The sequence below is a fragment of the Paenibacillus nanensis genome, from assembly GCF_003583765.1.
GTDB classification, from domain to species: domain Bacteria; phylum Bacillota; class Bacilli; order Paenibacillales; family Paenibacillaceae; genus Pristimantibacillus; species Pristimantibacillus nanensis.
This window is the reverse complement of the sequence record NZ_QXQA01000003.1, coordinates 172,081-363,495: the sequence shown is the minus strand read 5'-3', so window position 1 is coordinate 363,495 and position 191,415 is coordinate 172,081. Positions and strand designations below refer to the sequence as shown.

The following is a 191,415-nucleotide window of genomic DNA, read 5'->3' as shown; positions in this document are numbered from 1 at the left end:
AATCTTTTCACAGCGTACTGAAAAAAGAGCTGATCTATTGCACAAAATTCCGGACAAAGGAACAAGCCAAGCAGGCGATTTTCGAGTACATTGAACTTTTCTACAACCGCAAACGAATTCACAGTTCACTGGGATACTTGTCGCCAGCGCAGTTTAGTGCACAGTTTTTTGATCGTACAGCATCCTAGATTCTCTTATTTTACTGTCCACTTTCTTGACAGAGGTCCAGTGACGTAATTATTTGCTTGCGAGCAGCTAACTCAATACTTTTAGTATCGCGTGACGTGATTATTTGCTCGCAAACTGCTCACTCCATGCTTTTAGTATCGTGTGACGTGGTTATTTGCTTGGGAACAGCTCACTTCATACTTTTAGTATCGTGTGACGTGGTTATTTGCTTGGGAACAGCTCACTTCATACTTTTAGTATCGTGTGACGTGACTATTACTCGCTTACTGCTCACTCCGTGCTTTTAGTATCGTGTGACGTAATTAGTTGCTTGCGAGCAACTCACTCTTTGCTTTTAGTATCGTGTGACGTAATTATTTGCTAACAAAAAGCATTTCAATCGATTTAAGGCGCTGCCGCCGACTTATTCGCCCATGTCAATCCGCCTCAGTCCGTTTAAGGCGGTCTCACCGACTTATTCGCTCATGCAATCGCCCTCAGGCCGTTTAAGGCGGTCTCACCGACTTGTTCCCCCCCTGCCGACCGACTTCAGCCAATATAAGGCGCTGCCGCCGACTTATTCGCTCATGTCAATCCGCCTCAGTCGGTTTAAGGCGGTTTCACCGACTCGTTCGCCCCTGCCAACCGACTTCAGCCAATATAAGGCGCTGCCGCCGACTTCTTCACTCATGCCAATCGACCTCAGTCGGTTTAAGGCGGTCTCACCGATCTTTTCGCCCCTGCCGACCGACTTCAGCCAATATAAGACGCTGCCGCCGACTTCTTCACTCATGCCAATCCGCCCCAGTCGGTTTAAGGCGGTCTCACCGACTTGTTCGCCCCTGCCAGCCGACTTCAGCCAATATAAGGCGCTGCCGCCGACTTATTCGCTCATGCCAATCGGCCTCAGTCGGTTTAAGCCGGTCTCACCGACATATTCACTCCGGGCAACGGCTCAGCTTCATAGCCAAATAAAAAAACCGTCCCGACTGCCCATACGGCAGTGCGGGACGGCTTTCCAAATCTACGCTCTGGAAATATATTTGCCTTCGCGCGTATCGATCAGCAGAACGTCGCCTTCGTTAATGAACAAAGGCACTTGTACGTTCAGCCCGGTTTCAACCTTCGCGTTTTTCGTTGCGCCTTGAGCCGTATTGCCTTTAACGCCTGGCTCTGTCTCAATGACTTTCAGCTCTACGCTGTTCGGCATTTGGATACCCAAAATTTCGCCTTGGAAGCTCGAAATATTAACGTTCATGTTCTCTTTCAGGAAGTTCAGCTCCCACTCCAGCTGCTTCTTGTCCAGATTGAACTGGTCGAACGTTTCGTTGTCCATAAACGTATATTCGTTACCCGAGTTGTACAGGTATTGAACTTCTCTGTTCTCGATTTGCGCGCGGCCGATTGTTTCGCCGGCGCGGAAGGTTTTCTCCACAACGTTGCCGTTGCGCAGGTTTTTCAGCTTAGAGCGAACAAAAGCCGCGCCTTTGCCCGGTTTTACGTGTTGGAAATCCAGGACGGTGTAAATATCGTTGTCCACTTGTACGGTTAAGCCTGTTTTAAAATCGTTTACTGAAATCATTGCTGATTCCCTCCTGAATAAGATGTGCCTATCCCAGACAGATAAGTTCTTTCGGGGATGAGGTCAATATTTTAATACCGGATTCCGTAATAACGATGTCGTCCTCAATGCGCACCCCGCCAAAGCCAGGTACGTAAATGCCGGGTTCTACCGTTACAGTCATGCCGGGCGTTAAAATCGTATCGCTTAGTCTGGACAGCCTAGGCGCTTCATGGATTTCCATGCCGAGACCATGGCCGGTGCCGTGGCCAAAGTTGTCGCCGTAGCCGTACTTCGTTATGATATCGCGGCAAAGCGCGTCGGCCTCAAGGCCGGTCATGCCCGGACGAATGTTCGCAAGCGCATGCAGCTGTGCCTCCAGCACAATATCGTAAATCTCCTTATGCTTGGCGCTTGGCTTGCCGATGACTACCGTTCTCGTCAAGTCCGAGCAGTACCCATTGTAATAGGCGCCAAAATCCAGCTTCACGAACTCGTCTGTCCCGATTGCGCGATCGCTGGCTACGCCGTGAGGCAGCGCGGAACGCTCGCCCGAGGCGACGATCGTATCGAAGGAGGAGCTGGTTGCGCCATGGCTGCGCATGAACACTTCCATCTCGAGCGCGATGTCCGATTCTTTGATGCCGGTCGAAATGACGCCAAGAATATGCTTGAATGTGCGGTCAGCCAAGTCGGCAGCTTCCTGCATCACTTGCAGCTCCGATTCTTCTTTAATCATCCGAAGCTTTTCGACAAGACCTGCCGCAGGCTTAAGCTCGATCGATCCAAGCGTCTTTCCCCACTGCAAGTATTCGCCATAGCTTACATGCTCCTGCTCGAATCCGAGCGTCCCGATGCCTGCTTTAAGCAGCAGCTCGCGAATCTCATCGATCGGGCTTGTGCCATGCTCCATGACCTGGAAGCCTTGTACTTGCTTCGATGCCTGCTCCCGGTAGCGGAAATCCGTCAAAAAGTAGCTCTCTGCAGAAGTTACTACCACGTAGCCCGCAGTGCCCGTAAAACCGCTGATGTAACGCCTGTTATAAGGACTTGCGATCAATAACGCTTCCAGACCGTTCTCTTCCAGAAGCTTGCGCAGCCGTTCTACTCGCTCCATCGTCATCTTGTTCTCCCCTTATCCTTTATTGCTTTCGCTTTGAAGCAAACGCGTCAACGCCTCAAGTGCCATCACATAGCCAAAGGAGCCGAAACCTGCAAGCTGGCCGACGGCTACAGGCGCGACGACCGAAAGATGACGGAATGCTTCTCTCTTATGAATATTGGACAGGTGCACTTCAACAATCGGCAGCGCTACGGCGCTCAGCGCGTCGCGGATCGCATAACTGTAATGTGTCCAAGCTCCGGGATTGATGATGATGCCTTCTTCGTTGCCGTAGGCGCTATGTATGCGGTCAATCATCTCGCCTTCGTGATTCGTTTGGAAGAACGATACTGAAACGCCAAGTTCGTCTCCTCTTTTTTTCACAAGCTCCTCGATAGCGGCAAGCGAGTCATTGCCGTATACCCCAGGCTCGCGAATGCCAAGCATATTCAAATTAGGACCGTTCAGCACTGCGATTCTGAGCACGCCCGCACCTCCAAAGCTGTCTAATGTTCAATTGCGACAAAGATCACAAGACATTTTACCACAAATCCCCGGCGCTTGAGAAGTAACAACTAGACAGACTATGCGTTCATCGGTTCCCGGGAAGCCTCATCCGTAAACTCGAAGGCGATCGAGAAACCGATAAACAAGCCCCAAACCGTCATTACGCTCAGTTCTGTAAAAATGGTGTTCCAGCCGATTTTGTTCATCCACGGAGTCATGCCGAGCAGCGGACAAATCAAGCCAAACAGAACAGCCCACCAGCCGATCCCATAAAAAATGCCCGCCCAAGGCCCTTTGAATTTTCCGAGGGCAACTTTATACAGCAAAGCCGCGACAATAGAAAGCGCGATAAAGCATGCGATTCCGGCAGAGATGCCCCACCACGAACGCAGGAAATCATGGCTGAAGAAAGAATCAAGCAAAAAGCCGGGCAATACGCGGGTAAAGTTCATTTCATAGGAAATCCAGCGTATGACGCCAAAAAACAAACCGGCATAACATCCGATCTCCAGCGGGAAGAGCCAAGGATTCGTAAAGCGTCTTCTCTCGGAGCGTGCGGCCCCCCGATGCATAACGTATTGGTTGCTCATCTTCATCTCTCCTGTCATTTGTTGAGTAATTTAAGCCTGAATACGGCTAGTATGCGTGATTCCGACCCGCTCTAATCAAAGTATGCCCGCATGCGGGCGCTCGCATTTAGCCTGAAGATCAAGTACAATAGCTGTAGGACATTTTAGAACAATTCGTAAGGAAAGGTGGCACTCCCTTGTCTCAAGATCCACGGAATATATACGGCGGACAGGCCGTTATAGAAGGCGTTATGTTTGCCGGGAAGCATGTCAACGTTACGGCGGTTCGGCGCAAAAACGATGAAATCATCTTTTACGAAGTGCCCCGGACGACGCAAAAATGGCTTGCGCCACTCAAAAAAATCCCGTTCATTCGCGGCATTGTCGGTATCCTCGACTCAAGCGCGAAGGGCTCTCAACATTTGAATTTTTCAATGGAGAAATATGCGGAGGACGAAACCGAGGAAGAAGGCGCTTCATCGCCGAAGGCTGAAGCTAGCTATCAGGAGGCTGCGGATGCCCCCGAGAAGAAAACAGGGCTAAGCGCAGGCATGATCGTTAGCGTAGCCGTTGCAGGCGTATTGTCCTTCCTCGCCGGGAAGCTGATCTTTACCGGCGTGCCGGCCATATTGGAAGGATTGCTGTTTGAAGGGTTATTCGAAAGCACGATCGGTCATAATCTATTAGAAGGACTTATAAAAATTTTAATGCTTCTTATTTATTTATACGCCATCTCCATGACCCCGCTCATTAAGAGACTGTTCCAATATCACGGGGCCGAGCATAAAGTGATCAGCGCGTACGAAGCCGGGGAAGAGCTGACGGTCAAAAACGTACAGAAATACAGCAGACTGCATTATCGGTGCGGATCGAGCTTTATTGTTTTTACGGTCATAGTCGGCGTTGTCATCTATTCGCTGCCTGTATTCGAATGGGATACGATTTGGGAACGCGTCGTTATCCGTATTGCGCTCCTCCCTGTCGTATTAGGCGTTTCCTACGAAGTACTAAGGCTGACGAACGCGGTGCGGGATATTCCGCTCCTTCGTTTTCTCGGGTACCCGGGACTTTGGCTGCAGCTTCTTACAACGAAAGAGCCTAAGGATGATCAGGTAGCGGTCTCGATCGCTTCCTTCAACCGGATGCGCGAGCTGGATCGGCAAATGTCCGAACCGAAATTCAATTAACAAGATGAATGCTTAATGCTTGACGGAAAGGCGTGATGAATGTGTTCAACCGAGTCAACAAATGGAGCATAGGGGCTGTAATCATTGTCATCCTTATGGCAATCGGCCTGGTCGTAGGTCTCCTGAGCAACCCGCTGCAGCTGCTTCTGCCGATTGTGATCATCGGCGGAATCTTTCTTCTCTATAAGTTTCCGCCGGGATCGCTGCGCGGACATAGCGGAAGCAGCCGTCAGCAAACGCGAGTAATACCAAGCCGAAGCGCCGCCGGGAAGCCGAAGCATAACCGACCAAAATCCAAAACGGTTCCTTTCCGCGTCATTGAAGGCGGCAAGGACGACGACGATGTGCCTAAATATCACTAAACGCCAGTGCGTAACAAAGAAGGTCAGCGGATTTCATAACCGCTGACCTTCTTTATTTTCATGCGCGCTGGATGATGTGTTATTCCATTATTCTGATTCCATCAAAGAACGAAGCGACTTGAGCTCGTCCATTCTGGAACTGTCTCTTTTGAAATATTCCACAAGCGTCTCGATACAAGTAATGGAATCCCAGCTTAAGTGATGCTCAATGCCTTCCACATCTTTATAAATATTTTCTTCCTGAACGCCTATGACGGTCAAAAACTCTTCCAGCAGCTGATGGCGGTCGACAAGCCGTTTTCCCATTTTCTTGCCTTTATTCGTTAATACAAGACCGCGGTATTTCTCATAGACTAAGTAATTGTCCTTATCCAGCTTCTGGATCATTTTTGTGACAGAGGACGGATGTACCTCGAGCCCCTCCGCGATATCAGAGACGCGGGCATACCCCTTCTCGTCTATCAGCTTATATATTCGTTCCAAGTAGTCTTCCATGCTCGGAGTCGGCACCTAAAGAACACCCCCAAACCTTGCTTACTCTGCCGTGCAACATGGCGCGTCACTCTATGTATCATACACTTTCGTTCCCTCATCCTGCAAGCCGATTCCAAACAGGGCGCACTTTCCTGATTGCCCGTCCGCTTGATTTCACACACTAAAAATGCTTGTATCCATACCGCAATCGGAGGAACAATCATGACTCAAAAGCTGCTGGAAAAGCCTGCGCGAATCGACAGGAACAGCCTCTCCTTTGTGCCGGAGCTCGTCTATTTCGAACCCGCCGCTTTAGACTACCCGAAGGGACAGCGAATATTTGAATGGGCGAAGCAAGAAGGCATTCCATACCGGATGACGACCTCTCATAACCGAATCACGAATTTGCCTGGAGATACGGAGCTTGAGCAATACCGCATCGCCAAGCGAACCCTTGTGGTTGGACTACGCAAGACGCTGAAGTTCGACACGTCAAAGCCGTCAGCCGAATACGCCATTCCGATCTCTACCGGCTGTATGGCGCATTGCCACTACTGTTACTTGCAGACGACGCTCGGAGCCAAGCCCTATGTCCGGGTATACGTCAATATCGATGAAATTTTGGAGGCGGCGCAAGGCTACATTAACGAACGCGCGCCTGAGATTACTCGGTTCGAAGCGGCCTGCACCTCCGATCCCGTCGGTCTCGAGCCGATTACCGGCAGCTTGCGCGAGCTGATTGAATATATGGGCAATCAGCCGCTGGCAAGGCTCCGTTTTGTGACGAAATTTCATCATGTGGATTCGCTGCTGGACGCGCGGCATAACGGCCATACCCGCATCAGGTTCAGCGTGAACAGCAAATATGTCATTAAAAACTTCGAGCCCGCGACATCGCGGTTTGAGCAGCGGATTGAGGCTGCGGCCAAGGCAGCGTCTGCAGGATACCCGATCGGGTTTCTCATTGCGCCGATTATTTGGCATGACGGCTGGGAGGACGGATACGCGGAGCTGATTGACGCTCTCGATAAGGCGCTGCCGCAGGGCGCCAGAGACGATTTAACCTTCGAGCTGATTCAGCACCGGTTCACGAAAACAGCAAAAGGCGTAATCGAGAAGCGCTATCCGAAAACAAAGCTGGAGATGGATATCGAAAAAAGAAAGTACAAATGGGGGCGCTGGGGCCAAGGCAAATACGTCTACCCCGATGAACAAGCAGACGCGCTCCGCATGTTCATTTCGGAGCGCGTCTTCGATAAATTTCCGCAATCGAAAATCGAATATTTCACTTAAAACTTCATCCATTCCGGCGTAATCATATTTAGCCAGATCGTAATTTTGGTCATCTGATCGGTAAACAACAAAATGCCCATCAGAATCATAACGGCTCCGCCGAATTTCATGACCGTCGCGGAGTACTTCAAAATCCATTTTGCCGTGCCCAAGAAGAACGCCAGGACAAAAAACGGAATCGCAAAGCCTAAAGCGTAAGCCGTAGTTAGTCCGAACCAAGTGCCCGGCTCGGATGCCGCAAGGCCTAATATTGCCGTCAGCGCCGGGCCAATACAAGGCGTCCATCCGGCGGAAAAGCCGATTCCGAATACAAAGGAGCTAATATAGTTCGCTTTTTTCGGCACAAAATCCATTCTGCGTTCCTTCATCAGAAGGCGGGGCTGAAATATGCCCATTAAGAAAAGACCCATCAAAATAATGAGAATCGCGGATAATTGCCGAATTAACTGATTATGTGCGCTAAAAAATTCGCTGAATACGTTCGTCCCGTAACCGAGCGTATAATAAACGGTACAAAAGCCTAATACAAAAAACAGCGTATGCGTCATCATGAGCATGCGTTTTTTGCCTGAAAGCTGAGAACCCTTCAGCTCCGATACCGAAATGCCGGTTATGTAAGACAAATAGGACGGATAAAGCGGAAGACAGCAAGGCGATACAAACGACGCGAAGCCGGCGCCGAACGCCAGCCATATGTTAATGTCAGACAAACGAATAACTCCTTTCTACAGCCGAACACTTAACTCTTATCCGCCAAGCCGCAGTCCACGCCGCAGCAAAAGCAAAAGCAGCAGGACGGCAATGAGAAGCAGGACGATGGTTCCACCCGGAGCGAGATTCCATATCCCGGCAATCATCAATCCGGCAAGCACCGCAAGCTCTCCGATGAGAATGACGGTCACGATGCTTTGTTTGAAGCTGCGCGCAATAATGAGGCTGCAAGCGGCCGGTATCGTGAGCAAAGCCGACACAAGCAGCGCGCCAACAATTTTGATTGCGACGCTGATGACGAGCGCCGTAAGCACGCTTATCATAACATTATAGAATCGGACGGGCAAGCCGCTTACCGCTGCCGCGTCCTCATCGAACGTGAGCAGGAACAGCTCCTTCGATTGAACGGCAATGACGATAAGCACAACCGCCGTCACGCCTCCAATCGTCAGCAAATCGCCGTTGCTAAGCGTGTAAATGCTGCCGAACAGATAGCTGTTGACATCCATCATGCTTTCTCCCGAAGTAAATAGGATCGACGCCAGGCCGATGCCGCCCGCCATCATAATCGCAAGCGACAGCTCCGCGTAGGTTTTATAAGCCTTGCGGAGCTTCTCTATCGCGAAAGAAGCCGCGATGGCGAACACAAGTCCCATCGCGATCGGATATACGCCTGTCAAAAAACCGAGCGCCACGCCCGCTATCGCGACATGCGACAGCGTATCGCCGATCATCGATAACCGGCGCAGGACGAGAAAAAATCCCATGAGCGGCGCAGTCACTCCGATGAGAAGGCCGCCTATAAGGGCCCTTTGAAAAAACTCGCTAGTTACGATCTCCAACCGAAACGACCTCTCTCCCGCTTTCCATCTGCTCTCTTAAGCCTTTCAGGCTATGCGCTAGATCGCTTTCCACACAGTCCTGCGTGTCATGCGAATGCCGAATATAAAAGTTAAGCTTCCCCGATACGGCGGCAGGCTCATGACCAAGGTAGCCGCGTATCATCTCCATGTCGTGAGACACCATCAAAAACGTCATATTATGGTGCTGATGCATATGCTTGATCATATGGAAGAAGCTTTCCTGGGTCTCCGCATCGATTCCGACCGTCGGTTCATCCAAGATGAGCAGCGAAGGATTATTGATAAGCGCTCTCGCCAGGAACACCCTCTGCTGCTGTCCTCCGGATAGCCGGCCGATCCGCTTGTCGCTAAGATCGGCGATGCCCATCGCCTCAAGCGCATCGTTTGCCTTAGTCTGGTCCGCTTTGCTTATTCGCCGGAACAGCTTCTTGTTCCCGTACAGCCCCGAAAGCACAACCTCCTTAACGGTAGCGGGGAACTGCGGGTTCAGCGAATTTTTTTGCGGCACATAACCGATTCGGTCCCAGTCCTTGAACGACTCGACAGGCTGGCCGAATAAGCGGATTTCGCCGGCGGTCGGCTTCAGCAAGCCTACGATCATGCGCAGCAGCGTGGACTTCCCGGCGCCGTTTGCGCCGATAAGCCCGATAAAATCCCGCTCCTTAACGCCGATGCTTACGTTCTCCATTACCGTCTTCTGCTCGTAAGCAAACGATACATGTTTAACACTGATCACTTCGTTGTGGCAGCTTGCGACCGCCGCGTTTTGATTATGGATTGTTTGCATCGTCCGTCTGCTCCTTACAGCAAAAATGGAGCTGTATCAGCTCCGAATGAAATAATAAGTCAATTATCTTTATTGTAAAGCTTGAATCAACTTTTGCAAGTTTTGTTCCATTAGCGTCAAATAGGTCTCTCCCGCTTTTTCCTGCTGCTTCGTTAATCCTTCAAGCGGATTCAGCACCATCGTCTCCACATCCGCTTCGTCAGCCAGCGTTTTCGCCAGCCGGTCCGAGACCAGCTCCTCGAAGAAAATGTACTTTACGTCGTTCTCTTTGACGAATTTGGCAATTTCGAGCAAATCCTGCGCTTTCGGCTCGGCATCGGGACTTAATCCCATAATTGCGGTTTGATGCAAGCCGTAATCGCGCGCCAGATAACCGAATGCTTGATGAGAGACGACCATATTTTTCTGGCTTGCGGCCGATAGAGCTTCCGTGTATGCCTGATCAAGCTTGGCCAGCTTCTCCTTCAACGCTTCGTAACGCGCCTCATAATCGGCCGCGTTGCTTGGATCCGCCTCGGTCAAGCTGTTTTTGACGTTTTCCGCCAGCACGATGGCCGATTTCGGACTTACCCAAGTATGCGGATCGACCGCATGGTCATGCCCCTCTTCCTCATGCTCATGGCCTTCTTCGCCACTATGTTCTTCTGCTTCTTCGCCGCCTTCGATCAGCTCGATGCCGGCGCTCATTTCCTTCAGCTGGACCTTGCTGTCCTTGGACAATCCCTCTTGGAACTGATCGATCCAAAGCTCCAGCCCGGCCCCGTGATAAAGTAGAAGCCCCGCGCTCGAGGCTACGCTCAAATCGCGGCTTTTCGGCGTCCAATCATGCGGCTCTATCCCCGCCGCAATAAGGTTGACGGCTTCTACATGATCGCCGCCGATTTCCGTTGCCATAAAATAAAGAGGATAAAAGCTCGTCACAACTTTAAGCTTAGTGTCAGCCGCTTCATTAGCCGTATTGTTTGTAGCCGGGTTGTCTGTTTGCGGGGCATTCGCAGCGTTCTGCCCCGAATTGCCGTCGTTAGCTCCGCCGCATGCCGTAAGCGCAAGCATGAGCGCCGTGATCGCCGCAGCCATTCGCATACGCTTCAATCCATACTCAAGTTTCATCATCATTTCTCTCCGGTTTCTCTTTTTAGTAATCGTTATGATTACGTTTAGTATTATATGACGGGTTCCTTAGGCTGTCAACAGGCCATTGCATGCGAGGCTCCTATTATTTGCGGGTCTTAATAGCCATACGGCAAAAAAAAGCCGCTCCATACCTAAAATATTAGGCACGGAACGGCTTCTTATTCGTTACTTGACAATGGCGCCGTTAGGCATTTCATCCGGAACGGTCGCCAGAGTAAGCTGATCGCCTTGGGAAGCTGCCAGAATCATCCCTTGCGACAGCTCGCCTCTCAGCTTCACCGGCTTCAAATTCGTGACGCAGATCACTTTACGGCCGGCGAGCTCCTCCGGTTTATAGAACTTGGCGATTCCGGATACAACCTGGCGCTTCTCGTAGCCCAGATCCAGCTGAAGCTTTAGAAGCTTGTCAGCCTTCGGCACGGGCTCGGCGGAGATGACTTGAGCGACGCGAAGCTCAACCTTCGCGAAATCGTCGATGCCGATCTCCTCTTTGCCTTCCGGAGCCGGCGCGGCTTCCGCGCTTGCTGCTGCGGGAGCTGCCTGCGTCTCCGCCTTTGTCCCCCCGCTCATCGAGGAGGCGATAAACGCCGTCTCCGCTTCCATATCGAGACGCGGGAAGATCGGATCGCCTTTCGCTACGCGAGTACCCCCACGCAGCCTGCCGAATGCGCCCATGCTGTCCCATGCCGTCAGCTCTCCCTGCTCGATGCCGAGCTGACGCCACATTTCGCGCGGCGCATGCGTCAGGAACGGCTGCAGCATAATCGAGATGAAACGGAGCGACTCCGCGAGGTGATGCATAACGGAAGCTAGCGCGTTTTTGTTCGCTTCATCCTTCGCGAGCGCCCATGGCTGCGTTTCATCGATATATTTGTTCGTCCGGCTTACAAATTGCCACAGCGCGGATAAGGCGACGGAAAACTCCATTTTTTCCATTGCGTTTTCGACGGAAGATACCGTCTCGGCCGCAAGCTGCTCCAGAGCCGCGTCGAATGGCGTGACGGTTCCCGCATAAGCCGGTACGGCGCCGCCGAAATATTTGTCGATCATCGCGATCGTTCGGTTCAGCAGGTTGCCAAGATCGTTGGCCAGATCGAAATTGATCCGCTCCACAAAGTTTTCCGGCGTGAACGCGCCGTCCGCGCCGAACGGAACCTCGCGAAGCAGATAATAGCGGAGGGCGTCGAGGCCGAACCGGTCGATCAGCACGACAGGATCGATGACCGTCCCTTTTGATTTCGACATTTTGCCTTCTTTGGTCAGGAGCCAGCCATGCGCAAACACCTTTTTCGGCAGCGGCAGGCCCAGCGCCATCAGCATAATCGGCCAATAGATCGTATGGAAACGGACGATTTCTTTGCCGACCAGATGCACGTCTGCCGGCCAGAACCGGTCAAATTTATCGTCCTTCCCTTCCGTGCCGTAGCCCAGAGCGGTGATATAGTTCGACAGCGCGTCGATCCACACGTAAATGACATGCTTCGGATCGCCAGGCACTTTAATGCCCCAGTCGAATGTCGTCCGGGAGACGGCCAAATCCTCAAGACCAGGCTTGATGAAGTTGTTGATCATTTCGTTCTTGCGGGATTCCGGCTGAATAAAGTCAGGATTTTCTTCGTAGTGCTGGAGCAGGCGATCGGCGTATTTGCTCATCCGGAAGAAATAGCTTTCTTCCTTCACCAGCTCTACGGGCCGCCCGCAATCCGGGCAATTGCCGTCTGACAGCTGGCGCTCGAGGAAAAACGATTCGCACGGCGTACAATACCAGCCCTCGTATTCTCCCTTGTAAATATCGTCCTGCTTCAGAAGCTGCTGGAAAATTTTCTCCACCACTGTCTTATGTCGTTCCTCGGTCGTCCGGATAAAATCGTCGTTCGAAATTTCGAGCTTCGCCCACAGCTCTTTAATGCCGACCACAATATCGTCGACGAACTGCTGAGGCGTCTTGTCTTTCTCCTTCGCTTTGCGTTCGATCTTCTGGCCGTGCTCGTCCGTGCCGGTCAAGTACCAGACGTCGTATCCCCGAAGCCTCTTGTAACGCGCCATGGCGTCGCCCGCAACCGTGGTGTAAGCGTGCCCGATATGCAGCTTGTCGCTCGGATAATAAATCGGAGTCGTAATATAAAACGTTTTTGGGTTGGACATTCGCATTTCCTCCTATTCATTTAAAAACGCAAAAAACTCCCGTCCAACATGGGACGGGAGCGTAAGCCCTCGTGGTACCACCCAACTTCCGGCATCGCCTAACCTGCGTCGACGGAGTCGATTGGCTGCTGCCGCTTCATTCGCCGCCACTAGGGCGGTTCTAACGTCTATAACGCAGACGCGTACGCCGATCCCTTACCGCGCGCTGACCGCTCGGCTCGAAACCGGTGCCTCCCGGACCATCTTCCAGCTTCCTCCCTTGCCGGCTTTCACCGTGTTGCCCGGCTCTCTGATGAAGGAAAGTTCAAGCTGTACTCATCCATTCTTCGGCAATTGATATATAGTAAAAATATACCGAAACCGCTCCGTTCCTGTCAAGGCAGCTTCTCCGGCACGGGATCGTAGCCGCCAGGGTGGAACGGATGGCATCTCGCAATCCGTTTGGCGGCCAGCCAGCCTCCCTTTGCGGCGCCATGCCTTTCAATCGCCTCGAGCGCGTAAGCGGAGCAAGTCGGATAAAACCGGCAGGTCGGCGGCTTAAGCGGCGAAATGAACTTGCGATAGACGTGAATCGGCGCTTTCAGCGCTCGCCGCATCGCACGGCTTCCTTCGCTCATGCTTGCGTGGCGGACGCTTCGTCCTGCGCGCAATCCTTGCAATAACCAAACACCTCGAATTTATGCCGCACCACTCGGAAATCTTCAGGGACTGCCGTCTGGTCCATCGGGCAGAAGGTGATCGGATACGTATGTCCGCATTGCAGGCAAATCAAGTGATGGTGATGATGCTCTTCCCGGCAATGGAGCTTAAACTTGACGCCGTCCTCGAACATGACCTGCTCCAGCACGCCAAGCTCCTCCATTACGCGCAGGTTCCGGTAAACCGTATCAAAGCTGAGCCCGGAGTAGGTTCTCCCCATATATTCATAGACGTCCTTCGGCGACAAATACCCCGGCGAATCTGCGAACAGCTTAGCGAGCGTCTTCCTCTGATCCGTTACCCGCAAGCCTCGGTTCGACATTCGCCCAACGATTTCTTCCACTGTATGCATAGCCGATCCTCCGAATCCTAATTTCTATCTATTTATTGTGCCGAAAAAAAAAGCTCCCGTCAATGAGAGCTCGTTTTAGCCGTTAATCTTCATATTCACAACAAAGCTGGCGCACATCGCTATAAATAATAGGATGCTTAGTACAGCCGTCACGTTTCTGCGCTTAACAAGCGTCTTAAGCCGTTCTGCTGACGAGCCTTGCTGTTTCTCTAGCGTAACTGCCCGATGCATGAATAGAAACGCGATCGCAGCAGCTACAAATAACGTGTTCACGACAAACCAAATGACTGTCCAAAACAAAACGATTCCCCCGGTTTACAATCTGCGGCTTCTTATAAATACCACCGGTTCAAAACGAACATAAAGACGCTAAAGCTGACGATCGCGCCTCCGAAGCATAACCAGCCCGTTCTGAAGCGCTGCTGAAACATTTTGAGGATGCCCATGCTGAGCAAACCGAATATGAGCAAGAGAAAGATGACGCCCAATATAAATAACGAAGCATCCACGCTGCTTACATCCACTAATGACAAACTCGACACTCCCTTTACGGCAAAAAATGCACACTTAATTAGCATTATAAGGGATGGCTTGTCCGTTATCCAGCAGCATTCCCTCTAAAATCCGGTCAATTTCGTGACAATTCGGGCGCTGTACCCGGATCGCCGCACATTTCCGGCAGCCAGCGCCGTTAATCCCAATCGATCAGATGCTCATGCACCTTGCGGAGCCCCTGCCGCTTTTTCAGCTTAACTTGCAGCTCTCCGGCTTTGACGACCGCATGGCATAGCCGCGGCTTCACAAGCTTCGGCAGCTTCACGCTTTCGCTCTTTCCCCCTGGCAGACCTTCGATTCGGAGCGCGTCCTCCCTTACGAACAGCCGCACGTTATCCCGGTCAGCGCCGGGCGGAAGCTTATAAAGAACGGTAAGGTACAGCTTAGATTCCTTCGTTGCGGCGGCGCCTGTGCCTGTAATTTTCCCCGCGATTTCAGGGAGCGACTTCGTCATCATCCGACGCACGAAACGCTCCACCCAATCCGGCTCGCGAAGCACCTCGAACCCTTTCGGAAGCTGCTGCCCCTCCATCCAACGCTCCAGTTCATCCCAATTCGATGCCATGTGCCTACTCGCCTCCTCTCCGTCATTCCCATTATTGTATGCGGGCCGAAGGCGAAGAGACACTTGCCTAACAGGAACGTCTGGGCGAATGCCGCATAGAGTATAGAAGAAACAAACTTTACGGGGAGTGAAGCGCACATGCCAGCGGTTGTTGGTTTTGTAAAAGTAGTCAGCGTAGGCTCAGGCTCCATCGTCCAATTCGGCGATACCCTGCAGGCGTCTCCTTCCAGCAACAGCAAGACGTATGCGGGCTCAGGCTCATTCTTGACCGGCAGCTTGGCGAACTCGAATAATGCCGTCAGCGCGACGAATTCATTAGATCCGGACCTGCAGGACAACACGAACGTGCCAAACGGGGCGAACATCGCATGAGCTTAACCATTCATCAGACCATTACGATTCATCAGCTTCGCGTAGACAGCGTGTCGAACAGCTCCGTGCTTCAAGTCGGCAGCGCCGGGGCGATTCGATCCTTATCGCAGCTGTACAATACCGGAGGTTTTACCGAACCGGCGCCGCAGCTTGGCGGGGCCGGAGACAACCCCTTGTCTCTGGTGCCCTTGCCGCCTACTTAGCCGCCATCCGGATCGTCCTTGAAGAGGAGTGTGACTGCATGAAAGACGAACATCAGCTATCGCCATGGCAAGCCTGGTCTTATGAAGTGCAGCTCAAGCTGAAGGCGCATGAGGAGCTGATCGAAAAGCTGGAATGCACGGTAAAAGAGCTCTGCGAACAGGTCAAAAAGCTGGAGGCGAAGCCGACCTACACGATCGAGAGCCTGCAGTACAATTTCGATCAGTTGAAGGTAGAAAAGCTGGAAGGCACTCTTAATATCGGCATGTCCGCTCCCGATTTGGGGGGTACCGAAGAAGGCGAAGCACAAAACGGAGGGGACAGCGTCGGCCAGCTCTCTGTCGGCCAAGGAAACGTCTTCCCTGCCGCGAGCCCCGGCATAACTCCGCCCGGCGTTCCTTATCAAGATGTGCTCGGGCGGCTGAACCGCTTCCTGGACAACGATGCGCATCACTATTTGCTTGCTTGCGAGCAGGCTATGGAGCTTTCTCTCGATCCGCATCACCGGCGCATTATCATCGAAGATATCAGGAAGCAGATGCCGACTCGCATCCAATATTACTTGACTTTACATCAGAAAGAAGCGGGAGCCGGCATGCCGTTTCCCGACCTCATCGCGGATCGCGTCTTCACCAAGACCAAACGGGATGCGGAAACGGCAATGAACGCTTATATAACTCGCTTAAAATCCAACGGATCCAGTCAAAACGGAGGCTGATCGCATGATCCGATTTCATGTTACCAACTACGATCTTGCTGTAGGGCAAATCGAAGTGCTCGGCGTGTCCAGCGCGTCCATGCTGCAGGTTGGCGATACGAACAGCGTGACCCTTTATTCGATGTTCGACACGCCCCCCGAATCCACCATTGTCGGACCGCTCGCTCCATTCCCCGAACCGGAAGGAGCCGAAGAAGCGATCGGCGAGCTCAATGTCAATGAATCCTAACGAAAACCGCACTTCTCATGTCGGCGTATTGCGCGTTATCGGCGCCACTTCCGCAACGATGGTTCAGATTGGGGATCGGGGCGAGACGGATGGCAGAATTCGCGCGCTTGCCGTTCAGAGGGAAGAGGGGCATCTTACCGCAGGCGAAGTTTTTTTCGAATCCTACGCCATTTTCAGCAGACCGGTGCCCGTCTTGTCTGACCCCGCATACGAGTCGGGCCAGCTGATACAAACCAAGCGCAGCAACGTTAACCCTTGCATTCGAGTCGGCTGTATCCGCGTAACGGCCGCAGCCGCAGCTTCGAGCATCCAGATCGGCAATGGAAACCAGGTGAGAGGCGAATCAAGGATTAAGCATATCCGGCAATATGCCGTGGGCAGCGGCAGCCTGCAAGATCAAAACAATCCGCTTCAAAACGGAGATGAAACAACTCAATAAGGAGGGCCGCCAAAAGTTTCCGACTTCCGGCAGCCCTCCTTATTCCGTTACTCTCCTTTTTCCTCAGCCAGCCGTTTTTTGTACAGCTCCCTGTACTTGGCTGCATACTTACATACGCATTGAATAACCGTCGCATGCGACCATGTCAGCGGGGCTACCGATAACGGCGAGCCGTCGTACGGATGCAGCTGCTCTGGCAGCAAGCCGCTTTGCAGCGTTTGTCCGCATACCCACTCCAGCGTACGCTTTGGTCCCTCGAGCTCATCCAGCGACTTCGCCGAATCAATTTCGAAATTGGCTACCCACAGCGTACATATAATCCACGGGTTGCCCGGTATTCTGTCGATATCCCCGGACTGCTGAAAGTAGTAATCGTTCGTATAACGGGCGATTCCGCCGACATCCGTCTTGACGCGCAGCCCTTCCTTGATGGCCTGCATCGTCTGAATGACGCGATAATCGTCGGCCGGCAGCACGCCGAATTCTAAGATGCCGAATAGGCTGCTCTCGAGCGTCGTATCCTTCACCCACCGGTTATCCCTTTGAATGAGACCGCGCGCGAATCTGCCCGTTTCTTCATCCCAAAGATGCTCCAAGATCCCCCTCTTGATCACATGAGCCGTTGTCTTATAATGATCGCTGCGCTCATAATCGCCGAATAGATCAGTGAAGTACGAGGCCGCCATAAGACCGCCATACACGGAAGCCGCTGTGTACGTCCAAATGCCGTATCGTTCCTCCCATAAGTCGTAGCTCGGCTTAGGCAGAGACAGGGAGGGCTCGATATATTCGCAAAGAAATGCCGCCGCTTTGCGGATCAGGTTGCTGTAGAGCGACTGAGGCAGCTCAATGACGCCGTTGCGGGTATAATCCTTCCAGAGCGCGAACAGGACAAGCGCCGTCTCATCCTCTTGAATCGGCAGCCGCTTGCTGCCCTGCACGATGTAGGGATGCCAGCTCGAACCGACCGTACCGTCCGGATTGTACTTATGGTACAAATATCCGCCTGGCGCAAGCGCTGTCGCGCAGAAATGGAAAAACGGCGCAATGACGCTTTGATAGCCCGCCAACGACATGGCGTCGGCAATGAGCGCCCCGTCACGCGGCCACATGTAGCTGTAATGGTCGCGGTTGTATTGCAAAATATCGGTGTCGTTCGCGGCCAGAATCGCGCCCCGCTCATCGACCTGCGTACGAACGATCAGCAGGCTCAATTTGAACAGCTTGACGACGTCAGGAGGCAAATCTCCCAGATCGCTTTCCGCTCTTCTCAGCCAATGATTCCAATAGACGACAATTCGGCTGAGCAGCTTCTCCGGATGAGAGTCCTGAACATATTCGTTCAGCTCCTTCACTTCCTCCAGATTGCTGCCGATCGACATCCAATAATAAAACGTTTTTTCGGAATGGCCCTCCACGCGCGAACGGAAGCTTATGGTGCTGTCCACAGAGCCTTGCGCGATTGTATTGCCCATGAGAACCCCGTCCTCGGCGTCGCGCCATGTGCCTTCCGCAGACTGAAACCGTTTGATGCCCGTCGAAAACTGCATCATGCCGCCTTCGTCGGAGCAGCCGTTAAACATAAAATAGTTCGACCGCTTGTAGTGATACAGCGTATGGTTCTCAGGGTAATATACCGCGGTATCGCCCACTTCCGAGCCTTCGATCATCAAATCCTGATGGAAAAATAAGCGAACCTCTCTGGCGTCGTGACGCGTATTGCGCACGACAACCCTTTTCAAATAAATACATTCCCGCTGGTGAATGCCGTCGTTAATGTACAGCTCCACTCCCAGTCTTTCGTTGGCCGCTTTAATGTTCGTGACAAGCGAATCCTCGATATAATCCAGATCAAACTGCCAATCCGGCTCATCCAGCCAAGAAAACGTGCCTTCCACCCAAATGCCAAACCGGCAGTAATGACCGCCTACATGGTTTAACTGTCCGACAAACGGATAATAAATGTCGCGTATGAAGCAATGCTGGTCGAGGTTAAGCAGCATCTTGCCGTTACCGATTACGAGATGACGGGCCATAGTTGTTCGCTCTCCTTTCGGTCAATCAACAATTGCGCATATACATTCATATACGCTTTGGCGGAGCTGCTCCAGCTGTAATCCGCCCGAGCGCCGTTCTCGACAATACGCCTCCATTCCTCCTCTCGCCTGTACGCGCAGAGCGCTCGTTTCATCGTAAATAAAAACTCGTGCGCGTTGTAATTGGCGAAGCTGAAGCCGTTCCCATCCCCAGTATATTCATTGTAGGCTTGGACGGTATCTTTTAGCCCGCCTGTTTCCCTTACAACAGGTACGGACCGGTATCTTAACGCGATCAACTGGCTGAGTCCGCAAGGCTCGAATTTGGACGGCATGGCGAACAAATCCGAACCCGCATAGATCCGCCTCGCCATCCGGTCGCTGTAGCCAAGCCAGAACGCGGCCTTCTGCGGATATCGATTCGCGGCGTCCCGGAACAGCTCCTCGTAGCTTCTTTCGCCGGCGCCAAGCACGACAAGCTGGACTTCCTCCTGCAGCAGCTCGTCCAGCACCGCGGCGATCAGATCGAAGCCCTTCTGCTCGACCAGCCTCGAAACGATGCCGATCAGCGGAACATCCGCCGATTCGGAGAGTCCCATCTCCCGCTGCAGCTCCATTTTATTTTTGCGCTTGCGGGACAGCGAGCTGCGGTACGGCGTATGAAGCGCGTTGTCGTTCATCGGGTCGTACAGTTCCTCGTCGATCCCGTTGACGATGCCGATTAGATCGCCGGAGCGGCAGCGAAGCAGCGAATCCAGCCCTTCGCCGTAATAGGGCGTTTGGATTTCTTGGGCATAAGTTCCGCTGACGGTTGTCAGCTTATCCGCAAAGACGAGGCCTCCCTTCATGCAGCTCGCGGCGCCGTGAAACTCCAGCTTATCCGGGGTAAACATGTCGTCTCCCGCTCCGGTAAGCTCTTTGATCAAGTCCATGCCGAACAAGCCCTGATATTTCAAATTATGGATCGTAAAGACGGATTTGGCGTACGACCAAGCGGGGTCGAAGGCATATCTTGTGCGAAGAAGAAACGGAATGAGGCCTGTTTGCCAATCGTGACAGTGGACAATATGCGGATGAAAGCTCATGAACCGGACCGCTTCCATCACCGCAAAGCAGAAGAAAACAAATCGTTCGGCGTCGTCGCCGTAGCCGTACAGCCCTCTCCGCCTAAAATAAAACTCGTTGTCAATTAAATAATAGCGCACGCCGTTCAGACTGCCCGTCAGAAGACCGCAATATTGATTGCGCCATCCGAAGCTTACCTGGAATTCCGCGATTAAGCGGAACTCCAGCAAGCTGTCTTCCGGTATTTCTTCATATTTGGGCATCACGATCCGGACATCCGCGCCGAGCTCGTTTAAAGCTTTTGGCAGCGCACCCGCCACATCGGCGAGTCCGCCGGTTTTGGCAAGGGGCACAGCTTCCGAGGTTGCGAACAAAATATTCATGCGTTCTTCAGCCTCCTATCCGGTTTCGCGTAGCGATTTATATAATTTTCTTTTTGCCGACGAGAAACGGCGTCCCGCCTGCGCCGCGAATGTCGCGGCCGTTCTCTACCTGCACATCTTTATCCAGGATGCTGTTATAAATAAAGCTGCTTTCGCCTACTTGGCCGTTCTGCATAATAATGCTGTCCTTTACGATCGCGCCCTTCTCGATATGAACTCCTCTGAACAAAATGCTGTTGATGACCGTGCCCTCGATTCTGCAGCCGTTCGCAATAAGCGAATTCGTTACCCTCGAGCCCGACGCATAACGCGTCGGCGGCTCATCCTTCACCTTCGTGTAGATCGGCCCCGGCTGGTAGAACAACGATTTCCATACCTCCGGCTTAAGCAGAGACATGCTGTTGGCATAATAGCTCGGCAGCGTGTTGACGACGCCGAGATAACCTTCGTACATATACCCGTATACATTCAGCTGTCCCAATCGGGAGAAGATGGCGTGACGAACCAAGTGGTCCTGACCCTGGGCGAGCGAGGTTTCCACCAGCTCCATCAGCAGCTCTTTGCGCATGACATACATCTCCATCGAGACGACATCGCTCACTAACCGGCCGTAATGGTCTTGAATGGCCGTAATCCGGCCGTTCTCCTCCATTTTGACCTTGCGCGGCTTGCCCGGCATTTGTTTATCCTGCCGCTTGCACACAATCGTAATATCCGCTCCTTGCTCCTGATGCCTGCTGATGACGTCGTCGAAATCGACGTTGCACACCATATGGCTCCGCGCGATGACGACATATTCCCAGGAGGAGCGCTGAAAATAGTCCCGGTGCTGGTAGAAATGATATAAATCTCCGCGGCTCATCTCTTGGATATCCACCGATGACGGTGGGAGAATGAACAGTCCGCCTTGGCGGTGCTGGAGATCCCAATGCTTGCCGGAACCGAGATGATCCATGAGCGACCGGTACTTCGTATGCGCGAATACGGCTACTTTGCTAATGCCTGAATTCACCATGCTCGACAAGACAAAATCGATCAGACGGTACCTGGCTCCGAACGGCACCGTTGCCAGGCAGCGGTTTTGCGTGAGGTGCTCCAGCTCGTCGGTTTCATGGATTAAGTTGATGACGCCTAAAACATTATGCTTCATAATGGCTCCACCTCCAGCAGCTGATGGTCGTCAGCCGCGACATATTGATCCACGGCGACTACCGTAATGGCATCCGATGCCGGATCACCGATTGTAACCCCCGCTTGAATAACGGCGCCTTCTCCGATTATTGCCCGATAGACGCGCGCGCCCGCGCCGATCCGGACGCCCGGCATGATGACCGATTCTGAGATATAGGAGCCTTGCTCGGCATGAACGCCGCAGAATAGGACGGAATGATCTACAATGCCCTCCAGCATGCAGCCTTCATTCACGCATGAGGCCGTTACCTCCGCGGTCATGGTTGTCAGCTGGGCGGGTCTGTTCGGACTGACGGAATAGATGCGCCAATTCGGGTCGTACAAACAGAGCGAGGGTTTGTCGGTGAGCAGATCCATATTCGCTTCCCACAGCGATTCGATTGTCCCGACGTCCTTCCAATACCCTTTGAAGGGGTAGCATGCGAGATGCAAGCCGCTGTTCATCATAGCAGGGATCACGTCTTTCCCGAAATCATGGCTGGACCCGCGCCTTGCCTCGTCATAGATTAAATATTTTTGAAGCGTCTTCCACGTAAATATGTACACGCCCATCGAGGCGATATTGCTCGTCGGGTTTTTCGGCTTTTCTTCAAACGCGGTTATCCGGTCTTCGTCATCCACATGCATAACGCCGAAACGGCTCGCTTCCTTCCACGGAACCTCGATGCCCGCAATCGTCACATCCGCTCCCGAGCGCTTGTGATGCTGCAGCATCAAATCGTAGTCCATTTTATAAATATGATCGCCGGAAATGACAAGCACGTACTCCGGGTTATACCGCTCGATGTAAGGCATGTTTTGATAAATCGCGTTGGCTGTGCCTTTGTACCATACGCCGCCCTTCTGCTTTACGTAAGGGGGCAGAATCGTCATGCCGCCGTCCTGCCGGTCAAGCCCCCACGGGCTGCCGATGCCGAGATAGCGGTTCAACTCCAGCGGCTGATATTGCGTCAGCACGCCGACCGTGTCGATACCGGAATGGACGCAATTGCTCAGCGTGAAATCGATAATGCGGTACTTCCCCCCAAAATAAACAGCGGGCTTGGCCAAATCCTTCGTAAGCACACCTAACCGTTTTCCTTCGCCTCCTGCGAGCAGCATAGCGATCATTTCCTTACGGCCCATGAACACCAACTCCTTGTTAATGTGTATCCCCCTGCAGAGCAAGCAGCAGAAATGCATATGGGGGGAGATGAATCGAGATGCTCTGACCCAGGCCATGCCACTTCATGTTGTCACTTTTGTAGCTGGCTGATGCGCGAGTTTCTTTACCTCCGAACCGGATATCGCCGCTATGCAACACAATGCGGTATTCACCCGGCTCAGGGACACCGATTCGATAATCGCGATAATCGTTTCTCGAGAAGTTAAGAATGATGACGGAGAAGCTTGATTGTCCGCGACGGATAAAAGATATGACGGACTGCGCCGCATTATGTACGTCAATCCATTGAAAGCATTCCGGGTCCCGGTCTCTCTCCCATAACGACGGCAGATCCAGATAAACATGATTTAGCGCTTTGACGTAGTCGCGCATCATGCGATGGGAATCGTAATCCAGGACCATCCAGTCCAGCATATCGCTGTCCTTCCATTCGTCGAACTGCCCCCATTCCCCGCCCATGAACAACAGCTTTTTGCCGGGATGCGTCATCCAATAGCCGTAAAACAACCGCAGTTGGTCGAATTTTTCTTCGTAGCTCCCGGGCATTTTGTTCAGCAGAGAACGTTTCCCGTGCACAACCTCGTCATGCGACAGCGGGAGGACATAATTTTCAGAAAAAGCGTAGCAAAGCGAAAATGTGATCAGTTGATGGTGATGACGGCGGTCATCGGGATGAAGCGCCATATAACGCAGCGAATCGTTCATCCAGCCCATGTTCCATTTGAAGTTGAAGCCAAGGCCTCCTTGATAGGTCGGAGATGTAACGGCAGGCCAAGCGGAGGAATCTTCTGCGAGCATCAAAGTGTCGGGATAATAGCGGAATACGGTTTCGTTTAATTTTTTGAGGAAGCGAAGAGCGTCTAGGTTGTCTCTTCCGCCAAATTCGTTGTAAGTGTGCATGTGGGGCGGCTTATCCATGTGCAGATTCAGCATGTTGGCGACCGCATCGACGCGAAGGCCGTCAATGTGAAAGACATCCAGCCAATAGATGGCGTTAGAAATTAAAAAGCTGACAACTTCTCTGCGTGAAAAATCAAAGGCGAGCGTTCCCCACAAAGGGAGCTCGGCTCGATTCGGATCGTTGCCTTCATAGAGCGGCGTGCCGTCGAACAGCCTGAGTCCATGATCATCCTTGCAGAAATGGCCGGGCACCCAGTCCAGAATGACTCCGATACCATGCCTGTGGCAGCGGTCGATGAAGCGCATCAGCCCTTTCGGATCGCCGTGCCGGCTAGTCGGGCTGTAAAATCCGGTAACCTGGTAGCCCCATGATTGATCAAGCGGATGCTCGGCGAGCGGCATCAGTTCAATATGGGTAAAACCCATTTCCGCCGCGTAGGGCACAAGCTCGTCGGCTAGCTCATCATACGTGTAAAACAGTTCTTTTCCTTTGATTTTCCATGAAGCAGGATGGACCTCGTAGATATGAAGCGGATGTTGGTAGGGGGAAGTTTTGCTTTTCGTTCGAAGCCAGTCTGCATCGCCCCAGTCGTAGCCGGACAAATCGGTTACGACCGAAGCCGTGCCCGGCCTTCGTTCCGATAAAAACGCGAAAGGGTCGGCTTTGCGAACGGCGGCGCCGTCAGGCGTGATCAGCTCGTATTTATAGAGCGAGCCTTCGCCAAGCCCAGGAACAAACAGCTCGTATACGCCTGTCGTTCCGATTCTCTTCATGCGGTGGGCTTCTCCATCCCAGCGGTTGAAGCTGCCGATAACGCGCGCTTCCATTGCATTCGGCGCCCATACCGCGAACCTAACGCCGGTCACGCCTCCCTCTTGCGCGAGATGCGCTCCCATAAACCGATAGCTGTGATAAGAGGAGCCGTTGTTAAACAAATAAATCTCCTCCTCGGACAAGCCAGATCGCATCGGCTTTGTCTCAAGCATACGCAGCTTCACCTCCTTGGAAGAGTATATTTTTATGCTCATTATACATGCTATTTTGAAAAAGATACAGTCTGTTTTCATAAAATTGCGTAAAGATTTCTTACATATTTATGTGAAGAACATGAAGCTTTTCGTCAACCCGAATTCATGACGCGGTGAATATAATAATGCTTCGAGCAATACCCCTTCGAAACGGCGTTGTTATCGCAATTCACCCAAGAGCACGTTAATGCTTTTTTGACGCGCCGCGGTCTTACCGTGTTCGGGTCTCCATGACGAAGCATTCTTTGATGGTGCATAGCGCATAAACCTTTTGCTTTAATCGGCTTTAAACAGTTTTCCATGCTGCAGCAGTCCAAATGATGTTCCTCCCTGTTTGTCAGTCCATTCTTGTGTCGTTCATCGCTATCTTAGAAACTTGTTTTAATATTAACGGGAAAAAGGTGTACAATAAAGTTGTCTATGCGCTTAAGAAAACGACTTAAGAGCCCCCTATTGCGTCACTTGTGACCAATCCCCCTTATTCATGCTATGGAGTTTAAAAGTTTAAACAAAGATGAAGAAAAGATGAAGCCGAGATTTAAAATTTAACCTCCCGAATCATTATATACGGAATATTGGCAAATGTAGGAGGTACATATTTGACAGTTCATCAACAAATTTTTCAATTGCTTGAACAGCCTATGCTGATTTTGAAGCAGCGCAATCATGAATTATTAATCGAGGACGCGAACGTTGCCTTTATGGAAATGACGGGCCATTCCCTGACGCATTTGAAATCGAGAGACGGACGCGAGCTGGCGAAGCGGTTTAAGCTGGATCTGACCAAACGGGTGCTGAAGAGCGAAATATTGATCCGAACGAAGGCGAGGACGAAGTTAAAAGTACGTGTCGAGCAAATGCCTCTGCCGAAGGATCCTAACGACGAATGGACGCGCGCGCTTCTGATCGCCGAGGATTTAACCGCCTATAACTGGATTGAAGAGCAGCATGAAAAGGGAAGCGTGCTAATGAGCGGCATTATGGATAAGCATATGCACGTCCGCTTCTTGCGCCATTCGACGGCGCCGCGTCTATTTGAACCGGATGTGACGCTCGAGGACGAGACGCTGCTCCATTTCATCGCGGAAAGCGAACATGGACGCATCAAGCAACTGCTCCGTGAAGCGGCTCAGCAGCAGCAGGAGAGGAGCGTCACGCTGCAGACAGGCAAACAAAGCGGCGTCCAGCTGGAGCTGGAGCTTACTTTCTTCCCTATCCGCAACGGTTTTGGACGATGCAACGAGATGGCGTTTGTCATCTGGGATATTAAACCCGCCGGAGAGCATGCGGACGACCCGTCCGTCAAGCTCAAAATATGGATGGCCAAACGCGAAATGACGGCGGGACAGTTAGCGGAGGCTACCGGCATTTCGCTGCAGACCATCTCGAAGCTGCGCAACGGAAAAATAAAAAAGCCCCAGAGGCTGACAGCGGAGCTGATCGCATCGGAGCTTGGCATTGATACGCGTGACATTTGGCCGTCGCTTCGCAAATAGCGAAGCGGCGGTTTATTTTATTTCTTTGCCAAAAAAGGCGTCCGTTCGCCCGCATAGACCAAATGCAGCTCATGCATGGCGCGGGTGCACGCTGTGTAGAAGAGCTTTCTTTCGCTTTCACGGAAATAGATGTCCTTCGACGCGTTCGCGATGATGACTGCATCGAATTCTACGCCTTTCGCCAAGTAAGCGGGGATCACAACGGTACCTTTCTCGAACGTTACGGTTTCCTTCTCAATCCGTCTCAAATGAGGCACTTTCTCCGCCAGCTCTTCGCTAAGCCTGCGGCTCTCTTCCGCCGTCTTGCAAATGACGGCTATCGACTCGTAGCCGGAATCCGACAGCGAACGGCATTTTGAAGCGATCAACGCCGGCAGCTCATCCGCCTGCGCAGCGCTCGTCAAAGTCGGCTCGGGCCCTTGCCGGTTGAACGGCTGTATCCGTTCTCCGCCCTCAATGATTCGGCTTGCGAATTCGACAATTTGCTTCGTTGAACGGTAGCTTCTCATCAGCGTGATCCGTTCGGTGTCCTCCGGCTCGAACAGCGTATTGAGCGTATGGAAGATTTCACCCGAACCGGAATGGGCGAAGATCGATTGATTGAAATCGCCAAGCAGCGTCATCTTGCTGTTAGGGAACACCTTCCGCAAATAACGGTACTGAAACTCGGAGTAATCCTGCGCTTCGTCGACAAATAGATGTTTAACGGTCGTGTGCGTATGGAAGCCCTCCAGCTTCTCTTTCAGGTAGCAGTACGGCGTTGCATCCTCATACGGGATAATGCCATCCGCAAGCCGGCTGACCGTGTAGGACCGGATGCCTTCCCAATTGTCCGGCAGCCATTCCTTCGCTCCTTCAATGCCAAGAGCCGTATCCGGCTCATACAATTGCTTGAAGATAGCCGGCACATCCAGGAAGACCCCCCGTTTTACCCGGCTACGCAGCTTTTTGAACTTCTCCTGCACGACGACCGCCGCCAAATAATCGCGTTCCGACTCAAAATCGTTATAGGAATTTTCGTTAAATTTATTTTTTTTGCGCAAGTGCTGATAAGCTTCCGCATAGGTTTCCTCATCAAGCAGCTCGATCGCTTCTTCCACCCATTTTTTCTTTCGCTCCAGCTTGCTGAGAGCTGTCAGTTCCTTGAGCAGCCAAGTGCGAAGCATGCGCAGACGGTTCGGAATGGATACGCTCCGGTCAAGCGAATAAAACTGCTCTGTCATCGTTTCGCTTGAAATGAGCGGGCGGCCGCGGAACTTGATCGGCCGGAAGATCAGACCTTTGTGCCCGAGCGCCGCCGTATAGTCGTCAATCAGCTTCATGTAATTCGAGCTTGATTTCAGCTTAATCCCATCTATTCGGCTTGGATAATCCGGCTCCGATACGGCGGTTAACGTATATTCCATTTGCGTAAACGGATCCTCCACTTCGAAGTCCCGCCCGATGCGCCGCTCCAAATATTGCTGGTACGTCGTTTGATTCATATTTTGCTCGCCAAGCTCCGGCAGGACCGTCGATACATAGCTGTTAAACATCGGATTCGGCGAAAAAAGAACGATCTGGTCAGCCGTCAACACGCCGCGGTACCGATATAGCAAGTAAGCGACGCGCTGCAGGGCGGCGGACGTCTTCCCGCTTCCGGCCGCCCCTTGTACGATTAGCAGCCTCGCTCTTTCGTTGCGGATAATCGCGTTCTGCTCCTGCTGAATCGTCGCCACGATGCTTTTCATCGCCGCGTCCGAGCCTTTGCCGAGCACCTCTTGCAGCAGCTCGTCGCCAATCGTTACCCCTGTATCGAACATGCTGCGAATGACGCCGCCGCGAATGATATATTGCCGCTTCAAGGTCATCTCGCCGCTTATTTCTCCAGCCGGCGTTTTATAGGCAACGGGACCGGGGCCGTAATCATAATACAAGCTGGATACGGGAGCGCGCCAATCGTAGATCAAATAATGCTCGCCGGAATCGTCTAGCAGCGAGCCAACCCCCAAATAGATGACATCCGGCTTGCCGTCCTGATCGCCTTCTTCAATCAGATCGATTCTGCCGAAGTAAGGCGTCGATTTTAACCGCTCAAGCGTGGACAGCTGCTCCGTCATGACCCGATGGCTTCGTTCCCGTTCGGAAAGGAGCTCCGCCTGCTGCTTCATGCTGGCATAGGTCTCCGCCGTTTCCGCGGAATCCTCGAAATTGACAGTCACATCGTCCCAGAAGTTGCGCCGAATGTCGACAATTTCTCCGTGAATGCCGCCCGTGCGCTCACTTAATTCGGCTATTCGTTTGCGGATTAATGATGTGATCCGGTCAACTCTTGCCTGTTCATCCTCTAGCCGATCATTTTCTATAGTTGACATAGGCTCCTCCTTCAGGTAGAAATCCGATATCATCTAACATCACTTTCCCGCGTTCGCTTAGAAACCGGAATTCAATTCGTTTAATGAGATCAGGCTGAAGCCCGCTTAACCCGTTATGATCAGAATCCGCATCGGAAGCGGGCTTGAACATTTGGAGCGGGATTATATAAGTCTGAAATACCGCTTCTACCGGATTTTTATACTTATTGTTTTTCATGCGATGCTCCAGAAAGCCCATCGTTAGAAATGAAGTGTATGCAGGCTCTTGAGCCGCCATGAACGAAGACAGCTTCAAGACGCGCTTTTCTCCGGATTCCAAGACGAGCGAAAGCTCCGCCTCAGGCAGCGGAGGAAGCGGCTCCGAGGCACCCAGCTCCCATTCTAAATTCGACATCGAGAAAACAAAGCTGCCTTCGCCAAGAGACTTCAGCCTCCGGGCTGCGCCCGAGGACAGCTCCAGCTCATAGCTTGCACCCGGCTTCTCCCACTCGAGCGCCATCCCTGAAGTTCCTTTGCTGTTGCCGTCCCGGTCTTTGGCCGTTTCTTTTTCTCCGCTTTTCATACCGTCCATTGAAGTGCTGGCGGCCAAGCCATTGGAGGCCTCAAAGCTGGCAGCCTTCCAAATTGACGCCTCGTCGTAACGGCTGACGTACCCCGTAGACGCAGGCAGCCAGTGAAGTCCGGAGCGGTAATCCTGGAACAATGCTTTATATTCGGACTGCCCCATCAGCGTCGCTTCCAAAAACGCGGAAATATACACTTTTGCGATTAACCGCTGCTCCTCGGCGTCCATCAGCCCTTCCTTATTCAGAAACAGCCCGCCAGGAAGACGCTCATCGGATGAGCCCCACGCCGTGTTAAATTGGCTGTGGTTCGCATGGGCTATATAGAGCGCCGCTTTAAATGCCTTCGAGTTTTCCGTGAAGGAAACCCGATTGTATTGACGGTCGCCAAAAAAATTGTTAACGTCCGCGTCCATTGCTCCTTGAATGGTGAAATAATTGATATCCTTCAGCCTCGCGGATTGATCATCCACCCGTTTGTCTGTCGGCGCAATCGCGATAACGGATTGTATGTTCACTTCATCCAGGCTGTCCAGCGTTTGGTCGTCCCGGAACCACCGGTCCGCATCGGCCGCGATCGACACCGCTTGTCCGCCGCGGGAATGCCCGATCAGCGCTACCTTCTCGAAATCGACTTTGCCGGCAAAAGGAGACGTCCCGACGGCAGCTTCGTCCAGCCGCTGTATTTGCTGCAGATGCTTGAGCAGAAGCCAGCCGCGCATTTTCATATCGTCATTCGGCAGGCTCGACCAGACGGAGTAGTTCATAAAATTTGCGTCAACCGAGACGGCAATCATTCCGCGGCTGGCCAGCAGCTCGCCGAGATAAGCGTATCCTCCGTCCGAGAAATATTCCATTAGATGATTGCCGTGAACGATGAGCACCAGCGGGAAAGGCCCTTCGCCCACAGGCATCCAGACGGTTCCGTTAATTGGCAGATCACGCTGATCGAATCCCCAGAACAGCGTTTTCAGCTTCGGCCAATGGGTAATGTAGGCGGAAGCGTCCACCGGTTCCGTCAAGACATGAACCTCTTCCCCGAACTGATCGCGATGCTTGTCTTTGCCGCTTCCATAATAGAAGGTTTCGACCTCGAATGGCCCAAGCTCGGCAGGGTTATCCAGGCTCGCCATCTCGACGCCCGCTGTTTGATCTCCCGTTTCCGTACTTGCCGGCAACGACCTTACGGGAGGCGCAAGCGGCGCCGGCCAATTCGAGAGCTGAGAGACGAAAGTGACGGCTAACGCAACCAAAATGCCCGTTGACGCCTTCCACAGAGGAGAACGCTTCATGTGCAGGACTGCCCCGATCAGCAATCCGCCTCCAACTGAAGCGCACGCATACAGCAGGCCGAACAGAATGGCGAAAAACAGGCCGATCTCCGTAAAATGCAGAATGATAACGCCTTGACCCGCCGTATACAGCCAAGCGGCTGTCAGCCTGTTCGGCAAAGGCACATACATGCAGGCTAACAGAATGGACAATATGAAAACTAATAATCCCATTAACATGAGATTGCCGCTTAGAAACAATAGCATATCGGCAAGCGTTCCCATTCCCGTGGGCATCCCGAGAACCGCAACCGCCATCGCAGCCGTGCTGAACAAAGCGCTGCTCCCTGCGGCAAAGCTTGTTACGCGGTTTTCTTTGTTTAGCCTTGCCTTATAACGAAAAAACAGCCAACCGGCCAATCTCAATAACCTGGATGGCTTGTTCGTTTCCACTACGAGTTGTTCCATGATTTCCCCTTAACCGAAAGCCAATGACGCCCATCCCGCTTCTCGACATGGGCTTGGACATCGAAAAATGCGCTTAGCGTATCGGAGGTCATCAGCTGATCGTTCATTCCTTCCGCATACACCTCTCCTTGCTTAAGCAAAAGCGTATGTTTAAAGCATGGCATAATCTCTTCGATATGATGCGTGACATAGATCATCGTCGGCGCGTCCTCCGACTCTGCGATCCGCTCGATCATGCCGAGCAGACTCTCCCTGGCGAAAACATCCAGCCCCGTGCAAGGCTCATCCAAAATAAGCAGCTTCGGCGAGCTCATCAGCGCTCTGGCAATGAGCACACGCTGACGTTCGCCCTGCGATAACGTATGGTACGTTCTATCGGCCAAGCGTTCACAGCCAAGCGACGCAAGCAGCGCTCTGGCTCGCTCGCGATCCTCGTCCTCCATCTGCTCGTATACCCCGATTGTGGAAAACTTGCCGCTGAGCACAATTTGAAGCGCCGCTTCGCTGCCGTATAACCTTTCTTGAAGAGAGGTGCTGACCCAGCCGATGCTTTTGCGAAGCTCGCGAAGATCGTATTCGCCGAATTTATGTCCAAGCACGCTGACGCTGCCGCTTGTCGGCCATATGTACCCGTTTATCATATTCAGCAGCGTCGTTTTCCCCGAACCGTTTAGCCCGAGCAAGCACCAGTGCTCCTTTGAGCCGACGCGCCAGCTGACGTCCTTTAAAATCGTCTTGTCTCCGCGCTCCCACGATACATGAGAAATATCGATAACCATTAATACTCCCCCTCTTGAAAAGGCAATCTATTCTATCATACAACCGATTCCCTTACATGTAAAAGATCGGCTCCCTCCGATGAAGGAAGGAGCCGACCGGCAAACGCAAATCCCAAGTTTACGTTAAAGCATAATAAAAAGGAACGATGACCAAATTAATTGCAACTGCAACTATTCCAATCGCCATCGCCCAGCCGCCGAGTCCTTTTGCTCCTTGACGGTAAGCGACATACCCAAGCACCGCGGCAGTTGCGCCGAGCAGCACTGGCCATACAAACCAAGAGGCGATCGCAAAGATAAGGGACACCCAGCCAAGCGGATAACCAGCTGATTTGGCGCCTGCTTCAACCTCGCCGTCTCTGTCGTGGCGCGCGGCGAGACGTTCCACATGCGTCGTTGGCATGCCGTAGGCAAAATCGGCGCCCATTTCTTCATTCACGTTGACCATTTGAGTCGGCTGACCGGCATTCGTCGGAGCAAAGCTTCTCTCCGTTTCCTTCTCCGAAGATCGTTGATACTCGATTTCATTATCTTTCACTTCATTCATTGCGAGTCACTCCTTCGGTTTAAAGGTGTGGCAGCAGGTGGCAGCTGATTCTGTCGCTTGGTCTTGATGGTACAGCCCGAGATCGTCGGCTGCAAATTCCGTATCAAGCCCTCTTGAATGCTGATCGATATCGATCATAATTTCCTTCGCGGCACAGTTATTGCCTTCTTCCCAGAACGTGCAATTCGATACGCTGCAGGTTACGCCCTTTGGCATAAAAAAATCACCTCCGCTACTCATTGTTTCTCGAGCGGAAGTGATTCATTCTGCCTTATTTTTGTCCTTGCATCCGGCGCTGCGTCATATAGTCGCTTTCGTAATAGGCCAAATCGTCGCGAAGCTCTTCGTACACCTTCGATACGCCAAGCACGATGTTGCGCGCTTCGCGGCTCGGCTTAAAGCGGAAGCGAATCGCGTCTTGTCCCGTATAGGCGTAGCGTCCGTCCTCGGAATAACATTCATTTTTTGGATAAAAGAACGCGTTAACGCAATTATGGTATACCTCATAAAGCGCGCGCTCGCCGCCTTCGATATCGAAATTCGGTCTTCTGAGCAGAACGCCCAGCTTCTCAACCGAAACTTCAGAATAGACAAGCAGATGTCTCAGATCAGCAAGCAGGCCTTTGTAAAACAGCTCCGCATCTTCACCGTGTTCGCCAGTCAGCTGGGAGAGTGCATACGTGTTGAGGAACGGTTCCAGCTGAGCGACCGCTCCCTTTAATTTGTCACGAGTGGATTCCGCTAGCGCTTTAACATTAGTCGATGGCATGGTGGTAGATCCCCTTTCCTAATTGCAAACAAAAAAACTATAAACATCAACATCGTACCACATATTCCATTGAAACGGTACTGTGATTCGCGAAATGGCCGTATAAATTGTTGCCGTCCATCGGAATCTAATGTAGAGATGCCTTCACCCTATCATCAGTTATTGGAGGATTCAGCATGCGAAAATCAACATGGATTACCGCTCTTACCGTTATCGCGCTCGCGGCGTTGATCATACCCCGAACGCCAATATTTGCACCGGATTGGAACGAGACGGAGGAGACGCGGCCGAGAACCGCTCCTTTTTCGGTTCAAGCCGAACAGAAGCAAAAGCTTACCGTGCTCCAGAACGATATGAACGCGACGGCGATGCTTATGACTGCGGAAACAAAAAAGGATTTCCGCAATGTGCTGCGAAGCGGCCAGTCTTCGGTTAGAGGGAAGGAGGCCATTCGCGCATTGATGAAAGAGCATGATCATATCGGCTATATCAACTGGCTGTCCGGCGGAACGTCGGTGCGGGAAGGCAAGCTTCCGGAAACGAAGACGAAGGAAGCCGAGTCGTACGTGAAAGAGGCGTCGATGCACGTCGCGACCGGCACGGATTACGAGTCTCCGCCATTCGAAGCCGATAACGGCAGCCGGTATATCGTTCTTGGGGTACCGAGCGATACGGAGAGGGGCTCCGGCGTTGTAGGGGTCATCAAGCAAGATATCGTCAAAAAAGTCGAGCATCACCAGAAGCAAAACCTTCGGTTAATTCCATACCCTGCAGAAGGCAAATTCCGCATTGAATCCGTCATGCCGAATACAAACCGGGATACGACTGTTCGTACAGGCGAGGATAATGGGAATGCCAGCCATTATCATATCCGTGACATCGTCGTCCATTTGGAGCAGCATGTAACCGAAGCGGACTTAAACCGCATCCGGAAGGAGATCGATGCGGAATCCGTTCAAAAAATCGGAGATACCTATGTTTTCCGCTCCCGTTCGAAGGAAATGAAACAATTGCAGCAGTACTTCACGAAAAATTGGAAGACGCGTTATACCGAGCCGCATTATTTGTATCTCACTAACGAAGCGGCGACCGAAGCGAATCCGATCGTACCGAATGACGCGTTGTATTCCCAGTATCAGTGGAATCTCCCTTCGATTGAGACCGAGAAGGGCTGGACGACTTCGAAAGGAGACGACGGCGTTATTATCGCGGTCCTGGATACCGGCGTACAAACGAACCATCCTGACCTGCAAGGAAAGCTGCTCAAAGGGATGAACATTGTCAATCAAGAAGCGGCGCCGGAAGATGATGTCGGCCACGGCACGCATGTGTCGGGCATCATCGGGGCATCCGTCAATAACGGCGAAGGTGTAGCCGGCGTTTCTTGGTTTAACAAAATTATGCCTGTGAAGGTGCTGGACAGCAGCGGCGCAGGCTCCACCTATGCGGTCGCGCAAGGGATTATATGGGCGGTGGATAACGGAGCCAAGGTTATTAACATGAGCCTCGGCAACTATGCGGAAGCGGATTTTCTTCATGACGCCATCAAATACGCTTATGAACGCGACGTCGTCCTCATCGCGGCGAGCGGCAACGACAACACGGAACGGCCAGGGTATCCCGCCGCTTATCCGGAAGTATTCGCCGTAGCCGCAACGAACAATAACAAAGAAAAAGCATCGTTCTCCAACTACGGCGACTATATTGACGTTGCGGCGCCAGGCGACAGCATCGCCAGCACCTATCCTGGCAGCCAGTATGCCGCTTTGTCCGGCACCTCGATGGCCAGTCCTCACGTAGCGGCGCTAGCCGGCCTTATTCGTTCGGTCAACCCGGAGCTGACGAATGAAGAAGTGATGGAAATTATGCGGGTGACTGCGCGGGATCTTGGTGCAAAAGGCAAGGATAAATATTTTGGATACGGGGAAATTGATGTGGATCAGGCTTTAAAAGCCGCAACCAGCTACAGCGGCTCCCTTCAAACCTACCCGCAGCAGGTGCAGCGCAAGCTGGATCGACTGTCTGAATAAAACGCAAAGAGGGCGTCTGTCATCAAAGGATGATAGACGCCCTCTATTTCATCTCGCGAACATACATAAAAGACCGTTTCGGAAAGCTTGCCATAAGCCGGGTTCTGTACTTCTGGTGGTGCGAACGGGAACGACCCTCCCACTGTGAAGCGACAATCATCTATCTAGGCCGTACATTGCTGCACGGCTCCAGCAACCAACCCGGACGCGCCTCGGGCAAAGGCTGCAGCTTCGAAGGCTGCCGCGTCCTCTCGGTCTTGCTCCAGATGGGGTTTACCAGGAACGTAGTCACCCACGCTCCTCGTGGTCTCTTACACCACGGTTCCATCCTTACCTGATCCGTCAGCCTACGCTGACGGCCATCGGCGGTCCATTTCTGTGGCACTATCCTTCAGCTCGCGCTGACTGGACGTTATCCAGCATCCTGCCCTGTGGAGCCCGGACTTTCCTCTCGCAGCTTGCAAGCTGCCAGCGATTGTCTGTCAAACTTTCCGTTTGCACGAATAAGTATACAAGGTTTTATCGGAAAGCTCAACCCTGAAACTGTTGCCGTTACTGGAACGGATTTCCGCCGCTCTAACCTGTAGGGCTGCTAAACGAATGTAAATGGCTCCGTTTCCAGCGCGGACGCCACCGCGACCGAGTCCGATTTGATCTCCTTCAGCCTTTCGTTCAGCCATTCCGCAACCTTGGTTTTCATCACCTTCTCGATGTTATGGCCGGCGTCGATGATGGTCATGCCCGCAGCTATCGCGTCATGTGCGGTATGGTAATCGATATCGCCGGTCACAAGGACATCAGCCCCTGCAAACATCGCGTGACGGACATAGCGGGATCCTGAGCCTCCAAGCACAGCCGCTTTCCGAATTGGGCGGTCAAGCGGGCCGATGACGCGCAGCATCGGGACGTCGAAGGCCGTCTTCAGCCGCTCCGCCAGCTCGCCGAGGGTAGCAGGCTGCGTTAGCTTGCCGGAGCGTCCTAAACCGAATGCCCGGCCCTTTAAATCGACGGGATATAGATCATAAGCGACCTCCTCGTAAGGATGCGCCTTAAGCATTGCCGCGACCGTTTTGCGATGAATGCTGTGCGGCACGATCGTTTCGATCCTTACTTCGTCCGCTTTCTCCAGCTTCCCTTGCTTACCGATGAAGGGGTCTGTTCCGGGTCCAGGACGGAACGTGCCTGTTCCCCGAATATTGAAGCTGCAGCAGTCGTAGTTGCCGATTTCGCCCGCCCCCGTTGCCCATATGGCCTCAAGCACGCGCTCGTAATGAGTCTCCGGCACAAAAACAACCAGCTTATACAGCTTGTCGGTATGTATTTCCTCCAAGCATACCCGGCCCTTCTTGTCGATGCCGATTTGATCGGCAAGCCAATCGTTAATGCCGCCGTCCGCTACATCCAGATTCGTATGCGAAATGTAGACCGCGATATCGTTTTTTATCAGCTTCTCATATAACTTGCCAGCCGGGGTTGAGGTATCCAGCTTTGCGAGCGGCCTGTAAATAATGGCATGATGAGCGATGATCAGATTGGCACCGGTCTCAATCGCTTCATTGACCACCTCATCGGTGACGTCCAAAGCGACTAGCGCTTTGGCGACTTCCTTATTCAACGTGCCGAGCTGCAGGCCGATCTTATCGTTTTCAACGGCATAATGCTTGGGCGCCAGCTGCTCCATCAATTGGACGATCGTCGCACCGTTTGCAAGCATTGAAGCACCTCCTGTATGAATTGGATCTGGTTCAGGAATTGATTCCTTTTGGCTGCCGATTCCGGCAAATCCGAGCCGTCCAGCTGTCTGCATATCCGCTCGAGCTTTGAAATTTCGAGCTTCCACTTCTCAATCAGCGTCTCGTTCGGCTCGCGCAGCAAATGCGGCCCCATCCGAATCAATAATACTTCCTTTATGGACTGCTCTCTTGGGACCGGCAAAAATGATCCGTCGTACAGCTTTTTATTTAACGATTCCGCTTCCGGCGTTAGCTTGGCATGAAGCACCTCGTATATTTTCCCATCCTCTTCGAGGATGGCTTCCGCCGCTAAGTACCAGCCTTTCTCTCTCAGCCACAGCCGTACCGCATCTTCCCCCACATTAGGCTGAAGGACGAGCTCCTTTACGCCTTCCAGCTTTCCTGCCGCATGTCCGGCTTCAAGAATTTCCCGGATCAGGCTGCCGCCCATGCCGGCTATCGTTACCGTATCGGCCTCCCCCGCGTTCAGAACAGACAGGCCGTTGCCTTGCCGGACTTGCAGCCGATCGGTCACATTAGCGTCCGACGCTTGTCTGCGGGCTGCCTGATACGGTCCATCATTCAGCTCCCCGGCGATAGCGGAGGGACAACGTCCGGATTGCAGCAAGTAGACGGGCAGCAAAGCATGGTCCGAGCCGATATCCGCAATCCGGCTGTTAGGCGTTATGTAGTCTGCAATTCGCTGCAGACGCTTTGATAATTTAATCATTAGGCAACCCACACCATCCATTGCTTGCGCATCGAGAAGAGCAGAGCTCCACCGAATGCAATTTTAGTTAGCAGCTGCAATTGCAGCCACGACGTTTCTTTTAAAATCACGATTGAATACAGCTCGGGCATAAACCAGGCGACCGCGCAGGTTAAAAACAAGATCGCGGATACCGGCTTCGTCCACCGATGGAAAAACCAGCTGCTCCATCCGAATAGAATCGCGAGCGGCAGCCAATACAGCTGCACTTCATACCAGGCTGGGTCAGAGGTGAACCGGGACAGGAGCCAGCCATACATGAGGAGCCCGGTGAACCAGCCGCATAAATGCAAAATGGGAATGCGCGCTAGAATCCCGTATACGATCCAAAAGAGGGCAGAGAACGCGATCAGTGCCGCCTTCCAGCCCCAGTCCGTCAGCTGATGGAGCTCTAAAAGATGCAGCCCCCCGCCCAGCAATATAAGCATCCCCAGGCCGGTCGCCGATAATCCGATCGCCTCATTACGCTCCCTTATTCGCTTGCCAATCCATAATAAAGCTGCGGCAGAACCTGCAACTACCCCGATTTGCAATGCGGGGTGAAAACGGCTAAAATAAAGCACAACGAACGAAATTAAGGTAAAAGTTCCAAATGTAAGAAGCCACTGCTTTCCAGTCGCGTTCTGAACAGCCGCAATGGCTTTCCCTACGGCATGGGTAGGCGCATCTGACTTCTTCGCATAGCTTGGGTCATCCGGATCGGCGTACAAATTGAGCAGAAAGTCGCAATATTGATCGGGCAGCAGCCTGCTCCTGCGCCAGTATTCAATCTCTTTTACAATCATTTGCCTGCGTTCGTGATTCATTCACCCGACATCCTTTCATACAGGGCCACCGCATATTGGAAAAAAGACCTCGCTGCAAGTAGCAGTAAGGTCAATGTGAACAGACTATTCGAGAAAATCTTTTAACCGTTTGCTGCGGCTTGGGTGACGGAGCTTCCGAAGCGCTTTCGCCTCAATCTGCCTAATTCTTTCGCGTGTAACGCCGAATACTTTGCCGACTTCCTCGAGCGTTCTTGTCCGCCCGTCATCAAGTCCGAAACGAAGACGAAGCACGTTCTCTTCCCGTTCCGTTAACGTGTCAAGCACATCCTCAAGCTGCTCCTTCAGCAGCTCGTAAGCCGCGGCGTCTGCAGGAGCTAACGCCTCCTGATCCTCGATAAAATCGCCAAGATGCGAGTCGTCCTCTTCGCCAATCGGCGTCTCGAGCGACACCGGCTCCTGCGCGATCTTCATGATCTCCCGGACTTTCTCCGTGCTCAGCTCCATCTCCACCGCGATTTCCTCCGGCGTAGGTTCGCGCCCCAGCTCTTGAAGCAATTGTCTGGATACACGAATGAGCTTATTAATCGTCTCCACCATATGGACCGGAATCCGGATTGTACGCGCTTGGTCCGCAATCGCGCGGGTAATCGCTTGACGGATCCACCACGTCGCGTACGTACTGAATTTGAAGCCCTTCTGGTGATCGAACTTCTCCACCGCTTTGATTAGACCCATGTTGCCTTCTTGAATAAGATCAAGGAACAGCATGCCTCTTCCGACATAACGCTTTGCGATGCTGACGACCAAACGCAGGTTCGCTTCGGCCAATCTGCGCTTCGCTTCTTCATCGCCGTTTTCAATTCGAATCGCAAGCTCGATCTCATCATCCGCAGACAGGAGCGGCACTCGGCCGATTTCCTTTAAGTACATCCGAACCGGATCGTTAATTTTGATGCCGGGAGGCAGTGCAAGGTCATCATCAAAATTAAAGTCGTCCCCGTCGCGCTCTGCGTCATCGTTCGAGTCTCGCAGCGGATGATCCTCGTCGTTCTCGTTCAAAACCTCAATCCCCAAATCATCCAGCTGCTCGAAAAATTCGTCAATCTGCTCCGGATCTTGATCAAAGGGGGATAGTTTCTCCATGATTTCTTTATACGTTAAGGAGGATCTCTTTTTGCCTTGCTCGATGAGCTGGTCTTTGACTTGATCCAGCTTTTGTTCTGTATCTAGTTCTGTATGTTGATCGTTCGCCATTTCCGACTCCCTCCTCCCTAGAATCCATCATGAAGTCAATGTTTCAGCTGTCTCTCTAGGGTTATAATCTCAAGACCTAAACGCGCTGCCTTCAATGCGTCGCCCGCGCGCTCAGCACGCATCATTTCTTCCTTCTTGCTCTCGATTTCGCGAAGCTGCGGTACCTTAAGAATCGTCTCGACATAAGCATCGAGCACGGTCTCATCAAAAGGAAAATCGCTGTCCATAAGCAGGATGGAAGAGGCCGTCTCCTCCAGGCGGCTGTCATTCAGCGTTTCAATGAACCTGGCGGCATCCGGTTCATAACCAGCAGCATAGTAGGCGTACAAATAAGCAGCAATCGCCGCGTGATCTTCTACGTTAAACGAATCGCCGATCCGTTCATGAACGGCCTCCGCAATCTCGCGATCCCGCATCATAACATGCAGCAATCTCCGCTCCGCGTACGTATATGCCGGCAGTAGCTTCGGCGCTCCGGACGTACGGCGCTTTTCATTCCTACCATTATTCCACGAATTGTCGTTATTATCCCCTTGCGGCTTCTTTTTTTGGAGCTCCATCCGGATGTTATGGCAATCCTGCTTCAGGGCGTCAAGCGAAATATCAAATTCGCGGGACAGCTCCTTCAAATAAACCTCGCGCTCGGTAGACGAATCCAGACCCGCCACAATGTTAACTGCCTCCATCAGATAGTTTTTTCGACCTTCTTCTTTTAGCAGTATATGGTTTTTCCTTGAATATATAAGCTTAAATTTTGTAACCGACACGGGCTCGTCCATAATTTCTCGCATATAAGCCTCCGGGCCGTATTCGTTTATATATTCATCGGGGTCTTTGCCTTTCGGCAGCATGGCGATCATGACCCGCAGGCCCGCCGCTTCCAGCATCGGAATGGACTTGAAGGCGGCGGCTTGTCCAGCGTCGTCGCCGTCGTAACATAGCAGCACCTCATCAGCATGCCTGCGGAGAATTTGGCAATGCTCCTCCGTAAGCGCCGTGCCCATTGTCGCAACGCCGTTCAAGACGCCGGCGTTCCAGGATTTGATCACGTCCATGTAGCCTTCGAATAATACGACTTGCTTTCTTTTACGTATGGCCGGTTTGGCAAAGTGCAGATTATAAAGGGTTCTGCTCTTCGTAAAAAGCATCGTCTCCGGCGAATTCAAATATTTCGGGGAGCCCTCTCCAATAATTCGGCCGCCGAAGCCCGCCGCTTTTCCATTCGCATCCCACAAAGGAAACATGATTCTGCCGCGGAACCGATCCACATAGCCGCTGCCGTCGTTTTTGGCCGATAATAATCCGCCCTTCTCCATAAGCGCAGGATCGAATCCCCTGCCCGTCAGAAAGCGGGTCAGCACATCCCATTCCTCCGGCGCATACCCGATCATGAAATGATCGATCAGCCGGTCTGACAGCCCGCGTTCGCGCAAATATTGCTTTGCCCCGTTTCCCTGCTTCGTGTTGTTTAGCAGGTAATGATAAAATTTAATGGCAAGCTCATGCGCTTCAATCAGCTTCAGCCGGTTAGGATCCTGCCCTCCCCCTTTGTTGCCGTCCGCCGCCCAAGTAACGGGTATTCCCGCTTCCTCGGCCAGAACCCGGACCGCCTCTGGGAAGGAGTATCCTTCCATTTCCTCAACGAACCGGATCACATTGCCGCTTTTGCCGCAGCCGTAACAATGAAAGATTTGCAGCTCGGGCGTGACGGTAAATGAAGGGGATTTCTCGGAATGAAACGGACAGAGCCCCTTCATATATTTGCCCTGCTTCGTGAGGTGAACGTACTTCCCGACCGTCTCTACGATGTCATGACGCTTGCGTACCGCATCAATGACCTCATCCGGAATTTTACCGTATGTCATCGTCCATCACCTTCATCCAGCAGAAGAAAACGAATGTGTCGTTCAGACTGTAAATAATATTCGCTAAACGTCATGTTTCTCCTGCTCGATTCGTAAAACTTTTGTCAACTTTTGTTGAAATGTTAATCGATCGGCGTCCGTCATGGCTTTCGGCCCTTTTGTCCGGCCGCCGCCTCGGCGCAGCCTTGCCCCTTCATGCCGGCGTTCCATCAAATAGTCGATATTGGCGTCGGTGTACTGCTCGCCTCTCGGCGACAGAACGACGGCGCCTTTTCCAAGGGCCATACAGGCTAAGCCAAAGTCTTGCGTGACGACAATATCACCGGGAGCAATATGGTTGACGATATACAAATCGACGGACTGGCTGCTCCGGTCGACCTGGACAACCTGTATGCCTTCCCGCCGCTGCATCCGATGATCGTACGAAGCGACCATGCAGACATCAGCGCCAAACTGTAGGGCGGTTTCTTCAATTTCCGACTTGACGGGACAAGCGTCCGCGTCGACGACGATTGTTGGCATCAATTTATTTATGGCGAATCACCGCCGTTTCTGGTGGAATTGCCCTACTATTATATACGGTAGCCGATCAAAAAAATCCTGCTCGTCAGCCTAGTGCTGCCGAATATACTCCATAATTAGGCTCGCGGTTTCTTCAACCGCCTTATGGGATACATCGATCACCACGCAGCCTAGCTTCTGCATGATCTCAGCCGCATATTTCAATTCCTTCTCGATCCGGTCCGTCGTCGCGTAAGCCGCAGTATCAGGCAAGCCGAGCGCCTTCAAGCGTTCCTTCCGAATAACATTCAAATAAGAAGTATTGATCGTAAGTCCGATAATTTTGTTTTTCGGAAGCTTGAACAGCTCATCCGGCGGCTTCAGCTCAGGCACTAACGGCACGTTCGCCACTTTGTATTTCTGATGGGCCAAGTACATCGACAACGGCGTTTTCGAAGTCCTGGATACGCCGACGAGCACGATATCCGCTTTCAGAACGCCGGACGGGTCACGCGCGTCGTCGTATTTTACGGCAAACTCCACCGCTTCCACCTTGCGGAAATAGTCCGCGTCGAGCACGTGATTAAGACCAGGCTCCTGACGCGATTTCCTGCCTGTTCGTCTCTCCAGCGTTTCGATGAACGGCCCCAGCAAATCGACGGAGGAGATCCCGTTCTCCTCGGTCAATCTCCTCATCGCTTCGCGGAGCTCCGGCATGACAAGCGTATAGAGAACTATCGCTCCGGACAGCTTCGCCAGCTCCGTTATCCGTGTTAAAGCCGCTTCATCCGTAACAAAAGGCGCTCTCCTGATTTCCGTATGAATAGGATGAAACTGCGCGATGGCCGCTCGAACGACTATTTCTCCGGTGTCGCCGGCTGCGTCGGATACGACATATACGATGACTTCCGGTTTTACGCTTTCTAACGTCATCTCCATCATCCTTTCTTAGGCTCATTACAAGAGATAGGGCCTCTTACCAAACCAGCTTCGAAAAATCGGCGACTTGGGCGATATCGCTCGCAATCGCATACAATGTCGCCAGACGGTTAGCGCGAACCTTTTCATCCTCCGCCATAACCATCACGTTATCGAAGTACGCCTGGATCGCCGGCTTTAGGCCGGACAGCGATGCAAGCGCAGCCGAGACGTCGCGGCTCTCTATCGCTTTCGCGAATGTCTCCCGCTGATTGTTCCAGGCGTCATACAATTTGCCTTCCACCTCTTCAGCGAACAATCCGGCATCCACCGCTCGGCTGGTCGCTTTCGAAGCCAGATTGCTCACCCGGTTAAACTGCTCGACAACAAGCTTAAACTCCGCCTTCGCTTCGTCGGTCGTAAGCGCGGCGACTGCGGAAGCGCGATTCGCCGTTTGAACGAGATCGTTGATGCCTGCAGCCATTACGGCGTCTACAACATCATAGCGGTAGCCTTGCTCAGACAGCCAGTTTTTAACCCGCAGCGAGAAGAAATCGTTCAATTCTTTACGGATTTCGTCGGCAGGACGTTTCAAGCCTCTAGCTTCATGCACCTGAAGCGCAATATCGTACAGTTCGCTGAGCTGAAGCTTGAAGTCGAATGCCAGCAATATTTGCACAATGCCCGCCGCTTGACGGCGCAATGCGTATGGATCCTGCGAGCCTGTCGGCACAATGCCGATGGAGAAGCAGCCTACGATCGTATCGATTTTATCCGCTAAGCTGACAATCGCGCCCGTAAGCTCGGACGGTACGGCGTCGCCGGAAAATCTTGGCTGATAGTGCTCGTTAATCGCTTTGGCAACCTGCTCGCTTTCTCCAAGCTTGCGGGCATAGTCTTCGCCCATAATGCCTTGCAATTCCGGGAACTCATAGACCATTTGCGAGACGAGGTCGAATTTGCAGACAGCCGCCGCGCGCGCAGCATGCCCTGCCGCTTCCGGTTCGACATGCAGCGCGTTTGCGATCGCGTTCGCCACGGACGTAATACGGCGCACTTTGTCAGCAACCGTGCCAAGCTCCTCATGATAGACGATCGTCTCCAGCTTGGAGAGCGCGCGGTCAATCGTGAGCTTATGGTCTTCTTCATAGAAAAACTTAGCGTCGGACAATCTGGCTCGAAGCACCTTCTCGTTGCCTTTGGATACCAAATCGATCGACCTGCGGTCGCCGTTGCGGACCGTTACGAAATAAGGCAGCAGCTTGCCGCTCTCGTCCAACACCGGGAAGTAGCGCTGATGCTCCCTCATCGACGTAATGAGCACTTCCTGCGGAATATTCAAGAAGGAAGGATCGAACGTTCCGAACAACGCGTTCGGATATTCGACGAGGAACAGAACCTCCTCCAGCAAGTCCTCCTTAATGGCGATAATCCAGCCCTTTTCGGCTTTCAGCTCTTCCAGCTGCTTCAAAATAAGCGCTTCACGCTCGGCAACATCCACAATAACATGCTGCTGTCGAAGTGCTTCTTTGTAATCGGCCGGAGCTTGAACGGCGGCGTCTTCACCCAAGAACCGATGGCCGCGCGATACGTTGCCGGTCTTCACGCCCGTAATTTCGAATGGAATAACCTCTTGACCAAACAGAGCGACCAGCCAACGAATCGGCCGTACAAATCGAAGATCGTAGCCCCCCCAGCGCATATTTTTCGGGAACGACATCGAAGTGATCATTTGGCTCAAGCCTTCGGAGAGGATTGACGCCGTCTCTACGCCTTGGCTGCTTTTCCGAGCGTATACATATTCAACCCCGGCAAGCTCTTGGAAGTATAGCTGCTCCGGATCTACGCCTTGGCTGCGCGCGAAGCCAAGTGCGGCTTTGCTCCAGTTCCCTGCTTCATCCAGCGCGATTTTACGGGAAGGCCCCTTTGCTTCTTCATTACTGTCGGATTGCTTCTCCGCAACGTCGCGAACAAGAACCGCCAGCCTTCTAGGCGTGGCAAACGCCTCCACGTCGCCATGCTCAATACGGGATTCCGCAAGCCACTTTTCCATCTTTTCCTTCAATTGATTCATCGCGCCCCGAACGAAACGCGCCGGCACTTCTTCCAGACCGATCTCCAGCAACAAGTCTTTAGCCATGCTGCTTCACTCCTTTCTTCAGCAACGGGAATCCGAGACGCTCGCGCTCCGCCAAATAAGTTGCCGCGCACTCGCGAGCCAAGTTTCTTACCCGTGTAATATAGCCCGTTCTTTCGGTCACGCTGATCGCTCCGCGAGCGTCAAGCAGGTTGAATGTATGGGAGCATTTCAGCACATAGTCGTAAGCCGGGAACACCAGGTGCTGCTCCATCGTTTTTTTCGCTTCTTCCTCGTACATATTGAACAAGGAGAACAGCATCGCCGTATCCGATGTTTCGAATGTATATTTCGAATGCTCGTATTCCGGCTGCAGGAACACATCGCCATAGGTTACGCCGTCGACCCACTCCAGATCAAACACGTTTTCCTTCTGTTGGATGTAAGAAGCAAGACGCTCCATTCCATACGTGATCTCAACCGCAACCGGATTCGCGTCGATACCGCCAACCTGTTGGAAATACGTAAACTGCGTAATTTCCATGCCGTCCAGCCAAACTTCCCAGCCGAGTCCCCAAGCGCCCAGCGTCGGCGATTCCCAGTTGTCCTCTACAAAACGGATATCGTGATCCTTCGCGTCAATCCCAAGACGCTTCAGGCTCTCCAAGTACAGCTCTTGAATGTTGTCCGGGGAAGGCTTAAGAATAACCTGAAATTGATGATGCTGATAGAGACGGTTCGGATTTTCGCCGTAACGGCCGTCCGCGGGACGGCGGGAAGGCTCGACGTAAGCTACGTTCCACGGCTCCGGGCCGATCGAACGCAGGAACGTCATCGGATTCATCGTTCCCGCTCCTTTCTCTACATCATAAGGCTGAACCAGAATGCAATTCTGTTCCGCCCAAAACTGCTGCAGCGTCAAAATCATTCCTTGAAAATTCATTCTGCTCGACTCCTTCTTTTATTTAATCGTTTAAGATTAAGAGCATGGTTGTATCGGCATGGCATGACAAAAAACTCCCGCCTCTACGTCTGCTCCTCAGACGTAGGGACGAGAGTTGATATTCCCGCGGTTCCACCCTACTTGATTACCCTTAAAAATCGTCAAAAGCTCATAAGGATAATCCGCTTTGTTAGGACTGGACTCCGGAGCGCCTTTCGCATTGACTGTCCCACCGGGCTTCCACTCCCCCCGATTCGCTGCGTCCGTCGACATGTCATGCTACTTTCTCCATCATTGTCCAATATTCATAATTTTATATTGTATGCTTAACCCATCCAAAAGTCAAACCAATTTATCCAGCTGATCGAGAAAATTTCGCGATTTCAAATGCAGCCCGAGCTGCGCATCCATCAGCGCTCTCATATGTAGCTTAAGCTCAGCCTTCGTCTCAGGCTTAACGGCGATCGATCCAAGCCTCCGCATATCCATTCCTTTAAACAGCCGCAGCAGCTTATAGGCGCCTTCGGTCAACTGGGAAGCAGAGGGATCGCGGCTGCCGCATCTCGTGCATAAGATGCCGCCTGCATGCGCGGACAGCTTGAACGGACCTACCCGATTGCCGCATGATACGCATTCCTCAAGCTCCGGCGCATAACCGGCGAGATCCAGTACCCGCATCTCGTACAGATTCGTCACAATTTGAGGGTCTTTGCCTTCGCCCAGAGCAGACAAGCATGCCTTTAACTGCTCAAAATAGAAGCCGCTTGGCTCTTCCTCCTGCAGCGTTCTGTCCGTCAGCTCGGCAGCATAAGAAGCGTAGGCGGATAGATCCAGGTGCATACGCAAATCATGGTGAGATTCAATAATCTCACCATGATTAAGGGTCCCTAGGCCGGAGCTTCGAAAATATTGGTATTCTCCATACGTGAACGGCTGCGCCAGCGACGAATGCCTGCTTTTTACCTTTTTGGCGCCGCGGATCAGCACGCCCGCTTTTCCGTTTGTTTTCGTAAGGAGCGTCACAATTTTGTTGCTTTCCCCATAATCCATGCTGCGGATTACGATTCCTTCTACGCGATAAAGCATATCGGCGTCTCCCCCATGAAAAAAAGCCCATTCCTAATCTTGATCGTCTAATGCCGCAAGTTCATCGTCATACCCGATCGAATCGTCGGGATGTTCGGACGATTTGTACCGATCCATTTCCTTATACAGCATGAAAGATTCGACATCCCCGGTCAACGTAAAATACTTCCACGAAAAATCTCGCATTCGTATTCATCCCTTTCCGCCTCGGAAATGTTGCTCCAGACAGTCTTAGGATGCGAAGAAGACAAGAAAGTATCCATGGAAAAACTTCTATTGTTGCCGGATAGAATAATACGCTTTACATATGTTCAAGGCTGAGTGGACTAGTCGTGGCGGAAGCCTAGATCCTTCAAAATACGATCTTGGTTGCGCCAATCCTTTTTTACCTTTACCCACAGCTCGAGGAACGTTCTAGAGCCGAGCAGCGCTTCAATATCTCTTCTTGCCTGCTTGCCGACTTCTTTCAGAAACTCGCCGCGTTTCCCGATAATAATGCCCTTCTGCGAATCGCGTTCCACAAAAATAACAGCTCCAATGTAAACGACGCCGTTCTCCTGCACGCGCATATCCTCAATGGCGACCGCTATAGAATGCGGGATCTCCTCGCGTGCCATATGAAGAATTTTTTCCCGAATAAGCTCCGCGACGACAAATTGCTCCGGATGGTCGGTCACTTGATCCGCCGGATAATATTGCGGCCCTTCCGGAAGATAGCGGGTCAGCTGCTCCAGAAGCGTCGACACATTATTGCCGTTCAATGCGGATATCGGCACGATCTCGGCGAACGGATATAGCTCGTTATATTGCGTAATCATCGGCAGCAGCTGCTCCGGCGTCACTTTATCGATTTTGTTCATGACAAGAAAAACAGGCGTTTTCACCTTTTTCAGCTGCTCGATTATATAACGGTCGCCCCCGCCGATCCCTTCCGATACGTCGACTAGGAACAGAGCGGCCTCCACCTCTTTAAGTGCGCTTTCCGCCGTTTGCATCATGTAATTGCCCAGCTTGGATTGCGGCTTATGAATACCCGGCGTATCCAGAAATACGATTTGCGTATCTTCCGTTGTATAGACGCCGTGGATTTTGTTGCGGGTCGTTTGCGGTTTATCCGACATAATGGCGATTTTTTGCCCGATCAGATGGTTCATCAGCGTCGACTTGCCTACATTCGGCCTGCCGATAATGGCAACGAATCCGGACCGGAACGCCTTCGGCTTATCGCTGCCGTTATGATTCATGCTGCTCATGATTAAGCCTGTTCCTCCTTATTAAGCGACGATGGCGTAAAAGCGCCTGGCAGCAGCTCCGATACCGTCATAATCGTCCAATTTCCCTTTAGGTTGCCCATCACAACCGGCATATCCGGCCCGCAAAGCTCCACCATAACTTGCCGGCAAATACCGCATGGCGAGATCGGACCATCCGTGTCTCCAATGACGGCGACCGCCTGAAACTCGCCGGCGGGATGACCATCGGCTATCGCTCTGAACAAGGCGGTCCGTTCCGCGCAATTCGTCGGGCCGTATGCGGCATTCTCTACATTGCACCCGTAATGAATATGCCCATCTTTATCCAGCAGCGCCGCACCGACCTGAAAGCCAGAATAAGGCACATAAGCGCGCCGCATAGCTACTTCCGCGGCGCGCATTAAAGAAACGTATTGATCCGATAATCCTATGTACTCCAAATGAAATTCTCCTTCCAGTAACAAGCTTTCGCTATGAAGCGAACAACAGCCGCCAAAGCGGCGGCCCAAATACGATACATCCAATCCCCGCTGCGGCAAGCGCCGCCACGGTCACGGCGGCCGCAGCCGTATCTTTGGCGGCCTTAGCAATCGGATGAACATCCGGACTCGCGAGATTTACCGCCTGCTCAATCGCCGTATTGACGAGCTCCGCGCTCATCACGATCCCGATCGACAAAATGATCAAGCACCACTGCGCAGGGCTGATCGACAGCCAGATGCCTAATGCCGCGACGATAATAGCCGCGAAGCAGTGGAAGCGGAAGTTCCGCTGCGTTTTGACCGCAAACGCGATTCCTTCAAGGGCATACATCGCGCTACGCACATATTTCCGCATCAGCGAGTCAATCCCGCTTTCTGCAGCACCGCTTCCTGCTTGGCGGTCATCACCGCTTCCGACTCCTCGTCCTGATGATCGTAGCCGATCAAATGGAGAAAACCGTGGACGAACAAAAATCCGATCTCCCTCTCCAGCGAATGGCCATACTCTTCGCTTTGCGCCAGCGCCCGTTCGGCCGAAATGATAATGTCGCCGAGCATACCCGATATCGGATCGGCTTCATCCTCGCTCTCCACCTCGAAAATGATGTCCAGCTCTTCGGTGCCTTCGTCCTGCATCGCGAAGGAGAGCACATCGGTTGGGCGGTCAATGCCGCGGTACTCCCGGTTAAGCTCATGGATCTCCTCGTCGTCCACGAAGGTTAACGTCACTTCGCCATCCGTCAGCCCTTCCGCTTCTCCTGCCAGCTTAAGCAGCTCGGACAGCTTGTCTATCCAAGCGTCCGGAATATCCACCTTATTCTGTTCATTGCTGTAGTCCAGTTGCAAGCTCATGCTAATTCGTACGCTCCTTCGTCTTCACATCATCCGGATATTCAATGCGGGAATGGAATATGCCGATTACGCTTTCCTTCAGCGATTGGGCTACCTTATCCAATTCCTTTAATGTCAAGTCACATTCGTTATATTGATTGTCGTCGAGGCGGCTTTTAATGATTTTGTGGATCATCGCTTCAACTTGCTCGACGGTCGGGTTGCGCAAGCTGCGAACCGCCGCTTCCACGCAATCCGCAATGCCGACGACCGCGGCTTCCTTCGACTGCGCCTTCGGCCCAGGGTACCGGAAATCGTCTTCCGTAAACGCAGGCTCCACACCTTGCTCCTCCGCTTGCTTCAACGCTTTGTGATAAAAGTACTTCAGCGATGTTGTCCCATGATGCTGCTCGGCAATATCTCGAATCTGCTTCGGAATATTATGCGCCTTCAACATCTCGACACCGTCGCTTGCATGCGCGACGATAATCGATTTGCTAAGCTTCGGATCAATCGTATCATGCGGATTTTCGACATTCGACTGATTCTCGATAAAATAATTCGGACGCTTCGTCTTGCCGATATCATGGTAGAACGAGCCGACGCGGCATAACAAGCCGTCCGCGCCGATCGCCTCCGCCGCCGCTTCGGACAAATTGCCGACCATGACGCTGTGATGGTAAGTGCCGGGCGTTTCGGTGAGCAGCTTCCGCAGGAGCGGGTGATTCGGATTCGACAGCTCCACCAGCTTAAGAGCGGACAATATGCCGAAGGTCACTTCAAAAAACGGCATGAGTCCGATAACAAGCACCGCGGTCAGCAGGCCGCTGGCAAAGGCGAATGCGACCGAATAGATGAAAGGCATACGTTCCAATTGCTCGGTCAGCATGAGCACGGCGATTACCGATAGAGAACCGAACAAGCTGACCATAATGCCCGCTTTCAAAATCGTAGAGCGCTGGCTTGCCCGGTGGATCGAGAAAACGGAAGCCAGCGAAACGACGATAATGAAAAATCCGAACTTGAAATCAAACAACTGATTGGAAGCCGTGTTAAGGATAACGCTGCCCATAATCGAAAAAATAAAAGAGCTGATGATAGCCAAATGAAGATCCAGCAGAAGCGTGATCAGCATCGTTCCCAGAGCGGCCGGCACTAAGTAGCCCGCGTATTGCGCCGTATCGGTCTGCGTTAATGCCGTGATCTGAATGATGATGATATTAATAAAAAAGATGAGCCATAGCATCAGCAGCTGAGCGTTTCCGTATTTCGGCTTATGTCCGCCGATCCCGCCTGATTGTTGCAAATAAGCGTAGAGGACGACGACAAACATCAGGGAGAGGATCAGTAAGCCGGCTTGCGGCCAATAATGCTTCTTGTCCTGCAAAAGATTGGAGTCGGACAACAGCTTGTACAAATCCGGCGTAATCGTCTCGCCTCGTTTGACGATAACGTCTCCTTCGTTGAACACGACCGGCGTCGTATTTTGCTTCGCCAGCACTCTAGCCTCTTCCGTCGCTTCCTGGTCCAGGAATTTGTTCGGCATAATGGCGAACCGCGCAAGCTCCTGCACAATCTCTCTCGCCGTCCGGTTCGAGATCGAGCTCGCGTTGACCAGCTCGGCAACTTGCGTCCGCGCCGTATCCGCTTCCCTCAGCTGCTCCGTGGTCAGCTTTCGCACGATTTCCCGCGCAACCTGCCGCATTTCCTGCAGCTGCTCCGTGGTGAGCTGAGGCATCTTGTAGAATGTTTCTTCCGGAATGGTATACTGCTGCTCCTTCGCAACCGACGCCATCTCATCGAGCAGCGTATCGTTGTAGGTGCCATCCCCTTTATTCGCCTTTACGAATTGATCGATATAATCCACATAGCGGCGAGGAATTTCGGTGCGGTAGATTTCGATCTTATCTTCCTTTGTGACTTGATCATCCATATTGAGCTGTTCGATCCGGTACAGGATCTGCTCTACCAGCGCATCGTTTTTGAGGAACACAATGTTATAAATATCTTCAACCTGGCTGGCCGCTTTTTCTTCGGCCTGCCGGGTCGCTTTTTCGTCGCGGATCTGAAACGGCGCCTTAATATCTTTTTCGCTGATGGACCCTTCGGATATATCGTACGTTTCCGGAATCACATGCGGCGCTAGACTAAAGTAAAAAAGCAGCACGAACAAGACCATGAGCAACCATCTGGCGGCGGGACTCTGCCTCCAACCCTGCTTTGCGGCCGGTTTAGCGCTTCCCTGTTTGCTGGCTCCGTTCTGGTTCATGCGGCAATCCTTCCTCTCTAGACTTTATTTTTCTGCATCCCGGTCATAAGCCATAATAATTTTTTGAACGAGACTGTGACGGACGACATCCCCTTCGGTGAAGTAGATTAAGCCGATCTCCTCGATGTTTTTCAGAATGCGCTGCGCCTCGATCAGTCCCGAGGTTTTGCCTCTCGGCAAATCGATTTGCGTCACGTCGCCCGTTACGACCATCTTCGAACCGAATCCAAGGCGCGTAAGGAACATCTTCATCTGTTCCGGCGTCGTGTTCTGAGCCTCGTCCAAAATAATAAAAGAGTCGTCCAACGTCCGGCCCCGCATATAGGCTAGCGGCGCGATTTCGATCAAGCCCCGCTCCATCGCCTTTACGGTTTGATCCGGTCCGAGGACGTCGTGAAGCGCATCGTACAGCGGTCTTAAGTAAGGATCCACCTTCTCCTGCAAATCGCCGGGCAGAAACCCGAGATTTTCGCCCGCTTCTACGGCAGGTCTAGTTAAAATGATCCGCTTAACGGAGCCTTCCTTTAGCGCCGTAACGGCCAGCACAACGGCGAGGTACGTTTTCCCCGTACCAGCGGGACCGATGCCGAACACGATGTCCTTTTTACGAATCGTCTTGACGTAGTGGCGCTGTCCGATCGTTTTGACCATAATTTTTTTGCCGCGGTAGGTTGTCGCCACTTCTTTCTTGAACAGGTCGAGCAATTCCTCCGCCTGCATATGGCGCGCCAGCTCCAAGGCGTAGGCGACATCGCGCTCCGTTGGATTGTAGCCGCCGCGGACAAGCTGCAGCAATACCCGGTACAGCTGCTCCAGCGATTCGGTTTCCTTCGCAGGTCCCGTTATGACAATCTCCGCTTCTCTTGACGAAATCGTAGATTCGACACTGTCTTCAACCAGCCTTAAGAACCTATCCTGAGGCCCGAATACAGCCATCCCTTCAGTCGCGTTCTCGAGTGGAATTCTAATCGTGATCGATTCGTTTTGCAACAATACTCAGTCTCCCTGCATCTGGACTATTGGCTTTTCTTCGGCCATCGATTGCTCTACTTCAAAAAGAACTTCCATATAAACTTTACCATTCTCCGTCTTTTCATGCAAAACAATTTCACTTACGATGACCGCGTCGCTTCCCGCTTTTTCGATTGCCTCCGCTCTCGCCTGCAGTAATCCGACGCTCTTCGCTTCCTCAGCGGACAGCGTTCGCTCCTGCAGCTCGGTCTCAAGCACCGTCTCCTTCATCCGCCCGATCGGCAGCGACAGGTTTCTCCAAGAGAACCGTTCCAGCCGGTCGATCGTTTCGGAATTCGCGAATCCGTCCTTCCCATAGCCGCTCAGCTGAAGCGCGCGGTCTCCGATAACCGCGTACCACTTTGTTTTTTTCTCGCCCGTATAGACCTTGACCGATTGCTTCAGCGGCGTTTGAATCCGGAATTCATACCAGACCAGACCTCTGACGAGCCCTTTGGCGACAACCGTGCGCGAATTGGTTTCGGAGCCGATAATACCGGAGATTAAGGTTTGTCCTTTTTTTACGCGCGTATTTTTTTTGACGACCGGTTTGCCCGCCTCGGCAATAATTTGCGTCACGACACCATCGGCCGAAGCGACCAAGTCACGCGGGTTTTGTAAATCCTTCTGCTCGGGAACCGTCATTTCCACAACTTGAATTTTCACTTTCGTGCCTTGCTTCTCAACCCCTACCCAGGTTGTGCCGGGCAGCGCGGTGACCAGCTTCTTTGAAAGGATATCCGTATTCTGCAGGCGGAACGACCACTGCATCGGGAACAGCCCTTCTTGCTTGGCTGCCTGCAAGATCTGTTCCTTCGACAGCTTCTCGTTCCCTTCCACCTCGATGGTCCATACAAGCGATGAAAGCATAAAGATGATAGCGAAAAACAATACAATTCCGCCTGTAAACCATATTCGTTTTTCGGCTTTCACCAGCCAGAACGGCAGCCCCCTTCGTTCCGTAACATGAATCCGACAGCCTGTCTGCTTCAAATATGGACGCAAGCGAAAAAAATCGCTGATCGTCAATTCAAATTGCAGCTGACCCCCGCTTGTCCAACGAATGCCGGACAGAGCAAGGCCTCCCGCCATCGCCCTGTTCACCAGCTCCTCCGGCGAGCCGCCTCGCGCCTCTACGACTACGACTCCCCTCAACCATAATAAACCTTGTCCTTTCAACGCATTCTCCTCCTCTACCTCAATCCGTTATGGAAGCAGCTGTATATTCGTAATGATGCCTTCGATAAACACTTCCTCCGTCCAAATCGTGCGTATGACAAGCGAGCTACCCGTCACTTCTAACTGCCCTTTGCTGAGGGCGAGACGAAGGCGGTCACTGGAGAAGTGCAAGACGCCGCGATGATTTTCAATATATAACTGCCGGTCTCCGATCATCGTCAGCCGAGGCAAGTCATAGACGACATCTTGCGGCATATCGAGCAGCTCCGCCGTAAGCTTACGGAATTTTCGTTTCAATTGGCGCATAGATGAGCTTTGACCTCCTCAAAAGACACTGTTGGCGATAGATGTGCTATACCAAAATATGCTATCGCCCGCCTATTTATGAGGCAGCCTGTAAAAAACAGAGCTCCCAACAAAAAAAGAAGGCTCTTGCCCTACGCAGTCCGTAGAACAAAAGCCTTCTCTTATTTGCGGTAGCTTCGTTTCGCCTTCGGAGGTCCGAGCACCTCCGACCAAATAAACGCGTTGCGAAGCTCTTGCTTTGTTAATCTCTTGCCCGCCTCAGGGACTGGCACCTCAGACCGGCTTGCTTCCGATCCTAAGCTGGCGAACGAGGGCCTACGCTTGTCGGCAGGATTGGCAGCGCCGCCCGCGCCTTTCTGGCGCTTTTGTCCCGCCTTGTCAGCGTAAGGATCAAGCTCTGGACTTGCGAACCCGCCCTCCGGTTCAGGCCGCGCCGACTCCAGGCTGGACCGGTAAACGGTCTGCTGCGGGGCGCTTTGGTTGCCCCTATGCGCCGTCTCCTGTCGGACCCTTGCTTGCGTCTTATCCGGCCTGCCGGAATGCTCTTGCTCTTCTCCGCCAAAGCTAGGCATTCGCGGTTCATTTTCTTTCCCTTTGGACTTCCCCAGGAAACGAGACAGAATAAACAGCGCGAATAGGACAAAATAGAAGTTTTTCATCAAAAATTGGATCAATTCCTCCATGCTTCACCTCCAGCTTCAGGAGAAAGGGGCGTTATTTATTCCCGCCTTGACCGTCTTGATCGCCGATCGAATGTCTCATCTTCGTATCGGCTTCGATGTTTTTCAAATTTAAATAATCCATAACGCCAATCTTCCCGCTCCGCAGCGCTTCGGCCATCGCCAGTGGCACCTGCGACTCCGACTCCACCACGCGCGCCTCCATCTCGACGACCTTCGCTTTATTTTCCTGCTCCTGGGCTACCGCCATCGCGCGGCGTTCCTCCGCCTTCGCTTGAGCGATCTTCTTATCGGCTTCCGCTTGCTCCGTCTGCAGGTGAGCGCCGATGTTTTTGCCTACGTCGACATCGGCGATATCGATCGAAAGAATTTCAAACGCCGTCCCGGCATCCAATCCTTTGCCGAGCACCGTTCTGGAGATCAAATCGGGATTCTCAAGCACGTCCTTATGCGAATTGGAGGAACCGACTGTCGTTACAATCCCTTCGCCGACGCGGGCGATGATCGTCTCTTCTCCGGCGCCGCCGACAAGACGGTCGATATTGGCACGAACCGTTACTCTCGCCTTAACTTTAACTTCGATGCCATCCTTGGCTACCGCCGCAACGATTGGCGTTTCAATGACACGAGGGTTTACGCTCATCTGAACGGCCTGCAGCACATCGCGGCCCGCGAGGTCAATCGCGGCGGCGCGTTCGAAGAGCAGCGGGATGTTCGCGCGCTGCGCCGCAATGAGCGCATTGACGACGCGGTCAACATTGCCGCCCGCAAGGAAATGGCTTTCCAGCTGGTTAATCGTAAGACCAAGACCGGCTTTCGTCGCTTTAATAAGCGGATTGACAATCCGGCTTGGAACAACCCGGCGCAATCTCATCGCAACCAGCGTAATAATGCCGATCCTTACTCCGGAAGCGAGCGCCGAAATCCATAGCATAATCGGAAAAAAGCTCAGAAAGACGGATATAACGATTAAAGCGAGCACTGCGATAATAACAAACGATACAATCGGATCCATGTACATACCTCCATTGCTCTCGATTAAGAGAGACCTATTTCGTTTCAGATTCTTTTTCCCTTACTACGATCCAAGTTCCTTCCGCCTTCACAACGACAACATCGGAGCCTGCGGCAACGAATTCGCCGGATGTTACGACGTCGATCCGTTCCCCGCCGATTAGCGCGGTTCCGGCCGGTCTTAATGGCGTCAATGCTGTGCCTGCTTGACCGACAAGCGTCGTCCTCACATCTGCAGATAAATATCCTTCTTCCGTCGTAAGGCGGTCGCGAAGAATGAACTTATTCCAAATGCCCCTGCCTTTGTTCGTTCTTGCGAATAACACGACGATAACCGTTGCGACAACAAGCGCTATTCCGATCGATACGAAGCCCGTCTTCAGATCCGGAGCCGCTATAACAACACCTGTAATGATCGACGCGCTTCCAAGCAGGGTGAGAATACCGAAGCTCGGGACGAACAGCTCTATGATAAGCAGCACAATTCCGATGACGGACAGAACGACCGCTTCCATGCCCGCGAGTCCGGTAATATAGGAGCCGAAGAAATAAAGGCCGAACGACAAGATGCCGATGATGCCCGGCGCTCCAAATCCGGGCACAAGCAGCTCAATCGCCACGCCAGCGATGCCGAGAATGAGAAGCACGGTCGCAACGACCGGATGAATAAGAAACCGGGCCGTATTTTCTGCGATTGTCGGTTCAATCTCGATCATCGTACGATTGTCGAGATTAAGCCATTCCACAACCGCTTGCACATTGTCCGCCGTTAGCTCGGAGTACCCGACCTTCTCAGCTTCCGATGCGGAGAGGGACAGAATCTCTCCTTTCTTCTTATCGCGTCCGATCTGCTCCGACAAGCTGACCGTAGCCGAAACATCCGCCATGGCTGCTGCGATATCCGGGTTTCGACCGTTCAGCTTTGCAGCCTCCGTCATTTCCTTAACCCAGAAAGAAACCGTTTTTGGATTGTCGACAATCGTGCCGCTGCCATCCACAACCGCTGCCGCGCCGATCGTACTGCCCGGCTGCATCGCGATATAGTCGGCATTCAGCGCGATGTACGTTCCGGCGGATACCGCTTTCCCTTCCACGAAAGCTGTTGTCGGGATATCGCTGCCGCGAATCAGTTCTCCGATTTCAATCGCGCTTTCCACTTTGCCTCCAAGCGTATTCACGACAAGAACAATATGCTCGGCTCCTGCCTCCTTCGCTTCCTTGAAAGCGCGTTCCAGAAAAGCGGTTAACGCTTCCTCCACCGTCTCCTTCACCGGAATGACAACGACGGCTGGTCCGGCCGACTTCTCGGCGGCAGGAGGAGCGGACGCTGCGCTCGCTGACGGCAGGAAGACGGCTGTAACGCTTAACAGAAGCAATAACCCTGCAAGCCATTGCGTGATGACACGGCCGCGAATGAACGGCCATAAATGAGCCTTCAAGCGACAACCTCCCTTTTAGTATGAGTATTCCCATTAATACGTTCCAATGTCCGTCATGTTTCAACAAAGAGTATAAACGGTAATCTCTCGCGTGTATATGACGTAGACAAAGAAAAAAACACCCCAAACAAGGGGTGTTTCGTGTCCGGATATATGCTATTGCAGAAATTGCTGAACAAATTGGTTTACTAGTTTACCGTCTGCGCGCCCTTTTGTTTTAGGCATTAGAGCGCTCATCACTTTCCCCATATCGGCTTTGGAAGAAGCACCGAGTTCATGGATGGTCTGCCTTACTATCTCTTGAATCTCTTCTTCAGTCAGCTGCTCGGGAAGGTATTGACTAATAATTTCAATTTCTGCTGCAAGACCTGTTACCAGATCATCGCGGCCGGCTTTCTTAAATTCTTGGAGGGAATCTTTACGTATTTTGATCTCGCGACTTAATATATCAAGCACTTCATTATCTTCCAGGGGACGTTTGAGCTCAATCTCCATGTTCTTAACGGACGCACGCATCATACGAATTGTGGTCAGCTTGAACTTGTCCTGACTCTTCATGGCTTGCTTCATATCGTCGGTCAATCGTTCGCTCAGGTTCATTATGCAAGGCTCCTCCTAAAACTTTCTCTTACGCGCAGCCTCGGACTTTTTCTTGCGCTTTACACTTGGCTTTTCGTAATGCTTGCGTTTTTTCACCTCAGCCAACACACCGTCTTTAGCGATGGAGCGTTTAAAGCGGCGAAGCGCAGCATCAATCGTTTCGTTTTTGCGAACTTTAGTTTCAGACACCAGTTTTCCCTCCCTCCGAAACAGACCGTCCAGAGCTTTAACACGGTTTATCAAACTTCATTATAGAGTAAACTAAAACCCAGTGTCAACTTCATACTGTTGCCAACAGCGGACCTAGCTTTTGACCCCCAAGCAAATGGATGTGCAAATGATAAACAACTTGTCCGCCATCGCTGTTCACATTGTTGATAAGACGGTATCCCGCCTCGGCTATCCCTTGTTCCTTCGCGATTTGGCGCGCCGCCGCGAACAGCTCTCCAATCAGCTCCGTATCCTCTGCTTCGATATCATTCATCGTCGGGATATGTTTCTTTGGAATGATCAGTATATGTACGGGAGCAGCAGGCTGAATGTCTTGGAAAGCTAGCACGCGTTCGTTCTCAAACACTTTTTTCGAAGGAATGGCGCCTTCGATTATTTTGCAAAAAATGCAATCCATCAGAACTTGTCCTCCTTAATGTTTGGCGGAAGCAAACAGGCTTCGTAAGTGCATGGCGCTCTGCGGCGACAATAAAGCTGCGTCATTATTCCTATTCTAGCGAAAATATTGGCGCTCGTCCAATTCGAAGCCGCCGAAGAGGGGCAATGCCCCATCTTTCGGCTCCCGAGACTCCGCGCTTTAAATAAAAAACGGCAGCAAGGATAAAGCGAACAGTCCGGCTAGAGGAAATCTTCTGCGGATAAAGCGTCTGCGCGGGAAGAATGGATAGCCGTATCCGAAACCTCCGTACGGGAAAAACGCTCGATCGTCTCCCTCGCCAGGGCATACCGGAATAGCCAGATAGACATACTCGTCATCTACATGCTCGACGAAGCCGTCCTGCATGCCGCCGTCGCTCGTTTGCACCATGACGTAACGGTGCATGTGTTTCTGGCAATGATCCTTCTTGTGAGCGCTTGCCGTCGCCATTTGGTTGCCCATTTGATGGCTCATTTGGTTGCTCATTTGATTGCTCATCATTTGATGGCTCATTTGATTTGGATTGCTCATTTGTTGACTTACTTGGTTGCTCATTTGGTTATTCATTTTGTTATCAGCCTCCTGCCTCATCATATGCAGATGTAGGCATTCGGCTACTCTACAAGGATGATGCGCGGAACGATTCCTGCAGCTTGTCCGCCAGATCAAGCCAATCATGTCCGCCGGCTATGCGGATCAGCGCGTTTCGGCTGCCTTCCGCGGCATAAGGGAAAGCAGCGATCGGCTCTGTCAAGCCCGTAAAGGATTGCAGCATGTTCGCGACGGCTTTGTGTTCATCCGGATTGAGGGGGCCGCTTCCTTCCCCAATCGCATTTAGTCTCGCGATCAGCTGATTCATGTATAAGGTATACGCTTCCGGCGCGTCGGCGAACCGATCGTCGTCGATGTCATGCGCTATCCGAATGATTTCGGACAAACCATTGTCCCCGCTGTGAAGCAGGGCATCTGCAAAATGCACGGCTCTCTTTCTCGCGGCGTCGCCGTCCTCTACAGCCAGAGCACTTATGTCTTCCGCGAATTTGCTCCAATATTCCAAATCGAATTGGCTCGACATAAAAGCTTTAACAATATCCTGCCCTGTCTCCTCGGCATTTCCACGGGTATGCTCAATATGCTTCGTATACAGCAATACGTTTCCCATCAGACTCATGACGAGCAGCAGCAATGTAACCGGCAGAGCAATGGGCCGTTTTTTTTGTTCGTGCTGGTCCAATCCCAGTTCCCTCCTCATAAATGTTTCGCCTATGCAAAACATACTCGTAAGCGTAAGCTACAGCTTTATGAACTGCGCGCCGTCAAAAAAGTATAAATAAAGCTCGTCTACTTTGCGCGCGAGCGTCGCTTCTATCGCCTCCGCATACAGCTCCAGCTGAAAGCGATGGCGCTCCGCCGCCTTCTCCCAATCCTTCATATAGACTCGGTCGGTCTTGTAATCTAGCAGCACGACGCCTTGCTTATCTTGGAACAAGCAGTCGATGACCCCTTGAATCAAGATTGGCTCGTCCTCTAGCTCGCGGTCGCCCTTGGCGTATACCCGGTTAGCCGGGAACATGCAGCTGAACGGAACCTCTCGCTTGACCCAATCCGCGCGGAGCAGCCGCGCGCCTATCTCGCTGTCATAGAACGAAAGAATAGACGCAGGATCGATCGCTTCGGCCTGTTTCGCCGTGAGCAGCTTTCGATTCACCATACCGGCTAATGTCTCCTCTATCCGTTCTAGGTTCACCGGCGGAGTCAACGGAACATGCTGCATAAGCAAGTGGTGAACGGAGCCTCTCTCTGCGGCTGTCAGCGACTTTTCCTCCATGAAGGAAGGCCTGCGCAGCCGCAGCGTATAGCTTCCTCCTCCGCCGCTTCCGGAGCCGGACTTTCCGGACGGGCCGCTAGGGCTGTCATCCTCTTCGTCGTTCCTCTCCTGCGCGGCTTCCCAAACTGCCGCATCCTCCGGCGCTTCGGCATGCAGCCGTTTCATCTCGGTGACGGAGGTTTTGGCGGGGACGCCCTCTGCGGCTCGATACGGGTACTGCCACTCCAGCCGGCTTCTTATTTCCGGCGATTCGGGGATACCGTCAATAAGCGCAAGCGTGGTGACAGCCTGCAGCCTTTCGTTCATCGCGTTTTCCGGCAAGTCATCGGCGGAATCCTCCAATGCAGCTGCGGCCTCGGCGACGAATAGAGCGACCGGCATTACCTGCGCCTCCCAGACCTGCGGATCGCCGTCTGTGCGGTTGGCAACTTCTGCCGCGTCCTCCGCGCCGGCCGTACCCGCCAGCGCAAGCTGATTGACAGCGAGCGGGCCAAGCCAGTCGATGAAAGACCGGGCTGATGCTATCCGATAATCCGACAGCTCGCCGCTCGCATTCAGCGCTTGCGCCCAGCGGGTCATTGCCTTTGCGGCATCCGCGACCGTTCCGACCAGGAACATTTTCTCCTTTGGCCTTGTCAGCGCCACGTACAGGATGCGCATTTCCTCCGCCAGCGTCTCCATCCTCAGCTTTCGCCGGATCGCTAGGAACGGCAATGTCGGGTAGCTGATGCGAAGCTCCGGGTCGACATAGCGCGGCCCAAAGCCGAGCGCTTTATGTTTTAAAAAGGAGCTTCTCATGTCCTGTTGGTTGAACAGCTTACCCAGTCCAGCGATGAACACAACGGGAAATTCCAAGCCCTTGCTCTTGTGGATGGACATGATGCGCACAACGTCCTCCCCTTCGCCTAGCGCGCCTGCCGTACCCAAATCCCCGCCGCTTTCTCTCATTCGTTCGATGAAGCGCAAAAACCGGAAAAGCCCGCGGAAGGATGTCGCTTCATACTGCCTCGCCCGGTCGTGCAGCGCGCGTAAGTTCGCTTGGCGCTGCGCGCCTCCCGGAAGTCCGCCGACGAAATCGTAATAGCCGGTCTCCCGATAAATGCTCCACAGCAATTCCGCGAGAGAGCCTTGCCTCGCTTCCGCGCGCCAACGATCCAGCCGGTTCAGGAAGGCCGCGAGCTTAAGCCGGGCCTCCGCTGAGAAGCCGTCGGCTCCCGCCGCATGCAGGACCGCGTCATAATAGGGAGCTTTGGGCGATAAAATACGGATTCGGGCCAGCTCCTCCGCGGTCATCCCAAACAAAGGAGATCTAAGCGTTGCCGCAAGCGGAATATCCTGATTCGGATTATCGATGACGCGCAGCAGGGAGAGCATGGTCTCCACTTCCGTCGCTTCGAAATATCCTGTGCTCAGCTCCGCGTAGGCCGATATGCCTTGCTGCTGAAGCTCTTCGATTAGAATCGGGGACCATTGCTGCGTCGCGCGCAGCAGGATAACCGCATCCCTCCATTGGAACGGCCGGTATGCCTTCTTTCTGCCGTCGTACACCTGGTAGCCGCTGTCCGCCAGCTCCCGAATCTGAGCCGCAATCCAGCGCGCTTCAAGCTGCGCAACCTTCAGCTCGGCAAGCCCCGCCGCAGCAGCGGAGCGGTTTTCTTCTTCGCTTCCGTCCTCAGCGTCAGAGGAAGCTTCCAGCTCCTCCTCTTCCCCTCCCGTGCCGCGGTCCAGCACCGCGAACTGCACGTTGCAGCTGCCGGCCCGCAGCGGCTCGGGATAGGCCGCGCCGCAGACAAGCTCCGCGCGGGTATCGTAATCCATCTCTGCAACATTCTCGCGCATAATGGCTCGGAACACGCCGTTTACGCCGTCCACCACCTCGCGGCGGCTGCGGAAATTGCGGGCCAGATCGATACGTTGTCCCGCGCTGGAAGTCGGCTCACCGCCGGCCCGCTCATCAGCGGTCCGATACGCTTTATATTTCGCGAGGAACAAATTCGGCTCCGCAAGCCGGAACCGGTAGATGCTCTGCTTGACATCGCCTACCATAAACCGGTTGCCGGTTCCGGACCGCTCAATTAAGGAGACGATCGCTTCCTGCACCATATTGGTATCCTGATATTCGTCCAGCAATATTTCATCGAACAGCTGCTGGTAATCGAGAGCCGCCACCGACGGAACGAGCCGGTCAGGCGTGGATGATGCGTCCCGCAGGATGCGTAGGCAATAATGCTCCAAATCGCCGAAATCAAGCAAGCCTTTGGCTCTCTTTGCTTCCTCGTAGCGCTCGCCGAAGGAGATGACAAGCTCGGAAAGCGCCCGCATGAGAGGTGCCAGCTCGCGAAGCTCCTCCAGAAACTGATCCGCCTCTCTTCCGAACAGCTCGTCGGCAAGTCCGCTCACCAGTTTTTTTGCGTTTTCGCGAAGCTCCTTCGCCTGGGCCTGCAGCTCCTTGTCGTAATCGTCTCCCCGCATAGCCTTCAGCTTGCCGAATTCCGCCGACCGGAACGGCTCTCCCCAATGACGCCAGCTCGTCGTTTTTACTGTCTCTAGTAGACCTAGCACGAGGCGCAAATCCTCTTCCAGCGCATCGGCATACGGCGCCGGTCCGGCAGGCTGCCGCGTCAGCTCCAGCGCCGCTTGGAGCTGGGATACGGCGCCCTCAAGCGCCAGGAGGATGTCTGCGCGCAGCGTCGCGACCCACTCGCTCTGCTCCAGCTCCTCAATCGACTCGACCTCGTATGCGCTCGCCGTTTCTCTCAGCCAATGCTCCGGCCAAGGATGGCTTTGCGCGAAATCGTATAAGCCTTGCACCAATTGATAGAGCGGTTCGTCTCCCCGCTCTCCCCCGTAACGGTCCGCCAGCATGAAGAAAGCCCCGCCGTCGCCGGACTCGTCCCCGTACTTCTGCTCGAACAGCTCATCCAGCACATCCAGCCGCATAAGCTCGCTCTCCGTTTCGTTCGCGATACGGAAGCCGGGATCGAGCCCGATAAGCGGATAATATTTTCGTATAACATCCAGACAGAAGGAATGCAGTGTCGTAATAGACGCGCGGCCCATCAAAGCAAGCTGCCTCCGCAAATGCTCCGAATCCGGCTTCCGCTCCAGCTCCTTCTCCAGCGCGAGCCGAATCCGGTCCTTCATCTCGGCGGCAGCCGCTTTCGTAAAGGTCGCGACCAGAAGCCGGTCCACATCGGTATGGGATGAAATTTTTCGAATAATGCGTTCAACCAGCACCGCCGTTTTGCCTGATCCGGCAGCGGCGGCGACGAGTACGTTCTGCCCGCCCGTTACGATTGCTTCCCATTGGTCATCCGTCCAGGTGCTTCCTTCCGGCTTTGGCGTACGATGTGTTAGCATGCCTTCACTCTCCCTCCAGCTGACGCCATACTTCTTCTTTGGACGATTTGTTCAGCTTTCGATACGCATTGCCTTCGAATTGCAGATCGAATTGGCAAAGCGCCTTATAATCGCAAAATTGGCAAGGGGACTTGCCGCCGAGACGGTACGGCTCGATCGAAACGTCTCCTTCCAAAATCGAACAGCCGATTCGGCTAATCATGCTTCTGACGGAACGTCTAAGCGCCGTCCACTGCTCTTGCGTCACAACCGACGAGCTGCTGTAGAAGCTGCCGTCGCGTTTGAGCGCAAGCGGCAACAAATCCGAATAACCCGTATCCAGCTCGCCGTCCATCAAACGTGCAACCTCGGCATCGGCTGTTAGCAAGCCTTTGGTCTTATAACGCTTCAGCAGCTTCGCGGACACGTCCTGCGCCGCCATTCGGTTGGAAAGCGAGAGCAGCGGATTATGCACGTGAAAATAAAGCACGCCCGCCGGCTCAGCTTGCTGACCGAGCCAGCCTTCCGAATGCGTAATCAGCACATCGAGGTACGTCAGCATTTGGAGAGACAAGCCGTGAACGACCTCCTCCAGCTTCAGCGACGTAGCGCTCGACTTATAATCCAGCACGCGAAGCAGCAGGCCATTTTCGGTTAGCGCCGCGTCCACGCGGTCAATGCGGCCGATCACTTCCATCTCCGCCCCGTCCGCAAGCGGCAGCACGAGAGCTGGCAATGTTCCGCCCGGTCCGAAATCAACCTCTGTCGCAACTGGCTGGAATTGCGCCCGCCTCGCGTGCTCGCCTAGCACGACGGCGGCCTGCGCCACAATTTCCTTCAGCTTCCGCGCGATAAATTGGAACCTGCCGCTGCTAAGCAAAATTTGCGACTGGAGCTTCGGCGCGAGCTCGTCGACCGTTTTGGCCGCTTCCGCTTTAATCTCTTGGCGTGAAAGCCTGCCCCAGCGATTCGTCAGCGTGCCCGCAAGCTTGCTAAGCGCGGCGTGGAACAGCTGGCCGACATCCGGCGCTTCCAGCCGGTACATTTTCCGCTCGCGGAGCTTAAGCCCATGTATGGCAAAATGCTGGAACGGACAAGATACGAACCGTTCCATCCGCGATACGCTGACCGACATCCTGTCGCCATAGAGCTCCCGGGCGATGGTCACAGGCAGATGAACCTCTTGGTTCCGGTACGTGAGGGAGCCAGTCAGCAGCTGCAGCTTCGGCTGCCATTCCGGCCGCGCGGCGAACCAGTTGTACACATCCCACCAGAAAGGCACAATATCCGTCCCCTGGTGCCAGCTCCTTAGCGCCGTTATCAAATGGGACAGCGAGCGCTCGGGATGCTGCAGGAATGCCGATTGCTGCTCCTCCGGCATATCGGGGGACGGCTCGGCGTAAACGTCTTGGATGTTCAGGCCCGGGAATAAGCCGCGGAGGCTTCGGATAATTTCCGACGGCAGCAGCGACTTGCCCTCTTCGTCAGCAGCCGCCCAGCTGACCCACAACGATTCGCTGGGCGTCGCCAGCGCATTATAGATCATAAACCGTTCGTCCAGCAGACGTCTCCGGACGCTCGGCGCCATTTCAAGCCCTTCGGCCGTCAGCGCCTCCCGTTCGGCCTCGGTCAAAATCCCGTCTTCCTTCACGCGCATCGGCATAACGCCATCGTTGGCGCCAAGCACGTAGCAGACGCGGATTCGGCCGGACCTCGTGCGGTCCATGCTGCCGATAAGCACCTCGTCCAGCGATGGCGGAACGGAAGCGAGCTTCAGGCTGTCGAGACCGGCCTCGACCATGCCGGCGAACAGCTCCGGCGACATCTCCTCGTTCCCGGCAAGCTCCGCCAGCTGATCGAGCAGGCTCATGACGTTGTCCCAAAGCTGGCGATGGGAGCGGCTCCGCTGCGCGTTGCCGGCTTCCAGATCTTCGCGGCTCCAGCGCTCCAGCCGGTCGGCCGCGTCGGCATGATCAAGCAGCCGGTACAGCGCTTCGCACATGCCCCTTACATTGCCTGCTTTGCGGAGCGACTCCCCGAATCGGCTCAACAGCGGAACGACCGCCTCTCTGGCCGCCATCACGATATCGAATTCGCGCTTCGCCTTCGCCGATACGGCCGTCTCCATCTCGTGATCCTCTTCTAGCGTGACGGAAACGAGCGGCTTCCAGCTTTTGCGGTCCAGCCACTTCCAGCCGTCAATACCTGCCGCCAGCGCGTAATTTTCCAGCATGTCGAACCATTCGCGCGGCAGGCTGTGCCGGGCGCCGAACAGCATCTCCGTTTTAATGCAGCGGAACACCGCGTCATACCGCCAGCCATGCAGCACCGTCTCGAGCGCGGAGCGAATAAACTCCACTAACGGGTGATGAAGCGCATTTTCCTTTTGGTCGATGAAGTATGGAATGCCATAGTCCTCCAGCACAAGGGACAAATAATCCGCGTAGTCCTCCGCATTCCGCACGAGTATCGCGAACTCCCGCCACCTGACGCCTTCGACGCGCGCTTTCTCCATCATATCGCGGGCAACCGCCTCTACTTCAGCCCTTCGGCTTGGGGCAGCCATCAATCGAATGCCTGCAGCGGCAGAGGCTTGAACGCCGTCCGGCATTCGGACGGCCATCGGGACGCGCTTGTCATAATGCTTCTCCAAATGCATCAGCATCGGACTGTCCGCAAACCTCGGCAGAGGCCGCTCGTTTAAGTTAACCGCAGGAAGCACCTCGGCGCCGTGCTTCTCCGCAAGCTCGAGAAGCTTAAGGTAGGTTTCCGCAGTCGGATGGAACAAGTCCAGCTCATGAGGCCGTTCGCCGGGCTGGTAAGCGCGGTCAAGCGTTAAGGCGACAGTCACTGGAGCGGAGCTTGCGAGCAGCGCGCCAAGCGCGTCGTATTCCGTCGGCGTAAAGCCGTAAAAGCCGTCTACCCAGAACTGGGCTCCTTGCATAGAAGGCGCCTCGCCGTAGCTTGTTGTCAGCGCATGCAAATAGTCCTCCGCATCCACGTACTTTCCGGCTAGCTCCGCCTCCATCGCTTCATAGATCAGTCCCAGATCATGCAGCTTCTTCTTCAACAAGCCGGAGCGATCTTGATGTTCTTCGCCCGCGAGCTTCGTCATCGCTTCCGCGCCAATGCCGTAACGCTTCCACTCCGTCAGCAGCTCGGACAGCCGCTCAATGAAACCGGCCTGTTCGGCGCCGCTTTGAAACAGCTCCAGATTCGCAGACAGCCTGTGCACGATTTTGTATAGGAGCATCGATTTGCCGGTATCCCCAATCGGCACAAGGGCTGTGCCTCCCGTCTCCTGCATGACGCGGAACGCCAGCCTTCGGAAGCTGAGCGCCTGCGCCCGGAGCGACCCTTGTAGCCCTCCGCTCCGCAGCAGCGTATATTCGGTTTGAAAGGTCGCTTGCTCCGGCACAAGCATAATAAGCGGAGCGCCGTCAGGCTCTCTCCGCATTTGTTCTCGTATTTCGTCCTGGCAGTAGCTCGTTTTTCCGGAGCCTGCCCGTCCAATTATAAATCGTAGCGGCATCGTCGGCTCTCCCCTCCCGAGTCGTATGGCTGCGACATGTTACTTTGATAGACTTTTACTTCTAACCTCAAAAATTGCAAACTTTAAATAATGTCCTTCGCTTACGCCAAGCAGCTGCGGATGGTCTTTACCTGCCGCGCGCCATTCCACAAGCCTTAGCAGCTTGCCGGCGTCGTTCGCGGCTTCATGGATCGTCTCCAGGAACAAATCCGGGCGCATATGGTATGAGCAGCTAGCCGTAACCAAATAGCCGCCTTCGTTCACGAGCTTCATGCCCTGAAGATTAATATCTTTATAGCCTCTGCAAGCGCCTTGCACCGCGCTTCTTGTTTTGGCGAAAGCCGGCGGGTCCAAAATTACGACATCCCATGTCCGTCCCGCGTTCTCCAGCTTCTTCGACGTATCCGCGCCGCCCGCGGCGCGAGCCTTGCGCTCGTCCAGCCCTTTCACTTGCTCCCTTAAATATTGGAACGCGTCCGCGACAACAAACTCGACGCGGTCCGTAAAGCCGTTGCGCTCCACATTTCGTTTCGCCGTATCGATCGCGTGCTGCGAGACGTCCAGACAGGTAACCTTCTTAGCGCCGTACCGGCAAGCGTGCAGAGTGAAGCTTCCCGTATGCGCAAAGCATTCAAGCACGGTCGCCCCGTCCCAATAAGGAAAGGTAACCACTTTGCCGTTGGCATTGACAGGCACAAGCTTTTTCTCTTCCGGATGCTCCGCAAGCTTAATCCCGCTGCGAGCGCCCCAGCCTTTCATCAGCGGCGCAATGGAAGCGCGGTTTTCCCGTTGATCGAAGAAATAGCCGGTCTTTTGCCCTTCTACGATATCGACTTCCATCTTTAAGCCGTTCTCTTCAATCTCGATAACTGGCGGACATTCCCCGTACAATACGCCGGTGCGTTCCTCCAGTCCTTCCAATCCGCGGACGCTGACATCGCTTCGCTCATAGATTCCTTTTGGCTGAAACACTTGGACCAGCGCGTCAATTAACGCGGTTTTCGCCGCTTCCATGCCGAGCGTCAAGATTTGAACGACCAGCACCTCGCCAAACCGGTCAACGATGAGCCCCGGCAAGAAATCGGCCTCGCCGTATACGAGTCTGCAGTCGCGATCCGCCACAAACCGTTCCCGATGATCCCGGCATCGGCTCAGCCTTTCAACGAAAAAGGCTTGTCCCATTTCTTCAATCGGCTCATAAGAAACGATACGAACCGTAATTTGCGAGCTTGGATTCCAATAGCCCGTTGCCAAATATCGCCCCTGATGACCCACAACATCCACAAGTCCTCCCGGTGACGCTTCGCCTTCGAGCCTGTCAATCTCGCTTGCGAACACCCAAGGATGCCCCTGCTCCACTCTTTTTTTGCGCGCTTTGTTCAGCACGATTTTTGCTAGTTGTTTCACCTTAACTTTCTTCCTCTCTATGTAAGGGCTTGTCATGCTTGTTTTGCCGCGCGCATAGCTATAAGGTATCCGCATCAACCAAAAAGGGGATTTACGAGCATGATCCATTCCATTCTATTGCCTATGCTGCTTGGCTTCTCCGTCTTTATGTGCGGCATGAAGCTGATGGAGCTGGCTTTGCATCGGCTGGCCGGTCCATATTTGACGCAAGCGCTGCAGCGGTCGACGAAGACGCCTCTTCACGGGCTTGCGGTCGGCACGGCAACAACGGCGGTTCTGCAGAGCAGCACGGCCGTCACGGTTATTTCTATCGGCCTCGTCAACGCCCGCGTGCTCACCTTTCCGCGAACGCTGGGCATCATACTCGGCACCAATATCGGCACTTGCTTAACAACCGAATTGATCGGCCTTAACATTCAGCAATTGGCGAAGCCTTTTCTGCTTTTTTCGATAGGGATGTGGCTTGTGACAGCTCTATTCGGTGAAATAAAGCTAATTCCATGGCTCCGCAAGCCGCGCTGGCTGGATCCCGTCCGTTCGGCTTCTGTCGCAATATGCGGCTTTGGCCTTCTGTTGTACGGCCTTTCGCTGATGCAATCCATCGGTCCCGCCGTTCAGCAAAGCGAGATGTTTGCCTGGTTTATGGACAAAGCGGGGACCGGCATTTGGTGGGGACTGGCGGCAGGAGCCATTCTAACCGCCGCCATCCATAGCAGCGCGGCTGTCATCGGCCTCGTCATGGGATTTCTGACGATCGGAGCCATGCCGCCGGAGCTGGGCGTAGCCTTCGTCCTAGGCTCCAATATCGGCACTTGCGTTACCGCGTTGCTGGCTAGCATCGGCGGTTCGCGCGCGGGACAATATGTCGCTTATTCGCATACGCTGCTTAACGTGTTCGGAGCATTGCTGTTCCTTCCCCTCGTCGGCGAGCTGGCGGCCGTTGCCGAGTGGCTCTCGCATTCGCCTGCTTCGATGATCGCCCACGCGCAAACGATCTTTAATATCGTATGCTCGCTGCTCGCGCTGCCCCTCTGCTATATCGGTCCCATTAAGCGATTAGAGACAGCGGACTTAGGTTAAACACGGAATAAGCGGGAAGTCGCACTAGCTGACCGAAATGCCCAGCAGCTGAAGCGCTCCGGCAACGATGCGATGGTTGTTGTCGTAGCCGGATTGCTTCTGGCGGCGCCAGGCCTCAAGCGGCTCGAACCAATCGACGCCCCGGATTTCTTCCACCTGCGCTTGATGCTTGCCGCCAACCGCTTCCACGAGATAATAATGAACCTCCTTGTTCACCGTTCCGTGTTCACTATGCTCGTATTGGTACTTGATTTGATCGATCGGCGCAACAATAACGCCCTTCAGTCCGGTCTCCTCTTCGATTTCGCGAAGCGCGGTCTGCTCGACCGTCTCGCCCGCTTCCATCTTCCCCTTCGGGAGCGACACCTTGCCGTACCGGTCCTGAATGAGCTGAACCTGCAATTCACCTTGCTCATTATGGCGGAAAACGACCCCGCCTGCAGAAATTTCCAACATGTCCCTTCCCCCTTACAACCTTTACGGGAATAGTATATGCAGCAAAGGATTCCTTCATCTTTTCGGATATGACGCGAAAAGAAAAGGAATCCCGCCTAATGCCCGCGCCTAAGCCTGCAAAGCTTCAGGACGCTCGTATTCGAACGATTGTGTTGCTTCCGGCTGCTCCGCCGGAACTCTCGAATCCAGCACGCGAATGAATTGGCCGCGGCATTCGTTGACTCCCGCTTCCGTAATCTTCACGCGGCAGAGCTGTCCGATCAAATCTTCGGAGCCGTCAAACACAACCTGCAAATAGTTGTCGGTATACCCCATGACAAGTCCTTGGCCAGGCGCGCCTTTGTAATCCCGCTCCGGGATGACGTCGAGCACGGCGCCGACATACTTTTCTGCGTACTGCAGCTGCATTTTTTCGGACAGGTCGATCAGCTTATGAACGCGTTCGTTTTTCACTTCCTCGTCCACTTGGTCTTCCATCCTTGCAGCAGGAGTTCCCGTCCGTTTCGAATACGGGAATACGTGCATTTCCGCGAAGCCCAGCTCCTCCATAAAGCGATAGCCTGCTTCGAACATTTCATCCGTCTCGCCGGGGAAGCCGACGATTACGTCCGTTGTAATCGCGACGCCAGGCATCGCTTCTTTCAGACGTTTGATTTTAGCGGCGAATTCTTCCGTCGTATACTTGCGGCGCATACGCTTCAACACCGAATTTTCGCCGGCTTGCAGCGGAATGTGCAAATGACGGCACATTTTGCTCGAGCGGTTCAGCACTTCAATCATCGCGTCGTCGATTTGACTCGCCTCGATCGAGCTGATCCGGATCCGTTCCAGCCCCTCCACCTTGTCCAAATCCCAAAGCAGGCTGGTCAAATTGTAATTTTCCATATCGTCGCCGTACCCGCCGGTATGAATTCCCGTCAGGACGATCTCTTTGTAGCCGGCCGCAACTAGCGCTTTCGCCTGCTCCAGCACGCTTTGCGGGTCGCGGCTGCGCGACAAGCCTCTCGACCATGGAATAATACAGAAGGTGCAGAAGTTGTTGCAGCCTTCTTGAATTTTCAGGAACGCGCGCGTGCGCTCGGCAAAGTCCGGCACATCCAGCTCCTCGAAGCTGCGCGTCTTCATAATGTTGCGCACCGCGTTTACCGGTTTGCGGTCTTCCTGTATTTGCTTCACGTACGTCATAATCTTGTCTCGGTCTTGCGTGCCGATGACAAGATCGACGCCTTCGATGGCCATAATTTCCGCAGGCGACGTCTGCGCGTAGCAGCCCGTTACCGCAATAATCGCGTCCGGATTGCGTCTGACCGCGCGGCGAATAATTTGACGGCTCTTTTTATCGCCTGTATTTGTTACCGTACACGTATTAATTAAGTAAACATCGGCTGTGTTCGTTTCAAAATCGACTTGCTCGTAACCTTCATTTTTGAACAGCTGCCAGATCGCTTCCGTATCGTAGAAGTTTACTTTGCAGCCTAAAGTATAAAACGCGACTGATGGCATGATGGTCACGCTCCTCCCATTTCTCCAGATTCATATAGCAAGCAGGTAAGTCCGACCAAACCCGCCGTTTCCGTTCGAAGTATCCGTTTGCCGAGACCGGCAAGCTGTGCTCCCGCTGCTTCCGCTTCCTCGGCTTCACGCTCGGTGAACCCGCCTTCGGACCCGACAATCAGCAGAATATTCGCCCGGGTATCCGCCTTGCCGGCATTGTCCATCTTCCATTTGCGCACGACGTCGCCGATTCCTCGGCCATGCGCGTCCTTGCCCTCTCGCTCGTAGCAGAAGAGCGCGAGATCATATTCCTTGACAGCGGCTAACAGCTGCTTCCAGCTATGCAGCGTCTTCAGCTCAGGAATACGCTGCCGATGCGCCTGCTCCGCCGCTTCTTTCGCGATTTTGCCCCATCGCTCCAGACGCTTCGCTTCCTTTTTGCCGTCGTACTGGACAACCATTCGCTCCGACTCAAAAGGAAGGAACGCGGCGGCGCCGATCTCCGTTCCTTTCTGTATGACAAGCTCCATCTTGTCGCCCTTCGGCAAGCTTTGCGCGATCGTTACCGACCACCGCGGCTCACTGTCAAGCGGCAGCAGCTCCAGCACCTCCGCGCGCACTTCCTGCGGCGATGCTTCCACTACAGCGGCTAGGGCCGTGCGTCCCTGTCCGTCACATGCGATGAACCGGTCTTCCGGCTTCATGCGCATGACGCGGGCCGCATGGTGGGCATCCTCGCCCGTTATCGTCACGACGCCGTCTTTGATTTGCTCCGGCGCCACAAAATATCGTTGCATAAGCTTAAATTCCATCCTTCATCATAGCATGTTTATCTTCAATAAATCCATTTGAATCTAGTTCCAAAAAACTTTGAAACCGAATATGGAACTTAACAATCCATCTAACCCATTAAAAATGGGGGTCTGTATCCCTAATATCGGATCTAGTGTCACAGCCCTCAATGGAGGGATAAAGACGAGCAATAAAAAGATAATCATGCCCCATTGAATGTTCTGCTCCACTTTATAGCGCAAACGAAGAGGTAAAAACTCTGAAACGATGCGGTAACCGTCAAGCGGTGGTAATGGAATCAAGTTGAATACAAACAATAGAAGATTGATTGATATGAAATATAAGAAAAATACGGATAAAGCGCTTTGAACGCCAACCGATCCGGCGTGCATAAGCCCGGTGGCAAATAAAATGTAAACGAGCAGCAAACCGATAACCGCCATCAGCAAATTACTAAGCGGACCTACTGCAGACACAATAATGCTCATTACGCGCCGATGCTTGAACCTGCTCGTTCTAACGGGTACCGGCTTCGCCCAACCGAAGCCGGCAATAAGGAGCAAGATAGTGCCGAACAGATCCAAATGAACCATTGGGTTCAGAGACACCCTGCCCTCCTTATAGGCCGTATCATCCCCGAACTTGTACGCACTGTAGGCATGAGCAAATTCATGAACAGTGAACACAATCATTAGCACGATTACGATGAACGGCAAATGCTCAAGCGGATACCAAAGGAATCTCTCCATTTAGCCCTCCTGCGGTTTTTTTGCCACAAACGCGATCCAGTCCTCGTCGCGGCGTTTCTCAATAATTTGGAAGCCCGAAGTGATTAACCCATGCTCCACGTCGGTTTCTTTATTTTTGTAAACACCCGATGCAATGTAAATACCGCCAGGCTTCAGCGCAGCATAGACATCGTCGATGAACAACAAAATAATTTCCGCAAGTATATTGGCGACGACCAAATCAACCGGTACCGTAACGCGAAGCTGCTCATCGTGATTCATCTCATTCTGATTTTCGCGCAGAACCCCAAGCAGGTCGCTTAGCTTAACCTCCACTTGATCCGACAAACCGTTCAAGCTAACGTTCTCCGTCGCGCTCGATACTGCGACCGGATCAAGATCCAGAGCAAGAACGCTTTTTGCTCCGAGACGGCACGCGCCGATGGCAAGAATGCCTGAGCCCGTACCAACGTCGATCATCTCTTCGCCGCCTTTTACTACTGACTCCAACGTCTGGAGGCACAATGCCGTCGTCGGGTGCGTGCCGGTTCCGAAAGCCATGCCTGGATCAAGCTCAATAATCCGCTCCCCTTCGCTGGCTTCGTATTCCTCCCACGTAGGCTTGATCGTCAGCGTATCCGAAACGCGGATCGGCTTAAAATATTGCTTCCAAGCCGTTGCCCAATCCTCGTCATCCACTTCAACCGCGGAATACGTTACTTCTCCCGTGTCGATATCGAATTGCTTCAGTTCGTCGACGCGCGGCTTTAACGCTTCGATCAGCGCCTCCAAATCAGTACCCTCAGCAAAATACCCTTTAATTACCGCTTGCCCTTCCGGTATATCGTTAAGAGGCAGCTCATACCATTGTCCCAGCGAGGTGTCGCGAGGCTTGTTAAGCGTGCCGGATTCTTCAATGGATACGCCGCCTGCTCCCATTTCATGCAGGAAGTTCGAAATCATTTCCGTCGCTTCTTCAGTTGTTGCGATCGTTAGTTCATGCCATTTCATATGTATTGCCTCCCAAGTCAAAATGCCTATCCTCTATTGTACACCAGACGGGCGCAGAAGCACAAAAAAATGACGCAAAAACCAGCAATCGCCGTTGCGTCATTCGAATATTTCATATCTATGGTGTTTACATCAGATCTGAGCTGATGCTCCCTCCGACTTGCTCAATTAGTCTCATCGCGCGGTCTGCCACCGACTCATCCACCGTCGCTGTTAACAAGCCGCTTTCATTTAAGCCGCCCACCTCAACAACACGAAGCGCCTGCAGCTTATGGAGCGCTTCTTGCGCTTCCTGTTCATTATGAAAGGATGCGTTAATCTCTACAGGCGACATTAGGAGCGCTCCTCGTTGCGAGCATCCGCTTCCCTTGCGCGCCGCTGCGCGATTCGGTCCGCTTCATCAGCCAGCTCTTCCGAAAACTCTACGTCTTCCACTTTCCCGTCCATATCCTCCGGCAGTAATCCGGCATTGTCAGGATTCAAGTTGTTGTTATAGTTTTCATTCATTTCGCTGAAACCTCCTCCGCTTTCGTATGCTGGATATATACCAACTTAGAATGCGCTTATGTAAAGGTTCTTATACAATAGGATCGCATCTAACCGGGTGTCTAGTTATATGGGTGGCAGCTCGCTATCTTGCACGTTTTACCATACAAGCCCCCATTATTTGCTGCACCTCTGCCCTTTTTGTACGATTTTTCATACAAATCACGCACGCCATTTGCAGCTCTCCCCTGCCTCTTTTGAGCGATTTTTCGTACAATTCACGCCACCTGCCACTCCACCCGACCACTTTTGTACGATTTTTCGTACAATTCACACCACCTGCCACTCCGCCCGACCACTTTTGTATGATTTTTCGCACAAATTCACGCCATTTGCAGCCCTTCTCGCCCACTTTTGTACGATTTTTCGTACAATTCACGCCATATGCAGCTCTACCCTGCCTCTTCTGAGCGATTTTTCGTACAATTCACGCCACCTGCCACTCCACCCGACCACTTTTGTACGATTTTTCGTACAAATCACGCCATTTGCCGCTCTACCCGCCTCTTTAGTATGATTTTTCGTACAAATCACGCCATTTGCAGCTCTACCCTGCCTCTTCTGAGCGATTTTTCGTACAATTCACGCCACCTGCCACTCCACCCGACCACTTTTGTACGATTTTTCGTACAATTCACGCCATATGCAGCTCTTCTCGCCCACTTTTGTACGATTTTTCGTACAATTCACGCCACACGTAGCTCTTCTCGCCCTCTTTTGTACGATTTTTCGTACAAATCACGCCATTTGCCGCTCTTCTCGCCCACTTTTGTACGGTATTTCATACAATTCACGCTACTTGCCGCTCTACCCGCCTCTTTTGTATGTTTTTTCGTACAAATCACGCCATTTGCCGCTCTTCTCGCCCACTTTGTACGTTTTTTCGCACAATTCACGCCACATGCCACTCTACCCGGCCTCTCTTGTACGATTTTTTGTACAATTCACGCCATACGTTGCTCTTCTCGCCCACTTTTGTACGATTTTTCGTACAAATCACGTACCCTGCCACTCTGCCGCCCTCTTTGGTGCGTTTTTTCATACAAGTTCCCACCGTTTTACAAGACGACTCGCGCCATGGGGGAATCATCCCCTCCTTGAACCAAAAAAAAGACGCTCCGCGCTAATCGCCGCGGAACGCCTTCTTCATACGTTCAAAAATAGATTCATGATGCTCTTGTTGTTCGCTGGTTGACTCTCCGGATAGATCGCCGAATTGACGAAGCAGCTCCTTTTGCTCATCGGTCAGGCTTGTCGGCGTCACGATGGTTACCTTGACATGCTGATCGCCCGTGCCGTAGCCGCGCAGCTTCGGAACGCCTTTCCCTTTCAGTCTGAAGTAGGTGCCCGTCTGTGTGCCCGCAGGGATCTTCAGCTTCACCTTCTCCGTTAATGTCGGTATTTCGATTTCATCGCCGAGTGCGGCTTGCACGAAAGTGAGCGGCACCTCGCAATAAATATCGTCGCCTTCGCGGTCGAAGAACTCATGCTTCTTCACTCGAAGCACAATGTACAAGTCGCCCGAAGGACCGCCTCTGAGTCCGCCTTCACCTTCGCCGGACATCCGGATTTGCGCGCCGTCGTCCACACCCGCAGGAATGTTCACCTTGATGCGGCGCTGCTTTTTCACTTTGCCCGCGCCATGGCAGGTTCCGCATTTCTCGCGGATAATGCGGCCTGTGCCGCCGCAGTTCGTACAGGCCCGGCGGTTGACCATACGGCCGAACGGCGTGTTCTGCACGACCTCTTGCTGGCCTGAGCCTCGGCAGGTCGAGCAAGTCTCCGGCTTCGTTCCCGGCTTCGCCCCGGAACCATGGCAAGTATCGCAGGATTCTGTCCGCGGAATCGTAATCTCGGCTTCTTTGCCAAATACCGCTTCCTTAAATTCGATCGTCATCGTATATTGAAGATCGTTGCCCCGTTGGGGCGCGTTCGGATCGCGGCGGCTGCCGCCTCCTCCGAAGAACATATCAAAAATGTCGCCAAAGCCGCCGAAGTCCGCTCCGCCGGCACCGCCGCCAAAGCCTTGATTCGGATCGACATGACCGTAGCGGTCATAGGTTGCCCGCTTGCCGTCATCGCTTAGCACATCGTAAGCTTCCTTCACTTCTTTGAATTTCGCTTCCGCATCCTCAGCCTTGTTGACGTCCGGATGATATTGTCTCGCCAGCTTGCGGTACGCCTTTTTAATATCTTCCGCGGAGGCATCCTTACCGACACCCAGCACTTCATAATAATCGCGTTTGTTAGCCATCCGATCATCTCACCCCCGCTGCTTCATTAGTCCCTTATACGCACGAAAGGAGGTCAAAGACAGGGCAAGCCCTCCCTTTGACCTCTCGCCTGTTGTCCCGCTTACTTCTTCTCGTCAACAACCTCGTAGTCGGCGTCAACCACGTTGTCTTTGCCTTTCGCGCCTGCCGCGTCGCTTTCCGCTCCGCCCTCGGCCGCTCCAGCTTGAGCCGCTTGCTCGTACAGCTTCGTAGACAATTGCTGCACAACAGCCGTCAATTCTTCTGTAGCCGCTTTGATTTGCTCAAGATCGTCAGTCGCGATCGCTGCCGTAACCTTCTCCTTCGCCGCATTCGCTTTTTCGACCTCGGAAGCGTCAACTTTGTCGCCAAGCTCTTTAATCGTCTTCTCGGTGGAGTAGACAAGCTGGTCAGCCGTGTTTTTCGCTTCAACCAGCTCTTTGCGCTTGCGGTCTTCTTCCGCGTGCAGCTCGGCGTCCTTCATCATTTTTTCGATTTCGGCGTCGCTCAGGCCGCTCGAGGAAGTGATCGTAATTTTTTGGCTCTTGCCGGTGCCTTTATCAAGCGCCGATACGTTAACGATACCGTTCGCGTCGATATCAAATGTCACTTCGATTTGCGGCACGCCGCGCGGAGCCGGCGGGATATCGCTTAGCGTAAAGCGTCCGAGCGTCTTGTTGCCCGCCGCCATGGAGCGTTCGCCCTGAAGCACGTGGATTTCAACGGCTGGCTGATTGTCCGCGTACGTCGAGAACACCTGCGACTTGCTCGTTGGAATCGTCGTGTTGCGGTCGATCATTTTTGTAAATACGCCGCCTGCCGTTTCGATACCGAGCGACAATGGCGTCACGTCCAGCAGAACGACATCTTTCACGTCGCCGGTCAATACGCCGGCTTGAACAGCCGCGCCAAGCGCAACCACTTCGTCCGGATTTACGCCTTTGTGCGGCTCTTTTCCTGTCAGCTTCTTCACGGCTTCCTGAACGGCAGGAATACGAGTCGAACCGCCGACTAGCACGATTTTATCAATATCGTTAGCCGTCATGCCAGCGTCGCTGAGCGCTTGGCGTGTCGGGCCAAGCGTACGTTCAACCAGATCAGCGGACAACTCCTCGAATTTCGCGCGAGTCAGGTTCATCTCAAGATGCTGAGGCACGCCGTCTACCATCGTAATGAACGGCAGGGAAATCGTCGTCGTCATGACGCCGGAAAGCTCTTTTTTCGCTTTCTCAGCCGCGTCCTTCAGACGCTGAACCGCCGCCTTGTCTTTGGAAAGGTCAACGCCTTGCTCCTTCTTAAATTCGCTGACCAGATGATCGATAATCACTTGGTCGAAGTCGTCGCCGCCCAATTGGTTGTCGCCGCTTGTCGCTTTAACTTCGAAGAAGCCGTCGCCGAGCTCCAGGATGGATACGTCGAACGTACCGCCGCCGAGGTCGTATACAAGAATCGTCTGATCTTCCGCTTTCTCCAGACCGTATGCAAGCGCCGCGGCTGTAGGTTCGTTGACAATACGAAGAACCTCAAGACCCGCGATCTTACCCGCGTCCTTCGTCGCTTGACGCTGGCTGTCGTTGAAATATGCCGGAACGGTAATAACCGCTTGGGTAACCGGCTGGCCCAGATAAGCTTCGGCGTCCGCTTTCAGCTTCTGCAGAATAATAGCCGAAATTTCTTGCGGCGTATATTCTTTGCCGTCGATGTTTTCTTTATGGTTCGTACCCATGTGACGTTTGATGGAGATAATGGTGCGGTCAGGGTTTGTGATTGCTTGACGCTTCGCCGTTTCACCGACGATGCGCTCTCCGTCCTTCTTAAAGCCGACTACGGAAGGCGTCGTGCGGTTGCCTTCCGGATTCGGAATAACGACTGCCTCGCCGCCTTCCATTACGGCAACGCAGGAGTTCGTTGTACCTAAGTCAATACCGATAACTTTGCTCATGGCTTTATCCTCCTAATTTTTTCGATTCGTATGATGCATGTCATTCTTATCCGCTTACTTTAACCATCGCAGGGCGAAGCACTTTGTCTTTCAGCATATAGCCTTTCTGCACTTCCTCCACGACGATGCCTTCTTCATATTCATCGGACTCCACCTGCATAATAGCCTGATGGAATTCGGGATTAAACGGTTCACCGACTGCTTGAATCGGCTTCAGTCCTTCCGCTTCCAGCGTCTGCGTCAGCTGGCGGAAAATCATATCCACGCCTTTGGCGAGCGACTCATAGTCGCTGTTGCTCGATGACGCGGCAATTGCGCGCTCGAAGTTATCAACGACCGGCAGCAACTGGCCAAGAAGCTTCATGGACGCGTATTGTCCAAGCTCTTCTTTTTCTTTCATTGTCCGGCGGCGGAAGTTGTCAAAGTCCGCCTGCGCTCGTAAGTATCGCTGCTGGGCATCTTCCGCTTGCTTGGCAAGCTCCGCGTACCGCGCGTCATCCGCCGCATCAGCCGGAGCTTCCTCCGGCTGCCCGTCGGCCGCGGTTTCCAGCGTCTCCTCAGCAACAGCCTCATCCACTACTGTATCCACTGCATCGTTATGTTGTTCCTTCTCGCTCATCTAATCACCTCCTAAAAATAATCCAAGTCCGTCATTATTTATACCAACGGCTCAGCAATGTCCCCATGTCCTTGGAGATCATATCGATCAGGCTTATGACTTTGCCGTATTCCATCCGGGTAGGTCCTAATATGCCGATAGTTCCGAGCGGCTCTCCGTCAAGCGAATAAGTGGCGGTAATCAAACTGCAATCGCTAATCGCTTGATGATCATTCTCCGTTCCGATACGGACTTGTATGCCCGTAGACGCGGAAGACACCAGCTTCATAACGGCAGGCGTTTCGCTCAGCAAATCAAGAATGGTTTTCACTTTGTCGACATCCTTAAATTCCGGCTGCGTCAGCATGTTGGTCGTGCCGCTCATAAACACGCGCTGCTCTTCATCGTTCTGAAGCGCGCCCTCAAGCATGTTAAGAAGCGCTTCATAATGATCGACATGCCGCTCAAGCTCCTGGCCAACCTCGCTGTACAGCTTCGCTTTCAGCCGGATAAGAGGCACACCGACCAGCTTTGTATTTAAAATATTGACTACCTTCTGCATTTCGTCCATCTGAACGTCGGGCGGGATCGGAATGGTCCGGTTTTCAACATGCCCCGTATTCGTTACGATAATCGCTACCGCGGATGTCGCGTTTAACGGCACTAAGCCGAAATGCTTCAAGGAAGCGTTTAACAGCTCCGGTCCCAGCAAAATCGAGGTGTAGTTCGTCAAATTGGACAAAATGGAAGCCGTATGCTGAATCACCTGCTCCATTTGGTTCATCTTGTCCGATACGAGCGAACGGACCATATTCAGATCCTCTTCGTTCAGCTGCTTGCGCTGAACAAGATGATCGACGTAATACCGATAGCCCTTCGTGGACGGCACGCGGCCTGCGGACGTATGCGGCTGTTCAAGGAAGCCGAGCTCCTCCAGGTCCGCCATCTCGTTACGAATCGTCGCAGGACTGAAAGCGACGTCGCCGCGCTTCGAAATGCTGCGTGAACCGACCGGTTCCGCAGAGCGAATATAATCATCTACGATTGCATTCAAAATCATACGTTGGCGATCCGTCAGCATTTCAATCCCTCCATTGTATTAAGGTTTATCTTCTTCATCCGTTAGCACTCAACAGCAATGAGTGCTAATCGCTAATACAAAAATACCAAACCCGCTTCCTTATTGTCAAGTCGGTTCGTTATTTTTCGGCGGAGCATCTGCATGAAAAACGCCTTGCAGCACACTCTGAAGAGCGGCGGCAAAGCGTTCATAATGGAACGATATAATGGCCTCATTCATTCAATTCTTTCAGCACCGCGATTTCGTCGCAAGCATGCTGCTTCGGACAGTTGACGCAATCCCGCCATACTTTCTCGGGGAAAATTTCTTTGTCCACAACCTTGAATCCGTTCCGCTCGAAAAACGAAACGGCATAAGTCAGCGCCATCACCTTTGTTACGCCTTGGGCTTTTGCCTGCTCCAGCAATTTGTCCACCAGCTTGCTCCCGATGCCCAGGCTCTTGTAGCCGTCCGTAATGCCCAAGGACCGGATTTCGATTAAATTATCGCCCAGCCTCAAATTCGAACCGCAGCCGACAATCTCGCCTCCGATTTCCGCCACGACGAACGTATCGATTATATAGGTTAGGGTCTCGCGCGTTCGAGGCAGCATGACACCTTTCTCAGCGTAGCCTTTAATGAGCTGATATAATGTTTCCACATCATCTTTTGTTGCCGTTCTGCATAACACTTCCACTGCTTGCATCGCTGCCTGCACCTCCGCGAGTCCCCGAATGATCATTCGTTATGAATATGAATAAATATACATCATAACGAATTAATTCTCAAGAGATATTTATACCGCCGCGGTAATGAAAGCGCCGAACACTTCATTGCCCAGCAATACACCTCGCTCCGTTAGCCTATACACAAAATCCCCGTCCCGTTCCAGCCGCTCGAGCAATCCGTCACGCAGCTGCTTCTCGATTACCGGTCCGAATACGTCCTCCAGCTTCCGGCCAGGGAACTGCTCTTCGAAACGGGAAGCGCGAACCCCATCCAGCAGGCGGAGACCGACCATCATAAAGTCCTCCATCGCCTCGCTCTCTGGAATATCGTATACTTCAAGCCTAGGCAGCCTTTCTTTGTTGGCTTCGATGTAAGGCTGAATCCCTTTTAGATTCACATGCCGTTCGCGCTTCGCGTACCCATGCGCACCCGCTCCCAGTCCGTAATACGGTTCATTGCGCCAATAAACGGAGTTGTGCCGGCTCTCATAACCCGGCTTCGCGAAATTGCTGATCTCATAATGGCGGTAACCGTTCTCTTTCAGCTTCTTCATTAATAGAAGAAACATCTCATATTCCTCTTCTTCCGCAGGCAGCGGAAGCTCATTGCGTTCATATAACTTGTGAAACAGCGTGTTCTCTTCAACCTTCAAACTATACAGCGAATAATGCGGCAGTCCGAGCGCCATAGCCCTCTCCACACTGTCCGCCAGCTGCGCCAGCGTCTGCTTCGGCAAGCCGAACATAAGATCGATGGACAGATTGTCAAAGCCAACGGCGCGCGCGTTCTCAAGGCTGCGATACACATCGTCGACATTGTGAATGCGCCCGATACGCTCCAGCAGTCCGTTATCGAATGATTGCACGCCGAAGCTGATCCTGTTTACTCCGCCCGCTTTCATTGCCTGCAGCTTGTCGATATCCGTCGTGCCTGGATTGGCTTCCATCGTAAATTCCGCGTCAGCCGCGATCGGAAAGTGCGCGAATACCGACTTTAGAAACCGTTCCATCTGCGGAGGCGTAAGCACGGTCGGCGTGCCTCCTCCAACGAAAACCGTCTCGATTCGCTGCGGGGGAAGAGCGGCTACGGTCCGCTTCATCTCTTCCTCCAAGGCGTCCAAATATTGATCCACCGGCTGGCCTTTCAGCACATAGGAAGTAAAATCGCAATAGTGGCATTTGTTCGTGCAAAAAGGGATATGAATATAGAGCGCCTTCGGGGACGCTTGTAATGGATTCATTCTTCCATCTCCTTCCGGGGGCAAAAAAGGAAGGAGAGCATCGCTCTCCCCCATCTTGACCATTTTTAATCTTCGTCGATTTTGAGCACCGCCATAAACGCTTCCTGTGGCACTTCGACGCTGCCGACCTGCTTCATCCGCTTCTTGCCTTCCTTCTGCTTCTCGAGCAGCTTGCGCTTCCGGCTGATATCGCCGCCGTAGCACTTGGCAAGAACGTTTTTGCGCATCGCCTTTACCGTTTCGCGCGCAATAACCTTGGTGCCGATGGAAGCCTGTACCGGCACCTCGAACATTTGGCGAGGGATAAGCTCCTTCATCTTCTCGCAAATGATCCGCCCTCGTTGATACGCTCTGTCCCGGTGAACAATTACGGACAAGGCGTCAACCTGCTCGCCGTTCAGCATAATATCCATCTTCACCAGATTGGATTTGCGGTAGCCCGAAAGCTCGTAATCGAACGAAGCGTAACCCTTCGTTCTCGATTTCAATTGATCGAAGAAATCATAAACGATTTCAGACAACGGCATATCGTAAGACAACGTAACGCGGTTTGTATCCAGATATTCCATATTGAGAAACTCGCCGCGTTTGCCCTGGCAAAGCTCCATAATTGTACCGACGTAATCGTTCGGAACGATGATCGAAGCTTTGACATACGGTTCCTCGACATAGTCCAGACGGCCGGATTCCGGATAGTTGGACGGATTGTCGATGTCGTGCTGCTCGCCGTTTGTCAATGTCACCTTGTAAATAACGCTCGGCGCGGTCGTAATGAGAGGGATGTTGAATTCCCGTTCAATCCGCTCCTGGATAATCTCCATGTGGAGAAGTCCCAGGAAGCCGCATCGGAAGCCGAATCCGAGCGCCGTCGACGATTCCGGCTCATAGCGGAGAGACGCGTCATTAAGCTCGAGCTTCTCCAGCGCTTCGCGCAAATCGTTATAATCCTGCGTCTCAATCGGATATAGACCGCAATACACCATCGGATTAATCCGGCGGTAGCCCGGCAGCGGCTCGGGAGCCGGTCGCTTGGCATCGGTGACGGTGTCGCCGACACGCGTATCCTTAACGTTTTTAATACCCGCTACGACGAATCCTACATCGCCGACAGACAGCTCGTCGACGATTGTCATGCGCGGCTTAAACGCGCCGACCTCGATGACCTCGAACTCCGCGCCTGTCGCCATGAAACGGATCTTCTTGCCAGCGCGAATGCTTCCGTCGACAACCCTTACGTACACAATAACGCCTTTATACGCGTCATAATGGGAGTCGAAAATGAGCGCCTTCAGCGGCTGGTCTGGATCGCCGTTCGGCGGCGGAATTTTGGTAACGACCTGCTCCAAAATTTCCTTGATGCCGATGCCCGCTTTGGCGGAAGCATGGACCGCTTCGCTTGCGTCCAACCCGATTACGTCTTCGATCTCCTGCTTCACCCGCTCCGGCTCCGCGCTCGGAAGATCGATTTTGTTAATAACCGGCAGCACCTCAAGGTTATTATCCAGCGCGAGGTACACGTTAGCAAGCGTCTGCGCTTCGATGCCCTGCGCCGCGTCAACGACGAGCAGCGCGCCTTCGCAAGCCGCCATGCTTCGCGAAACTTCATATGTAAAGTCGACGTGGCCCGGCGTATCAATCAGGTTAAGCAAATATTCCTCGCCGTCATCGGCTCGGTACGTTAAACGAACGGCTTGCAATTTAATCGTAATGCCGCGCTCGCGCTCCAAATCCATCTGATCCAGTACTTGCGCCTGCATTTCCCTGGAGCTGAGCGCTCCGGTATATTCCAGAATACGATCCGCAAGCGTCGACTTCCCGTGGTCAATATGAGCGATAATGGAAAAATTTCTTATTTTCTTCTGTCGGTCACGAACGTCTGTCATGCCTCAAGCCCCCAACATTCCAATAATCCAATCATTCTTCCTATTATATCAGCTTGCAGGAATGTCAGCAACGAAGGTTTAGTTCAATAAGCCGTCGAACAAGGACACGACGAACCGAATGCCTGCGCTAGACGCGGATTGCAGCATGCCGGAGGTGGAATCGGCGAGCTTATTGACGGCGGGCTCTTCATCCTCGTAAGGCACGCCCGGAAGACGCGGATACCCTTTTTCGTCCATGTAGCCATCGCCATTCGCAAGGCGGCGGACCTCCTCCAGCTCCCGCTCCAGCTCCGCAATCCGTTTGTCCGTCTCAGACTCGTAACGCTCGTTTACCGCAGAAGCGATACCATTTGAGCCCTCGGCATATTCGCCTTCAATCGGTCCATAAATCCGTTCGATCCCCGTCGTGGACATCTCCAGTCCGAACAGAACCAGAAATGCCAGCGCGCAGCCTATACCTAGCCACTTCCAAGCATGACGTCCCATCGCTCTTACTCCTCTCCTGACACTTTTTCCGCTTCCCAATAAATGTCCGCAATCACTTCGGCCAGCGCGTCGGCTGTCCGGTACGATTCCTCCAGCGTGTTCTCGACGCCGCCGACCTCCAGCAGCACCGATTCGGAAGCTAAGGATTGATTATATTCGGCATTGCCCGTAGCAGCAGTTTTCCCCCAGATGCCTCTGGAAATACCAGGGTACTTCTTCTCCAGCGCATCGTGAATTTTGGTTGCGAACTCCTCGTTTTCCTTCCAGTTCGGATTTTTATGGCCGATTATAAAATAGACCTGCGCATAGCTTACGCCGTCAATATCAACAGTCGTATATTTCCGTTTTTGCGAGTCGCGGTGGATGTCGAAGAAAAATTTCAGCTCGTCGCTGCTCGCCATCGCTTCTTGAACCGTTTTTTTCGAATATTTGTAGCTGAGCTCCCAGCGGTAGCCTTTAATTGCCGTCGGATAGTCGGTGTCGGAATGCATGGCCCCCACGCCATTTTCCTCCAGCTTTTCCGCCAGCCTTTTGCCGACGAGCGTTATGTTTTTCGTTTTGGAATCCGCTTTGCCTTCCCCTGCCTCCGGATACCAGGATTCGCGGTTGTGAGAATGATAGATAAATGCAATTTTGGAAGCCCCCGTGCTAGGCTTGTCCGGCTGCGGCGTTTCTGTCGGGGATGGCTTCTCGGTCTCTGCCGGCTCTTGCTCCGTCTCGTCTTGCTGACCGTTATCCGAATGCTCCGGGCCTTCTTGCTGCTCCTCCTGCGGTCCCGTAATCGGCAGATGATCACGCGGACCGACATTCGTATCGGTGCCAATGCCCTTCCGGATTAGAAACGACTCGCTTCCCATTCCGGGAAGCTCTGCTGCAAGCAAGCCGCTGGGGGAGCTTGTGTTAATGCTTGTCAGCGTGCGCATCATGAAGGAGCCGATCTCTTTGCTGGATAAAGCATCCGATTCCAGGCTGCTATGAAAAGCGGGCATTTCCATCTCGAGCATTTCCCCAAAAAATCCGCCCGGCACCGAAGCCGCAAACCCCTTCATCGAATGAACCGGCGAATCGGACGCCTGCTGATGAATAACGCCCGCAACGCCTAGCAATATAAAAAACATCATCGAGCTGAGCGATAGCAGCGAAAAAGCTCTGCCTGTCACTAGCAATCGTCTCATTTTCGGACCGTCAATGACTTTCCACCACAACTGCTTCTGTTTTCTCATTATGATTACCCTCCCATTATCCGCAAAGCGATAGTTAAACGATCTAGCTACTATCAATCTATGAGATCGGAGAGGTTCATAGAACTACTATAATGAGAGAAGAGCCGAAGAATTAAAGAGTTCAAAATAAAAAAGAACGGGACGCAATCGCATCCCGTTTTTTTCCTCTGTTACTAGTGTGTATAAGCCGCCACATTATCCGTATCAATCGCTTGATGAAGCGAAGCGTTAAGTCCGCTTGCGATAATGTTCGCGATATCTTCGATAAACTGATCGACTTCCTTCGGCGTCACCAGCAGGTCGTGGCCTAACGGGCTCAGCACCTCGCGCACAAGCTGCAGCCGCTCGTTATCCTCCATCTGATTCAGCAGCCCGAAGATCTGATTCGGGTCGCCCTTATGCGCTTCGAGATGATTCCGCATCATCTCAAACGTATTGTTCACGATCGTTGAAGCATACACGACGGTCGGCACGCCAATCGCGATAACCGGAATGCCCAATATATCCTTCGTCAAGCCCTTTCGTTTGTTGCCGATGCCGGAGCCCGGATGAATACCGGTATCGGCGATTTGGATCGTTGTATTTACCCGCTCCAGCGCTTTCGACGCGAGCGCGTCAATCGCGATGATCAGATCCGGCTTCGATTGCTCCGCAATGCCTTGCACGATCTCGCTCGATTCGATGCCTGTAATGCCAAGCACCCCAGGCGCAACGGCGCTGACGGGACGATAGCCCGGGGCAACCTGATCCGGCATCAGCTCGAAGAAATGGCGGGTAACCATAATATTCTCCACAACAAGCGGTCCCAGCGCGTCCGGCGTGACATTCCAGTTTCCTAAACCAACGACCAGAACGCGCGCCGTTTTGCTAATGTTCAGACGCTCAAGAAACGATTCGAAATGTTTGGCAAATTGCGTCGCTACGCGGTCCTGCAGCTCCGTATCGCCGCTGCGCAGGCCGGGCACTTCAATGGTCACGTAATGACCGATCATTTTCCCGATTGCCTGCGACCCTTGTTCATTCTGCACTTGCAGCACCGTCACCTTAATGCCGTCTTCATCCGTCGTATCGGAAAGAATGCCCGGAATCGCCCCCATGCCGGGACGTTCCGCAAGCTCCTTTGCTTCAAGCGCCAGATCGGTTCTTACGTTGTATAGCTCTAAATCAAGTTCCTTCATCGCTGTCATAGGCTCCCTTCGCGGTTTACATCTTCCGTTATTGTTTGCAGATGACCTCATTTCATACGGCTTCCGTCGTATGCGGGCGTATGGTTACTATTGCTTTTTAGGCTTTCGCATGCTAATATATTTTAAGTTGTGTTGTTTACTGATGTAATCTTTGTAGGAGGTGAATTCCATGCCAAACATTAAATCCGCTATCAAGCGCGTTAAAACTAGCGAAAAGCGCCGCGCTTTGAACGCTTCCCAAAAATCCGCTCTTCGTTCGGCCGTAAAAACTGCTGACCAAGCGATCGCAGGTACTGATGTAGAAGCTGCAAAAGCGGCTCTGATCACTGCAACGAAAAAATTGGACAAGGCAGTAACGAAAGGCCTGATTCATAAAAATGCGGCTGCCCGCAAAAAATCTCGTCTTGCTAAACGTCTGAACGCATTGTCCACACAAGCTTAAGCTAACGTGCGGCATCAAGCTTCGTCCTCCGAGAGGGCGAAGCTTTTTTATTTTCCTTTGCATAACACCGAACGAAAAAAAAGCCGCCTAACCGGCGGCTTCTTTATGTTTAGGATACGCTCTTCTCTGAGCTTAGAGCGAGCAGATACATTTCCAGCCCAAACGTCTTGTCGACTGCTCCTGTTTTCATCCCGTAGTCCAAATCCGCCAGCGAGGAAAGCAGCTTGCCAAGCCGAGCCGTCTTGAACTTGCGGCTTTTCTCCGCGGCAAGCTTGACCGCATAGGGATGCAGCCCGAGCTGGCCAGCCATCTGCTGCGGAGAGTAATGATGCTGCTCCAGCTCTTTAATTTGGAGCATAATGCGCAATTGACGGGCGATTAACGCCGCAATCTTAATCGGCTCCTCACGCCGGACGAGCAGCTGCCGATACAGCTCCAGCGCTTTGTCTACACGCAGCTCGGCAATGGCGTCGATGAGCGCGAATACATCCTCCTCGACCGTAGCGGCTGTCAGCATAGCCGCCTGCTCCACGGTAATGGAGCCTCCTTCGCCAGCATGCAGACATAGCTTGTCTACCTCTTGCGCAAGCTGTCCCATATTGACGCCTACACGGACGAGCAGCAAATCCGCCGCCGCTTCCTCCATTTGCCGTTTCTGATCCGCTGCCCTGCGTATCATCCACCGTTTGAGCTCCGGCGTATCGAGCTCCGGGAACGCGATCAGCGAGCCCCGATCCTTCAACGTCTTCACCAGCTTCCGGCGCTCATCGAGCTTCTCGGCTTGAACGGCAAAAACGATAACCGACGTTTCCAATGGGTTGTCGATGTAACGGAGCATCGTCTCAGGCTTATGCTCCAGCTTGGCGTTCTCCTTGCCTCCTGCAGCCATGACGGACGAATCCCGAATGAGAACCAGCTTCCGCTCGAGAAAAAAAGGAGGAGACTCCGCCTCCATCACCGCTTCCTCCAGAGGCGTTTCGGAGGTGTCGTATTTCATAACGCCCATCTCCCGTTCATCCGGAGTGAACAAAGCGCCGGTCAAATGCTCAATAAACTGCTCCATCCGGTAGCGGTCTTTGCCATGCAGCACATACACCGGCCGGAACTTCCCGTTTTTTATTTCCTTTACCGCTTCTTTCATGTCCATTCGCTTCGGTCTCTCTCCTATGCAATGTAAATGGCAACAAAGGGATGCGCCCCGCTGGGCCATCCCTTTGCCTTTATATTAACACTCGCAGGCAGCTCCATGGCGCCGCCTTTGCGAATGGTCATCCGACGTTGCGTTAACGTCGATGACTGTTCTCTTGCTATATCATACTCAAAGGGGTGCCTATTTGTGCGCGTATGCCCTCGGAATTAATGCGGAGCTTTCCTTTCGGTCCAATTCGAGGTTTGAATGACATACTTCTCTGTTGCGCCCTGGTCGAGATGCACCTCATAGAAAAGCTCCGTGCCGTCCTCCGACCAAACAAGCTGTCCATGCTGGCCGTTTTTTCTCGGCGTCTCCATCACCGTCTCGCCGCTCTCCTCCGATACGATCACGATGGCGAACTCCTCCGCTCTTGCGACATAACGGCCGTCTGGCGACGGGAATTCGGAAGTTTTAGCAATTCCGTAAGGCGGTTGCGTGCCGCTGTCGAATTGGTCCTGCGTCTCGACTTCGCCGCCCGATGCGGGGGCAGCCTCTTCGCCGGCTGCCGAACCGGACTCATTGCCCGTTGCCGAGCCAACTGCCGGTTCGTCGGCAGCCGGTGTTTCCACGACTCCTAAGGCGCCGGCGCCAGGCGCTCCGGTCGGGTTCGGTGCCGTTGCAGGCTCTTCAGCCGATGCTGATTCCTTTTCCCCAGTCTTCGCCGTATTGCTGCTAACGGATTTGTCGCCGCCGGCAGTTCCGCCGCCATCCGATAAATCATTCTTTAAATCGGGGCTAAAGGATCGGACATCGATGCTTTCAAGCGGAATGTCCCCTCCCGCTTCTTCGCCTGCTCCAGCTGAAGGAGTTTTCATCATCTGAGCATCATGAGCGCCCACTAAGCTTCGCTGAACGATATCGGCGGAGCTTTCCGCCGCTTGATTAGCGGCGTCCCCATCAAAGCCAGACGGAGCGTTCAAAATGAAGAAGCCGGCCACAATACCCGCAGCCACCACGCTGAACGTCGCGCTCCACGATGGCCAGCGCCTCTTGCGCTGCAATCGGCGGGTTGTCACGGACGGGTCGTCATTAGGCGATAATGCCGCAATATTCGGAGCTTCGGCCTCCTGCTTCGAGAGCAGCTCGATTTTTTCCAGCTCCGGCATAATCGCATCAACCAAGCTGTATTTCGGCGTCACTTTGGGCAGGTTCGCGAGTTCGGCGGACAGCCGCTTCAATCGTTCGAAGGTTGCCTCGCATTCCGGGCATTGATTGATATGGCTCATCAAGACGGCGAGCTCTTCTTCGCTCAGATCGCCGTCCAGCTGTCTATGCATAAGCTCCATCACCTCTTGACAATTCATCCCCGGACACCACCTTTCTGATAATCATGCAGTAATGTTTGCAGCTGCTGCCTGGCCCTGAACAAATAAGACTTCACCGTATTTAGGGGCAGATCCAGCGAATCCGCGATTTCGTTATAGGAGAAATCCTGCAAGTACCGAAGAACAACAACCGTACGGTGATGCTCCGGCAGCTTGTCGATCGCGCTCCGGATATCCTGCAGCGCGTAAGCGGACAACACTTCCTCCTCTACGTTCTGCTTCTCGTGGAATACCATCTCGTGCTCGTCTATCGAGACCGTTGGTTTATTTCTTCTGAACTTATCAATGCATATATTCGTCACAATGCGCTGGATCCATGTTTTGAACTGCGCCTTCTCCTCATAGGAGCCGATTTTCGTATAAATGCGGATTAGCGCTTCTTGAGAAGCATCCATCGCGTCTTGCTCATTATTTAATATATAGTAGGCTGTCCGATAAACATGGGTTTCAATCTCACGCAACAGAGTGATTAAAGCTTCACGATCTCCCGATTGGGCGGCTTTGATCAAGCCGGGCTCCACCACCACGAAGGATCCTCCTCTCTTGCAACCTTACAGACGGACTGGTTGCGTTAAATGTTGCATACCTAAACTTCAAGTTTTATTTTTTTTAAATTTTTCTGTGCAATCTATGTTACGGATCTTAACAGAAGCTCTCTTTCATCGAGAACTCCAACTTAAAGAATACCAAAATTTCAGAGGTCCGTATAGGGAATCATTTTGGACGTGATAGAATGCCGGACGGCTTTACGAGAAAGCTTGCTTCCCCGTGAAGATCGGTGCGCCACAGCCGAACGGCTTCCGCCTCAAGTCTGTGAAGCGTGTCCGGATGAGGATGCCCGTAAGTATTTGTTGCCGAGACAGATATGACTCCCGCCGCTGGCTTCCAATAAGCCAGCCACTCATCGCTTGTGGAATGCCGGCTGCCGTGATGCGCGACTTTTAGAACGGAGACAGGGGCGAGGGCCGCAGCCGCCTCGGGGCTTTTGGCGCGCTCCTGTTTCACGATTGCTTTTTCCGTTCCCGATGAGATATCGCCGGGGAACAGAAAGGTATGACCGTAAATCGCAGCGGAAACGACCAAGCTGCTTTCATTCTGGTCGTCGAGCAGCTCAACTTTTTCATTTCCGCCCACATTGGATTTGGCAGGCCAAAGCACGTTCAGCTTCGTAGCCTTATCCACTTGGGCTGTATCTCCCGCTTTTGGCGCGTACAGCGTTACACCGGCTTTCAACGCCGCTGTCATCAGCTGAGCGGCATCGTCCGAATCCTTCATCGTGCCGTTCCACCAGAGCTGTTTGACCGGAATATTTTCAATTACGGCTATTAACCCTTTTATATGGTCGCTGTCTAAATGAGATACAATGAGCAGGTCGATCTGATGAACGCCTCTCTTCATAAGAAGGGGGACAACGACCTTGCTTCCAACCTCGAACGGATCGCTTCGCAGCCTCCACTCTTCGCCGGGCTTCAAGAAGGAGATCGCCCCTCCGCCATCGATGAGAATATGCTTGCCAGTTGGCGTACGAATAAGAGCGGCGTCGCCTTGGCCGACATCAAGAAAGCTCACCGTGGCCGTCCGGTCGAACGCATCCGGCATATAGGCATACATAAGCAGACTTGTTCCGACGACCGCATGGATAACCGCTTGCAGCGCGGAGCGTTTGGTCGGTTTGAACGGCGGGTTTGCAGCAGATGCGCCATATGCATCAGGAGCATCCAAAGGCACCGTATCCTCCGGGCTTCCCCTATCGGAAGCTGCGCTATCCCCCCTGCCAGCGCGCCAATTGTCCAGTAAGCGGAAGAGGGACAACAGGAGAAGCAGACAACCTCCAACCCACCAAAGCGGAGGCGTTCCCCATATGGTACGAAAAGAATCCAACTTCGCTAACTCATTCACGAGCGCAAAAGACCAATCATTGGCATATACGGAAAGCTTCGCGACAGCGGCAGCCCCGTCTTCCCAGAGGAAGGAAAGTACCAAAGCCGCAGCTCCGATCGGCATTACGATGAAGCTGATAAATGGGACGAGGATAAAGTTCGCGAGCAGCGAAAGGAGATGGAATTGGTTGAAGTAGTAGAGCGTAATCGGGAAGGAGACAAGCTGGGCGACCACCGTTACCGCGGCCAAATCCAGCAGCCAGCCGCCTTTGCGCCAAACCGGCAGCGCTCTGCGGACAGGCGGCACACCTAGAATCAACCCTAACGTTACGATGAACGAAAGCTGAAAGCTGACGCTGTCCAAATAATATGGATTCACGATCAATAGAGCGACGGCGGCGGCCGAAAGCAGATGCAAGCCGTCCTTCAGCTTGCCCATTCTGGCGGCGACGAGACCCAGCACCGCCATCACGCCGGCCCGAAGCACGGAAGGCGAAGCGCCGGCCAGCAGGACATAAAGCGGGACGGCAGCCATCAGCACGGTCAATATCCGCTCGCGCGGCAGCCGCGCAAGCTTCAGCAGTCCGCCGAACGCGTACATAAATACCGCGACATGAAGCCCCGATATCGCGAGAATATGCGTTAAGCCAAGCCGCGCGAAACGGTTAAACTGCTCGGGATCCAGATCCTCGCGGATGCCGAGGATGAGGCCTTGCATGTAGCCGGCCTGATCCTCCGGGTACAAGGCGGCAAGCCGCGCGCCCAGCCATGCGCGCGCGGCGTCTACGCGGCCGAGCAGAGCGGCCGCGGAGATGCTGTCCGCCGCCGGAGCCGTTATGGTGACGGCGGCGGCGCCTTTGCCTTTGAGCAGCCAGTGGACGCCCTGGCTGCGGAGATAGCGGCGGTAGTCGAAGCCGCCGCGGTTCGTGGCCTCGGCCGGCCGCGCCAGCTCGCCGGCGACGCGCACTTGGTCGCCGCGCTGCCAGGCCGCGGCGGCCTCTTGCTCCGGCTGCGCGCTGAGCCGCAGCTGGACAAGCAGCCGCTCGCCGGCTTTCCGCAGCGGCGGCTGTCCCGCCACATGGATGGCCGATGCCTCCATGTGGAACTGCACGCGGTCGCCGTCGACCTCGACCGCGGACACAATCGTGCCGAGCGCGTCGGCGGCATACGCCGCTCTCGGCCCCTCCGCCTCAGCGGCAGCGGCAAGGGCGGGCAGCGCGGTTACATTCCGCGCATCCGCCCACAGCCTTTCGCCCGCCGCGAGGCACAGCCCAACAAGGCAGGCGATCGCCACGCCCCGGCTCGCCTGCCTGCCGATCACCGCGGCGATCGCGAGCAGCGCAGCCGCTCCCGCCGCAAAAGCGGCGCCGCGCGCGCCAAGTCCCGCCGCCGCGGCACTGCCCGCAACAAAGCTGGCCGCGAACCACACCAGCGGCCTTCGATTCATCAATCGCACTTTTGGTTCACTCCTTCTCGATGCGGACATAACAAAAAAGAACCCCGCGCCGCATCATTCCATGCAGCGCGAGGTTCTTCCCCGCATTCTATTTCCTGTTTCTTCCTTATTGTGTAACGTCCATCAAAGCCTGAGCGGGAGGCGCATAATGCTCCACCTGCCGGAACGCGATGCCCTGCTGGGCCATAAGCGCATAGACCTTCTCGCTGTCCTTCGGGTAAGCCCGATGGTATACGATTTCCTGCACGCCGCTGTTCGCGAGCATGTTGGCGCATGTCCAGCATGGCTGGTCGGTTACGTAAACGACCGAGCCTTCGCGGTCCGCGCGGTCTGTAAACAACAGCAGGTTCTGCTCGGCGTGGATAGTGCGGATGCAACGCTGCTTCCGGACCACTTGGTCCTTCCCGTCCACCGACTTCACCTCTACCTCTTCCGCGATCATGCAGCCCGCTTCTAGACAGTCATGCGCGCCCATCGGCGCTCCGTTATAAGCCGTGCCCAGCAGCTTCTTGCCTTGGACTAGCACAGCCCCAACATGTCTGCGCGGGCAGCGGGAACGAGTCGAAACCATATAAGCGATATCCATAAAATAGGTGTCCCAATCCTTTCGGATCGCGTCATTCGTTACGGCAGTCATCATGTCCTCCCTATCTCTGGCTGCAAAAAGCTCATCTTGTAACACTTTCTATCTATTAATCAACCAGCGTTTTCTACTATTGTAATCGCAACGGCCGGTTGACGCCAGCCCTGCGGCGTATCCCAACCGACTTAAGCCTGCTGGCTCGCGGCGATCGCTTGCTCCAGATCGGCGATAATGTCGCCAATGCCTTCCGTGCCGATCGACAGACGGATCATGCCCGGCGTTACGCCCGAAGCCAGCTGCTCGTCCGCCGACAGCTGTTGATGCGTAGTGCTTGCCGGATGGATAATAAGCGATTTCGAATCGCCGACATTCGCCAGATGCGAGAACAGCTTCACGGCGTTGATTACTTTTTTGCCGGCTTCCACGCCGCCTTTGATGCCGAATGTCATAATCGCGCCGCTGCCGCTTCGCAAATACTTCTGAGCCAGATCATAGGACGGATGGCTCTTCAGGCCCGGGTAGCTCACCCATTCCACCGCCTCATGCTTCTCCAAGTACTCCGCGACCGCCAGCGCGTTCGAGCTGTGGCGCTCCATCCGCAGATGCAGCGTCTCCAGTCCTTGCAGCAGAAGGAAGGAGTTAAACGGCGATAACGCGGCGCCCATATCGCGCAGCAATTGAACGCGCGCTTTAATGATATACGCGATCGGACCGACCGCATCCGTATATACGACGCCGTGATAGGTTGGATCCGGCTCCGTCAGGCCAGGGAACCTGCCGCTTTCCTTCCAATTAAACTTGCCGCTGTCCACGATTACGCCGCCGATGGACGTGCCGTGACCGCCGATAAACTTGGTCGCGGAATGCACAACGATGTCTGCGCCGTGCTCGATCGGGCGGCATAGATAGGGACTCGGGAACGTATTGTCTACAATAAACGGAACGCCGTTCTCGTGCGCGATCGCCGCTACCGCTTCGAGATCGATGACATCCCCTTTCGGATTGCCGATCGTTTCGGCGAACACCGCTTTTGTTTTATCTGTAATGGCCGAGCGGAAGTTGTCCGGATTCGAAGGATCAACAAACTTCACCGTAATGCCCAGCTTCGCAAGCGTCGAGGAGAAGAGATTATATGTGCCGCCGTACAGGCTGGAGGCCGATACGATCTCATCGCCCGCGCCGGCGATATTCAATATCGAATATGTGATTGCCGCTTGTCCGGAAGCGACCGCAAGCGCGGCAGGAGCGCCTTCCAGCTCTGCCACCCGCTTCTCGAATACGTCCGTCGTCGGGTTCATAATACGCGTATAAATGTTGCCGAACTCCTGGAGCGAAAATAGGTTAGCCGCATGGTCGGTATCCCGGAATCCGTAGGAAGTCGTCTGGTAAATCGGCACCGCGCGGGAATTGGTAGTGGGATCGATAGCTTGTCCTCCGTGTACGGCTAATGTTTCAAGCGAAAGCTTCTTCTCTGTCATGCTCGTTCCTCCTAATAGGTTTTGTGATAGGATTCGTGAAGCCAGTTAAAGCTTCGTTGACGAATAGCCCCGACTCTCCGAATCTAGCAAATTATGTCTGCTATCATCTACCATTCTCTCATAATTATGGACGAGTGACAACGCTGTCTTTTATACCGGCCAGCAGCTTTTCGCCGATCCCTTTCACCCGAAGCAGATCGTCCACGCTGGCAAAATACCCGTTTCTCTCACGGTCCTCAACAATGGCCTTTGCCTTGGAAGGGCCAATACCTTTCAGCTCGTCCAGCTCCGCCGCCGTCGCCCGGTTTAGATCCAGCCTCCCCGCCTCATCTCTGCTCGTAAGCGGGGCTCCCGCTTCATGCGGGTCCGCTTTGTCGGCAGACGGCGAATTGGGGGCGGCATCCCCGGGCGGTCCTACCGCTGGCCCCCCATCCGCTTGTTCCGTTTGCTTTGCCTCGGGGCTCCCGCCAGCTTCCGCAGTCCTTTCCGCCCCCGCTTCCAGATCCGCTTCCGAATCAGGAGCTTCTACCGGCGTTAGACTATTCGCTTCAACACCTTCTTTAAGCTCTCCCAGCTTCTCCTCCATGGCCGCATTGAGCGGAACCCAGCCCTCTTCGCGGTTCCGATCATCGCTTTGATTAAACGCGGCGATAAAAAGGAGGCATGCCCCAATGAAGCAGCCGCCTAATAGAAGACTGCGTCCCAAACGGTTCGCACGCCCAGCGATTCGATGATTCATTTCTTTCCCTCATTTCTACAAAAAGATTGGTAAATCGTGACATAAGAAACAAGTCCTGCAGAATAGGTTAGAAGAGCAGACGATACGCGAAAGCCGGCTGCGCATGCTCACGAAGTGCATTTTGCTTACGCAAATCATAGCCAATGCTTACGAAGTATGTTTTGCTTACGCAAAACATAGCCAATGCTTACGAAGTATGTTTTGCTTACGCAAAACATAGCCGATGCTTACGAAGTATGTTTTGCTTACGCAAAACATTTAAGGAGGGCTAATCATGAATGTTGGATTTATCGGAACAGGCTCGATGGGAACGCTGCTTATCGAAGCGTTCATCGCCTCCGGCGCTCTGTCGCCTGCCGAGGTTGCAATAAGCAACCGGACTTATGCCAAAGCGCAGGCGTTAGCCGACCGGTATCCCGGCATGAGAGCCGAATTTATGAATGCTGACGTGGCCTGCGGCAGCGATATCGTGTTCCTTTGCGTCAAGCCGCACGAATTTATCCGCGTGGTGGAGGATATTAAGCCTGTTGTCAGGCCGGAACAAACGATTATATCGATCACAAGCCCGGTGCTTGTGTCGCATCTGGAAGGCGAGCTGAATTGTAAAATCGCCAAAATTATTCCCAGCATCACCAACAAGGTATGGAGCGGCGCTTCCTTATGCATTTACGGCGATAAGATGGAAGAAGCGGACAAAAAAAAGCTGGAGTCGCTGTTCGCTCATATTAGCGAGCCAATCCGCATCGCGGAAAGCTATACGCGCATCGTCTCCGACCTGTCCAGCTGCGGCCCGGCTTTTATGGCGTTCCTGCTGCAGCAATTTGTTGACGCCGCCGTGAAAGAAACGGGCATTCCGCGCAAAGAAGCGATGGAAGTGGCCAGCAATATGCTGCTCGGAACAGGCTTGCTGCTGACGGAAGGCCGAATGACGCCGGAGGAAGTTCAGGCGCGGGTAGCCGTGCCGGGAGGGATCACCGCCAAAGCGCTGCAATTGCTCCGGAGAGAGACGGAAGGCGTATTCACCGCGCTAATCCGCACGACCCACGATAAATACCGGGAAGATCTGCTGAAGGTTTCTTCCGCCTTCTACGGCGAAGAGGTGAACGGACAATAGCTGTTCTTCAGCTAAAGCCCGCTCACCTCTTCGGGTTGCGCTCTATTAATTGGCTACGATATTAACCAGCTTTCCTTTGACCGCGACAACCTTGCGGATCGTTTTGCCCGCAATCAGCTCTTTCACCTTCTCCTGCTCCTTCGCGAGCGATTCCATTTCGGCTTCGTTCGTGTCTGCCGCAATGGAGATGCGCTCTACGATTTTGCCGTTTACCTGGACGACGATCTCGACCTCCTGGTCGACCGTCCATGCCTCTTCGTAAGTCGGCCAAGCCGCATACGTAATCGTATCTGTCTGGCCCAGCTTCTCCCAAAGCTCTTCGGCGATATGCGGCGCGATCGGCGACAGCATCTGCAGGAATTGCTTCATCGCTTCGCGCGGCAGCGACTCCGTCTTATACGCTTCGTTCACGAAAATCATCAGCTGGCTGATCACGGTGTTGAAACGCAGATTTTCGTAGTCCTCCGTAATCTTCTTGATCGAACGGTGCCAAGTGCGCTTGAACGCGTCCGTCGTTTCTCCGTCACCGATTTTGGCGTTTAACGTGCCGTCTTCGTTCACGAACAGGCGCCATACGCGGGACAGGAAGCGGTAGGTGCCTTCCACTCCGTTTGTATTCCAAGGCTTCGTCGCTTCAAGCGGCCCCATAAACATCTCGTACATGCGGAGCGTATCCGCGCCGTATTCACCCACGATATCGTCCGGGTTAATGACGTTACCGCGCGATTTCGACATCTTTTCGTTGTTGGTGCCGAGGATCATGCCTTGGTTAACCAGCTTGTGGAAAGGCTCCTTCGTCTGCACAACGCCGATATCGTAAAGCACCTTATGCCAGAAGCGAGCGTACAGCAAATGAAGGACGGCGTGCTCGGCGCCGCCAATGTACAGGTCAACAGGCAGCCACTCTTTCTGCTTCTCCGGCGAGCAAATTTCTTTATCGTTTTTCGGATCGATAAAGCGCAGGTAATACCAGCAGCTTCCCGCCCACTGCGGCATGGTGTTCGTCTCGCGGCGCGCCTTCATGCCGGTCTCCGGATCGACGGTGTTCACCCATTCCGTCACATTTGCAAGCGGCGATTCGCCGGTGCCGGACGGCTTGATCGCATCTACGTCAGGAAGCAGAAGCGGCAGCTGATCCTCTGGAACGGTCTTCATGGTGCCGTCCTCCAAATGAAGGATCGGAATCGGCTCGCCCCAATAACGCTGGCGGCTGAACAGCCAGTCGCGCAGACGGTACGTCACTTTCCCTTTGCCTTTGCCCGTTTCCGTCAGGCGGTCGATCATCGCTTTAATCGCAGCCTCGTTATGCAATCCGTTCAGGAAGTCCGAGTTCACATGCGGACCGTCTCCGGTATAAGCTTCCTTCGTTACGTCCCCGCCTTGCACGACCTCGATAATCGGCAGGTCGAACTGCTTTGCGAATTCCCAGTCTCTCGTATCATGGCCAGGTACCGCCATAATTGCGCCCGTGCCGTAGCCGGCAAGCACATAATCGGCAATCCAGATCGGCGTTTTGGCGCCGTTAACCGGATTGATGGCGTAAGCGCCAGTGAAGACGCCTGTCTTCTCTTTAGCCAAGTCGGTGCGCTCCAGATCGCTCTTGCGGGCGGCCGCGTCTTGATACGCCTCAACCGCCGCCTTCTGCTCCGCCGTCGTAATCGCAGCGACCAGCTCGTGCTCCGGCGCAAGAACGCAATAGGTCGCGCCGAACAGCGTATCGGGACGAGTCGTAAATACGACAAGCGACGCGTCATGGCCGTCGATGTCGAACGTCACCTCCGCGCCTGTCGACTTGCCGATCCAGTTGCGCTGCATATCTTTGATGCTTTCGGACCAATCAAGCTCCTCCAAGTCCTCCAGCAGGCGCTCCGCGTATTCCGTAATTTTCAGTATCCATTGGCGCATCGGCTTGCGGATAACCGGATGTCCGCCGCGTTCACTCTTGCCGTCGATGACCTCTTCGTTCGCCAGCACGGTGCCAAGCGCCGGACACCAGTTAACAGGCACTTCGGCTACGTAAGCAAGGCCGCGTTTGTACAGCTGGATGAAAATCCACTGCGTCCACTTGTAGTAATCCGGATCGGTCGTGCTAAACTCGCGGTCCCAATCGTACGAGAAGCCGAGCGACTTGATCTGGCGGCGGAAGTTATCGATATTTTTGAACGTAATGTCGCGCGGATGCTGTCCCGTGTCGAGCGCATGCTGCTCCGCCGGCAGGCCGAACGCGTCCCAGCCCATCGGGTGTAGCACGTTGTAGCCTTTCATCCGCTTATAACGGGATACGATATCCGTTGCCGTATAGCCTTCCGGATGCCCGACGTGCAGTCCTGCTCCCGAAGGATACGGGAACATATCCAGGGCGTAAAACTTCGGCTTGCCCGCTTCTTCTTTCGTTTGGAACGTCTTGTTCTCGTCCCAGAATTTCTGCCATTTCGGCTCAATCGACTGCGGATTGTAGCCGTTCCGTTGCTGATCCTGGCTCATGACTGTCTCCTCCTAATCGTCTAACAAACATAAAACCTCCCGCCCCCAGCGGATTATCGCTAGGGACGAGAGGCTATTCTCCCGTGGTACCACCCTAGTTAGCGCCGGGCATGCTTTGCCCTTCGCTCACTTGACGCCCTTAACGCGGACAATTCGTTGCGATTCTACCGATGCTTCGGCTGCCGCAATGCTCCAAGGCGAGCTTCCCCGCGCGCAAGGTCCGGCTTTCACCAACCGCCGGCTCTCTAGGCCTAACTTACGCAAGTACTGTTCCTCTTCAACGCTAATTATATGGAAAAACAATTACTTCCGATTATAGTGGCAGCATCTCCCGCGTGTCAAGCGATGACCGGCTAACCGGACGTTCGATTTTTTAAATTCGCAGCTCCTGCCAAGCCTCTTCTCGCCGTCACGAAAGCGGCGCAAATAAATGCCGTGATCGCAGCATGCAGCAATAGCCCCTGCCATGTGCCCTCAGGGCCGCCAACGGTCATGAACAGCAGCCACAAAAATAGCGGAGGTACCTGAATGACAAACAACAGCGCCAGCAAAGCGACCAGCATCGCGTCGTTTACCGCCTCTTTCATCTTGGGCCTTAGCGCCATCGCCGCAAGCAGCGTCACGCCGAGCGCGATAGAACATTTCCCCCAGAAATAGACGGTCTCCCTTTCGGAGCCGGCCTCTATTCCCAGAAAGCTGAAGTTAATGAGCATGCCGGAAGCATGATACAGAATGCCGGCGAACACAGACAATATGCCGACAGTAAGGATAGAGGCTCGTGTCAGCACCTGTCCTTGCACCTCCCATTTTCATGAACTCTCTTTAAGCAGAACAATAGATGTAGCTTCCAACAGGTTTCCCAGCTTTAACATAAGACGTTATTTACGCATTGTTGGTTGCGGCGCCCCGGCTCCTTAAACCTTTTTCACTCGGTACCAATAATCGTAGAGCTGCCGGAAGCCGAATTTGTCGTAAAGCCGGTTAGCGGCCTCATTGTTTTTGACAACGAGCAAGTACCCCCGTTCCGCGCCCTGCTCCTTCGCCCACCCTAACAGATGACGCGTTAAAATTTCGCCGTAGCCCCGCCCCCGCAGTTTGGGATCAGTTACGATATCATACAATCCGGCATAACCCTGCTCGATGACGGCCATGCCGCAGGCGGCGGGAGCACCCTCATGACGCACGACAACAAACGCCTTGCGCAGCGGCTGACCTTCCATCATACGCCGGGTCGTTTCCTTCTGGTCGGCGTTTAAGCCCTGCAATTCGGCAATGGTGTCCAGCCAATAGGAGGTTAGTTCCGTTGCGATGACGACGTCCTCATACGTTGACGGCTCCAAATCAAGCAGCGAGGCCGTTTTCACCAGGGTGTGGTCGACGAACGCATAACCTCTTTCTTCCAGCTTCGCGTCTAAACCCGCAGGCTCTGCGAACGGAGTCACTTTAAACACCGCCGCCTGTCCTCTCTCCTTGTACAGGCTCTCGCAATACGCAATTTTTTCGTCCACCTCATACGCGCTTCCGTACAGCGGGTTCACCGAATTGGACCGCTTCGAATAGCCGTCCGCGAACCGCAGCAGCCATCCGTCATACAGCAAAGTTTGCAGCGCCGGCCATCCGTTTAGACTGATTTCTTCTATTCGTTTCGGATTCTCCATTTTCCGATTCTCCCCTCCACTAGGCATGATGCTATTCGATACGAAACCGAGCGATCTGTTCAAACAGCTTTTCCCGTCTCAAAATTTCGGCTTGCTTCTGTCCAATCAGGTCAAAATGAGGGTATTCCGCCCGCGCGTGAATATAGTTAGGATTTAACCCGTTTTGCCGGCACCAGCTTGCCAGCTTGTCCAAGTCGGAGCAGCCAACCTTCGTCACGGTCCGCATGCCAGGGAAACGCGGATCCAGCCAGTAATGCGTCAGAAACGCGATCTCGCCTCTCGCGACGGCTTCTTTCCATGCCCTCATCTCATCCCGCGATATGCCGAAAGCCATCTGAACCCACGCCTCCCAATTATAAAATTCCCTTCACGCGCCCCACTTGGCCGTCCTGCAATCTGACCTTAATCCCATGGGGATGCTGAGGGGAATTGGTTAAAATATCTTTGACGACGCCGCGCGTCAGCTTGCCCGTCCGCTGGTCCGCTTTCAGTACAATTAGGACCTCCTGCCCCGGTTTAATCTCCGCTCGAATCGTGCCCTTCCCTTGCATATGTAAAGGTCCCCTTTCTCTAGATGTTGGCAATAAGCATAGCATATGCGCGCGGAAGATGCACTTGTCGCTCACAACTGTTATACTTACTTTCAAACGCTCAGATGAAGAGAGGAATTTCCAGCATGTCTAACGCATTTGAAGCACTCGGGATCTCCCGGGAGCTTACCGATTTATTGAAACAAAACGGCATCAGCGAGCCGACCCCGGTGCAGCGCCAGACGATCCCGATATTGATGAAAGGAAACGACGTTATCGCGCAGGCGCAGACCGGCACGGGCAAGACGCTCGCATTCGCGCTGCCCATATTAGAACGCGTGAATGTGCAGAAGGAACAGGTTCAGGCGCTAATCCTGACGCCTACCCGCGAGCTTGCGATTCAGATCACGGCGGAGCTGAAGAAGCTGGCTCCCGCTTTTAAAGCGAACGTGCTTGCGGCGTACGGTGGACAAGACGTTGAGGCGCAAATCCGCAAGCTGCAGCGCGCGCCGCATATTGTAGTGGCGACGCCGGGACGGCTGATTGACCATATGACGCGCGGCACGGTCAGCCTCGGCAAGCTGTCGATGCTTGTGCTTGACGAAGCGGATCAAATGCTTCATATGGGCTTTTTGAACGAGGTGGAGAGCATAATTATGCAGACGCCGAAAGCGCGTCAGACCATGCTGTTCTCCGCTACGATGCCGGATGCTGTCCGCAGGCTGGCGAGTCAGTATATGAACGATCCGGAGGATGTGCAAATCCGCAGCGCGAACGTTACGCTCGACAGCATCAAGCAGCTCGTCGTCGATACGACCGACCGGGGCAAGCAGAAAGCGCTGATTACGCTGCTCGAGCAGCACAGCCCTTATCTCGCCGTCATCTTCTGCCGGACGAAGATTCGCGCCAAAAAACTGAACGAAGCGCTTCAGGACCATGGCTTCGAGTCGGACGAATTGCACGGCGATTTAACGCAGGCGAAGCGCGAGCAGGTGATGAAACGGTTCCGCGACGCGAAGCTGCAGGTGCTTGTCGCGACGGACGTCGCTGCGCGCGGGCTTGATGTCGAAGGGGTAACGCATGTGTACAACTACGATATGCCTCTCGACGGCGAGAGCTATATCCACCGCATCGGCAGAACCGGCCGGGCGGGGCAAACCGGGATGGCCGTTACGCTTGCTACGCCATATGACGCTTCCAAGCTAGCTTCCATCGAGCGCAGCATTAACGCTAGGCTGGAGCATCGTTCGATCGAACGCGACGGAGAGCTGACTTCCAGAGGGGGCGGACGAGAGCGGAATGCGGGACGCGAGGAGCGAGGCGGCAGAGAAGGCCGCGGAGATCGCGGAGCAAAAGCGGCAGGAAGAGGCGCAGGCGAGCAACGCGGCGGCGGCAAAGGGAAAGCCCGCGCAGCAGGCGGATCAGGCGCAGAGGCTGCATCGCAGCAGCGCGCCGGGCGAGCGGCTGGCAAAGCCTCCGGCCGTTCTTCGAATCCGTGGGAAATTACCGAGGCGGATATTCGTTTCGCGCAAGGCGACAAAAACGCAATTCGCGGCGGCAAACGAAGCGGAAGCTCTACCGGCAGGAGCCGCGACGGGAAAGGCGGCGGCAGGCAGGGCGCTTCCAAAGGCAGCGCCGGCGGAAGAAGCGGCGGTCGTTCCCGTACACGGGGACGCTGATCAATTCGCATTCGCCCAATTCAAGCCGGACCATGACAGCTGTCCAAACCTTTTGGGGCAAATCTCATACTATACTGTATACCGAATGTTGGGGAAGCCCTAACCCAGAGCCTGCAGGCCCGCTTCGGTTCAAAAATACAGTCTAGGAGGAATTGGCATGTCCGGTGTACATGGAGGCTACACGACGACAGGTGTAATCCTGGTTCTGTTTATTCTTTTGGTCATCGTATTGAGGACTTTCTGGTAATAAACAAACCAATGCACCTATATTGAGATGTTACAGCATGACAATAGGACAGAGCGGCTTAAGCCTGCTCTGTCCTATTGTTTTTGAAGTTTATTCCCGCGTCCAGGCGTGCGTCCGGAGCGCTGCGGCGACGCCGCCTTCATTGTTCGAGCCCGCGGTTAGATCCGCGGCATCCTTCACCGCATCCGGCGAATTGCTCATGGCGATGCCGAGACCGGCGAACTCCAGCATCGAAATGTCGTTATAATAATTGCCGATGGCGAGAATTTTTTCCCGCCCGATCCCGATTTCAGCGGCCAGCCGGCGAAGCGCCGTCCCTTTGCTGGCGTCCGGATTTTGCACGTCGATGAATAAGTCGCCGCTTCGGATCAGCTGCAGGTTCGTCGGCCGGTTTGCCCAATCGGCCTGGACCGCATCCATCTGCTCCTTCGTTCCGAATAAGGTGAACTTCACAAGCCCATCCGGCAGCGAACCGTCAAAGCTTCTTTCAATGGGCTCCACTTTATGGTGGGCGTACATCGCCTTCGCTTCGTCCGTCATGCGCTCCACCATCATGTCGAAAGCCGTGTTGAGATCATAATGAATGCCTTGAGCTTTGCAGTATGCGATAAAATCGGTTAAATCCTTTTTGTCGATATCGTACTGGAACAAGATCGCGCGGTCCTCGGATCTTACGGTTGCCGCGCCGTTATGCGTGATCAGCACTCCGCTCAAGCCAAGCTCCTCAAGAACGGGAAACGCGCCCATTGGGCCTCTCCCCGTGCATAAGACGATTTGCGCGCCTGCCGTAGAAGCCTCTCGCACCGCTTCCTTCACATCCTTTGGAAGCTTATGCTCGTCTGTCAACAGCGTGCCGTCCACGTCAAGCGCAATCAGATTATAGGCCAGTCTCATTTCGCTCCATCTCCATCCGGTTTCAATTATCTCTCTTTACCTCTATGAGCGCGCAGCAGTTCGACTTCTTCCTCCGTCAGCTCGCGGTATTCGCCTTGCGCCAATTGTTCATCCAGCGTAAGCGGCCCCATCGAGATACGCTTCAACGTCAGCACTTTTTTGCCGACGGCTTCGAACATCCGCTTAACCTGGTGGAATTTCCCCTCCCGTATCGTCAAACGGATCAGCGATTTCATCCCCTCGGCCTCATCTGCTTGCCGCTTCTCGAGCACCGCAAGGTCGGCAGGCATGGTTACATACCCGTCGTCAAGCTCCACGCCCGATCGAAAAGCTGAAGCGTCCGCGTCGCCCACATCGCCAAGCACCCATGCTTCATACGTTTTATCCACATGCTTGCGCGGAGACAGCAGCTCATGAGCCAGCTGCCCGTCATTCGTCAGCAGCAGCAGACCGACGGTGTCTTTATCAAGCCGGCCTACGGGAAAGGGATTCAGAAGCCGGTCCTCCGGCTCCAGCAAATCAATAACCGTCCTGTCCCTTCCGTCCTCCGTCGCCGATATTACGCCAGCCGGTTTATTCAACATCAAGTAGATCACGTCCCGGTATACGACCGTTTCCCCTTCATAAGCTACCGTTTGAACGGCAGGATCGACGATTAGCCCGCTATCCTTGACGGCCTTTCCGTCCACCGTGACCTTGCCTTGCTTCACCGCTTTTTTTATCTCGCTGCGCGTCCCATAGCCCATATGGGCGAGCAGCTTATCGATCCGCAGCTTCTCTGCCATTTTATATTCGCCTCCAGCCAGACGCCAGTTCGTTTTTCAGCATGCCGTCCACGTATTTCGCCCATCCGACCGGGTAGCCGTCTGCGCAGACAAGTACGTAGCCTTTCGGCTCGGCGCCGTCCGCAAGCGCGATATCCTCTTGGTTGATAAACAAGGTTTCGCCTTTAAGGTAACGGTTTAACGCCTCCGCATCCGGGCTCCAGTTCAGCGATCTGATCGCCTCTTCCCTCTTCAAACCCATCGCCAGCGCTTGGGAAGGCGCGAAGCGGCCCTTTTTCGCCTCGCCCACCAGCCAGCCGGCGCGAACGATCTTTAGCCCGTTCAAGGAAGGCAAGCCCTGAGGCTGCAAATAGACGATCGAACCGAATGCAACCGGCTCTCCGAGCTCGGATCGGTCAAGCGCCAGCTCCTTCTCCGCGAATGCTTCCCATGATTCCTTCGGATCGGCTTCCGTTACGGCTTGCTTGCTTGTGCGCTGCGCCTTCGCAGACGCTCCGCGCAGCTTAACCGGTCTTTTCGCATTTGCGCGTTTATCGCCCAAGGGGTATCCGGCTGCGGAGACGGCGATCGATGCGTCGCGGCTTCGCTCGCCTCGCCGCCTTAACACTGCGGCATAATGACCTTCCCCTTCCAATAGGTGCGGCCATAGCCTTACGGTGCCTGACAGGCTCTCGGCCCGATCCGGCTCCAGTTTTGCGGCCGTTTCTTCGTCGATCCAATCCTGGCGTCCTTGCGTTATGCCGCCGGGAGGAAGAACCGGCTCAATATAGAATTCGGGATGCTCCGCCAAAAAAGCGGCAATCTGCGACTCGTTCTCCTCCGGCGAGAAGGTGCAAGTCGAATACACCAGCCTCCCGCCAGGCGCAAGCATGGCTGCCGCATGCGCCAAAATATCCTTCTGCATGATCGAGCATTTGACGACGGAATGCTTCTCCCAGCTAGCGGCCATATTCTCGTCCTTGCGGAACATCCCCTCGCCTGAGCAAGGCGCGTCGACGAGAATCCGGTCGAACCATTCCGCGAACACCTCCGCCAGCTTAGCCGGCTCCTCATTCAAAATAACCGCGTTTCTAACGCCGGCCAGCTCGATGTTTTTGGCAAGCGCCTTCGTCCTCTCGAACGCGTTGTCGTTGCTGACGATCACGCCTTCGCCCATCAGCTTGCCCGCGATTTGAGTCGATTTGCCGCCCGGAGCGGCGCACAAATCAAGAACGCGGTTGCCGGGCTGCACGTCAAGCAGCTCCACGGGCAGCATCGCGCTTGGCTCTTGAATGTAGTACAGCCCCGCGTTATAGTGCGGATGGCGTCCTGGACGATCCTCCTCCGTATAATACAAACCGTCCTTCGTCCATGGAATCGGCTTGACGCGGTCCTTCATCGGCGATATTTCCCGCCATTCGCTGACGCTAAGCTTCAGCGGGTTAATACGGAGGCCATAAACGCGCGGCGCGTCGTAAGAAGACATAAAATCGTCAAATTCGCTGCCAAGCAATAGCTTCATTTTTTCAAGAAATTTGATAGGCAAATCCATCATGTTGCGCCTTTCCTCCTGCTTAAGATGTCATACGTAGTATCATTTCCAACACACTCCGCTTTGGTATATAATAAAAAGTAAGTGACACAGCAAGAACTGCGCTGTCATTTTAATAGAAGCGGAGGTATGAATTTGTGAAGAGTAAGAAAAAGAAAAAGTCCGGTATGATCTATGTGTACATCGGCATCATCGTCGTTTTATTCGGCGGCATTTATGCTTTAAGCAACATGGGCGGGGACAGCAAGCTGTACGGCATGCCGCTGAACGATTTAAATCCCGCTACCCGCGCATTGCTGGATGATCCTAATTATCAGAATATCATATTGCCGGATGAACTGGACAAGCGGATCGCGGACAAGGAAGATTTCTTCGCTTATATGTTCTCATCCACATGCCAATATTGTAAAGCGACAACGCCTCATCTCGTGCCCCTTGCTCAAGAGCTGAACGTTGATTTGCCTATGTTCAACGTGCTTGAATTCCCGACCTACCAGACGAAGATGAACATAGAGTATACGCCGACGCTTGTCTATTTCCAAGACGGAGTCGAAGTGGATCGTTTGGAAGGCGGTATCCGCGAAGAGGGAATGACAGCTGGACACACCATCGACGATTATAGAGCGTTTTTCGAAAAATATGCGGGAGCTGAAACCCCGTGATGAACGGCTCCGTCAATCATTCGAAGGAAGCGGTCCGTCGCGACGCCGGCTCCACGGCCAGAACGATTATGTACACGCTGCTTTTCGGATTTGCTTTTATTACGCTGCTTGCGGCATGCGGGACGGCCGACGATGGCGGCTCCGCCCATCTGCATGGCTCGGAAACTTGGGAAGAGACCTCTTCGGCAACGACACTTCCCGGCTTTCTGGACGACCATACGCAATTATCCAAAGATCTTTATTCGGAGGTCCACAATCATATGGACCTGATGAGCGGTCTCCCGTGCTACTGCGGCTGCATGGAAGGCACGGCCATCGACGAGCCCCACGATTCCCTCCTCCGCTGTTACTGGGCTGAATTGCCCGGCGACGACGGCAGCGTAACCTGGACGGATCATAGTACAGGCTGCGGTATATGCAAGATGGAGATGGAGGAAGTGGTCGCCTTAAGCAAGCAAGGCAAAACGGCTGAAGAGATATTGGCGGCCATTAACGCCAAGTTCAAACCGAACAAGCAGGCCGGCTAGTTTTGCCTACTATTATTCAATCCTTAGGTAATCAAAACCTCCGGTGAATCCGCGATGACAGCGGGACCGGAGGTTTTTCGTTTGCGGAGCCTTATTCGGTTGATCCTTTTTTGGCCCTGGCAATCGCAGCGGCGATATCGCCAGCAAGCGCGCTTAACCCTGCGTAATCCCCTTGCTCGAACTGCTCGTTAAACTTCATCTGGAATTGAGCGGCCTCGCGAACCCGGTGGTAGAAATAAAGATCCTGAATGCCGTTCAGCACACGAGACACCACGTTGGACTGCTCCTCGAATTCCGTCTGCGCGTCTAATATTTCCTTCCGGATACTGGTCATCTCGTTGTCGAGCAGGAACGCGGCTTCCGCCGCTTTCTTCAGCCTGTCCCGCACCTCGTCAGGCAGGCTTTCCTTGAATTTATAATGAAGCGAATGCTCGATGGTTGCCCAAAAGTTCATGGCCAGCGTGCGAATTTGGATTTCTGCCAGCACCTCTGTGTAGCCGAGCGCCGTCTGAACAGGATATTTGACGATAATATGAAAGCTGCGGTAGCCGCTTTCCTTATAGTTTGTAATGTAATCCTTCTCATAGACAACCTGCAAATCTTTGCGGTTGCGAATCAGCTCGGCCACTCGGTGAATATCGTCAACGAATTGGCACATAATCCGGATGCCCGCGATATCCTCGATGCCGGTATCCAGCTGATCCGAGGCAACGTTAAGCCTTTTCGCTTTCTCCAAAATGCTGGATATCCGTTTTACCCGGCCTGTTACGAATTCGATCGGCGCATAAGCTTCTCTTACCTTAAGCTCCATCCGCATCGTCTTGAACTTTACTTTCAGCTCCTCAACCGCTTGTTCGTATGGCTGTAGAAATAAACTCCAGTCTCGTCCATCCATCCCGGCCGCCTCCTGTTTCTAACGATGATCTGCCCCTACTGCTTCGGAGATATGACGGTAGCCGTCCTTGCGCAAACATTCTTTAAGTCCTGTTGTCAGTTCGCGCAGCAGTTCGGGTCCTTTATAGATAAGTGCGGTATAAATTTCAACGAGTGATGCTCCCGCGCGAATTTTATCGTATGCGTCTTGCGCCGTAAAAATGCCGCCTGAACCAATAATTGGCATCTGCCCGCCAGTCTGCCGGTATACGGCGCGAATGACCTCCGTCGACCGGCGCGTTAGCGGCTTGCCGCTTAAGCCGCCCGTCTCGGCCGCATGCACGTGCGTCAATCCATCCCGCGATAAGGTGGTGTTCGTTGCGATGATCCCGGATACTTCGCTGTCCATAATCGTCGCTACTGTATGCTGCAGCTCCTCATCCGACATATCCGGCGCGATCTTGACCATCACGTTCTTCGGCTTTGCGCTTCGGCTCGCAGCCTGCTTCTTAATCTCTTCCATAACGGCCCCAAGAAGCTTCCGCAGCTCTTCGCCGTGCTGGAGATCTCGAAGCCCTTGCGTATTCGGCGAACTGATGTTGACGACAAAAAAGTCGCCGTGGTCATATAAAGCGCGAATACATGCTTGGTAATCCTCATGCGCGAGCTCGTTTGGCGTTACTTTATTTTTGCCGATGTTTACGGCGATCGGTATGCGGTGAATTTTGCGCTTGGCCAGCGTTGCCGCCATCGCCTCGGCGCCGTCATTATTAAAACCCATCCGATTAATAAGCGCTTCGTCCGGCGGAAGACGGAACAGGCGCGGCTGCTCATTGCCCGCTTGTCCCTTAGGCGTCACCGTTCCGACCTCGGCGAAGCCAAGCCCGATGCTGGAGAAGGCGTCCGGCGCTTTCCCGTTTTTATCCAAACCAGCCGCCAATCCCACCGGATGCGGAAAGCTCATGCCCAGCAGCTCCGTTCGAAGCTCTGGCGATTCGGGTACGCCGTACATGGCGTGAAGTAAGCCTGTCATCCCTGGAATTCGGCCTGCCGATGCTAATCCGTCAATGACAAGATGATGGGCTTTCTCGGGGTCCAACTTGAAAAAAATCGGTTTTAATAATGAAGTATAAAGCAATCCTTTCACTCCGTTCCGCTATGTATGCTCTACGCTTCAGTTTATCCCTTTTGATGAAAAAAGAAAAGAGCTTGCAAGGGCGATCAGACACCCAAGCGCGCCCTTTCTGTATTGCGGCAGCTGCAGAAAACGATTACAATGAGGCTATAGCTCGTCTTACGAAAATCGTATAGAAAGGTTGATTGAAATGGGCGCACCCAAAAAAAAGCCAGCCACCCTTAAAACGAAACCAAAAGAAGAAGTGAACAAGAAAGCGATCATATGGGTCAGCTCCATTGTTGGCGTCGTCTTCGTTGCGATTGCGTTGCTCTTAATTTTCACTTCATAAATCAGTATTTTTTACGACAGCCATCGATAAACCTTTACGGGATTTGTTTCGTTCTCCTTTGGCTCCAGCCGGAATCGTTCGGCTGAAGGCTTCAGCTCGGACGGAAAAGTCCCGTTTTTAATCGTTACTTTTGTTCCCAGCGGCACCACGTCGTACAGCTCCTCCACATCCGCTTTCCGCATACGAATGCAGCCTAAGGATTCATCCTTGCCGATGCTGTCCGGATCGTCCGTGCCGTGAATCGCATAAAGCGTATCCGAAAGCGTCATGCCCCGGCTACCGAATATCCCGTCTTCTGTACCGTTCGGATCCCGAACCTTCTCACTAATATAGAAGCTTCCTTCCGGCGTCCGGTCTCCGCCAAGCCCGACCTTATAGCTGCGGATCACCATATCCCCCTGCACAACCGCAAGCTGATGGCTGGACACATCCACAACAATTTCGAGCGGCTTGCTCCATTCCGCCTGGAATAGTCCGTTCGTCCCGATCGGGGTCCGAGAGGCGCCTTGTTTTTCGCCGTTCTGGCCGTGACTCGCCTTCGTGCTGCCGGAAGATTGGCCGTCCACGCGTTCCGTTTTCCCCGCTGCATCAACCTGTTTCAGCTTCGCCAGAACATAAGGGAACGATTCCTTCATGCCTTCCCCTTCGCCTGCCAGGATGTTTTGCGGATAAGGTCTGATCAGCTCCTCGAGCGCTGCAGGCCACTTCCCATATAACCGACGAAAGTGATGGATGCCGCTGGCTAACGTCCAATGCATCTCTTGCGCGCTCTTCCATTTCCGGTAGGCATCCTTTACGGCCGAGCCGTCGCCCGGAACGCACAAGCATGTCTCGCGGTCATGCATCGAGACATCCATTTTATCGCTGCCGCTCTTCTCCCGCTGAACGGAAAGCAGAGGCTTCATCCTTCCGTTCCACTGCGCCCAGCCATCCTTCTCCTGAAGGCGTATTGCAATCGATAAGTCGGGTGCGTCGCCGCCTGCTTTAATAATCGTATCCATGGCATAACCAATCGGCTGTCCGATTTGCTGCGGCACAATGACAACGCCAAGCTGTGGCTCTAGCCCTGACGATGTCGATGCCGGGCTTTCGGCGCTTTTGTTCTTAAAGTCACTTAACGGCACCAAGAGCGCGGCAAGCAAAAGCGGAATCAGGGCGATTACAACCTTGCGGGTCAGCCGCTTCTTTTTTTGAAGCCTTCCCCATTCCTTCAGCTGCTCCAGTTCCCGTTCCGCAAGCGGATGCGCTTCCTGCTCGAACGCCTCGTAGATATCGCCAGCCTGAATAAAGCAATAATTCGCCTTGCCTTCCTTGCCTGCCTCCAAATAATGCTTGCCAAGCAGGTACCAGCCCATTTTATTATCAGGATGCTGCTTCACGAATTGCTTCAAATAGAGTAAATCCTCCGGCTTATCCATCCTTTTCCCTCCAACCAAACAAGTCCTGCTTTTTATATCGGTTTTGGAAATGTTTTCTTCAAGGGACTTCTTTCCCATGCTGTTATATCCACAAAAAAACTCTCCCCGGCCTTCAATCGGCCAGGGAGAGCGGGATCATTTCTATAAAATTAACCTTCGGCGTTAAACGGTTCGTCAGCGATTTTGATGGAATCCGTCGGACATCCGTCGCAGGCATCCTGCAGGTCATCATACATGTCTTCCGGGATCTCGGTGTTGCCGCGGTTGCCGTCGCCATTGAAGATGACTTCAGCCAAACCTTCATCGTCATAATCATAAATATCCGGAGCTGTCGCGCCGCATGCGCCACAAGCGATACAGGTATCTTTCTCTACCCATGTGTACTTAGCCATGGTCATATTCCCTCCTTATCGAATACGGAATTATTCCGTCTATTCTACATTATAAGTTCTACATACAGCTTGGTTCCTCAATCATCAATATATAACAAACTATCGTCTTTTTGCAAGGATGTGCCCCGAATTCGTTTGTTCCGTATCAGTGCGGAAGGATCATCTCCCAACATCCCTGCGGTAAGCACCGCGCCTTCGCCGAACCGGTCTCGGAGAGCGTCCATCGCCTTCGTCAAAGCCTCCTTCTTGGGCTGCTCTTCATAGCTGAACAAATCGAGCTGCATCGCTGTGCTTTCAGCCGGAGCAAGATTTTGCAGCGTGACGCCAAGCAGCCTGATCGGATCGCCGAGCTTCCAGTGGCGCAGGAACAGCTTACGCGCTTCCCGATTGACGTCCTCCGTCGACTGCGTCGGTGCTCCTAGCGTCTGAGAACGCGTAATCGTGGTCATATCCGGTCTGCGGATCGTAATTTGAACGGTGGAAGCGACCAGCTTCTGCCGGCGCAGCCTTCTGCATGTCTGATCGGACAGATTGAGCAGGATACGGAATACATCGTCCTGCTCCGTCACATCAGACGGCAGCGTCGTCGTGTGGCCGATCGATTTGCTCTGCTCGCGGTTCGGATTGACCGGAGAATGGTCGATGCCGTGCGCGGCCGATTTCATCCACGCGCCCATCACGCCAAACTGCTTGATCAGCATCGTTTCATCTGCGGATGCGAGCTGTCCGATCGTATGGATATTCAGCTTCGACAGCTTATCCGCCGTTTTGCTCCCTACTCCAAATAACGTTCCGCATGGTTTATCCCACAGAAGCTTCGGCACATCTCTCAGCCTGAGCACCGTAAGACCCATCGGCTTCTTCATATCGGACGCCATCTTCGCAAGCAGCTTATTCGGCGCTAGCCCGATGGAGCATGGCAGCCTCCACTCGGACATAATGCGCTTCTGCAGCGTCTCCGCGATCTCCAGCGGCGTCCCAAGCAGCTTCGAGCCTGTTATATCCATATAGCATTCATCAATCGAGACGGGCTCCACCTGAGGCGTAAATTGCCGGGCGATTGACATGAAGCCGTGCGAATATTTCCGGTATAGGTTGAAATCAGGCTTGATCAGGATCAGATCCGGACATAGCTTTAGCGCCTGCTTTACCGCCATTCCCGTTTTTACACCTTTTTTCCTCGCCGTGTAGGAGCTGGTGACGATGATGCCTTTCCTCTGCTCTATGCTGCCCGATACTGCAGTGGGCTTATCCTTATAATATTCCGGCTCTTCCGCTTCATGCACAGAACAATAAAACGCGTTCATGTCCAAATGAATAATGACTCTGCCTTTGGCCGGGTAAAAATCCTTCACATCGTTCATTGCTCATGCTTCACCGCCGATTTCCGAAAAATACGTATATCCGTTCCCATTTCTCTCAGCATATAATGGACGGAGGAACAAGTCAATGTTAAGAAATCCGCGAAAAAATCGTGAAAATGCTTATCCCCCCTCTACTTTAAACGAATAAAGTGTTATAATCATGAATTATGATTTGTAATGGCCATCAGTGAAGGAGGCGACCTATCATGTCCGCTAACATCTCGATCTTTGACACGACGCTGCGTGACGGAACGCAAGGCGAAGGGATCAGCCTGTCCGCAGACGACAAACTGAAAATTGCCCAGAAGCTCGATGCTTTAGGCGTTCATTATATTGAAGGCGGCAATCCAGGCAGCAACAGCAAAGATATCGAATTTTTCCAACGGGTAAAAGCGTTAAAGCTTAGCTCCCGCATTACGGCATTCGGGAGCACCAGACGAAAAAACTCGATCGCCGAGCACGACGCCAGCCTGCTCCGCATCGTGGAATCCGGCGTTCCCGCCGCGACCCTTGTAGGCAAAGCATGGGACTTCCACGTACATACCGCCTTGCAGACGACGCTGGAAGAAAATCTCGCGATGATCTACGAGTCCTTTGCTTTCTTGAAGCGAAGCGGTATGGAAGCGATGTACGATGCCGAGCATTTCTTCGACGGCTTCAAGCATAACCCGGAGTACGCCATTGCCGCGCTGCGCAAAGCGCAGGATGCGGGCGCCGATTGGCTGGTGCTTTGCGACACGAACGGCGGTACGCTCCCGAATGAAATTTACGACATCGTCTCGCGCGTCAGATCGGAATTGACCGCACCGATCGGTATTCATACCCATAACGATTGCGAGCTCGCCGTCGCGAACTCGCTCGCAGCCGTACAGGCCGGGGCCACCCAAGTGCAGGGGACGATCAACGGGTACGGCGAACGATGCGGCAACGCCAATCTGTGCTCCATTATCCCGAACCTTCAATTGAAGATGGGATACGACTGCTTGCCGGAAGAGCGTCTTCGCACGCTGACCAGCACCGCGCGTTATGTGAGCGAGATCGCGAACGTCCATATGCCGGTCGGTCAGGCGTATGTCGGCAACGCGGCATTCGCGCATAAAGGCGGTATCCATGTATCCGCCATTATGAAGGATTCCAAAACGTATGAGCATATTCAGCCTGAACTTGTCGGCAATAAGCAGCGGATCCTTGTATCCGAGCTTGCCGGTCAGAGTAATATTATATCCAAAGCCGTCGAGCTTGGTCTCGATGTTAACGCCAACAACGAAAAAACAAAGCAGATTATCGAGCAGATCAAGGAACTTGAACATCAAGGATACCAGTTTGAAGGCGCCGACGCTTCGCTCGAGCTATTGCTTCGGGAAGCCTTTACCGATATGAAGGAGATTTTTACGGTCGAATCGTTTAAGATGCATGTGGAAAAAACGAATGCCGGCATGATCTCCGAGGCTATCGTCAAAATCAACGTAGACGGCCAGCAGGTGTATACGGCTGCGGAAGGCAACGGACCCGTGAACGCTCTGGATAACGCGCTTCGCAAAGCGCTGGTGCAGTTCTATCCGAAAATCGAGCAGTTCCACCTGTCGGACTACAAGGTTCGCGTCATTGACGAAAAAGACGCTACGGCGGCTAAAGTCCGGGTACTTGTCGAATCGACGGGCCTGGATAATACGTGGAGCACCGTCGGCGTATCCAGCAACGTTATCGAAGCCAGCTGGGAGGCGCTCCTCGGCAGTATCCGGTACGCGCTGCTTGGCATGGATAAAGTAGAGACGGGTGTAACCGAAACGCATGAGCGACAAGGTCTCGTGAATCATTGACCCAACAAAAAAGCTGTCATATCGGAGCGGCGAAGGCCATATCCGATGTGACAGCTTTTTTCCTTACAAATATTTGTCCAAGATCCGTTCCCATTCCTCATAGGTGATGACGCCGTTGATCCGTTCGCGAATCACGCCCTCGGAGTCGATCAAGAAGCTGGTAGGAAACGTATTGACTTTATACAGCTCCGTTACATCGCCCGGGCGGTCCATCAGGATCGGGAATGTAAAGCCATGCTCCTCCACGAACTGTCGCGCCGCGCGTTCCTTGTCAAATTTCGTTGCGTTTACCCCGAGGAGCGTCATGCGGTCTCCATAGTTCTCATGAAGCTTTTGAAGATCGGGGGCCTCAAGCTCGCAGGGGCCGCACCAAGAGGCCCAGAAATTGACGAAGGTTAACTTCTCCCCCTTGCCTCCGATTTCAACCATTTGCTCGTTCAAGTCCGGAAGCTCGAAGGCTGCCGCCTGAAAGCCTGCTTTCGGCTTAAACGCCGAGGCCGACGTCTCCTCGGTTACGGAATCGTCTTGATTATATTGATAAATCGCTAATCCGGCGAAAAAAAACGCGATAATTAACAATGCTGCAACTTTTCTCATGATAGCTCCCTTCGTTTCCCCTATCTCTTTCCTTCCAAGCTTTTCATCCATTATATACAAGGATCATCGTATCACGCGCCGAAACGAAGCTCAATACGGCGGAGAGAATAGCCATAAAACCGTCAATCTCTCCTTATCATTTTCGGTTTTCCACGCTCTATTCATACCTGCCCGCTTCCGATATACTGCAAGTATAAGCATCTTCCTAGGAGGCTGGCCTTTGACAAGCACGAGCGAACATTCCGTTACGATGGTAAGAACCGTATACGAGCAGCTGATTGATGCCTGCCGGCTCGCGCTGCCTGAGGAGGCTTGCGGAGTTCTGGCGCGCGGCGAGCATTCTGCGCATATTGACCGGTTCATCCCTGTTACGAACGCGCATGAGAACCGTCTGCAATCCTTCGCCTTCCATCCCGCCAGTTGGACGGAAGTTTTTTTTGCCATGCAAAAAAACCGACAACAGCTTGTCGGCTTCTATCATTCGCATCCATGCTCCGATCCGGTGCCTTCGGCTCGGGATCTGAAGGGCATGATTCACGATTCCTCGTTAACCTATTGGATTATTTCATTCAAACAACCGACACCGGTTATTCAGCCGTACCGAAGCGTCAACGACCGGTTCGAGCCTCTATTATTAGTGCTTGCTTAAATAAGCGTATAAGTCCCCAAGCGTCGTGACATTACGTTCGAGAATACGTGCCAAATATTTGCTCCAAAGCTCTGCTGTCATCATGGCATCCTCCAGCGCGTGATGGCGCTGCGTGATGGGGATACCTGAGCTCATCAGCAGCTCATCCAGCCCGTAGCTTTCTCTTCCGGGCTCGAGCCATTTCGCAATCATCATCGTGTCCAGAACACGATGATTCAAATTCACTTTGGACGTCTTCCACAATGCCGCATTCAGGAATTGCTTATCGTGACCGGCCGCGTGAGCGATTAATAACCGCCGCCCGATAAACACCATAAAATCATGCAGCACGGTCATCAAATCTTGGGCGTCCTGCACCATTTCATTCGTAATGCCCGTTAACTCCTCAATCGCTTTCGGGACCGTCCGCTTCGGGTTTACTAAACGATAGAAGGTTTCACCCTCCACCCGTTTCCCGCCGCGAACGACAACAGCGCCGAAAGAAAGAATTTCGTCGCCGTTGTTCGGATTAAAGCCCGTCGTTTCCAGGTCAAACACGACCATGTCCAAGTCCATTAAAGGAGTATCTATCATCGACTGCTTGCGCTGTTCTCGATTGGCGTTGCGGATAAAAGCCATTTGCTGCGCGTTTTGCGAACCAAGCATGGATGCGATAGCAGGCGTAACGCCTCCCATTTTGTATAAGCTCCACATTCGGCCTACGCCTTTTTGTTCCTTCATTTTAGTACCACCGCCTTACTCTTACATCAGCCTGCCTACCGCCTGCCTGTACACAAAACGCTGCAATCGCTTCCCCTGCTTCAAGCTGCTCTTAAGCTCGTCGGTCATCTCTTTTGTCAGCTTGCTGCTGTGCAGCTTCCCGTTGTTCGCGTAAACGCCGTCCTCCGCCAGCTCCGTTGTCATCAATCGCAGCCTGAGAATGAACCGGAAAGCCTGCTCGTACGCTTTGCCGTCCTCCGCAGACAATTTCCCCGCCTCCACCAGCCTTCGAATTCGCTCCAGGGTCGAGGTGGCTCGTATGTCGGATTGAATCGCGAGCATCCGAATCGAATTTACCATTGGGATATAAGCGCCATACTTGATATCCAGGCTGCCCGCGTCTTCGCCGTATCTCTCTTTCAGCAGCTGGCCGAATATCCCTACTAGCACCTTGTGGCGCATCGTATTTTCGATCATTCGTTTGATAATGACCGGATGACTTAACGTATCCGTATAAAACATATCCTTCAGGGCGTCGACTAATCGCTCATCCCCGTACACGCGGCGTCCATCCGCGATGATGAGCAAATACCGCACCGATTCCCAAGCCGGTTCGCGAAACCATCCCTCCAGCTTCTGGCCCCAGCCGCTAAGCGAGAGACACCAATCCGGATTATCGCTGAGCACATTGCCCTCGCAGGGCGGATAACCGATTTCGATTAAATGCTTGACGATAAGCTTGCATAATTGCTGAAAGTATAAAGCGATTTCCTCTTGATTGCCGCCTTCCGGATCCGCATACACGACCCCGCTGTCCTGGTCGCTGGACAACGTCTGCTCCTTCCTGCCTCCGCTGCCGAACAATACATATGCGTATGGCACGGGGGGAGATCCTTTCCCCGACCGTGCCATTTCCGCTTCTGAGAGCGCGACCGCCTTCGAAATGATGGCGTCGTGCAATTCATTTAATTGTTCATTTAATTGTTCGACCGGCCTGGCGGGGAGGAGAGCCTTCATTTGCTCGTGCATTTGATCTCGCAAGCTGCGCAGCACGTCAACCTGATCAGCCGAAGCGATCTTTTTGGCAATCTGCGAGCGCGTCGGATCACTCATGCCCCGCTCTCTCCCTTCGGTCAGTATCGCCAATGGTTAAGCCTTAACCATGAATGCCTTGACCTGGTTTTTTCAGTTGCTCAGGATAACCATAAGCGCCGTGCTCGCTGAGGTCAAGACCGATAATTTCTTGCTCTTCCGTAACGCGGAAGCCCATGATCATTTTCATAACGCCGAGCACGATGAAGGAAGCGACCAGAACGAATGCGCCGCAGACGACGACGGATTCGAACTGAACCCAAAGCTGCTTCCAGCTGCCCGTATCAATCAGACCGCCTTGGCCGATGCCGACCTTGTCGGCAAGAGCTTGTGTCGCGAAGATACCGTTCGCAAGCGTCCCCCAAATACCTGCCATGCCGTGTACGGATAAAGCGTAGATGGGATCGTCCACTTTGAATTTTTCGAACATTTTTACGCTGTAGAAGACAAGCACGCCAGCTACCAGACCGATAACGACTGCAGCCCATGGATCAACGAACGCGCAGGATGCCGTAATGGCGACCAGACCCGCCAACGTACCGTTCAGCATCGCTGTAATGTCGGCTTTGCCGGTAACCGCCCAAGAAATGAGAAGAGCAGCCACGCCGCCGGCGCCGGCGCCGAGCATCGTCGTAAACGCTACATAAGTGAAGAAGCCGTCGCCAATCGATACGGTAGAACCGGCGTTAAAGCCGAACCAGCCTACCCATAGCAGCAATACCGACAAAGCGGTGTACACTTGGTTATGTCCCAAAATTTCGTTAGCAGAGCCGTCTTTATTGAATTTGCCGATACGAGGCTTGAGCAATACCGTCGCAACGAAGGCTGCAATGGCTCCCGTCAAGTGAACGACTGTGGAGCCTGCGAAGTCTTGCGCGCCGTCATTCGCGAGCCATCCGCCGCCCCAAATCCAGTGAGCGACAACCGGATAAATGAATCCGATGAAAAATATCGTAAACACAATGTATGATGCCAGTTTCGCGCGTTCTGCGAAGCCGCCCCATGCGATCGACAGCGAAATCGCCGCAAAAGCAAGCTGGAACAGGAAGAATACGCCGTTCGGATAATTATCGCCAGCTGCCACGTCGGCCGCCGTTGCCGGGTTGAAGAAGAAATCGCCCCATCCGATAAACTTGGCGATTGCGCTATCCCCGCCAAACGCGATGCCATAGCCGATCGCCCAATAGATCAGGGCCGCAAGTCCTACGGTAAAGATCGTTTTGCCTGCAACGTGCCCCGCATTTTTCATGCGAGTGGAGCCCGCTTCGAGAAGAATGAATCCGCCTTGCATCAGAAGAACGAGAATGAATGCCAGCATTACCCAGAGAGAGTTTAATCCCATGTTCAGCGTTGCGCCGTCCGGCCCCGCAGCAAATGCGACTACCGGGAATAGGATTGTCATCAACCCTAACGCAAGAAAAGTCTTCTTAATCAATACGACCACTCCTTTAATGTTATGTTTTCTAACACATGACGAAAGACTTAATGTCATTATAGTCAGAAGAGCTTACTTTGACAATACGCATTTTAAATATTTACAAAAAAAATCTAACGTTCGGCACAAAATCTAACACGAACGTTAGGAATTTCACGATATTCGCCTAATTTTTAGTGAATTCTTTCTCCTATCCTTCGCTTTTACAAGGCTTTTCCCGCTTAAGCCGAACGTTCCGAGCCTTCCTATATATATATTAAGTGAGGATCAAGCTCCGTCATGGAAGGTCATGTAACACGTTTGACTGTACGGTTTTTACCTATTATCATTAAGGTATAGATCATTATTAAAAGGCGGTGATGTGATGGAAGCAGCCCTATACCGTATCGGCGAATTGTCGAAGCTAGCAAAGATTAGTGCGAGAACCATCGACTATTACACCTCTATGGGATTAATCGAACCTGCTAAGCGCTCCGACAAAAACTATCGGCTCTATTCACATGAAACTTTATTGCGGCTGGAACGTATTGAGGAAATGAAAAAGGACAAATATACGTTAGATGAGATTAAAGCCAGCTTGGACACATGGAGCAAGATTTCGCCTGAAGAGCAAATCTCGCTGAAGCTGACGGAATTCCAGCAGCATTTGACGCAGCTGGAACGCGAGGTGAAGGAGCTAGAGCCGATCATTAATCAGCTCAAGCCCAAACAAGCGAATCGCCTCTACACGAGATTAACGCCTCAGACGGTGGCCTGCATCGAAGCTCTCATGCTGTTAATTAACAAAAGCTCGCTCATGTAACGTGTCCGTGTCCTTAAACATGTAGTTGGAGGAATGAACCATGTACATCTTGATTATCGCAGCCTTCGCTCTGACGATATGGGCGCAGTTCCGAGTTAAAGGAACCTTCAAGAAGTGGACGCAAGTCGCAGCGAGCAGCGGACTAACCGGTTATCAAGCCGCAAGGCGCATGCTGGACAACAACGGTCTTCACGATGTGCCGATCGAACCAGTCCCAGGCGCGCTCACAGACCACTACGACCCAATACACAGAGTCGTCCGGCTATCGGAGCCCGTTTATTACGAAAGCTCCATTTCAGCCGTTTCCGTCGCCTGCCACGAGGTCGGACATGCGATTCAGCATTCCGTGTCGTACCCGTTCCTTGTAGCTCGCCACCGGATATTCCCGATTGTAAACTTTGCGTCCGGTATCGCGCCGTTTTTGTTGCTTGCCGGTTTCCTTATGAACCAATTCAACCTGATCGGACTCGGGATCATCTTCTTCTCCGTCGCGGTCGCTTTTCAGCTCATTACGCTGCCGGTTGAATTTAACGCCAGCAATCGCGCCCGCGATTTAATGGTGGCGGAAGGTTTTATTACCAACGAGGAAGAAAGAGGCGTAGCCAAGGTGCTGAACGCCGCAGCGTTAACCTACGTAGCGGCGGCGCTGCTGTCGCTCCTCGAGCTGATCCGGTACATTCTGATCTTTACGCAGAGCAGGGAAGAATAACGAACAACACAAAAGCCCCTTGGCAGATCATAACTGCCAAGGGGCTCTTCTTTAGCTGAAATGCAGCGGCTATTCCTCCATCTTCTCCTGGAAATATCGAACGAGGAAGCCGTGGAACACTTTCGCAACAAGCGGAAGCTTTTCATTGCTCCTGCGGATGAGACCGATCGTGCGCGTAACGGATGGTTCGCTGATCCGCACCTTTGCCGGCTGAAGCGGGCCCGTATGGTGCAGGGCGAGCTCCGGCAGCAAGCTAACCCCCATCCCCGCAGCGACTAATCCGCGGATCGTATCCGTCTCTTCGCCTTCGAATCCAATGTTCGGCTCGAACCCCGCCTGCAAACAAGCGTCCCAAACAATCGGTCTTAACGAATAGCCTTCGCTGAACAAAACAAACGTCTCATCCTTTAACTGACTTAGCTTAATTTGCTCTTCCTTTGACAGCGGATGGCCGGGCGGCAGGATCGCATACAATTCCTCCGTAAGCAGCACCTCGCCGCATACCTGCTCATGCTCTTTCGGAAATGGCGAAATAAAGGCAAGATCAATATCGCCTTTAATTAAATCCCGAATTAAGGACGGATACATCCCCTGTCTGAAACGGAACTTCACATTCGGATGATGCTTGCGGAACGACGCCACGACCTGCGGGATCAGCGAAATGCCCAGACTGTGCGGGAAACCTAAACGGATTTCCCCCTTCTCCGGATCCAGAAACTCATGGATTTCAATGACAGCCCGTTCTAAATCGGCGAGAATAACCTCAGCCCGCTTCAAAAACAACGTTCCGACGGGAGTCAGCTGCAAATTTCTCCCTTTCTGAACGAACAGCTTAACGCCTAATTCCTCTTCTAGCTGATGAATTTGACGGCTGACCGCCGATTGCGCCACGTGGAGCTCCTCAGCTGCTTGGGTAACATGTTCTTTCTTTGCGACTCGCACGAAATAATAAAGCTGTCGAAGTTCCATACGTACCGGTATCTCTCCCGTAACATTCCGTTTTTAACTTCCTATTTACAAGCCATTATTGGACAATGGCATTTCATTCCGATTATAATTGATTTCGTAACCGAACAATTCATTCCGAGGAGGAACTGTTATTATGTCACAAGAACGCACAGGCGTTGCAACGCTTAAAGGCAATCCCATCACTTTGCTTGGTCCCGAGCTGAAAGCCGGCGATAAAGCTCCAGATTTCACGTTGAACAAATCTTTGACCGAAGCCGTCAGCTTGCAAGAATTCGCAGGCAAGGTTAAGCTGATTAGCGTCGTCCCTTCCATTGACACCGGCGTTTGCGACGCGCAGACACGCCGTTTCAACGAAGCAGCGGCCGCTCTAGGCGACAATGTAGTCGTACTGACCGTTAGCGTTGACACGCCGTTCGCGCAAGCCCGCTGGTGCGGCGCTGCAGGCGTTGACAAGGTCGTCATGCTGTCCGACTACAAGGATAACAACTTCGGACTCGCTTACGGCGTTCTGATCAAGGAGCTCGCCCTTGATATGCGCTCTATCTTCGTAGTTGACGGCAACAACACGATTACATACGTGGAATACCTGTCTGAAATGACGGAGCATCCGAACTACGATAAAGCGATCGAAGCGGTAAAAGCGCTGGTCTAATAGAAAGTGCTGTCTCTAAGGTCGATAGACCGCAAACAAAGCGAGTGAAGGCGATGCCTTCCTCGCTTTGTTATGTATCAACTATTGACTTTGAACGCCGCAAGCTTCTTATCCAACGTGCGGTAAATATCGATAATGACGCGATAATTGGAGCCGAGATCTCCAAGAGAGCCGCGCGAAGCGGAATAAATGTCTACCGCTGAAGTAACCGGGTTTACGCTGATCACGGATACGGTAATGTCCATCGTTCTGCCGGTCATCGTACGTTTCTCCAAGACAATTTCACCAACGGATTGTACCTCGTGCAATACTTTGTAGCCCTGCATTTTCTTCAGAGTGGATACGACTTCCTCCCATGCCTTCTCCTTCGAAAGCTTGTAGAAGTGCGATTTCAGCACTGGATCCTTCGCTCTGTCGCCCGTCTGTTCATGACTGCGCAGCAGCCCGATTAAGGTCCGCTTCAACAACAACAATCTCCCCCTCTATCGCTATGTACATTACTATTCATGATAACATGTTTTTACCTATGAAAAAAGAGCTTTCACTGTCTTTCAACAGCTAATCGCTCTCCATCGTCATTGGAAACCCGCCTATGCCGTCCGACTCGCATGTTTCTGAACCCGCTCTCGCAGGTGGGTGTCCGCAGCCATGCTTTTGAAATCCCCGTTCGAGGGCGCGTCAGCCGCAAGGCAATGTAGGTCTCCCGTGAAACAGCCATTGGTTCAAAACAACGAAGAGCCGTTACGAACATCGCAGGATGTATAGCTATTATAGACCGAACCGAAGCAAAAGTAAACTTGAGCCGGGCTGTTATTTATTGGAATCCTTATAGTCATCCTTTACAAGCTCTTCCCGATCCATTTCCGCCGCTTCCTCAGCCGCTTCTTCTTCCGACTGCTTCATCTTCTCCGCTTGTTCTTGCAGCTTCATATAGATAATGTTGAAATTCCAGAAGGAGACAAAGGCGATAATACTGCCTGTAAAGAACATAAACATAAAGCCCTTCATGAAGTTCCAGCTAATCACGATAACGAGTGCAATCATGATGATATTGGATAAGGACCGAAACGGCTTGCCAATCGTAATCAGCAGCGCGTTTTTGATCAATTGAAACGTTTTCATATGATAGTGCACAAGCATCGAGAAAAAGTTAAATAACGACGCCGCAACAAGAACTAAAAAGGCGAGGAAAATATACGAGATGACGCTGAATTCCTCTCTGTAAAAGAAGAAATTGACAACAAGAAGCGCAAACAAAACCGTATACAGGATGCCGCCGATCATGCTTTGCTTGTAATTTTCCTTATAGCCGCGGAAAAACGTCTTAAATAATGGCACATCCGCTTCTCCCGTCACCCATTTGCGCGCCACGGTAAACATCGCCGCTGTTGCAGGGAATACCAGAAACGGCGTCAGTACGGCCACTACAATCGCCGGCAGCGTTAGCAATGGAAGAATGCCATATGTCTCGACATCTTCTGGATTTAATCCAAACAAGGCCGTGAATAGAATAAAAATAACCGGCAGCGAGCAAACGACCCACAACAGATTAATTACCGCCAGCCTCATGATCCATTCGGAGATTCGATAGAATCCCCCCATTAGTCCTCTAGGTTCCATCCGCTTCAGCCTCCAGCTTGGTCTATTTCTTTCCTTGATCCTCTGTTCATTATGGTTATTAGACCGCCCATTTTTGCCAAAGTAGGCCTCCGTCTAAACGCCAAACGCCTTAATGCATAAGATGTAGCATGCATTACCCATCAAGATGATTAAAGGGAGGTTGCTGACATGAGCAACGCAGTTAACGGTTTATATAATTCGACCGGCGCTATACTCGTATTGTTTATCCTTCTAGTCATCATTGCAAAAACACTTTGCTTCTATTGAATAATAAAAAGGGGGAGTCCGGATGCCCGCAAGGCATCACGGACTTCCCCGATTTTTTGCATTGTGTTAGTTGTTGACGAAATCGTCGGACGGGCTCTTCGGACGGCGATTTTCGGTGCGGCCTTCGCCGCTGCGCTTGCTGCCGTAGCCGCTGCGTCCTTCATAGCCGCCTCGCGAGCCGCCTCCGCTGCCGTAGCTGCCGCGCTTGTCATCGCGGCCGCGATAACCGCCGCCTCCGCTGCCGCTGCGGGAGCCGCCGCTATAGCCGGAACGGTTAAACGGACGTCCATTCGAGCGGATATCCGGTCTGCGCTTCTTCGCGCGGAGCGGTTCTTCCGGCGTCAATTCGATGTCGACGTTTTTCTTCTCGCCAGTTAACAGCTTCATCGCCGCAGCAAGCAGCTGTACGGAATCATATTGCTCGAGCAGCTGGATCGCAATCGCTTTGTACTCCGCGAACTCTTCGTTCTGAACAACTTCCAGAACCCGCTCTGCCGTGACGCGCTGTTTCCCCTCAATCGCTTCCGCGATGCTTGGAAGCGGCTTACGGTTCATGCGTTGACGAGTGATACGCTCGATAAAATGCAAATGATCGATTTCACGCGGCGTAACGAAGGTCCAAGCCGTACCTTCCTTTCCGGCGCGGCCTGTACGGCCGATACGGTGTACATAGCTTTCCGGGTCTTGCGGCAAGTCGAAATTGATAACATGCGTGACGCCAGAAACGTCGAGTCCGCGTGCCGCAACGTCCGTTGCGACCAGCACGTCGATGCTGCCGTCGCGGAACTTGCGCATAACGTTATCCCGCTGGTTTTGGGACAAGTCGCCATGCAGGCCGTCTGCGGAGTAGCCGCGCTTCTGAAGCGCTTCGCTCAGCTCGTCTACCCGGCGCTTGGTGCGTCCGAAAATAATCGCAAGCTCCGGAGATTCCATGTCAAGCAAACGGCTAAGCGCTTCGAATTTTTGACGCTCGTGCACTTCAATATACGATTGCTCGATCGAAGGCGCCGTTACCTGCTTCGGAATAACGGATACATGCTCCGGATCCTTCAAAAATTGCTGCGCCAGCTTCTGGATATTAACCGGCATTGTGGCGGAGAACAGCATCGTCTGGCGCTCTTCCGGAACCATCTTCAGAATGGACTGAATATCCTCCATAAAGCCCATATCCAGCATTTCGTCCGCTTCGTCGAGCACGACGGTTTGCACGTCGTCAAGGCGGATCGTTTTGCGGTTGATGTGGTCAAGCAGCCTGCCCGGTGTTCCGATAATAATTTGCGGCTTCTTCTTCAAAGCGCGAATCTGGCGGCCGATTTCTTGTCCGCCATAGATTGGCAGCGAACGAAGGCCTTTGTATCGTGTAAGCTTACCGATCTCATCCGCCACCTGGATAGCGAGTTCACGGGTCGGCGTCATAATTAATGCAACGATGCGATCCTCGCTTGTTGGAATCTTGTTAATGAGCGGGATTCCGAATGCCGCTGTTTTTCCTGTGCCTGTCTGTGCTTGGCCAATTAAATCGCGGCCTGTCAATGCAACTGGAATGGACTTAGCTTGAATTGGGGTCGACTCTTCGAATCCAAGCTCTGTAATTGCTTGCAACACTTTAGGTTCCAAGCCGAAATCAGCAAATGTGTTCAATCTTTTCTCATACTCCTTCTATCTAAAGCCTGCTTATAGAATATCCAAACCATTATAGCACAAACAGGAATATGAATACCAGTTCGCTCGGAATAGCCATACTAATACGACAGCATTTATTGTTGGGAGCGATTGCAATGAATCTTCTTAGGAGACGCTATCTCCTGACCTTTCCGGTCATGACTCTTGGATCGCTGCTGGTGGCCGCGGGCTTTAATTTGTTCCTTATTCCCCACCAGCTGCTTAGCGGGGGGTTGTCCGGCATCTCTATGATGATCGGTTATATTACCGGCAGCAATATCGGCTGGCTATATTTCGTGCTGAACGTGCCTGTGCTCGTCTGGGGCTGGTTCGGCATCGGGCGAAGATTCGTGCTCTGGAGCACGTATAACGTGGTCGTCACGACGCTGTTCCTTCAGCTTGTGCCTGTCAAGCATATTGTGGAAGATATATTGCTCGGAGCCGTTTTCGGCGGCATTATCGTCGGCTTCGGCAGCGGTATAGCGCTGCGTTACGGCGGATCTTCCGGCGGATTCGATATTATCGCCTCCATCATAACGAGAAAGCGCGACCTGCCGATAGGGATGCTAATCTTTCTGCTTAACGGGCTTGTCATTGCGATTTTGATCTGCTTTACGCGAAATTGGGACTTGGCGCTCTATTCGCTCGCCGCCATTTTTACCGCGGGCAAAATTGTGGATTTGATCCATATTCGGCATTTAAAAGTTACCGCTTTTATTATTACGACGAAAACCGAAGAGCTGCTGGGAAAGCTGCTTACGCATCCCCGCGGCATCACCATTATTAAAACGAGAGGGGCCTTCTCGTCCACAGAAAAAGATATGCTGATGACCGTAAGGACGAAATTCGAGCTGGCCGAGCTGACCAAAACCATCAAAACGATAGACCCTCATTCGTTCATCAATATTGTCGAGACCGTCGGCGTCGTCGGCGATTTCCGCAGGCAAGACGCGACATAAATCTATGCAGGAACGGATTTTTCCAGTTATCGCTATGTTTTTGAATATGTTCCTGTTATAATGTCTATATCCCGCAGATTCATAAGTTGTACAGTTTCATGCCATAGGTTATCCCTGCTGCTTTCTTGTTCCGACAATTAGGATGAAAGGGTGAGCTAAGATGGATATGGAAACGGTCAAATTGTCTCTGATTGTAGAAAAACTTGCCCCTGAGCTCGGTCCTTTTCTCACTTCGCGCGAGATGGACCTCACCATTGTGCTGCGGGACGGCCTTGATTTGCTGGAGCCGGCAGACGCGATGGAAATCGTGCAGTACAGCATATGCAACGGGCAGAAACAAACTTTGCTGCAATAATCGGGTCACAACGCAATCCATGAGGCCAGCCGGCTAGTCCGGCTGGCCTTTTATTTCTTCTCCTAGAAAAAAACAGATGACCATGACAAGCCGTGTGCCTTATAATTTTGACAGAACGTTTACCCAAGAACGCCTGTGAGGAGAGAGCACAATGGACATCATCATAACGACCTTCCTTTTACTGTACAATTTGCTTACCGGATCAGGTGAAGACAGTGAAAACGCTAAAAAAATCGCAATCGCGTATTTGAACGCAACCGCCGGCGAAACAATTGTTCAGCCGGAAAGCCCGGTAGTGCCGGGAGAACCGGCGGGGCAGACAAATTCGGGGCAATCGCCGGCCAAAAAAGATCCGCAGCCGGATACTCCCCCTATCAAAGGCATTTACGTCACGGCTCACAGTGCCGGCGGATCCCGCATGGAATCCCTGCTCAAGCTTGTGGATGAGACAGATCTGAACAGCATGGTTATCGATATTAAAGATGACAATGGCTATATTACTTATCCGACAACAACGCCGGAGCTGCTCGAAATCGGAACGCCAAAAAAGTTTATCGGCGACATCGAGAAATTAATGTCGACCCTTAAACAGCACGATATTTATCCCATCGCAAGAATTGTGGTGTTTAAAGATACCGTCTTATCCGTGAAAAAGCCGGAGCTATCCTTCCTGCAGGCTGACGGCACGATTTGGAAGAACGGACGCGGCGAAAGCTTCGTGAATCCGTACCGCCAAGAAGTATGGGATTACAATATTGCGATCGCCAAGGAAGCGGCGAAGCTGGGCTTCAAAGAAATCCAATTTGATTACGTTCGATTTCCGGAAGGCTTCGAGAACCGTTCTGATTCGCTCACCTTTAATAAAACGGATGTCTCCCGCGTCGACGCGGTCGCCGGTTTCGTCAAATATGCGCGCGAGCAGCTTGAACCGCTTGGCGTAAGAGTGTCCGTCGACATATTCGGTTATGCGGCTTCGGTTCCAGCTGCGGAAGGCATCGGGCAAGATTTCGTGAAAATATCGAACGACGTGCACGTCATATCGCCCATGGTCTATCCGAGCCATTACAGCACAGGCTGGTTCAATCAGACTTCGCCGGACCGCAGTCCTTACGAGACGATTAAAGGCGCGATGGAAGATACGCACGAGAAGCTTAACGATACCGGGGAGCTCAAGCCGATCATTCGGCCGTGGATTCAAGATTTTACAGCAAGCTGGCTGGGCAAAGGAAATTATTTGAAGTATGGGAAAGCCGAGGTTGAAGCGCAAATTAAAGCGCTCCATGACTCGGGCATTAACGAATATTTGCTTTGGAACGCAGGCAACAAATATTCCCCAGGCGTCATTTATAAATGATTATACGTAAAACGGCGGGCCAGTTGGCCCGCCGTCTTCTTTTGCTCCGTGTTCAATTATTGAGAAAGCCGCAGCGCAAGATTGTACATATCCATATCGAACGGCTTCTTCGTATTCACAACCGTATCGATATCCGTTGTAACCAGCTCGCCTTTGACGACGCCGCAAGCTTTGCCCGAGTTGCCTTCAATCAGCTGTCTTACGGCGAAGTCGCCGAGTCGGCTGGCCAAAATGCGGTCAGCTGCGGTTGGCGTTCCTCCGCGCTGGATATGCCCAAGCACCGTTACCCTCGCTTCGATTCCGCTTAGCTCCGTAATTTTATTCGCTACTTCCTCGCCTTTGGCAGCACCCTCCGCGACCACGATAATACTATGGCGCTTGCCGTTGGCGAAGTTATGCTTCATCCGCTCCGCGACTACATTCAGGTCGAAAGGAACCTCCGGCACAAGAATCGTTTCGGCGCCGCTCGCCAGACCTGCGTAAAGCGCGATATCGCCGCAATGGCGTCCCATTACTTCGACAACGGATGCGCGTTCATGAGAGGACATCGTGTCGCGAATTTTGTTAATGGCGTCTACTACGATGCTTACCGCCGTATCAAAACCGATTGTCGTATCCGTACACGCGATATCGTTATCGATCGTTCCCGGCAAGCCCATCGTCTTAATACCGAGCTTGCTCAGCTTGTTCGCCCCTTGGTAGGAACCGTCTCCGCCGATTACGACCAAGCCGTCGATTCCTCGCTCGCGAAGGATTTCCGCCGCGCGCTGCTGGCCTTCCGGAGTCAGAAACTCTTTGCAGCGGGCCGTCTGTAGAATCGTGCCGCCGCGTTGAATGATGTCGCCTACGCTGCGAAGATCCATCGGACGCAAATCATTGTTCAGCAGACCTTGGTAGCCGCGCTGCACGCCGTATACTTCCAGTCCGTGATACAGAGCGCTGCGGACAACCGCACGAACGGCCGCGTTCATCCCTTGGGAATCTCCTCCGCTTGTCAATACTGCGATCGATTTTACTGCTGTCATAATAAAACTCCTCTACGCTATGATTAATGTTAGGTTTGCTGATTGCGTATCCAATTACTATTCACAAGGAAGAATAGGCGCGTAAGCGGGCTTCTCTTCATCAGCTGCTTCTTCACTTCCTTCACCTCCGACTGCTGCCGCACCTTCGGATCGGATAAATAAAGCGCGAGCAAGCCTTCGATAATCAGCCGGTGAAACCGCCAGGCAGGCAAAGACTTCACGTCTTCCCTAGCCCTGTTCACGATTAGGCCGATTCTCTCTACCAGAAGGCTCTTGTTCTCATAGTAATTGCAGAAATTCAAGTCCCCGCCGATATGGTCCTCTTCTTGATCAATTAAATAATCAAGCATAATATGTAGACCGCACACATGCGGGAAATAAATATGGCGTATGCTCTCGGCATCCTGAGCCGACAGATTCTCCTCGCTGGCCGCCAGAAACAGCATAAACATCCCCAGCGTCGAACCCGTTGCCGCGGCAAACTCATTCCATTTGAGATGCGGGTATTTAGTCTGGTGGCGCTCCCACCATGCGAGCAGCTGCGGCTCCCGAAGGTCCTTCCGAATATGCTTGTACACCTGCAAATCCCCGTACAGCCCCACCAGCTCCGTCACATGCTTGCGCACGCTCTCGTACGAAGGCAGTTTTGCCGCCTGGATTTGACAGGTACGGACCAAGTGGTGCAAATATCCGCCGTCATCGCTTTCGGCTCGCAGCCCGTAATAATCGATAAGCGGCGTTCCCGGATTAACGGCGTCCAGCATCGATTGATGCAGCAGCCGAAAATCATCCGGATCGAGCGAAGTGCTTCTGTCGCAAAGGTTGTCCAAATAGTCGCTGATCGTCTGAAGCGCAACGATTAACGGAATCAAGACATGCCGATAATCCAGATTTGCCGCCGCGTAGACGCCGCCTCCCTGGCAATGGAACTTTTTATCGTGCATGCTGTTGAGCGCTTGCGTCCTTAATTCTTGATCCGGAATAGCTTCAGCCAGCTTCTTCAGCTTGTCCAGCTCTGCCTCAACCCCGGGCAAGACATACTTATATACGCGATGCATCAGCTTAATCGGGCCTTTGGGCACCCTTCTGCCTGATAAAGTCGTTAGTCTCACGTCGCACCCCCTTATGAGAATCTTGTCATGAATGCCGGCGCGATTCCAATTCCTGATTCAAGCGATACCAGATATGCAAATCGTTAATTCGGCTCGCGTATTCCGCAATTTGAGCATTTAACAAGCATGAACGCTCAAAATTTTCTTCGTTGTTCAGCTCCGCTTGCTTTCCGTTAATCGATTGCTCCAGCTGCATTATAAGATCTGGAATCCGGCCGCGGATCAGCTCCCACTCTTCAATGATGCGGGCTTGTACTTCGCGGCTGTACAGCTCCCATTCCCGTTCCAGCTCAGGCAGATGAATGTGAAGCCTTTCGTTCCAAACAAAACGATAATCCGCCATCATAAACCTCCACTCATAAATGTACCATTTCGCCTCGCAATAATCCAGCCACAAATCGGAAAGCAACCGTGCTATACTGATTAACAGCCGGCTAGTATGAAGGCATTGTAAATTCATGCTGGACCAAGGAATCCGCATAGTAGAGATGGAGTGAAACTACAGCTATGACTGAAACAGAAAAAGCAGCGACTGCGATATCTTCCACTGCCAGACAGGAGACGCTCGCTTTGCGGGCTTTTAATTTTTCCACCTTTTCCACGCAAGCGCTCGTTGTGTCTTTTATTCCTTTATATTTTATGACGAAAGGCTTCTCCGAGAGCCAAATCGGCATTTTATATTCTTCTGGACTTTTTGTATCCATTTTCGCCAATATCATTACCGGGCTTGCAAGCGACAAATACCGGACAATCCGCAAAATATTAATTGCGCTGTTATTCGGGCAGCTGGCGATGATTTCGCTGCTTTTTCCGATTGAAAACTTCGCGATGGTATGCGTAGTGATGACCGCTTTTTATTTTTTCCAGACGCCGATCAACCCGTTAAGCGATAGCCTCATCCTGCTCTCAAGCCAGTATACGGGGACGCCGTATGCGCTCGTTCGAATATTCGGCTCGCTCGGCTTTGCATTGAGCGCCTACGGACTGGGGCTGCTTCTCAAAGGCATCGGCTCGGAATGGACAATTCTTGTCGCGCTATGCACGGTTGCGACTTCGCTGGTGCTGACGATCTTTATAAGAGACTACCAGGGTTCGTCTCGTAAAATCGAGTTTTCGGGCTTTTTTAAGCTGCTTCGTCAACGAAATGTAATGCTGTTTTTTTCTCTGATCCTGCTTGTTTCGATCTCGCATCGGATGTACGAAAGCTTCCTTGCGGTCACGATGCGGCAGCTCGGGGCGAGCGACTCGCTCGTTGGACTTGCTTTGCTTGTCTCGGCGGCCAGTGAAATTCCGATCCTATTCCTTCTCGGCAAATACGGGCATAAGCTGAAGGAATTGCCGCTGCTCGTCTTCGCCTCGCTCATGTACGGGCTTCGCCTATGGTTTATGAGCGAAATCGAAGATCCCCGCTGGATCGTTGCGACGCAGGCTATGCACAGCGTTTCCTTCGGCGTCTATTTCTCGACAGCGCTAAGGTATATCTCGCATCTCATCCCGGACGAATACCGCGCTTCGGGCCAAGCGGTCTACACCGTCATCTGGACTGGCGTCGCCGGTCTCGTCAGCGGCGTGCTCGGCGGCCTCATCTACGAGCAATTCGGCCGCATAATGTTCTACCACATCGCAACCGGCATCGCAGGCGCGGCGGCCGCAGGCTTCCTGCTCTTCTTCTTCAGCCGCTTCAGCAAGGGCTGAGCGGGAGAAGTCGGTTGGCTGCTGGACGCATATATTCGCGCCACACGTGCTTATTTCGTCCGACTGGCTGCTCCGGACACACTTAGTTGCGCCGCACGTGCTTATTTCGTCCGGCTGGCTGCTCCGGACACACTTAGTGTGCCACACGTGCTTATTTCGTCCGGCTGGATGCTCCAGACACACTTATTTGCGCCACACGCGCTTATTTCGCCCAGTTTGTTGTCTCGGACTCACTTAGTTGCGCCACACGTGCTTATTTCGTCCGGCTGGCTGCTCTGAACTCGTTTAGTTGCGACACACGCGCTTATTTCGTCCAACTGGCTGCTCCGAACACACTTAGTTGCGCCACACGTGCTTATTTCGCCCGGCTGGCTGCTCTGAACTCGTTTAGTTGCACCACACGTGCTTATTTCGCCCGGTTTGCTGTCTCGGACACACTTAGTTGCGCCACACGCGCTTATTTCGTCCGGCTGGCTGCTCCGGACACACTTAGTTGCGCCGCACGTGCTTATTTCACTCGTCTGGGTGCTCCGGACACACTTAGTTGCACCGCACGTGCTTATTTCACTCATCTGGTTGCTCCAGACACACTTAGTTGTGCCACACGTGCTTATTTCGTCCGGCTGGCTGCTCCGAACACACTTAGTTGCGCCACACGTGCTTATTTCGTCCGGCTGGCTGCTCCGAACACACTTAGTTGCGCCACACGTGCTTATTTCGTCCGGCTTTCTGCTCTGAACTCGTTTAGTTGCGCCACACGCGCTTATTTCGCCAAGTTTGCTGTCTCGGACTCATCTAGTTGCACCACACGTGCTTATTTCGTCAAACTGGCTGCCCCAGACACTTTTAGTTGCACCACACGTGCATAGTTCGACCGGCTGGCTGCTCTGAATTCGTTTAGTTGCGCCACACGTGCTTATTTCGTCCGGCTGGCTGCTCTGAATTCGTTTAGTTGCGCCACACGTGCTTATTTCGTCCGGCTGGCTGCCCTAGCACTTTTTGTTACGCAACCATTTGCCACGCCTACTTGTTCAGTGTGACCTCTTCTCCGGACACATTTAATTACTCCGTAAAAGCTTAACCCACCAAATGTTACTCCGGCCATTCTCACTCACTACGACTCTCCTAATTATTAGAAAATAGAAGAGTAAAATTGTCACAGTACGCATAAACGATATGCAGCCCATAGCGTAATAAAATTTAAATTATTGGAGATAAAAAAGTGCGGTTTCTTCAACCAAAAATTCGTGATGACGTTTAAGCGTTGGTCTTGCTGGCCTTATTAGGCCTTTTTCAATAAGTGATTTAACAACAAGCCGACTAAATGTCGTTTTTTTCTGTATAAGTCCGCAAACCTCATCGATTTTAAATGATTGGCGAGAAACGGCAAAGGCACGAATGATTTCTTTCTCGTAAATGTTTAACTCATGTTGCTCTCTGCTTGTAAACTTCGCGACCATCTCTTGAACGAATGCTCTGCACAAGTGCCCCTTCTTCTCCAGTTCATCCCAACTAAAGGGGATATAAGTGATCCCATGCAAAAGCATCGTGCGGATACGCTGTTTTTCGAAATCGAAGCGGCTTCTCGTGATCGTTTCCGCGTGGGCGCTGTAGCCTTCGCATTCGAAGGAGGAGCGGTAGGGACAGTAAAACACATCAAGAAAAATACTTATTCCGCCTGGCCCTTTGATTTCGTATTCCAGCACAAATCCCTCGAAGCTTTTAAAAACCGGCCAAAGCGCTTCTTTAAAAAGCTTGATTGTGCCGGTTAAATCCTTTTCCAGCATCTCCCTTCGCCTTGGGCTTGCTTCCGCTTTCTGTTTTTGCAGAAATAGGTCAAATTGCCTTTCAAATAGCTTATCATGCATGCTACCGCCTCCTAAAATAAGAAAATGGACATAAAAAATGCGCTGTCCGCCCTCCAACGAGAACAAACAGCGCATGCTTTACGCTACCGCTATAATAGCAACATCATAACACAAGCCATAAGCATTACGAAAGAGTACGCGAAACAAAGCGTGTGCTAAACAACATGCTTTGAATGATAACGCGTACGTTGAACAATCAATGTGCCTTGAACGATAAAGCGTACTTTGAACAATTCAATCTACGTGCCCTGAACGAAAAAGCGTACTTTGAACAATCCAATCAACGTGCCCTGAACGATAAAGCGTACATTGAACAATCCAATCAACGTGTCTTGAACGATAAAGCGTACATTGAACAATCCAATCAACGTGTCTTGAACGATAAAGCCGTACATTGAACAATCAGTGTGCACAGTGTACCTTGAATGATAAAGCGTACATTGAACAATCAGTGTGTCTTGAACGATAAAGCGTACATTGAACAATCAATGTGCGACTTAGCGCGGTTTCTAACAAAAGATCTGTGTTAAAGCTAAGCGCCTACGTGGAACAAATGATGAGTGTTGAACGAAACTGCTTCCTTTAGCAAACAGTGTGCCTTGTACGAGTGTACATACATCGATCAATCAATGTGCGTTCAACCAAGCTCGTGCTTCGAACAAACGGTATGGGATTAAAGCTAACTTTTAATGAAACGAACGATATGTGCTGAACTGACGGTATATACTGGACGATTAGGCGTATGTTGAACAAAAAAAATGCACTAAGCCACGCGGCGGATAATGACTTCGTTGTAACGCAGACCCTGCTTGCATTGAAAAAAAGGATCGGGCTGTCACAACTTGCAAGGCTCGATCCGCAGCAATAAAAAGAGGCCCCCGCATGGGGAGCCTTTTTGTCGTGGTCGTATGCTTTATAATCCGATAAACCTATAGTTTGTGGACGTTGGCCGCTTGAGCGCCGCGGTTACCTTCCGTGATATCGAATTCAACCGCCTGGCCTTCTTCCAGGGACTTAAAGCCATCGCCTTGAATCGCAGAGTAGTGGACAAATACGTCTTCTCCGTCCTCCACTTGAATGAAACCGTAGCCTTTCTCTGCGTTAAACCATTTTACTGTACCTTTCAACGTGCATAACCTCCTAGAATGTTCCGCTGTCTCGGGACAGCGTGAGATCATTATACCGATCCGGTATTCAAAATGCAATTCCAGCTATTTTTCACAAGTTTAGCCTTCGATTACAATTTCAAGGAATTGATTCGAGTCCGGAATAAAAGGCAGCGATGAGTTTTTCAGCGCCGGCGCACCGCCTTCTCTCCGAATCATCTCCATCAAACCCTCCAGCTTCTCATACGGCTTCCAGTGCAGCGAAATTAACGGATAGATGCGAACCTTTCCTCCGGGCCTGCATACTCTCATCAATTCCCGCACCGCATTCTCGTGAAACGAATAGCCGAATTGCTCTGCGTATAAAAACAGGAAGTGGCTGCATAAGACGAGCGAAAATTCGTGGTCTTGATAAGGAAGCTTAGGCAGCGAACCTCCCTTATAACAGAATACCCCATCTTCCGACTGAACATGTGAGGCAAATTTCGTGAGCGATGCTTCCCTGCCTTCGCGATGCCGGTCGATCGAGCCGTAATAGCTCCAGTCAAAACGATCCTTCAGCGCATCGAGCTTTGCTGTCGAGGTCGCGATCTCTTCCCTTGCCTCAGCGATCCATTTCTGAACATCCCCGCCATAACGGGGATCGACCGCAAAGGCTTGGTAGCCGCGGCTTCTCGCTTCTGCAGTGAACGATGAGCCTCCTGCAGCCACATCCAAAATTGGTCCAGTGCTCAGCTCTGCTTCCGTCAGCCCGAACATCGACAAGTACTCCTCGTACCCTCTGCAGGTCATCGCTACTCCGACTTGCTCGTAAATCTGTTGTGACATTCCTCATCTCTCCTCTTCTCAACTCGTCTTTTTCAAAACCTAAGCTCATCTCGATCACCATTCATCAGCCGTTTGTATTGATTACCGCAACCAGAATGGCTATCATGTTAACTATACCATAATTCACTAATTAAAGGTGGAACCGTCATGTTTAAAAAACACCAGATTTATAAAACCGATAAGTACAACATGCTTACTGTTGAAGTGCAGGGCAAGACGCTAATCGTTCGAGAGATCACCGACCAGTGGGGCGAAGAGTGCCACACGTTCGTCAGCCGACCGCAGCTCATGCATTGGGCGGAAAACCGTTTTCGCGAAGACGATTTTGTTGGACGCGAGGAAGAACGGGAAGCGATTATGAACGCGCTTCGGGAAGTGTAGCGCGGGCCGCGGCGTTTGAATCGCCTTCTTTGCTTTCAAAAAAAAGGAAATGGACTGTGCGCCAGCGAACATATCGTTACGGCGGGCCGCATAGTTAACGATAGGGGGTTGATCAGACAGTATGGACATGGCGACATCTACCATTATTTTTATCATTGCGGCATTTGCCCTTGGCGCCGTCACGATTATGAAACGCGATTCCTTGCCGCCAAAAATGCGAAGGGGACTGGCGCTTATTTCGCTTGTCATGATCGCGTTCGCTTTTTTCCTAATTGTGTACGCGTTATTTACGATGGGCGAAGGAACGCTTTAACGGACGGATAATGCCGGGCCTTTCGGGACATAGTACTGACAAACTGTGTCTTGAGAGGTGATGCAAGCATGAAGTGGCTTCCTTTGCTGCTGGCGGTTACCTTGACCCAAGGCGCCGCTGCCGATTCCATCCGCGTCAGTACACGCGCTGAAGGCCCTAAGCAACATCATTCATCCATACCGAGGAGGAATACTATGAGCAACGTACCTAAACGTTCTGAAACGGCGGTCGAATACCGCTGGAAGCTGGAAGACCTGTTCCCGAATCAAGAAGCTTGGGACAAAGAATACGCAGAAGCCAAGCAATTGATCAAAAAAGCGGCAGACTTCCAAGGCAAGCTCAAAGACGCCGCGCAGCTGAAAGCATGCTTTGAGCTGGAGGATGAGCTTTCGCTTCACGTTGAGCGCCTTTACGTGTACGCCAACATGCGCCATCACGAAGATACAGCTGAACCGGGCTTCCAAGCGCTGTCCGACAAATCGAAAAAGCTCAGCGTGGAAACAGGCGAGGCGTTATCCTTTGTAACGCCGGAGGTGCTCAGCTTATCCGACAGCGAGCTGGATGCGATGATCAATAACGAGTCGCTCGCGAAATACCGCCATACGCTCGAAGAGATGAGAAGACAAAAAGCGCATGTCTTATCGAAGAGCGAGGAAGCGCTGCTTGCCCAAGTCGGCAATGTCAGCACCGCGCCCGGCACGATCTTCAGCATGCTGAACAACGCGGATTTGAAATTCCCGAAGGTGAAAAACGAAAAAGGCGAAGAAGTCGAGTTAACGCACGGCCGCTATATTCAGTTCCTGGAGAGCAAAAACCGCGACGTGCGACGTGAAGCCTTCAAAGCGATGTACGATACATACGGCAAGCTGAAAAACACGCTCGCTTCGACGCTGAATGCGAACGTGACAAAAAATATTTTTTACGCGAAGGCTCGCAAATACGATTCTGCGCTCGGAATGTCGCTGTATGGCGATAATATTCCGAAGGAAGTGTATACGAATCTGATCGACACGATTCATAAGCATTTGCCGCTGATGCACCGTTATATGGAGCTTCGGAAGCGCCTGCTCGGACTCGATGAGCTTCATATGTACGACTTGTTTGCGCCGCTTGTGGAAGAATTCGATATGGAGATCAGCTACGAGGACGCGAAGAAAACGATCAAAGAAAGCTTGAAGCCGCTCGGCGACGATTATTTGAACGTGCTTCAGGAAGGCTTCGATCAAGGCTGGATCGACGTTTACGAGAATGAAGGTAAGCGAAGCGGCGCCTACAGCTGGGGCGCTTACGGCACCCATCCTTATGTGCTTCTGAATCACAAAGATAATTTGAACAGCATGTTTACGCTGACGCATGAGATGGGCCACGCGCTGCATTCGTACTATTCGGACAACAACCAAAATTATAGGGATGCGCAATATACCATCTTCCTGGCTGAAGTTGCTTCTACGTTAAATGAAGCGCTGCTGATGGACTACTTGCTCGGCAAGTCGACGGACGCAAAGGAAAAAATGTACCTGCTCACCTACTATGCGGACCAATTCCGCACGACGGTATTCCGTCAAACGATGTTTGCCGAGTTTGAAAAAATCGTGCACGAGCGCACGGAAGCCGGCGAATCGTTGACGCCGCAAGAGCTGAGCAAGATCTACTACGATCTGAATAAGCTTTATTACGGGCCGGGAATGGTTGTCGATCAGGACATTGAAATGGAATGGGCGCGCATTCCGCATTTCTACAACAGCTTCTATGTGTACAAATACGCGACGGGCTTCTCTGCCGCAACCAGCTTCTCGAAGCAGATTTTGGAGGAAGGCGAACCGGCAGTGGAACGTTACCTCGGCTTCCTGAAGAGCGGCGGCAGCGACTTCTCGATCAACATCCTGAAGAAAGCCGGCGTCGATATGTCGACTCCGGAGCCGATCGAGCAGGCGATGAGCGTGTTCGAAGAGCTGATCGGGCAGATGGAAGAGCTGACTTCAAGCAGGAATGTGAAGTAATTGGCGTTTAATAGAAAAGCCTCGGGCCGCCTTAGGGCCTGAGGCTTTTTTGGTGTATCGGGAGCGGCAGCGTTGCGGGAATTGCAAGCCGGGTTTTACGGCTTACGGGCAGCGTTGCGGATGAGCTCTGTAAGCCGGGTTTTACGGCTTACGGGCAGCGTTGCCGCGCGGATGAGCTCTGTAAGCCGGGGTTTACGGCTTATATGCGGCACTGCTGCGCAAGCAGCAAGTTAAAGCAGCTGGCCGATGGCGAAAGCCAGCAGGCCGGCGAAAAGCGACGACAGGAGGTTCACCCTGTCGTTGTTCAGCGCGGCAAAGCCGCGCACATGCCGCGCCGCGCGACCGCAATGCTCGGCGCGCTCCGTTTCGCTGCCGCACACTTGGCAGCGAAACATGGCCTGGCCGGTGGCGCCGAGCAGCGAATCGGCGAAGGCCCCGGCCAGGCCGGCGGCGGCCGCTGCGGCGATCAGCGCCGCCGCCGCAGCGGCTTCGCCGGGCTCGCCCGCAGCTGCGCCGGCGGGCTGCGCCAGCAGCAGCGCGGCGACGGCGCCGATGAACGCGGCGCCCGCGAGCGCTGCCGCGCTGCCGAGCGGCGTCACTCCGCCGCTCGTCCCAGCCAATACCTTCTTGCCGCTCAATATCGATCGCGGCGCCGTACGGCTGAGGGCCCCGATTTCGGTAGCCCAAGTGTCCGCGTTCACGGCAGCCATCACGCCGATGAACGCGAACAGCCACCCCTCATGGGGCCACAGCGCATGAGCGGCGCACAGCAGCAAGCCCGCGCCGCCATTCGCCCAGACCTGGCCGGCGTCCCGGCGGCTGCCTTTGGCGTAATTCGCTTCCGCGTCCGCTTTCTTCCGCGAATGCCGCTTCCATTTCGACCAGAACGAAGACGAAATAAAAAACGCGATCAGCACCCCGAACCAGACCGGCTCTCCGAGCGTCACATATCCTGTTCCCATAATAAAAGCCGACCACGCTCCGGATCCGGATAAGGAACGGGCGCGGTAAGCTAGTCCTGCGCATAGACCGCTGCCTATAATAGCGGCAAGCAGCCTGAGCCACCATTCATCGATTATGCCAACCATAGATAATTCCCTTCATATGATACGAATTGGAATACCGTGCTACAGCTTAAACCAGCGGAATGCGCTTGCCTTTATCCGGCCGGTAACGCTCTTGCCCATACTCGCTGTAACCTCGCGCCAGCGGTCCGGGTAATTGGTGCAAATCAGCAGGTTGGGGTCAAGCTCAATCATTTTGCGGATCGCGCGTTTTTCATTTACCGTCCAAGCCATCGTCTGAATGCCGGCTTTATTCAGCTGCTCGATTCTTGCTTTGTTCAGCTTAGAATAACCAATGGATAAAAAGTCCGATTTCATCTCGCGGAGCTCTTGGAGAAGCGTATTCCGCCATCCGTCTAGAATAAGCCCGATCCTTACATTGTCCGACAGCTTCCGCATCCGTCTGAGCGTATTGAAGTCGAAGGACGTGAACACGACATCCTCCTCCATCTGATGGGCATATACCCGCTCAAGCGTTTTGGCTTCAATGTCCGGATAACGAATGCCGTCCGTCTTCAGCTCGATATTCAGCTTGCAGCGGCCTTTCGCTTCGCGCAATACTTCATCCAGCGTCGGAATCGATTCCCCTTTGAACTTAGGCGAGAACCAGCTGCCGGCATCCAGCGACGCAAGCTCCGCCGCTGTCCAATCGCGCACCTCGCCTCGGCCATTTGTCGTTCGGCGCAAGTTATAGTCATGGATAACAACAGGGACGCCGTCCTTGCTGAGCTGAACATCCAGCTCTATCCACTTCACATCGGGCGCTTCAAGCGCCATACGGAAAGCAGCCATCGTATTTTCCGGCGCGCGGCCTGACCAGCCTCGATGCGCGACGCACGGATTTCTCATCATGTAATCTTCCTTTCCCCTACCCTGCAAGCTCAAAAACATCTCTATATCGACTTATTGGATCGGCACAATAGCTCCTTCGTTATCCAGCTTAACGCCGAAGGAAACGGAGGTTAACCGGTCGAGCACCTTCTGCGCGGGCTCTCCCTCGAGCGGGATCGGCTGGGACTCGATGACATGCATCGGATTAAATTTCAGCTGACAATCTCCTTCTTTATCGCAAACCGCGTCAAGCACACCCGTTTCCCCGAGCAAGCCGGATGGATTGGAAGCATAAACGAAGTTCCCTAAACTGTATGCGATCCATTTGCCTTTATATGTCTCAAAACCTTGCAGCACATGCGGATGGCTGCCGACCACCAGATCAGCCCCCGCATCAATGTACTGCCGCGCGTAATCTCGTTGCAATTCCTCAGCCGTATCCTTGCCGTCCTCTCCCCAATGAACCATAACGACTACGATATCCGCCTCTTCTTCCGCTTTCCGAATCGCAGCTACCGTACGCGTCGTATCGTAGGTTTCCGCAATTCCGGGCACATTGCTGTCCGCTTTCAACGTTGCAAAAGGAATGACCTCGCTCACCCCAATGTAAGCGACCTTTAACCCTTTGGCCTCCATCAAAAGCGGGGCAAAAGCTTCCTTGTCGTTCTCGCCGACTCCCATATACCCTATGCCGGCTTCCCGCAAATGCTTCATCGTATCCCGCATGCCCTCTAGTCCTTGGTCGAGCGCATGGTTATTCGCAAGGCTCATGACGTCGAACCCGGCATCCCGCATAGCAGGCAAAGCGTCCGGCGATCCTTTATAGACATACGGCGTATTCTCAATCGGCGTTCCGCCTGTTGTAACCGGCAGCTCCAGGTTACCGGCCATAATATCCGGTTCGCTTAAGTAAAGCTGCACTTGCTGGTATGGGAAATCGTATCCCTTCGCCGCCATAATGCTCGAAATATATTCGCCAGGCAGCATGTCGCCGACAAACGACAGGCTGACCTGTTCCGCAGCTTCATTTACAATTCCAGGCTCAGCGCTTGGCTCCGGCGTCTCCGCTGCGGCTTCATCATCCGATGCATCCGGCGTTTCTTCCGGTGTTCCTCCCGGCGTTTCCGATGGCGCATTCGCATCCACTTGCGGATGATCGTCCGAGCTTCCGGTCAATCCATCCGATGACGATTGTTCTTTTCCGAATGAAAGCCAATCGGGCAGCCCTCCCGTTTGACTTAAGGTCAGTCCGGCGCCCGTTAATAGAATAATAGAACCGGCAATAGCAATAGACAGACGAACCGTCTTGCGGCGCCGCTTCTCACGCTGCGCTTTCTCCTTCTGGCGCGATTCCGATCTGGATAATGACATGGGACGTCTCCTTCTCTCCTAAGAAGCTCTTAAAGTTACTAGACTCCCTCATTATACCGTCTCGAAAGGGCGTTGCGAAGCTACTCTTCTAAAATATCGTTACCGAAGCAGCTCCGCAGCCGCTTCTTTACCTTGCCGAATGCAATCCGGCAGCCCGACTCCGTCAAATGCGGCGCCTGTAATCCATAAGCCCGGCAAATCTTTTTTCACTCTGGCGCGCAGCGCATGCATCCGGTCGATATGACCGACAGGATATTGAGGCATCGAGGACTCCAGCCTTGTTATCTCTGTAAAAATCGGTTCGGCGGTTATGCCCATCGTCTCCCGAATATCCTTCCGTACGGCGGCGATCAGCTGATCGTCGGGAAGCTTGGGGCTTTCCTGATCCTCGGAATGTCCGACATAGCAGCGCAGCAGCACCTTATCTTCCGGACTGGAATGAAGCCATTTGCTAGACGTCCAGGTGCACGCTGTAATATGCAGCCCTTCTGAACGCGGAACAACAAAACCGGAACCGTCGAAATCGAGGCCGAATGTTTTTTTCTCAAAAGCCATCACGACGTTGGCTACCGACACGTAACGGATAGCCTTCAGCTCTTCCACATCTGTCAACGGCTCTAGCAGCTTGGCCGCGGCAAATGCCGGCACCGTTACCAAAACGCGGTCCGCCTCGAGCCGTTCTCCGTCAGCAAGAACAACCGTATATCCTTCCGTTGTTTTCTCCAGCCGTTCCGCTTTTACGCCAAGTCTGCGGTCTGCTTTAGACAGCGCTTGGTCAAGCGCCCGGACCATCGTCGACAATCCGCCTTTGAACGTTAAGAACGTGTTTCCTTTGGCCTTCGCCGAAGCCGCAGCAGCCGTCGCTTTCCGATTTGCCATCATGCCCCGGATCAAGCTGCCGTGCTTCCGCTCGGATTCGGCGAATTGCGGGAATGTCGCCTTAAGGCTCAGCTTCTTCAAATCTCCCGCGTAAATGCCTGCAAGCAGCGGCTCCGCAATACGCCGCATAATTTGCGTGCCTACCCGGCGCTCGATGAATCCGCCCAGCGATTCATCGCCTACGGCCGGCTTCGCCGGGAGCACCAAGTCCATCAGCGCCCGCAGCTTGCCGCTCAAGGACAGCAGCGAGCTTCCGATAAACGGCTTGATCTCTGTCGGAATGCCAAGCACGAGTCCGGGCGGCATCGCATGGAGCTTTTTGTTATGCATAATGTACGTTTTTTTCGCGCCCGGATTCGTTGCCGTCAGCTCGTCCGACAGCCCAAGCTCGTTCGCGAGGTCGATAATCGCCTGCTTTCGCGCCAGGAAAGAATCCGGCCCTTTTTCGATGACGAAGCCGTCACGCTGCAGCGTATTAATTTTTCCTCCGAAGGACGGGGCCTCTTCTACAATCGTCAAGCGCACCTGTCGTCCTTGCCGCTCCGCTTCCCGCTGCAAATAAAAAGCGGAGCTCAGTCCGCTGATCCCCCCGCCAATAATGACAATTCGATCAATCGTTTCTGCACTCCGCATATCCTTCAATCCTTTCTATCTATTCCGCTGCCGTCATAACCGATTCCGCTAAAGTTTCCATATAAAGCGGATCGCGGTTCAGCATCGCAATGCGATCAAGCGTTATGCCAAGCTTCTCAGCTTCCGCTTTCGCTTCTATATCAAGGTCATACAAGACTTCTAGATGATCCGATACGAATCCGACAGGCGCGACAAGCACGGCCTTTACGCCTTCCTCGGAAAGCGCGGCGAGCGTGTCCAAAATATCCGGTCCGAGCCACGGCTCCCTTGTCCGTCCCGCGCTTTGCCAGGTGAATTGCCAGTCCGTTACGCCTGCAGCTTCCGCTACCGCAGCCGACGTTTCAAGCAGCTGCTTCTCGTAAGGATCGCCCATCTCCCTGATTTTCTCAGGCAGACTGTGCGCGCTGAACAGCACCTTCGTACGCACAGCCTCGCCAGCTTCCTTCGCCAATGCCGCCAGACCGTTCGTCACTCGCTCCGTTAATGCCTGGATCAGCTTCGGATGGAGATGATAATGCTCGACGAATGACATCGCGATTCCGAGCTCCTCGGCTTTCTCCTTCGCTCTCTTAATATATCCGCCCACGCTCATGACGGAATAATGCGGCGCCAGCACAATGCCGACCGCCTTCTTGATGCCCGCTTTCGCCATTTCCTCGACGCCGTCTTCTATATAAGGGCGAGCATGCTTCAGCCCCTGGAAACAAACATATTGTCCGGGAGCAAGCGTGTCCAGCTTATCCTGAAGTCCAGCGACTTGTCCGTTCGTATTCTCGCGCAGAGGGAATACGCCTCCGACAATCGCTTCGTAGCGGTCCTTCAGCTCCGTCAGCTGCTCCGGAGTCGGAGGATGACCGCGTCTGATATGGGTGTAATAAGCTTCTACGTCGTCCATCGATTCGGGCGTGCCGTACGACATGACGAGTACGCCGATTTTTCCTGCTGCATTAGACATGCTCCGCTTCCTCCTTACGTTCCGCCCCGATTGCCTTCTCCGAATAATCATGGATAAATGCTGTCAGCTCCGCAAGCTTCTCGAGGGAAGCTTCAGGGAATAAGCCATGTCCAAGATTAAAAATAAACCCAGGCTCCTGCAAGCCCTGATCCATAATGTCCTTCGCATATGATTCAATCACGCTCATCGGAGCCGTAAGCACGGTTGGATCCAAGTTGCCCTGCACCGCGAACTGATGGTTCAACCTGCGGCGGCCTTCCGCGATGCTTACGCGCCAGTCGAGTCCGATAACGTTCGCTTGCACCTTGTGCAGCTCCGGCAGCAGCTCGCCCGAGCTAATGCCCGGAAAATAAATTTTCGGCTGCGGCAAATCCGACAGCTCGCGGAATATCCGCTCGATGGTCGGCAGCACGAACGTGCGGAAATCAGCCGGTGACAGCGCGCCTACCCAGCTGTCAAACAGCTGGAACGCTTTGCCGCCCGCCGCCATATGCGCCCGCAAATACGCAACCACCATATCGCCGAGCTTGCGCATCAGCTCGTGCCATACCTTCGGCTCGCTGTACATCAGCTCTTTGGTGCGCAAATAATTTCTAGAAGGCCTTCCTTCGATCAAATAGCTGGCAATTGTAAAAGGAGCGCCCGCAAAAGTAATGAGCGGCACCTTCAGCTCGCGGTCCAATATCCGAATCGTCTCCAGCACGTGACCGAGGTCGCCTTCCACATCGATCGGTTTTAGGCGTTCCACATCCGCCGCATTGCGAATCGGATTATGAATGACCGGCCCGACATTCGCGACAATATCGAAATCGATGCCGATCGAAGCTACCGGATTCATAATATCGGAGTAAAGGATGGCCGCATCTACGCCCAGCTTGCGCACCGGCATCATCGTCACTTCCGCTGCCAGCTCCGGCTGCTTGCAAATTTCAAGCAATGTATATTTTTCTTTAATTTTACGATAGTCGGGATCGTATCTTCCTGCTTGCCGCATATACCATACCGGCACACGATCCACGAGTTCCTTCCGGCTAGCCCGAATGAAACGGTCGTTATAAGACATCCCCGTTCCCCATTTCTATGTAGTGTCATCTGTTTACCATTATGCCCTTTTTGGCGGACCCTAACAACCGTTGTAAGGCTGCTTCCTATGACAATAGTATGACAATCGGAAGGCGATTGCATGAAGACTCGATGAAAGGTGGCATCGCGCAAAAACATAGAAGCACGGCTGTTAGCTTAGAAGCTGAACAGTCGTGCTTTGTGAATTCAATCAATCTTTTATTTAGGGAGTTGAAGGTGTCGGCATAATCGGATTTTCAAGCATATAGGCATATGTCGGATCGTAATAACCCGTAAAGTTTACTTCCGCTGACATCTCGCCGCTTGCCCCTACCGAATACCTGACGGAATCGACGTTTACGACGCGAGGCAGCTTCTGCAGCTCTACAAGCCAGCCTCTTACCTCACTGTAAGCCCCTTGAATAACCGTCTGTACTTTCAGTTCTCCAACCGTCGGAAACAACGGTTCCGAACCGCCTGCAATAGCCTGAATCTGGTTCGTATCCGAGACGCTGAAAGAGATGCTGCTAAGGCTCGTATTCGTTGCAGCCGCCAACTCTTTCATGCTAACGACCATTTGCTCCGTATTGTCCCAGAGCGGGAGCGCCTTTTGGACATCGTCCGGCAGATCTTTCGTTTTCTCTTTTTTATTCGCAAGCACCTTCTGAAGCATTGCGTTCTGTTCCTCGAGCTGGGCCACTTGACGCTTCTGTTCCTCCACTTCCTTGAAGGATGGGCGCAGCACGATCAGAAAGATGACGAGCAAAAGAAGGAACATAGCTATAATCGCGATGATCGACATGGACTGGGATTTATTCAGACTCATTGGCTGCCGGCACCTCCTCACCATTGTCCTGCTTCTCGGCTTCGTCTTTCCACTTCATCTCGTAACGAGCCGTCCATTCCTCGCCCGTCCCGGAATAGCCTTGGAGCGCCGCTCCACCTGAATATTCAAATGTGCGGAGCGCTGTTAAATAGTCGGCAATATGCTGCATGTCCGCGAACTTCACGGTCAGCGCAACCGAACCCGGCTTTGCGTATTCGAGTGTCTGCAGCAGTGCGCCTACAGGCAGCTGGTCGTGCAAGTAATCGAGCACCTGGACCGCATCCTGACGATTCTGGACGATTGCTTGAATGACGGCTTCCGGATCGGCGTTCGACGAGCTTTGATTGTTCAAATTCGTGAGCTCCGCTTCCAATAACGCATTGCTTTGCGCAAGCGCCTCCGCTTGCCGTTTCTTATCGTCAATGCTTGCCGCATTCCAACCGTACATGATGAAGATAGCAGCTACGCCTATTACCCAGATCAGCCCGGCAATGACGAGCCGGATCGGCAAGCTTTTGGATCGGACGAGCCGTTCCGGCAGCAAATTAATGACGTCCGGTTTATTGTCGCGAATCGCAAGACCGAACGGGATGCGGAAATCATCCCCCTTCACGCCTTGCGCACTCGGAGTCAAATCGTCGAAAACGACGCTTTCGACGCGCATCTCCGCATTCAGGTCGCAGAAGGCTTCAATAAAGCGGTCGCGTCCCTTCAAGCTTCCCGTTATTACCGTATGCGTGATGCGGGACTCGCCCTCATGAATGCTGTATTGGTAAAAGTTCAACAAACGAGCGATCTCCGCGTTCATGCTGGCAACAACCTCAGGCGCTAACCCGTCTTCTCCGATCGCGTATTGCTCATATTCGTTCATCACCCGCATAAATACCGGATAACCGTTATGGAACATATAGATCTCAATATTCGCTTTGTCTAAATGAATTAGCATCGTGCTTTCGAGCGACGTTTGAAGCTTCTGCTGAACAGCGCGGGCAAGCGCGAAGGAGGCTAGATCGGCTTGCCTCAGCTTCAGCCCCGCCCCCTCCAGAAGCTGCATACATTGTTGAATCCACTTCAGCGGTGACGCATACACCAGAACCTGCTGCTTGCCGTCTTCTAGTCCCGTCTGTATGAAATCGTAAACCGGCGTTTCGAATGGAAGATGCAGCGCGGTCTCTACCTCGAGCTCGACAAGCTGTTTCAGCTCTCTGGCATTAGCCGCATCGAATTTAAGCTTTCGAATTATAACTTGGGAGGTTGGCACCGCTACCGTGACGGTTGCGCCGAGCAGCTTTTCCGCTTTCACCCAGCTATGAATGCTATCGCGCAGTTCATCAAGGGCCGTGAATTGATCGTCCAGAATATGTCCTTGCTCGAACGGCAAAAAGCCGCATCTTTCGATTTCCCAGCCTTTTTTATTTTTTACTTTGGCATATCGGATCCCCGACTGGTCAATCGTTAAGCCTACCCGATCCGCGTTAGAAAACGAAAACATGCTCGATCACATCCTGCTAATGAAATAATGATAAGTATAAAGGAATCCAGTCGGCTCCATAAGTGAAAGCGAGGAGCGCTCCAAACGCCAAATACGGACCAAATGGAACGGGCTGCTTTTTTTGAATGACTCCGGTAAGGAGCAGGGCTCCCCCGATCAGCGTTCCTGCCAGAAACGCCAGCAGAAAAGCAACGATGACATTGGGAAATCCGATAATCCAGCCTAGCAGCGCGAACAGCTTCACATCGCCCAGTCCCATGCCGCCTCGTGAAACAAAAACGATCAGCATCAGAACGCCTCCTCCAAGCAGAGCCCCCCATACATGCTGCCAGACCGAACCGGCGGGAAAGAGAACGCGAAGAAGAAGAAAAACCGGCGCAAACGCCAGCAAAATCCGATTAGGGATGAGCATATATTTCAAATCGGAAACGGTAACGATGACACAAAGACTGACAAGAACAAGGCCGACTACCGTCTCCCGCGTATTTCCGAAAGTTAGATAGATCCAAACAAACAAAAAGCCCGTCGCCAATTCCCCTAACGGGTAGACGGGTGAGATCGAAGACTTGCAAAACGAACATTTCCCGCGCGACAGCAGCCAGCTGACAACCGGAATTAACTGCTTCGCCTGAAGCCGATTCGCGCAATGCGGACACGTCGAAGGCGGGTGCACAATCGATTGTTTTAAAGGGACACGCAGTCCGACAACGTTAAAAAACGATCCCAGGACGAGGCCTAGGATGAAAAGATAGATGGAGATGAGTGCGTTCATTGTTGAGTCTCGTTCTCCTTTTAGAAACTACTAGAGAGAGGGAGTAATCAACTCCTCTCCCCGAGAGATTCTTTATTTGCCACTCTTAATTACAGTCGATCCGTCGTAAACTTTTGAACTAGCGGTATGTGTAGTTGTTACTGACGTAACACCAGTCTCTACTGTTCCGCCTGCAACTGTTGTAAGACTTACAGAAGTTAGGGAGCCAGTTGCTGAAAATTTCACTTCGCCACCTGTAATATTGGCCTTAGTACTAGGAAGAAGGATTGGATTTTCAAGGTAGCCTTTCGCTTGTAAGGAATCAGTGCCACCAACAATACTAATTGTTAAGCCAGTACCCCCGCCAGTAAAATCACCATTTTTCTCAGCCGTTACATACAATCTTGCGGCATCGTATATCTGACGTGCTGTTGCGACATCTGCATCCTTTTTCGTATTGCCGATAATATTACTAATCAACGGAACCGCAATGACCGCGATAACGGCCAAGATGACGATAACCGCGAGCAGCTCGATTAGTGTAAAACCTTTCTCTTCTTTTTTCAACCTCTTCAAAATAGCTTGCATGGGGACTCCTCCTAAAAAATATAAAATTTAATATTTATGAATAGCAGCTCCTGCCGCGGTGCACCGCAGCCCTTCGCATACTTACCCAACAGTGGAATAAAGAGTGAACATTGGCAGCAATATCGCCATTACGATCAAGCCGACGACACCGGCCAAAAAGACAATGAGCAGCGGTTCGATTAACGACTTAAGCCGGTCGACCGTGTTGTCGACATCCATCTCATAGAAGTCAGCAACCTTGGATAACATCTGGTCCAGAGCGCCTGTCTCCTCGCCGACCGCAATCATTTGCGTCACAAGCGGCGGAAATACCCAGGACCGCTTCAGCGGCTCCGACAGCGGACTGCCTCTGCGCAGCGAATCGCCGGATTGCCGGATGACCTCACAAATGACTTTGTTGCCGACAACCTGTTCGACGATTGCCAAGGACTGCAAAACCGGCACAGAGCTGGCATATAGCGAAGATAACGTCCGCGTCATTTGGGCAATTGCGCCCTTTTGATTCAGCTTGCCGAAAATCGGTATCTTCAGCTTCGCGTAGTCGATCGCGTATTTGCCTTTCTCCGTCCTTTTCACCCCTACAAAAGCCATTATGAGAACGATAACGCCGAGCAGCCAGAGGTACCACTGATTCGCCACGCTGCCGCTCATCGCGAGTACGACTCTTGTAATAAGCGGAAGCTCCGCTCCGAAGGATTCAAACATCGATACGAATTGCGGCACAACGGCAAGCAGCAGATAAATAACGGCCGCAATTGACATCACCCCAACGACAATGGGATATGTCATCGCCGATTTGATCTTCTCCTTGGTCGAATGAGCCTTCTCGAAAAAAGCAGCCAGCCGATCCATCGTTCCGTCAAGGTCGCCCGTCTCCTCCCCAGCTCGTACCATGCTGATGAACATCGGCGGAAAAATCCGCTTGTGCTCCTGTGCCGCCTGTGAAAACGGGATGCCCCGCAGCAGAGCGGAGTTTACTTCCGCTAACGCCTTCTTCAGTGGCTTGCTCTCCGTCTGCTCGGATAGAATGTTCGTTGCGTCAACCAGTGTAACGCCGGCCCGAATTAACGTCGCGAACTGGCGGCAAAAAATAATAAAATGAATGCCTTTCACCGGGTTTCCGATGTACAGCTCCGTCTGAAGCACGGTTGTCCGAACCTCTTGGACGGAGAGGACAGTCAAGCCTCGTTTCCGCAGTTCCTCAACGGCGGACGTCTTATCCATGCTTGTCAGCTTGCCCTTCTGCATCCGCCCCCCGGCGCCCTTTACCTGATACGTGAACTGCGGCATTAGTTGACTCCCTCCGTCAGATAAGGCCTAGCCGCGGCAGCCGTTACGATACCCTTCTGAAGCAGCTCCTTGATCGACATGTCGAGCGTATGCATGCCAAGTGCTCGACCGGTCTGCATCACGCTTCGGATCTGGTGCACCTTCTCCGACCGGATCAAATTCGCAACGGCCGGCGAATTCACCAATATTTCCGTTGCGGCAATCCGCCCTTGGCCAGACGCTCTTGGCAGCAGTCTCTGGGAAATGACGGTCAGCAGCACGGCAGCGAGCTGCGACCTTATTTGCGCCTGCTGATGCCCCGGAAAAGCGTCGATGATACGGTCAATCGTTTGCGGAGCATCGGTCGTATGGAGTGTAGCTAGTACGAGATGTCCGGTTTCCGCTGCGGTCACCGCAGCCGAGATCGTCTCCAGATCGCGCATCTCCCCGACGAGGATGACATCGGGATCCTGCCGGAGCGCCGCTCTCAGTCCGTTTGCGAAGCTTCGCGTATCATGACCGACTTCCCGTTGTTCGACAATGGACGACGCGCTCGCGTGTACGTATTCAATCGGATCTTCGAGCGTAATGATATGCTTGTTCTGCGTCCGATTGATATGGTTAATGAACGCGGCCAGCGTCGATGATTTGCCGCTGCCTGTCGGTCCGGTTACCAAAATCAATCCTTGCGGCTTATCGGCTAGCGGAGCGATGACAGCGGGCATCTCCAGCTGCTCCAGCGTCGGAACGCTTCGAGCGATCGCCCTTACCGCTATGCTGCAGTGACCCTGCTGGCGATAAATATTGATTCGGAACCTGCTCGCGGGAATGGAATAGGAAAAATCGACCTCTCCCAGCTCGTTCAGCTTTTTCAGGTTTTCATCGGTCAGCAGCGCTTCCGCTAGTCCTGTCGCTTCCTCAGCGCTCACGGCTTGATCGCTCCCAGCCTTCAAAGCGCCGTCTATCCTGAAGGTAGGCGGGGATCCGACGGAAATATGCAAATCCGACGCCTTGCGCTCGCATACCGTTTCCAGAAGAGCGATGATTTTTTCTTTTGCGGACATATTCGGATCCTCCATTTTAATGAGCTACTGTCTCACGAAGCACTTCTTGAAGCGTTGTGACGCCCCGCGCAACCTTTTCCAATCCGTCGTCCAGTAATTGAATCATGCCCTGCCTCGACGCGGCGTCGCGCAGCTGCATGACCGACGCGCCGTTCGTAATCAGCTCGCGAATCTCGTCGTCCACCAGCAGCACCTCATGAATCGCTACGCGCCCCCGGTATCCCGTGCTGTTACAGCTGCCGCAGCCTTGGCCGCGGTACAGCTTGTCCAATTCAGGCAAGCGGCCGCGCAGAAAGAACCTCTCCTGCTCCGTAACCGGGTGCGCCTGCTTGCAATCCGGGCACACGCGGCGCACTAGCCGCTGCGCTACGATGCCAAGCAAGGATGACGCGATCAAATATGGCTCAATCCCCATATCGCGGAATCTTGTTATGGTACTGACCGAGTCATTCGTATGAAGAGTGGACAGAACTAGATGACCGGTCAGTGACGCCCGAATGGCGATTTCAGCGGTTTCGCTGTCGCGGATTTCCCCAACCATAATGATGTTCGGGTCCTGACGCAGAATCGATCGGAGTCCCGCCGCGAACGTAAGCCCGATGTTCGGATTGACTTGGACCTGGTTAATCCCTTCAAGCTGGTATTCGACCGGATCCTCGACCGTAATAATATTCGTGTCTTCCTTGTTCAGATGCGAAAGCCCCGAATACAGCGTAGTGGTTTTACCGCTTCCCGTAGGTCCTGTAATGAGCAGAATACCGTACGGCTTGTCGATCATATCCTTGAACAGCTCCAGATTTCGCTCATTGAAGCCGAGCTGGTCGATTGCTTTGACGCCCGTGCTTAAGTCCAATATACGCAGAACCAGCTTCTCTCCATGGATCGTCGGCAGAGAGGACACGCGGATATCGACCGCCTTGAAGTCGACTGTCATCTTGATCCGGCCGTCCTGCGGCAGCCTTCTCTCGGCAATGTTAAGCTTCGCCATAATCTTCAGCCTTGCCGTAATGAATCCTTGCATCTGCTTCGGCACGGTTCGCTCGGTGCGCAAAACACCGTCGATTCGGTAACGGATCGTTACGTTCAGCTCGCTCGGGTCGACGTGAATGTCGGATGCCCGCAGCTGGACCGCCTGCTGGATCATCTGGTTTACAAGCCGAACGACCGGCGAATCCTCGTCCATCACTTCATTTTCCTGAATCTCATCGGAGCTGGACATATCTACCAGCATTTGATTCATGGAATCCTGCAAGCCATAATGCCGCGCTATCGCGCGTTGAAGCTCATCCCGGCTTGAAATCGCGGGTTCAATACGGAAGCCGGTGCTCATCCGGAGCTCCTCTATGGCGAAATAATCAAGCGGGTCCGCCATTGCGACCATTAACCGGCCGCCTTCCTTTTGAAGCGGAATCGCCTGGTACCTTCTGGCCATGCTCTCCGGTATGATCTGAGTGACAGCCGGGTCGATCTGAAATTTATAGAGACTGACATGCGGAATGCCAAGCTGGAATTCAAGCACCTCGATCAATTGTTGCTCCGTTATATAGCCTTGCGAAATAAGCAAGTCCCCAAGCTTTTGCTTCGTCTTGCTTTGTTCGCGAAGCGCTTCCTGAAGCTGCTCTTCCGAGATCAGCATGCTTTCGACAAGCAAATCTCCCAATCTTTTTTTTGTGACCGCCACAGCTTCAACTCCTATCCCTCTCAAACAGATAGCACAAATATACTAGCATAATCATATGATTCTAAAGACCTATAATATCAAACGGTATGTTAAAAGTATCCAAACGTCCTAGAAATCGCTATAATTCCTTGCAACTACGCGCCTTCTCGCTTACACTGATTATATCGTACAAACGCTAAAAAACAACAGCTTTCGATGGCGTTTAGGTAAATAGAATCATTTGGCAGACCTACTATTGGGAGGAATATTACTATGAAACTTTCCACCTTGAAAAAGAGAGTTTCAACCGTGCTAGTCATTACTTTGTTTGCAATGTTTTTTTCATACATAGTAGAGAAGCAGCACCCGGCTGGAGCGGCTACAATCGTCGACTCGGTTACTCTAAGCGTTGACTCCAAGTTCGTGTCCGAAAACGATGGGAAGGTTGCCGCATACGCTAACGCCTATTTTAAGGACGAGCTTTTTCTTATGGAGGATCATGGCAACAACGAGGTATCTTTTAAATCGAAGGCAAGCGGCAGATATTTGTCCTATGCGCCTGAGAATGGCAATAGCGAATTTAAGCTGCATGCCGTAACTGCCTCAACGCTGACCAAATATGAGAAATTCAAAAAAATTCCTTTAGATGACGGGTACTTCAGGCTCGAGACTACACACGACCGCGGACCGGACAATCGGTATTTGGAAGTGAGCTCCTTTAATATCATCGCTAAGAATAAAGAAGTGAACGACCGTCAAAAGTTTAAAATCGTCACCCGGTCGCTTAGAACCACCGTTAACGTTCTCGAAATTACCCAAACGGGCGTCTCGGATTTAGCTTCGCTTGTCGGAGGAACACCGCTCATCTCGGTGAAGACGCTCAGCATGAAGCAATTCGTCGCTTCCCGTGAAAGCCTGAAGGATAAGTACGATGCGGTTTACATTGGCAGAGGCACATACAACATCACGCTCCCTTCCAAAGCAGCTTCCAAAGACGCTCACGTCACAAAACATATTCAGAACGACATCACGCAGCTAAAGGCTAATGAAATCATTCATAATTTTGTGGATACGGGACTCCCTGTTATTCTCTATAGCGATTCGGGATCGGGATCCGGAATTGAGTATCAGGCGGATTTGAAAAACTGGCAAGGCAAAATCACGCAATACGGGCTTCTGAAGAAAAACTTCGCCAAATATAACACCAGAGCTTATAAACGGGATAACGTCGTTTTTGTAAACGAGTATGACTTATCGACAGTGCAGACTTTTACGGCAAAAATCAATTTGCTTGAAGCCGGCAATTTGCGGCCGCAGCTTACGGTTACCTCGCAGCCTATCGACTATACGAAGGACCAAAACCATGTTTATAAACCGGGAGATACCATTTCCTTCGGTTATACGGTTGCTAACGTCGGGGACTTAAGGCAGAAAACGATTGAAGCCAATCTGTATATCGGGATGGACAGCGCGCTTCCGTTCGGCGCGGAGCAGCTTGTCGCAACGCAGAAGGTCGCCACTTCGACAGGCTCCATAACCTACACGCTGCCCCCTGGTTATTCCGGTCTTCAATACTGGAGACTCGAGCTTTCCGATTTCAACAGTCCGCTGATTGATGCCAAAACTGGCGTATTCCGGTTCAAGGATCAAAAAATCAGCATTAACGTGCTTCAGGTCATGCCGAAGGACAATACGAGCAGCAGCCTTAACAATTCGAAAAATATGAAAGCTTCTTATCTGTCTCCTACGACTGACCCGTACAAAGACGCTTACACGATTAAAGTCGACACCATGTCAATTACGAGGTTTAACGAATCCGGCTACAGAACGTTAAACGGCAAATACGACATGCTCATTTTTGGTTTTGGCGATTACTATAACAATTACGCGCCGATTGATGACGCCGCATCTGAAGCTGTCCTTGATTTTATTGCCACCGGCCAAAGCGTGATGTTAACTCACGATACGATCTTTTTGAACGATAATCCAAACAATAAAAACTGGCTGGACAAGTTCGGCGAGATTTCAGGGCAAATCAACCCGCAAACGAACATGGGTTTCGGTAACCCGCTCAGCTCTACAAAAACAGAAAAGGTCAACGACGGGTTGCTTACTCAATATCCATTCTTGTTGGACAAGGCTACGGAAAAACTGGTTGCCGCGACGCATAATCAGTACTTCACCCTCGATTTGGAGGATCCGACGGTTATTCCTTGGTACAACATGGTGGACAACACTTACCGCACACCAGGGGACAGCTGGAATCATTATTACACGTACTCGAAAGGAAACGTCACCTATTCTGGATCGGGTCATACGAACAGCGATTTTCCTGACTGGGAGCAGAAGCTCTTCGTGAATACGATGTTCAGGGCTTATATGGGCTCTAACCATGCTCCGCAGTTGACGGTTAACAGTCCGATTGAATATAACTCGGCAACCGATAATTTTATCCCGTCTTATTCCGATTTGCTGATTAACTACTCGGCTGTCGACTTCGACTTGAACGACCGTGACTTAACGACATCGGTTAACCTTATCATGAACGGCAAATCGACGCCGGTCATCGAGAAGCAGCATGTGCTGAGCGGCGAAACGATCAATAAGTCGATTCCTAATCCGCTGCCAGAGGGCGGCAACGCTACGATTGAAATTAAAGCATGGGATGAACACGGCGCTGAGGTTGTCAAACAAATCAAAGTGAAGGTCGTCAAAATCACCGCAAACCTGGAGTTAAGCCGGAGCGTCTCCACGAACGTTGAGGACAATCGCCTCAAGATTAATGACACCGCATTTTTCACGTATACCGTCACGCCAAAGGCGGTCGATAAAAACGATGCGCTGGCGGCAGACCGTATGATTATTAAAAAAGTCAAATTCAGCGAGAAGTTTCCACCGCAATTGGATATCGGAACACTGCCCGACGGTTTTACGAAAACCGGGACTTTAACGGATGGCTATACGGTTACCGGCACGCTCCCCGATATTGCCTATACATTGTCAGGCAATGCGTTTACCGCGAAGCCGGTCAGCTTCGAGCTGCCTGTCATTCCGAGAAAAGACGGCTTTTATTCGCTGATGGAAGGCACGCTGAATTATTTGGACGTCGGCGGTCAATCAACAAAAACGATGCAATTCCCGTCTTATGTGCTGCAAGCCATCACGATGATCGAGCGAATTCAGCTGAGCAGCATGACGATTCTCGAAGGCGATAAAAAGCCGTTCATTCCAACGATTACACCAGACACGGCTACAATTAAGCAGCTGACATGGGAATCGGACAGGCCGGATATCGCAACCGTGAACAGCAGCGGTATCGTAACCGGCATGAAGCCTGGCACAGCCGTCATCCGCGCAACCGCGACCGACGGAAGCAAGCAGTCCGCAACCGCAACCGTTACCGTTATCCGCGCCGGATTGAACATCATCGGCAGCGACCGGGTGGCGGTTCATGAGACAATGCCGCTCACCTCCAGTCTGTATACCGCCGATTATGAGATGATCGAATCGTACAGCTGGAAGATCTCGCAAGGCTCGAGCTTCATCAGTCTGCAATCGTCGAACAGCAACGCGACGATCGTAAACGGTTTAAATGCCGGTACCGCAACAGTCCAATTGACGGTTACGACGAACGAGAACAGGGCGTATACGGCAACAAAAACGATTACCGTATTTAAGCAGCTGACAGGCCTTGAGTTGAACGACGCAACGCTTGCGCTGGGCGAATCCGAGCAGCTTACGCCGATTTTCACGCCTGCCGACGCACTGAACAAGACGGTATCATGGAGCAGCAGCGACGATTCGGTTGTAACAGTTGACAAAAACGGCGTGATTACCGGAGTCGGCGTCGGCGAAGCAACGGTAACGGCTTCGTCCGCAGATGGCAGCGGATTGACCGCCGATGCCATTGTTACCGTATATGTGCCGCAGCCGACGATTTCGGCAGCCGACAACGTTGCATTAGGCGAAAAGCTGACGGTTCAATTAACATCCTTCCTGGAGTCAAAGAACGACCCTGTCGATTCCGCCTCCTGGAACATCCTTCAGGGTTCGGACCGCGTTGTTCCTGGAAGCAAGGCACAAAACTTTGCCGAATACGAGACCCTAAAAGCAGGGATCGTGGAAGTGCAGCTGCAGCTTCATACCGTCAACGGGCGGACGTATACCTCTAATTCCGTGCAGGTTCAAGTGGAGCCCATCACGCTTATGATGCAAATGACGAAGTCCATGGATCCAGGCACAACCGCCGAATTGTGGAACGAGCTATCCTCGAATCCGAAAAACGGCAAAAATGCGATCAAAGATTTGCTGAAATGGGCGAGCAGCGATAGCGGGACGGTCAGCGTAAACCGCGACACCGGCCAGATTACCGCTTTAAAACCGGGATCGGCAACGATTACGGTTGCCTACGAGCATGACCCGGCCGTTCGCGCTTCGATGACGATTATCGTCAACAGGCCGCCTGTAGAACCGCCGTCACTAGGCAACGGCGAAAGCAGATACTAAGGCTCATCAGCAAAACAAGAACCCCATGGAGTCAGCTCCATGGGGTTCTTTGCTTAGCTTTATGAAGTTGTCGATTCGTGCACAAGCTTCCTGCTGCCCAGCGTAACGCTTAGTTGATTAACGCGCGGCAAACCATCGTATTGATCATTAAAAATGTCGATATTGTAATCAATAATAAACCTGGAATCCAATTCATTCGCGAAAATTTGATCATCAAAATTCATGCCTTCCGGTTTATCGGGCGCTTCCGTCACATTTCCAAGCACCGCATTAATGGTTAGCTGCTGCTTGGCAAAGAAACCGCCGTTTAGCCAGAAGGATGAGCCTACACCATAGAGCTCTGCCGTTCCTTCTGTATAGAAGAAAGCATCCAGCCGATGTTTAACCCTCTCTTCCCCTTCATAACGGCCGTAGTTCGTAAACGCATCGAACCGGTTCAGCAGAATGGGAGGAACCGAAAGGAGAACAAGCTGCTTGGAATCGTATCCTTTGAGCTCCGCGTCTTGCACAATCGTCATCTCATCCGGTTCGCCTTCACCTAAGCAGAACATCGTGCTGTCGACTCGAATTCCTTTCCCGGTAATCGTTACCTTGCCTGTTACAAGGATATTAGCCTGAATGGCCAGCTCCTCGTTGCTGTAGTTGTTAATATTCAAATCTCCATTTACGATAAACCACTTGTTCGAAGCTCTAGAAGCCGCATCATAGACCAGTTGTTTATACGCGACACCGTCTAACGTTAAATCATCATCAAATACGATCGTTTCGGTAAGCTTGCTGTTAAACAAGCTTAAATAGTTATTGACATAATCATCCCGTTCCGCCTCGTAACGTTCGACCGCTTCCTCATCGTCCCAATTTGGCAGCGCAGGCTCCGATCGATACGCTACGCGTCTGACGCCGTTTAATACTAAGCGATTAACAAATTCATCCGTTGAAACATTTAAAGCCGTTTCGAGCTCTTCGCGAACCCCCGGCTTTCTCCCTACAGCGAGCTCGGCTTTGTCCAGAAAAGACTCCCTTACGTTTATGGATACAAACTTGCTGCGATCTTTTATATGGATATGATCGTAACTGAGTCCCAGCAGCTCCTCCAGTTTATCCGGATCGTTCTGCGGAATGGAAACGTACCTGTCATTGGGATCGGCGGCGACGACGGTTGGGTCCGCATACTTTATCGACAAAGGGGATTGCACATACAGGGTGCCAATGATATTAGGATACTGCGAGAGCTTCTCCAGAAAATGAGCGGTTTTATATTTATACTGGGCGTAGTTGTTAATTTTCAGCTCCCCTCCGGCATAAACGCTGCCGATCGCTAACGGGGAACCATTCAAAACAACGTTCTGCTCCGAACCGAACGAATAGTTCAAAAAATCGGGGAAAGCATCGACCCTGACTTCTTGCTCGAGCTTTCGTATGACCCCGTTTACATTGGCTTCCGAGGTTATGAATACTTTGTAGCTCATGGGACTTGTTTGTTCCACTTTTTCTACGGTCACTTTCGCAGCTTCCGCACCCGACAGGTTCGTCGTTTGAACTGCGTCTTCCATCAGCTTGCCGGGATTTGCTTCAATGCCCATCATGTACTGATGCAATTCCACATCGCTAATATCGCTTACGCCATCATATTCTTTCACCAAATACGACACCGCTTCGTTCAGTCCTCTTTCGGCCAGATGCAGGCTCTGCACGTCGTTTTCTTTCGTCTCCGTACGCACGGCGCCCCCAAGACTCGCACCCAGGATCGAAACGCCTAGCAGCGTAAACAATAAGATCATAAAAACGACGAGCATAAGCGCATAACCGCGTTCATCACGCAAGCGCGACTCCTTCATTAGATTCGCATCTCCTAAAATCCAAATTTGCTTTTTAACGTCATCCGCCTCGGTTCTTCGCCTGCCGCTTGTTTCAGCACAAGCTCGATTTCGATCAATCCCGTCGAGCATGTAAGCTGACCGTGTTCGAAAATGCCGGATTGGCCGCACTCCAATTGAATCGGGTCATTATTTTCGATGATAGAATGAATGTCTACCCTAGTAACCGTCGCTTTGCCTTGTGCTTCATCGTAGCCGTGAATGATAAGGCCCCCGTCTTCCACTTGAATACGGTTTTGATTCGCATTCTGGTCCTTCACGAGCTGGATACCGTTTGAGAGCTGTCTAACCTTCTCCGGCGCAACGGTGTATAGCTCATTAATGATTGCGGACATGATCAGATCGGCATCATCCCGCAGAGCATTTTCCGTCTGAATTTTGTTGTAAGAAGAAACCCCGTACGTAATAACCGAAAAGATGATGCCGCCGAACAGAGCAAGCAGCGTGGTCGATACGATCAGCTCAATCAATGTGAAGCCCTTCCCGCTTGAGAAACGCTTAACGAATCTTTTCATTCGTAATATAACCCTCCACTTCCGCCTTCTCGCGGGCGTTGTCACTGCCTTCTGACGGCTGAACGGTTACGAGAATGGGAATCAGGTAATTTTCCATCTGCGAGTCGAGTCCATCCAAAAGATTTTCCTTATACGCAATCTTAATGCTGTACGTGACGCCGTTCACTGTCGGAGTTAACGTATCGGCCAGCTGATTGGGATTGTCGACGAGGCTTTTAACCTCCTCCGAGCAGCTTGCGGGACTGCAAACGATCTCACTCTGCTCCCCGTCCTCGAAGTACTTGCGGATAGCGTTAAAATCTTGCTTTTCCATATAAAATAAAGCGTTCCGCGCCAGGTTGATCATCACGGTCTTATCCTGATTGCCTTTGGAATAAGACATCGCATTTGTAAAAAATGCGGTCATCGCCAGCGAAACGATCGCTAATATCGCAAAAGCCGCGATGACCTCGACCAACGTGAATCCGGACTCGCTGCCGCCAAGCCTCTGCTCTTTCATGTACAGTCATCCACCTGCTTAAAGCGCCGATTCCTGTTCATTCAGCGCTGATTCTTTCTTCCTATTCTACTATAAGGCGACTCTCATATCTATCAAAATGGAACAGTATTCGACACAGGAATCGACTGCCAATAGGCATATGGAACGATTTAATGAAATTCCTGTTCTTGTGCTATACTTAACCCATGGAACAGTGGAAAAAGAATCTAATCGTATTGTGGTTCGGACAATTTCTTGTCATGTCTGGGATGACGATGATCACCCCGTTTTTAACGCTTTATCTTCAATTCGATCTGGGGCTGTCCGATCCGCATGAGATCGGCGTGTGGGCCGGACTTATTTTTGCGGGCAACTTCGTGACGGCCTTTATCTTTCAGCCGATATGGGGCAAAGTTTCTGACCGATACGGCCGCAAAGTGATGCTGCTGCGCTCCGGCTTCGGGATGGCTGTCGTTATGGTGTTGATGGGGTTCGCGACGACGCCATGGCATCTGCTTCTTCTCCGGATGTTGAACGGCACAATTTCCGGCTTCAACCCGGCCTCCATTGCCCTTGTGTCGACGAACACGCCTAAGGACAAGATGGGCTTTGCGATGGGCACACTCCAGTCCGGCGCGATGGCTGGAACGATACTTGGTCCGTTTATCGGGGGACTGCTCGCGGACGCGGTCGGCTACCGCCCTATCTTCTACATAACAGGCGCGCTGCTGTTCATCGCTTCGTTATTAGCCTTGTTTATCGTCAAGGAAACGTTCGACCTTGCCAAAGCTGCCCGCCGTGCGCAGGCTTCCGTCTTGGAAGGGCTCAAAAAAGTCAGCCGGATACAGCCGCTGATGGCCTTGTTTGCCGTCACGTTTCTTATTCAATTCGCGAATATGAGTCCGATGACCTTGATCCCGCTGTATGTGCAGGAGCTTCACCATAGCACGGCTAATCTTGCTTTTCTGGCCGGGTTCGTCAGCGCCGTAACGGGGATATCTAACCTGATCTCCTCGCCGCTGCTCGGACGGCTCAGCGACCGAATCGGGGCGGAACGCGTGCTTGCGGTGTCGCTTATCGGTTCCGCTCTGGCGTTTATCCCGCAGGCGCTTGCGGATACCGTCTGGCAGCTCATACTCGCCCGCTTCGGACTTGGCATCTTCCTCGGCGGACTCATACCGGCCGTGAACGCGCTTATCCGCAAATATACGCCAGACGGCATGGAAAGCCGAGCCTACAGCTTCAACAGCAGCACGCTCAGCCTCGGCAACATGATCGGTCCGATTACGGGGGGCGCGCTATCCGGCTATATCGGCATCCACGGCCTCTTCCTGCTATCCGGCGGGATGATGCTGCTTAATGGCGCGTGGGTATGGCATTCGCTGCTTAGAAAAAAACGTCCGGACACTGAAAAGCGCGCCAATGAGTGATGACCGTAACGGATCGCTTCCGCCGCGCAGCTCTTCCCCATTTCTCGATTTTCCGTTGGCCGATGCAAATAAAAAAGCGGATCGAATGTCCTATTCGGTCCGCTCTTTGTTTAATCCGCCCTAATCTATTTACCCTTTCACCCGAGCGATAGCCAGTCCGTCGTAGCCCGGGAGAATGGTGCTTTCGAGCCGCTCATCCGTCGCGATACGCTCGTTAAAGGAGCGGACAGCGAGTACGGACGGCCCTTGCTTGTCCGCATTTACCGTCCGGCCGCGCAGCAGGATATTGTCTCCGACGATAAGGGCGCCCGGTTCCGCCAGCTCCAAGGCGTAATCCAGGTAGGCCGGGTACCCTTCCTTATCCGCGTCAATAAAGAAAAAATCGAATTTGCGGCCTTCTGCCTTCAGCTCCTCCAAGCTTTTTCTGGCGTCGCCGATTTTATAGTCGACCTTATCACCAAAGCCGGCTTCCGTCAGATGAGCCCGCGCCACCTCCGCGTATTCCGGCAGCAGCTCTAAGGACAGCAAAGAGCCCCCGTCGCTCAGGCCTCTTGCCAGACAAATGCCGCTGTAGCCGCCAAGCGCTCCGATTTCCAGCAGCTTGCTTGCTCCGGTCATGCGCACCAGCATCGTCAGCAACCGGCCGTAGCCGTCAGCCACGGAGATCGATGGCATGCCGCGGCTGGCGATGCCTTCTTTTACCCGCTCCAGCTGCTCGTCTCTTTTATATAGTGAATCGACATATTGCTCCTCAATTGTCATCCGTATCTCCCCTTATGTAACATTTGTAAAGACCTGTCTGTTTGACCTATACTTAATTGTATGTTTTTATAGGTAAGGTTACAACGCAAGGCGGAATAATAGTAGTGCCTGCATCATTATTTGGATGGGAATGAGAGTGTAAAGTGGAACAATTGCAATTAATCGCAACGTGCGCAATGGGACTTGAAGCCATTGTCGCAAGGGAACTTAAAGACTTAGGTTATCAGGATCTGCAGGTCGAGAACGGCCGCGTTAATTTCAAAGGCGGGCCGGCTGATATTTGCCGCACCAATCTATGGCTTCGTACGGCGGGCCGCATTCTAATTAATATGGGCCGATTTAAGGCGACGACCTTCGATGAACTGTTTGAAGGAACGAAGGCGCTCGATTGGCCGGACTGGATTCCGGCGGACGGCGAATTCCCCGTAGATGGCCGATCGCATAAGTCGGTGCTGTCCAGCGTGCCGGCCTGCCAAAAAATCGTAAAAAAAGCCGTCGTTGAAAAAATGAAGGAACGTTACGGCACGGAATGGTTCTCCGAGGATGGAGGCCGTTACGTGATCGAAGTGACGCTGCTGAACGATGAAGCGCTGCTTACGCTGGATACCTCCGGCGCCGGCCTTCATAAGCGCGGTTACCGCATGATGGCGAACGAAGCGCCGATCCGCGAATCGATGGCGGCCGCGCTTATCCTCCTCAGCCGCTGGAGAGCGGAGCGTCCGCTGTACGATCCGTTCTGCGGCTCCGGCACGTTCCTGGTCGAAGCCGCGATGATCGGCTGGAACATTGCGCCCGGCCTTCGCCGAAGCTTCAGCAGCGAAGAGTGGGACAGCCTGCCGGCCGATTTATGGAGCGCCGCGCGGGAAGAGGCGTTCGACGCCGTCAAGGATGATATCCCGCTTCAAATTTCCGGTTCCGATATCGATCCGCGCGCGATTGAAATTTCGGAAGCCTCGATCAAACGCGCAGGCTTTGCCAAAGACATCAAAGTTAGCGTTCTGCCCGTCTCCAAAGCGAAGCCGCAAGGCGATTACGGCGTAATGATCACGAACCCGCCATACGGCGAACGGCTTGGCGACGAGCGGGAAGCGGAAGCCGCCTTGCGGCAATTCGGTCTCATGTCGCTCCATTACCCGACTTGGTCGTTTTTTGCGATCAGCCCGTCGGATCAGGTGGAGCATTATATGGGACGAGCGGCGGACAAAAAACGAAAGCTGTTTAACGGCCGCATTCAAACCGATTTCTATCAGTTTTTCGGACCGCTGCCGCCTCGGGAGAAACGCCATGAGTAGATGGTTTAACGGAGCAGCCGGCCAGCCGGCGGGCGGCGGCAGAATGAGACAAGCCTTCCGGTTCAGCTTAATCTGGCTGGACAGGCTTGTCGCCGTCGATCTGCTGCTATTCGCAATTGCGATGCTGCTGAAGCTGTACTGGTTCAACCGGCTTCTCTCCGTGCTTTATATGGATATGACAAGAACGGACGCCATCATCGAGGCGGGGGCGCTCCTGCTGCTCTCCTTCTGGACGCTGCTTATGCCTGCCCGCGGCAGGCTGCTCGCCCTGATCGGACTTAATCTCGCGTTATCCTTCTTGCTTTTTTCAGACGTCATCTATTATCGCTACTTCCAGGATTTAATTACGGTCCCTGTCCTCTTGCAGCTGAGTCAAGTCGAGTCGCTCGGCGGCAGCATCCACACCCTGCTTCGGCCATGGGATTTTTGGTTACTGGCAGATGCCGTTATCCTTGTTCCATATGCTGTGTATGTGATCTGGAAGGGTCGGGAGGATCTTGCCGAACGGCGCGTCTCGTCGGCCGGCAAGCCGCTTTGGCGCAAAGCCGTTCTTCGCATAGGAGGAAGCGCCGCTGTATTTCTGCTCGGCTACTCGCTCTTTTTTACGAATTTGAACCATGCGACGGATACGTGGGCCAAAGGCTTGTTTGAAAAAAACTGGTGGAACTTATCCATTTACAACGTTGCCGGCGGACTCGGCTTTCACGGCTACGATGTATACCGGTACGCCCAGCTGAATTGGTTAGGCGCGGAGGCGGTTACAGCCGAGCAGCTGACCGAAACCGAGCTGTGGATGCAGGACCGGGGGAATGCGAGAAAAGCGCTTGAGCAGGACCCGTTATTCGGCGCATATAAGGGAAGCAATGTGCTGATGGTGCAGATGGAGTCGATGCAGACGTTTATGCTTGGCAAATCCATCGGAGGGACGGAAATTACCCCTAACCTGAACAAGCTAATGGAAGAAAGCGCGTATTTCGCGAATTTCTATCATCAAACCTCGCAAGGACGGACATCCGACGCCGATTTTGCCGTTAACTGCTCCTTGCAGCCGATGAAAAGCGGTTCGGTCTTTATCCAGTACGCGTCTCACGACTTTCAATGTCTGCCGGAGAAGCTGAAGGATAACGGCTATTCGGCGTCTGTATTCCACCCCTATCAGGGCGGATTCTGGAACCGGAATGTCATGTACAAGAACATGGAGTACGATCAATTTTACAGCTTGAAGCATTACACAATGGACGAGCCCTTAGGCTGGGCGTTGGGCGACAAATCGTTCTACAGGCAGTCCATGGATGTCGTCGCCGATTTGCCTCAGCCGTTCCACGCGTTTATGATCTCGCTTACGAGCCACCACCCTTATAAGCTTCCAAAAGCCGAGAAAAAGCTGAACGTCGAAGAGCTGGACGGCACCATCATGGGCGATTACTTGCAGGCTGTCCATTATGCGGACGCGGCTTTAGGCGAATTGGTCGAACGGTTGAAGGCGGAAGGATTGTGGGAAAAGACCATTTTTGTATTGTATGGCGACCACGACAATTCGATTCAGGATTGGGATTTATATCAACGCTTTATGGATAACCCTTCCGATCCGTTGGAGAGAGAACAAGTGATCAAAAGCGTGCCGTTGCTTATCCATCTCCCTGACGGCGCCCATGCCGGACGTTATGATGCGGTTGGCGGCCAGCTGGATGTGTCGCCGACCCTTCTGCATCTGCTGGGCATATCGGCGGGCGAGCCTTATTGGCTTGGGCAGCCTCTGTTAACGGAACAGACAGGTGCGGATCGGCTTGTCACCCAGCGCAACGGTTCGTGGACGGACGGGAAGCACTACTATATTCCTTCGGCCGACGGCTTGTCGGCGAATGGCAAATGCTACGCCGTGGATACCGGCGAGCTGACGGATACGGCAGCCTGCTTGCCGTTAACCGAAAGCGCCGATACGGAGCTTATGATGTCCGACCGCATCGTAATCGGCGACCTGCTCGGCTCCTTCCACAATAGCGAAGCCGTCGAAGTCATCGGCGGCCAGCCAAGCGAATAAAAAGAAGCCTGCGGCGCAAGTGCGTGCCGCAGGCTTTTTCGATCGCTAGAGCAAATATGGGATGACGGAATGCGAAACTAAATTGCGGTCTCTGTACATCGAAGTGATGGCATCGGCATGCGTGCTTAATATGCCATTTTGCAGGATAACGGGTCTGAACCCTCTCTCTCCCGCTCCATTGTATGTAAATAGAACGCAATGCTCCGCAGCATTTCCTGCTATAATAAGCAGCTCCACCCCTTTATCCTTCAAAATCTGTTCGAGATCCGTCTTCCAGAACGAGTTCGAATATTCCTTCGTCACGATCAAATCATGTTCCGCGACCGTAATTTCGGAGATTGTCCGGAACGATTCTTTATTCGTCTCCTCCATCCCCTCAATATCTTGAATGTGTACGATGACATGATGTTTCGAACGAAGCATGTCCGCCACATAGTTGATATATTCGCATGCGCGCTCCACAGCTTGCTTATCTACGCCTTTCAGATGTACGGGCTGTAAATCGATTATTAAAAAGCCGATTTTCATCTTCTTGTTCTCCTCTCAAACTCCATCGATTTGTTCATAAAACACAAGCCTGTTTCCAAACGGATCCGTGACACGCAGCTCCTTGGTATCCCATTCCGTCCGTTCAATTCCCGGTCTTGAAAATTTATACTTCTGATCAGTTAGCGACTGATGAAACTCCTCCAGTCCTTCCATAGCGATTCTAATGGATGCCCCGGGAGTGCAGTCGCCATAATGCTCGGACAAATGCAAGATGAAGCTGTCTTTCGAAACTTGAACATATAAAGGCGCGCCTTCATCGAACCGATGCTCCCAATCCAGATGAAAACCTAAGTAATCAAGGTAAAACTCTTTAGCTTTCGCTTCGTCAAACATTCTAAAAATAGGGATTACCCCCATCAACCGCATAACAAATCCCCTCCCATTTTTATTCCTCGCCTGCTTCCTTTAGCAGCTAGACAGTCAGCATTAAAATGATGAAGCCCATCACAAATATGGTCTGACTAAATCCGGAATCATTCCGGCGCTTCCTTATGCTCCTCCAGCCATTCAAGCACCTCATCGATATGCTTCACCGCCACGATATTTAAATCCGGCGCAGCGCCTCTTGCCGCGGCTTCCCCCGCTGCCGGCACAAAGAACACGTCAGCTCCCGTCCGGCTTACCGCATACGCCTTCTGAGGGATGCCGCCCACCATGCCGATGGAGCCGTCCAATTCAATCGTTCCCGTCCCTGCGACCTGCAGACCTCCGGTAACGCCGCCCTCCGTCAATTGATCGATAATCGCGAGCGTCAGCATCGCACCGTGAGACGGTCCTCCGACATGGGCCATATATTCGTGATAGCTGACAGACCTTGGCGTATCCAGCTTTGCTTCCGTCTGAACGGACACGCCGAACACCGCTTTAGCCGGGTCCTGGTCGGAAGCTGTTGTCGGCACCTTAACCAGCAGACGCTCTTCGCCTCTTCGAACCGTCACGTCAACGACTTCGCCCGGCATCACCTCTGCCGACATATACGCGATCATGTCGTCTACAGCTTTTACGGGCATGCCGTTCACAGCGTCTACGATGTCGCCGGCTTCGAGCTTGCCGTCCGCCGGGCTATCCTTCACGATCGCTACGATGCGGACGCCATCCGCCACGACACCCTTGCCCAAACCCGCCTTCTGCATCGCGATCGCGGTTGCAACCCGGTTGGCGTCAGTTTTCATCGCCACGACCTGCGCATAGGTTTCGGTCAGCGGGGGCTCGTCCTCCGGAACAGGAAGGAACCGGTATTGCGGAAACAACGCGCCGTACAGCCTATCCGCCAAAACGGCAGGACGGTCGAACACAAGCACGCCGTCTATTTCTCCGCCCGCGCGGCCGCCTTCCACCTGCGCGTATCGATTCAAATTCATCGTCATCGCCGGATAAGTGACGCTGTATCCCGTCGGGATAAGCAGCGCGCAAAGAGAAAGCGTAATGGCAAGCACCGCGCCGCCGCTTCTCCAAGGAAATCCGCCCCGCTCCTTCCGCTCGCTTAACCACAGGTCGGCCACCATCAGAACGACTGCCGCCGCAGCCCCGGCAATCGCAAGCAGAAGCAAATGTTTTGGGATCAGCCATATGCACACTGCCAGCGCGGCGCTTAACAGCACAATGGCGGCCCGCAGCGAACGAAACGCCGCGGAGCCGGTATCCGATGCCAACAGCGCCGCGCCGGCCGCCCAGCATAGCGGAATGATGGAGAGTCCATAGTAGAGCCAATCGATCATTTCGATCCACTGCGCTCCGCCCGGCGTCTTAAGCGGCGCGGGAAGCCAGATCAGCTCTGCCCCGATGAGGCTGACGATGGCGGCGATCAATCCGGTATAATAGAGCCGCCTGCCCGCCTTAGCTTTATTTTGCACGAATATGCCTCCTGTTTCGCGTATGGATGATGAGCAGTGGCGCCCGCAAAAGAAAAAGACAAGAGAGCCCGTGAACCCATGAAAGCTCCACGTCTTCTTGTCTTGTCTGCATCAGGGCCGTGCAGCCGTGCGCGTCTTGACCGTCCTTACTTGCTCTGCAAATAACGGCGCTGCTCCTCGCCGATGCCGCGGTCCCTCGCTTCGCCCTGTTCGATTTCGATGATGCGCTGAATCCATTGGGAAGGCGTCTGGCCGGCCTGCTTAGCGCGATGCAACAGCGCGGCGTAGTGCCCGCATTGCTCGTATCCGCCCAGCCTGCGTACGACCGCGATATATTCAACGACCAGCTCGCGCGCTTCTCTCGGCGTATAGCCGTATCCGCCAGCGAGCGCTTCGGCGATGCCTCTCTCATAGGAGCTTAATCTCACCCTCGTCACCCGCATTCCTGACGTCGCCATACATCCACCTTCCTCCCGCATAAATATGATACCCGACCAGCGTAAGATGCGGCTCCCAGCGCTCCGATGCGAACACCACCTGGTTGCCGAGCTTCAGGGCATCAAGCTTTCTTCCCTTTTCATTACGCGTAATTTGTTCGTAGAACCAGTTTTCATCCTTCTTTAATTGTACTCCTTTATGTACAATTTTGCCAGTGTCATTGTCCGCCATCGGTCCGATAATGATGTCCGGATGCTTCCGGCAAGGGTCCTGTCCCTTCATATCCGCCTTGCGGTGCGCGTACACGAAGGAAGCCCATGCAGGCGAGTCGGACAGGAACAGCAGCGGCTCCACATCGTCCGGCAGACTGCTCAGCTCGACGACCAGCACGCAGGGCTTGCCGCCGTCCCAGCTTTCCTTCGCCGTTTTATGCGCCCACCGCCTTGCCTGCGCGATCGAAATCGTCGTGTAGAAGCCTTCTCCGAAATCTTTGCCCGGCCGCCAATAGTTAGATTGCAGCAGCGCTTGCCGGAAGCTGTCCACTGTGCTGCTGGTTGTGCCGTGATACAGCAGCTGCGGCGTCGTTATGTCCATCGCCTGCCCCTTTCCGCCGATACAAAAAACCCAACACGGTCTCGTTGTTGGGTTCGTCGTTGAATGTTTTTATTCGCATAATGGGATCTGCATTATTTCTTCAAATAAGCCATCGCTTTCTCGATGGCTTCGTCTTCGGAAGCGCCCTTCACATACCGGCCGTTAATGAACACGAAAGCATACCGCGCGCAAGGACCGCAATACGATTTGCAGTTCACTGTGCTAATGTCGGCGTCAGGCGCCAGCTTCTGCAGCTTGGCGACCGCCGTCTTCATCCGCATGTGCTTGCATTGCTCGCACACTTTTATATCATTCCTAGCCATTAATGGTCTCCGTGATTCCCTTTGGACGGATTCGTCACCGCAAATCCTTCTTCCGGCAAATAGAAATAGTCGATGCGCACGCCGTCGAGAAATTCGTTATCCTTCTCCAAAATAACGTCGATATCCTTGTCCGTCGATACGACAACGTCCTTGTCCGTCGGCGTATCGATCCCCATTCCGTAATGGGCATGATCGCCATGCGCATGCGTTACGTAAACGCGCAGCAGCTTGCCTTCGTTCTCCGGTTTGTCCAGCTCCAGCTTTATCATTTTCGCCGCGTTGCGGGAAATTTTGCACTTCATGATCGTTTGCAGCTCCTTCGTGCTTGCCCTTCCGGCAAAAGTCTCACCCTATATTATACTTCCTCCCCATCCTCCGAGCAAACCATTCCGCAATAATCATCGTGACGGCAATATCGTCAATCGGAAGAAACGGAAGCGCGTCTGGCATTACCCAATAGACGAGGACCGGTACGAGGAATAAAAGCTTGTCTGAAATCCGAACATGTCTCGCCTTCAATATTCGGAATATGAGCGAAAACGTGTTTCGCCAATGCCTGAGCGACAGCAGCTTGCGCATGCCGAACCCCTCCTATAGCCTCGTTTCAGCTTAGTATAGCACAGCAAGCCGCGTACACCTACTGGCCGGGGGTCGAGGCGGATAATGGATCGCTCAGGCGCTTATAGAGCCGGAGCGATCCGCTGGCGGGAGAAGTTCTATAGACGAAGCGATTCCAGCAGCAAAGGGCGTAGCTCGGCGTAGATCGAGTCGAATGACCGCGGAGGAAGCGGATTTTCTCCATAGCCGGCTTCGACCGTAAAGCCCGGACGGCGGTACCGGTAAATGAACCAGTCTTTATAGCCGGCGTCGCTCCCGCTCAGTTTAACCGGCTTATAGCCGCTAACCGAGCCGAGCTTGCGCGCCAGCAGTTCCGCGTTCGGCGGCTCAAAATCTCTGTAGTTCCAATAGATTTCACGGCCCTGCGTATGCAGCGCCACAACAGCGTGGAAGTCTAGCCTCTCGGTGAACATGGCAAGCGCGGCCGCCTCCGGCTCGCTGAGCGGATAAGGCCCGGGGTAATCGCGCGGCCCGGGTCCGTTAACGCCGCGGCGTTTGCATTCTTCCTCCCAGAAGGCAGGATATTGATCATTTAAATCGACACCGCGAATGTTCGCCTTCCAGCCGCTGAAATCGGTTATACCCCCGTTCCAGGCAAGGAGCTCGCGGTAAAGCGGATGCGACTCGCAGAGGCCGCATTGCACAAGCTCCGCCCCGTCCGGGTTAACCATAGGCACCGCCCACAGCGTCGTCTCCCTGCACAAGCCGGATACATCTTGGCCGCCGAGCTTTTTGCCCGAACGGTAGCTCTCCGATAACTCCGACACAAACCGCATCAAAAGCGCGGAGGTAATCCATTCGTTGGCATGGAAGGAGGCATTCATATGAATGCGCTTTGGCCCGCAGCCGCACCGCAGCGCGATAAGCGGTCTTCCGAGCACGCTCCAGCCAATTCGGTGAGCCTCCACAAACGGAAAAGCTGACACGAGTGTCCTGCATTCCTCAATCATATCCGTATAACGGTAGCCGTTGTCCATGCTTGCCTTCGCCCTCCTCTTCCCGATAAGACTGTGATTCCTTATCCTATGCGGAAGAGGGCATGTTTTATATGGCAAAAACGGATGAAAAACAACCGCCCCTTACGGGACGGCTGTCGGCATTACCGGGTTATTAACGGTTTAACTAATATGAGGCACCTGCCATACAACCGGCGTCAAATCGATCTGCTCTCCCAGCCACTGCTGAGCGATGCTCTTGAACATACGCGGCTCTCCGCTGCAAAAAAACTGGTGAACCGGAATTTGATCGTTCCGCGCCAGCTTTCGCTTGTCGTGCAGAATGGTACTGATCTCACGAGCCGTCTCTTCTGCAGAGCTGATCAGATTCACATCGCTGCCCATCACTTCCGATATCGCGTCTGAGAGGAACGGATAATGCGTACAGCCCAAAATGAGGCAGTCGATGGGATACGTGCGCATATGCTCGATAGACTCGCGCACGACGTTGTACGTTTCAAAGGACCGGAAATTGCCCTGCTCCACCAGCGTAACGAACTTCGGACAAGCTTCGCTAACGACCTGCACATGAGGCGACAGCTCGCGAAGCGCTTGTTCATACGCCCCGCTTCTGATCGTGCCTTCCGTTCCGATGACGCCGATGCAGCCGGTCATCGTCTTTCCGATGGCGGCTCTAGCGCCCGGATTAATGACGCCGACGACAGGAATGGCCACGCGGGAACGGATGTCGGCGAGCGCGACGGCCGTTGCGGTATTGCATGCGATGACAATCATTTTAGGATGGAATTGTATCAAATAGTCAACGATTTCTCTCGTGAAACGAACAACCTCTTCGGGCGTTCTCGGACCATACGGGGTACGCGCCGTATCTCCGAAATAGACAATTTTTTCACGCGGCAATTGGCGCATTACTTCCTTTACTACCGTAAGACCGCCTACGCCGGAATCTAAGATCGCTATCGGTTGCTGCACAAACACACCGCTTTCTTAAACATGATGTATGAATTCGACTCCGAGACAAAATAGCATATGAATACAGCATCGAAAACGTACCTTCATCTTATCGCAAAAGCGGACAAGGTTCAAGGACGAGCCTTGCCCGCGCGAAAAGCCAGCGCCAAGATCCGCGCTGGCTCATCCGTTACATCCGCCGCATCCGGCGAGTAGCTTCACGGATGGATTACGCCTCTATTTTTATCTCGGCTTCCGCTTCTTGCTTGGCGTCATCCGTTTCCTTGGCTGCCGTTCCTGAAATAAAAGCAACCGCAGCCGTATCCGAGCTTTTTCTAAATCCTTTTACGCTGCTTACCACGTTGCCCGCGGCTTGCTTGCCAAGACTTGCGATATGTGTCGCTTGCCCGCCGATTTCCTTCGCGATGCGTCCTGTTGCTTCGCCTACCTTGCCGGCTGCTTTAATCGTCGTATCCCCAACCTTTTGAGCTCCCGTCGCAATATCCTGGCGCAGCTCCTTGCCTGCTTTTGGCGCAAACAGCAGCGCTGTGATCGAACCGATTACGCCGCCTGCCAGCGCTCCCAGCAGAAATCCTTTTGTATCTTTGCGTAGTGCCATTCCTCTCGCTCCTTTCAGCTTATAGGTTACCCTTCGTCTTTACCCGTTGATACAGCCGTTTGGGGCGGATTAACGCGTCAACCTTCATGATCCGGTCTGCCGCTTCGCCGCGATTGCCAGAGCTGCCACGCGGTGAGGCCAAGCTCCGCCCACTGCGCCGCTTCATCAAGCTGTTTGCTTCCGGCAAGCCGTTCCGCGTGCTTGACTGCCGAAGCCGATAACGCCGCGGCCGTCCGTTCAACCGCTGATGTGGTGCGCTCTACCGTACCGCTTATATGACGGACAGCTTGAACCATCCCATCGGCAGCATCAAGTCCCCGCTGGACGCTGCGGATTGTCTCCTCGAGCGGCTGCAATACGGAGACCGTCTCCGTCGACAGCTTATGAATATCCGCTTGAACCGCCTCGAGGGACGCTTGCGCGCGCTCCAGCCGAAGGATGAAGCTGCGCAGACCGATCAATATCCCCGCCGCCAGCACAATAAATGCGGCGGCGGCGATAACCGCGCTCCATTCCGCCATACCAAACGCCTCCTATCCGAGTAACGCCGGGAGCCTTCTCCCGCCGATCTAGACGAATGCCTATTTCGTAATGACAGTATAAGCAGCATGGGCTTGACTTGACACATCGCGGCTTCGAAAAAAAAGAAGCCCGCACCTTCATGCGGACTTCACCGTTATTTCCTGATCATGCCTATAGCTCCCGCTTCAAATAGCTTTCCACAGCCGACTTAAATGCCGGCAGCAGCTCCGTCAGCTTCACGGTAAGCGGATGGAGCTCGGCGCGCTGCCAGGCGTAATAGTCCTGTACGATTGGCTTGCGCAGCTTCACCAGCTCCGTCAGCGATTCCTGCAGCTCTGCCGGAAATACGCCTTCGCCGCCGATAATTTCCACAATATCCTCATAGCTGCTCGCGTCCCGCATAATAAAGCCGTCAATAAGATAGCTTCCGACATCGGTCACGGTCTCGATTGCAAGATGCAGCGCCCTCTCTTGAGCAAGCCCTTGCAGCAATTCGCCCTTCCAGTCCGATGCTAACGCTTTGAGCGCCTCCGTCAATTCCGGAATCGTATCCAATCGGACTGCGATTTGTTCCACATTTACGTAATACATCGGCTTCCCTGCTTTCGGTTACTTCTTGCGCTTCGCCTTTCTCTTCAGCCACGCCACCATAATGATGCTGCTAAAAATAATGACGAGCAAATAAGTCATCATTTCATATACATCTCTCATATCAGCCATAATGCGTTATTCTGCTCCTTAGCTTTCGTAATCGACGCTCACGGAAGCTTCGCGCACCTGCGTCATGTGCTCGATTACTTTTTTATGTACAGGATGCACTTGATACGCCTCCAGATCGGCCATCGATTCAAATTTCGTTACTAGCGAGATGTCGTACGAGCGCTCCGAATGAAGCACGTCGATCCCCACCTCGATTGATTTCAGCACGTCGATTTTCCCTTCCATGTCGCGAAGCACGGCTGCCGTTCGAGCAACGCTCTCTTCGCTGTTGTCCTTCAGCTTAAACAATACGATATGTGTAATCATAACTCGCATCCTCCCCCGATTTCCTGCTTACAGCATGAGTTTCGTCCTTTTGTCACATAATAACCTATAGAATCGCATGACGGCAATCTTTAGTTAAAGGAGATCATTTGCGTATGCGCTATACGTTCACGATAATCGCGGCTCTAATCGGAGCCGCCATCTGCGCCTTCAACTATACAGGCCACGATCCGCACAATATGGTGTTTTTTATGCTGAGCATCCCTGCCTGGTTCGCCGATATGTTCGTCGACATCCATGAAGTGAGCGTTCTTCTCATGTACGCGCTGACCATTGTCAGCTGGGCCGTTATCGGGTATATTGCCGACGTCTTTGTCGCGCGGGACCGCAGAAGACGAAGCAGCCGCGCCTAACCCGTTATCCGGCGGGAACAACCGCTCATATTGGAAAAGGAGCCTTTCGGCTCCTTTTTGCATCCATACCCGGCTTAAGCAGCCTCGATGACCAGCTTCGATTTCATCGTCGTGTGCCCTTGGCCGCACGGGATGGAACAATATATTTCGTATTCGCCAGGCTCAGTAAATTCCAGCTCCGTTTGCGGATTCTCGTTGCTTAAGTCAACATTCAGCGCGTCGATCTTCACGCCGTGTACGCCGCTCTTATTCTCCAGCTTCATGATGACTTTGTCGCCTACTTTAGCCGTGTATACCTCTTCATTAAAAGTAAAGTCGCTTCTGGCTTGAATCTTCATGAGCGATACGCCTTCCGGCAGCCCTGCAGATTCGTCAACCGGCTTCGCAGGCAGATTGAATGTGAGCAAATATACGCCCAGCAACGATGCCGCAGTGAAGACGATAAACATAATCCATTTGTGCATTGCTACGTGCTCCCCTTTGCGATCATAATGTCTACCTCTTATATTACATAAGATCGTCCGAAGTTCTCAACCTTAAACTGAACAAAGAGGAAAAGTTTTTTGCCTTTTTGACAAAACCATGAACAAAAATGACATTATCTAGACAAATATTGCTTCAGCACCCGCTCGGATTCCGCCTTGACGAATCCCCAGAGCATAAAAAATTGATGATGGTAGCCTCGGCACACATATTGCGCGCGAAGACCTTCCGTCTCCCGCCTCTCCTCGTACACCTTAATGCCGCGCTTCCGAAACTGTCTGCGCAATTCCGCAAGATCGAGCAGCACCCGGTCCTGCATCCCCCGGAGCAGCGACTCGTAGAAGCGAGGCAGCTTCATCCCCGACGCGGCAATTGCCCGTATATCATGATCGAGAACCCGCGTGGCGATGCCGAGCAGCACGTAATGCTTCACCAGCTCAAGCTCATCCTCTGTCTGTATAGGCGGAGACGCCGCCGTTCCCGTCGCGCCGTGCCCATCTCCATTGTTAGCGGCCATTGCCACCCCTCCAACCATTTGCGATCCTGCTCAAAAACAGAACATCTGTTCTTATTATATGCAGATCGCCCGAAAGGATGCAAGCGGAAATAACCCCCTTATCGTCCAATAAGGGGGCCGGCCGGAGAGCCGTCTTTATTGATCTTTATTGGTCTTTCTCCTTCAGCACCTCGATGATCCTGCGGATTCGGTTAGGCAGCGGGAGCCCTAGTCTTCCATAGTTTTCCGTAATGGATATCAGTTCGTTTGCTATATAAAAATAAACAGCCGCCCCCATTGTCATATCGGGAGAGTCGAGCAAAATATCGATGCGGTGCGCCAGCAAAATGATAAGCAGCGCCAATCCCTTGCGGGCAAGACCCCAAAAGCCGAGCGAGCTGCTAAGCCCTTTGCCGATTTTAAGCGAAGCCGCGACACCCGTCACATAATCGACCGCCATCGCTACAATAAGAAACGTCAGCGCCTCCGTCCACCTTCCGAAGGAAAACGTGATGATCGAACCAAGCACTCCGGCCGCAGAGCATACCCATACCAGTGGCATATTCGTCACCTCTCTCCTTTGATTGTGTACAAGATAATATATGCGGGACGCGCAGCATAAGTCCGTCAACTTGTCCCTGTACAAGCCGTATTCGCAAAAAAAGGGCGTTTGTTTAACCGAAAGCCCGCACAAAAAAGAAACCTCAGCCGTTAGGCTAAGGTCCCCTTGCGTGTTACTCGGTTGACTAGGCGTCCAGCTCGCGATAGCTTTCCTCGTCGGCGATGCTTTGAATATCATCCGATGAAATCGTTATGATGCGGTAATCATCCTTCTGCGCTTTTTTGCCCGCCATTTCCTTCATGAACTTAGGACTGCCCTCGCCGGCCTCCTCGTCATAAACGAGAATGATGCCGTCCGTCTTGCGCAGCAGCAGCTCGTCCCTTGCTTTGAACTGCCATACGCCCTCGTAAGGTCCCTTCGTGACGGAGGCATAGTAATCGACGCCGGGCAGAAGGCCTTGGAAATATGTCTTCTTATCTTCCTTCCAGCCTTCCTCCGGATTCGCATACGCCGTCAGAATCGACAGCTTCAGCCCCGGATACTGCTTCTTTAGCGCGATGACCGCTTCGCAGGCCCACAGGTCTACGCCGTACTGTCCCGGCGTTATGACCCATTCGAGCCCTTCCTCCAGAAGAGGCCGCAGCTTGTTTGCGATCGCCTGCTGAATAAAGCGGATGCCTTTATGCTTCTGGCTGAAAATATTCAGTTCATGCGCGCGGTAGCCGGTAATCAGCACGTTTTTCATCTTAACGGTTGTCTACTTTCTCCGGGTACATATCGTGGTTCATGAGGCGATGCTCCGCCATCGCTTCGTATTTGGTGCCGGGACGGCCCCAGTTGCAGTACGGGTCGATCGAAATGCCGCCGCGCGGCGTGAATTTGCCCCACACCTCGATGTAGCGCGGATTCATCAGCTTGATCAGGTCGTTCATAATGATGTTCATGCAGTCCTCATGGAAATCGCCGTGATTGCGGAAGCTGAACAGGTACAGCTTGAGCGCTTTGCTCTCCACCATAAGCACGTCGGGAATATAAGAAATATAAATCGTCGCGAAATCCGGCTGCCCTGTGATCGGGCATAAGCTCGTAAACTCCGGGCAATTGAATTTCACGAAATAATCGCGGTTCTGGTGCTTGTTCTCGAACGTCTCCAGCACCTCCGGCGCGTAGTTGAACGGATATTGGGTTCCTTGATTGCCCAGATGCGTAATCCCGTTCAATTCCTCTTTGTTTCTGCCTCCCATAACCGTCACGATCCCTTCTTTATACTTGTAATCTTCTTAAACGCCTTTTTTGTTGCCCCACACCCAAGTATGAAGCTGCGGCAGCACATGGACGCTGCGCAGCGAATTATCCGCCATGATTTGTCCGATCAGCCACTCGTAACGCTCCACGAGATACGGGAGCATCTTCGCAGGCTCCGTCTCCGTCAAGTTGCCGTTGCCGGCTTGCGCGTAGAACGGCACCAAAGGATAGCGCGCATGCACCATTCGCGCGTACGCGAGATCCGCGTCGTCAAAGACGACGACCTTCAGACAGAAGCGGCTGCCCGCCGCTTGCAGCCGGGCGACAATATCGTCCAGGACGTCCCAGTTCGTCTCCATGCCCGAGCTTGGCGGCTTCGGAGACAGCGTCAGGTCGTCAATGGCGGTGAACCAAGGCTGCCAGCGGCTGCCCTGCGTCTCGAGCGCGACCTGGATGCCGCGTTCATGCAGGCCGTCGATCAGCCCGCCGAGCTGAGGCAGGAGCGCCGGGTTGCCGCCGGAGACCGTCACATGGTCGAAAGCCTGCCCGCCGGCGCGTTCCAGCTCCCCGATCACTTCAGCGGCGGACAGCAAGCGAATGTCGTCCTTGCCGCTGCCGTCCCACGTAAAGGCGGAATCGCACCAAGAGCATTGGTAGTCGCAGCCCGCCGTGCGGACAAACATCGTCTTGCGGCCGACGACCATTCCTTCCCCTTGGACCGTCGGTCCGAATATCTCGAGCACGGGAATTCGCCTTGCGCTACTCATGGGACTTACCGCCCTTCCGCTTCGGACGGTACACGCAATAGCTGGTCGGCGTCTCGCGCAGGAACACCTGCACGCATACCGGCTTATTCGCCGTGCCGTCAAGATATTGCTGCACAAGCTCGCAGACCGTCCGCGCGACAACCTCGGTCGTCGGGAAGCGGTTCGGGTCGGCTTCATCGAAGCTGTCCGTGTCGTCATTCAGCAACGTGTGGTCAAACCGTTCATGAATAAGCTTCTTTATGATGGCGAAGTTAACGAGGAAACCGGCCGCATCCAGCTCATCGCCGGCTACGGTCACATTGGCGTAATACGTATGCCCATGCACCCTTTGGCATTTGCCGGCTTCCTCGGACGGCACGTAATGGGCCGCCGCAAAATGAAAGTCTTTGTTCAGTTCGTAGACATAATCATGCTGCGGGGAAGGGTACACCTGCTGAAGCATTAGCGCTCAGCCCCTCTCGCGCCGCGCTCCGCGACATAATCCTCAAGGCCTTTGCGGCGCAGCTTGCACGCCGGGCATTCGCCGCAGCCGTCGGCTTTAATGCCGTTATAGCAGGTGAGCGTGCGCTCCCGCACGAATTCGAAGGCGCCGAGCTCGTCCGCCAGCGCCCACGTCTCCGCTTTATTCAGCCACATCAGCGGCGTATCGATAACAAAGTTGTAATCCATGGACAAGTTCAACGTTACGTTCAGCGATTTGACGAATACGTCGCGGCAATCCGGATAGCCGCTGAAATCCGTCTCGCAGACGCCGGTTACGATATGCTTCGCTCCGATGCCTTTGGCAAGCACCGCGGCGAACGATAAGAACAATAAATTGCGGCCGTCCACGAACGTCGTCGGCAGCCCGCCTTCCTTCTGCTCGATCGCGATATCGTCCCGCGTAAGCGCGTTCGGCGCAAGCTGGTTCAGAAGCGACATGTCGAGCACATGATGCTTGACGCCAAGCTCCTTCGCGATTTCCGCCGCGCATTCCAGCTCCAGGCTGTGGCGCTGTCCGTAATTAAACGTCACCGCCTCTACCTCGGCGAAACGTTCGATCGCCCAGAATAGACAGGTCGTGCTGTCTTGGCCGCCGCTGAACACGACAACGGCCTTTTCTTTCTTTAACATAATGTTTCCTCCTCCCAATTGCGAGAAGACGGAGCTCCACTCGGGCCGCCGGCATCGGACGCCGGGGCCGCGGTAAAATAAGAAACGGCGCCCGCGCGCCAGCAGGCACGCGAAACGCCGAACACAAAAACACGCGGGTGCCTGAAGACAGACCACCGCTACCGTTTTAGTTTTTTATAGAGGGAGTTCGCGAACCTCTCCCGGCGCCTCGCCGTCCTGGCGTGAGACAACCGGATTTGCTATTCGATTATTCTCTCGTACTATAGCATAGACGAAAGGCAATGGGAATAGGGAGTTTTTAGCCCATAAGACCGCACAGCGCCTCAAGCGTCAGCACCGCATGCTTCGCCAGTTCGGGTATATCGTCCATCTGCTCTTCGCCGATGCGCCGGCCGAAGCCCAGCTCGATACAGTTCCGATATCGTCCCGTATCGTCTCCGAATACGTGGCTGAGCGTCTGCATAGGCTTGTTATCGGGCAGCCATATGCTCATGATGCAGCGTTCGATTTCTTGGCAAAGCGCTTCGCCCCCTTCTTTGTCCATATCGACGCGAAACCGGAACTTCAGTCCGCAGGCCGGCGCCTGCTCTTCCGGCCGCTCCAATATTTCCGCAGCCAAGTCGCGGAGCGATGTTTCCAGCACAAGCTCAGCCTCCGCCCGCCGGTCCTTCGCAAGCCGGAAGAACAGCGAGAACTCCCTGGACATAACCGCCATGTCGAGCAGGTCCTTGCGGCCCGTAATATCGATAATCCGGTCCAAATTGTCCAAATCGTAGAACTCGTTTTCAATCGCGACCTTCAAGTTATCAAAAATCGTTGGATCAAACATGGCCATTTTCCCCTTTTTGCGCACAAACCGGCTTTATCCTACATATTGTACCATTAGCCGCCGGCTCTTCAAATTCCGGCCGGTTTGTTTGCGTTGTCCTAGTCTTTTTCCGTATACTAATAAAGAGCAGATTGCTAGAACTTCCTACATTTAATAGAGGTGACATTGTGGACGATTTGAAGCAAGCCTACAAGACGATGGGGCTGGAGGAGTTCGCGCCCCGGGAAGAAGTCGAGAAACGTTACACAACGCTCATGAAAAGGGAGCGCTCGCGCGCCAGCTCGAGTGCGGAGGGCGGCAGCGATTTCGCGCAGGTTACCGAAGCCTACCGGCTAATATTGGCGTATGAAGACCAGAAGTATAAGCAGGCGTTTAATGAACAAGAATACGGCAAATACAAAAGCATGGCCGGGCAGGCGCAGAAGCTGGATCATTTTTGGCGCTATTATAAGTTTCATACCATTGGCGCGATTGCGCTCATTGCGCTCATCATTTACGGCATCGTCAGCTATGTCGACCACAGGGAGCATCAGAAATATTTGGCCAGCCTTCCGCCGATCGATCTGGACGTCAGCTTTATGGGCCTGTTCATGGAGCAGGAAGAAAGCACCCTCGATGATGTGAACGCAGCCATGCTGAAGTCGTTCCCGGATTGGAAGCGGATGCAATCGAATATAATTTTTGTGCCCGGCGAAGACGGCAACCAGTATGCGTATTTGCAGAAAGCGTTCGTTACCGTCGCCACGGAGAAGCCGGACATCTACATTATGGACCGCTTTATGTTCGAATGGCTCGGTCAGCAGGACATCCTCATGAAGCTGGAGGATATTCCCGAGCTGAGCGAGGCCGCCGGCAGCGAGCTTGGACAGAAGCTGAAGACGCAGGCAAGCCCGGAAGAAGCCGTGTACGGCATGGATTTAACCGAATCCCAGCTGTTCGAGGATCTTCCGCTCATGAAGGACGACCTGATTGTCGGCATTCGCGTAGACGCCGAACGGCCGGAAAAAGCGATTCAATTCATTAAGCAATACGTCGATACCAATCCGTAATCCGCCCGCCCCAAAAAGCAAGTCCAGATGCGGTGAAAGCCGCGTCTGGACTTGCTTTTTTTACTCCTGATTGATCCCCTCATGTTCTCGTCTATAGCCGATCACAAGCATCGAAGCGTAACTTCGATATCCTGATTGTAGTTGCCGAACCCTTTGCCGAACAGAGTGACTCCACCGCAGTTTTTGGCTGAAGCGCTGCAGGAAATCCGGAATAAAATCTCTTTATCGTACGCTAGAGACAAGCCTTCGATGGTAACATCCGATACTTTAACCCCGTCGATATAGGAGCCCTGCCGCGTGATGCGGATGGTTTTCATTAATCCATGCTGAATATTTTTGTGCCACCAGCTCGGGGTATAGATGCCGCGCGCGCCGCCGAAGTCGCCGGGATACGTCCACGTCCCCACCTCCGTCCCGTTAACGGAAAACACGATATCCGAAGGCAGATGGTTGACCGTGCACGGCGTCTCCGAGCAAAGCTCCAGCGAAATTTCGAGCGAATCCGGCCGCTCGTTATTCACCATATAATTCGGTATCCGGTATTCGACATAGCCCGAACCGAACCAGATCACCTTCGCATGAACATGCTCCGGATCGGCAAAGTATCTCGGATCGTCGCACATGCCGATCATCCGCTCAGCGGAAGCGAGACCGCAGGTTGGCTTTACCTCGTAAGAGGAATAAGTGCCGACAGGCAATGAAACGAAATAGCGGTTTTTCTCCTCCTTTGCCGCCTTCCCTTTGAAGAGCAGTGTCGCATGCGTAAGCTGAAGATAACAAAGCTTCTGCGTCCCCCGCTTTCCCGGCACATTCTCGCAGCGGACGATCCCCGCCTCCTCCAGCATATGTATATGTCTGGTGACGATGGGAGACTTTATGTCTAGCGCCTCGGACAAGCTTTTTATATTCATAGGCTGCTCGCCTAACAGCTCAATCATTTTCACGCGGGTGGGCGAAGAAAAACATTCAAGAACGTGCATATTTCGACGGTTCACTTCAATTTCCATCCATACTTCCCCTTTTTCTTGTCCGGTTGGATTGTTTTCACCAATTATATAACTTACAAGTTAACGTTACAATACAAAGCTGTCAGCTTGACACTGCTAATTGAATTCAATAAAATTAATCCGCATACATAACTTCCAGGCAATTTAGTTACCCAATAAGTTAACTAATGAGGAGGAGCAACATGAACAGCTTTCAATTTCATAACCCTACGCGTATTGTATTCGGCGAAGGCGCGGCAGACCGCATCGGAGAGTTAACTTCTTCCTTCGGCAAGAAGGTTCTGCTCGTATACGGCGGAGGCAGCATCAAAAAGACCGGTCTATACGACCGCGCCGTCAAACAGCTGAACGATGCCGGCATTACCTTCTACGAGCTTCCGGGCATCGAGCCGAACCCGAGATTGTCTACGGTAAACAAAGGAATCGGCATCTGCCGCGACAATGGCGTCGAGTTTATTCTCGCAATCGGCGGCGGCAGCGTCATCGACGCGTCCAAAGCGATTGCGGCAGGCGTCCTTTATGAAGGCGACGTCTGGGACTTCTTCACGGACAAAGCCGTCATCCAGCAAGCGATGCCGATCGGAACAGTGCTGACGCTGGCTGCGACCGGCTCGGAAATGAACGGAAGCACGGTCATTTCCAACTGGGAGGAGAAGCTGAAGCGCGGCGCGGGAAGCCCTCATCTGTTCCCTCGTTTCTCCATCCTTGATCCGACGCTGACGTATTCCGTTCCCCGCAATCAGACGGTTTACGGCTCCATCGATATCATGTCGCACGTGTTCGAGCAATACTTCAGCCTGACGGAGAACACGCCTCTGCAGGAGCGGTTCTGCGAATCGATTCTTCAAACGGTCATCGAAAATATCGAGCCTGCGCTGGCCAACCCTAACGACGCCGCGGCTCGCGCCAACCTGATGTGGTGCGGCACAATGGCGCTCAATGGCGGCCAGATCAGCCTCGGCATGGTCAACGACTGGGCATCGCACGGCATCGAGCACGAAATAAGCGCGATTTACGACATTCCGCATGGCGCGGGTCTTGCCGTCGTGTTCCCGAATTGGATGCGCTATGTGTACAAGCAGCGTCCCGGCCGTTTCGCGCAATACGCGACAAGAGTATGGGGCATCGATCCTGCCGGCAAATCGGAGGACGAGCTGGCGCTTGCAGGCATTCAAGCGACCCGGGACTTCTATACGCGCATCGGCGCAGAAGCCAGACTGGCCGATTTCGGCATCGGCGACGATCAGCTCGACCGGATGGCCGAAGAAGCGGTGCGTTACGGCCCGATCGGCAATTTCAAACGTTTAGAGAAGGACGATGTGCGCGAAATTTTGCGCATGTGCCTATAAAACCAGCTTAGAGAGGAGAACTTCGACATGACAAAAGCGCTGACAGAAAGCACCGTTTTAAGCAATGGCGTCTCGATGCCTTGGCTCGGACTTGGCGTATGGAAAGTGAAAGACGACGGCGAAGCGGAGACTACGGTTAAGGCTGCGATTGACGCCGGCTACCGCGCGGTCGACACAGCGGCCATATACGAGAATGAAGCAGGAGTAGGCGCAGGCCTCCGCGCTAGCGGCGTGCCCCGCGATCAAATCTTTGTCACAACGAAGGTTTGGAACGCGAATCAAGGCTATGACACATCGCTTGCCGCCTTCGAGGAAAGCCTGAATAAGCTGGGCATGGACTATGTGGATTTGCTGCTCATCCATTGGCCGGTAAAAGGCAAATACAAAGACACTTGGCGCGCGCTTGAGCAAATTTACCGCGAGGGCAAAGCGAAAGCGATCGGCGTCAGCAACTTCCAAATCCATCATCTCGAGGATGTGATGGCTTCGGCAGAAATTGCGCCGATGGTCAATCAAGTGGAATACCACCCGCTGCTCACGCAGGAGCCTCTGCTCGCTTTCTGCAAGGCGAACAAGATCCAGCTGACGGCTTGGAGCCCGCTGATGCAAGGCAATCTGGACATTCCGCTTCTTGCCGAAATCGGAGCGAAGCACGGCAAGTCCCCTGCCCAAGTAGTGCTGCGGTGGGATTTGCAGAACGGCGTCGTAACGATTCCAAAAACAACGACGCCATCCCGTCTGGTCGAAAACGCCGGAATTTTTGATTTCGAGTTGACTGCTGAAGAGATGGCTCAAATTTCCGCTTTGAATCAAAACAAACGTTTCGGAGCGGACCCGGACAACTTCAACTTCTAAATGTCTAAACGCCGGAGCGGCTCTCGCTCCGGCGTTCATTTTATTAACAAGGAAAGCCATGAAGGATATAGCCGTACTCCGGTTGTACGGGTATAATGGAAAGAAAACACCCTACGATCCCGCACTAGGAGCTATAAAGGAGCAAGCATGGGAAATTATCGGATTTGTAATTTTTGCGGCAATCTTTACGAAGTCAAGATCAAAAGCATGTGCAGCAGCTGCGAGAAAATGTATATAAAAATTAGAAGCATTGTGGAGGAATTCCCGGATACGATCGTATTGGAAATATCCAATCAGACCGGTATCAGCGTCAGCAGAATTTTGTCGTTTGCCGAGAACGGCTACTTTCGGTTGAAAGAAGGAACGATTGAAATTATTAAATAATAACCGGCATGCATGCGCTTCCTTAGTAAAGGAGGCGTTTTTTTATTTCCTCCCCATTGACAGACACGCATGTCCGGCAGTAAGCTGAAGACGTCAAAAAAAATGAGTGATTACTCACTTTTATTTATAGGGGAGTGGCTATCCATGATGACGGTCTCATCCGGTTGCGTAGACGTTCGCGGCGCAGTCAAACGGTTCGGCGGCAAAGAAGTCATTCGCAGCATAAGTCTGCAAGTGGAGCGAGGCGAGATTTTCGGCCTGCTGGGCCCTTCCGGCTCCGGCAAAACAACGCTTGTCAAAATAATTGCCGGCATCGATGAAGCGACAAACGGCGAGATTTATTTGCTCGGAGAGAAGCTTCCGAAGCTTGCCATGATGAACCGCATCGGCTATATGGCACAGTCGGACGCTTTGTACGCAGAGCTGTCGGCCAAAGAAAACCTGGAGTTTTTCGGAGCGTTGTTCGGTCTGAAAGGAAGTAAGCTGAAGGCGCGCATGCAGTACGTCATGGAGCTTGTCGGACTTGGCGGCCATTTGGGCCGGACGGTGTCCGCCTATTCCGGAGGCATGAAGCGCAGGCTGTCGCTTGCAGTCGCTCTCATGCATGAACCGGAGGTGCTCATATTGGATGAACCGACGGTCGGCATCGACCCTCTGCTTCGCCAATCGATTTGGCGCGAGCTTGAAGCGCTAGGCCGTTCGGGGACGACCATTATTGTCACGACGCATGTGATGGATGAAGCGGAGAAATGCAACCGTCTTGGCATGATTCGGGAAGGACGGCTTATCGCGCTGGGGACGCCGGCCGATCTGAAAAACCAGACAGGCGGCGGTACGATCGAGGAGGCCTTTCTGCGCTATGGAGGTGGTCAAGAATGAGAACCGGCGCTTTGATGAAGCGTATCGTCCGTCAATTCATGCGGGACAAAAGAACGCTTGCGCTCCTCATCGCCGCTCCGCTGCTTGTGCTGACGCTTATGTATCTTGTGTTTAACGGCGATACGTACAAGCCGAAGCTTGGACTCATCGGCATGCCGGAACCGGTAGTGCAGCAGCTGGAAGCGTACGGCGCGGCGGTGTCTGTCTTCGAGCATGCAGACGATGCCGATGCCGCGCTTAAGGACGGACGACTGGACGCTTACGTTACCCTGCAGAGCGGCGGAACGATTGTAAAGCTGGAAGGCAGCGATCCGGCCAAGAACCGCGCAATTACGATGCTGATCGGTCGGATGGCCCAGAAGGCAGCCCCATCGGCAGCGAACGCCTCCTTGCCCGCTCCCGAATTCCAATACCTGCACGGCAGCAGCGAAATGACGACGTTTGACAGCCTTGGCCCCGTTTTAATCGGCGTATTTGCTTTTTTCTTCGTCTTTCTTATTGCCGGCGTCTCTTTCTTGAAAGAAAGAACAAGCGGGACGCTTGAGCGGCTTCTCGCCACGCCGCTTCGCAGATGGGAGATTGTTGCAGGCTACATTCTCGGCTTCGGATTGTTCACCGGCATACAAGCGGTTCTAATCGCCACCTATTCCATCCATGTGCTTGGCCTCATGATGACGGGATCGTTATGGCTCGTGCTGCTCATCACGCTGCTGCTGTCCGTTACGGCGCTAAGCCTCGGCACCTTCCTGTCCGCTTTCGCTAACACGGAATTTCAGATGATCCAGTTCATACCGGTCGTCATCGTGCCGCAAATCTTTTTCTCCGGCTTATTCAATATGGAGAGCATGTCGCCTTGGCTGCGGTGGCTGTCCCATCTGATGCCGCTGAAATACGGAGCAGATGCGCTGCGCAGCGTCATGATCCGCGGCGAGGGCTGGAACTCCGTTGCATTCGAAATCTATCTCCTGATCGCGCTGTCCCTTTTCTTTATGGCGGCTAACGTGCTTGCGTTGCGCAAGTATCGAAAAATATAGTACGCTAACAAGAACAGTTAAAGCGGAAGAAGGGAAATAACGGCATGTCGGATCGGAAAGAGGAATGGCTGGAGGAGCTGATGCGTCTGGCGGACGGAGACGCACGCAAAAGAACGGCTAAGCAAGCTCGTATACTTGAAGCCGCGATCGATATATTTGCAGCTAAAGGGTACGCCGCCGCTTCCACCAGCGAGATCGCTCAAAAGGCGGGTGTTGCGGAAGGCACAATCTTCCGGCACTACAAGACGAAGAAGGAGCTTCTGCTGTCCATCGCGGGTCCGATCGCGGTCAAGCTGGTTGCGCCTTTCCTTATGCGGGATTTCGCCAAGCTGCTAGAGCTTCCTTACGAAAAGGTGGATGACTTTTTCCGGGCGGTGTTGAAGGACCGGCTTCAATTCGCAAGGCAGAACATGAAGCTGATTCGAATTCTCGTGCATGAAATTCCGTTCCATCCGGAGCTGCTGGCACAGGCGAAGGAATTATTCGCGAACATCGTGCTGCAGAGGGCCCAGAAGGTCATCACCCATTTCCAAGAGAAAGGACAAATTATTGAAGCGCCCCCTTGGATCATTATTCGCACGGCGATCAGCTTATTTGTCGGATTTGTTGTCTCCCATCTCGTCCTCATGCCGGATGAGCCCTTCGATGAGGAGCAAGAAATCGATAGAGTGATAGATCTATTAATGAACGGCATTTCTCCAAGACCGTAATCATAGAATAGGAATACGACACCCCTGCGATAAGCCCGATGCAGGGGTTTTTGCTACACTTCCGTAGCCCTTGCCCGCTGCGAAGGATTCCAGCTGCTAGTTGTCGAAATGAAAGAAAGCTACATGCATAGGAGGTGCGCGGATTGGATATCAAATCGAAAGCCCGTCTCTTGGGCATGCCGGAAGCCGCGGAATGGACGAAGGAAATGGAAGCGTACCGAACCGTGCTGGAGAGAGAAACGAATCACCCCTTGCCAAGCGATATGCTGTTAAGCTATATGTGGGCATTAAAAGAGAAAGAGAAGCTCGCGGTCGCTCTTTCCTTAGAATTTCCGTTCGCCAGGCGGGAGCTTCGGAAATGGCCCGAGATGCTGTTTGTCAAAATGCTGCGAACGAGCGTGCAGCAAGCCTCTAAAAACATCGCGATCAAGCGGCGCCTCCTCCTGTCCATACTCCAATTGCAGCCTGTCGAGCTGGATCCGGATATACCAATTGATAAGCTTCTGCAAAAAGAAGAAGACTTTATCGCTGCCTATGGTTTTTGGGCCTTTTATTGGGCCTGCTACTTTAATTCGAGCAAAAATTCAAATAGAGCGAACTGGGACAAGGCGCTACAGCGGCTTGAGGAACGCTTTAGAGCGGGCGGCCAGGGGCCTCAGCAAAGAGAACAAAGAGAACAGCCATCCCCTCTTCAAGAAAAGGCCGAGGAAGCCGGAAGCCATGACAAGCTTGACAAAAAGCTGAAGCTGCTGGAAGGCTTGTATCGGAAGGAGCTGGCTTCCCGGCAGCGTATGGAGCACGAGCTTGCCCAGAAGAACAAGCTGCTCCGGATGAAATCGAAGGAGCTTGCTCAGCTTGAGGATGAGCTGGATCGATTACGGGATCATTTGGAGCAAACGGCTGTAAAAGCCGAACAGCAAGAGAACGCGCAGCGTGACCGCGAGCAAAGGTGGAAGCAGGAGCAAGCCGGATGGCTGGAAGAGCGTCAATCCTTTATGGAGCATATGCGGTCGCTAAACGTTCAGCAAAGCCGATTGGAAAAGACGCTGGAGTCGCAGAAGAAAGAGCTGCAATATCTGGAGAAAGAAAAAGCGCTGTTGCGATATGAGCTTGAGCAAGCCCGAAAGCAGCCGCGAACTGAACCGGAGCCGGGCTACAGCGATTTGTCACATAAGCTGGTGTCCCATCTGGAGCAGGAAGTGGCGGAGCTTGGCGCATCGGTCGCTTCGCATGACGGCCGCGGCAGCCCTGCCGCTGCTCGCGACCGCCTGCGGAAGACGCTTGATCTGCTGGACGCTTTAGACCGATATCACGAGGGGGCCGATCCAAGCCCGGAGCCCAGCCCCTCTCAAACGGACAAGCCGCTGAAATGGCCCCATGAAAGCGAAAGCGGAGACGCCTCGAACGAAGCGGTCTCTGAGGCCGGCGCGAATAATCCGGCTTCGTTGTACGGCACATTTTATCGCAGGGATCACGGCGGTTATATTAAGCTTGAGAACGGCGAGACGTTCAACATCACGGAATCGCTTGTCCGGCAGCATGAGCTGCAGCATGAAGCCGAGCTCCTGTGCACGCCCCGCCATCTGCCGGGCAGGCCGCTCCATTACGATTTGCAGCTGCTCTTCCAAGGCGACGACGCCTACTCCCCTATCCGCCAATATGACGGCTTCATCGAAATGGGCGACGGTCCGCTTTATTTTTGCGTAGACATGAACGACCCCGCTAACCGTTTTCAACTTCACCATAGGGATGTCGAGATCCAAAAGCCGTCGCATGGCGATCCTTGCACGTTTAACGTTGCGGAAGGCAGCCACATCGCGCGTCTGACGAAGCTGTACCGGCAGCAAGGAAGCGCGGAAGCGGAAGATGAAGCAAGATCCCGAAGCATCCTCCTTTATTCAGGGGAACCCCTTTCCCTGTCCCCTAAGCGGGCAAAGGATAAAAAGGAGCTTTCCAAGGATAAACGGAAGCCGTTCCTGCAAAATTGCGTGATTACCATTGTAGGCGGCCTCCGCAAATGGTTCGAAGATGTCGTTCGGGAATGCGGAGCCGAGCTTGCGCATGACAGCGGCGATCATCCCGAGCGGATCATGGCGGATTTGCGCCGTTCACAGGCTTTGTTTCTGCTCATTACGGCCACATCTCACCGGGCTACCTGGGAAGGCATCGATATTGCGAAATCCAACGGCATTCCCCATTTCATCATACAAGGCTCGAAATCGAATTTGCGTGCGCTGCTTTGGGAGAACCGCGATTTGATCAGCGGCTCCAACCGATAACAGCCGTAAGCTTTGCCGCTTAAAAGCGTGTATGCGAAGGGG

At 53.0% G+C, this 191,415-nt stretch carries 193 protein-coding genes, 2 other RNA genes, 1 riboswitch and 1 other annotated feature; of the genes, 44 read left to right on the top strand and 151 right to left on the bottom strand.

Annotation, left to right across the window (positions count from 1 at the left end; all coding sequences use genetic code 11):
- Window positions 1-188, top strand: a 188-nt coding sequence (locus D3P08_RS08010; RefSeq protein WP_147381784.1) for an IS3 family transposase, incomplete at its 5' end; no start/stop codon positions are given.
- Between the two features lie 557 nt (window positions 189-745).
- Here the strand turns inward: D3P08_RS08010 and D3P08_RS08005 are convergent.
- The 5 genes from D3P08_RS08005 to D3P08_RS07985 form a co-directional block, all read right to left on the bottom strand.
- Window positions 746-961 (bottom strand): hypothetical protein, encoded by a 216-nt coding sequence (locus tag D3P08_RS08005; RefSeq protein WP_119598965.1) that lies wholly within the window; start codon window positions 959-961, stop codon window positions 746-748.
- Between the two features lie 231 nt (window positions 962-1,192).
- Entirely contained in the window at window positions 1,193-1,750 is a 558-nt protein-coding gene (efp, locus tag D3P08_RS08000) for an elongation factor P (protein WP_119598964.1), read from the bottom strand.
- Between the two features lie 28 nt (window positions 1,751-1,778).
- Window positions 1,779-2,852 carry a M24 family metallopeptidase gene (locus D3P08_RS07995; protein ID WP_119598963.1) on the bottom strand — a complete coding sequence of 358 codons (1,074 nt, stop codon included), beginning with the start codon at window positions 2,850-2,852 and terminating at the stop codon, window positions 1,779-1,781.
- Window positions 2,853-2,864: 12 nt separating this feature from the next.
- Window positions 2,865-3,317, bottom strand: a complete 453-nt coding sequence (gene aroQ, locus D3P08_RS07990; RefSeq protein WP_119598962.1) for a type II 3-dehydroquinate dehydratase — start codon at window positions 3,315-3,317, stop codon at window positions 2,865-2,867.
- 98 nt (window positions 3,318-3,415) lie between these two features.
- Window positions 3,416-3,928, bottom strand: a complete 513-nt coding sequence (locus tag D3P08_RS07985) for a YqhR family membrane protein (protein WP_240647363.1) — start codon at window positions 3,926-3,928, stop codon at window positions 3,416-3,418.
- Between the two features lie 230 nt (window positions 3,929-4,158).
- On the opposite strand from D3P08_RS07985, the gene D3P08_RS07980 reads away from it, so the two are divergent.
- Together D3P08_RS07980 and D3P08_RS07975 are read left to right on the top strand one after the other, a co-directional pair.
- Window positions 4,159-5,094 (top strand): DUF1385 domain-containing protein, encoded by a 936-nt coding sequence (locus D3P08_RS07980; RefSeq protein WP_119598989.1) that lies wholly within the window; start codon window positions 4,159-4,161, stop codon window positions 5,092-5,094.
- A 41-nt stretch (window positions 5,095-5,135) separates the two neighbouring features.
- A complete protein-coding gene (locus D3P08_RS07975) occupies window positions 5,136-5,456 on the top strand; it encodes a hypothetical protein (RefSeq protein ID WP_240647360.1) in 321 nt (106 codons plus the stop codon).
- An 87-nt stretch (window positions 5,457-5,543) separates the two neighbouring features.
- Here D3P08_RS07975 and mntR read toward each other — a convergent pair whose 3' ends face one another.
- Complete coding sequence (mntR, locus tag D3P08_RS07970) at window positions 5,544-5,966, bottom strand: transcriptional regulator MntR (RefSeq protein ID WP_119598960.1); 423 nt, start codon at window positions 5,964-5,966, stop codon at window positions 5,544-5,546.
- A 186-nt stretch (window positions 5,967-6,152) separates the two neighbouring features.
- Between mntR and splB the strand changes: the two genes are divergently transcribed.
- On the top strand, window positions 6,153-7,223 hold the full coding sequence (gene splB / locus D3P08_RS07965; RefSeq protein WP_119598959.1) for a spore photoproduct lyase: 1,071 nt from the start codon (window positions 6,153-6,155) through the stop codon (window positions 7,221-7,223).
- Here splB and D3P08_RS07960 read toward each other — a convergent pair.
- The 10 genes from D3P08_RS07960 to D3P08_RS07915 form a co-directional block, all read right to left on the bottom strand.
- Window positions 7,220-7,933, bottom strand: a complete 714-nt coding sequence (locus D3P08_RS07960) for a cytochrome c biogenesis CcdA family protein (RefSeq protein WP_119598958.1) — start codon at window positions 7,931-7,933, stop codon at window positions 7,220-7,222. The genes splB and D3P08_RS07960 overlap by 4 nt on opposite strands.
- 36 nt (window positions 7,934-7,969) lie before the next feature.
- Entirely contained in the window at window positions 7,970-8,776 is an 807-nt protein-coding gene (locus tag D3P08_RS07955; protein WP_119598957.1) for a metal ABC transporter permease, read from the bottom strand.
- Window positions 8,760-9,584, bottom strand: coding sequence for a metal ABC transporter ATP-binding protein (locus D3P08_RS07950; RefSeq protein WP_119598956.1), 825 nt, complete (start codon window positions 9,582-9,584; stop codon window positions 8,760-8,762). Before D3P08_RS07950 ends, D3P08_RS07955 begins: the two co-directional genes overlap by 17 nt.
- 69 nt (window positions 9,585-9,653) lie before the next feature.
- Window positions 9,654-10,697 (bottom strand): metal ABC transporter solute-binding protein, Zn/Mn family, encoded by a 1,044-nt coding sequence (locus D3P08_RS07945; protein WP_240647359.1) that lies wholly within the window; start codon window positions 10,695-10,697, stop codon window positions 9,654-9,656.
- A 186-nt stretch (window positions 10,698-10,883) separates the two neighbouring features.
- Complete coding sequence (gene metG, locus D3P08_RS07940) at window positions 10,884-12,863, bottom strand: methionine--tRNA ligase (protein ID WP_119598955.1); 1,980 nt, start codon at window positions 12,861-12,863, stop codon at window positions 10,884-10,886.
- Window positions 12,864-13,237: 374 nt separating this feature from the next.
- The gene (yidD, locus tag D3P08_RS07935) at window positions 13,238-13,459 is read right to left on the bottom strand and encodes a membrane protein insertion efficiency factor YidD (RefSeq protein ID WP_206098933.1); all 222 of its coding nucleotides are present in this window, start codon (window positions 13,457-13,459) and stop codon (window positions 13,238-13,240) included.
- Window positions 13,460-13,476: 17 nt separating this feature from the next.
- Window positions 13,477-13,914 carry a Fur family transcriptional regulator gene (locus D3P08_RS07930; protein ID WP_119598953.1) on the bottom strand — a complete coding sequence of 146 codons (438 nt, stop codon included), beginning with the start codon at window positions 13,912-13,914 and terminating at the stop codon, window positions 13,477-13,479.
- A gap of 75 nt (window positions 13,915-13,989) precedes the next feature.
- Window positions 13,990-14,214, bottom strand: coding sequence for a hypothetical protein (locus tag D3P08_RS07925; protein WP_119598952.1), 225 nt, complete (start codon window positions 14,212-14,214; stop codon window positions 13,990-13,992).
- Window positions 14,215-14,246: 32 nt separating this feature from the next.
- A complete protein-coding gene (locus tag D3P08_RS07920; RefSeq protein WP_240647376.1) occupies window positions 14,247-14,438 on the bottom strand; it encodes a hypothetical protein in 192 nt (63 codons plus the stop codon).
- A gap of 167 nt (window positions 14,439-14,605) precedes the next feature.
- Window positions 14,606-15,034 carry an Hsp20/alpha crystallin family protein gene (locus D3P08_RS07915; RefSeq protein ID WP_119598950.1) on the bottom strand — a complete coding sequence of 143 codons (429 nt, stop codon included), beginning with the start codon at window positions 15,032-15,034 and terminating at the stop codon, window positions 14,606-14,608.
- A gap of 138 nt (window positions 15,035-15,172) precedes the next feature.
- Here D3P08_RS07915 and D3P08_RS07910 point away from each other — a divergent pair, with 138 nt between their 5' ends.
- The 5 genes from D3P08_RS07910 to D3P08_RS07890 are packed head-to-tail and all read left to right on the top strand — an operon-like array spanning window position 15,173 to window position 16,993.
- Window positions 15,173-15,406, top strand: a complete 234-nt coding sequence (locus D3P08_RS07910; protein ID WP_119598949.1) for a spore germination protein — start codon at window positions 15,173-15,175, stop codon at window positions 15,404-15,406.
- Complete coding sequence (locus tag D3P08_RS07905) at window positions 15,403-15,609, top strand: spore germination protein GerPB (RefSeq protein ID WP_119598948.1); 207 nt, start codon at window positions 15,403-15,405, stop codon at window positions 15,607-15,609. The genes D3P08_RS07910 and D3P08_RS07905 overlap by 4 nt, the downstream gene beginning before the upstream one ends.
- A 38-nt stretch (window positions 15,610-15,647) precedes the next feature.
- On the top strand, window positions 15,648-16,325 hold the full coding sequence (gene gerPC / locus D3P08_RS07900; protein WP_119598947.1) for a spore germination protein GerPC: 678 nt from the start codon (window positions 15,648-15,650) through the stop codon (window positions 16,323-16,325).
- 4 nt (window positions 16,326-16,329) lie between these two features.
- The gene (locus D3P08_RS07895) at window positions 16,330-16,554 is read left to right on the top strand and encodes a hypothetical protein (protein ID WP_119598946.1); all 225 of its coding nucleotides are present in this window, start codon (window positions 16,330-16,332) and stop codon (window positions 16,552-16,554) included.
- Window positions 16,544-16,993: a spore germination protein GerPE gene (locus tag D3P08_RS07890; protein WP_162848396.1), complete on the top strand. Its 450-nt coding sequence runs from the start codon at window positions 16,544-16,546 to the stop codon at window positions 16,991-16,993. Before D3P08_RS07895 ends, D3P08_RS07890 begins: the two co-directional genes overlap by 11 nt.
- A 47-nt stretch (window positions 16,994-17,040) precedes the next feature.
- Here the strand turns inward: D3P08_RS07890 and D3P08_RS07885 are convergent, their stop codons facing one another.
- From D3P08_RS07885 to glgB, 5 genes are read right to left on the bottom strand one after another with little or no spacing between them, the layout of a single operon-like run.
- Window positions 17,041-19,029: a glycoside hydrolase family 15 protein gene (locus D3P08_RS07885; protein WP_119598944.1), complete on the bottom strand. Its 1,989-nt coding sequence runs from the start codon at window positions 19,027-19,029 to the stop codon at window positions 17,041-17,043.
- On the bottom strand, window positions 19,011-20,477 hold the full coding sequence (glgA, locus tag D3P08_RS07880) for a glycogen synthase GlgA (protein ID WP_119598943.1): 1,467 nt from the start codon (window positions 20,475-20,477) through the stop codon (window positions 19,011-19,013). The genes D3P08_RS07885 and glgA overlap by 19 nt, the downstream gene beginning before the upstream one ends.
- 37 nt (window positions 20,478-20,514) lie before the next feature.
- Complete coding sequence (gene glgD / locus D3P08_RS07875; protein ID WP_119598942.1) at window positions 20,515-21,627, bottom strand: glucose-1-phosphate adenylyltransferase subunit GlgD; 1,113 nt, start codon at window positions 21,625-21,627, stop codon at window positions 20,515-20,517.
- The gene (locus D3P08_RS07870; protein WP_119598941.1) at window positions 21,624-22,793 is read right to left on the bottom strand and encodes a glucose-1-phosphate adenylyltransferase; all 1,170 of its coding nucleotides are present in this window, start codon (window positions 22,791-22,793) and stop codon (window positions 21,624-21,626) included. The genes glgD and D3P08_RS07870 overlap by 4 nt, the downstream gene beginning before the upstream one ends.
- 16 nt (window positions 22,794-22,809) lie before the next feature.
- A complete protein-coding gene (glgB, locus tag D3P08_RS07865; protein WP_119598940.1) occupies window positions 22,810-24,720 on the bottom strand; it encodes a 1,4-alpha-glucan branching protein GlgB in 1,911 nt (636 codons plus the stop codon).
- 641 nt (window positions 24,721-25,361) lie between these two features.
- Here glgB and D3P08_RS07855 point away from each other — a divergent pair.
- Window positions 25,362-26,258, top strand: a complete 897-nt coding sequence (locus D3P08_RS07855; protein ID WP_119598938.1) for a helix-turn-helix domain-containing protein — start codon at window positions 25,362-25,364, stop codon at window positions 26,256-26,258.
- Window positions 26,259-26,275: 17 nt separating this feature from the next.
- On the opposite strand, the gene helD is transcribed toward D3P08_RS07855, so the two are convergent.
- From helD to D3P08_RS07825, 6 genes are all read right to left on the bottom strand, one after another.
- Entirely contained in the window at window positions 26,276-28,612 is a 2,337-nt protein-coding gene (gene helD, locus D3P08_RS07850; RefSeq protein WP_119598937.1) for an RNA polymerase recycling motor HelD, read from the bottom strand.
- Window positions 28,593-30,914: an alpha/beta hydrolase family protein gene (locus D3P08_RS07845; protein ID WP_119598936.1), complete on the bottom strand. Its 2,322-nt coding sequence runs from the start codon at window positions 30,912-30,914 to the stop codon at window positions 28,593-28,595. The genes helD and D3P08_RS07845 overlap by 20 nt, the downstream gene beginning before the upstream one ends.
- Window positions 30,899-31,693: an ABC transporter ATP-binding protein gene (locus tag D3P08_RS07840; RefSeq protein WP_119598935.1), complete on the bottom strand. Its 795-nt coding sequence runs from the start codon at window positions 31,691-31,693 to the stop codon at window positions 30,899-30,901. Before D3P08_RS07840 ends, D3P08_RS07845 begins: the two co-directional genes overlap by 16 nt.
- Window positions 31,694-31,811: 118 nt before the next feature.
- The gene (locus D3P08_RS07835; protein ID WP_119598934.1) at window positions 31,812-32,240 is read right to left on the bottom strand and encodes a hypothetical protein; all 429 of its coding nucleotides are present in this window, start codon (window positions 32,238-32,240) and stop codon (window positions 31,812-31,814) included.
- A gap of 6 nt (window positions 32,241-32,246) precedes the next feature.
- Complete coding sequence (locus D3P08_RS07830; protein ID WP_119598933.1) at window positions 32,247-32,456, bottom strand: DUF1540 domain-containing protein; 210 nt, start codon at window positions 32,454-32,456, stop codon at window positions 32,247-32,249.
- 55 nt (window positions 32,457-32,511) lie between these two features.
- Complete coding sequence (locus D3P08_RS07825; RefSeq protein ID WP_119598932.1) at window positions 32,512-33,009, bottom strand: YpuI family protein; 498 nt, start codon at window positions 33,007-33,009, stop codon at window positions 32,512-32,514.
- Window positions 33,010-33,185: 176 nt separating this feature from the next.
- Between D3P08_RS07825 and D3P08_RS07820 the strand changes: the two genes are divergently transcribed.
- Entirely contained in the window at window positions 33,186-35,039 is a 1,854-nt protein-coding gene (locus D3P08_RS07820) for a S8 family peptidase (protein WP_119598931.1), read from the top strand.
- Between the two features lie 78 nt (window positions 35,040-35,117).
- Here the strand turns inward: D3P08_RS07820 and rnpB are convergent.
- From rnpB to D3P08_RS07665, 31 genes are all read right to left on the bottom strand, one after another.
- Window positions 35,118-35,530, bottom strand: an RNA gene (gene rnpB / locus D3P08_RS07815) — RNase P RNA component class A.
- Between the two features lie 101 nt (window positions 35,531-35,631).
- Window positions 35,632-36,753, bottom strand: coding sequence for a Nif3-like dinuclear metal center hexameric protein (locus D3P08_RS07810; protein WP_119598930.1), 1,122 nt, complete (start codon window positions 36,751-36,753; stop codon window positions 35,632-35,634).
- Window positions 36,720-37,502, bottom strand: coding sequence for a tRNA (adenine(22)-N(1))-methyltransferase (locus tag D3P08_RS07805; protein ID WP_119598929.1), 783 nt, complete (start codon window positions 37,500-37,502; stop codon window positions 36,720-36,722). The genes D3P08_RS07810 and D3P08_RS07805 overlap by 34 nt, the downstream gene beginning before the upstream one ends.
- Window positions 37,502-38,347: a hypothetical protein gene (locus tag D3P08_RS07800; protein ID WP_119598928.1), complete on the bottom strand. Its 846-nt coding sequence runs from the start codon at window positions 38,345-38,347 to the stop codon at window positions 37,502-37,504. Before D3P08_RS07800 ends, D3P08_RS07805 begins: the two co-directional genes overlap by 1 nt.
- Window positions 38,348-38,431: 84 nt before the next feature.
- The gene (gene rpoD, locus D3P08_RS07795) at window positions 38,432-39,562 is read right to left on the bottom strand and encodes an RNA polymerase sigma factor RpoD (RefSeq protein ID WP_119598927.1); all 1,131 of its coding nucleotides are present in this window, start codon (window positions 39,560-39,562) and stop codon (window positions 38,432-38,434) included.
- A gap of 35 nt (window positions 39,563-39,597) precedes the next feature.
- Window positions 39,598-41,427: a DNA primase gene (gene dnaG, locus D3P08_RS07790; RefSeq protein WP_119598926.1), complete on the bottom strand. Its 1,830-nt coding sequence runs from the start codon at window positions 41,425-41,427 to the stop codon at window positions 39,598-39,600.
- Between the two features lie 63 nt (window positions 41,428-41,490).
- Window positions 41,491-41,949, bottom strand: a complete 459-nt coding sequence (locus D3P08_RS07785) for a YaiI/YqxD family protein (RefSeq protein WP_206098932.1) — start codon at window positions 41,947-41,949, stop codon at window positions 41,491-41,493.
- A 90-nt stretch (window positions 41,950-42,039) separates the two neighbouring features.
- Window positions 42,040-42,861, bottom strand: a complete 822-nt coding sequence (locus D3P08_RS07780) for a pyruvate, water dikinase regulatory protein (RefSeq protein ID WP_420819021.1) — start codon at window positions 42,859-42,861, stop codon at window positions 42,040-42,042.
- A gap of 43 nt (window positions 42,862-42,904) precedes the next feature.
- The gene (gene glyS, locus D3P08_RS07775) at window positions 42,905-44,986 is read right to left on the bottom strand and encodes a glycine--tRNA ligase subunit beta (protein ID WP_119598924.1); all 2,082 of its coding nucleotides are present in this window, start codon (window positions 44,984-44,986) and stop codon (window positions 42,905-42,907) included.
- Window positions 44,979-45,866 carry a glycine--tRNA ligase subunit alpha gene (gene glyQ, locus D3P08_RS07770; RefSeq protein ID WP_119598923.1) on the bottom strand — a complete coding sequence of 296 codons (888 nt, stop codon included), beginning with the start codon at window positions 45,864-45,866 and terminating at the stop codon, window positions 44,979-44,981. The genes glyS and glyQ overlap by 8 nt, the downstream gene beginning before the upstream one ends.
- A gap of 342 nt (window positions 45,867-46,208) precedes the next feature.
- A complete protein-coding gene (gene recO, locus D3P08_RS07765) occupies window positions 46,209-46,952 on the bottom strand; it encodes a DNA repair protein RecO (RefSeq protein ID WP_119598922.1) in 744 nt (247 codons plus the stop codon).
- Window positions 46,953-46,985: 33 nt separating this feature from the next.
- Window positions 46,986-47,138 (bottom strand): YqzL family protein, encoded by a 153-nt coding sequence (locus D3P08_RS07760; RefSeq protein ID WP_119598921.1) that lies wholly within the window; start codon window positions 47,136-47,138, stop codon window positions 46,986-46,988.
- 140 nt (window positions 47,139-47,278) lie between these two features.
- A complete protein-coding gene (era, locus tag D3P08_RS07755; RefSeq protein ID WP_119598986.1) occupies window positions 47,279-48,196 on the bottom strand; it encodes a GTPase Era in 918 nt (305 codons plus the stop codon).
- Between the two features lie 11 nt (window positions 48,197-48,207).
- On the bottom strand, window positions 48,208-48,663 hold the full coding sequence (cdd, locus tag D3P08_RS07750; RefSeq protein ID WP_338068709.1) for a cytidine deaminase: 456 nt from the start codon (window positions 48,661-48,663) through the stop codon (window positions 48,208-48,210).
- A 13-nt stretch (window positions 48,664-48,676) separates the two neighbouring features.
- Window positions 48,677-49,042: a diacylglycerol kinase family protein gene (locus D3P08_RS07745; protein ID WP_119598919.1), complete on the bottom strand. Its 366-nt coding sequence runs from the start codon at window positions 49,040-49,042 to the stop codon at window positions 48,677-48,679.
- Window positions 49,042-49,539 (bottom strand): rRNA maturation RNase YbeY, encoded by a 498-nt coding sequence (gene ybeY / locus D3P08_RS07740; RefSeq protein WP_119598918.1) that lies wholly within the window; start codon window positions 49,537-49,539, stop codon window positions 49,042-49,044. The genes D3P08_RS07745 and ybeY overlap by 1 nt, the downstream gene beginning before the upstream one ends.
- Before the next feature lies 1 nt (window position 49,540).
- Window positions 49,541-51,787, bottom strand: a complete 2,247-nt coding sequence (locus D3P08_RS07735) for an HD family phosphohydrolase (RefSeq protein ID WP_119598917.1) — start codon at window positions 51,785-51,787, stop codon at window positions 49,541-49,543.
- A gap of 24 nt (window positions 51,788-51,811) precedes the next feature.
- A complete protein-coding gene (locus tag D3P08_RS07730; RefSeq protein ID WP_206098938.1) occupies window positions 51,812-52,723 on the bottom strand; it encodes a PhoH family protein in 912 nt (303 codons plus the stop codon).
- A gap of 60 nt (window positions 52,724-52,783) precedes the next feature.
- Window positions 52,784-53,977 carry a sporulation protein YqfD gene (yqfD, locus tag D3P08_RS07725; RefSeq protein ID WP_119598916.1) on the bottom strand — a complete coding sequence of 398 codons (1,194 nt, stop codon included), beginning with the start codon at window positions 53,975-53,977 and terminating at the stop codon, window positions 52,784-52,786.
- Between the two features lie 27 nt (window positions 53,978-54,004).
- Window positions 54,005-54,283 carry a sporulation protein YqfC gene (yqfC, locus tag D3P08_RS07720; protein ID WP_119598915.1) on the bottom strand — a complete coding sequence of 93 codons (279 nt, stop codon included), beginning with the start codon at window positions 54,281-54,283 and terminating at the stop codon, window positions 54,005-54,007.
- 161 nt (window positions 54,284-54,444) lie between these two features.
- A complete protein-coding gene (locus D3P08_RS07715) occupies window positions 54,445-54,966 on the bottom strand; it encodes a hypothetical protein (RefSeq protein ID WP_119598914.1) in 522 nt (173 codons plus the stop codon).
- Window positions 54,967-54,997: 31 nt separating this feature from the next.
- Entirely contained in the window at window positions 54,998-55,984 is a 987-nt protein-coding gene (gene floA / locus D3P08_RS07710) for a flotillin-like protein FloA (protein WP_119598913.1), read from the bottom strand.
- 28 nt (window positions 55,985-56,012) lie between these two features.
- Entirely contained in the window at window positions 56,013-57,416 is a 1,404-nt protein-coding gene (locus D3P08_RS07705; protein ID WP_240647357.1) for an NfeD family protein, read from the bottom strand.
- A 156-nt stretch (window positions 57,417-57,572) separates the two neighbouring features.
- The gene (locus tag D3P08_RS07700; protein ID WP_119598912.1) at window positions 57,573-58,016 is read right to left on the bottom strand and encodes a GatB/YqeY domain-containing protein; all 444 of its coding nucleotides are present in this window, start codon (window positions 58,014-58,016) and stop codon (window positions 57,573-57,575) included.
- Between the two features lie 15 nt (window positions 58,017-58,031).
- A complete protein-coding gene (gene rpsU, locus D3P08_RS07695) occupies window positions 58,032-58,205 on the bottom strand; it encodes a 30S ribosomal protein S21 (RefSeq protein WP_005547957.1) in 174 nt (57 codons plus the stop codon).
- Window positions 58,206-58,296: 91 nt separating this feature from the next.
- Window positions 58,297-58,644: a histidine triad nucleotide-binding protein gene (locus D3P08_RS07690; RefSeq protein WP_119598911.1), complete on the bottom strand. Its 348-nt coding sequence runs from the start codon at window positions 58,642-58,644 to the stop codon at window positions 58,297-58,299.
- Between the two features lie 180 nt (window positions 58,645-58,824).
- Window positions 58,825-59,232, bottom strand: coding sequence for a hypothetical protein (locus D3P08_RS07685; RefSeq protein ID WP_240647355.1), 408 nt, complete (start codon window positions 59,230-59,232; stop codon window positions 58,825-58,827).
- A 52-nt stretch (window positions 59,233-59,284) separates the two neighbouring features.
- Entirely contained in the window at window positions 59,285-59,899 is a 615-nt protein-coding gene (locus D3P08_RS07680) for a hypothetical protein (protein ID WP_119598910.1), read from the bottom strand.
- A 57-nt stretch (window positions 59,900-59,956) separates the two neighbouring features.
- The gene (gene addA, locus D3P08_RS07675) at window positions 59,957-63,853 is read right to left on the bottom strand and encodes a helicase-exonuclease AddAB subunit AddA (protein WP_119598909.1); all 3,897 of its coding nucleotides are present in this window, start codon (window positions 63,851-63,853) and stop codon (window positions 59,957-59,959) included.
- Between the two features lie 4 nt (window positions 63,854-63,857).
- The gene (gene addB / locus D3P08_RS07670) at window positions 63,858-67,364 is read right to left on the bottom strand and encodes a helicase-exonuclease AddAB subunit AddB (protein WP_119598908.1); all 3,507 of its coding nucleotides are present in this window, start codon (window positions 67,362-67,364) and stop codon (window positions 63,858-63,860) included.
- A 39-nt stretch (window positions 67,365-67,403) separates the two neighbouring features.
- The gene (locus tag D3P08_RS07665; protein WP_420819020.1) at window positions 67,404-68,771 is read right to left on the bottom strand and encodes a class I SAM-dependent rRNA methyltransferase; all 1,368 of its coding nucleotides are present in this window, start codon (window positions 68,769-68,771) and stop codon (window positions 67,404-67,406) included.
- Between the two features lie 99 nt (window positions 68,772-68,870).
- Between D3P08_RS07665 and D3P08_RS07660 the strand changes: the two genes are divergently transcribed.
- A complete protein-coding gene (locus D3P08_RS07660) occupies window positions 68,871-69,851 on the top strand; it encodes a Na/Pi cotransporter family protein (protein ID WP_119598907.1) in 981 nt (326 codons plus the stop codon).
- A gap of 24 nt (window positions 69,852-69,875) precedes the next feature.
- On the opposite strand, the gene D3P08_RS07655 is transcribed toward D3P08_RS07660, so the two are convergent.
- From D3P08_RS07655 to gpr, 17 genes are all read right to left on the bottom strand, one after another.
- On the bottom strand, window positions 69,876-70,307 hold the full coding sequence (locus D3P08_RS07655; protein WP_119598906.1) for an NUDIX hydrolase: 432 nt from the start codon (window positions 70,305-70,307) through the stop codon (window positions 69,876-69,878).
- 108 nt (window positions 70,308-70,415) lie between these two features.
- Window positions 70,416-71,810, bottom strand: coding sequence for a tRNA (N(6)-L-threonylcarbamoyladenosine(37)-C(2))-methylthiotransferase MtaB (mtaB, locus tag D3P08_RS07650; protein ID WP_119598905.1), 1,395 nt, complete (start codon window positions 71,808-71,810; stop codon window positions 70,416-70,418).
- Window positions 71,811-71,815: 5 nt separating this feature from the next.
- Window positions 71,816-72,598, bottom strand: a complete 783-nt coding sequence (locus D3P08_RS07645; protein ID WP_119598981.1) for an RsmE family RNA methyltransferase — start codon at window positions 72,596-72,598, stop codon at window positions 71,816-71,818.
- A 57-nt stretch (window positions 72,599-72,655) separates the two neighbouring features.
- Window positions 72,656-73,342, bottom strand: a complete 687-nt coding sequence (locus tag D3P08_RS07640; RefSeq protein WP_119598904.1) for a site-2 protease family protein — start codon at window positions 73,340-73,342, stop codon at window positions 72,656-72,658.
- Window positions 73,343-74,332 carry a 50S ribosomal protein L11 methyltransferase gene (prmA, locus tag D3P08_RS07635; RefSeq protein ID WP_119598903.1) on the bottom strand — a complete coding sequence of 330 codons (990 nt, stop codon included), beginning with the start codon at window positions 74,330-74,332 and terminating at the stop codon, window positions 73,343-73,345.
- Between the two features lie 127 nt (window positions 74,333-74,459).
- On the bottom strand, window positions 74,460-74,666 hold the full coding sequence (locus tag D3P08_RS07630; RefSeq protein ID WP_119598902.1) for a hypothetical protein: 207 nt from the start codon (window positions 74,664-74,666) through the stop codon (window positions 74,460-74,462).
- The gene (locus tag D3P08_RS07625; protein WP_119598901.1) at window positions 74,666-74,839 is read right to left on the bottom strand and encodes a YfhD family protein; all 174 of its coding nucleotides are present in this window, start codon (window positions 74,837-74,839) and stop codon (window positions 74,666-74,668) included. The genes D3P08_RS07630 and D3P08_RS07625 overlap by 1 nt, the downstream gene beginning before the upstream one ends.
- Window positions 74,840-76,001: 1,162 nt before the next feature.
- Complete coding sequence (gene dnaJ, locus D3P08_RS07620; protein WP_119598900.1) at window positions 76,002-77,132, bottom strand: molecular chaperone DnaJ; 1,131 nt, start codon at window positions 77,130-77,132, stop codon at window positions 76,002-76,004.
- A 101-nt stretch (window positions 77,133-77,233) separates the two neighbouring features.
- Window positions 77,234-79,072, bottom strand: coding sequence for a molecular chaperone DnaK (gene dnaK / locus D3P08_RS07615; protein WP_119598899.1), 1,839 nt, complete (start codon window positions 79,070-79,072; stop codon window positions 77,234-77,236).
- A 46-nt stretch (window positions 79,073-79,118) separates the two neighbouring features.
- Window positions 79,119-79,691, bottom strand: coding sequence for a nucleotide exchange factor GrpE (grpE, locus tag D3P08_RS07610; RefSeq protein ID WP_119598898.1), 573 nt, complete (start codon window positions 79,689-79,691; stop codon window positions 79,119-79,121).
- Window positions 79,692-79,725: 34 nt separating this feature from the next.
- Window positions 79,726-80,751 (bottom strand): heat-inducible transcriptional repressor HrcA, encoded by a 1,026-nt coding sequence (gene hrcA / locus D3P08_RS07605; RefSeq protein WP_119598897.1) that lies wholly within the window; start codon window positions 80,749-80,751, stop codon window positions 79,726-79,728.
- 211 nt (window positions 80,752-80,962) lie between these two features.
- Window positions 80,963-81,436, bottom strand: a complete 474-nt coding sequence (locus D3P08_RS07600; RefSeq protein ID WP_119598896.1) for an N-acetyltransferase — start codon at window positions 81,434-81,436, stop codon at window positions 80,963-80,965.
- A 90-nt stretch (window positions 81,437-81,526) separates the two neighbouring features.
- On the bottom strand, window positions 81,527-82,699 hold the full coding sequence (gene hemW, locus D3P08_RS07595; RefSeq protein ID WP_206098931.1) for a radical SAM family heme chaperone HemW: 1,173 nt from the start codon (window positions 82,697-82,699) through the stop codon (window positions 81,527-81,529).
- Window positions 82,700-82,764: 65 nt separating this feature from the next.
- Window positions 82,765-84,582 carry a translation elongation factor 4 gene (lepA, locus tag D3P08_RS07590; protein ID WP_119598895.1) on the bottom strand — a complete coding sequence of 606 codons (1,818 nt, stop codon included), beginning with the start codon at window positions 84,580-84,582 and terminating at the stop codon, window positions 82,765-82,767.
- A gap of 78 nt (window positions 84,583-84,660) precedes the next feature.
- Complete coding sequence (locus tag D3P08_RS07585; RefSeq protein ID WP_119598894.1) at window positions 84,661-85,068, bottom strand: hypothetical protein; 408 nt, start codon at window positions 85,066-85,068, stop codon at window positions 84,661-84,663.
- Window positions 85,069-85,073: 5 nt separating this feature from the next.
- The gene (spoIIP, locus tag D3P08_RS07580) at window positions 85,074-86,291 is read right to left on the bottom strand and encodes a stage II sporulation protein P (RefSeq protein ID WP_119598893.1); all 1,218 of its coding nucleotides are present in this window, start codon (window positions 86,289-86,291) and stop codon (window positions 85,074-85,076) included.
- Window positions 86,292-86,464: 173 nt separating this feature from the next.
- Complete coding sequence (gpr, locus tag D3P08_RS07575) at window positions 86,465-87,469, bottom strand: GPR endopeptidase (protein WP_119598979.1); 1,005 nt, start codon at window positions 87,467-87,469, stop codon at window positions 86,465-86,467.
- Between the two features lie 178 nt (window positions 87,470-87,647).
- Between gpr and rpsT the strand changes: the two genes are divergently transcribed.
- Complete coding sequence (gene rpsT, locus D3P08_RS07570) at window positions 87,648-87,920, top strand: 30S ribosomal protein S20 (RefSeq protein ID WP_119598892.1); 273 nt, start codon at window positions 87,648-87,650, stop codon at window positions 87,918-87,920.
- A 109-nt stretch (window positions 87,921-88,029) separates the two neighbouring features.
- Here rpsT and holA read toward each other — a convergent pair whose 3' ends face one another.
- From holA to D3P08_RS07535, 7 genes are all read right to left on the bottom strand, one after another.
- On the bottom strand, window positions 88,030-89,067 hold the full coding sequence (gene holA / locus D3P08_RS07565) for a DNA polymerase III subunit delta (RefSeq protein ID WP_119598891.1): 1,038 nt from the start codon (window positions 89,065-89,067) through the stop codon (window positions 88,030-88,032).
- 209 nt (window positions 89,068-89,276) lie between these two features.
- Complete coding sequence (locus D3P08_RS07560; RefSeq protein WP_119598890.1) at window positions 89,277-90,416, bottom strand: zf-HC2 domain-containing protein; 1,140 nt, start codon at window positions 90,414-90,416, stop codon at window positions 89,277-89,279.
- Window positions 90,413-90,961, bottom strand: a complete 549-nt coding sequence (locus D3P08_RS07555; RefSeq protein WP_119598978.1) for an RNA polymerase sigma factor — start codon at window positions 90,959-90,961, stop codon at window positions 90,413-90,415. The genes D3P08_RS07560 and D3P08_RS07555 overlap by 4 nt, the downstream gene beginning before the upstream one ends.
- Window positions 90,962-91,151: 190 nt before the next feature.
- Window positions 91,152-93,764, bottom strand: coding sequence for a ComEC/Rec2 family competence protein (locus D3P08_RS07550; protein ID WP_240647372.1), 2,613 nt, complete (start codon window positions 93,762-93,764; stop codon window positions 91,152-91,154).
- Between the two features lie 115 nt (window positions 93,765-93,879).
- Window positions 93,880-94,410 (bottom strand): deoxycytidylate deaminase, encoded by a 531-nt coding sequence (locus D3P08_RS07545; RefSeq protein WP_119598888.1) that lies wholly within the window; start codon window positions 94,408-94,410, stop codon window positions 93,880-93,882.
- A 131-nt stretch (window positions 94,411-94,541) separates the two neighbouring features.
- Window positions 94,542-95,834 (bottom strand): homocysteine synthase, encoded by a 1,293-nt coding sequence (locus D3P08_RS07540; protein ID WP_119598887.1) that lies wholly within the window; start codon window positions 95,832-95,834, stop codon window positions 94,542-94,544.
- Window positions 95,835-95,958: 124 nt separating this feature from the next.
- A complete protein-coding gene (locus tag D3P08_RS07535) occupies window positions 95,959-96,573 on the bottom strand; it encodes a ComEA family DNA-binding protein (RefSeq protein ID WP_119598886.1) in 615 nt (204 codons plus the stop codon).
- 274 nt (window positions 96,574-96,847) lie between these two features.
- Here D3P08_RS07535 and comER point away from each other — a divergent pair, with 274 nt between their 5' ends.
- The gene (comER, locus tag D3P08_RS07530) at window positions 96,848-97,687 is read left to right on the top strand and encodes a late competence protein ComER (protein ID WP_119598885.1); all 840 of its coding nucleotides are present in this window, start codon (window positions 96,848-96,850) and stop codon (window positions 97,685-97,687) included.
- 45 nt (window positions 97,688-97,732) lie between these two features.
- Here the strand turns inward: comER and leuS are convergent, their stop codons facing one another.
- The 5 genes from leuS to D3P08_RS07505 form a co-directional block, all read right to left on the bottom strand.
- A complete protein-coding gene (gene leuS, locus D3P08_RS07525; protein ID WP_119598884.1) occupies window positions 97,733-100,171 on the bottom strand; it encodes a leucine--tRNA ligase in 2,439 nt (812 codons plus the stop codon).
- A 58-nt stretch (window positions 100,172-100,229) separates the two neighbouring features.
- Window positions 100,230-100,461: a binding site (T-box leader), on the bottom strand.
- Window positions 100,462-100,524: 63 nt separating this feature from the next.
- Window positions 100,525-100,959: a hypothetical protein gene (locus tag D3P08_RS07520; protein WP_119598883.1), complete on the bottom strand. Its 435-nt coding sequence runs from the start codon at window positions 100,957-100,959 to the stop codon at window positions 100,525-100,527.
- A 126-nt stretch (window positions 100,960-101,085) separates the two neighbouring features.
- Window positions 101,086-101,829 (bottom strand): GNAT family N-acetyltransferase, encoded by a 744-nt coding sequence (locus tag D3P08_RS07515; RefSeq protein WP_162848393.1) that lies wholly within the window; start codon window positions 101,827-101,829, stop codon window positions 101,086-101,088.
- Between the two features lie 31 nt (window positions 101,830-101,860).
- The gene (locus D3P08_RS07510) at window positions 101,861-102,163 is read right to left on the bottom strand and encodes a hypothetical protein (protein ID WP_119598881.1); all 303 of its coding nucleotides are present in this window, start codon (window positions 102,161-102,163) and stop codon (window positions 101,861-101,863) included.
- 19 nt (window positions 102,164-102,182) lie between these two features.
- A complete protein-coding gene (locus tag D3P08_RS07505) occupies window positions 102,183-102,380 on the bottom strand; it encodes a YwbE family protein (protein ID WP_119598880.1) in 198 nt (65 codons plus the stop codon).
- A 125-nt stretch (window positions 102,381-102,505) separates the two neighbouring features.
- On the opposite strand from D3P08_RS07505, the gene D3P08_RS07500 reads away from it, so the two are divergent.
- Both D3P08_RS07500 and D3P08_RS07495 read left to right on the top strand, forming a co-directional pair.
- Window positions 102,506-104,038, top strand: coding sequence for a DEAD/DEAH box helicase (locus tag D3P08_RS07500; RefSeq protein ID WP_119598879.1), 1,533 nt, complete (start codon window positions 102,506-102,508; stop codon window positions 104,036-104,038).
- Window positions 104,039-104,195: 157 nt separating this feature from the next.
- Window positions 104,196-104,285 (top strand): sporulation protein YjcZ, encoded by a 90-nt coding sequence (locus tag D3P08_RS07495; RefSeq protein ID WP_119598878.1) that lies wholly within the window; start codon window positions 104,196-104,198, stop codon window positions 104,283-104,285.
- Between the two features lie 90 nt (window positions 104,286-104,375).
- Here the strand turns inward: D3P08_RS07495 and D3P08_RS07490 are convergent, their stop codons facing one another.
- The 3 genes from D3P08_RS07490 to D3P08_RS07480 are packed head-to-tail and all read right to left on the bottom strand — an operon-like array spanning window position 104,376 to window position 107,498.
- Entirely contained in the window at window positions 104,376-105,179 is an 804-nt protein-coding gene (locus D3P08_RS07490) for a Cof-type HAD-IIB family hydrolase (protein WP_206098930.1), read from the bottom strand.
- 26 nt (window positions 105,180-105,205) lie between these two features.
- Window positions 105,206-105,964 carry a pseudouridine synthase gene (locus D3P08_RS07485; RefSeq protein WP_119598877.1) on the bottom strand — a complete coding sequence of 253 codons (759 nt, stop codon included), beginning with the start codon at window positions 105,962-105,964 and terminating at the stop codon, window positions 105,206-105,208.
- A 1-nt stretch (window position 105,965) separates the two neighbouring features.
- Window positions 105,966-107,498 (bottom strand): RsmB/NOP family class I SAM-dependent RNA methyltransferase, encoded by a 1,533-nt coding sequence (locus tag D3P08_RS07480; RefSeq protein ID WP_119598876.1) that lies wholly within the window; start codon window positions 107,496-107,498, stop codon window positions 105,966-105,968.
- A gap of 134 nt (window positions 107,499-107,632) precedes the next feature.
- Between D3P08_RS07480 and D3P08_RS07475 the strand changes: the two genes are divergently transcribed.
- Window positions 107,633-108,157 carry a thioredoxin family protein gene (locus tag D3P08_RS07475; RefSeq protein ID WP_240647354.1) on the top strand — a complete coding sequence of 175 codons (525 nt, stop codon included), beginning with the start codon at window positions 107,633-107,635 and terminating at the stop codon, window positions 108,155-108,157.
- On the top strand, window positions 108,157-108,684 hold the full coding sequence (locus D3P08_RS07470) for a PCYCGC motif-containing (lipo)protein (RefSeq protein ID WP_119598875.1): 528 nt from the start codon (window positions 108,157-108,159) through the stop codon (window positions 108,682-108,684). Before D3P08_RS07475 ends, D3P08_RS07470 begins: the two co-directional genes overlap by 1 nt.
- A gap of 91 nt (window positions 108,685-108,775) precedes the next feature.
- Here D3P08_RS07470 and yjbM read toward each other — a convergent pair whose 3' ends face one another.
- The 5 genes from yjbM to D3P08_RS07445 all read right to left on the bottom strand — a co-directional run bounded on the left by yjbM (window position 108,776) and on the right by D3P08_RS07445 (window position 114,197).
- Window positions 108,776-109,579, bottom strand: a complete 804-nt coding sequence (gene yjbM / locus D3P08_RS07465) for a GTP diphosphokinase (RefSeq protein WP_119598874.1) — start codon at window positions 109,577-109,579, stop codon at window positions 108,776-108,778.
- A gap of 18 nt (window positions 109,580-109,597) precedes the next feature.
- Window positions 109,598-110,695 (bottom strand): quinone-dependent dihydroorotate dehydrogenase, encoded by a 1,098-nt coding sequence (locus D3P08_RS07460; protein WP_119598873.1) that lies wholly within the window; start codon window positions 110,693-110,695, stop codon window positions 109,598-109,600.
- Window positions 110,696-111,034: 339 nt separating this feature from the next.
- Window positions 111,035-112,441: a L,D-transpeptidase family protein gene (locus D3P08_RS07455; protein ID WP_162848392.1), complete on the bottom strand. Its 1,407-nt coding sequence runs from the start codon at window positions 112,439-112,441 to the stop codon at window positions 111,035-111,037.
- Between the two features lie 149 nt (window positions 112,442-112,590).
- A complete protein-coding gene (locus tag D3P08_RS07450; RefSeq protein ID WP_119598871.1) occupies window positions 112,591-112,833 on the bottom strand; it encodes a ferredoxin in 243 nt (80 codons plus the stop codon).
- Between the two features lie 77 nt (window positions 112,834-112,910).
- Complete coding sequence (locus tag D3P08_RS07445; protein ID WP_119598870.1) at window positions 112,911-114,197, bottom strand: DNA polymerase IV; 1,287 nt, start codon at window positions 114,195-114,197, stop codon at window positions 112,911-112,913.
- Between the two features lie 206 nt (window positions 114,198-114,403).
- Here D3P08_RS07445 and cimA point away from each other — a divergent pair, with 206 nt between their 5' ends.
- Complete coding sequence (gene cimA / locus D3P08_RS07440; protein WP_119598869.1) at window positions 114,404-116,017, top strand: citramalate synthase; 1,614 nt, start codon at window positions 114,404-114,406, stop codon at window positions 116,015-116,017.
- Window positions 116,018-116,080: 63 nt separating this feature from the next.
- Here cimA and D3P08_RS07435 read toward each other — a convergent pair whose 3' ends face one another.
- Window positions 116,081-116,614, bottom strand: a complete 534-nt coding sequence (locus D3P08_RS07435; protein ID WP_119598868.1) for a TlpA family protein disulfide reductase — start codon at window positions 116,612-116,614, stop codon at window positions 116,081-116,083.
- A 220-nt stretch (window positions 116,615-116,834) separates the two neighbouring features.
- On the opposite strand from D3P08_RS07435, the gene D3P08_RS07430 reads away from it, so the two are divergent.
- Complete coding sequence (locus tag D3P08_RS07430; protein ID WP_162848391.1) at window positions 116,835-117,263, top strand: M67 family metallopeptidase; 429 nt, start codon at window positions 116,835-116,837, stop codon at window positions 117,261-117,263.
- Here D3P08_RS07430 and D3P08_RS07425 read toward each other — a convergent pair.
- From D3P08_RS07425 to D3P08_RS07415, 3 genes are read right to left on the bottom strand one after another with little or no spacing between them, the layout of a single operon-like run.
- Entirely contained in the window at window positions 117,249-117,983 is a 735-nt protein-coding gene (locus tag D3P08_RS07425; protein ID WP_119598866.1) for a 3'-5' exonuclease, read from the bottom strand. The two genes, D3P08_RS07430 and D3P08_RS07425, sit on opposite strands and share 15 nt — an antisense overlap.
- A 21-nt stretch (window positions 117,984-118,004) precedes the next feature.
- Window positions 118,005-119,075 (bottom strand): DUF294 nucleotidyltransferase-like domain-containing protein, encoded by a 1,071-nt coding sequence (locus D3P08_RS07420; RefSeq protein ID WP_119598865.1) that lies wholly within the window; start codon window positions 119,073-119,075, stop codon window positions 118,005-118,007.
- A 43-nt stretch (window positions 119,076-119,118) separates the two neighbouring features.
- Window positions 119,119-120,489, bottom strand: a complete 1,371-nt coding sequence (locus tag D3P08_RS07415) for an ammonium transporter (protein ID WP_119598864.1) — start codon at window positions 120,487-120,489, stop codon at window positions 119,119-119,121.
- 364 nt (window positions 120,490-120,853) lie between these two features.
- On the opposite strand from D3P08_RS07415, the gene D3P08_RS07410 reads away from it, so the two are divergent.
- Window positions 120,854-121,291 (top strand): MerR family transcriptional regulator, encoded by a 438-nt coding sequence (locus tag D3P08_RS07410; RefSeq protein ID WP_119598863.1) that lies wholly within the window; start codon window positions 120,854-120,856, stop codon window positions 121,289-121,291.
- 40 nt (window positions 121,292-121,331) lie between these two features.
- Complete coding sequence (locus D3P08_RS07405; RefSeq protein WP_119598862.1) at window positions 121,332-122,000, top strand: zinc metallopeptidase; 669 nt, start codon at window positions 121,332-121,334, stop codon at window positions 121,998-122,000.
- Window positions 122,001-122,069: 69 nt separating this feature from the next.
- Here D3P08_RS07405 and gltC read toward each other — a convergent pair whose 3' ends face one another.
- Complete coding sequence (gltC, locus tag D3P08_RS07400; protein ID WP_119598861.1) at window positions 122,070-122,969, bottom strand: glutamate biosynthesis transcriptional regulator GltC; 900 nt, start codon at window positions 122,967-122,969, stop codon at window positions 122,070-122,072.
- Between the two features lie 133 nt (window positions 122,970-123,102).
- Between gltC and tpx the strand changes: the two genes are divergently transcribed.
- Complete coding sequence (gene tpx / locus D3P08_RS07395) at window positions 123,103-123,621, top strand: thiol peroxidase (RefSeq protein WP_119598860.1); 519 nt, start codon at window positions 123,103-123,105, stop codon at window positions 123,619-123,621.
- A 77-nt stretch (window positions 123,622-123,698) separates the two neighbouring features.
- Here tpx and D3P08_RS07390 read toward each other — a convergent pair whose 3' ends face one another.
- From D3P08_RS07390 to D3P08_RS07380, 3 genes are all read right to left on the bottom strand, one after another.
- Window positions 123,699-124,088: a DUF1499 domain-containing protein gene (locus tag D3P08_RS07390; RefSeq protein WP_119598859.1), complete on the bottom strand. Its 390-nt coding sequence runs from the start codon at window positions 124,086-124,088 to the stop codon at window positions 123,699-123,701.
- A gap of 112 nt (window positions 124,089-124,200) precedes the next feature.
- Window positions 124,201-124,383, bottom strand: a non-coding RNA gene (gene ssrS, locus D3P08_RS07385) — 6S RNA.
- A gap of 48 nt (window positions 124,384-124,431) precedes the next feature.
- The gene (locus D3P08_RS07380) at window positions 124,432-125,241 is read right to left on the bottom strand and encodes a YesL family protein (protein WP_119598858.1); all 810 of its coding nucleotides are present in this window, start codon (window positions 125,239-125,241) and stop codon (window positions 124,432-124,434) included.
- A gap of 168 nt (window positions 125,242-125,409) precedes the next feature.
- Between D3P08_RS07380 and D3P08_RS27675 the strand changes: the two genes are divergently transcribed.
- Window positions 125,410-125,508 (top strand): sporulation protein YjcZ, encoded by a 99-nt coding sequence (locus tag D3P08_RS27675; RefSeq protein WP_119598857.1) that lies wholly within the window; start codon window positions 125,410-125,412, stop codon window positions 125,506-125,508.
- A 66-nt stretch (window positions 125,509-125,574) separates the two neighbouring features.
- Here the strand turns inward: D3P08_RS27675 and cshA are convergent, their stop codons facing one another.
- Entirely contained in the window at window positions 125,575-127,149 is a 1,575-nt protein-coding gene (gene cshA, locus D3P08_RS07370) for a degradosome RNA helicase CshA (RefSeq protein ID WP_119598856.1), read from the bottom strand.
- 137 nt (window positions 127,150-127,286) lie between these two features.
- Here cshA and D3P08_RS07365 point away from each other — a divergent pair, with 137 nt between their 5' ends.
- The 3 genes from D3P08_RS07365 to D3P08_RS07355 all read left to right on the top strand — a co-directional run bounded on the left by D3P08_RS07365 (window position 127,287) and on the right by D3P08_RS07355 (window position 129,838).
- Window positions 127,287-128,129, top strand: a complete 843-nt coding sequence (locus tag D3P08_RS07365) for a YitT family protein (protein WP_119598855.1) — start codon at window positions 127,287-127,289, stop codon at window positions 128,127-128,129.
- Window positions 128,130-128,289: 160 nt separating this feature from the next.
- The gene (locus tag D3P08_RS07360) at window positions 128,290-128,484 is read left to right on the top strand and encodes a hypothetical protein (RefSeq protein WP_119598854.1); all 195 of its coding nucleotides are present in this window, start codon (window positions 128,290-128,292) and stop codon (window positions 128,482-128,484) included.
- 151 nt (window positions 128,485-128,635) lie between these two features.
- Entirely contained in the window at window positions 128,636-129,838 is a 1,203-nt protein-coding gene (locus tag D3P08_RS07355; RefSeq protein ID WP_119598853.1) for a putative glycoside hydrolase, read from the top strand.
- Between the two features lie 56 nt (window positions 129,839-129,894).
- On the opposite strand, the gene pfkA is transcribed toward D3P08_RS07355, so the two are convergent.
- The 3 genes from pfkA to D3P08_RS07340 form a co-directional block, all read right to left on the bottom strand.
- Entirely contained in the window at window positions 129,895-130,863 is a 969-nt protein-coding gene (gene pfkA / locus D3P08_RS07350) for a 6-phosphofructokinase (RefSeq protein ID WP_119598852.1), read from the bottom strand.
- A gap of 29 nt (window positions 130,864-130,892) precedes the next feature.
- The gene (locus D3P08_RS07345; protein WP_119598975.1) at window positions 130,893-131,921 is read right to left on the bottom strand and encodes a tetraprenyl-beta-curcumene synthase family protein; all 1,029 of its coding nucleotides are present in this window, start codon (window positions 131,919-131,921) and stop codon (window positions 130,893-130,895) included.
- Window positions 131,922-132,000: 79 nt separating this feature from the next.
- A complete protein-coding gene (locus tag D3P08_RS07340) occupies window positions 132,001-132,318 on the bottom strand; it encodes a hypothetical protein (protein ID WP_119598851.1) in 318 nt (105 codons plus the stop codon).
- Window positions 132,319-132,482: 164 nt separating this feature from the next.
- On the opposite strand from D3P08_RS07340, the gene D3P08_RS07335 reads away from it, so the two are divergent.
- On the top strand, window positions 132,483-133,670 hold the full coding sequence (locus D3P08_RS07335) for an MFS transporter (RefSeq protein ID WP_119598850.1): 1,188 nt from the start codon (window positions 132,483-132,485) through the stop codon (window positions 133,668-133,670).
- A gap of 1,205 nt (window positions 133,671-134,875) precedes the next feature.
- On the opposite strand, the gene D3P08_RS07330 is transcribed toward D3P08_RS07335, so the two are convergent.
- From D3P08_RS07330 to D3P08_RS07320, 3 genes are all read right to left on the bottom strand, one after another.
- Window positions 134,876-135,538: a hypothetical protein gene (locus D3P08_RS07330; RefSeq protein WP_119598849.1), complete on the bottom strand. Its 663-nt coding sequence runs from the start codon at window positions 135,536-135,538 to the stop codon at window positions 134,876-134,878.
- Window positions 135,539-136,467: 929 nt separating this feature from the next.
- Entirely contained in the window at window positions 136,468-136,665 is a 198-nt protein-coding gene (locus tag D3P08_RS07325) for a cold shock domain-containing protein (protein WP_119598848.1), read from the bottom strand.
- 99 nt (window positions 136,666-136,764) lie between these two features.
- Window positions 136,765-137,472: a methyltransferase domain-containing protein gene (locus tag D3P08_RS07320; RefSeq protein WP_119598847.1), complete on the bottom strand. Its 708-nt coding sequence runs from the start codon at window positions 137,470-137,472 to the stop codon at window positions 136,765-136,767.
- A gap of 147 nt (window positions 137,473-137,619) precedes the next feature.
- On the opposite strand from D3P08_RS07320, the gene D3P08_RS07315 reads away from it, so the two are divergent.
- The 3 genes from D3P08_RS07315 (at window position 137,620) to pepF (ending at window position 140,166) form a co-directional block, all read left to right on the top strand.
- The gene (locus D3P08_RS07315) at window positions 137,620-137,853 is read left to right on the top strand and encodes a hypothetical protein (RefSeq protein ID WP_119598846.1); all 234 of its coding nucleotides are present in this window, start codon (window positions 137,620-137,622) and stop codon (window positions 137,851-137,853) included.
- 121 nt (window positions 137,854-137,974) lie between these two features.
- Window positions 137,975-138,166 carry a hypothetical protein gene (locus D3P08_RS07310; protein WP_119598845.1) on the top strand — a complete coding sequence of 64 codons (192 nt, stop codon included), beginning with the start codon at window positions 137,975-137,977 and terminating at the stop codon, window positions 138,164-138,166.
- 194 nt (window positions 138,167-138,360) lie between these two features.
- Window positions 138,361-140,166: an oligoendopeptidase F gene (gene pepF, locus D3P08_RS07305; protein WP_119598844.1), complete on the top strand. Its 1,806-nt coding sequence runs from the start codon at window positions 138,361-138,363 to the stop codon at window positions 140,164-140,166.
- Between the two features lie 230 nt (window positions 140,167-140,396).
- Here pepF and D3P08_RS07300 read toward each other — a convergent pair whose 3' ends face one another.
- The 13 genes from D3P08_RS07300 to D3P08_RS07240 form a co-directional block, all read right to left on the bottom strand.
- Window positions 140,397-141,254 carry a DUF92 domain-containing protein gene (locus tag D3P08_RS07300; RefSeq protein ID WP_119598843.1) on the bottom strand — a complete coding sequence of 286 codons (858 nt, stop codon included), beginning with the start codon at window positions 141,252-141,254 and terminating at the stop codon, window positions 140,397-140,399.
- A gap of 39 nt (window positions 141,255-141,293) precedes the next feature.
- Window positions 141,294-142,082, bottom strand: coding sequence for a glycerophosphodiester phosphodiesterase (locus tag D3P08_RS07295; RefSeq protein ID WP_338068708.1), 789 nt, complete (start codon window positions 142,080-142,082; stop codon window positions 141,294-141,296).
- Window positions 142,083-142,133: 51 nt separating this feature from the next.
- Complete coding sequence (locus tag D3P08_RS07290; protein WP_119598841.1) at window positions 142,134-143,432, bottom strand: CapA family protein; 1,299 nt, start codon at window positions 143,430-143,432, stop codon at window positions 142,134-142,136.
- Between the two features lie 99 nt (window positions 143,433-143,531).
- A complete protein-coding gene (gene hemG / locus D3P08_RS07285; RefSeq protein ID WP_119598840.1) occupies window positions 143,532-144,944 on the bottom strand; it encodes a protoporphyrinogen oxidase in 1,413 nt (470 codons plus the stop codon).
- A gap of 19 nt (window positions 144,945-144,963) precedes the next feature.
- Window positions 144,964-145,899 carry a ferrochelatase gene (gene hemH, locus D3P08_RS07280; protein ID WP_119598839.1) on the bottom strand — a complete coding sequence of 312 codons (936 nt, stop codon included), beginning with the start codon at window positions 145,897-145,899 and terminating at the stop codon, window positions 144,964-144,966.
- A complete protein-coding gene (hemE, locus tag D3P08_RS07275) occupies window positions 145,892-146,962 on the bottom strand; it encodes a uroporphyrinogen decarboxylase (protein WP_119598838.1) in 1,071 nt (356 codons plus the stop codon). Before hemE ends, hemH begins: the two co-directional genes overlap by 8 nt.
- Window positions 146,963-147,184: 222 nt before the next feature.
- Window positions 147,185-147,787 carry a Med9 domain-containing protein gene (locus D3P08_RS07270; RefSeq protein WP_119598837.1) on the bottom strand — a complete coding sequence of 201 codons (603 nt, stop codon included), beginning with the start codon at window positions 147,785-147,787 and terminating at the stop codon, window positions 147,185-147,187.
- Window positions 147,774-149,279 (bottom strand): pilus assembly protein PilM, encoded by a 1,506-nt coding sequence (gene pilM / locus D3P08_RS07265; RefSeq protein ID WP_119598835.1) that lies wholly within the window; start codon window positions 149,277-149,279, stop codon window positions 147,774-147,776. Before pilM ends, D3P08_RS07270 begins: the two co-directional genes overlap by 14 nt.
- A 16-nt stretch (window positions 149,280-149,295) precedes the next feature.
- Window positions 149,296-150,051 (bottom strand): prepilin peptidase, encoded by a 756-nt coding sequence (locus D3P08_RS07260; protein WP_119598833.1) that lies wholly within the window; start codon window positions 150,049-150,051, stop codon window positions 149,296-149,298.
- Between the two features lie 72 nt (window positions 150,052-150,123).
- Window positions 150,124-150,618 (bottom strand): type II secretion system protein, encoded by a 495-nt coding sequence (locus D3P08_RS07255; RefSeq protein WP_119598831.1) that lies wholly within the window; start codon window positions 150,616-150,618, stop codon window positions 150,124-150,126.
- A gap of 81 nt (window positions 150,619-150,699) precedes the next feature.
- Window positions 150,700-151,908 carry a type II secretion system F family protein gene (locus D3P08_RS07250; RefSeq protein ID WP_119598829.1) on the bottom strand — a complete coding sequence of 403 codons (1,209 nt, stop codon included), beginning with the start codon at window positions 151,906-151,908 and terminating at the stop codon, window positions 150,700-150,702.
- Window positions 151,908-152,951: a type IV pilus twitching motility protein PilT gene (locus D3P08_RS07245; RefSeq protein WP_119598827.1), complete on the bottom strand. Its 1,044-nt coding sequence runs from the start codon at window positions 152,949-152,951 to the stop codon at window positions 151,908-151,910. The genes D3P08_RS07250 and D3P08_RS07245 overlap by 1 nt, the downstream gene beginning before the upstream one ends.
- 16 nt (window positions 152,952-152,967) lie before the next feature.
- On the bottom strand, window positions 152,968-154,632 hold the full coding sequence (locus D3P08_RS07240) for a GspE/PulE family protein (protein ID WP_119598825.1): 1,665 nt from the start codon (window positions 154,630-154,632) through the stop codon (window positions 152,968-152,970).
- A gap of 252 nt (window positions 154,633-154,884) precedes the next feature.
- Here D3P08_RS07240 and D3P08_RS07235 point away from each other — a divergent pair, with 252 nt between their 5' ends.
- The gene (locus D3P08_RS07235; protein WP_119598823.1) at window positions 154,885-159,117 is read left to right on the top strand and encodes an Ig-like domain-containing protein; all 4,233 of its coding nucleotides are present in this window, start codon (window positions 154,885-154,887) and stop codon (window positions 159,115-159,117) included.
- Window positions 159,118-159,176: 59 nt separating this feature from the next.
- On the opposite strand, the gene D3P08_RS07230 is transcribed toward D3P08_RS07235, so the two are convergent.
- The 3 genes from D3P08_RS07230 to D3P08_RS07220 are packed head-to-tail and all read right to left on the bottom strand — an operon-like array spanning window position 159,177 to window position 162,008.
- The gene (locus tag D3P08_RS07230) at window positions 159,177-160,955 is read right to left on the bottom strand and encodes a hypothetical protein (protein ID WP_119598821.1); all 1,779 of its coding nucleotides are present in this window, start codon (window positions 160,953-160,955) and stop codon (window positions 159,177-159,179) included.
- A 14-nt stretch (window positions 160,956-160,969) separates the two neighbouring features.
- Window positions 160,970-161,509, bottom strand: a complete 540-nt coding sequence (locus tag D3P08_RS07225; RefSeq protein ID WP_119598819.1) for a type II secretion system protein — start codon at window positions 161,507-161,509, stop codon at window positions 160,970-160,972.
- Window positions 161,493-162,008: a type IV pilus modification PilV family protein gene (locus D3P08_RS07220; protein ID WP_119598817.1), complete on the bottom strand. Its 516-nt coding sequence runs from the start codon at window positions 162,006-162,008 to the stop codon at window positions 161,493-161,495. Before D3P08_RS07220 ends, D3P08_RS07225 begins: the two co-directional genes overlap by 17 nt.
- 185 nt (window positions 162,009-162,193) lie before the next feature.
- Here D3P08_RS07220 and D3P08_RS07215 point away from each other — a divergent pair, with 185 nt between their 5' ends.
- The gene (locus D3P08_RS07215) at window positions 162,194-163,417 is read left to right on the top strand and encodes an MFS transporter (protein ID WP_119598815.1); all 1,224 of its coding nucleotides are present in this window, start codon (window positions 162,194-162,196) and stop codon (window positions 163,415-163,417) included.
- 129 nt (window positions 163,418-163,546) lie between these two features.
- Here D3P08_RS07215 and D3P08_RS07210 read toward each other — a convergent pair whose 3' ends face one another.
- Entirely contained in the window at window positions 163,547-164,179 is a 633-nt protein-coding gene (locus D3P08_RS07210) for an O-methyltransferase (RefSeq protein ID WP_119598813.1), read from the bottom strand.
- Window positions 164,180-164,322: 143 nt separating this feature from the next.
- Here D3P08_RS07210 and D3P08_RS07205 point away from each other — a divergent pair, with 143 nt between their 5' ends.
- Entirely contained in the window at window positions 164,323-165,471 is a 1,149-nt protein-coding gene (locus D3P08_RS07205; RefSeq protein ID WP_119598812.1) for a THUMP domain-containing class I SAM-dependent RNA methyltransferase, read from the top strand.
- The gene (locus D3P08_RS07200) at window positions 165,464-167,512 is read left to right on the top strand and encodes an LTA synthase family protein (RefSeq protein ID WP_240647351.1); all 2,049 of its coding nucleotides are present in this window, start codon (window positions 165,464-165,466) and stop codon (window positions 167,510-167,512) included. Before D3P08_RS07205 ends, D3P08_RS07200 begins: the two co-directional genes overlap by 8 nt.
- Window positions 167,513-167,557: 45 nt before the next feature.
- Here the strand turns inward: D3P08_RS07200 and D3P08_RS07195 are convergent, their stop codons facing one another.
- From D3P08_RS07195 to D3P08_RS07130, 14 genes are all read right to left on the bottom strand, one after another.
- Window positions 167,558-168,040: an isochorismatase family protein gene (locus D3P08_RS07195; protein WP_119598810.1), complete on the bottom strand. Its 483-nt coding sequence runs from the start codon at window positions 168,038-168,040 to the stop codon at window positions 167,558-167,560.
- 15 nt (window positions 168,041-168,055) lie between these two features.
- Window positions 168,056-168,427 carry a glyoxalase superfamily protein gene (locus tag D3P08_RS07190; RefSeq protein WP_119598808.1) on the bottom strand — a complete coding sequence of 124 codons (372 nt, stop codon included), beginning with the start codon at window positions 168,425-168,427 and terminating at the stop codon, window positions 168,056-168,058.
- A gap of 107 nt (window positions 168,428-168,534) precedes the next feature.
- Window positions 168,535-169,914, bottom strand: a complete 1,380-nt coding sequence (locus tag D3P08_RS07185; protein ID WP_119598807.1) for a PDZ domain-containing protein — start codon at window positions 169,912-169,914, stop codon at window positions 168,535-168,537.
- A 146-nt stretch (window positions 169,915-170,060) separates the two neighbouring features.
- Window positions 170,061-170,372: a hypothetical protein gene (locus D3P08_RS07180; protein ID WP_147381782.1), complete on the bottom strand. Its 312-nt coding sequence runs from the start codon at window positions 170,370-170,372 to the stop codon at window positions 170,061-170,063.
- Window positions 170,323-170,946 (bottom strand): DUF3990 domain-containing protein, encoded by a 624-nt coding sequence (locus D3P08_RS07175; protein WP_119598803.1) that lies wholly within the window; start codon window positions 170,944-170,946, stop codon window positions 170,323-170,325. Before D3P08_RS07175 ends, D3P08_RS07180 begins: the two co-directional genes overlap by 50 nt.
- Window positions 170,947-171,038: 92 nt before the next feature.
- Window positions 171,039-171,269 carry a YuzB family protein gene (locus D3P08_RS07170; RefSeq protein ID WP_119598801.1) on the bottom strand — a complete coding sequence of 77 codons (231 nt, stop codon included), beginning with the start codon at window positions 171,267-171,269 and terminating at the stop codon, window positions 171,039-171,041.
- Window positions 171,269-171,571, bottom strand: a complete 303-nt coding sequence (locus tag D3P08_RS07165) for an iron-sulfur cluster assembly accessory protein (RefSeq protein WP_119598800.1) — start codon at window positions 171,569-171,571, stop codon at window positions 171,269-171,271. Before D3P08_RS07165 ends, D3P08_RS07170 begins: the two co-directional genes overlap by 1 nt.
- 43 nt (window positions 171,572-171,614) lie before the next feature.
- A complete protein-coding gene (locus tag D3P08_RS07160) occupies window positions 171,615-171,848 on the bottom strand; it encodes a hypothetical protein (protein WP_119598798.1) in 234 nt (77 codons plus the stop codon).
- Between the two features lie 137 nt (window positions 171,849-171,985).
- The gene (locus D3P08_RS07155) at window positions 171,986-172,864 is read right to left on the bottom strand and encodes a M14 family metallopeptidase (protein ID WP_119598796.1); all 879 of its coding nucleotides are present in this window, start codon (window positions 172,862-172,864) and stop codon (window positions 171,986-171,988) included.
- Window positions 172,865-173,005: 141 nt separating this feature from the next.
- Window positions 173,006-173,815 carry a glutamate racemase gene (racE, locus tag D3P08_RS07150; RefSeq protein WP_119598794.1) on the bottom strand — a complete coding sequence of 270 codons (810 nt, stop codon included), beginning with the start codon at window positions 173,813-173,815 and terminating at the stop codon, window positions 173,006-173,008.
- A gap of 208 nt (window positions 173,816-174,023) precedes the next feature.
- Window positions 174,024-174,413, bottom strand: a complete 390-nt coding sequence (locus D3P08_RS07145) for a YtxH domain-containing protein (protein WP_119598792.1) — start codon at window positions 174,411-174,413, stop codon at window positions 174,024-174,026.
- 77 nt (window positions 174,414-174,490) lie between these two features.
- Window positions 174,491-174,934, bottom strand: coding sequence for a DUF948 domain-containing protein (locus D3P08_RS07140; RefSeq protein ID WP_119598790.1), 444 nt, complete (start codon window positions 174,932-174,934; stop codon window positions 174,491-174,493).
- A gap of 172 nt (window positions 174,935-175,106) precedes the next feature.
- Window positions 175,107-175,526 (bottom strand): DUF86 domain-containing protein, encoded by a 420-nt coding sequence (locus D3P08_RS07135; RefSeq protein WP_119598789.1) that lies wholly within the window; start codon window positions 175,524-175,526, stop codon window positions 175,107-175,109.
- A 147-nt stretch (window positions 175,527-175,673) separates the two neighbouring features.
- A complete protein-coding gene (locus D3P08_RS07130) occupies window positions 175,674-175,961 on the bottom strand; it encodes a Dabb family protein (protein ID WP_119598787.1) in 288 nt (95 codons plus the stop codon).
- Between the two features lie 113 nt (window positions 175,962-176,074).
- Between D3P08_RS07130 and D3P08_RS07125 the strand changes: the two genes are divergently transcribed.
- Window positions 176,075-176,332, top strand: coding sequence for a hypothetical protein (locus D3P08_RS07125; RefSeq protein ID WP_119598785.1), 258 nt, complete (start codon window positions 176,075-176,077; stop codon window positions 176,330-176,332).
- A gap of 74 nt (window positions 176,333-176,406) precedes the next feature.
- Here the strand turns inward: D3P08_RS07125 and D3P08_RS07120 are convergent, their stop codons facing one another.
- The 9 genes from D3P08_RS07120 to D3P08_RS07080 form a co-directional block, all read right to left on the bottom strand.
- The gene (locus D3P08_RS07120) at window positions 176,407-176,796 is read right to left on the bottom strand and encodes a cupredoxin domain-containing protein (protein WP_119598783.1); all 390 of its coding nucleotides are present in this window, start codon (window positions 176,794-176,796) and stop codon (window positions 176,407-176,409) included.
- Window positions 176,797-176,930: 134 nt separating this feature from the next.
- On the bottom strand, window positions 176,931-177,332 hold the full coding sequence (locus tag D3P08_RS07115) for a YhjD family protein (protein ID WP_119598782.1): 402 nt from the start codon (window positions 177,330-177,332) through the stop codon (window positions 176,931-176,933).
- A gap of 145 nt (window positions 177,333-177,477) precedes the next feature.
- Window positions 177,478-177,873: a phage holin family protein gene (locus D3P08_RS07110; protein WP_119598780.1), complete on the bottom strand. Its 396-nt coding sequence runs from the start codon at window positions 177,871-177,873 to the stop codon at window positions 177,478-177,480.
- Window positions 177,874-178,057: 184 nt separating this feature from the next.
- The gene (locus D3P08_RS07105; RefSeq protein ID WP_119598779.1) at window positions 178,058-178,618 is read right to left on the bottom strand and encodes an SLOG family protein; all 561 of its coding nucleotides are present in this window, start codon (window positions 178,616-178,618) and stop codon (window positions 178,058-178,060) included.
- Between the two features lies 1 nt (window position 178,619).
- A complete protein-coding gene (queF, locus tag D3P08_RS07100; protein ID WP_119598777.1) occupies window positions 178,620-179,117 on the bottom strand; it encodes a preQ(1) synthase in 498 nt (165 codons plus the stop codon).
- 36 nt (window positions 179,118-179,153) lie between these two features.
- A complete protein-coding gene (gene queE / locus D3P08_RS07095) occupies window positions 179,154-179,885 on the bottom strand; it encodes a 7-carboxy-7-deazaguanine synthase QueE (RefSeq protein WP_119598776.1) in 732 nt (243 codons plus the stop codon).
- The gene (gene queD, locus D3P08_RS07090) at window positions 179,878-180,327 is read right to left on the bottom strand and encodes a 6-carboxytetrahydropterin synthase QueD (protein ID WP_119598774.1); all 450 of its coding nucleotides are present in this window, start codon (window positions 180,325-180,327) and stop codon (window positions 179,878-179,880) included. Before queD ends, queE begins: the two co-directional genes overlap by 8 nt.
- Entirely contained in the window at window positions 180,327-180,998 is a 672-nt protein-coding gene (queC, locus tag D3P08_RS07085; protein ID WP_119598773.1) for a 7-cyano-7-deazaguanine synthase QueC, read from the bottom strand. Before queC ends, queD begins: the two co-directional genes overlap by 1 nt.
- Before the next feature lie 160 nt (window positions 180,999-181,158).
- A riboswitch (PreQ1 riboswitch) is annotated at window positions 181,159-181,202 on the bottom strand.
- A 94-nt stretch (window positions 181,203-181,296) separates the two neighbouring features.
- Entirely contained in the window at window positions 181,297-181,827 is a 531-nt protein-coding gene (locus tag D3P08_RS07080) for a hypothetical protein (protein WP_119598771.1), read from the bottom strand.
- A gap of 167 nt (window positions 181,828-181,994) precedes the next feature.
- On the opposite strand from D3P08_RS07080, the gene D3P08_RS07075 reads away from it, so the two are divergent.
- Window positions 181,995-182,876 (top strand): J domain-containing protein, encoded by an 882-nt coding sequence (locus tag D3P08_RS07075; protein ID WP_119598769.1) that lies wholly within the window; start codon window positions 181,995-181,997, stop codon window positions 182,874-182,876.
- Window positions 182,877-182,977: 101 nt separating this feature from the next.
- On the opposite strand, the gene D3P08_RS07070 is transcribed toward D3P08_RS07075, so the two are convergent.
- Window positions 182,978-183,856 carry an ArsR/SmtB family transcription factor gene (locus D3P08_RS07070; protein WP_240647369.1) on the bottom strand — a complete coding sequence of 293 codons (879 nt, stop codon included), beginning with the start codon at window positions 183,854-183,856 and terminating at the stop codon, window positions 182,978-182,980.
- A 209-nt stretch (window positions 183,857-184,065) separates the two neighbouring features.
- Here D3P08_RS07070 and D3P08_RS07065 point away from each other — a divergent pair, with 209 nt between their 5' ends.
- The 7 genes from D3P08_RS07065 to D3P08_RS07035 all read left to right on the top strand — a co-directional run bounded on the left by D3P08_RS07065 (window position 184,066) and on the right by D3P08_RS07035 (window position 191,373).
- A complete protein-coding gene (locus tag D3P08_RS07065; RefSeq protein WP_119598767.1) occupies window positions 184,066-185,232 on the top strand; it encodes an iron-containing alcohol dehydrogenase in 1,167 nt (388 codons plus the stop codon).
- Window positions 185,233-185,259: 27 nt separating this feature from the next.
- Window positions 185,260-186,087: an aldo/keto reductase gene (locus D3P08_RS07060; RefSeq protein ID WP_119598765.1), complete on the top strand. Its 828-nt coding sequence runs from the start codon at window positions 185,260-185,262 to the stop codon at window positions 186,085-186,087.
- 147 nt (window positions 186,088-186,234) lie between these two features.
- Window positions 186,235-186,471, top strand: a complete 237-nt coding sequence (locus D3P08_RS07055; protein ID WP_119598764.1) for a hypothetical protein — start codon at window positions 186,235-186,237, stop codon at window positions 186,469-186,471.
- A gap of 147 nt (window positions 186,472-186,618) precedes the next feature.
- Window positions 186,619-187,350: an ABC transporter ATP-binding protein gene (locus D3P08_RS07050; RefSeq protein WP_119598973.1), complete on the top strand. Its 732-nt coding sequence runs from the start codon at window positions 186,619-186,621 to the stop codon at window positions 187,348-187,350.
- Entirely contained in the window at window positions 187,347-188,384 is a 1,038-nt protein-coding gene (locus tag D3P08_RS07045) for an ABC transporter permease (RefSeq protein WP_119598763.1), read from the top strand. Before D3P08_RS07050 ends, D3P08_RS07045 begins: the two co-directional genes overlap by 4 nt.
- A 44-nt stretch (window positions 188,385-188,428) precedes the next feature.
- On the top strand, window positions 188,429-189,094 hold the full coding sequence (locus tag D3P08_RS07040; protein WP_119598761.1) for a TetR/AcrR family transcriptional regulator: 666 nt from the start codon (window positions 188,429-188,431) through the stop codon (window positions 189,092-189,094).
- Window positions 189,095-189,237: 143 nt separating this feature from the next.
- Complete coding sequence (locus tag D3P08_RS07035) at window positions 189,238-191,373, top strand: DUF2325 domain-containing protein (protein ID WP_119598760.1); 2,136 nt, start codon at window positions 189,238-189,240, stop codon at window positions 191,371-191,373.
- Window positions 191,374-191,415 lie beyond the last annotated feature (42 nt).

Coding starts and splice junctions, on each gene's coding strand:
- D3P08_RS07560 (WP_119598890.1), bottom strand. CDS start 90,416: ATGAATTGTCAAGAGGTGATGGAGCTTATGCATAGACAGCTGGACGGC.
- queD (WP_119598774.1), bottom strand. CDS start 180,327: ATGCTTCAGCAGGTGTACCCTTCCCCGCAGCATGATTATGTCTACGAA.
- D3P08_RS07230 (WP_119598821.1), bottom strand. CDS start 160,955: ATGAAGGAGTCGCGCTTGCGTGATGAACGCGGTTATGCGCTTATGCTC.
- pepF (WP_119598844.1), top strand. CDS start 138,361: ATGAGCAACGTACCTAAACGTTCTGAAACGGCGGTCGAATACCGCTGG.
- D3P08_RS07930 (WP_119598953.1), bottom strand. CDS start 13,914: ATGCATACAGTGGAAGAAATCGTTGGGCGAATGTCGAACCGAGGCTTG.
- D3P08_RS07295 (WP_338068708.1), bottom strand. CDS start 142,082: ATGATGAGAAATCCGTGCGTCGCGCATCGAGGCTGGTCAGGCCGCGCG.
- glyQ (WP_119598923.1), bottom strand. CDS start 45,866: ATGAATTTTCAAGGAATGATTTTGACGCTGCAGCAGTTTTGGGCGGAA.
- D3P08_RS07380 (WP_119598858.1), bottom strand. CDS start 125,241: ATGGAACCTAGAGGACTAATGGGGGGATTCTATCGAATCTCCGAATGG.
- hemW (WP_206098931.1), bottom strand. CDS start 82,699: ATGAATCCATTACAAGCGTCCCCGAAGGCGCTCTATATTCATATCCCT.
- hemE (WP_119598838.1), bottom strand. CDS start 146,962: ATGTCTTATAACGACCGTTTCATTCGGGCTAGCCGGAAGGAACTCGTG.
- D3P08_RS07200 (WP_240647351.1), top strand. CDS start 165,464: ATGAGTAGATGGTTTAACGGAGCAGCCGGCCAGCCGGCGGGCGGCGGC.
- addA (WP_119598909.1), bottom strand. CDS start 63,853: ATGCTAACACATCGTACGCCAAAGCCGGAAGGAAGCACCTGGACGGAT.
- yjbM (WP_119598874.1), bottom strand. CDS start 109,579: ATGGATGGACGAGACTGGAGTTTATTTCTACAGCCATACGAACAAGCG.
- D3P08_RS07805 (WP_119598929.1), bottom strand. CDS start 37,502: ATGATTAAATTATCAAAGCGTCTGCAGCGAATTGCAGACTACATAACG.
- D3P08_RS07335 (WP_119598850.1), top strand. CDS start 132,483: ATGACTGAAACAGAAAAAGCAGCGACTGCGATATCTTCCACTGCCAGA.
- D3P08_RS07535 (WP_119598886.1), bottom strand. CDS start 96,573: ATGAATCATCGAATCGCTGGGCGTGCGAACCGTTTGGGACGCAGTCTT.
- grpE (WP_119598898.1), bottom strand. CDS start 79,691: ATGAGCGAGAAGGAACAACATAACGATGCAGTGGATACAGTAGTGGAT.
- D3P08_RS07245 (WP_119598827.1), bottom strand. CDS start 152,951: ATGTCCGCAAAAGAAAAAATCATCGCTCTTCTGGAAACGGTATGCGAG.
- D3P08_RS07080 (WP_119598771.1), bottom strand. CDS start 181,827: ATGTTTGATCCAACGATTTTTGATAACTTGAAGGTCGCGATTGAAAAC.
- D3P08_RS07315 (WP_119598846.1), top strand. CDS start 137,620: ATGTTTAAAAAACACCAGATTTATAAAACCGATAAGTACAACATGCTT.
- glgD (WP_119598942.1), bottom strand. CDS start 21,627: ATGAAGCATAATGTTTTAGGCGTCATCAACTTAATCCATGAAACCGAC.
- mtaB (WP_119598905.1), bottom strand. CDS start 71,810: ATGCCATCAGTCGCGTTTTATACTTTAGGCTGCAAAGTAAACTTCTAC.
- D3P08_RS07255 (WP_119598831.1), bottom strand. CDS start 150,618: ATGCAAGCTATTTTGAAGAGGTTGAAAAAAGAAGAGAAAGGTTTTACA.
- D3P08_RS07830 (WP_119598933.1), bottom strand. CDS start 32,456: ATGCCAAAGGGCGTAACCTGCAGCGTATCGAATTGCACGTTCTGGGAA.
- D3P08_RS07510 (WP_119598881.1), bottom strand. CDS start 102,163: ATGGCTTTCGGCATATCGCGGGATGAGATGAGGGCATGGAAAGAAGCC.
- D3P08_RS07310 (WP_119598845.1), top strand. CDS start 137,975: ATGGACATGGCGACATCTACCATTATTTTTATCATTGCGGCATTTGCC.
- queE (WP_119598776.1), bottom strand. CDS start 179,885: ATGAGTAGCGCAAGGCGAATTCCCGTGCTCGAGATATTCGGACCGACG.
- D3P08_RS07105 (WP_119598779.1), bottom strand. CDS start 178,618: ATGAAAAACGTGCTGATTACCGGCTACCGCGCGCATGAACTGAATATT.
- D3P08_RS07470 (WP_119598875.1), top strand. CDS start 108,157: ATGAACGGCTCCGTCAATCATTCGAAGGAAGCGGTCCGTCGCGACGCC.
- splB (WP_119598959.1), top strand. CDS start 6,153: ATGACTCAAAAGCTGCTGGAAAAGCCTGCGCGAATCGACAGGAACAGC.
- D3P08_RS07600 (WP_119598896.1), bottom strand. CDS start 81,436: ATGCAAGCAGTGGAAGTGTTATGCAGAACGGCAACAAAAGATGATGTG.
- D3P08_RS07340 (WP_119598851.1), bottom strand. CDS start 132,318: ATGGCGGATTATCGTTTTGTTTGGAACGAAAGGCTTCACATTCATCTG.
- D3P08_RS07170 (WP_119598801.1), bottom strand. CDS start 171,269: ATGGCTAGGAATGATATAAAAGTGTGCGAGCAATGCAAGCACATGCGG.
- efp (WP_119598964.1), bottom strand. CDS start 1,750: ATGATTTCAGTAAACGATTTTAAAACAGGCTTAACCGTACAAGTGGAC.
- D3P08_RS07140 (WP_119598790.1), bottom strand. CDS start 174,934: ATGGCGGAATGGAGCGCGGTTATCGCCGCCGCCGCATTTATTGTGCTG.
- yidD (WP_206098933.1), bottom strand. CDS start 13,459: ATGCGGCGAGCGCTGAAAGCGCCGATTCACGTCTATCGCAAGTTCATT.
- glyS (WP_119598924.1), bottom strand. CDS start 44,986: ATGGCTAAAGACTTGTTGCTGGAGATCGGTCTGGAAGAAGTGCCGGCG.
- D3P08_RS07405 (WP_119598862.1), top strand. CDS start 121,332: ATGTACATCTTGATTATCGCAGCCTTCGCTCTGACGATATGGGCGCAG.
- D3P08_RS07500 (WP_119598879.1), top strand. CDS start 102,506: ATGTCTAACGCATTTGAAGCACTCGGGATCTCCCGGGAGCTTACCGAT.
- rpoD (WP_119598927.1), bottom strand. CDS start 39,562: ATGGCGAACGATCAACATACAGAACTAGATACAGAACAAAAGCTGGAT.
- D3P08_RS07660 (WP_119598907.1), top strand. CDS start 68,871: ATGATCCATTCCATTCTATTGCCTATGCTGCTTGGCTTCTCCGTCTTT.
- D3P08_RS07585 (WP_119598894.1), bottom strand. CDS start 85,068: ATGGGACGTCATGCTTGGAAGTGGCTAGGTATAGGCTGCGCGCTGGCA.
- D3P08_RS07130 (WP_119598787.1), bottom strand. CDS start 175,961: ATGATTACACATATCGTATTGTTTAAGCTGAAGGACAACAGCGAAGAG.
- D3P08_RS07490 (WP_206098930.1), bottom strand. CDS start 105,179: ATGAGACTGGCCTATAATCTGATTGCGCTTGACGTGGACGGCACGCTG.
- D3P08_RS07220 (WP_119598817.1), bottom strand. CDS start 162,008: ATGAAAGAGCAGAGGCTTGGCGGCAGCGAGTCCGGATTCACGTTGGTC.
- D3P08_RS07760 (WP_119598921.1), bottom strand. CDS start 47,138: ATGCGAGATTTTTCGTGGAAGTATTTTACGTTGACCGGGGATGTCGAA.
- D3P08_RS07180 (WP_147381782.1), bottom strand. CDS start 170,372: ATGGCGACGTCAGGAATGCGGGTGACGAGGGTGAGATTAAGCTCCTAT.
- D3P08_RS07040 (WP_119598761.1), top strand. CDS start 188,429: ATGTCGGATCGGAAAGAGGAATGGCTGGAGGAGCTGATGCGTCTGGCG.
- queC (WP_119598773.1), bottom strand. CDS start 180,998: ATGTTAAAGAAAGAAAAGGCCGTTGTCGTGTTCAGCGGCGGCCAAGAC.
- D3P08_RS07215 (WP_119598815.1), top strand. CDS start 162,194: ATGGAACAGTGGAAAAAGAATCTAATCGTATTGTGGTTCGGACAATTT.
- D3P08_RS07995 (WP_119598963.1), bottom strand. CDS start 2,852: ATGACGATGGAGCGAGTAGAACGGCTGCGCAAGCTTCTGGAAGAGAAC.
- D3P08_RS07810 (WP_119598930.1), bottom strand. CDS start 36,753: ATGCTTGCAAACGGTGCGACGATCGTCCAATTGATGGAGCAGCTGGCG.
- D3P08_RS07210 (WP_119598813.1), bottom strand. CDS start 164,179: ATGACAATTGAGGAGCAATATGTCGATTCACTATATAAAAGAGACGAG.
- D3P08_RS07885 (WP_119598944.1), bottom strand. CDS start 19,029: ATGGCCCGTCATCTCGTAATCGGTAACGGCAAGATGCTGCTTAACCTC.
- D3P08_RS07250 (WP_119598829.1), bottom strand. CDS start 151,908: ATGCCGCAGTTCACGTATCAGGTAAAGGGCGCCGGGGGGCGGATGCAG.
- D3P08_RS07320 (WP_119598847.1), bottom strand. CDS start 137,472: ATGTCACAACAGATTTACGAGCAAGTCGGAGTAGCGATGACCTGCAGA.
- D3P08_RS07175 (WP_119598803.1), bottom strand. CDS start 170,946: ATGGACATAACGACGCCGCAGCTGCTGTATCACGGCACAACCAGCAGC.
- D3P08_RS07060 (WP_119598765.1), top strand. CDS start 185,260: ATGACAAAAGCGCTGACAGAAAGCACCGTTTTAAGCAATGGCGTCTCG.
- helD (WP_119598937.1), bottom strand. CDS start 28,612: ATGTCAACTATAGAAAATGATCGGCTAGAGGATGAACAGGCAAGAGTT.
- era (WP_119598986.1), bottom strand. CDS start 48,196: ATGAATCATAACGGCAGCGATAAGCCGAAGGCGTTCCGGTCCGGATTC.
- D3P08_RS07640 (WP_119598904.1), bottom strand. CDS start 73,342: ATGGAGAGATTCCTTTGGTATCCGCTTGAGCATTTGCCGTTCATCGTA.
- D3P08_RS07690 (WP_119598911.1), bottom strand. CDS start 58,644: ATGGATTGCATTTTTTGCAAAATAATCGAAGGCGCCATTCCTTCGAAA.
- D3P08_RS07485 (WP_119598877.1), bottom strand. CDS start 105,964: ATGGCAGAGAAGCTGCGGATCGATAAGCTGCTCGCCCATATGGGCTAT.
- pilM (WP_119598835.1), bottom strand. CDS start 149,279: ATGTTTTCGTTTTCTAACGCGGATCGGGTAGGCTTAACGATTGACCAG.
- D3P08_RS07820 (WP_119598931.1), top strand. CDS start 33,186: ATGCGAAAATCAACATGGATTACCGCTCTTACCGTTATCGCGCTCGCG.
- D3P08_RS07745 (WP_119598919.1), bottom strand. CDS start 49,042: ATGCGGAAATATGTGCGTAGCGCGATGTATGCCCTTGAAGGAATCGCG.
- queF (WP_119598777.1), bottom strand. CDS start 179,117: ATGGGAGGCAGAAACAAAGAGGAATTGAACGGGATTACGCATCTGGGC.
- D3P08_RS07625 (WP_119598901.1), bottom strand. CDS start 74,839: ATGAATGAAAACTATAACAACAACTTGAATCCTGACAATGCCGGATTA.
- D3P08_RS07800 (WP_119598928.1), bottom strand. CDS start 38,347: ATGAATCACGAACGCAGGCAAATGATTGTAAAAGAGATTGAATACTGG.
- D3P08_RS07780 (WP_420819021.1), bottom strand. CDS start 42,861: ATGACGTTAGAAAGCGTAAAACCGGAAGTCATCGTATATGTCGTATCC.
- floA (WP_119598913.1), bottom strand. CDS start 55,984: ATGTACATGGATCCGATTGTATCGTTTGTTATTATCGCAGTGCTCGCT.
- D3P08_RS07685 (WP_240647355.1), bottom strand. CDS start 59,232: ATGAATAACCAAATGAGCAACCAAGTAAGTCAACAAATGAGCAATCCA.
- D3P08_RS07645 (WP_119598981.1), bottom strand. CDS start 72,598: ATGCAACGATATTTTGTGGCGCCGGAGCAAATCAAAGACGGCGTCGTG.
- D3P08_RS07890 (WP_162848396.1), top strand. CDS start 16,544: ATGAATCCTAACGAAAACCGCACTTCTCATGTCGGCGTATTGCGCGTT.
- D3P08_RS07550 (WP_240647372.1), bottom strand. CDS start 93,764: ATGAATCGAAGGCCGCTGGTGTGGTTCGCGGCCAGCTTTGTTGCGGGC.
- D3P08_RS07345 (WP_119598975.1), bottom strand. CDS start 131,921: ATGCATCGCGTATATAAGTATGTCTTGCCCGGGGTTGAGGCAGAGCTG.
- D3P08_RS07270 (WP_119598837.1), bottom strand. CDS start 147,787: ATGAGTCTGAATAAATCCCAGTCCATGTCGATCATCGCGATTATAGCT.
- D3P08_RS07950 (WP_119598956.1), bottom strand. CDS start 9,584: ATGCAAACAATCCATAATCAAAACGCGGCGGTCGCAAGCTGCCACAAC.
- D3P08_RS07145 (WP_119598792.1), bottom strand. CDS start 174,413: ATGGCACTACGCAAAGATACAAAAGGATTTCTGCTGGGAGCGCTGGCA.
- hrcA (WP_119598897.1), bottom strand. CDS start 80,751: ATGCTGACGGATCGCCAACGTATGATTTTGAATGCAATCGTAGATGAT.
- D3P08_RS07300 (WP_119598843.1), bottom strand. CDS start 141,254: ATGGTTGGCATAATCGATGAATGGTGGCTCAGGCTGCTTGCCGCTATT.
- D3P08_RS07895 (WP_119598946.1), top strand. CDS start 16,330: ATGATCCGATTTCATGTTACCAACTACGATCTTGCTGTAGGGCAAATC.
- D3P08_RS07065 (WP_119598767.1), top strand. CDS start 184,066: ATGAACAGCTTTCAATTTCATAACCCTACGCGTATTGTATTCGGCGAA.
- ybeY (WP_119598918.1), bottom strand. CDS start 49,539: ATGAGCTTGCAACTGGACTACAGCAATGAACAGAATAAGGTGGATATT.
- rpsT (WP_119598892.1), top strand. CDS start 87,648: ATGCCAAACATTAAATCCGCTATCAAGCGCGTTAAAACTAGCGAAAAG.
- prmA (WP_119598903.1), bottom strand. CDS start 74,332: ATGAAATGGCATGAACTAACGATCGCAACAACTGAAGAAGCGACGGAA.
- D3P08_RS07290 (WP_119598841.1), bottom strand. CDS start 143,432: ATGTCATTATCCAGATCGGAATCGCGCCAGAAGGAGAAAGCGCAGCGT.
- D3P08_RS07125 (WP_119598785.1), top strand. CDS start 176,075: ATGCGCTATACGTTCACGATAATCGCGGCTCTAATCGGAGCCGCCATC.
- D3P08_RS07825 (WP_119598932.1), bottom strand. CDS start 33,009: ATGCCATCGACTAATGTTAAAGCGCTAGCGGAATCCACTCGTGACAAA.
- D3P08_RS07980 (WP_119598989.1), top strand. CDS start 4,159: ATGTTTGCCGGGAAGCATGTCAACGTTACGGCGGTTCGGCGCAAAAAC.
- dnaG (WP_119598926.1), bottom strand. CDS start 41,427: ATGACATACGGTAAAATTCCGGATGAGGTCATTGATGCGGTACGCAAG.
- D3P08_RS07420 (WP_119598865.1), bottom strand. CDS start 119,075: ATGAGTGATCCGACGCGCTCGCAGATTGCCAAAAAGATCGCTTCGGCT.
- D3P08_RS07120 (WP_119598783.1), bottom strand. CDS start 176,796: ATGCACAAATGGATTATGTTTATCGTCTTCACTGCGGCATCGTTGCTG.
- gpr (WP_119598979.1), bottom strand. CDS start 87,469: ATGAAGGAACTTGATTTAGAGCTATACAACGTAAGAACCGATCTGGCG.
- D3P08_RS07655 (WP_119598906.1), bottom strand. CDS start 70,307: ATGTTGGAAATTTCTGCAGGCGGGGTCGTTTTCCGCCATAATGAGCAA.
- D3P08_RS07135 (WP_119598789.1), bottom strand. CDS start 175,526: ATGTATTACGTAAATGTGGAACAAATCGCAGTCCGATTGGATACGATT.
- D3P08_RS07505 (WP_119598880.1), bottom strand. CDS start 102,380: ATGCAAGGGAAGGGCACGATTCGAGCGGAGATTAAACCGGGGCAGGAG.
- D3P08_RS07450 (WP_119598871.1), bottom strand. CDS start 112,833: ATGGCTAAGTACACATGGGTAGAGAAAGATACCTGTATCGCTTGTGGC.
- D3P08_RS07915 (WP_119598950.1), bottom strand. CDS start 15,034: ATGGCATCGAATTGGGATGAACTGGAGCGTTGGATGGAGGGGCAGCAG.
- D3P08_RS07115 (WP_119598782.1), bottom strand. CDS start 177,332: ATGGCCGCTAACAATGGAGATGGGCACGGCGCGACGGGAACGGCGGCG.
- D3P08_RS07155 (WP_119598796.1), bottom strand. CDS start 172,864: ATGGACAACGGCTACCGTTATACGGATATGATTGAGGAATGCAGGACA.
- D3P08_RS07070 (WP_240647369.1), bottom strand. CDS start 183,856: ATGCACGTTCTTGAATGTTTTTCTTCGCCCACCCGCGTGAAAATGATT.
- D3P08_RS07870 (WP_119598941.1), bottom strand. CDS start 22,793: ATGGGCCGTAAGGAAATGATCGCTATGCTGCTCGCAGGAGGCGAAGGA.
- D3P08_RS07540 (WP_119598887.1), bottom strand. CDS start 95,834: ATGACAGAGAAGAAGCTTTCGCTTGAAACATTAGCCGTACACGGAGGA.
- D3P08_RS07785 (WP_206098932.1), bottom strand. CDS start 41,949: ATGCCAACAATCGTCGTCGACGCGGACGCTTGTCCCGTCAAGTCGGAA.
- spoIIP (WP_119598893.1), bottom strand. CDS start 86,291: ATGAGAAAACAGAAGCAGTTGTGGTGGAAAGTCATTGACGGTCCGAAA.
- D3P08_RS07045 (WP_119598763.1), top strand. CDS start 187,347: ATGAGAACCGGCGCTTTGATGAAGCGTATCGTCCGTCAATTCATGCGG.
- hemG (WP_119598840.1), bottom strand. CDS start 144,944: ATGCGGAGTGCAGAAACGATTGATCGAATTGTCATTATTGGCGGGGGG.
- D3P08_RS07945 (WP_240647359.1), bottom strand. CDS start 10,697: ATGATGAAACTTGAGTATGGATTGAAGCGTATGCGAATGGCTGCGGCG.
- D3P08_RS07845 (WP_119598936.1), bottom strand. CDS start 30,914: ATGGAACAACTCGTAGTGGAAACGAACAAGCCATCCAGGTTATTGAGA.
- D3P08_RS07055 (WP_119598764.1), top strand. CDS start 186,235: ATGGGAAATTATCGGATTTGTAATTTTTGCGGCAATCTTTACGAAGTC.
- D3P08_RS07630 (WP_119598902.1), bottom strand. CDS start 74,666: ATGTCGCCTGTAGAGATTAACGCATCCTTTCATAATGAACAGGAAGCG.
- lepA (WP_119598895.1), bottom strand. CDS start 84,582: ATGACAGACGTTCGTGACCGACAGAAGAAAATAAGAAATTTTTCCATT.
- hemH (WP_119598839.1), bottom strand. CDS start 145,899: ATGTCTAATGCAGCAGGAAAAATCGGCGTACTCGTCATGTCGTACGGC.
- D3P08_RS07910 (WP_119598949.1), top strand. CDS start 15,173: ATGCCAGCGGTTGTTGGTTTTGTAAAAGTAGTCAGCGTAGGCTCAGGC.
- yqfC (WP_119598915.1), bottom strand. CDS start 54,283: ATGCGCCAATTGAAACGAAAATTCCGTAAGCTTACGGCGGAGCTGCTC.
- D3P08_RS07715 (WP_119598914.1), bottom strand. CDS start 54,966: ATGGAGGAATTGATCCAATTTTTGATGAAAAACTTCTATTTTGTCCTA.
- metG (WP_119598955.1), bottom strand. CDS start 12,863: ATGTCCAACCCAAAAACGTTTTATATTACGACTCCGATTTATTATCCG.
- D3P08_RS07360 (WP_119598854.1), top strand. CDS start 128,290: ATGGATATGGAAACGGTCAAATTGTCTCTGATTGTAGAAAAACTTGCC.
- cimA (WP_119598869.1), top strand. CDS start 114,404: ATGTCCGCTAACATCTCGATCTTTGACACGACGCTGCGTGACGGAACG.
- D3P08_RS07985 (WP_240647363.1), bottom strand. CDS start 3,928: ATGAGCAACCAATACGTTATGCATCGGGGGGCCGCACGCTCCGAGAGA.
- D3P08_RS07225 (WP_119598819.1), bottom strand. CDS start 161,509: ATGAAAAGATTCGTTAAGCGTTTCTCAAGCGGGAAGGGCTTCACATTG.
- D3P08_RS07365 (WP_119598855.1), top strand. CDS start 127,287: ATGAATCTTCTTAGGAGACGCTATCTCCTGACCTTTCCGGTCATGACT.
- D3P08_RS07840 (WP_119598935.1), bottom strand. CDS start 31,693: ATGGTTATCGATATTTCTCATGTATCGTGGGAGCGCGGAGACAAGACG.
- dnaJ (WP_119598900.1), bottom strand. CDS start 77,132: ATGGCTAACAAACGCGATTATTATGAAGTGCTGGGTGTCGGTAAGGAT.
- pfkA (WP_119598852.1), bottom strand. CDS start 130,863: ATGACAGCAGTAAAATCGATCGCAGTATTGACAAGCGGAGGAGATTCC.
- D3P08_RS07165 (WP_119598800.1), bottom strand. CDS start 171,571: ATGAAGTGCAAAATTTCCCGCAACGCGGCGAAAATGATAAAGCTGGAG.
- tpx (WP_119598860.1), top strand. CDS start 123,103: ATGTCACAAGAACGCACAGGCGTTGCAACGCTTAAAGGCAATCCCATC.
- D3P08_RS07050 (WP_119598973.1), top strand. CDS start 186,619: ATGACGGTCTCATCCGGTTGCGTAGACGTTCGCGGCGCAGTCAAACGG.
- gerPC (WP_119598947.1), top strand. CDS start 15,648: ATGAAAGACGAACATCAGCTATCGCCATGGCAAGCCTGGTCTTATGAA.
- leuS (WP_119598884.1), bottom strand. CDS start 100,171: ATGAGCCAGGATCAGCAACGGAACGGCTACAATCCGCAGTCGATTGAG.
- D3P08_RS07330 (WP_119598849.1), bottom strand. CDS start 135,538: ATGCATGATAAGCTATTTGAAAGGCAATTTGACCTATTTCTGCAAAAA.
- D3P08_RS08005 (WP_119598965.1), bottom strand. CDS start 961: ATGAGTGAAGAAGTCGGCGGCAGCGTCTTATATTGGCTGAAGTCGGTC.
- D3P08_RS07445 (WP_119598870.1), bottom strand. CDS start 114,197: ATGAACGATGTGAAGGATTTTTACCCGGCCAAAGGCAGAGTCATTATT.
- D3P08_RS07515 (WP_162848393.1), bottom strand. CDS start 101,829: ATGGAGAATCCGAAACGAATAGAAGAAATCAGTCTAAACGGATGGCCG.
- D3P08_RS07545 (WP_119598888.1), bottom strand. CDS start 94,410: ATGACTGCCGTAACGAATGACGCGATCCGAAAGGATTGGGACACCTAT.
- D3P08_RS07425 (WP_119598866.1), bottom strand. CDS start 117,983: ATGAAGGAACAAAAAGGCGTAGGCCGAATGTGGAGCTTATACAAAATG.
- holA (WP_119598891.1), bottom strand. CDS start 89,067: ATGGACATGAAAGAAGCGGTAAAGGAAATAAAAAACGGGAAGTTCCGG.
- D3P08_RS07190 (WP_119598808.1), bottom strand. CDS start 168,427: ATGCGGTTGATGGGGGTAATCCCTATTTTTAGAATGTTTGACGAAGCG.
- D3P08_RS07495 (WP_119598878.1), top strand. CDS start 104,196: ATGTCCGGTGTACATGGAGGCTACACGACGACAGGTGTAATCCTGGTT.
- D3P08_RS07455 (WP_162848392.1), bottom strand. CDS start 112,441: ATGGATAAGCCGGAGGATTTACTCTATTTGAAGCAATTCGTGAAGCAG.
- gltC (WP_119598861.1), bottom strand. CDS start 122,969: ATGGAACTTCGACAGCTTTATTATTTCGTGCGAGTCGCAAAGAAAGAA.
- D3P08_RS07480 (WP_119598876.1), bottom strand. CDS start 107,498: ATGATGGATTTGCCTATCAAATTTCTTGAAAAAATGAAGCTATTGCTT.
- D3P08_RS07730 (WP_206098938.1), bottom strand. CDS start 52,723: ATGGCTGTATTCGGGCCTCAGGATAGGTTCTTAAGGCTGGTTGAAGAC.
- D3P08_RS07160 (WP_119598798.1), bottom strand. CDS start 171,848: ATGCGCAAGCTGCTGTCGCTCAGGCATTGGCGAAACACGTTTTCGCTC.
- recO (WP_119598922.1), bottom strand. CDS start 46,952: ATGCTTTATCGCGTAGAAGGAATCGTAATCCGCAGCATGGATTATGGG.
- D3P08_RS07260 (WP_119598833.1), bottom strand. CDS start 150,051: ATGAACGCACTCATCTCCATCTATCTTTTCATCCTAGGCCTCGTCCTG.
- D3P08_RS07235 (WP_119598823.1), top strand. CDS start 154,885: ATGAAACTTTCCACCTTGAAAAAGAGAGTTTCAACCGTGCTAGTCATT.
- D3P08_RS07410 (WP_119598863.1), top strand. CDS start 120,854: ATGGAAGCAGCCCTATACCGTATCGGCGAATTGTCGAAGCTAGCAAAG.
- D3P08_RS07355 (WP_119598853.1), top strand. CDS start 128,636: ATGGACATCATCATAACGACCTTCCTTTTACTGTACAATTTGCTTACC.
- D3P08_RS07700 (WP_119598912.1), bottom strand. CDS start 58,016: ATGAACCTGAGCGAACGATTGACCGACGATATGAAGCAAGCCATGAAG.
- addB (WP_119598908.1), bottom strand. CDS start 67,364: ATGCCGCTACGATTTATAATTGGACGGGCAGGCTCCGGAAAAACGAGC.
- D3P08_RS27675 (WP_119598857.1), top strand. CDS start 125,410: ATGAGCAACGCAGTTAACGGTTTATATAATTCGACCGGCGCTATACTC.
- D3P08_RS07905 (WP_119598948.1), top strand. CDS start 15,403: ATGAGCTTAACCATTCATCAGACCATTACGATTCATCAGCTTCGCGTA.
- glgA (WP_119598943.1), bottom strand. CDS start 20,477: ATGAATATTTTGTTCGCAACCTCGGAAGCTGTGCCCCTTGCCAAAACC.
- comER (WP_119598885.1), top strand. CDS start 96,848: ATGAATGTTGGATTTATCGGAACAGGCTCGATGGGAACGCTGCTTATC.
- D3P08_RS07195 (WP_119598810.1), bottom strand. CDS start 168,040: ATGAAAATCGGCTTTTTAATAATCGATTTACAGCCCGTACATCTGAAA.
- glgB (WP_119598940.1), bottom strand. CDS start 24,720: ATGCTTGAGACAAAGCCGATGCGATCTGGCTTGTCCGAGGAGGAGATT.
- dnaK (WP_119598899.1), bottom strand. CDS start 79,072: ATGAGCAAAGTTATCGGTATTGACTTAGGTACAACGAACTCCTGCGTT.
- D3P08_RS07735 (WP_119598917.1), bottom strand. CDS start 51,787: ATGAACCAGAACGGAGCCAGCAAACAGGGAAGCGCTAAACCGGCCGCA.
- D3P08_RS07110 (WP_119598780.1), bottom strand. CDS start 177,873: ATGCCACTGGTATGGGTATGCTCTGCGGCCGGAGTGCTTGGTTCGATC.
- D3P08_RS07435 (WP_119598868.1), bottom strand. CDS start 116,614: ATGAGAAAAGTTGCAGCATTGTTAATTATCGCGTTTTTTTTCGCCGGA.
- D3P08_RS07835 (WP_119598934.1), bottom strand. CDS start 32,240: ATGAATGAAGTGAAAGATAATGAAATCGAGTATCAACGATCTTCGGAG.